The 230,686-nt window shown below is 52.0% G+C and carries 184 protein-coding genes and 2 tRNA genes (2 of these 186 running past the window's edge); 115 read left to right on the plus strand and 71 right to left on the minus strand.

Features of this window, described 5'->3' with window-relative positions:
- Window positions 1–409 carry the 3' end of a UDP-glucose 4-epimerase GalE gene (galE, locus tag AACY82_RS06055; protein WP_339615883.1) on the plus strand. Its footprint begins 623 nt before the window's first position, so 409 of the gene's 1,032 nt are visible here — the last part of the coding sequence; its start codon lies beyond the left edge, outside the window; the stop codon is at window positions 407–409.
- 15 nt (window positions 410–424) lie between these two features.
- Here the strand turns inward: galE and AACY82_RS06060 are convergent, their stop codons facing one another.
- Genes AACY82_RS06060 through AACY82_RS06070 form a run of 3 tightly spaced genes read right to left on the minus strand, consistent with a single transcriptional unit; the run spans window position 425 to window position 2,823 of the window.
- The gene (locus tag AACY82_RS06060) at window positions 425–1,801 is read right to left on the minus strand and encodes an ATP-binding protein (protein WP_339615884.1); all 1,377 of its coding nucleotides are present in this window, start codon (window positions 1,799–1,801) and stop codon (window positions 425–427) included.
- A gap of 1 nt (window position 1,802) precedes the next feature.
- Window positions 1,803–2,495 carry a response regulator transcription factor gene (locus tag AACY82_RS06065; protein ID WP_339615885.1) on the minus strand — a complete coding sequence of 231 codons (693 nt, stop codon included), beginning with the start codon at window positions 2,493–2,495 and terminating at the stop codon, window positions 1,803–1,805.
- Between the two features lie 25 nt (window positions 2,496–2,520).
- On the minus strand, window positions 2,521–2,823 hold the full coding sequence (locus tag AACY82_RS06070; RefSeq protein WP_339615886.1) for a PepSY domain-containing protein: 303 nt from the start codon (window positions 2,821–2,823) through the stop codon (window positions 2,521–2,523).
- A gap of 345 nt (window positions 2,824–3,168) precedes the next feature.
- Here AACY82_RS06070 and AACY82_RS06075 point away from each other — a divergent pair, with 345 nt between their 5' ends.
- From AACY82_RS06075 to AACY82_RS06135, 13 genes are all read left to right on the plus strand, one after another.
- The gene (locus AACY82_RS06075) at window positions 3,169–4,434 is read left to right on the plus strand and encodes a glutamate-5-semialdehyde dehydrogenase (RefSeq protein ID WP_339615887.1); all 1,266 of its coding nucleotides are present in this window, start codon (window positions 3,169–3,171) and stop codon (window positions 4,432–4,434) included.
- Between the two features lie 36 nt (window positions 4,435–4,470).
- On the plus strand, window positions 4,471–5,121 hold the full coding sequence (nadD, locus tag AACY82_RS06080; RefSeq protein WP_339615888.1) for a nicotinate-nucleotide adenylyltransferase: 651 nt from the start codon (window positions 4,471–4,473) through the stop codon (window positions 5,119–5,121).
- Between the two features lie 57 nt (window positions 5,122–5,178).
- On the plus strand, window positions 5,179–5,520 hold the full coding sequence (gene rsfS / locus AACY82_RS06085) for a ribosome silencing factor (RefSeq protein WP_339615889.1): 342 nt from the start codon (window positions 5,179–5,181) through the stop codon (window positions 5,518–5,520).
- Between the two features lie 9 nt (window positions 5,521–5,529).
- Window positions 5,530–6,000, plus strand: coding sequence for a 23S rRNA (pseudouridine(1915)-N(3))-methyltransferase RlmH (gene rlmH, locus AACY82_RS06090; RefSeq protein WP_339615890.1), 471 nt, complete (start codon window positions 5,530–5,532; stop codon window positions 5,998–6,000).
- A gap of 41 nt (window positions 6,001–6,041) precedes the next feature.
- Window positions 6,042–7,904: a penicillin-binding protein 2 gene (mrdA, locus tag AACY82_RS06095; RefSeq protein WP_339615891.1), complete on the plus strand. Its 1,863-nt coding sequence runs from the start codon at window positions 6,042–6,044 to the stop codon at window positions 7,902–7,904.
- A 2-nt stretch (window positions 7,905–7,906) separates the two neighbouring features.
- On the plus strand, window positions 7,907–9,052 hold the full coding sequence (rodA, locus tag AACY82_RS06100) for a rod shape-determining protein RodA (protein ID WP_339615892.1): 1,146 nt from the start codon (window positions 7,907–7,909) through the stop codon (window positions 9,050–9,052).
- Between the two features lie 54 nt (window positions 9,053–9,106).
- Window positions 9,107–10,129 (plus strand): lytic murein transglycosylase B, encoded by a 1,023-nt coding sequence (gene mltB / locus AACY82_RS06105; RefSeq protein WP_339615893.1) that lies wholly within the window; start codon window positions 9,107–9,109, stop codon window positions 10,127–10,129.
- Window positions 10,122–10,934, plus strand: a complete 813-nt coding sequence (locus AACY82_RS06110) for a septal ring lytic transglycosylase RlpA family protein (RefSeq protein WP_339615894.1) — start codon at window positions 10,122–10,124, stop codon at window positions 10,932–10,934. The genes mltB and AACY82_RS06110 overlap by 8 nt, the downstream gene beginning before the upstream one ends.
- An 81-nt stretch (window positions 10,935–11,015) precedes the next feature.
- On the plus strand, window positions 11,016–12,164 hold the full coding sequence (locus AACY82_RS06115; RefSeq protein ID WP_339615895.1) for a D-alanyl-D-alanine carboxypeptidase family protein: 1,149 nt from the start codon (window positions 11,016–11,018) through the stop codon (window positions 12,162–12,164).
- Window positions 12,165–12,262: 98 nt separating this feature from the next.
- Window positions 12,263–12,529: a DUF493 domain-containing protein gene (locus AACY82_RS06120; RefSeq protein ID WP_339615896.1), complete on the plus strand. Its 267-nt coding sequence runs from the start codon at window positions 12,263–12,265 to the stop codon at window positions 12,527–12,529.
- Window positions 12,526–13,176: a lipoyl(octanoyl) transferase LipB gene (lipB, locus tag AACY82_RS06125; RefSeq protein ID WP_339615897.1), complete on the plus strand. Its 651-nt coding sequence runs from the start codon at window positions 12,526–12,528 to the stop codon at window positions 13,174–13,176. Before AACY82_RS06120 ends, lipB begins: the two co-directional genes overlap by 4 nt.
- Window positions 13,177–13,254: 78 nt before the next feature.
- Window positions 13,255–14,268 carry a lipoyl synthase gene (gene lipA, locus AACY82_RS06130; protein ID WP_339615898.1) on the plus strand — a complete coding sequence of 338 codons (1,014 nt, stop codon included), beginning with the start codon at window positions 13,255–13,257 and terminating at the stop codon, window positions 14,266–14,268.
- 6 nt (window positions 14,269–14,274) lie between these two features.
- Window positions 14,275–14,787: a GNAT family N-acetyltransferase gene (locus AACY82_RS06135; RefSeq protein ID WP_339616070.1), complete on the plus strand. Its 513-nt coding sequence runs from the start codon at window positions 14,275–14,277 to the stop codon at window positions 14,785–14,787.
- On the opposite strand, the gene AACY82_RS06140 is transcribed toward AACY82_RS06135, so the two are convergent.
- Window positions 14,756–15,466: a glycerophosphodiester phosphodiesterase gene (locus AACY82_RS06140; protein WP_339615899.1), complete on the minus strand. Its 711-nt coding sequence runs from the start codon at window positions 15,464–15,466 to the stop codon at window positions 14,756–14,758. The genes AACY82_RS06135 and AACY82_RS06140 overlap by 32 nt on opposite strands.
- A 117-nt stretch (window positions 15,467–15,583) precedes the next feature.
- Here AACY82_RS06140 and AACY82_RS06145 point away from each other — a divergent pair, with 117 nt between their 5' ends.
- Window positions 15,584–16,096, plus strand: coding sequence for a mechanosensitive ion channel family protein (locus tag AACY82_RS06145; RefSeq protein WP_339615900.1), 513 nt, complete (start codon window positions 15,584–15,586; stop codon window positions 16,094–16,096).
- 208 nt (window positions 16,097–16,304) lie between these two features.
- On the opposite strand, the gene AACY82_RS06150 is transcribed toward AACY82_RS06145, so the two are convergent.
- Window positions 16,305–17,498 (minus strand): amino acid aminotransferase, encoded by a 1,194-nt coding sequence (locus AACY82_RS06150; protein WP_339615901.1) that lies wholly within the window; start codon window positions 17,496–17,498, stop codon window positions 16,305–16,307.
- Window positions 17,499–17,774: 276 nt separating this feature from the next.
- Window positions 17,775–18,053 carry a YebG family protein gene (locus AACY82_RS06155; RefSeq protein ID WP_339615902.1) on the minus strand — a complete coding sequence of 93 codons (279 nt, stop codon included), beginning with the start codon at window positions 18,051–18,053 and terminating at the stop codon, window positions 17,775–17,777.
- A 154-nt stretch (window positions 18,054–18,207) separates the two neighbouring features.
- Here AACY82_RS06155 and murJ point away from each other — a divergent pair, with 154 nt between their 5' ends.
- From murJ to ispH, 6 genes are all read left to right on the plus strand, one after another.
- The gene (murJ, locus tag AACY82_RS06160) at window positions 18,208–19,812 is read left to right on the plus strand and encodes a murein biosynthesis integral membrane protein MurJ (protein WP_339615903.1); all 1,605 of its coding nucleotides are present in this window, start codon (window positions 18,208–18,210) and stop codon (window positions 19,810–19,812) included.
- Between the two features lie 52 nt (window positions 19,813–19,864).
- The gene (gene ribF, locus AACY82_RS06165; RefSeq protein WP_339615904.1) at window positions 19,865–20,845 is read left to right on the plus strand and encodes a bifunctional riboflavin kinase/FAD synthetase; all 981 of its coding nucleotides are present in this window, start codon (window positions 19,865–19,867) and stop codon (window positions 20,843–20,845) included.
- A gap of 16 nt (window positions 20,846–20,861) precedes the next feature.
- Entirely contained in the window at window positions 20,862–23,663 is a 2,802-nt protein-coding gene (gene ileS / locus AACY82_RS06170) for an isoleucine--tRNA ligase (protein WP_339615905.1), read from the plus strand.
- 11 nt (window positions 23,664–23,674) lie between these two features.
- On the plus strand, window positions 23,675–24,196 hold the full coding sequence (gene lspA, locus AACY82_RS06175) for a signal peptidase II (RefSeq protein ID WP_339615906.1): 522 nt from the start codon (window positions 23,675–23,677) through the stop codon (window positions 24,194–24,196).
- Entirely contained in the window at window positions 24,189–24,638 is a 450-nt protein-coding gene (locus AACY82_RS06180; protein ID WP_339615907.1) for a peptidylprolyl isomerase, read from the plus strand. Before lspA ends, AACY82_RS06180 begins: the two co-directional genes overlap by 8 nt.
- Window positions 24,639–24,706: 68 nt before the next feature.
- Entirely contained in the window at window positions 24,707–25,639 is a 933-nt protein-coding gene (gene ispH / locus AACY82_RS06185) for a 4-hydroxy-3-methylbut-2-enyl diphosphate reductase (protein WP_339615908.1), read from the plus strand.
- Here ispH and AACY82_RS06190 read toward each other — a convergent pair.
- Complete coding sequence (locus AACY82_RS06190; RefSeq protein ID WP_339615909.1) at window positions 25,631–26,161, minus strand: GspH/FimT family pseudopilin; 531 nt, start codon at window positions 26,159–26,161, stop codon at window positions 25,631–25,633. The two genes, ispH and AACY82_RS06190, sit on opposite strands and share 9 nt — an antisense overlap.
- Window positions 26,162–26,360: 199 nt before the next feature.
- Here AACY82_RS06190 and AACY82_RS06195 point away from each other — a divergent pair, with 199 nt between their 5' ends.
- Genes AACY82_RS06195 through AACY82_RS06220 form a run of 6 tightly spaced genes read left to right on the plus strand, consistent with a single transcriptional unit; the run spans window position 26,361 to window position 33,623 of the window.
- Window positions 26,361–26,933 carry a GspH/FimT family pseudopilin gene (locus AACY82_RS06195; RefSeq protein WP_339615910.1) on the plus strand — a complete coding sequence of 191 codons (573 nt, stop codon included), beginning with the start codon at window positions 26,361–26,363 and terminating at the stop codon, window positions 26,931–26,933.
- Window positions 26,926–27,306 (plus strand): type IV pilus modification protein PilV, encoded by a 381-nt coding sequence (pilV, locus tag AACY82_RS06200; RefSeq protein WP_339615911.1) that lies wholly within the window; start codon window positions 26,926–26,928, stop codon window positions 27,304–27,306. The genes AACY82_RS06195 and pilV overlap by 8 nt, the downstream gene beginning before the upstream one ends.
- A 10-nt stretch (window positions 27,307–27,316) precedes the next feature.
- Window positions 27,317–28,372 carry a PilW family protein gene (locus AACY82_RS06205; RefSeq protein WP_339615912.1) on the plus strand — a complete coding sequence of 352 codons (1,056 nt, stop codon included), beginning with the start codon at window positions 27,317–27,319 and terminating at the stop codon, window positions 28,370–28,372.
- Between the two features lie 9 nt (window positions 28,373–28,381).
- Window positions 28,382–28,909 carry a PilX N-terminal domain-containing pilus assembly protein gene (locus AACY82_RS06210; RefSeq protein WP_339615913.1) on the plus strand — a complete coding sequence of 176 codons (528 nt, stop codon included), beginning with the start codon at window positions 28,382–28,384 and terminating at the stop codon, window positions 28,907–28,909.
- A 19-nt stretch (window positions 28,910–28,928) separates the two neighbouring features.
- Entirely contained in the window at window positions 28,929–33,197 is a 4,269-nt protein-coding gene (locus AACY82_RS06215) for a PilC/PilY family type IV pilus protein (protein WP_339615914.1), read from the plus strand.
- Between the two features lie 27 nt (window positions 33,198–33,224).
- Window positions 33,225–33,623 carry a type IV pilin protein gene (locus AACY82_RS06220; RefSeq protein ID WP_339615915.1) on the plus strand — a complete coding sequence of 133 codons (399 nt, stop codon included), beginning with the start codon at window positions 33,225–33,227 and terminating at the stop codon, window positions 33,621–33,623.
- 30 nt (window positions 33,624–33,653) lie between these two features.
- Here AACY82_RS06220 and AACY82_RS06225 read toward each other — a convergent pair whose 3' ends face one another.
- The gene (locus AACY82_RS06225; RefSeq protein ID WP_339615916.1) at window positions 33,654–35,039 is read right to left on the minus strand and encodes a sigma-54 dependent transcriptional regulator; all 1,386 of its coding nucleotides are present in this window, start codon (window positions 35,037–35,039) and stop codon (window positions 33,654–33,656) included.
- Window positions 35,036–36,640 carry an ATP-binding protein gene (locus AACY82_RS06230; protein WP_339615917.1) on the minus strand — a complete coding sequence of 535 codons (1,605 nt, stop codon included), beginning with the start codon at window positions 36,638–36,640 and terminating at the stop codon, window positions 35,036–35,038. Before AACY82_RS06230 ends, AACY82_RS06225 begins: the two co-directional genes overlap by 4 nt.
- Window positions 36,641–36,927: 287 nt before the next feature.
- Between AACY82_RS06230 and AACY82_RS06235 the strand changes: the two genes are divergently transcribed.
- Window positions 36,928–38,556, plus strand: coding sequence for an NAD+ synthase (locus tag AACY82_RS06235; RefSeq protein ID WP_339615918.1), 1,629 nt, complete (start codon window positions 36,928–36,930; stop codon window positions 38,554–38,556).
- A gap of 83 nt (window positions 38,557–38,639) precedes the next feature.
- Here the strand turns inward: AACY82_RS06235 and AACY82_RS06240 are convergent, their stop codons facing one another.
- A complete protein-coding gene (locus tag AACY82_RS06240) occupies window positions 38,640–39,542 on the minus strand; it encodes an outer membrane protein assembly factor BamD (RefSeq protein WP_339615919.1) in 903 nt (300 codons plus the stop codon).
- A 270-nt stretch (window positions 39,543–39,812) separates the two neighbouring features.
- Between AACY82_RS06240 and rluD the strand changes: the two genes are divergently transcribed.
- From rluD to AACY82_RS06260, 4 genes are all read left to right on the plus strand, one after another.
- Window positions 39,813–40,766 (plus strand): 23S rRNA pseudouridine(1911/1915/1917) synthase RluD, encoded by a 954-nt coding sequence (gene rluD, locus AACY82_RS06245; protein ID WP_339615920.1) that lies wholly within the window; start codon window positions 39,813–39,815, stop codon window positions 40,764–40,766.
- Window positions 40,759–41,535: a peptidoglycan editing factor PgeF gene (gene pgeF, locus AACY82_RS06250; RefSeq protein WP_339615921.1), complete on the plus strand. Its 777-nt coding sequence runs from the start codon at window positions 40,759–40,761 to the stop codon at window positions 41,533–41,535. Before rluD ends, pgeF begins: the two co-directional genes overlap by 8 nt.
- Window positions 41,536–41,604: 69 nt before the next feature.
- Window positions 41,605–42,672 carry a histidinol-phosphate transaminase gene (gene hisC / locus AACY82_RS06255; RefSeq protein WP_339615922.1) on the plus strand — a complete coding sequence of 356 codons (1,068 nt, stop codon included), beginning with the start codon at window positions 41,605–41,607 and terminating at the stop codon, window positions 42,670–42,672.
- A 266-nt stretch (window positions 42,673–42,938) separates the two neighbouring features.
- Complete coding sequence (locus AACY82_RS06260) at window positions 42,939–45,197, plus strand: EAL domain-containing protein (protein ID WP_339615923.1); 2,259 nt, start codon at window positions 42,939–42,941, stop codon at window positions 45,195–45,197.
- Between the two features lie 18 nt (window positions 45,198–45,215).
- Here AACY82_RS06260 and AACY82_RS06265 read toward each other — a convergent pair whose 3' ends face one another.
- From AACY82_RS06265 to AACY82_RS06275, 3 genes are read right to left on the minus strand one after another with little or no spacing between them, the layout of a single operon-like run.
- Window positions 45,216–46,286 (minus strand): succinylglutamate desuccinylase/aspartoacylase family protein, encoded by a 1,071-nt coding sequence (locus tag AACY82_RS06265; RefSeq protein ID WP_339615924.1) that lies wholly within the window; start codon window positions 46,284–46,286, stop codon window positions 45,216–45,218.
- 6 nt (window positions 46,287–46,292) lie between these two features.
- On the minus strand, window positions 46,293–47,198 hold the full coding sequence (gene rimK / locus AACY82_RS06270) for a 30S ribosomal protein S6--L-glutamate ligase (RefSeq protein ID WP_339615925.1): 906 nt from the start codon (window positions 47,196–47,198) through the stop codon (window positions 46,293–46,295).
- Window positions 47,199–47,257: 59 nt separating this feature from the next.
- Window positions 47,258–47,710 (minus strand): ATP-dependent zinc protease, encoded by a 453-nt coding sequence (locus AACY82_RS06275; protein WP_339615926.1) that lies wholly within the window; start codon window positions 47,708–47,710, stop codon window positions 47,258–47,260.
- A gap of 265 nt (window positions 47,711–47,975) precedes the next feature.
- Between AACY82_RS06275 and AACY82_RS06280 the strand changes: the two genes are divergently transcribed.
- Window positions 47,976–48,161 (plus strand): hypothetical protein, encoded by a 186-nt coding sequence (locus AACY82_RS06280; protein WP_339615927.1) that lies wholly within the window; start codon window positions 47,976–47,978, stop codon window positions 48,159–48,161.
- A gap of 350 nt (window positions 48,162–48,511) precedes the next feature.
- On the plus strand, window positions 48,512–49,819 hold the full coding sequence (locus AACY82_RS06285) for a GGDEF domain-containing protein (RefSeq protein WP_339615928.1): 1,308 nt from the start codon (window positions 48,512–48,514) through the stop codon (window positions 49,817–49,819).
- Between the two features lie 7 nt (window positions 49,820–49,826).
- On the opposite strand, the gene AACY82_RS06290 is transcribed toward AACY82_RS06285, so the two are convergent.
- The 6 genes from AACY82_RS06290 to AACY82_RS06315 are packed head-to-tail and all read right to left on the minus strand — an operon-like array spanning window position 49,827 to window position 56,811.
- Window positions 49,827–50,636: a symmetrical bis(5'-nucleosyl)-tetraphosphatase gene (locus tag AACY82_RS06290; RefSeq protein ID WP_339615929.1), complete on the minus strand. Its 810-nt coding sequence runs from the start codon at window positions 50,634–50,636 to the stop codon at window positions 49,827–49,829.
- A 40-nt stretch (window positions 50,637–50,676) separates the two neighbouring features.
- Complete coding sequence (apaG, locus tag AACY82_RS06295) at window positions 50,677–51,081, minus strand: Co2+/Mg2+ efflux protein ApaG (protein WP_339615930.1); 405 nt, start codon at window positions 51,079–51,081, stop codon at window positions 50,677–50,679.
- Window positions 51,074–51,910, minus strand: a complete 837-nt coding sequence (rsmA, locus tag AACY82_RS06300) for a 16S rRNA (adenine(1518)-N(6)/adenine(1519)-N(6))-dimethyltransferase RsmA (protein WP_339615931.1) — start codon at window positions 51,908–51,910, stop codon at window positions 51,074–51,076. The genes apaG and rsmA overlap by 8 nt, the downstream gene beginning before the upstream one ends.
- On the minus strand, window positions 51,907–52,911 hold the full coding sequence (gene pdxA, locus AACY82_RS06305) for a 4-hydroxythreonine-4-phosphate dehydrogenase PdxA (protein WP_339615932.1): 1,005 nt from the start codon (window positions 52,909–52,911) through the stop codon (window positions 51,907–51,909). The genes rsmA and pdxA overlap by 4 nt, the downstream gene beginning before the upstream one ends.
- Window positions 52,911–54,257, minus strand: coding sequence for a peptidylprolyl isomerase (locus AACY82_RS06310; protein WP_339615933.1), 1,347 nt, complete (start codon window positions 54,255–54,257; stop codon window positions 52,911–52,913). The genes pdxA and AACY82_RS06310 overlap by 1 nt, the downstream gene beginning before the upstream one ends.
- A 16-nt stretch (window positions 54,258–54,273) precedes the next feature.
- Complete coding sequence (locus AACY82_RS06315) at window positions 54,274–56,811, minus strand: LPS-assembly protein LptD (RefSeq protein ID WP_339615934.1); 2,538 nt, start codon at window positions 56,809–56,811, stop codon at window positions 54,274–54,276.
- Window positions 56,812–57,156: 345 nt separating this feature from the next.
- Between AACY82_RS06315 and AACY82_RS06320 the strand changes: the two genes are divergently transcribed.
- A complete protein-coding gene (locus AACY82_RS06320) occupies window positions 57,157–58,221 on the plus strand; it encodes a phosphotransferase (protein WP_339615935.1) in 1,065 nt (354 codons plus the stop codon).
- A complete protein-coding gene (murU, locus tag AACY82_RS06325; RefSeq protein ID WP_339615936.1) occupies window positions 58,218–58,919 on the plus strand; it encodes an N-acetylmuramate alpha-1-phosphate uridylyltransferase MurU in 702 nt (233 codons plus the stop codon). Before AACY82_RS06320 ends, murU begins: the two co-directional genes overlap by 4 nt.
- On the opposite strand, the gene AACY82_RS06330 is transcribed toward murU, so the two are convergent.
- The 6 genes from AACY82_RS06330 to AACY82_RS06355 form a co-directional block, all read right to left on the minus strand.
- A complete protein-coding gene (locus AACY82_RS06330; protein WP_339615937.1) occupies window positions 58,876–59,472 on the minus strand; it encodes a VTT domain-containing protein in 597 nt (198 codons plus the stop codon). The two genes, murU and AACY82_RS06330, sit on opposite strands and share 44 nt — an antisense overlap.
- 109 nt (window positions 59,473–59,581) lie before the next feature.
- Window positions 59,582–61,201 (minus strand): hypothetical protein, encoded by a 1,620-nt coding sequence (locus AACY82_RS06335; protein ID WP_339615938.1) that lies wholly within the window; start codon window positions 61,199–61,201, stop codon window positions 59,582–59,584.
- Window positions 61,198–61,941: a glycosyltransferase family 2 protein gene (locus tag AACY82_RS06340; RefSeq protein ID WP_339615939.1), complete on the minus strand. Its 744-nt coding sequence runs from the start codon at window positions 61,939–61,941 to the stop codon at window positions 61,198–61,200. Before AACY82_RS06340 ends, AACY82_RS06335 begins: the two co-directional genes overlap by 4 nt.
- Window positions 61,935–63,071 carry an acyltransferase gene (locus AACY82_RS06345; RefSeq protein ID WP_339615940.1) on the minus strand — a complete coding sequence of 379 codons (1,137 nt, stop codon included), beginning with the start codon at window positions 63,069–63,071 and terminating at the stop codon, window positions 61,935–61,937. The genes AACY82_RS06340 and AACY82_RS06345 overlap by 7 nt, the downstream gene beginning before the upstream one ends.
- A 247-nt stretch (window positions 63,072–63,318) precedes the next feature.
- Window positions 63,319–63,840: a hypothetical protein gene (locus AACY82_RS06350; RefSeq protein WP_339615941.1), complete on the minus strand. Its 522-nt coding sequence runs from the start codon at window positions 63,838–63,840 to the stop codon at window positions 63,319–63,321.
- Between the two features lie 36 nt (window positions 63,841–63,876).
- Window positions 63,877–64,830 carry a polysaccharide deacetylase family protein gene (locus AACY82_RS06355; protein WP_339615942.1) on the minus strand — a complete coding sequence of 318 codons (954 nt, stop codon included), beginning with the start codon at window positions 64,828–64,830 and terminating at the stop codon, window positions 63,877–63,879.
- Window positions 64,831–65,020: 190 nt separating this feature from the next.
- Between AACY82_RS06355 and rpe the strand changes: the two genes are divergently transcribed.
- The 20 genes from rpe to AACY82_RS06455 all read left to right on the plus strand — a co-directional run bounded on the left by rpe (window position 65,021) and on the right by AACY82_RS06455 (window position 88,369).
- Entirely contained in the window at window positions 65,021–65,701 is a 681-nt protein-coding gene (rpe, locus tag AACY82_RS06360) for a ribulose-phosphate 3-epimerase (RefSeq protein ID WP_339615943.1), read from the plus strand.
- Window positions 65,702–66,153: 452 nt separating this feature from the next.
- Window positions 66,154–67,665: a hypothetical protein gene (locus AACY82_RS06365; RefSeq protein WP_339615944.1), complete on the plus strand. Its 1,512-nt coding sequence runs from the start codon at window positions 66,154–66,156 to the stop codon at window positions 67,663–67,665.
- 302 nt (window positions 67,666–67,967) lie between these two features.
- Window positions 67,968–69,203 carry an Ig-like domain-containing protein gene (locus AACY82_RS06370; RefSeq protein WP_339615945.1) on the plus strand — a complete coding sequence of 412 codons (1,236 nt, stop codon included), beginning with the start codon at window positions 67,968–67,970 and terminating at the stop codon, window positions 69,201–69,203.
- 77 nt (window positions 69,204–69,280) lie between these two features.
- Entirely contained in the window at window positions 69,281–70,180 is a 900-nt protein-coding gene (locus AACY82_RS06375; RefSeq protein WP_339615946.1) for a peptidylprolyl isomerase, read from the plus strand.
- 18 nt (window positions 70,181–70,198) lie between these two features.
- Entirely contained in the window at window positions 70,199–71,911 is a 1,713-nt protein-coding gene (locus AACY82_RS06380) for a GspE/PulE family protein (protein ID WP_339615947.1), read from the plus strand.
- A 143-nt stretch (window positions 71,912–72,054) separates the two neighbouring features.
- Window positions 72,055–73,254 carry a type II secretion system F family protein gene (locus AACY82_RS06385; RefSeq protein ID WP_339615948.1) on the plus strand — a complete coding sequence of 400 codons (1,200 nt, stop codon included), beginning with the start codon at window positions 72,055–72,057 and terminating at the stop codon, window positions 73,252–73,254.
- 21 nt (window positions 73,255–73,275) lie between these two features.
- On the plus strand, window positions 73,276–73,701 hold the full coding sequence (gspG, locus tag AACY82_RS06390) for a type II secretion system major pseudopilin GspG (RefSeq protein ID WP_339615949.1): 426 nt from the start codon (window positions 73,276–73,278) through the stop codon (window positions 73,699–73,701).
- A 9-nt stretch (window positions 73,702–73,710) separates the two neighbouring features.
- Entirely contained in the window at window positions 73,711–74,172 is a 462-nt protein-coding gene (locus tag AACY82_RS06395) for a prepilin-type N-terminal cleavage/methylation domain-containing protein (protein ID WP_339615950.1), read from the plus strand.
- Window positions 74,169–74,558, plus strand: a complete 390-nt coding sequence (locus tag AACY82_RS06400) for a prepilin-type N-terminal cleavage/methylation domain-containing protein (protein ID WP_339615951.1) — start codon at window positions 74,169–74,171, stop codon at window positions 74,556–74,558. The genes AACY82_RS06395 and AACY82_RS06400 overlap by 4 nt, the downstream gene beginning before the upstream one ends.
- Window positions 74,548–75,144 carry a prepilin-type N-terminal cleavage/methylation domain-containing protein gene (locus AACY82_RS06405; protein ID WP_339615952.1) on the plus strand — a complete coding sequence of 199 codons (597 nt, stop codon included), beginning with the start codon at window positions 74,548–74,550 and terminating at the stop codon, window positions 75,142–75,144. The genes AACY82_RS06400 and AACY82_RS06405 overlap by 11 nt, the downstream gene beginning before the upstream one ends.
- On the plus strand, window positions 75,141–75,944 hold the full coding sequence (locus AACY82_RS06410; RefSeq protein WP_339615953.1) for a hypothetical protein: 804 nt from the start codon (window positions 75,141–75,143) through the stop codon (window positions 75,942–75,944). Before AACY82_RS06405 ends, AACY82_RS06410 begins: the two co-directional genes overlap by 4 nt.
- A complete protein-coding gene (locus tag AACY82_RS06415; RefSeq protein WP_339615954.1) occupies window positions 75,925–76,941 on the plus strand; it encodes a PilN domain-containing protein in 1,017 nt (338 codons plus the stop codon). Before AACY82_RS06410 ends, AACY82_RS06415 begins: the two co-directional genes overlap by 20 nt.
- Entirely contained in the window at window positions 76,938–77,495 is a 558-nt protein-coding gene (gene gspM / locus AACY82_RS06420; protein ID WP_339615955.1) for a type II secretion system protein GspM, read from the plus strand. The genes AACY82_RS06415 and gspM overlap by 4 nt, the downstream gene beginning before the upstream one ends.
- A gap of 12 nt (window positions 77,496–77,507) precedes the next feature.
- Window positions 77,508–78,047 (plus strand): hypothetical protein, encoded by a 540-nt coding sequence (locus AACY82_RS06425; protein WP_339615956.1) that lies wholly within the window; start codon window positions 77,508–77,510, stop codon window positions 78,045–78,047.
- 116 nt (window positions 78,048–78,163) lie between these two features.
- Window positions 78,164–80,227, plus strand: a complete 2,064-nt coding sequence (gene gspD, locus AACY82_RS06430) for a type II secretion system secretin GspD (protein WP_339615957.1) — start codon at window positions 78,164–78,166, stop codon at window positions 80,225–80,227.
- A gap of 25 nt (window positions 80,228–80,252) precedes the next feature.
- Window positions 80,253–80,642 (plus strand): hypothetical protein, encoded by a 390-nt coding sequence (locus AACY82_RS06435; RefSeq protein ID WP_339615958.1) that lies wholly within the window; start codon window positions 80,253–80,255, stop codon window positions 80,640–80,642.
- A 27-nt stretch (window positions 80,643–80,669) separates the two neighbouring features.
- The gene (locus tag AACY82_RS06440) at window positions 80,670–81,992 is read left to right on the plus strand and encodes an ABC transporter ATP-binding protein (protein WP_339615959.1); all 1,323 of its coding nucleotides are present in this window, start codon (window positions 80,670–80,672) and stop codon (window positions 81,990–81,992) included.
- A gap of 6 nt (window positions 81,993–81,998) precedes the next feature.
- The gene (locus AACY82_RS06445; protein WP_339615960.1) at window positions 81,999–82,799 is read left to right on the plus strand and encodes an ABC transporter permease; all 801 of its coding nucleotides are present in this window, start codon (window positions 81,999–82,001) and stop codon (window positions 82,797–82,799) included.
- A gap of 49 nt (window positions 82,800–82,848) precedes the next feature.
- Window positions 82,849–87,567, plus strand: a complete 4,719-nt coding sequence (locus AACY82_RS06450; protein ID WP_339615961.1) for a glycosyltransferase — start codon at window positions 82,849–82,851, stop codon at window positions 87,565–87,567.
- 19 nt (window positions 87,568–87,586) lie between these two features.
- Window positions 87,587–88,369: a glycosyltransferase gene (locus AACY82_RS06455; RefSeq protein WP_339615962.1), complete on the plus strand. Its 783-nt coding sequence runs from the start codon at window positions 87,587–87,589 to the stop codon at window positions 88,367–88,369.
- Here AACY82_RS06455 and AACY82_RS06460 read toward each other — a convergent pair.
- Genes AACY82_RS06460 through rfbB form a run of 5 tightly spaced genes read right to left on the minus strand, consistent with a single transcriptional unit; the run spans window position 88,350 to window position 92,515 of the window.
- Window positions 88,350–89,099, minus strand: coding sequence for a glycosyltransferase (locus tag AACY82_RS06460; RefSeq protein WP_339615963.1), 750 nt, complete (start codon window positions 89,097–89,099; stop codon window positions 88,350–88,352). The genes AACY82_RS06455 and AACY82_RS06460 overlap by 20 nt on opposite strands.
- Window positions 89,100–89,105: 6 nt before the next feature.
- The gene (gene rfbD, locus AACY82_RS06465; RefSeq protein WP_339615964.1) at window positions 89,106–89,987 is read right to left on the minus strand and encodes a dTDP-4-dehydrorhamnose reductase; all 882 of its coding nucleotides are present in this window, start codon (window positions 89,985–89,987) and stop codon (window positions 89,106–89,108) included.
- Window positions 89,980–90,570 carry a dTDP-4-dehydrorhamnose 3,5-epimerase gene (rfbC, locus tag AACY82_RS06470; protein ID WP_339615965.1) on the minus strand — a complete coding sequence of 197 codons (591 nt, stop codon included), beginning with the start codon at window positions 90,568–90,570 and terminating at the stop codon, window positions 89,980–89,982. The genes rfbD and rfbC overlap by 8 nt, the downstream gene beginning before the upstream one ends.
- Window positions 90,567–91,451, minus strand: a complete 885-nt coding sequence (gene rfbA / locus AACY82_RS06475; RefSeq protein WP_339615966.1) for a glucose-1-phosphate thymidylyltransferase RfbA — start codon at window positions 91,449–91,451, stop codon at window positions 90,567–90,569. The genes rfbC and rfbA overlap by 4 nt, the downstream gene beginning before the upstream one ends.
- A gap of 2 nt (window positions 91,452–91,453) precedes the next feature.
- A complete protein-coding gene (gene rfbB / locus AACY82_RS06480) occupies window positions 91,454–92,515 on the minus strand; it encodes a dTDP-glucose 4,6-dehydratase (RefSeq protein WP_339615967.1) in 1,062 nt (353 codons plus the stop codon).
- A 216-nt stretch (window positions 92,516–92,731) separates the two neighbouring features.
- On the opposite strand from rfbB, the gene AACY82_RS06485 reads away from it, so the two are divergent.
- From AACY82_RS06485 to trpC, 4 genes are all read left to right on the plus strand, one after another.
- Window positions 92,732–93,763, plus strand: coding sequence for a hypothetical protein (locus AACY82_RS06485; protein ID WP_339615968.1), 1,032 nt, complete (start codon window positions 92,732–92,734; stop codon window positions 93,761–93,763).
- Between the two features lie 118 nt (window positions 93,764–93,881).
- On the plus strand, window positions 93,882–94,493 hold the full coding sequence (locus AACY82_RS06490) for an aminodeoxychorismate/anthranilate synthase component II (RefSeq protein ID WP_339615969.1): 612 nt from the start codon (window positions 93,882–93,884) through the stop codon (window positions 94,491–94,493).
- Between the two features lie 12 nt (window positions 94,494–94,505).
- Entirely contained in the window at window positions 94,506–95,537 is a 1,032-nt protein-coding gene (gene trpD, locus AACY82_RS06495) for an anthranilate phosphoribosyltransferase (protein WP_339615970.1), read from the plus strand.
- A gap of 23 nt (window positions 95,538–95,560) precedes the next feature.
- Window positions 95,561–96,370 carry an indole-3-glycerol phosphate synthase TrpC gene (gene trpC / locus AACY82_RS06500; protein WP_339615971.1) on the plus strand — a complete coding sequence of 270 codons (810 nt, stop codon included), beginning with the start codon at window positions 95,561–95,563 and terminating at the stop codon, window positions 96,368–96,370.
- Between the two features lie 95 nt (window positions 96,371–96,465).
- Here the strand turns inward: trpC and AACY82_RS06505 are convergent, their stop codons facing one another.
- Window positions 96,466–98,091 carry a methyl-accepting chemotaxis protein gene (locus AACY82_RS06505; RefSeq protein ID WP_339615972.1) on the minus strand — a complete coding sequence of 542 codons (1,626 nt, stop codon included), beginning with the start codon at window positions 98,089–98,091 and terminating at the stop codon, window positions 96,466–96,468.
- 382 nt (window positions 98,092–98,473) lie between these two features.
- Between AACY82_RS06505 and AACY82_RS06510 the strand changes: the two genes are divergently transcribed.
- The 6 genes from AACY82_RS06510 to AACY82_RS06535 all read left to right on the plus strand — a co-directional run bounded on the left by AACY82_RS06510 (window position 98,474) and on the right by AACY82_RS06535 (window position 111,839).
- Window positions 98,474–101,077, plus strand: a complete 2,604-nt coding sequence (locus AACY82_RS06510; protein WP_339615973.1) for a family 20 glycosylhydrolase — start codon at window positions 98,474–98,476, stop codon at window positions 101,075–101,077.
- Window positions 101,078–101,543: 466 nt separating this feature from the next.
- Window positions 101,544–104,198 carry a TonB-dependent receptor gene (locus tag AACY82_RS06515; RefSeq protein WP_339615974.1) on the plus strand — a complete coding sequence of 885 codons (2,655 nt, stop codon included), beginning with the start codon at window positions 101,544–101,546 and terminating at the stop codon, window positions 104,196–104,198.
- A gap of 73 nt (window positions 104,199–104,271) precedes the next feature.
- Window positions 104,272–105,795: a tryptophan halogenase family protein gene (locus tag AACY82_RS06520; RefSeq protein ID WP_339615975.1), complete on the plus strand. Its 1,524-nt coding sequence runs from the start codon at window positions 104,272–104,274 to the stop codon at window positions 105,793–105,795.
- Between the two features lie 59 nt (window positions 105,796–105,854).
- Window positions 105,855–106,535: a DUF6445 family protein gene (locus AACY82_RS06525; protein WP_339616071.1), complete on the plus strand. Its 681-nt coding sequence runs from the start codon at window positions 105,855–105,857 to the stop codon at window positions 106,533–106,535.
- Between the two features lie 505 nt (window positions 106,536–107,040).
- The gene (locus tag AACY82_RS06530; protein ID WP_339615976.1) at window positions 107,041–110,139 is read left to right on the plus strand and encodes a TonB-dependent receptor; all 3,099 of its coding nucleotides are present in this window, start codon (window positions 107,041–107,043) and stop codon (window positions 110,137–110,139) included.
- 197 nt (window positions 110,140–110,336) lie between these two features.
- Entirely contained in the window at window positions 110,337–111,839 is a 1,503-nt protein-coding gene (locus AACY82_RS06535; protein WP_339615977.1) for a tryptophan halogenase family protein, read from the plus strand.
- Window positions 111,840–111,851: 12 nt separating this feature from the next.
- On the opposite strand, the gene AACY82_RS06540 is transcribed toward AACY82_RS06535, so the two are convergent.
- The 3 genes from AACY82_RS06540 to rdgC form a co-directional block, all read right to left on the minus strand.
- A complete protein-coding gene (locus AACY82_RS06540; protein ID WP_339615978.1) occupies window positions 111,852–113,402 on the minus strand; it encodes a tryptophan halogenase family protein in 1,551 nt (516 codons plus the stop codon).
- Between the two features lie 65 nt (window positions 113,403–113,467).
- Window positions 113,468–114,028, minus strand: a complete 561-nt coding sequence (locus AACY82_RS06545) for a glutathione S-transferase family protein (RefSeq protein WP_339615979.1) — start codon at window positions 114,026–114,028, stop codon at window positions 113,468–113,470.
- A 71-nt stretch (window positions 114,029–114,099) separates the two neighbouring features.
- Window positions 114,100–115,032, minus strand: a complete 933-nt coding sequence (gene rdgC, locus AACY82_RS06550; protein WP_339615980.1) for a recombination-associated protein RdgC — start codon at window positions 115,030–115,032, stop codon at window positions 114,100–114,102.
- A 211-nt stretch (window positions 115,033–115,243) separates the two neighbouring features.
- Here rdgC and AACY82_RS06555 point away from each other — a divergent pair, with 211 nt between their 5' ends.
- The 3 genes from AACY82_RS06555 to AACY82_RS06565 all read left to right on the plus strand — a co-directional run bounded on the left by AACY82_RS06555 (window position 115,244) and on the right by AACY82_RS06565 (window position 118,687).
- Window positions 115,244–116,068 (plus strand): GTP-binding protein, encoded by an 825-nt coding sequence (locus tag AACY82_RS06555; protein ID WP_339615981.1) that lies wholly within the window; start codon window positions 115,244–115,246, stop codon window positions 116,066–116,068.
- A 579-nt stretch (window positions 116,069–116,647) separates the two neighbouring features.
- On the plus strand, window positions 116,648–117,556 hold the full coding sequence (locus tag AACY82_RS06560) for a BadF/BadG/BcrA/BcrD ATPase family protein (protein WP_339615982.1): 909 nt from the start codon (window positions 116,648–116,650) through the stop codon (window positions 117,554–117,556).
- 54 nt (window positions 117,557–117,610) lie between these two features.
- Window positions 117,611–118,687, plus strand: coding sequence for a heparan-alpha-glucosaminide N-acetyltransferase domain-containing protein (locus tag AACY82_RS06565; RefSeq protein WP_339615983.1), 1,077 nt, complete (start codon window positions 117,611–117,613; stop codon window positions 118,685–118,687).
- Window positions 118,688–118,757: 70 nt separating this feature from the next.
- Here the strand turns inward: AACY82_RS06565 and AACY82_RS06570 are convergent, their stop codons facing one another.
- Together AACY82_RS06570 and AACY82_RS06575 are read right to left on the minus strand one after the other, a co-directional pair.
- Window positions 118,758–119,789, minus strand: coding sequence for a LacI family DNA-binding transcriptional regulator (locus AACY82_RS06570; protein WP_339615984.1), 1,032 nt, complete (start codon window positions 119,787–119,789; stop codon window positions 118,758–118,760).
- A 182-nt stretch (window positions 119,790–119,971) separates the two neighbouring features.
- Window positions 119,972–120,937, minus strand: coding sequence for a 2Fe-2S iron-sulfur cluster-binding protein (locus AACY82_RS06575; protein WP_339615985.1), 966 nt, complete (start codon window positions 120,935–120,937; stop codon window positions 119,972–119,974).
- Window positions 120,938–121,062: 125 nt separating this feature from the next.
- On the opposite strand from AACY82_RS06575, the gene AACY82_RS06580 reads away from it, so the two are divergent.
- From AACY82_RS06580 to AACY82_RS06600, 5 genes are all read left to right on the plus strand, one after another.
- The gene (locus AACY82_RS06580; RefSeq protein WP_339615986.1) at window positions 121,063–121,635 is read left to right on the plus strand and encodes a YSC84-related protein; all 573 of its coding nucleotides are present in this window, start codon (window positions 121,063–121,065) and stop codon (window positions 121,633–121,635) included.
- Between the two features lie 250 nt (window positions 121,636–121,885).
- The gene (locus AACY82_RS06585; RefSeq protein WP_339615987.1) at window positions 121,886–122,452 is read left to right on the plus strand and encodes a hypothetical protein; all 567 of its coding nucleotides are present in this window, start codon (window positions 121,886–121,888) and stop codon (window positions 122,450–122,452) included.
- Window positions 122,453–122,621: 169 nt separating this feature from the next.
- Window positions 122,622–123,212, plus strand: a complete 591-nt coding sequence (locus AACY82_RS06590) for a TetR/AcrR family transcriptional regulator (RefSeq protein ID WP_339615988.1) — start codon at window positions 122,622–122,624, stop codon at window positions 123,210–123,212.
- Window positions 123,213–123,374: 162 nt separating this feature from the next.
- Window positions 123,375–124,535, plus strand: a complete 1,161-nt coding sequence (locus AACY82_RS06595) for an efflux RND transporter periplasmic adaptor subunit (protein WP_339615989.1) — start codon at window positions 123,375–123,377, stop codon at window positions 124,533–124,535.
- Between the two features lie 5 nt (window positions 124,536–124,540).
- On the plus strand, window positions 124,541–127,669 hold the full coding sequence (locus AACY82_RS06600) for an efflux RND transporter permease subunit (RefSeq protein ID WP_339615990.1): 3,129 nt from the start codon (window positions 124,541–124,543) through the stop codon (window positions 127,667–127,669).
- Window positions 127,670–127,730: 61 nt separating this feature from the next.
- Here AACY82_RS06600 and AACY82_RS06605 read toward each other — a convergent pair whose 3' ends face one another.
- The 6 genes from AACY82_RS06605 to AACY82_RS06630 all read right to left on the minus strand — a co-directional run bounded on the left by AACY82_RS06605 (window position 127,731) and on the right by AACY82_RS06630 (window position 138,281).
- On the minus strand, window positions 127,731–131,375 hold the full coding sequence (locus AACY82_RS06605; protein ID WP_339615991.1) for an ATP-binding protein: 3,645 nt from the start codon (window positions 131,373–131,375) through the stop codon (window positions 127,731–127,733).
- A 143-nt stretch (window positions 131,376–131,518) separates the two neighbouring features.
- Window positions 131,519–132,199, minus strand: a complete 681-nt coding sequence (locus tag AACY82_RS06610) for a methyltransferase domain-containing protein (protein WP_339615992.1) — start codon at window positions 132,197–132,199, stop codon at window positions 131,519–131,521.
- Window positions 132,200–132,331: 132 nt separating this feature from the next.
- On the minus strand, window positions 132,332–135,895 hold the full coding sequence (gene pulA, locus AACY82_RS06615; RefSeq protein ID WP_339615993.1) for a pullulanase-type alpha-1,6-glucosidase: 3,564 nt from the start codon (window positions 135,893–135,895) through the stop codon (window positions 132,332–132,334).
- Window positions 135,896–136,066: 171 nt separating this feature from the next.
- Window positions 136,067–136,828, minus strand: a complete 762-nt coding sequence (locus AACY82_RS06620) for an ABC transporter permease (protein WP_339615994.1) — start codon at window positions 136,826–136,828, stop codon at window positions 136,067–136,069.
- Complete coding sequence (locus AACY82_RS06625) at window positions 136,825–137,751, minus strand: ABC transporter ATP-binding protein (RefSeq protein WP_339615995.1); 927 nt, start codon at window positions 137,749–137,751, stop codon at window positions 136,825–136,827. The genes AACY82_RS06620 and AACY82_RS06625 overlap by 4 nt, the downstream gene beginning before the upstream one ends.
- Before the next feature lie 47 nt (window positions 137,752–137,798).
- The gene (locus AACY82_RS06630; protein ID WP_339615996.1) at window positions 137,799–138,281 is read right to left on the minus strand and encodes a hypothetical protein; all 483 of its coding nucleotides are present in this window, start codon (window positions 138,279–138,281) and stop codon (window positions 137,799–137,801) included.
- 296 nt (window positions 138,282–138,577) lie between these two features.
- Between AACY82_RS06630 and AACY82_RS06635 the strand changes: the two genes are divergently transcribed.
- Window positions 138,578–139,612 carry a YafY family protein gene (locus AACY82_RS06635; protein ID WP_339615997.1) on the plus strand — a complete coding sequence of 345 codons (1,035 nt, stop codon included), beginning with the start codon at window positions 138,578–138,580 and terminating at the stop codon, window positions 139,610–139,612.
- A 269-nt stretch (window positions 139,613–139,881) separates the two neighbouring features.
- On the opposite strand, the gene AACY82_RS06640 is transcribed toward AACY82_RS06635, so the two are convergent.
- A complete protein-coding gene (locus tag AACY82_RS06640; protein ID WP_339615998.1) occupies window positions 139,882–142,407 on the minus strand; it encodes a polysaccharide lyase 6 family protein in 2,526 nt (841 codons plus the stop codon).
- Here AACY82_RS06640 and AACY82_RS06645 point away from each other — a divergent pair.
- Entirely contained in the window at window positions 142,397–142,636 is a 240-nt protein-coding gene (locus AACY82_RS06645; protein ID WP_339615999.1) for a hypothetical protein, read from the plus strand. The genes AACY82_RS06640 and AACY82_RS06645 overlap by 11 nt on opposite strands.
- Before the next feature lie 653 nt (window positions 142,637–143,289).
- Here AACY82_RS06645 and AACY82_RS06650 read toward each other — a convergent pair.
- The 3 genes from AACY82_RS06650 to AACY82_RS06660 all read right to left on the minus strand — a co-directional run bounded on the left by AACY82_RS06650 (window position 143,290) and on the right by AACY82_RS06660 (window position 145,443).
- A complete protein-coding gene (locus AACY82_RS06650) occupies window positions 143,290–143,700 on the minus strand; it encodes a YciI family protein (protein WP_339616000.1) in 411 nt (136 codons plus the stop codon).
- A 71-nt stretch (window positions 143,701–143,771) separates the two neighbouring features.
- Entirely contained in the window at window positions 143,772–144,119 is a 348-nt protein-coding gene (locus tag AACY82_RS06655; RefSeq protein WP_339616001.1) for a YciI family protein, read from the minus strand.
- Between the two features lie 40 nt (window positions 144,120–144,159).
- Complete coding sequence (locus tag AACY82_RS06660; protein ID WP_339616002.1) at window positions 144,160–145,443, minus strand: RNA polymerase sigma factor; 1,284 nt, start codon at window positions 145,441–145,443, stop codon at window positions 144,160–144,162.
- A 152-nt stretch (window positions 145,444–145,595) separates the two neighbouring features.
- Here AACY82_RS06660 and msrP point away from each other — a divergent pair, with 152 nt between their 5' ends.
- From msrP to AACY82_RS06690, 6 genes are all read left to right on the plus strand, one after another.
- Window positions 145,596–146,600, plus strand: coding sequence for a protein-methionine-sulfoxide reductase catalytic subunit MsrP (gene msrP, locus AACY82_RS06665; RefSeq protein WP_339616003.1), 1,005 nt, complete (start codon window positions 145,596–145,598; stop codon window positions 146,598–146,600).
- Between the two features lie 46 nt (window positions 146,601–146,646).
- A complete protein-coding gene (locus AACY82_RS06670; protein WP_339616004.1) occupies window positions 146,647–147,273 on the plus strand; it encodes a protein-methionine-sulfoxide reductase heme-binding subunit MsrQ in 627 nt (208 codons plus the stop codon).
- A 353-nt stretch (window positions 147,274–147,626) separates the two neighbouring features.
- Entirely contained in the window at window positions 147,627–148,625 is a 999-nt protein-coding gene (locus AACY82_RS06675; RefSeq protein WP_339616005.1) for a helix-turn-helix domain-containing protein, read from the plus strand.
- Between the two features lie 373 nt (window positions 148,626–148,998).
- Complete coding sequence (locus AACY82_RS06680; protein ID WP_339616006.1) at window positions 148,999–154,020, plus strand: family 31 carbohydrate-binding protein; 5,022 nt, start codon at window positions 148,999–149,001, stop codon at window positions 154,018–154,020.
- A 265-nt stretch (window positions 154,021–154,285) separates the two neighbouring features.
- Window positions 154,286–155,431: an AraC family transcriptional regulator gene (locus tag AACY82_RS06685; RefSeq protein ID WP_339616007.1), complete on the plus strand. Its 1,146-nt coding sequence runs from the start codon at window positions 154,286–154,288 to the stop codon at window positions 155,429–155,431.
- 236 nt (window positions 155,432–155,667) lie between these two features.
- Entirely contained in the window at window positions 155,668–158,451 is a 2,784-nt protein-coding gene (locus AACY82_RS06690) for a di-heme oxidoredictase family protein (RefSeq protein WP_339616008.1), read from the plus strand.
- 746 nt (window positions 158,452–159,197) lie between these two features.
- Here the strand turns inward: AACY82_RS06690 and AACY82_RS06695 are convergent.
- Window positions 159,198–161,306 carry a TonB-dependent receptor gene (locus tag AACY82_RS06695; RefSeq protein WP_339616009.1) on the minus strand — a complete coding sequence of 703 codons (2,109 nt, stop codon included), beginning with the start codon at window positions 161,304–161,306 and terminating at the stop codon, window positions 159,198–159,200.
- Window positions 161,307–161,441: 135 nt separating this feature from the next.
- Here AACY82_RS06695 and AACY82_RS06700 point away from each other — a divergent pair, with 135 nt between their 5' ends.
- The 4 genes from AACY82_RS06700 to AACY82_RS06715 all read left to right on the plus strand — a co-directional run bounded on the left by AACY82_RS06700 (window position 161,442) and on the right by AACY82_RS06715 (window position 166,007).
- Window positions 161,442–162,497 (plus strand): PepSY-associated TM helix domain-containing protein, encoded by a 1,056-nt coding sequence (locus AACY82_RS06700; protein WP_339616010.1) that lies wholly within the window; start codon window positions 161,442–161,444, stop codon window positions 162,495–162,497.
- A gap of 96 nt (window positions 162,498–162,593) precedes the next feature.
- A complete protein-coding gene (locus AACY82_RS06705; RefSeq protein WP_339616011.1) occupies window positions 162,594–163,055 on the plus strand; it encodes an NfeD family protein in 462 nt (153 codons plus the stop codon).
- 16 nt (window positions 163,056–163,071) lie between these two features.
- Complete coding sequence (locus AACY82_RS06710; RefSeq protein ID WP_339616012.1) at window positions 163,072–163,923, plus strand: SPFH domain-containing protein; 852 nt, start codon at window positions 163,072–163,074, stop codon at window positions 163,921–163,923.
- A gap of 32 nt (window positions 163,924–163,955) precedes the next feature.
- Window positions 163,956–166,007 (plus strand): PAS domain-containing protein, encoded by a 2,052-nt coding sequence (locus AACY82_RS06715; RefSeq protein ID WP_339616013.1) that lies wholly within the window; start codon window positions 163,956–163,958, stop codon window positions 166,005–166,007.
- On the opposite strand, the gene AACY82_RS06720 is transcribed toward AACY82_RS06715, so the two are convergent.
- The 4 genes from AACY82_RS06720 to AACY82_RS06735 all read right to left on the minus strand — a co-directional run bounded on the left by AACY82_RS06720 (window position 165,979) and on the right by AACY82_RS06735 (window position 168,575).
- On the minus strand, window positions 165,979–166,746 hold the full coding sequence (locus tag AACY82_RS06720) for an alpha/beta hydrolase (protein ID WP_339616014.1): 768 nt from the start codon (window positions 166,744–166,746) through the stop codon (window positions 165,979–165,981). The genes AACY82_RS06715 and AACY82_RS06720 overlap by 29 nt on opposite strands.
- Before the next feature lie 120 nt (window positions 166,747–166,866).
- Window positions 166,867–167,448 carry a DUF1415 domain-containing protein gene (locus AACY82_RS06725; RefSeq protein ID WP_339616015.1) on the minus strand — a complete coding sequence of 194 codons (582 nt, stop codon included), beginning with the start codon at window positions 167,446–167,448 and terminating at the stop codon, window positions 166,867–166,869.
- A gap of 92 nt (window positions 167,449–167,540) precedes the next feature.
- Window positions 167,541–168,005 (minus strand): hypothetical protein, encoded by a 465-nt coding sequence (locus tag AACY82_RS06730; protein WP_339616016.1) that lies wholly within the window; start codon window positions 168,003–168,005, stop codon window positions 167,541–167,543.
- Between the two features lie 21 nt (window positions 168,006–168,026).
- Complete coding sequence (locus AACY82_RS06735) at window positions 168,027–168,575, minus strand: flavodoxin (protein ID WP_339616017.1); 549 nt, start codon at window positions 168,573–168,575, stop codon at window positions 168,027–168,029.
- 135 nt (window positions 168,576–168,710) lie between these two features.
- Between AACY82_RS06735 and recQ the strand changes: the two genes are divergently transcribed.
- Window positions 168,711–170,861: a DNA helicase RecQ gene (gene recQ / locus AACY82_RS06740; protein ID WP_339616018.1), complete on the plus strand. Its 2,151-nt coding sequence runs from the start codon at window positions 168,711–168,713 to the stop codon at window positions 170,859–170,861.
- A 56-nt stretch (window positions 170,862–170,917) separates the two neighbouring features.
- On the opposite strand, the gene AACY82_RS06745 is transcribed toward recQ, so the two are convergent.
- From AACY82_RS06745 to AACY82_RS06755, 3 genes are all read right to left on the minus strand, one after another.
- Window positions 170,918–173,059 carry a methyl-accepting chemotaxis protein gene (locus AACY82_RS06745; protein WP_339616019.1) on the minus strand — a complete coding sequence of 714 codons (2,142 nt, stop codon included), beginning with the start codon at window positions 173,057–173,059 and terminating at the stop codon, window positions 170,918–170,920.
- A gap of 219 nt (window positions 173,060–173,278) precedes the next feature.
- The gene (locus tag AACY82_RS06750) at window positions 173,279–174,064 is read right to left on the minus strand and encodes a hypothetical protein (RefSeq protein WP_339616020.1); all 786 of its coding nucleotides are present in this window, start codon (window positions 174,062–174,064) and stop codon (window positions 173,279–173,281) included.
- Window positions 174,065–174,123: 59 nt separating this feature from the next.
- A complete protein-coding gene (locus AACY82_RS06755; RefSeq protein ID WP_339616021.1) occupies window positions 174,124–175,518 on the minus strand; it encodes a carbohydrate-binding protein in 1,395 nt (464 codons plus the stop codon).
- A gap of 389 nt (window positions 175,519–175,907) precedes the next feature.
- Between AACY82_RS06755 and AACY82_RS06760 the strand changes: the two genes are divergently transcribed.
- From AACY82_RS06760 to AACY82_RS06770, 3 genes are all read left to right on the plus strand, one after another.
- Complete coding sequence (locus tag AACY82_RS06760) at window positions 175,908–176,216, plus strand: PAS domain-containing protein (RefSeq protein WP_339616022.1); 309 nt, start codon at window positions 175,908–175,910, stop codon at window positions 176,214–176,216.
- Window positions 176,191–176,853, plus strand: coding sequence for a GGDEF domain-containing protein (locus tag AACY82_RS06765; protein WP_339616023.1), 663 nt, complete (start codon window positions 176,191–176,193; stop codon window positions 176,851–176,853). Before AACY82_RS06760 ends, AACY82_RS06765 begins: the two co-directional genes overlap by 26 nt.
- A 66-nt stretch (window positions 176,854–176,919) precedes the next feature.
- Window positions 176,920–177,273 carry a YnfA family protein gene (locus AACY82_RS06770; protein WP_339616024.1) on the plus strand — a complete coding sequence of 118 codons (354 nt, stop codon included), beginning with the start codon at window positions 176,920–176,922 and terminating at the stop codon, window positions 177,271–177,273.
- A 92-nt stretch (window positions 177,274–177,365) separates the two neighbouring features.
- Here the strand turns inward: AACY82_RS06770 and AACY82_RS06775 are convergent, their stop codons facing one another.
- Window positions 177,366–180,470 carry a glycoside hydrolase family 9 protein gene (locus AACY82_RS06775; RefSeq protein WP_339616072.1) on the minus strand — a complete coding sequence of 1,035 codons (3,105 nt, stop codon included), beginning with the start codon at window positions 180,468–180,470 and terminating at the stop codon, window positions 177,366–177,368.
- Window positions 180,471–180,965: 495 nt separating this feature from the next.
- On the opposite strand from AACY82_RS06775, the gene AACY82_RS06780 reads away from it, so the two are divergent.
- Window positions 180,966–181,481: a disulfide bond formation protein B gene (locus AACY82_RS06780; protein ID WP_339616025.1), complete on the plus strand. Its 516-nt coding sequence runs from the start codon at window positions 180,966–180,968 to the stop codon at window positions 181,479–181,481.
- 43 nt (window positions 181,482–181,524) lie between these two features.
- Here the strand turns inward: AACY82_RS06780 and AACY82_RS06785 are convergent, their stop codons facing one another.
- Complete coding sequence (locus AACY82_RS06785) at window positions 181,525–182,337, minus strand: protocatechuate dioxygenase (RefSeq protein WP_339616026.1); 813 nt, start codon at window positions 182,335–182,337, stop codon at window positions 181,525–181,527.
- A gap of 395 nt (window positions 182,338–182,732) precedes the next feature.
- Here AACY82_RS06785 and AACY82_RS06790 point away from each other — a divergent pair, with 395 nt between their 5' ends.
- Window positions 182,733–183,650, plus strand: coding sequence for an alpha/beta hydrolase (locus AACY82_RS06790; protein WP_339616027.1), 918 nt, complete (start codon window positions 182,733–182,735; stop codon window positions 183,648–183,650).
- A gap of 71 nt (window positions 183,651–183,721) precedes the next feature.
- Here the strand turns inward: AACY82_RS06790 and metE are convergent, their stop codons facing one another.
- Window positions 183,722–185,998 (minus strand): 5-methyltetrahydropteroyltriglutamate--homocysteine S-methyltransferase, encoded by a 2,277-nt coding sequence (gene metE, locus AACY82_RS06795; protein ID WP_339616028.1) that lies wholly within the window; start codon window positions 185,996–185,998, stop codon window positions 183,722–183,724.
- A gap of 120 nt (window positions 185,999–186,118) precedes the next feature.
- Between metE and AACY82_RS06800 the strand changes: the two genes are divergently transcribed.
- The 4 genes from AACY82_RS06800 to AACY82_RS06815 all read left to right on the plus strand — a co-directional run bounded on the left by AACY82_RS06800 (window position 186,119) and on the right by AACY82_RS06815 (window position 189,405).
- Entirely contained in the window at window positions 186,119–187,021 is a 903-nt protein-coding gene (locus tag AACY82_RS06800; RefSeq protein ID WP_339616029.1) for a LysR family transcriptional regulator, read from the plus strand.
- Between the two features lie 83 nt (window positions 187,022–187,104).
- Window positions 187,105–188,121, plus strand: a complete 1,017-nt coding sequence (locus AACY82_RS06805) for an alpha/beta hydrolase (protein WP_339616030.1) — start codon at window positions 187,105–187,107, stop codon at window positions 188,119–188,121.
- A gap of 19 nt (window positions 188,122–188,140) precedes the next feature.
- On the plus strand, window positions 188,141–188,500 hold the full coding sequence (locus AACY82_RS06810; RefSeq protein ID WP_339616031.1) for a hypothetical protein: 360 nt from the start codon (window positions 188,141–188,143) through the stop codon (window positions 188,498–188,500).
- Between the two features lie 242 nt (window positions 188,501–188,742).
- The gene (locus AACY82_RS06815; protein ID WP_339616032.1) at window positions 188,743–189,405 is read left to right on the plus strand and encodes an OmpA family protein; all 663 of its coding nucleotides are present in this window, start codon (window positions 188,743–188,745) and stop codon (window positions 189,403–189,405) included.
- Window positions 189,406–189,488: 83 nt separating this feature from the next.
- Here the strand turns inward: AACY82_RS06815 and AACY82_RS06820 are convergent, their stop codons facing one another.
- Window positions 189,489–189,959, minus strand: coding sequence for a DUF2780 domain-containing protein (locus tag AACY82_RS06820; RefSeq protein WP_339616033.1), 471 nt, complete (start codon window positions 189,957–189,959; stop codon window positions 189,489–189,491).
- A 237-nt stretch (window positions 189,960–190,196) separates the two neighbouring features.
- Here AACY82_RS06820 and pbpG point away from each other — a divergent pair, with 237 nt between their 5' ends.
- Together pbpG and AACY82_RS06830 are read left to right on the plus strand one after the other, a co-directional pair.
- Window positions 190,197–191,183, plus strand: a complete 987-nt coding sequence (gene pbpG / locus AACY82_RS06825; protein ID WP_339616034.1) for a D-alanyl-D-alanine endopeptidase — start codon at window positions 190,197–190,199, stop codon at window positions 191,181–191,183.
- A 39-nt stretch (window positions 191,184–191,222) separates the two neighbouring features.
- On the plus strand, window positions 191,223–194,729 hold the full coding sequence (locus tag AACY82_RS06830; RefSeq protein ID WP_339616035.1) for a response regulator: 3,507 nt from the start codon (window positions 191,223–191,225) through the stop codon (window positions 194,727–194,729).
- Window positions 194,730–194,764: 35 nt separating this feature from the next.
- On the opposite strand, the gene AACY82_RS06835 is transcribed toward AACY82_RS06830, so the two are convergent.
- On the minus strand, window positions 194,765–195,733 hold the full coding sequence (locus AACY82_RS06835) for an alpha/beta hydrolase-fold protein (protein WP_339616036.1): 969 nt from the start codon (window positions 195,731–195,733) through the stop codon (window positions 194,765–194,767).
- A 400-nt stretch (window positions 195,734–196,133) separates the two neighbouring features.
- On the opposite strand from AACY82_RS06835, the gene tpiA reads away from it, so the two are divergent.
- The 7 genes from tpiA (at window position 196,134) to AACY82_RS06870 (ending at window position 203,621) form a co-directional block, all read left to right on the plus strand.
- Window positions 196,134–196,895 carry a triose-phosphate isomerase gene (gene tpiA, locus AACY82_RS06840; protein WP_339616037.1) on the plus strand — a complete coding sequence of 254 codons (762 nt, stop codon included), beginning with the start codon at window positions 196,134–196,136 and terminating at the stop codon, window positions 196,893–196,895.
- An 84-nt stretch (window positions 196,896–196,979) separates the two neighbouring features.
- The gene (locus AACY82_RS06845) at window positions 196,980–197,951 is read left to right on the plus strand and encodes a class 1 fructose-bisphosphatase (RefSeq protein WP_339616038.1); all 972 of its coding nucleotides are present in this window, start codon (window positions 196,980–196,982) and stop codon (window positions 197,949–197,951) included.
- A gap of 350 nt (window positions 197,952–198,301) precedes the next feature.
- Window positions 198,302–199,387, plus strand: coding sequence for an AI-2E family transporter (locus tag AACY82_RS06850; protein ID WP_339616039.1), 1,086 nt, complete (start codon window positions 198,302–198,304; stop codon window positions 199,385–199,387).
- On the plus strand, window positions 199,353–200,984 hold the full coding sequence (locus AACY82_RS06855) for an efflux transporter outer membrane subunit (RefSeq protein ID WP_339616040.1): 1,632 nt from the start codon (window positions 199,353–199,355) through the stop codon (window positions 200,982–200,984). Before AACY82_RS06850 ends, AACY82_RS06855 begins: the two co-directional genes overlap by 35 nt.
- A complete protein-coding gene (locus tag AACY82_RS06860; protein WP_339616041.1) occupies window positions 200,981–202,108 on the plus strand; it encodes an HlyD family secretion protein in 1,128 nt (375 codons plus the stop codon). The genes AACY82_RS06855 and AACY82_RS06860 overlap by 4 nt, the downstream gene beginning before the upstream one ends.
- 30 nt (window positions 202,109–202,138) lie before the next feature.
- Window positions 202,139–203,188 carry a DUF2955 domain-containing protein gene (locus AACY82_RS06865; protein ID WP_339616073.1) on the plus strand — a complete coding sequence of 350 codons (1,050 nt, stop codon included), beginning with the start codon at window positions 202,139–202,141 and terminating at the stop codon, window positions 203,186–203,188.
- A gap of 4 nt (window positions 203,189–203,192) precedes the next feature.
- Window positions 203,193–203,621, plus strand: coding sequence for an ion channel (locus AACY82_RS06870; protein WP_339616042.1), 429 nt, complete (start codon window positions 203,193–203,195; stop codon window positions 203,619–203,621).
- A gap of 23 nt (window positions 203,622–203,644) precedes the next feature.
- Here the strand turns inward: AACY82_RS06870 and AACY82_RS06875 are convergent, their stop codons facing one another.
- The 4 genes from AACY82_RS06875 to AACY82_RS06890 all read right to left on the minus strand — a co-directional run bounded on the left by AACY82_RS06875 (window position 203,645) and on the right by AACY82_RS06890 (window position 206,956).
- Entirely contained in the window at window positions 203,645–204,199 is a 555-nt protein-coding gene (locus AACY82_RS06875) for an acyl-CoA thioesterase (RefSeq protein WP_339616043.1), read from the minus strand.
- 105 nt (window positions 204,200–204,304) lie between these two features.
- Entirely contained in the window at window positions 204,305–204,982 is a 678-nt protein-coding gene (locus tag AACY82_RS06880; protein ID WP_339616044.1) for a pseudouridine synthase, read from the minus strand.
- 14 nt (window positions 204,983–204,996) lie between these two features.
- Window positions 204,997–206,148, minus strand: coding sequence for a sterol desaturase family protein (locus AACY82_RS06885; RefSeq protein ID WP_339616045.1), 1,152 nt, complete (start codon window positions 206,146–206,148; stop codon window positions 204,997–204,999).
- 403 nt (window positions 206,149–206,551) lie between these two features.
- Window positions 206,552–206,956: a PA2817 family protein gene (locus AACY82_RS06890; protein ID WP_339616046.1), complete on the minus strand. Its 405-nt coding sequence runs from the start codon at window positions 206,954–206,956 to the stop codon at window positions 206,552–206,554.
- A gap of 65 nt (window positions 206,957–207,021) precedes the next feature.
- Between AACY82_RS06890 and AACY82_RS06895 the strand changes: the two genes are divergently transcribed.
- The 3 genes from AACY82_RS06895 to queF are packed head-to-tail and all read left to right on the plus strand — an operon-like array spanning window position 207,022 to window position 209,592.
- The gene (locus AACY82_RS06895) at window positions 207,022–207,957 is read left to right on the plus strand and encodes an ABC transporter ATP-binding protein (RefSeq protein WP_339616047.1); all 936 of its coding nucleotides are present in this window, start codon (window positions 207,022–207,024) and stop codon (window positions 207,955–207,957) included.
- Window positions 207,957–208,730 carry an ABC transporter permease gene (locus tag AACY82_RS06900; protein ID WP_339616048.1) on the plus strand — a complete coding sequence of 258 codons (774 nt, stop codon included), beginning with the start codon at window positions 207,957–207,959 and terminating at the stop codon, window positions 208,728–208,730. The genes AACY82_RS06895 and AACY82_RS06900 overlap by 1 nt, the downstream gene beginning before the upstream one ends.
- A 16-nt stretch (window positions 208,731–208,746) precedes the next feature.
- Complete coding sequence (queF, locus tag AACY82_RS06905) at window positions 208,747–209,592, plus strand: NADPH-dependent 7-cyano-7-deazaguanine reductase QueF (protein ID WP_339616049.1); 846 nt, start codon at window positions 208,747–208,749, stop codon at window positions 209,590–209,592.
- A gap of 16 nt (window positions 209,593–209,608) precedes the next feature.
- Here the strand turns inward: queF and AACY82_RS06910 are convergent, their stop codons facing one another.
- Window positions 209,609–210,991 carry an adenylate/guanylate cyclase domain-containing protein gene (locus AACY82_RS06910; RefSeq protein ID WP_339616050.1) on the minus strand — a complete coding sequence of 461 codons (1,383 nt, stop codon included), beginning with the start codon at window positions 210,989–210,991 and terminating at the stop codon, window positions 209,609–209,611.
- A 242-nt stretch (window positions 210,992–211,233) separates the two neighbouring features.
- Between AACY82_RS06910 and AACY82_RS06915 the strand changes: the two genes are divergently transcribed.
- The 7 genes from AACY82_RS06915 (at window position 211,234) to AACY82_RS06945 (ending at window position 216,385) form a co-directional block, all read left to right on the plus strand.
- On the plus strand, window positions 211,234–211,791 hold the full coding sequence (locus AACY82_RS06915; protein ID WP_339616051.1) for a nitroreductase: 558 nt from the start codon (window positions 211,234–211,236) through the stop codon (window positions 211,789–211,791).
- A 115-nt stretch (window positions 211,792–211,906) separates the two neighbouring features.
- A tRNA-Ser gene (locus tag AACY82_RS06920) sits at window positions 211,907–211,994 on the plus strand.
- 353 nt (window positions 211,995–212,347) lie between these two features.
- Window positions 212,348–212,424: transfer RNA gene (locus tag AACY82_RS06925), tRNA-Arg, on the plus strand.
- 187 nt (window positions 212,425–212,611) lie between these two features.
- Window positions 212,612–213,796, plus strand: coding sequence for an integrase arm-type DNA-binding domain-containing protein (locus AACY82_RS06930; RefSeq protein ID WP_041522638.1), 1,185 nt, complete (start codon window positions 212,612–212,614; stop codon window positions 213,794–213,796).
- A complete protein-coding gene (locus tag AACY82_RS06935; RefSeq protein WP_041522639.1) occupies window positions 213,793–214,599 on the plus strand; it encodes a hypothetical protein in 807 nt (268 codons plus the stop codon). The genes AACY82_RS06930 and AACY82_RS06935 overlap by 4 nt, the downstream gene beginning before the upstream one ends.
- A 426-nt stretch (window positions 214,600–215,025) precedes the next feature.
- Complete coding sequence (locus tag AACY82_RS06940; RefSeq protein ID WP_157471627.1) at window positions 215,026–215,727, plus strand: hypothetical protein; 702 nt, start codon at window positions 215,026–215,028, stop codon at window positions 215,725–215,727.
- Window positions 215,717–216,385 carry a hypothetical protein gene (locus AACY82_RS06945; protein ID WP_339616052.1) on the plus strand — a complete coding sequence of 223 codons (669 nt, stop codon included), beginning with the start codon at window positions 215,717–215,719 and terminating at the stop codon, window positions 216,383–216,385. Before AACY82_RS06940 ends, AACY82_RS06945 begins: the two co-directional genes overlap by 11 nt.
- 211 nt (window positions 216,386–216,596) lie before the next feature.
- On the opposite strand, the gene AACY82_RS06950 is transcribed toward AACY82_RS06945, so the two are convergent.
- From AACY82_RS06950 to AACY82_RS06980, 7 genes are all read right to left on the minus strand, one after another.
- Window positions 216,597–217,673: a hypothetical protein gene (locus AACY82_RS06950; RefSeq protein ID WP_041522643.1), complete on the minus strand. Its 1,077-nt coding sequence runs from the start codon at window positions 217,671–217,673 to the stop codon at window positions 216,597–216,599.
- Window positions 217,670–218,521: a Sir2 family NAD-dependent protein deacetylase gene (locus AACY82_RS06955; RefSeq protein WP_052480962.1), complete on the minus strand. Its 852-nt coding sequence runs from the start codon at window positions 218,519–218,521 to the stop codon at window positions 217,670–217,672. The genes AACY82_RS06950 and AACY82_RS06955 overlap by 4 nt, the downstream gene beginning before the upstream one ends.
- 76 nt (window positions 218,522–218,597) lie before the next feature.
- Window positions 218,598–219,839, minus strand: a complete 1,242-nt coding sequence (locus tag AACY82_RS06960; protein ID WP_339616053.1) for a hypothetical protein — start codon at window positions 219,837–219,839, stop codon at window positions 218,598–218,600.
- Between the two features lie 8 nt (window positions 219,840–219,847).
- The gene (locus AACY82_RS06965; RefSeq protein WP_339616054.1) at window positions 219,848–222,475 is read right to left on the minus strand and encodes an AAA family ATPase; all 2,628 of its coding nucleotides are present in this window, start codon (window positions 222,473–222,475) and stop codon (window positions 219,848–219,850) included.
- A gap of 20 nt (window positions 222,476–222,495) precedes the next feature.
- Entirely contained in the window at window positions 222,496–225,177 is a 2,682-nt protein-coding gene (locus AACY82_RS06970) for an ATP-binding domain-containing protein (RefSeq protein WP_339616055.1), read from the minus strand.
- A 59-nt stretch (window positions 225,178–225,236) separates the two neighbouring features.
- The gene (locus tag AACY82_RS06975; protein ID WP_339616056.1) at window positions 225,237–227,237 is read right to left on the minus strand and encodes a hypothetical protein; all 2,001 of its coding nucleotides are present in this window, start codon (window positions 227,235–227,237) and stop codon (window positions 225,237–225,239) included.
- Between the two features lie 17 nt (window positions 227,238–227,254).
- Window positions 227,255–230,686: the 3' portion of an N-6 DNA methylase gene (locus AACY82_RS06980; protein WP_339616057.1), read on the minus strand. It continues 1,263 nt past the right edge of the window; only the last 3,432 of its 4,695 coding nucleotides appear in the window; its start codon lies beyond the right edge, outside the window; its stop codon occupies window positions 227,255–227,257.

Raw genomic sequence — 230,686 nt, forward strand, 5'->3', positions numbered from 1 at the left:
CGTGGCACAAGTAGCGGTGGGTAAGCGCCCGTTTTTGCAGGTGTTTGGCGATGATTACGCGACCCCCGATGGTACGGGCGTGCGCGATTATATTCATGTAGTGGATTTGGCGGCCGGTCATGTGGCAGCGTTAACTATATCGCTGCCGCTGGCGCCTGGCTGTCGCGCTTATAACCTAGGTACCGGTATTGGCTGCTCGGTATTAGAGGTATTGCGCGCGTTTGAGCAGGCATGCGGCAAAACCCTTGCCTATAAAGTATTGCCCCGCCGCCCGGGGGATATTGCACAGTGTTATGCCGATCCGGCATTTGCCTGCGAGGCGCTTGGCTGGCGTGCCGAGCGAGACTTAGCGCAGATGATGCAGGACAGTTGGCGTTGGCAGAGTAATAACCCCGACGGCTACGTTTAACATTAGTACTGCCCGTTAGGGTGATGGGGAGGCGAGTGTGGCGCCGGGTAGTGCCAGTTCAAAGCGGGCGCCGCCCAACGGTGAGTGGCCGATAGTCAACTTGCCCCCATAGTTGCAAGCGATGTCGGCGCACACCGCCAGCCCGATACCTTGGCCGGGCATAGCGGTGTCAAGTCGCTTGCCGCGCTCCATCGAGCTGTTGCGCATAGTGTCGGTGATGCCCGGGCCGTTGTCGTCCACTTGCATGGTAAGTAATTGATCACTTAGGTGCGCGGTCACGGTTACTGTGCCGTCGCCGTACTTGCATGCGTTGTCCAATAAGTTGCCGGCCAACTCCATTAAGTCTTCCTCGTCGCCGATAAACGCGATATCGGCGGGTACGTCGAGATTGATACTTAAACCTTTGTCCCGGTAAATTTTCTTAAGCGAATCGACTAGGCGCTCAAGCGTTAGCCGTAGCGGTATTTGTGAGCCACTACCGGCGTGCTCGCTTACCGCTTTTTGCAGTTGGTACCGGACGACTTTTTCCATGCGTTCCACCTGTTGATTAACGTGTTGTTGATAGTCTTCCCTGTCGCTGGTGGCTTTGAGTACCGCCAGCGGTGTTTTTAGACTGTGGGCTAAATCATTAACCCGGTTGCGATAGCGCGCGCGCAGTTGGGTCTCACGCGATAATACTTCATTCAGCCTGTCGACCACTTGTTGAATCTCGCGCGGATAATGGCCTATAAGCGTTTGGCTGGCGCCGCTGCGCATTAAACCCAAAGACTGCGCCAAGCGGGCCAAAGGTGCAAGGGCCCAGCCGGTCAGTAGTACTTGAGTGGCGAGCAGCGCCAGCGCGACCAGCCCCAGTCCCTGCCATAGTTGGGTGCGGTAGGCGGCTAGGGCGAGCCGAAAGCTGTCGGTGTCGTGCAGTATGGCAAAACGGAATGGGTGAGTAATGCCGCGATCGTCTTCCCATAAAGTGTCAAATTGGGCAAAAAAGTAGTGATCGGTGCCGATCTTGCTGCGCCGAAAGTGCATTTGACCGGGGCGCCACTGAGGCGAAAAATCGGCAAAGCCCGGTGCGGGACTGAGTAGGCGGCTGGAGTTGGAGCGCCAGACTAGATGGCTGTGCGTGTTGTACACAAACGCGGCAATGCCTGAGGTGTTCTGCTCAAGGTCGGGCTCTATAAGTGTCTCGGGTAGCTCTAGGTGCACGCCGTTGTGGGTTGGGCTAAGCTCAGCCAGACTAAACAGTAAATAAAAGTAGCGCTCTAACCGCACTTGTTCGGCGGCCTCCAGGCTATTGCGGTAGGCGCGATCGAGCGCGACCCCGGCGATTATAAGCACCACTGGCAATACCAATAGCGAGCCAATCAGCAGCCGAGCCTTAAGGGTGGCGCGTGCCACGTTAAGGCTCTCGGCTTGAGTTGGGGGTTAGGTTAAAGCGATACCCCAAACCACGCAGAGTGCTGATGGGGGTGAGGCTGCCGTCGGGGTCGAGCTTTTTGCGCAGCCGCCCAATAAATACCTCGATGACGTTGCTGTCGCGGTCGTAATCTTGCGCGTAAAGGTGTTCGGTGAGCTCGGTTTTGGACAGCGTTTTTCCGGCGTTGAGCGCTAAATACAGTAAGGTGTTGTACTCGTAACTGGTGAGCTCGATGGGCCGCTCTTCGAGGGCGACGGTTTTGGCATCGGTGTCGATACTTAAAGGGCCAAACGCCAACCGGTTTTGCGCGGCGCCGTGAGCGCGGCGCAATAATGCTTGTACTCGTGCGCGCAGCTCCTCGGGGTGAAACGGCTTGGTAAGGTAATCATCGGCGCCGGCCTCAAGCCCTTTGACTTTGTCCTGCCACGCGTCGCGAGCGGTGAGTACCAAAACGGGCGCATCGCGGCCATTGGCACGCAACTGGGCGATTAGGCTAAGGCCGTCAATCTCGGGCAGGCCAAGGTCGATAATTGCCAAGTCATAATCGTATTCGCTGGCCATAAACAGGCCATCGCGGCCATCACTGGCGCCATCGACCGCGTAACCTTCCACGCTTAGCTGGCGGACCAGCTCAGTGCGCAGTGCGCTGTCATCCTCGACAATCAGTAAGCGCATAAAGCATCCCTTGTGGTTTGAGTGGTTATTGCAGTGGCCGGCCGTTGCCTGCGTCGATAAGCACCGAGTGGATGCGGCCGTTGCTTTGCAGTAGCTTGACTCGAAACGCCGCTCGCCCCTGTACGCTTACCTGTTTTACGTCGATCACTTTACCGCCGTATAGCTTGCTGGCAATTTGGCCTGCTTTGGCGGCGCTGATGGCACACTGGGCGCTGCCCGCGGCAACCGGGTTTGCAAGGTGGCCCGCTAGAGTGGGTGCGCCCGGCGCGGCGACGGCCATTGAAGTGGCGAGTAACAGGCCCGCGATAATGCAAATGAGTCGAATCATAGTCTGTGGTCAGCGCTGTGAGTGTGAAAGACCATTGTACTGTGCCTTAGCCTTAGTTCGAAAGCTCGCCAGGTGACGCTGGTGTGGTTGGTGGGCGCAATATTGGCTGGCATTATGAGTCCGAAGGCTAACGTAAATATTTAGCAGTACCCTAGAGTAGCCCGCTGAGCCTGAACCGGCGCTGAAAATAATGGGCTTGATGCGCTTTGGCGGCACTGGATACACACGTTTTTCTCGCGTCCGGTTTAAATATGCCCGCTTTTGTGGCAAAACCCGCAAAATACCTGTGTAAACAGGTATAATCGCCGCTATTTTCCCGCATATTTTAAAAGACAGGTTTACGGCATGTTGGATACGGTTTCGGTAGCAGAGTATATGACTCAGGTCGGGCGCGAAGCGCGCGCCGCCTCGCGGGCGCTGGTAGCGGCCAGCACCGGTGTTAAAAACGAAGCGCTGCAAGCAATGGCGCGTGAGCTTGATGCCGCGCGCGACACGCTTGCCACAGAAAACGCCAAAGATTTAGACGCCGGCCGCAAGAATGGTTTGGACGCAGCGTTGCTGGACCGCTTGGCGCTGAAGCCCGCCACGATTGATGGCATGATCGAAGGTTTGCGCCAAGTCGCGGCGCTGCCCGATCCCTGCGGTGAAATTACCGATATGAGCTACCGCCCCAGTGGTATCCAAGTGGGCAAAATGCGCGTGCCATTGGGCGTGGTGGGCATTATTTATGAGTCTCGCCCCAATGTGACCATCGATGCCGCGAGCTTGTGTCTTAAATCGGGTAATGCGGCTATTTTGCGTGGCGGCAGTGAGGCGATTCACTCCAATCGCGCAATTGCCGAGTGTATTGCCCGTGGCCTTAGGGCGGCGGGGTTGCCCGAGGCCTGCGTGCAAGTGGTACAAACCACCGATCGTGCGGCCGTGGGCGCGCTGATTACTATGCCGGAGTTTGTTGATGTGATTGTACCGCGCGGCGGCAAAGGCCTAATCGAGCGGATCTCCCGTGAGGCATCGGTGCCGGTCATCAAGCATTTAGACGGTATTTGCCATGTGTACATTGATGCCAAAGCCGACCTCGACAAAGCCTTTGCCATTGCGCTAAACGCCAAAACTCACCGCTACGGTGTGTGTAACGCGATGGAGACGCTATTGGTGGATGCGGCGGTAGCCGAGGCAATTTTGCCACGTCTGGCTGATGCCTACCGTGCCGAGGGCGTCGAGCTGCGCGGCTGTGAAAAAACCCGTGCGCTTGTTACCGCCAACGCCGCCTCCGACGAGGATTGGGCGACCGAATACTTGGCGCCGGTGCTGTCTATTAGAATCGTGGATTCGCTGGAAGAGGCGATGGATCATATCGCTCGTTACAGCTCGCAGCATACCGAATCTATCGTGACGGAAGATTACAGCCGCGGCCGGCGTTTTATTACCGAAGTGGATTCCAGCTCGGTCATGATCAACGCCTCGACCCGCTTTGCCGACGGCTTTGAGTACGGCTTGGGCGCCGAAATCGGTATCTCGACCGATAAAATTCACGCCCGGGGCCCAGTGGGGCTAGAAGGGTTAACCTCGCAAAAATGGATCGTTTTTGGCGATGGCCAGATTCGTCGTTAGGCCGGGGGACGCTAGCGGGTTGCGAGTTATTTTGCTGTGAGAAAAAAAGTCGCCATTTTTGGCGGTACCTTTAACCCGGTGCACAACGGCCATTTACGCTTGGCGCTGGATCTGGTGCAGCAGCTGGGGTTTGACGAGATGCGCCTGGTGCCTTGCCATATCCCAACGCACCGGGCTGATCCCGGGGTGGCCAGTGCTCGGCGCGCACAGATGGTGACGCTGGGTATTGCCGGCAACCCCAGTTTGCAAATGGACGACCGGGAGCTTGTGCGCGGTAGTGCGTCTTACTCGGTTGACACCTTGTCGCAGCTGCGCGCCGAACGCGGCGGCGAGTGCTCCCTGACGTTAGTGATGGGGCTGGATGCCTATTTGGGATTGCCCCAGTGGCACCGCTGGCGCGAGCTGTTGGAGTTTGCCCATTTGTTGGTGGTGAATCGTCCGGGGTATCAGTTGCCAGCGGGTGGCGAGCTGGCCGAGTTTGATCGCATCTACAGCGCCGGGGCCGAAGCGTTATCTGCCGCGCCTGCCGGGGTTGTGGTGCACCTTGATATACGGGCGCTGGATATCAGTGCCACTGAAATTCGCACACTTACGGCGGCGGGGTTGTCGACGCGCTTTTTATTGCCCGAGTCGGTGCGCCGCTATATTGCCGAGCAACAACTTTACGGAGCGCGAGACGACTGTTAAGTCGCGCGTTCCTTTTGGATTTACACACGCACTTTACGAAACATAAATAGGTAACCAATGTCAGACTCAATCAACGCCCTTATCTTGGAAGCTCTGGAAGATTTAAAAGCTCGCGATGTCGCCGAGGTAGATGTGCGTGACAAAAGCGATGTCATGGACACCATGATTATTGCCACGGGTACGTCAAATCGCCATATCCGCTCTATGGCTGTGCATGTGATCGAAGAGTCTAAAAAAGCCAATATGGCGCCGCTGGGGTCCGAGGGGTTAGAGGGCAGCGACTGGGTACTGGTGGACTATGGCGATACCGTGCTCCATGTGATGCTGCCCGAAGCGCGTGAGTTTTACGACCTTGAGAAGTTGTGGTCGGTATCGCCGGCAAACCGCACCGAAGACTAGGCCTAAGCCATGCGCATACGACTGATTGCCGTGGGCAGCAAAATGCCCGGCTGGGTACAAGAGGGCTATAACGAGTACGTTAAGCGCTTGCCGCGCGGCGATCTGGAGTTAGAGCTGGTCGAGCTACCCTTGGCCCCGCGCGGTAAAAATAGTGATATTCAGCGAGCCATGGAGCGGGAGTCGGACGCAATCCGCGCGGCTATTGGCAAAGGAGATCGGGTGGTTGCGCTGGATGTGAAAGGCAAAAGCTGGGGTACTGAGCAACTGGCCGAGCAACTAGCCGCTTGGCGTATGGATGGCCGCCATGTCAGTTTACTGATTGGCGGGCCCGATGGTTTAGCCCCTTCGGCACTGGCACTGGCCGAGCAGCGCTGGTCATTGTCGGCGTTAACTTTGCCGCATCCATTGGTACGGATTGTACTGGCCGAGCAGTTGTATCGGGCGTGGACGATTTTGCATAACCACCCTTATCACAAATAACACGAAGGCGCGTCGAGCGCTGGGTAGGATCTGACACCCCTATGTCCGAAGCGAGACACTTTAAAGATCACCACCGCGAGGCGCGTTTGTTTTTTGCGCGCACGTTGTTTGCCGGTGTGGTGATTGTGCTGCTGACGGGCATGTTGATTTTGCGTTTTTATTCGTTGCAAGTCGATCATCATGACGACTATGTCACTCAGTCCGATCGCAACCGCGTGCATGTCTTGCCTATCCCGCCTACCCGAGGGCTTATTTACGATCGCAATGGTAAGTTGCTGGCCGAAAACCGAGCCAGCTACACCTTGTCTATTGTCCACGAGCGGGTGCCCGATCTCGCCGAGACACTAGAGTTTCTCGCAACGCTGGTGGATATCAGCCCCAACGATATCGAAAAATTTAACGATCAGCTGCGTCAACGGCGCCGACCGTTTGATGCGGTGCCGCTGCGCTTTGGCTTAACCGAGGAAGAGCTGGCGCGACTGGCGGTTAATGAATTTCGCCTTGACGGGGTCGAGGTGCACGCGCAGCTGGTGCGTTACTACCCGGAAGGTGACCTGTTTGCCCACTCTATTGGTTACGTGGGCCGTATTAATGAAAACGAATTGTCGGGGTTTAGCTCCGAGGAGTATCAGCGCTATAGTGGCACGCACTCAATCGGTAAGATTGGCTTAGAGCGCTCGTACGAATCCGAGCTGTTGGGTGAGGTGGGCTACCAAAACGTAGAGACTAATGCTCGGGGTCGGGTGTTGCGTATTCTGGACAGCAGTGACCCTAAGCCTGGCAGTGATTTGACGCTGCACCTTGACTCCGAGCTGCAAAAAGAAGCCTTGGCCGCACTGGAGGGACACCGTGGTGCAGTGGTTGCCATCGATGTCGCGACTGGCGGTGTGTTAGCCGCCGTGAGTGCGCCGAGTTTTGATGCCAATTTATTTGTGACGGGTATTAGTTTTAAAGATTATCGTCAGCTCAATCAGTCTCGCGATTTACCCTTGTTTAATCGCTTTTTGCAGGGACAGTACCCACCGGGTTCCACCATCAAGCCGGTGGTAGCCATGGGCGGCTTGCACTACGACATTATTACCCCCGAGACAACGGTATACGATCCGGGCTATTACAAACTGAAAGGCAGCTCACGGCTGTATCGTGATTGGAAGCGTTGGGGGCACGGCGAAAAGGTCGATTTTAAGCAGGCCATTGCTGAGTCGTGCGATGTATATTTTTACGATCTCGGTTTTAATATGGGCATCGATAAAATGCACAGCTTTGGCTATCAGTTTGGATTGGGGCAAAAAACTGAGATCGACTTGCCCAATGAGCGCCGCGGCATTTGGCCTTCACGGGACTGGAAACGCGGTGCCCGTGGCGAACCGTGGTATCCGGGTGACAGTTTAAATGTGGCGATCGGTCAGGGCGATGTGTTGGCAACGCCGCTGCAACTGGCCTCTATGGTGGCCACGATTGCCCATCGCGGTGTGCGGTTGCGGCCGCAGTTGGTGGCCTCGGTGGGGGGCGAGCCGCGCCCGCCCATCGTCGATCAGAAAGTGGATGTGGAAGCCTCGGTCATGGAGCTCGGCGTCGAGGCAATGGCCGAGGTGGTGCACGGTCAGCACGGCACCGCGCGGCGAATCGCCGACGGTGCTAAATACCGTATGGCGGGAAAATCCGGTACCGCTCAGGTGGTGGCGATTGCACAAAACGCTGAGTACGATTCGGACGCCCTCAGTGAGCGCAACCGGGATCACGCTTTGTTTGTGGGGTTTGCGCCCTTGGAAAACCCTAAAATTGCGCTGGCGGTATTGTTAGAAAATGCCGAGTCAGGTTCTGGCGCGGCAGCACCAGTGATGCGACGGGTATTTGATGCGTGGCTGTTAGATGAAAACGGCGAGCTAAAGGAGTCACCCTAAGAGTGCCTAACCAAGACTTTCTTCGTCGCCTGCCCGAGTCTGATCGCGCCTTGCGCAAGCGCGACCGCTTGCAGCAGCGCCTACATGTCGATTTTTGGTTGCTATTATTGCTGCTCACCATTACCGCCGGCGGCTTGGTGGTGCTGTTTAGCGCCAGTGACCAGTCTCTGGCTACGCTCAAGCGCCAAGGTATTTATTTTGCGCTCGCTTATTTTGTCATGATTGTGGTGGCGCAAGTGCCTGTGCATTTTATGCGCCGCATGGCTCCCTGGGCCTATGCCGTAGGGGTGGTTTTATTGGTGTTGGTGGTGTTACACGGGGTTGGCGCTAAGGGCGCGCAGCGCTGGCTAAGTTTGGGCAGCTTTCGTTTTCAGCCCTCGGAAGTGATGAAGTTGGCAATGCCCATGACGATTGCCGCTTATCTTGGGCAACGACATTTGCCCCCGGTGTTTAAACATGTATTTTGGACCCTCGCGTTGGTGGCCGTGCCTACCGTACTTATTATTAAACAGCCGGACTTAGGCACCTCAATTTTGGTGGCCGCCTCAGGTTTGATGGTGCTGTTTTTTGCCGGTTTGTCGTGGCGCTACATACTTGCGGCGGTGACGGTTTTATTGGCGAGCCTGTGGCCGCTGTGGCATTTTGTCTTGCACGATTACCAAAAAAAACGTGTGCTGACACTGCTTAACCCCGAAGCTGACCGTTTGGGGGCGGGTTGGAATATCATTCAATCTAAAACCGCGATTGGCTCTGGTGGCGTGCCGGGTAAAGGCTGGCTGCACGGCACGCAATCGCACCTCGATTTTTTGCCGGAAGGGCACACTGATTTTATTATCGCGGTATTGGCGGAAGAGTTTGGCCTGATTGGCGTGCTGGTGTTGCTGGCCCTTTATATTTTGGTCGTGCTGCGCGGCATGTTGATTGCTGTGCGTGCGCAAGACAGCTTTGGTCGCTTATTAGCGGCCAGTATTACGTTGACCTTTTTTGTCTATGTGTTCGTTAATATCGGTATGGTGTCCGGTTTGTTGCCGGTGGTGGGTGTTCCCCTGCCGCTAGTAAGTCAGGGGGGGACCTCAATTGTGACTTTGCTGGCGGGTTTTGGGATTTTAATGGCGATTGCCACCGAGCCGCGCAAGGTAATCCGTTAGCTATGGCGGGCGAATACCGTGTTTGTTTATCTATAGAGCTTGTCAGGAGGCACTTTGCTGTTTACTCGTTGTAGGTCGGTTGCCCGTGTCTGGCACTGGTGGTTGCCGGTGTTGTTGTTAGCAAGTGCTGCCCGCGCGGATTACACGCAGAGCCCAGAGGCGCAAGTGTTTATCGAGCGTATGGTGAGTGAGCACAATTTTACGCGCGAGTCGCTACAGGCGTTATTTGCGCAAGCCGAGAAGCGCCAACCGATTCTCGATGCGATATCCCGACCGGCCGAAAAAACCAAAAGCTGGGCCGACTACCGCAAAATTTTTATTAAAGAGGCGCGCATTGAAGGTGGCGTAACCTTTTGGCGCGATAACGCCGAGGCGTTGGCTCGTGCTGAGCAAGAGTTTGGCGTACCGGCGGAGTATATTGTTGCCATTATTGGTGTCGAAACATTGTATGGGCGCATTACTGGCAACTACCGGGTGATGGATGCCCTGAGCACCCTGGCGTTTAACTACCCGCCGCGCAGTGAGTTTTTTACCCGCGAGCTTGAGCAGTACCTGTTGCTCACCCGTGAGCATCAGCAAGACCCCTTGGCCCATAAGGGGTCTTATGCCGGGGCAATGGGTTTTGGGCAGTTTATGCCTTCCAGTTACCGTCACTACGCAGTGGATTTTGACGGCGATGACTTACCGGATATTTGGGAGAACTTAACCGACGCTATTGGCAGCGTGGCAAATTATTTTAAAAGTCATGGCTGGCAGCGCGGTGAGCTTGTGACGCTGCGCGCGCGCCCTGACGATACGTTAGATAGCGCTATCGTGTTTAACCAAATCGTGCCGCCCGAGCGTACCATTGGGCAATGGCGCGAGGCAGGTCTGCAACCTATTCGTCATGTTCCCTCTGAGGTGAAAGCGCTGGCGGTTAAGCTCGATGGCTCATTGGGCGATGAATACTGGTTGGGGTTTAACAATTTTTACGTCATTACGCGTTACAACCGCAGCCATATGTACGCCATGGCGGTGCACCAGTTGGCCGAGGCAATTGCGCGGGCGCACCGCGAGAGTGGAGGTGCGCGTGAATAAAGTATGGTGGTTGGCTTTAGCTGTTGTGATCTTAGCGGGCTGCTCCAGTAACAGCAGTAAACCCCCGAGCCGCTATCATATCGATCAGGATGTCGGGCCGGACCGTGAAGTGGATTTATCCCATGTCCCCGATGCCGTGCCGAAGGTGGAGCCCCGCACTCGCGCCGGCAACAAAAACCCGTATACCGTATTGGGCAAAACCTATTACCTAATTGAGGATGAGTCCAGTTATAAAGAGCGTGGCAACGCCTCCTGGTATGGTAAAAAGTTTCATGGGCACAAAACCTCCAATGGTGAAACCTACGATATGTACGCCATGACGGCCGCCCATAAAACTCTGCCGATTCCGTCCTATGTGCGGGTTACCCACCTAAAAAACGGCCGCAGTGTGGTGGTGCGGGTCAATGACCGCGGCCCGTTTCATCAGGGGCGTATTATCGATTTAAGCTACGCTGCCGCGCAGCGCCTGGGAATTTCTAAAACCGGCACCGGACCGGTTGAGGTAGAGATTATTGTGCCGGGTGATACGCCACCGCCACCTCTGAAGCCCGATGATCGCCCCGCGAGTCACGCCGATGGTTTTTACCTGCAGGTGGGGGCGTTTTCCAGCGCGGCGAGCGCCAAGCGCTTGCGCGATAAAGTGGCGTCGTCGATGAATTCTCGGGTGTTTATCAGTGAGTTTAACGCGGCCAAACCCTTGTATCGGGTGCGTATTGGCCCGCTAACTGATGAGCAGGAGGTCAATCGTGTGCGCGAGCAGCTTCCGGCGGTGGGTGTTTACAACAGCCACCTTGTGAAAGATTGAGCAAAGCTGCCGTCCACGGTGTCTTTGCGTTACACTTTACCAACCCTTTGCCTGACTAACTGACTTAAAGACTGGATATTCATGTTTGCCAAAACTTTAGCCGCTTGCGGCCTATTTACCCTCGCTCTTGTTGCTAATGCTCAGCAGGTGTTAATCCCTGCGCCGCCGCAATTGGCCTCCTCCGCTTATTTATTGCTGGACGCCGATACCGGTAAGGTTATTGTTGAAGAAAACGCCGACGAGCAGCTGCCGCCGGCGAGCTTAACTAAGATGATGACCAGTTACATTGTGACCTCGGAGCTAGAAAATCAGCGGATTAGTGAAGAGGATCTGGTCAATATTAGCGTGGCTGCCTGGAAGATGGGCGGCTCGAAAATGTTTGTTCGTGAAGGCACCCAAGTGTCAGTGATCGACTTACTGCGCGGTGTTATCGTGCAATCGGGTAACGATGCCAGTGTGGCATTGGCGGAGCATATCGCCGGTGGTGAAGACGCGTTTGCCGATGTGATGAACCAGACGGCCAGCTTGCTGGGCATGACGAACAGCCACTTTGTGAATGCCACCGGCTGGCCTGCCGAAGGGCACCTGACGACGGCGCGGGATTTATCCCTGTTGGCGCGGGCGATTATCAAGGATCACCCGCAGTATTACGATTTGTATAAAGAAAAGTACTTTTCTTACAACGGTATTAACCAGCCTAACCGCAATCGCCTGCTGTTTCGCGACGACTCGGTCGATGGTTTGAAAACCGGCCATACCGAGGCCGCCGGTTATTGCTTGGTCGCGTCGGCCAAGCGTGGCGACACCCGTTTGATTTCGGTCGTGATGGGTACTGCGAGTGAGGACGCCCGCGCGGCTGAGACGCAAAAGCTGTTGGCGTATGGTTTTCGCTACTTTGAGAACCAGACACTGTATAGCGCGGGTGACGTAATTGAAAACGCCCGCATTTGGTACGGCGAGGCCGACCAGCTGGCGCTTACCTTGGCCGAAGACGTGATGCAGACCATTCCCCGGGGGAGTCGCGGCAGTATTGAAGTTGCGCTGCAATTGCCCGATACACTTAAAGCGCCCATTAAGAAAGGTGAACAAGTGGGAACCTTAACGCTGACCTTGAACGGTGAGACGTTGGCCGAAGTGCCCGCAGTAGCTCAAGCCGCTGTACCTGAGGCGGGTTTTTTCGCTCGAATTGTTGACGCTATTAAGTTGTTTATCTCCGACTTGCTGAGCTAGAAGCTTATTGAGTTAACCGCATTGTGTCTGACGGCTGCAGCTGTCAGGCACAATGTTTGTTACAATTGCCCGCTGTTGCCATAGCGAGGTCTCAATCCGTGCAAGAACCCCCCAAAATTGAATTTCCCTGTCCCGGTTACCCCATCAAAGTGTTAGGTGAGGCGGGCGACACCTTGTACTCGTTGGTTATGGAGGTGATGGATGAGCACGCCCCGGGCTTTGATCGCGAGCGCACCACTGTTAAAGACAGTGGAAAAGGTCGCTTTCAGTCAGTAACGGTATATATCACCGCCACGGGTGTCGAGCAGCTTGAAACAATTCACCAGGCCCTGCGAGCAAACCCCGTTACCAAAGTTGTCCTGTGACCGCTGAAGTTGATCAACTAGAGGTTCATGATCTGGACCGGCGCGATTACCTGAGCGTTTGGCACGAGATGTCGGCGTTTACCAGCAACCGTGGGCCGGACACTAGGGATCAGCTTTGGTTAGTAGAGCACGCACCGGTTTTTACTCAGGGGCAGGCGGGAAAGCCCGAGCATCTGTTGGCGCTGGAGGGAATTGAGCTGGTACAGAGCGACCGCGGTGGCCAGGTGACTTATCACGGTCCGGGCCAGTTAGTGGCGTATCCACTATTGGACTTGCGTCGTCGCAAGCTGGGTGTCCGTGAATTGGTCACTTTGATCGAGCAAATTATTGTCGCGGTGTTAGCTCGTTTTGCGATAGATGCGTACGCGCGACCGGATGCCCCGGGGGTTTACGTCGACGGCGCCAAAATAGCCTCTTTGGGTTTGAGGGTCAGGCGCGGCTGTAGTTTTCATGGTTTGGCGCTGAATGTAGCCATGGACTTAGCGCCGTTTGAGCAGATCAACCCCTGCGGTTACGCTGGGCTGCAAATGACCGACATGGTCAGCCTAGGCGCCAGTTCCTGCACCATGGCGGCGGTTAAATCGGCGCTTGTCGATGAGTTTGTACAGAAATTGGGCTATAAAACCGCTATAATGCCTGCCCTTTAATGGTTGGCGCCCTGTGTCAGGTGCGTACACGCCTAACAATCTTTGCATCAACGGCCATTGGCCCGAAAGAGTTTGACTATGACGATTGAAATACCCGATATCCAGCCTGTAAAACGCACACGCCGCTACAAGCAAGGCGAGAAGCTGCGTGACGCGGACAAAGTTGAACGGATTCCGGTAAAAGTCATCGCCTCCGACGCAGTCGAAGTGCCGCGTAAACCCGACTGGATTCGGGTCCGTGTGCCGGCCTCGCCAGAGGTTGATCGCATTAAAAAATTGCTGCGCAAAAATGGCTTGTCGTCGGTGTGCGAAGAGGCCAACTGCCCCAACCTGGGTGAGTGCTTTAGTGGCGGTACCGCCACCTTTATGATTATGGGGGATATTTGCACACGCCGCTGTCCGTTTTGCGATGTGGGCCACGGTAAGCCAAATGCGCTGGATGCCAATGAGCCGATTAAGTTGGCCGAGGCGATTGCCGAGTTGCGGTTAAAATACGTCGTAATCACTTCGGTGGATCGTGATGATTTGCGCGACGGTGGTGCCGGGCATTTTGCCGATTGTATTCGCGAATCCCGCCAGCGCTTGCCTAATTTGCAGGTAGAAATTCTGACCCCGGATTTTCGTGGGCGCATGGAGCCGGCGCTGGATATTTTAGAGCGCGAGGCCCCCGATGTGTTTAACCACAACCTCGAAACTGTGCCACGCCTGTATCGCCAGTCGCGCCCTGGTGCTAACTACGAGTGGAGCCTTAAGCTGTTATCGGAGTATAAAAAGCGTCGCCCGGATGTTTTGACTAAATCTGGTCTGATGGTGGGCTTGGGCGAGACCAAAGAGGAGATTTTTCAGGTAATGCGCGATATGCGCGAGCACAATATTGATATGCTCACCATTGGCCAGTACTTACAGCCTTCAAAAGATCATTTGCCGGTCGATCGCTACGTGCACCCAGATGAGTTTGATGAGTATACGGCGCTCGCTAAAGAGCTAGGCTTTACCCGCGCTGCCTGTGGCCCGCTGGTGCGCTCCAGTTATCATGCGGATAAACAAGTGCAGGGTGACGACGTCCAGCAGTGGTCTGGCGTCACACACTAATTGCAGGTGGAGCGCGAGCTTGCTTGGCACCGGGTAAGTCTTGCGAGTTGCCCGGACTACCTGGATCAGGTGGCGATATGGCATCATCGCGAGTGTTTACGCCAAGGGCTGCAAAGCCATCAAAATAAGCGCCGTGAGCGTTTGCTGCAGCATTTGATCGGTTGCGCTTGTGTACCGCAAACATGGCTGGCACTTGAGCCGGGCAGTGGTGATTTAATCGGCTGTGTCAGCGTGGTGAGCTATCATTTAGGTGCTCGCCCTGGCACCCCCCAGGCAGATACCCCTTTGTGGTTGAGTAATCTTTTTGTCGCTCCTGAATGGCGCCGGCAGGGTGTCGCCAGCGGTTTAATTGAGGGGGTTCGGCAGTTCTCCCGCGAGCTGGGCATGACAGGTTTGTGGTTGACGGCTACTGACCAATCGGAGTTTTATCGACGCCGGGGTTGGCAATTAGTGCGCCGAGCTAAGCTCGGTGGGCGTTGGGTTAATGTTATGACTCACGCGCTCGGCGATACGCCATAAAATCATCGACATGGTCGGTAAAAACCGCATCCGCGCCTATATCTTCTAGCCTTTGCCACTCATCTGGGTGGTTGGCGGTATAAACCCAATGTTTAAATCCTCGGCGGTGAATATCCTCACTGAATGCTCGACTGCAAGCTTCTTGCGCCGTGTTGCAGGAGTAAGCCGCCAGCGATGTCGCGCAAGCGGCGTAATCAAGAGGCTCGCTGGCGAGCAAAACTCCACGTTTAAGGCTGGGCAGTAGACGCTTGGCTCGAAACAGTTCGTGATGATTAAAGCTTGATAAAATAATGTGCTCTAGGCTTCCGCCGGTCGTTGCACGTTGCTCTTGTAGGGTTTTGATGACGGCATCGGCGGCATTGGCATTTTTAATTTCGATGTTCAATAAACATTGCTCACCGACGAGCTCGAGAACTTGTTGCAGCGTTGGTAACGGCTCGCCGTTATCCAGCCGGGCATTGTCGAGCTGCTCTCGGCTACAGCTCCATAGTGCGCCGCTGCCGCTGGCAACCCGGCCCAAGCGGTGGTCGTGAGTAATGTATAGCTTATTTTGTAAGTGCCATACATCTACCTCAATACCGCTGCAGCCGCTGTTAAGTGCACGGGTAATTGCGGCAAGTGAGTTTTCGGGTAAATCATTGCCGGGGCCGCCGCGGTGGGCGATACACAGTAGGGACATAACGGTTTAATCCTGTTGTTGCGTGACGGGCAATAGCCTAGCATAGCCGCCTGCCTACCTTGGTGGCGTTTAGCTTGTACAGTATTCAAATTTACCTGAGTTGGAAAGGAGTGTGGCGTGTTAAAAGTGTTGCTGCTAAGTGGCTGTATAGTGGTTTTTTTGTTGTTGGCGCGGTTAGTGGATCGAGTGGTGCGGGATCTCGCCATTAAACGCTCGGTCAGCTTGTATCGTGTGGAGTACATCAACAAAGTCACGCATTTTGCGCTGCTGTTCTGCGCCATTGTGGTTATCTGCTTGGTACTGGGGTTAGGTTATGGCGATGTCACGCTGTTTTTGTCGTCGATCTTTGCTGTTGTGGGGATTGCGCTGTTTGCCCAGTGGTCCATATTAAGCAATATCACCGCCAGTGTGATTATCTTTTTTGGTTTTCCCTACCGAGTGGGCGATCGCATTCAAGTGCTTGATCCGGACTTTAAAATGACCGGTGTTATCAGCGAGATCACCATGTTTCACGTCATTATCCGGTTAGATGATGGCAACACCGTTACTTACCCTAACTCGGTGATGTTACAGCGGGCAGTGTTAAAAGTGGATAGCGCAACGCCTTTGCCGCCGCCGGAAGAGGGGTAAACCTTTACCTCGCGCGTTTGCGGTTAACGTTCTAGATGGCTGCACCACGGGTGCAGTCTTTGATGGTAGCGCTCAGGTAAGTAAAGGCGGCGCCGCTGCAGGTCGGGTGCCGCCGGTGCAAACGGTAGTTTATATCTCGGACGTTATTGTCGCTTAGCTGGTGTGATTGGCTCGGCAGGCGCCTCACCCTTCCCGGCTGCCAAGAGCGCTAGCTTAACACTTGTCCGATAGACCGGCTTACATAGTCGAGGTTGGCGCTGTTAACGCCGGCAATGTTTACGCGGCTGTTATCGGTCATATACACGCTAAACTCATTTTTTAAGCGAGTCACTTGCGCGGTACTTAACCCTAAAAAGCTGAACATGCCTCGTTGCTGGGCAATAAAGCTAAAGTCCATTTGCTGTTGGGTGCTATTGAGTGCGCCCACCAGTTGTTCGCGCAAGCCACTGATGCGCTCGCGCATATCGGTTAGCTCCTGTAGCCATAGGGCATGCAAACTTTCACTGTGATAAATAATGTCAACCAGCGAGCTGCCGTGGGCCGGTGGCATCGAGTATAGGCCGCGGGTGATACTCAGTATCTGGCTCAGGCTGGCCGCCGCCCCGGTGGCGGAAGGCGCAACAATGCTGAGGCTGCCGGTGCGCTCGCGGTAAAGTCCCAAGTTTTTTGAGAAAGACGTGGCAAGGATCAGCTCAGGCAGCTGGTCGGCCATGAGTCGCACGCCGTAAGCGTCCTCGACGATGCCGTCGCCAAAACCTTGGTAAGCCATATCGATAAATGGCGTAAAGCCGCGCTCGGCGGCAAGCTCGGTAATTTGTTGCCACTGGTTAGGGGTTAAATCAGCCCCACTCGGGTTGTGGCAGCAGGCGTGCAGCAGGACTAAATCATCTTTGCCGGCTTGCTGTAAGGCCTCCAACATTGCGTCAAAATCGATGGCTTGCCGGTTAAAATCGTAATAAGGGTATTCTTTTAAGGTGATTCCGGCGCTGCTCAATAATGGAACATGGTTGCCCCATGTCGGGTTGCTGACCCAAATGGTGGCGTTGGGCTTGGCTTTGGCAATAAGCTCGGCAGCGGCCCGCAGGGCGCCGCAGCCGCCAGGGGTTTGAATGGTGGCTACCCGTTGATCGCGAACCACCGCATGCTGCTCGCCAAAAGCCAGCGCTGCGGCTGCGCGGTTGGCTCCTGGCACGCCGGCCGGTGGCGTATAGACCTTGCTGGACTCGTTTTGGTAGAGCTCGGCTTCAGCCTGCTTCACACAGGCTAAAATTGGAGTGTTTCCCTGTTCGGTTTTGTACACGCCAACCCCTAGGTCGACTTTGTCTGGGTTGGTATCGGCGTGGTAGGCGGCACTTAAGCCTAAAATAGGGTCGGCAGGCAGTAGTGGCAGCTCGGTGAGCATAGGGGCTCCTTGTGTAGGCAGTGGCAGCAAAAGATATGTGGCGTGGATAATAGCGCAAAATAACCGAGGGCGCAGAGTGGGGCAGTGGTTAGGTGGGGTTAAAAAAACCGCCGCACCGTTGAGGGAATGCGGCGGTCAAGCAAGCGACAGTACGTTGTGGAAGCGGTGTACTGCCGCGACATGCCTGTTAGTGGCAACAGGCCTAGTGCTGTGTGGAATGGCGACCCGTGGAGGAGTCGCCCAGCACTGTGGTGAGCATTGTCGCGCGGCCGGCTTTTACTGATTGGCAGCCAGTGGTGTTACGCTATCTTCCGGCGTCTCTTCTAGCAGCAGCTCGGGCTTGCCTTTACAGGCGCGGGCCAGCACGTCACTCTTGCCAGCCAGCAGCATGCCAATGGCTTCGCTGTGCTCTTCGCTAATACCTTTAACCGAGGTTTCGATCAGTTCGGTAATATTAGCGGCCAGTTCGAGCATTTTGTCGTGGGCTTCGGCGGCTTTTTTATCATCAAACATCTTTCCATCCCGGTCACATTTCCAAACGGCGACTACAGCCATGATTAATCTCCATTGCGATACTGTTTGAATGTACAGTATTTCTTTGCGGTGCCAATGTCAAGCGAATGGCTTCCGGGTGGGTGATTTGCCCTGTTCATTTGCCGATGGGCTAGCGATAATGGCGCACGATATTGATGCTATAAGTGAGTGAAGTGTGACAGAAACGCCGGAGCCTAAAACAGCGGAAAGTGCGGTTGCCCGCCCGGGTTTGCTGCGCTCTAGCAGTAAAGTAGGGGTTATGACGATGGCCTCGCGGGTGCTGGGGCTGTTGCGCGATGTGGTGTTCGCTCACACTATCGGCGCCGGCGGTGGCGCCGATGCGTTTTTTGTCGCTTTTAAAATCCCAAATTTTATGCGCCGATTATTTGCTGAAGGGGCATTTGCTCAGGCGTTTGTGCCGGTGTTGTCGGAGTATCGCTCGCAGGGCACACTGGCGGCGGTAAAAGCGCTGATTGATCGCGTTGCGGGCGGCTTGGGGTTGGTTTTGCTGCTGGTAACTGCGCTGGCGGTTCTGGGCGCGCCACTGGTAGCAACGGTGTTTGCCCCCGGCTTTCACTCTGATCCAACGCAGTTTGCACTCGCCACCGATATGATTCGGATTACTTTTCCCTACCTGATGTTGATCTCGCTAACAGGGCTTACTGGCGCGATTCTTAACAGCTACGACCAGTTTGCGGTACCGGCGTTTACCCCCGTGTTGCTGAATGTGTGTTTGATTGTGGCGGCGTTGTTGGCGGCGCCGCACTTTAACCCACCCGCGCTGGGGTTGGCCTGGGGGGTATTGGCGGCTGGTGTCGTGCAGCTTGTGTTTCAGTTGCCGTTTTTGGCGCGCTTGCAGCTACTGCCTTCGCCGAAGCTGGATTGGGCGGACCCGGGGGTAAAGCGTATTTTAGCGTTGATGGTGCCAGCATTGTTTGGGGTGTCAGTCAGTCAGATCAATCTAATGCTCGATACGATTATCGCGTCTTTGCTGCCCGGAGGCAGTATCTCTTGGTTGTATTACTCCGAGCGCTTGGCCGATTTGCCACTAGGGGTGTTCGCAATTGCCATTGCGACTGTGATTTTGCCCAATTTGTCGCGCCAGCACGCCGCTCGCGACCCGGGCAGCTTTGCTCACACACTCGACTGGGCGCTGCGGTTGATCTGTTTGATCGCTCTGCCAGCCATTGTCGCGTTGGTGATTCTGGCCGAGCCGATATTGGTCACTTTGTTTCAGTATGGCGCGACGAGCGCCGCCGATACCGCTATGGCGGCGCTTAGCTTGCGCGCTTACGCATTGGGGCTGTTGGCCTTTATGCTCATTAAGGTACTAGCGCCGGGTTTTTACGCGCGCCAAGACATGAAAACACCGGTGCGTATCGGCATTATTGCTATGGCGGTGAATATGGTGTTGAACATCGCCTTTGTGTTGCCGCTGCACTTTTATTGGCAGATCGGCCACGTGGGCTTGGCGTTGGCGACGTCGCTGGCCGCGTACGTCAACAGCTTTTTACTGTACCGTGGTTTGCGAAAATTAGGTGTCTATTGGCGCCATCAGGGGTGGCCGGCGCTTGGGCTGCAAATGGCGTGTGCTAATGTTGCTATGGCCGTGGTGCTGGTGGCGCTAATGCTCGTTTGGGGTGACTGGGAGGTTTGGTCGGCTGGGCAGCGAATTTGGCACCTAGCGCTGGTGTGTGCTGCGGGGGCCATCGTCTACCTAGCCGGGTTGTTGTTGACGGGTTTTAAACCGTCGAATTTGCGCCACGTCTCGCGCCACTAAGGTTGCTGCTGTATACTCACGCGTCAGATTTTCCGCCGTCAACAGGTTCCGTGTGAAGAGTCAGGCCCCAGAATTTATTCGCGGTTTATACAACCTGCGCGAGCGCCATCGGGGGTCTGTGGCCACCATTGGCACCTTTGATGGTGTTCACCTGGGGCATCAGGCCATACTGCGTCAACTCAAAGGCGTGTCCGAGCGCCTTAACTTACCCTCTGTGGTGATTTTGTTTGAGCCCCAGCCCCACGAGTACTTCTCTCGGGAGCGGGCTCCGGCGCGGCTGATGCGCCTGCGTGAAAAACTTGAGGCGCTGTTTGCCGCCGGTGTCGATAAAGTGTTGTGCCTGCAGTTTAACGAGGCGTTTCGCAGTTTGACGGCGCGCCAGTTTATCGACCGGGTGTTGGTCGATGGCCTGGGCATTCGTCATCTTGTGGTGGGCGATGATTTTCGCTTTGGCTGTGATCGTGCGGGTAACTACGAGCTGTTGCAACGTGTTGGCGCGCAGGGCTGTTTTGGGGTCACCGATACTTGTACCTTAACCCTCGCCGGTGAGCGAGTGAGCAGTACCCGGATTCGCCAACACCTGCAGGCCGGTGAATTTGCCCGGGCTGAGGCCTGCCTTGGTCGGCCCTACGCGATCAGTGGCCGGGTCGGTCACGGTAAAAAGCTGGGTCGTCAGTTGGGCGTGCCTACGGCCAATGTCCGCTTGCAGCGCTATCGTTCGCCGCTGTCGGGCGTTTTTGTGATCAGTGCCGAGTTGGCCGATGGCAAGTGTTACTCTGGTGTTGCTAACGTCGGGGCAAAGCCCACCATAGCGGGAGACCTGGAGCCCCTATTGGAGGTGCACCTGTTAAACTTTGACCGAGACATCTATGGTCAGCCTATAAAGGTGATGTTTCACCAGCGGTTACGAGCCGAGCAAAAATTTGCATCGCTTGCGGCACTAACCACACAATTGCAGGATGATATTCGTGGCGCCCAGGCTTATTTTGCTGCCGTGCCACCAGCGTCCACTGGATTACCCACTCTTAACTGACATTTGACTGAAGACAATGACTGATTACAAAGCAACCTTGAATTTGCCCCAAACGTCTTTTGCCATGAAGGCCAACCTGGCCCAGCGCGAGCCCGAGATGCTCAAAGCGTGGGCCAAAGAGGGTCTGTACGAACAGATCCGTGCCGCGCGTAAGGGACGTAAATCGTACATTTTGCATGATGGTCCGCCCTATGCGAATGGCGATATTCACATTGGTCATGCGGTTAACAAGATCCTTAAAGATATTATCGTTAAGAGCAAAACCCTAAGTGGGTTTGATGCCCCTTACGTGCCGGGCTGGGACTGTCACGGTTTACCGATTGAGCACAACGTCGAGAAAAAACACGGTAAAGCCGGTGTTAAGTTAGACGTTAAAGCATTTAGACAAAAGTGCCGCGAGTACGCCGCGCGCCAAGTTGATGGTCAACGTAAAGACTTTATGCGCTTGGGTGTGTTGGGCGACTGGCACAACCCTTACCTCACCATGGACTTTAAGTTTGAGGCGGATATTATTCGCGCTTTGGGCAAAATCGTCGACAATGGGCACTTGCAGCGGGGTTTTAAACCCGTTTACTGGTCTGTGGTGGGGGGCTCGGCACTGGCCGAAGCCGAGGTCGAGTATCAAGACAAAACCTCGTTTAGCATCGATGTGAAATTTGCTTTTGCCGACCAAGATGCCGCCGCCAGTGCGATTGATGATTTGAGCGGCAGTGGCCCACTGTCGGTGGTGATCTGGACCACGACCCCCTGGACGCTGCCGGCCAACCAGGCCGTTAGTGTTAACCCTGAGTTGGATTACGTTGTTGTGGCGGCTGCGGGCGAGCGTTTAGTGATGGCCGAAGGACTGTATGAGTCGGTTATGGCGCGTGCCGGCATCGAAGATTTTACCGTGGTAGGCCGAGCCAAAGGCGCCGCTCTTGAAGGGCAAAACTTGCTGCACCCGTTTTATGAACGCCAAGTTCCGGTGATTTTGGGTGATCACGTTACCCTTGATGCGGGTACTGGTTGTGTACACACAGCGCCCGATCACGGTATGGACGACTTTGTGGTGGGACGTAAATACGACATTGGTACACTAAACTATATCGATGATAATGGTCTGTACCGCGATCATGTGCCGGTGTTTGCCGGTGAGCATGTGTATAAAGTCGATGAAAAAGTCATCGACCTGCTCAAAGAAAAGAGCGCATTGTTTTTTGAAAGTAAAATCACCCACAGCTTTCCACATTGCTGGCGCACCAAAACGCCGTTAATTTTTCGTGCGACGCCGCAATGGTTTGTCAGCATGACCAAAAACGATTTACGTGGCCAGGTCGCAAAGTCGGTAGAGGGAGTGCAGTGGGTGCCCAACTGGGGGCGCGCACGTATCGACTCGATGCTGGAGTCCAGTCCCGATTGGTGTATCTCCCGTCAGCGCACTTGGGGCGTCCCGATCGCCTTGTTTGTCCACAAAGAAACCGGCGCACTGCACCCGCGTACGGACGAGCTAATCGAGCAAGTCGCGCTGCACGTGGAAAAAACCGGCATGGATGCTTGGTACGACCTAGATGCGGCGAGCTTATTAGGAAATGAGGCGAACGAATACGACAAGGTAACCGATACCTTGGATGTGTGGTTTGACTCTGGGGTTACGCACTATGCCGTACTTCAGCAGCGCGAATGCTTAAGCTACCCGGCCGATTTATATCTGGAGGGGTCCGATCAACACCGGGGCTGGTTTCAGTCATCGTTAAAAACGGCAATGGCCATGAACGGTACAGCGCCGTACAAAACCGTTTTGACCCACGGTTTTGTTGTCGATGCCGATGGCCGAAAAATGTCTAAGTCCATAGGCAATACCGTCGCGCCCCAAAAAGTCTTTAATGACTTGGGCGCCGATGTGCTGCGCCTGTGGGTGGCGGCCACTGACTTTAGCTCAGAGATGAGCGTCTCGGAAGAAATTTTAAAACGCACCGCTGACTCGTACCGGCGTATTCGCAATACCGCGCGGTTTATTTTGTCTAACCTAAACGGCTTTGATCCAGCTACCGATCTAGTGGCGGAAAATGAGTTGCTGGCACTTGATCGCTGGGTGGTGGGCCGCGCCGGTCAACTACAACAAGAGTTGATCCAATGCTACGACAACTTCCAGCTGCATCAGGTTTATCAAAAACTGCATAATTTTTGTGTGGTTGAGCTGGGTGGTTTTTATCTGGATATTATTAAAGATCGTCAGTACACCACTAAAGCTGATTCACGTCCGCGTCGGTCGGCGCAAACGGCGCTGTATTATTTGGCAGAGGCGTTTACTCGTTGGATTGCGCCGGTGCTGAGCTTTACCGCCTTTGAAATGTGGCAACAGTTGCCCGGCAAGCCTGAAAGCAGTGTGTTTACCGCCGAATGGTTTGCATTGCCCGAGTGTATCGACACCCGCTTGGGCGATGATTTTTGGGCGCAGGTGGCTGATGTTAAAGCGGCTACCAACAAAGTGTTGGAGGCTAAACGGGGTGAAGGCGTAATCGGTGGCTCTTTGTCGGCAGAGTTAACGCTTTATTGCGATGAACAATTGCTGAGCCAGCTGGCGTTGCTTGGGGATGAGCTGCGTTTTATCTTAATCAGCTCGGCGGCCACGTTGGCGCCATTAAGTAGCGCTGGCGATGATGCGATTGCAACCGACGTTGAAGGTTTACGCGTTGCCGTGAGCAAGTCCGAGCAACCTAAGTGCGCACGTTGCTGGCATTTTCGCGCTGACGTTGGCGCCGTGGCGGCTCACCCGGAAATCTGTCAGCGCTGTGCTGATAACATTGATGGCGCCGGTGAAGTTCGGCACTACGCCTAAGGGGCTTGGCTATGTGGAAAAAGATAGCGCATCCGTGGGGCTGGTATTTATTGGCTGCCATTGTGTTCTTGTTGGATCAGTGGAGTAAGACGGCGGTAGTGGCGAGTTTGGATTACAACTCGCCTGTGGCATTTACCTCGTTTTTTAATTTTACCTTGCTGCACAATCCAGGCGCCGCATTTAGTTTTTTAAGCGACGCCAGTGGTTGGCAGCGTTGGTTTTTTACCGCTATTGCTGCCGTGTTTAGCGTGGTGATTGTGATTTGGTTGGCGCGTTTGCCAAAAGCCCGCTGGATTGAGGCGATGGCGCTTGGGTTTATTTTAGGCGGTGCGTTAGGTAACTTGTACGATCGCGTGGTGCTTGGTCACGTAGTCGACTTTATCGTGGTGCATTATCAAGATAATTATTTTCCGGCGTTTAACTTGGCAGATTCTGCCATTTGTTTTGGTGCTTTTTGGTTAATTGTAGATATGTTGTTTAACGCTAAAAAAGAGACTGCCGGTAAGGCGAGCAAAGGTGATGGCCATGCGTGATTTGACCGTTGGGCCGGGTACCCGTGTGACGCTACATTTCTCGTTAGCGCTACCCGATGGCCAGTTGGTGGATTCCAATTTTGAAAGTTCGCCAGCTACTTTTACGGTGGGCGATGGCAAACTTTTAAAAGGGTTTGAGCAGGCGTTGTTTGGTTTGCGTGAAGGTGCCCGAGAAGAGTTAACCGTTAAACCCGAGGCGGGCTTCGGCGCACATAATCCCAATAACATCCAGACAATCCCGCGCTCGGACTTTGAGCCGGAGCTGGAGTTAAGCCAAGGTTTAATGTTGTCATTTGCCGATGCGCAAAATACCGAGCTGCCGGGTGTCGTGGTTGACTTTAATGATGAAGAAGTTACGGTTGACTTTAACCACCCGCTGGCGGGCCGGGACATCACCTTTAAGGTGGCAATTCTGCAAATCGAGCCGGCTCAGGTACATTAATTTTGCGGGATACGGAGAGCGCTGAACACGCCCCGTATCCCGTTTTCCAGAAACCATAGGTTTCAACTATGCAAATTAAATTGGCTAACCCACGCGGTTTTTGTGCTGGTGTCGACCGCGCGATTGATATCGTCAACCGGGCTCTAGATGTGTTCGGTGCTCCTATCTATGTTCGTCATGAAGTGGTCCACAATAAATTCGTGGTCGATACTTTGCGTGAGCGTGGGGCGGTGTTCGTTGATGAGCTGGAAGAAGTGCCTGACGACGTTATTGTCATTTTTAGCGCCCATGGCGTCTCCCAAGCTGTGCGTAATGAAGCGGCCGAGCGCAGCTTACAAGTGTTTGATGCTACCTGCCCGTTGGTTACCAAAGTACATATGGAGGTGTCGCGTTATAGTCGTGACGGCAGCGAGTGCGTCCTGATTGGGCACGCCGGCCACCCCGAAGTTGAGGGCACCATGGGGCAATACGACGCCCGCAATGGCGGCAAGATGTATCTTGTCGAAAGCGTGGCGGATGTGGCTAAGCTTGAAGTTGCAGACCCGTCTCGTCTGGCTTACGTCACCCAAACGACGCTCTCGATGGACGACACCGCTGAGATCATCGCCGCACTGCGAGCAAAATTTACCCAGATCCAAGGCCCGCGTAAAGACGATATTTGCTACGCCACCACCAATCGCCAAGATGCCGTACGTCAATTGGCGCTGGAGTGCGACTTATTGTTGGTGGTCGGCTCGCCCAACAGCTCCAACTCCAACCGCTTGCGCGAGCTGGCCGAGCGTTGTGGGACTGAGGCGTATTTAATAGATAGTCCGGCTGATATTGATGACCGTTGGATAAAAGGTAAAAACCAGATCGGCATCACGGCCGGAGCCTCAGCGCCAGAGACATTAGTGCAGCAAGTGGTTGATCATCTGACGGCTTTGGGGGCTAAGCTCCCACAAGAGGTGGCGGGCATCCCGGAAAATATAAGTTTTTCGTTACCCAAAGAGTTACGGTGAGTTGGCGCACTTAGCTGCGTCGATTCGCTCTTTCCGTAAGCGGCCCCCTCTGGCAAGTATGAGGGCGTAGCCGGGCCCAGGTTCCTTGGGGCAGATGTTGATCGTACCTGCTTGAAAGGCCGAGGCTCTCGATCCGCTGGCCCAGCGACTTTCACCCGTCCCTAAGTAGGAAATATAATCGTTTACCCAGCGGTTGCCCTTAATGGTGACAGAGTCGTATACCCCGTCGGCGTGTAGCAGCAGAGCCTCTTCGCTGTCTTTGTCACCATCGTGATTGCCGTCGTGAAATATAATCCAACCATCCTCCCAAGTAGGGTCTGCGGCCAGAGTGACGCGCCGATTGTCTTTAACTGCGTGACTGCGTGCTGTTTGGATGGCGACCAGCAAGTCTTCGGTGATGGCTTTTACTTTATGAGATTGTACAAGCTCCTGAAAACCAGGTATTGCAATGGCGAGCATGATGGCCATGATGGTGATGCTGACCATGCTCTCTAGTAGCGAGAACCCATTACTTAATTTCATGCGGTGTACCTCCCTGTGATAGGGGCTCGATCAAGTCGCGGAGACTTTGAGCGGGCCGTTCATTCTTCCTTGCTGACCGTGTATCTGTTAACTGTGTAAGTTTCTTGTTGGTCTGTTATGTTACGTGAATGTAGTCTGACTGGCGACGCTCGTCAAAGAGCGAGTTTGGTTAGTCGCAAGATAAAAAGGACAAAGTGTTATGAAAGACCGATCAGCGGGGTTTACCTTGATCGAATTAATGGTAGTGGTAGTGGTTATGACAATTGCTGCCGCTATTGCTTTACCGAACTTCCGCACCATGATTATTAATCATCAATCTCAGGGGTTAGCAGAGGATGTTATCGGTGCGATCCAGTTCACCCGCTCAGAGGCGGTAAAGCGTGGAGAGTTTGTCAGCCTATGTGCCAGTAATGCCGACCAGAGCGCCTGTGGTAGTGATTGGAGCAATGGTATGCTTGCCGTGACCGATATCGCCAAAGAGAACGGAGCGGCGGTAACGGTGGGAGAAATTTTAAAAATATGGGAGGGCTTCTCGCCCAGTGCCAGCATAAGTGTAGAGCGGGGGTCAGCTGGTAGTCTGTCGGCGACTTCATTTTTGCGCTACGCTCCTGGCGGCATGATGGCCCAGATCAGTAACAATGATACCGAAATTAGGTTTGAAGTTTATGTCGATGAATGTGACGGGCCCATGCAGCGTAATATCCGCGTAACACGGGCGGGCATGGTCAGTGCTGAGCGGGTGCAATGCCCAGGAGGGGGAAGCGGTGGATAGTAACAAACAAAGCGGTATCAGTCTGATTGAAGTAATGATTACGGTGCTTATTCTCTCAACTGCAATATTGGCGTTGGCGGCATTGCACACCCGATCTTTACAGTATAATACGAGTGCTTATATGCGTTCGCAAGCCAATATCATGGCGTACGATGTGATAGATCGTATTCGCGCCCAAAGTGCTCATGATGTGATTAGTGTTCCTGCGGAAAATGAATTGAAGTTGATTGTAGCAAACCTGCCTGGCGCTTCTATCGATATCGACTGCGATGATCGTTTATGTACGGTTTCTGTGAAATGGGACGAGCCCACCGTAAATGAAGCTGGTAATGCGGCGGAACAGACGACCTTCAGCTATGTGTCGCAAGTGTAAAGGGATGGTTATGAAGCGAGTGCAGAGAGGTTTTTCATTGATAGAGCTAATGGTTGCTATGGTCATTGGCTTGGTGTTAATGACTGGTGTGGTTCAGATGTTCTTGTCCAGTAAACAAGTCTTTTCCACCCAGCAGGGTATTTCCCGTGTCCAAGAAACAGGCCGCCTAGCGGTGGATTTTATTGCGGAGGATGTCCGCGAGTCCGGTTTCTTTGGCTGCGCGCGTCCGACCAAATGGAACTTCTTTAATACACTGAATAATGCTGGAAAGTTTGGGCGTGATTTTAGCCTCACCAATTGGCTCCAGATATTTACTGCCGCTCCGACTGGAATGGATTTGGGTGATGCCCCCAAAGCAGGTACACCTATTTTAGCTCTCTATGGGGCCAATAGTGAAAGTGTCAGTGTCGTGGGTATGAATACTAGCAATGAGGTTTTCGTGGCGCAAACTCCCTCTGAAGATTCTGGTTGTCCCAGCGGTTTTTGCGAGAAAGATATTGTTGCGGCGACCGATTGCGAAAAAATTTGGATTTTTGAAGTAACAACATCAGAAGAAGAAACAATCACTGTAGAGGGTGAGTCTGTAAACGCTGTGTCACTGGAACATGGTAGCGCGGGTAATAGTATCTCCCAGTGGGGAGGCGTTACTACGAGTTTGGCTGGGCGCATCGATCGTGTGGTTAGCGAAGTTTACAAAATAGAGTCATCCGTTTATTTCATACGCGATAATACAGCCGGTCGTCCAACGCTGTGGCATAAGCGCGGTGACAGTACCCCCTACGAACTGCTTGAAGGCGTAGAAAATGTGAATATAGAGTTGGGGCTAGACAATGCGGGCGCCGATTTGGTCGTGGATGAATACGTTAACCCGTCCGATATGACATCGTCCGCGCAGTGGGGCCAAGTGGCCGCTATGCGGTTAGAGCTTTTGGTGCAGAGCCCGGAAGACAATGTCGCGTCAGAGCCGCAGTCCTATACATTCGCAGGTGAAACCAAAACCGCCGACGATAAACGCATTAGGCAGGTATTTACGGCGACGGTTGGTATTCGTCCGAAGCTGAATTAAGGAATCGTTATGCAATCAAAAAATATTAACGCGCAATCGGGAGCAACGCTAATAATTGGCCTGATTATGGTAGTTTTAATCGCGGTTGTGGGGTTGTCGGCTATTCGCGGCAGCGGTCTGCAAGAACAAATGGCTGGTAATATGCGTGACCGGAATATTGCATTTCAGGCGGGTGAGTCGGGCGTTCGAGGCGGTGAAGATATGCCCGCTGAAAATAATGTTCCAGATGCTACCGAATCGGGTTTTATTTCCTTTACCGATCTGGAAAAGGCCAGTCCTAGAGGAACGGTGTTTTGGCAGGACGAGAGTAATTGGAATGCCGATTCGGCCAGCTATGCGCAGGACTTAAAATATGTGGCCAAGGCACCTGATGTCTTGCTCGAGGAGTTACGTTTTCGCTCTACAGGTTTTGATGGTGGTGGTGTTGACCAGGGTAGTAGTATGAATATTGATGATGAAACACGCTATCGCATTACCGCTCATGGTGTGGGTGGTAGTGAAAACTCAAGTGTAATTATTCAATCGACTTTCCGCTAGTCGGTCGGAGGAGATGGAAATGAAACATTTAAGGGCACAGCTAAAACGTATATGTAGAGCATCTATCGCGATCTCCTTTGCGGCATTATCGGCGTTGTCAGCACACAGTGTTAACGCCTTTACTCTATCTCAGGGTCCATTATTTCTGTCAAAGCCAGTCCGGCCGATCGTAATGCTGAACTTGTCCAGCGATCATCAGCTATTTTACAAAGCCTATGATGATTATTCCGATTTGGATGGCGATGGTAATATCGATACAGGCTACATAGATGGCTATGAGTACTACGGTTATTTTGAAAGCAAGCTTTGCTATAGTCATAGCGGGGGAGTGTTTAATCCCATTGCTACAACGGATGCTAATTTCCACTGTAAATCAGGTGGGGATTGGAGTGGTAACTTTCTGAATTGGGCAAGCATGACTCGTATGGACGCGGTACGAAAAATTCTTTACGGTGGGAAGCGCTTCAAAGACAAAGCGGGCGAAACAATCCTTGAACGTGCCTTTATTCCCACAGACGCCCATTCCTTTGCCAAGTTTTATAATGGCGATAGTCTCAGTGATCTAACCCCCTACAGTGATTCTAGTGGTATTACGATATGCAATACGACCTACTTTAATAGCGGGCAGTCACAGAACACCAGTGCCCCCCCTTTGATGCGTATTGCCAAGGGTAATTATTCCTTATGGGCCAGCAATGAAGGGCTTCAATGTCACTGGGATGGCGAGGCGGCCGCCAGTAATGGTAATAATTCATCTGTTACTGGGATTTATGCTGAGGGAAATAACCCCGTTAAGAATAGCGTCGATGGCAAAGACGTGATCGTTAGAGTTAAGGCTTGTGTTCCTGTTTCTGGTTTCGACAGCACCGAAGCATCGCAAAAATGTAAAACCTATGACAGCGGTACCCCTAAACCCACAGGGCTGCTGCACCAGTTTGGTGATAATGACGATATCTTATTTGGTTTGTTGACGGGCTCTTACGGCAAGCGTAAAAGCGGCGGTGTGCTGCGCAAGCAGGTAGGAGAATTTTCGAACGAAATTAACGATAACGGCACCTTCAAAAAAGATGCCGACGGCGGCAGCATTGTCGACACCATTGATCGCATTCGTATTGCCCGTTACAACCCGAGCAATAATGGTTACGTGAGCTCTGACAATTGTACTTACGGTAAAACATCATTTAATAACGGCCAATGCACCAACTGGGGTAACCCGCAGAGTGAAATATATCTAGAATCATTGCGTTATTTGGCCGGCACCCAAAGTGCTAATTTTGACTCTACTGATACTAGCTATATCCCGAACTTACAAAAGGCTGCGTGGAATAAACCGATTACCGAAGACAACGCCTGCGCCCCCATAAGTGTTCTTCAGTTTAACGCTTCCACAAGCTCGTTTGACTACAATGGCGGCGGTGGCGGCGAATTATCCGGGTTTTCGGATTTGGCTCCTGTGGAGAGTTTAGACTCTTTAACTAATAAGGTCGGGTCTGACGATGCCGGGACTTACCTAGTGGGGGCTATCGATGGCGGTAATACCGATGAGTTGTGCACCCCTAAGAGCGTTACGTCTCTTTCCAAAGTGTATGGCACATGTCCTGATGCCCCTCGCTTAAAAGGGGGCTATCAAATTGCCGGTATTGCCTACCATGCCCGAAAATACGGTATTCCTAACTCCACCGAAAAAGTAAGAACCTTTGGTATTGCACTGGCCCCCGCTGTACCTAAGATTGAATTGAATTTAGGCGGGAAAAGCGTGACGATTCTGCCGGCCTGCCGCGCCTCGGACAATAACTACAACGATAATTGGCAAAACCCCAATGGCAACTGTGCCATAGTGGATTTTAAGCTGGTAGAGCAGGATTCGACCGGTAATATCCGTTCGGGTAAAGCCTACGTTAACTGGGAGGATAGCGAGCAAGGCGGTGACTACGACCAAGATATGTGGGGTATGCTCGAGTATCGTGCCAACCTTAGCGCCGGCACGATCGATGTTTCGACTCGAGTAATGGCCGTATCTACCGACTTTCCCATGGGGTTTGGGTATGTAATCAGCGGGGTTGAAGAGCCTGGATTTAAGGTCCATTCCGGTGTGAATAATTTCGAGTACGGAGAGAATTGTACCCGAAAGGATGGTTCGCCCAACTGGACCGAATGTAAATGTAAGAAGCCAAAATGGGAAAATGGTAATTTGAACCACTATACAGGTAGTGAGTGGAATTGGCCTAATACGGAGCAGTGTGATATCGATGCGACCACCGAGAGCTATACGGTGACCGGTTCCGAGGGCGCGATCATGAAACAACCCCTTGAGTACGCTGCTCTTTGGGGTGGATATCCCGACAAAAAAGCTGATGGCTCTGAGAATAATGCTCCAATTAATGGTCAGAACGACACCTACCTGCCGGCTCGAAACCCGGCTGAGCTGGAAAGACGCCTGGAAGTAGCGTTAACACAAGTGGCCGAGGGCATTGGTTCGGCCGCTTCGGTGGCGGCTAACTCTACCCGCTTGGGTACCGACAGTATGGTGTTCCAGGCTGCATTCGATACCCAGAATTGGAGCGGGGATTTAAAAGCATTTGAAATTAAACGCAGTGACAGTACCACCACAATAAGTTCCACGGCTTCGTGGAATGCTGCCGATAAAATTGGCACGCCCAATTCTCGCAGTATTTATACATATAATCCGGAAAGCGAGGCTGTAGTAAGTTTTGATTGGTCTGAGCTGAGCCAAGACCAAAAAGATGCGTTAAACATGGGCCCAGCGGGGTTGCCGGACAACTTGGGTGCTGAACGGGTGGACTGGACACGCGGTGCTAGTCACTCAGCTTTGCGTGATCGTACTGCCGAGGGTAAGCGGCTTCTAGGGGATATAGTCAATGCAGATCCGGTATTCGTGGGCGGCCAAGATTATGGCTTCGTTCAATCTGGGTATCGGGGCTATGTGAATACTACAAAAGCCGATGCCGAGCCGATGGTGTATGTAAACGCTAACGACGGAATGCTGCACGCCTTCAGGGTGAGTGACGGAGTTGAGCAATTTGCGTTTATTCCGTCGATCAATTATGACAAGCTTGCCCAGCGAAGCTATACCAACTTTGGCGCATTTAGTAATAATCACAAGTATTTGCTGGACGGTCAAATATTTGTGGGTGACTTCAAGGTGGATGGGAGCTGGCGCACCATATTGGTCTCTGCGTTTGGCGGGGGTGGCAAAGGCCTATTTGCGCTGGATATTACCGATGGTTTTGATCCGCAAACAGATTTCCTGTTTGAACTGACGGGTGATGACTATCCTTTTATTGGCAATGTGATGGGGCGTCCTATCGTCTCACCTATGAAAGACGGCAGCTGGGCGTTGATCTTTGGTAATGGTTATAACAGTGATAACGCTGTCTCAGGCCTTGTGGTCGCTAACCTGGCAGATCCTAAAAATCCAGATGTTAAATTTATTAACACTGGCGTGGGGGGGGATAATGGTCTTGCTGAGCCCGCTATCAGCCTGGTGGCTGCCGGCACGGCTCAGTACGCCTATGGTGGTGATCTGAAGGGTAATTTATGGCGTTTCGACTTAGACGATGTTGCTGGAGAGGGTAGCGCTAAGAAGCTCTTCCAAGCTACCAACGATGATGGTGATCCTCAGCCGATTACCGCCTCACCGGTGCTGGGTATTAATCCGCTTATCTTTCGTGAGAGGGATGACGTTACCGATATTGTTAATATGGTCTACTTTGGTACCGGTAGCTATATGACCAATACAGATCCATTAAACCAAGACATGCAAGCCTTTTATGCGGTTGCTGATCTTGATAAAGAGATCGATAAAGGCAGCATGTATCTGAAGAAATACACGCAGTCCGATGCTACCAGGGTGGTAGGAGGCGGTGTAGAAAAAGAAAATGAGGTTGTTGACTGGTCCGAAAAAGATGGTTGGTACTTGAAGTTTGACAAGGAAAGCGGCGAACGGGTAGTAGAAAAGCCCACACTTATCTTTGACCGACTGATTTTCCCGACGGTTATTCCATCGGAAAGCCCCTGTGCTTATGGTGGTAGTAGTTGGATAATGGAGTTGGTTGGCGTAGGGCAGCTGTACAATAATCACTCGACGCTAGAGGATCAGGGAAGTCGAAATGACTCATTGGTCCAATTGTCGGACGTCATTTTGGATAAAAACGCCAAAGACGGCGGTACTATCGTAAAACAGAAAAGTGATGGTGAACTTGAGGCGATTGAAGCAGTATTTCCCGGAAGTGCGTTTGGTCGGCAGTCTTGGCGCCAAGTAAAGTAACCTAGGCGAGATAGATAGGATCTAGTTATGAGTATAAGTATAAAGCGCAATATGGGTTTTTCATTGATTGAGCTGATGGTAGTGGTGGTTATCCTAAGCATCATTACCGCGATTGCTCTTCCCTCTTATGTCGACCATGTGAGAAGAGGAAACCGAACAGACGCAAAGTCTGCGCTAAGCAATGCAGCGCAGCAAATGCAGCGCTGTTTTACCATTGACAACTCATACGCCAATTGTTCGGTACCAACTGAGTCAACTGAGGGCTTTTACAGCTTATCGTTAAACTCATCTGCCTCGACTTACACCATAACGGCGAAGGCGGCTAAGTCACCGCAAACCGGTGACGCCGGGTGCACAACGATGACAATTGATAGCTTTGGACGCCGGACGCCCGACCCTGACACCGATACCAATCGGTGTTGGTAACGCTTAGAGTAAGGCCCGCTGTCGCGGGCTTTACTCTTGATCCAACCCCAGCTTATGCAGTCTATATCTCAATGACCTAAAGCTCACTCCGAGCTTTTTGGCCGCCTGAGTTTTATTCCAGCGGCTGGCCTCCAGTGCGCTGCACAGTACTTCTTTTTCAATCTCTTCTAGATACTCATCCAGAGATTCATGCTCTAAACACCGTTGAAAGTGGTCGGGTTTTGCGTTGTTGCCAGCTTTTGTGGGGGCATCGTCGGTGGCGATGGTAGAGGCTGCGGTTGGCAATTGTAAGTCAGACTCGTCAATACAATCGCCTTCGCACAAGGTAAATGCGCGTTCTAAAATATTCTCTAGCTCACGAACATTGCCTGGAAATGAGTAAGCCATAAGAGCCGTTAACGCCTTGCTTGATAACGCGGGTGGCTCATGCCCTACCGAGCGCGCTATTTTGTTGAGTAATCGCTCGGCCAGTATGGGGATATCTTCTTGGCGCTCGCGCAAGGCGGGAACGGCCAGCTGAATAACATTGAGCCGGTAGAATAAATCTTGGCGAAAGGTGCCTCGAGCGACTTCTTGTTCGAGGCTTTTATGGGTGGCGCAGAGAATCCGCACATCGGTGGCTATTTCTCCTGCCGCGCCGACGGGACGCACGGTTTTTTCTTGAATAGCACGCAGCAGCTTTACTTGCATATCCAATGGCAAGTCGGCGACTTCATCAAAAAATAATGTGCCACCTTCTGCCGCTTTAAATAGGCCGGGTTTGTCTTGGTGGGCGCCGGTAAAGCTGCCTTTGACGTGGCCAAATAATTCGCTTTCAAGCAACTCACGCGGAATGGCACCGCAGTTTACTGCGATAAAAGGCGCGTCTGCCCGCGGACCCAGGTTGTGAATGGAGTGCGCAACCAGTTCTTTGCCCGAGCCTGATTCGCCGCTGATATAAACCGGCGCCTGTGAGCGCGCAAGCTTATGTATGCTGGCACTTAGGCGAACAATGGATGACGACTCGCCGGTCAGTAGGGTCGTTTTGTTGGACGGTTCGTTGGGTAGGTCGCCCGATTGGATGGCAGTATTAACAAGTTTGCGTAGCGTTGTTAGGTCGACGGGTTTAGAGATGAAGTCAAACGCGCCGGCTTTCATCGATTCAATCGCAATGTCGACGTTGCCGTGAGCGGTTATAACGGCTACCGGCATGCGCGGCTGATGCTGCTGAATATGTTCGACAATCTCTAAGCCGTTGCCGTCTGGTAGCTTCATGTCGGTTAAGCAAAAAGAAAATGTTTGTTTGGCGAGCAGTGCCTTGGCGTCGCGAATAGTCGCGACGCTGCGTGTGTCGATTTGCATTCGCCCCAGTGTAATCTCTAACAGTTCGCGAATGTCGGGTTCGTCATCGATGACTAATGCGGTTTTCTCGCTCATTGTTGTGCCTTGTCTGGGTGTGCCATTTGCAAAATAAAGCAGCTGGGTTGCTCATCGTCACACTGGTAGTGGAGAAAGGCCTGATTGGCCTCGCAAAGCTCTTGGCAGATAAACAGTCCCAAGCCTGAGCCAGTGCTCTCTGTGGTAAAAAAGGGCTCAAAGATATGTTTTTGGTTGTCTGGAGCGATTCCTGGCCCTTTGTCCACGATCTTAATATAAGGTGTTTGCCGGCTCGGTTCGATACCGATCACTAAGGTCACCGGCTCTTGGCAATCTTGCGGTGTGTAGCGCAGTGCGTTTTCGATAAGGTTGGTGAGTATTTGCTGCAAGTGACTCGCATCGAACGTTGCATACACGGGGATGGTATCAAATTTCAGTCCGATATCCATCTGGCTGTCGCGGTCGTGTTCATCGATAAACTGCTGTGCCCAATGGGTAAGCTCCAGGGTGGTTGGCGTGGCCGTTTTACGACGCGAGACCTGTAAAATATTTTCAATAATCTGGTTAACACGCTTGGTGTGGTTGCTGATTATCTCAAGTAAGCGACGGTCATCGTCAGGGATTTGCTGCGACTCGCCCAGCAGCTGGCTGGCGTGACTAATGGCGCCAAGTGGGTTGCGAATTTCGTGGGCGATGCTGGCGGTAAGACGCCCGAGCGAGGCGAGCTTTAGCTGCTGTGCTTGCTGAATAATGGCGCGGTTGTCTTCGATAAAAGCCAGCGTATCTTCGGTTTTACCAAGCTCTAGATTGGCTAAGCTAATGCGCAGTTCGTTGGTTGGGCCATAACGATTGTCGACGATGTCAGAGCCCTGTGCACGGCCGGTGCGCCATTGCTCTAGCTGGTTCTTGAGGGTAGGTATTTGGTTCAGCGATAAGCTGACGTCACCTGCGTTCTGCAGGCCCAGTAGGGTTTGCGCGGCCTCATTAATTAGCTCGATGTCGTCGTTTTTGTTTAGTACGACGATTCCCGTACGCATTCTCTCGACAATGAGCCGGGCGAGTTTTTGGAGGTGAGCGATATGCTGCGCGTGTGCCGCCAGCTTGTCGCTGCTGTCTCTAATTTTACGGGTGACGTACTGAAACGTTAGCGCCGTGATAAAAATCATCGCTCCGAGCGAGCCGGCGACAAACAAGGCTTTAGAGTCCACTCCTGAAACCAAGTGATGGACAAGGCTCTCGCCGATAAGCGCAATGGTGGCTAGCGCGGCCATAAACACCGCAAGTTGTGCCGGTAGTAGCATGCCGGCTGCAGCCACCGCAACAATAAGCAAATACCCTAAGCCGCTGGTGGCCCCCCCGCTGGCGTACATGATTAGGATAATGCTGATGATATCGCTAAGAATGGCCAAAAATCGTTGCTGTAACGTGGGAGTGCTTCTGTTGCGCCACAAAGTGATTAAGGTGACGAGGCTGACAATGGTGTAGGTCCAGGTGGTGTAGACGAACAGCGAGGCGTTTTCACTGCCCAGAACATTGCTGGCGAGGTTACTGCGATAGATTAACAGCAGTAAACTGCCCAATAGCACGCGATAATAGGTGTACACCCGTAACAGTTGATATGGGTCATAACTGGGATCTATCGCTGTGTTAATGGATTTCATAGGTATTATTCTGGGCCGTAAAGTTGGCTTGGTTGAGATAAAAGCCGATAAGGCGATTGTACAGCATTGCTTGAGTGCAACGATTCAGCCTACACTCAAAATTGGTCTAGGCGGATTAAAAAATACACATTTTTGAGTGTGAACTGACATATTTTGTTTTAGTCAGCAGGCTTTGCCGGTCATTTAGGCTGTTACCGCCAAGGTAGAATCGTTGCGCTTTGCTTAATGCAGGCCTTTATCGGACAATATGGCGCCTTAATCGGGGTTGGCTGCAAAGAGGGCAAGGCATGAGTAAAGTCGTCGTATGTATGGCGCAAATAAATACGCTGGTTGGGGACATTCCGGGTAATACCGGTTTGGTGTTAAGGGAGGCGCAGCGAGCGCTGGATGAATATGCGGCGGACGCTGTGTTGTTCCCGGAGTTGACTCTGACGGGTTACCCGCCAGAAGACCTGTTGTTGCGGCCATCGTTGCAGTTACGTATCGATCGGGCCCTGAACGTGTTGCTCGATGCAGCGCTGCCCATTACCTTGATTGTTGGTTACCCCCGGGTGGTAGCTGGACGCATTTTTAATATGGCCGGTGTGATTGCCGGCGGTCAGCTGATTACCGAGTACGCCAAACAACACTTGCCGAATTATCAAGTATTTGATGAGGTGCGCTACTTTGTGCCGGGTGATAAAGCCTGTGTATTTGATTTAAAAGGCATTCCGACAGCCCTAAGTATTTGTGAAGACATTTGGCAGAGTGAGCCTATGACTCAGGCGCGCGATGCTGGCGCTACCTTGATGTTAAATCTTAATGCTTCGCCTTTTCACCAAGGTAAAGCGCGCGAACGAGAACAATTGCTTGAGCAGCGTAGCCGCGAAGGCAAAATGCCCATTATTTACACTAATATGGTGGGTGGGCAGGATGAACTTGTGTTTGACGGAGGCTCTATGGCCGTGAATCACAACGGTACTGTTTGCGCCCGTGCGCCCGCATTTGCGCCTGCCTTATTACCCATTAATATAGTGTGTGGCGCCGGCGGGTTAGAGCTGGCGCAGCACTCCTTGGCGCCGGAGCCCTCGAATTTGGCGGCGGTGTACCAGGCGTTGGTGCTGGGCTTGCGCGATTACGTGCAAAAAAATCGCTTTAAAGGCGCCGTGCTCGGTCTGTCTGGTGGCATTGATTCGGCGTTAACGCTGGCAATTGCCGTCGATGCATTGGGCGCTGATAACGTCGAGGCCGTGATGATGCCGTTTCGCTACACCTCTGAGTTGAGTAAAACCGACGCGGCTGATCAAGCCGAGCGTATGGGCGTGCGCTACCAGTCTATTAGCATCGAGCCAATGTACGATGCTTTTATGGCCGCGTTGAATGATGAGTTTGCCGGTACAGCGGTGGACACAACCGAGCAGAACTTACAGGCGCGCTGTCGCGGTGTCGTGTTGATGGCTATCTCAAATAAGAAGGGCTGTTTGGTGTTGACCACGGGCAATAAAAGCGAGTTGGCCGTGGGTTACTCGACCTTGTATGGCGATATGGCTGGTGGTTTTGATGCGCTTAAGGATGTACCTAAATCGTTGGTGTTTAGCTTGGCGAAATATCGCAATGCGACGGTCGAGGTGATCCCCGAGTCGGTGATCACCCGGCCGCCTTCGGCCGAGTTGGCGCCGGACCAAAAAGATGAGGATTCTTTGCCCCCTTATGACGTGCTAGACGCTATCTTAGCGTTGTATGTAGAGCGCGACTTTAGCGCGGATCAAATTGTGGCGGAGGGGTTTGCTCGCGAGGATGTCACCCGTGTTGTGCGCCTAGTGGATATTAACGAGTACAAACGGCGTCAGGCACCCATTGGCCCAAGGATTACCCAGCGCGGCTTTGGCCGCGATAGGCGTTACCCTATTACCTCTAGGTGGCAAGCGGGCGAGTAGCCGCTGGGTAATAAAATCGCGGCTATAAAAAAGGGCGACACGTTCAAGTAACGTGCCGCCCTTTTTATGCGTTTGTCGGGGTGTTACTGAGTCGCACGCGGTGCGTCTTGGTACTGAGGATCGTAGACCCGGCGTGAATCAAAGCCGCGCGGGTCGCGCTTATCAAACAACCCAAAGGTGACCATGCTGAGCCAAGAGCGCTCGCCACTAACGTCGCCATGCTGAAAGTCAAACTCGCCGCTTTTATTAAAGGCCGGATGGTCCGGATAGTTTAAGCGCAAAACGGCCAGTGTTCGATCCGATAGCTCGTCCATTTCCAGCAAATGGTAACCTTGCACCATAACCGCTAGCGCGTCGGGTACGGCGGGCGTCTCTTGGTAGTTTTCTAGCACGTACTTACCGCGATTGATTGATGCGAGATACGCCCCTCGCTTGAAATAATAGTTGGCAACGTGAATCTCGTAGCGAGCCAGACGATTGCGCAAATACAGCATGCGTTTTTTAGCATCGGTGGCGTAGGGGCTATCAGGGTAGCGGTTGAGTAACTGGGTAAAATAACTCAGAGACTCTCGGGCGGCGCCGGGGTCGCGCTGGGTCTGATCGAGTGGCATGATCTGTGACAGAAAGTTCTCATCTTTGCTGTAAGCCGCCAAGCCTTTCATATAATAGGCGTAATCAACATTGCGGTGTTGCGGGTGCAGACGAATAAAACGATCGGCCGAGGCGGTAGCCGCGTCGGGTTCGCCTGAGCTGAAATAGGCGTAAATCAGCTCAAGTTGCGCTTGCTCGGCGTATTTGCCAAAGGGAAAATGCTCCTCCAGCAGCTGTAAAGAGCGGATGGCGCTCTCCCAGCGGGAGCGCTCAAGCTGCTCTTGGGCCGATTCATACAAATCGGACTCCGAGGTGAAGTCCTGTTGCTCGTTTGAAGAACACGCACTGAGCAGGACCAAAAAAAGACCGACAATTAAAAAAACTAGGGCTCGCATAGGGTTACAACTCATAATTCGTTATCATCGCAGCGCCAGTGGGCACTAAGAGGGTTGTTTTAAAACGTTCCGAGCAAAAGCCGGACGGAAAAGTAAGCGAAAATGCGTCGTTTATACTCGATAAGTGCGCATTTGAGCTTAATTTTACTGTCTGGAGGCCGAGCTAGTCGTTTTTCTACAGTCTCCAAGCCCGCTATTTAAACACAGTCGACGCCCAAGCCAAAGCAGGCAGGGTGCGACCAGATCCGTAAACTGGGAGCCAGGTTGGGAATGACCGAAACCATAGAACACAGTGCCATCGTACCGGCACAGATGCACGGGCTGCGCTTGGACCAAGCGGCGGCAACCTTGTTCCCTGATTATTCCAGGGCGCGCCTGCAAAGCTGGGTTAAAGCTGGGCAGTTAACCGTCGATGGTTGCCAAGTGCGCCCGCGGCACAAATTACTGGGGGGCGAACGGGTGCAGCTTGAGGCCGAACTGACCCCCGAAGGCGAGTGGCTCCCCGAAGAGATTCCTCTCGACATCGTTTTTGAAGACGAAAGCCTAATGGTGATTAATAAGCCCGCCGGCATGGTGGTGCATCCGGCCGCCGGCAATTACAGCGGGACACTGGTCAATGCGCTATTGCATTACTGCCCCCCGCAAGTAAATTTACCCCGCGCTGGTATTGTGCACCGGCTGGATAAAGACACTAGCGGCTTGATGGTGGTGGCGAAAACGTTGCCCGCTCATGCTAACTTGGTGGCGCAACTGCAAGCACGTACGGTCAGCCGCGAATATGAGGCGCTGGCCTGCGGCGATATGACCGGTGGCGGAAAAGTCGACGCACCTATTAACCGACACCCACGGTTGCGCAAGCAAATGGCGGTGGTGACTCATGGTGGTAAAGAGGCGGTGACTCACTATCGGCTGCTGGCGCGTCTGAGTGGCTACAGCCATTTACGATTAAAGCTTGAAACCGGTCGCACCCATCAGATTCGGGTTCATATGGCGCATATCCGTCACCCCTTATTGGGCGATCCGGTGTATGGTAAACGGCCCAGCAAGCTGCATACGTTAGCGCGCGAGCTCGCGACAACTTTGCGGGATTTTCCCCGTCAGGCACTGCACGCTGCGCAATTGGGGCTTGATCATCCCGTTACCGGAGAGTACATGCAGTGGCAAGCACCTTTACCCGAGGATATGGCGCAGCTGCTACACGCGCTACACAATCCCGATGAGTAATTGGATTCCAGAGCATTACCTCGTGCCAGAGTGGCCCGCGCCGGCATCGGTGAAGGCCGCTGTTAGTACACGGTGTGGCGGCAGCAGTGAAGGGGGCTATTCGAGTTTCAACCTCGCCGCTCACGTTGGCGATGATAGCGCTTCGGTTTTGTCTAACCGTCAACAGTTATGCGCTGAGCTGGCCTTAAGCGCCGAGCCCCAATGGCTCGAGCAGGTGCATGGGATTAAAGTGGTTGAGGCTGAAAACGACGACCGTGTGCGTACCGCCGATGGCACGGTGACGATGCAGCGTGGTTTGCCTTGCGCTGTATTAACCGCTGACTGCTTGCCTATCCTGTTGTGCGACCGCCAAGGCACCCAAGTGGCGGCGATTCACGCCGGCTGGCGATCACTGGCGGCGGGTATAGTGCCGCGTGCAGTGGCGCGCTTTAAGGCGCCGCCCGATCAAATAATGGCGTGGCTGGGCCCCGCGATTTCGGCGGATCACTTTGAGGTGGGCGTCGATGTGCTAGAGGCTTTTTTTGATACGGCTGGCAGCGTTACACACAGCGATGCCATTGCCGCCGCCATACGGCCAGGAAATCGCCCTCTGCATTTTTACGCCGACTTATTTCAATTGGCGCGCGCGGCATTGTCCGAGTGTGGCGTAAGCTCGGTCTACGGCGGCGGAGTATGCACCTATAACGATGCGGAGCGCTTTTACTCTTACCGACGTGACGGCGATACCAGTGGCCGAATGGCGAGCCTTATTTGGTTGGCGGACTCCTAACGGTAGTAATATCAAGCGTAACGGCCCGGTGGCTCTGATATAATCGCGACTTTTAAGCGCGGAGCAGCAATGTCTAAGTTCTGGAGCGATGTCGTTCGTGAGATTGAACCCTATGTGCCGGGCGAACAGCCTAAAATAGCGGGGCTGATCAAGCTCAACACCAATGAGAGTCCTTACCCGCCATCGCCTGAGGTGGCAAAAACCATCGATCGTGACGCTGTCGATCAGCTGCGCTTGTACCCGGACCCCAACGCCTCTGAGCTGAGTCAGGCACTGGCCGACTACTACCAGCTTGATGTTGGTCAAGTGTTTGTGGGTAATGGCTCTGATGAAGTGTTGGCCCAGTTGTTTATGGCGTTTCTACAGGGGCGCGGCACAGTGCTTTACCCCGATATCAGCTACAGCTTTTACCCCGTTTATTGCCAATTATTTGGTGTGCCCGCTAAACCGATTCCGCTGCGGGAGGACTTTAGCTTGGCGCTTGCGGATTATTCCACTGAAGCGGCCGGCATTATTTTCCCCAACCCCAACGCACCCACCGGTATGGGGGTGGCGCTGGATGAGATCGAGCAGTTACTAAAAGCACGCCCCGATACTCTGGTGGTAGTGGATGAGGCTTATATAGATTTTGGCGGCGAGAGCGCCGCGAGCTTAGTGTCACGCTATGACAATGTATTGGTGGTGCAAACCTTTTCTAAGTCGCGCGCCTTGGCGGGTATGCGAGTTGGGTTTGCCTTGGGGCAGCGGAGCTTAATTGAGGGCCTGGAGCGTGTAAAAAACTCATTTAACTCATACCCGCTGGATCGCTTGGCACAGCGTGCTGCTACGGTGGCAATACAGGACGATGACTACTTTAAGGCCAGCTGCGCCAAGGTGGTGGCGACCCGCGACCGGATGACAAGTAGGCTTGAGGCGCTGGGCTTTACTGTACTGCCTTCACAGGCCAACTTTATTTTTGCGAAACCGCCCGCCGCTGTGTCGGCCGAGACGTTGGCGGCGCAGTTGCGCGAGCACAAAATTTTGGTGCGCTATTTTAACCGCGAGCGCATCAGCGATTATTTGCGTATTACCGTGGGTACAGACGAGCAGATAGGCACTTTATTGGCTGTAGTAGAGTCGCTGCTAAAAGGCGCTTAATGCCACAAGGCTTAGGTGAAGGTGGCTTGCGACGACGTTTATGAGGCGTACACCGTCTTAGCGCTTGCACCCGCGGTTATATTCTAATAAATTGAAGTTATTAAACGATCTCTTAACGCTCTGTTACGCGTATAAGGGGCGGGCTAGGGGGTAACCGAGTTAAATGGTTAACCGGTTTCACCACAGGGCATGATAGCGTCTGTATTCACTCCTATAATCAGGGGTGTTAACCGCTATGTGAATCGTTACGTCTCTTGTGGAATGTTATGCAACACAAACTCAGTGCCGTCGAGCTGATTAGAAAGTATCAGACTCTTTTTAAACGGCTCAATCATAAGCAGATCGCTCAACGTCTGGTGGGGCTGGTTGCTGCACGCCGGGGCGTGATTCGTGCAGCCCTTTTGCTCGATTGTGAAGGTGAGTTACAAGTCGATGCTGTTGCGCTGGCCGCGGGCGATAACGCGCCTAATACGCACTCTATTAACACCCCCTTGTCCCAGCTTAATAATTTTCCTACCGATTTTATTGCCCGTAGCTTTGCTGCGCAGCAAAACCAATACGGAACAGGTGGCCCTGATATTAGCTGCGCTATCATCCCGGTAGAAGCTATTGATGCACCTGCGGCGGCGTTTTACCTAGAGTGTAGGGGCGATGAGCGCGTTTTGCGTGAAAGTGTGACAGCGCTTGAGCCTGTGTGGTTGATTAGTGCTTTGATGGTGCGGCAAATTGCGGATATGCGCAGTCTGGCGCTGCAGTCCGAGCGCAACAATGATGCCGAACGCGCTCTGTGGGCCAGTGAAACCTACCTGAATGCCATTTTGCGTTATTCCCCGGCGTTGATCGCGGTTAAAGATTTAAATGGCAACGTGGTGATGGCGAGCGAGCATTACAAACAGTTGGCCAACATTGGGGATGAGTCTCTTGTGGGTAAAAAAGCCCAGGATATTTATCCCGCGCAACTGGTTGAGTCGTTAAAAAACGTCGAGGCCGCGGCGTTAGATAAAGGCCGCCCCTATGAGACTGAGGTGGACTTGCCCCATAAAGACGGCAGCGTGCACACCTACTTGGTAGTGAAGTTTCCCCTTAGTGATCGCAGCGGCGAAGTGTTTGGCGTGTGTACGATTTGTACCGACGTGTCGGATCGAAAGCTCGCCGAAAGCGCGCTTCGCGAGCAGCAGTCTAGGCTGAATTATATGGCGTTTCACGATGCCTTGACCTCTCTGCCGAACCGCTCGCTCTTCTACGATCGTATTTCGCATGGTTTAGCGCGATCGGCGCGAGCTGGCAGTAAGCTGGCTTTGATGCTGCTAGACGTAGACCGCTTTAAAATCATTAACGACAGTCTCGGACACGATGCCGGGGACGTGTTGCTAAAGGCCATTGCCGGGCGCCTGAATGAAGGTGTGCGGGATATGGACACGGTTGCCAGACTCGGCGGGGATGAGTTCGTGGTGGTGCTTGAAGGTGTCCACGACATTGAAGATGTTCGGTTTATCGCCAATAAACTGTTGGTGCAGCTAGCGCGGCCGATTGAGGTTTCCGGCCACGAGATCTCGATAACCGCCAGTATAGGTATTAGTGTTTACCCTGATGACGGCGAGGCGACTGACGAGTTATTAAAAAACGCGGACATCGCCATGTACAAGGCGAAAGAGGCGGGCAAGAACAACTGCCAGTTTTACGCCACGGGCATGAGCGCTTCGGCCGTTAATTACCTGTTGCTAGAAAACGACCTGCGCCGCGGAATCGAGTTGGAGCAGTTAACTTTACACTATCAACCCCAAATTGATTTTAATACCGGCCAGCTGACAGGGGTTGAGGCGCTGGTGCGTTGGCAGCATCCAGAGCGCGGCTTGGTATCACCCGCCCACTTTATTCCTCTGGCAGAAGAAACCGGTTTAATTGTGCCACTTGGAGAGTGGGTGTTGGGCGCCGCCTGCCGACAACAAAAAGCATGGATTGATGCCGGCCAAAGAGTCCCGAAAATAGCCGTTAATTTATCGACCCGACAATTTCGCCAGCGCGACTTTCCAGGAAAAGTTGCAACGATTTTACGCGAAACCGGATTGCCGGCTGAGTATTTAGAGTTGGAAATTACCGAAAGCTGCGCCATGGAGCACGCCGGTGAAGCGATCAATCAGCTCAATCAGTTGCATCAAATGGGGTTGTCGCTCTCTATCGATGATTTTGGGACGGGTTATTCATCTCTTGCCTACTTAAAGCGTTTCCCCATTGATAAGCTAAAAATTGACAGCAGCTTTATTCACGACTTGCCGCTCGACATGAATGATGCGGCTATTGCCAAGTCGATTATTGCCTTAGCCCACAACATGCAGTTAACCGTAGTGGCAGAGGGTGTCGAGCAGGTTGAGCAAGCCGACTGGCTGCGTGAACAAGGATGCGATCAAGCGCAGGGGTATTTTTACGCTAAACCCATGGCGCGCGAAAGTTTTGCCGAGCATTTTACCGCCAGCGGTGAGTTTTCGTTTCACGCAAATGTAGTGTCTTTAAAGGGGCTGGCCTAATGGCGACCAGCGTCGTGGTTAGTCTTCCAGTGAGTCATCCTGGCCGATAAAAAATGGTTCTTCCTCGTCGCCAGAGCTACCGAAGGTATCGTGGAATGTGGCTACCTGATTGGCGACTTGATGTATTTTTTTGCTGTAATTGGCCAGATGAAACAAAGCTTCACCCTCGTGTACCAGAGGTAAATTGGTTAAGCCGATAACAATGGATTCGGCCGGCGCCAGTACCGCCTTCTGCCCTAAGCCTACCGGATCGGAGATATACGCAAGCACGGTGCCTTTCTTTACTCTGGCACCTAAGCGAACCATGGTGCGCATAACGCCACTGTTGGGCGCGCGCACCCAGCGACTGTCATCGGCGATGGTAACCGTGGTCGGCTTGGCGGGCCTAACTTTGCGTGGCAGCATGTTCAGTTCACGCATGATGTTAATGACGCCGCGCGTGCCGGCACGAATGCTAAACTCATCAAATCGTAAAGCCTCGCCGGCTTCGTACAGTAAAAAGGGTATGTCTCTGTCGGCGGCCGCTTGGCGCAACGAGCCCTCGCGCAGCTGGGCGTCTAAGATAACAGGTGAACCAAACGCGAGTGCCAACTCTTGAGTCTCGGACTGACTTAAATCGGTTCGAATTTGCGGCAAATTGGTTCGGTGACGAGCGCCGGTATGCAAATCGATACAATGGGTGGCGTGGCAGAGAATTTTATCAATTAACGTGTAAGCGACCCGTCCGGCCAACGAACCTTTTAGGCTGCCCGGAAAACAGCGGTTGAGGTCGCGACCGTCGGGTAAGTAGCGCGATTGATTGAGAAAACCGTGCACATTAACCACCGGGATGGCCAGTAAAGTGCCTCGCAGCTTGCTGAGTTGTTTGCTGCCGAGCACCTGGCGAATAATCTCAACCCCGTTGATTTCATCACCATGTACGGCGGCGGTTAGCAATAGGCAGGGGCCCGGACGCTTACCATTAATGACATGTACCGTTAGCCCCACGTCGGTGTGGGTGTACATCGCCGCCAGCGGGATATCAATGCTCTTGGTTTGCCCCGGTAAAACCTGCTCTCCACCAATCGTGACGGTATGGTTTGCTGCCATTGGGGATTAACCTTTGCCTTTGGTGCGGTTGGCGTGTGGGCGGGCATTTTCTTCGATGTATTTGATGATCTCTGTAGCGACATCTTTACTTGTTGCGCCCTCGATACCCTCAAGCCCGGGAGAGGAGTTCACCTCCATAATCAAGGGGCCGCGTGAAGAGCGCAGAATATCCACCCCCGCGACTTTTAGGCCCATTGTTTGTGCCGCTTTAATGGCGGTGGTGCGTTCGTTCGGGCGCAGCTTAACCAGTTGCGCACTGCCGCCGCGATGCAGGTTTGAGCGGAATTCGCCATCGGGGGCGGTGCGTTGCATTGAGGCTATGATTTTAGTGCCAATGACTAAGCAGCGAATATCGCTACCACCGGCTTCTTTAATAAACTCTTGCACTAAAAACTCAGCGCGCAACTCACGAAACGCCTCAATCACACTCTCAGCAGCTTTGGCGGTTTCGGCTAAAACGACGCCACGGCCTTGGGTGCCTTCACACAGTTTAACCACGAGGGGGGCACCGCCCACTAACTGAATAAGCTCTTTGGTGTTGTGAACATTGTGGGCAAAGCTGGTGCGAGGCATGCCCACGCCTTTGCGCGATAGCAGCTGCAGGGCTCGCAACTTGTCTCGCGATCGACCGAGTGCCACAGATTCAGTCAGGCAATACACACCCATCATCTCGAACTGCCGGATCACCGCCAATCCATAGTGGGTTACCGAGGCGCCGATCCGTGGAATAATGGCATCAAACCCTTCAAGCTCTTGCCCGCGGTACCAGATGGCGGGTTTGGAGGGAGTGATGTCCATATAGCACTTTAGAATATCGATAACATGAGGATCGTGACCGCGCTCTTTACAGGCTTCTATTAAGCGACGGGTAGAATAGAGTTTGGCGTTGCGAGATAAAATGGCAATTTTCATTTAGAGTCCTAATTAATTTTTATGTGTGATCGCTACTAATAACGGCGGCTTAACCTGGATTAAGGGGCGTTTAGCTTGTCGCCACCACACAAAAATGATTGTTGAGGGTCGACCGTAAAGTGTCCATTTAGGGTGTTGCGTCCGAGCAACATTCTAAATGTCATGGTGTCGCGGTTGGTAAGCGTCATCTCTGTTAAGATCGTTTGTCCGCCTATCGTCAGAGCAGCTTCGATGACATAACGCACCTCTTTATGTCCGCCCGAGTCTGTTACTTCGCGCTGATCGTGGACAGGAGCTTCACAAATAATCTCTGTTTCATTGGATTTTTGCCGTGGGTGAAGACCAAAGCGAACCCACGCTTCACCTTCACGCTCAAAAGGTTCGACAAAAAAAGCGTGCAGCGCTGAAGTCTTTGCGCCGGTGTCTACTTTGGCTTTAATGTGTATACCGCTAAAGTCGGGCAAGTGTACCCACTCGCGCCAGCCAACAGAGTACATGTGCTTATCGGTCATGGGTTATTGCTACCTCAAGTGTTGATCTCTAACTATAGCAGTTATGGGATCGCGGATGCTTGTGTCATATCCTAGAGCATTATGGAAACCGTTAGTGCTCAAATGAATCACCTTTTAAACCCTAAGAAAAAAGCTAGGTAATGTCAAAAAACTGTGGTAAATAGCGTTTGTGAGCGTCAGGGCGGGTTTTACCACTAAAAACCGCTCTGAAATTAGCTTATCGATGTTTGTTCGCGATTCCGCTATTTTATGAGGTAAAAAGCTTATGTCCGTGGATCACGATGACGATACCCTGCTAGACGATGACGTAGACTCTGATACGTCTATCACCACAGCAAAAGAAAACAGCCTGCGGCAGCTGGCGATTCGGCGGCAACTGGAAGATCGCTTGGAACGCCGCCGGCTTAAAGATGAGCTCGGTTGTGATGAGCTGTGGGAGTTGGGTTACTAAAACCTACCGCTACAGTCTCGATTAGCGTGGAGGCGGCTGGTCTGCCTCCAGGTTCTTGTGCTTACACCTTTGAATCCCTCCTCTTTGCCACTCGCCAATGATTATGTGGCACATTTGTCATGGTTAACGACATAGTTAACACCGTGTGTTAGGGTTAAACTGTGAATTGCAAAATCGTAAAAATCGATTAGTAATATTATTGCTTGGCGTATTCTCTGTGCTGCAACAGTCAGTGCTAGGTAGGATACTTAAAGGGCCGATGCTCAGTACAGATAAAACGCTCTAGAAAATATAAAATAAGAATGACGCCTTGGCGAGACTATTCGCCCAGTTAGGGTTAGAGGTCAGTTATGCCTACAAAAATGCGATTTGAAAAAGCGTTGCTAGTGCTGGTTGTACTGACGGCATTGGCGGTTTTAGGGCAAAAATGGGTGTTACAAGAAACCTTTGTTATTGACCCTACTGAGGGGCTCGACAATCGCTTATACAATGATCGCCTCTCTGGCGGTACCAGCCAATCTGAAATGATCTCGGGTGCGGCAGACTCCTATGTCTGGCGTTGCGATTTGCATGCCACGGGGTACGCTTACCCCCACTGTGGTTTTGAAGTGCGATTAACTGGCAGCTATACCCAAGGCATTAACTTTAGTAATTACCGAACGGTCAAAATTTGGTTAGATTACGAAGGCCCCAACGACAGCGTACGTATTTTTTTACGCAACTATAATAGCCGCTACAGTGTCGCGAGCGATGACACTACGACTAAGTACAACCAACTCGAATTCTCGCCTGCCAAGGATCAGGCCTATTACGAATTTAGCTTTGGCGACTTTTTTGTTGCCAATTGGTGGCTGCGTGAAAAGAATATTCCGCCTCAGCTGAGCCACCCTGAGTTTAACAATATAGTGAGCTTTGAGGTACAGACAGGCTCAGGCCACTTACCCGGCGAGCATCGTTTTGTATTGCGTCGCGTCGAGTTGGTCGGCCAAAGGTTTGATACGGCAGACTGGTACTTGGGGATTATTGTGGTTTGGGTGGTTATTGTGCTGTTGTTTCTTGCTTATCGAGTGCTGGAGCTTACGGGTGAGGTGCGTGAGCGCAAAAAACGCGAGCAGGAGCTGATGGATGTAAATCTTTTTTTGGATAGCCGTTCTCGTGAGCTTGAAGCGAAAACCAAAACGGATGCTCTGACCGGGGCGTTTAATCGTGAGGGTATTGAAGAGAGTATTAAAAACGGGCTTTGGGAGTGGCGCCATAGCGCCAAACCTTTGTCTATCGTAATGATGGATATTGACCACTTTAAAAAGATTAACGACCAATACGGCCATGCGGTAGGCGACGATATTTTAGCCGGTATATCCGCCTTGGTTAAAGAGCACATACGCGCGACGGATTTGTTTGCCCGGTGGGGAGGGGAGGAGTTCGTGCTGGTATGTCGCAATACTCGTATTCACTACGCGCAGCACATTGCCGAAAAGTTGCGAGCGATGCTCGCAGAGCACAAATTTGATGGTGAGCTGCAAGTCACGGCAAGCTTTGGCGTGGCGACATTAACCGGTGGCCGAAGCGTAGAGCAGCTGTTTAAGGCGGCTGACGATGCGTTATATCAAGCGAAAAAGAAGGGCCGCAACCGCGTATTGAAAGAGGGTGATGATTAACTACCTTTTAGTTCTTTTTACAGCGCGTACGAAACAGCTTGCCATCCTCTAATCGCAGGGCGGTTAAGCAGCCACCCCAGACACAGCCGGTATCTAGCGCGATGACGTTATCCGCCGCTGCTTGCCCCTCTAATGCTGCCCAGTGTCCAAATACAATCCTCTCTTTACGACAAGCGTGCTGTGGATGGTCAAACCAGGGCAAAAACTCACCGCTACTCACCGCCGTTTTATTGTCTAAATCGAGTAAACCGTCAGCATCGCAAAAGCGCATTCGGGTAAAGTAGTTAGTAATCAGCCGCAACCGTGCATTGCCAATAAGCTTGTTTTTCCACTGGCAGGGTTTGTTGCCGTACATCTCGGCCAAAAAGTCGTTGATGTAATCGCTTTGCAGTACCGCCTCGACTTCTCGGGCGTGGGCGGTGGCTTGCTCCAAGTCCCAAATAGGCGGGATGCCAGCGTGCACCATGGTATAGCCAAGTGTTGGGTCGCTGTGAAGAAGCTTACAGTGGCGTAGCCAATGGATCAGCTCTTCGCAATCGTTCGCTTTTAACAGTTGATCAAGGGTGTCAAATGATCCTTTGCGCTTGTGGCCGTAGGCGACGGCGATAAAATGCAGGTCGTGGTTACCTAAAACGGCGGTGACTGCATTGCCCAATGAATACAGATACCGCAGTGTCGCCAGTGAGCTGGGCCCACGGTTGACCAAGTCTCCGGCAATCCACAAGCGATCGTGGGAAGGATCAAAATCAATTTTATCCAACAATCGCAGTAGCGGGTCGAGACAACCCTGTATGTCGCCTATTGCGTAGGTGCTCATGGTCGTATCGGTCTTATAGTCGCCGTGTTAGTTTATGGTGTCAGTGCAGCGCGCCGGGCGGCACCAAGGCAAATGCCGGTATGGGGGCCGTAAAGGTCTCGCCATCGGGTTGGCGAAACTCGTAGCTGCCTTCCATAATGCCAGCAGGCGTTGCCAATATGGCGCCGCTACTATAGGTATAGCTGCAACCGGCGGGAATGTCCGGTTGTTGTCCCACCACACCAAGGCCCTGTACTTCTTGTACTTGATCGTTGGTGTCGGTTATAACCCAGTGGCGACTCAGTAACTGCGCCGCTTGGACACCGCGATTGTGAATCGTAATGGTATAGCGAAACGCGAAACGTTGTTGCTCGGGTTGCGATTGCTCGGCGAGAAAACCTGTGTCTACGTCAATGGCAATGCTGGATGCAATATCGTTGCAAAATTCAGAGGCGGTATCAGTCATGGGCATTATTTTGTGAGTTCTTAAGGCGCTCGTCAATGGCGTCGCTTAGGGCGATAAATTCCGCCATGGTTAGTTGCTCGGCTCGCTTGGATATGTCGACGGGAAGGTCGTCCATGTCGGCGACATCAAGCAGTGTTTTGAGCGCATTGCGTAAAGTTTTACGGCGTTGCCCAAAAGCGGCGGTAACCAGCTTTTCTAAGGTTTTAATGTTACCCACCGTATGGGGCAATTCACGGTAGGGCGTGATACGGACAATGGCCGAGTCGACTTTAGGTGCTGGGTCAAAGGAGCCGGGCGGCACATCAAACAGCGGTTCGACGCGGCAGTAGTATTGCACCATCACAGACAATCGGCCAAAGGCTTTTTCGCCAGGGCAGGCGGCGAGCCGTTTGACCACTTCTTTTTGCAGCATAAAGTGCATGTCTTGCACTTTATCCGCAAAGCTGATTAGGTGAAAAATCAGCGGCGTGGAGATGTTGTAGGGCAAGTTACCAACGATTCGCAAGGGCTTTTCAGCGCTGCCTAATTCGGCAAAATCAAACTTTAACGCATCGGCCTGGTGCAATGTGAAGCCTGGGTATTTATCAAAACGCACCCGCAACCACGGGACTAGGTCTCGGTCTAGCTCAATGACGTGCAAGGTTTCTGCACTGGCTACCAGCGGCTCGGTGAGCGCCCCTTGGCCGGGACCGATCTCTACCAAGGTTTCCCCGGGACGGGGGCGAATAGCGCTGGCGATACGGTGAATAACACCGTGATCGACTAAAAAGTTTTGCCCAAAACGTTTTCGTGCGCGGTGTGGGGAGCCCGGCGTAAAAGATGTTTTCATTGGTCGGCCTCGCGCCGCGCGTGGATCATGGTTTGGGCGTAATCAATGGCGGTTAGCAGGCTACCTTGGTCGGCTTTGCCGGTGCCGGCCAGATCGAGTGCTGTGCCATGATCAACCGATGTGCGAATAATGGGTAACCCAAGGGTAATATTAACCGCTCGACCAAACCCTTGGTACTTAAGTACAGGCAGGCCTTGATCGTGGTACATAGCTAATACCGCATCGGCGTTATTTAAGTGTTTGGGGGTGAAGAGCGTATCGGCCGGCAGAGGGCCGATTAAATCGTAGCCCTCCTGGCGCATGGCGCTTAATAAAGGCTCAATGGTATCGATTTCTTCGCAGCCTAGGTGACCGCCTTCGCCGGCGTGAGGGTTTAAACCGCACACCAGAATACGCGGCTGCGCAATACCAAATTTTGTTTTTAAATCGTGCGCGGTAATGGTGATAACCTCGCGCAATAACGTACTGTTGATGGCGTCGGCGACTTCTCTGAGCGGGATATGAGTGGTGGCTAGCGCAACTCTAAGCCCATCAGTGGCAAGCATCATCACCACGCGGGGCGTATTGGTGCGCTCTGCAAGGTACTCTGTGTGTCCGCTGAAAGCGACGCCGGCATCGTTAATAATGCCTTTGTGGACTGGGCCGGTGACTAAAGCGTCAAAGTGACCAGCTTGGCAGCCATCAATGGCGGCATCAAGGGTATCGAGCACATAGCGGGCATTGTTGCGATCGAGTCTACCCGCCGCGGCGCCGGCAGCGAGCGACACGGGTAGAACGTGCAACGTGCCAGCGGCCGGTATGCGGGGCGGGGCGTCGGCGCTAACGGTGACGATATTAACGGCTACGCCCAGCATTTGGGCGCGCGTCTCTAATAGCGTCGGGTCGGCAATAATAACAAATTCATGGTCGCTAGCTGTTTTGCTTAGCGCCAAAACCAGGTCTGGGCCAATACCCGCCGGCTCCCCTGGGGTGATGGCAATGCGTGCAATTGCTTGAGTCATTAAGCGCCACTGTCAGAGTCATTATCGTCAGCCGTGCTGCTGTCGAGGTCTTTAATGTCGAGATAAGCGTTTTCGCGTAACTCCAGCAGCCACACTTGCAGTTCTTCGTCAAAGCGGCGCTCGCGCATCATCTGCGCCGCTTTATTGCGGATCACTACGTCGCTCATGTCTTCTTGACGGCGATCGGTGACTTGCAAAATATGCCAGCCAAATTGGCTTTTAAAGGGGCCGGCAATCTCGTCAATTTCGCTGTTGGCCATGGCGTTTTCGAAGGCGGGGACGAATGTGCCGGGGGTGGCCCAGCCAAGATCGCCGCCTTCGAGCATAGAGCCGATATCCTCAGAGTTTTCTCGGGCTAATTCGGCAAAGTCAGCGCCACCTTCGATTTGCGTTTTAAGTTCGGTGAGCTTCTCTTTGGCGGTTTCGTCATCCATGATCTCAGAGGTTTTGATCAGAATGTGTCGAGCTTTGGTTTGCTGTACCAGTTGCTCGCCACCGCCGCGCTGTTCGATATTTTTAATAAGGTGGAAGCCTGCGCCTGAGCGGATGGGCTTGGAGACATCCCCGACGTCCAGCTCGCTAACGACATCGCTAAACAGTTCGGGTAGCTGGGCCAGTTTGCGCCAACCTAAATCGCCGCCTTCTAGGGCAGTTTGGTCGTTCGAGTTGGCAATGGCCATCTGGCTAAAGTCGGCTCCATCTTGCAGTTGTTGATAGATGTCGTTGACCTTTGCCTCGGCTTCCTGCGCTTCATCGGGGTTGGCCGATGAAGAAACGCTAATTAGGATGTGACCCAAGTGATAATCAGGTGAGGTGGCAAATTTGCCGTCGCTGGAGGCGAGGAAGTTGTCGATCTCTTGCTCGGTAACACGGATGCGGTTATTTACCACGCCTTGCTGGACTTGATTGACCAGTAAATCGCGGCGCAGTTTTTCACGTAGTTGCTCGAGTGACATACCTTGGCTTAAAAGGTCGGCTGATAGCTCGTCCAGCGTGGTAAAGCCATTGTTGGCCATTACCTGTTGCAGTGTTTGGTTGAGTTGCTGGTCAGAGATTTCCATCCCGTAGCGCCCGGCCTCTTCTAGTTGCAGCTGCTCTAAAATCAGCTGATCTAAGATTTGTTGGTCGAGCACGTCCATGGGCGGAAGCTGATCATATTGCCCCTGGAGCCTTTGCAGAACGGAGTTTTTGCGCTCGTCAAACTCACTTTGCAAAACGACGCCCTGGTCTACGACGGCTATAACGCGGTCGAGTATTTCGGTCTCAGCGTTTGCGCTTGAGGCAATGCTAAGGCTGAGGGCGCCTATCAAATGAAGCAGGGGGGCTGCCAAGCTTTTCTTTGTCATAGTAATCACTGTTTGTTTATCGTAAGTTTTTTTCGCGCTCGTCGTAACCTAAGATGGTTTTGCCCAGTAGGCTACCTACGCGTTCGCTAATGCTGGCCAGTCCTTTGAGCTGAAGATCGACAAAAAAGCCATCGTCGTAATCGTCGTCCTCGACGCTATCGAGGATGTTGCCGTCGTTGTAGTCAAAATTGAGCCATTTGCGCCATAACAGGCGCACCCGGTAGCAGCAATCGCTGTATTCGAACCCGGCAAAGGTGTCGAGTTCCTGATCGTAGGTTAAATCGTAGTTGGCGCGAGCAATGATACTCCAACTATTGCTAACCGGAACAAATGCGCCTATATCCAGTTGGTTGCGCTCTGAGCCCAGCTCGGGTGTGATCTCATCGTCAATATCCAGCTCGCGCACATCGCGTTTATAGGTGTACGTCAGGCTGACTAGGCGGTCTGAGTCGTCGGCGTACTCGATAGTGGCGCTCGCGTTAGAGACCTCATCTTTGTGTTGATCGTACAGGACATCACCGCTGACTTGTAGGTAGTCGCCTGCGCGAGCGGCAATACGGCCGGCAAACTCAGATTGCCCGTAGGTTTCTTCTTCTGGTTGATATTCAGGGTTTAGGGTGACCCGTGGCGAGCTAAAGCGGTAAATCTGACCGACGCTTAACTCCAGATGCTCGATGCCCGTTACCGGTGAGATAAAGCGACTGGTAAGGCCGGCGCTTAGCTGGTTGGCGTCATCAATACGGTCGTAGCCTGAGAACCGAGTGGTGCGAAACAGCTGATTGTAGTCGAAAGTGACGTATTTGGTGTCAAAGTCGATGTATCGATTGCTGTCGTTTAGGGGGGAGTAGATCTCAGAGTGATCTTCGTAATCGCTATAAAAGTAAAACAAGCGCGGCTCTAGGGTTTGGATAAATTCGGTGCCACCGAGGCTGCCAAAGCGCTCGAAAAACATGCCCATGTCGACGCTGCCTTGCGGCACGACGAGGGAGGGAGAGTCGCTATAAATGGTGTCATCTGGCATCTGGCCGTTTGGGTTGTAATCGGCTTGCTCCAGTTGGTAGCTCAGGGTTTTAACGCCCATTCGCGGCCGGAAAAAGCCCCACTGCCAGCGTTTGTCCCAGGTTAGGCCGTAATCGCTGCTAAAGCGGTCGCCCACCACCAAGCGGTCAGTATCGCGGGCATAGTACTCGGTGATATCAAAGCGGGTGAATTGATTGTCGAGGTCGATCTGCCAGTCGCCCAAGCGAAAACGACCATTGGCAAACAAATGTGGTAGCTGTTTATAGGGCTCTTGTTTTGACTCATTGAGATAACGCACCTCTTCGGCATTGGCGCCAACCTTCCAGGCCTCGCCGTTATAACTGATTTCGCCAAACTTGCTGATGCGCGATTGCCGGGAAACGTCAATATCACTGCTGGTAATGTCCCGTAGGTAATCGACGTCGCTGATGTCGGTGTAGTCGATACGGGTTTTAAAGCGGCTGCGTTTGCCCCCGGTTTGGTCCAGGTTGATTAGCCAGCGGTCCTGCCCCAAGTGTGGGTATGCTTCCTCGGGTGTTTTCTCGCCCGAGGCAATGTCGTTTTCGGCGCGCTTGTCGTAGCCACCGTCATCACTGGCTAAGAATCCGCCTGATATTTGGGTGGAAAAGTACGATGATAAATGCCGCAAGGTGCCGTCCCAAAGGGTGCCGCGCTCTTCCATAAAGCGCGGCGTTATGGTGGCATCCATTTGCGGTGCAATATTCCAGTAAACGGGTTGGGCAAACTCAAGCCCGTTGCGCGAGCTTGTACCGAGCGATGGAAATAACAACCCGCTTTTACGCTCGTCGCCGATGGGGAACGCCATGTAAGGCATATAAAAGACGGGGATGTCTTTAATCAGCAGGCGTGCGTGTTTAGCGGTGCCGTAGCTATCGTCTGTGTGTATTTCCACCTCAGAGGCTTCCATACGCCAAAACTCGTGGTTTGGTTCGCAGGTGGTAAAGCTGCCGTCGGTTAAGCGTAGCAAGCGATCGCCAAACTTCTCAAGCTTGCCAGCGCGGCCGTGCAAACGGGACTCATGGAGCACAAACTCGGCGTTATCAATGCTGGCATCGCCGCTATCGCGTTGCATTTTTGCGTTGTCGGCCAAGATCAGTAAGCCATCTTCGCGGATCGTGACGCCTTCATTCAAGATCAGCTCGCCGCTGGTATTGTTTAGCTCCGCTCGCTGAGTGCGCAGCATGCGCGAGCCTTGACGCAGCTCGACATTACCTTCAAGGGTGATGGTTTGCCCGCCACTGGCGGAAGTTTTATCGGCATCGGCTTCGATGTTGGTCTGATCAATAGCGGTCGCGTCTGGATCGGCACGATAAGGGCTAACGTAGGCACCGCAACAGCCGGCCGGCAGATTTTCGCGCTCTTCTTCCGGTAGCTGCTCGCGGGGTACCCAATCAATGCGCCCGTATCTTGCATCGTGCTCTGTGCCGGATTGATAGCTATCGGCCACCGCCGAGCTTTGGCTCAGCACCGTAAGCGCCAGTAAGGAAAGTGTAGCTTCCTTTATAGTGGTCAACTTTATGCTACCTGATAGACGGTGACGGAAGCGATGGTCTAGATCGGCCATTGAGAGGTCTCTACAATCCTTAAATAATGGGCGCCCTGATACAACGAACGCGCGTGAAGGCGGGCGGCAAAGCCCGGATGCAGGCGCGTGATAAGCTGGCCATTCTACTGCATTAACCCGCGCGGGGGGAAACCGAATTCACACGCTAATACGCGTAGTGTTTTGCCGTGTTTGTTGCAGGGTTGGCATAAGCTAAAAGCCGCAGCAATTGCCGTTTGCTAGTGGTAAATTCAGAGTAAGCTGACAGACGGTTTGTTAGCCTGTAGGATTTTAGGCTGGTAAGTGTAATGGCTAATGTTGGAGCGTGCTTGGTTGGATAGTAAACAAGAGCGAGAAGATGCCCTAAAACTGTGGGCTGGAGAGGTTTTGCGGCAGCCTATAACCTTAGCGCGTTGCGCCGGTGATGCAGGTTTTAGGCGATACTACACCGTTGATTCAGCCCCTGAGCTGCTGGCCGTTGATGCGCCGCCTGCCAGCGAAAATACACCTCAGTTTGTGCAAGTGGCGGGATTGCTGCGCGGCGCTGGAGTGGCTGTGCCGGACATTCGGGCTGTTGATGTTCCCCGTGGGTTTGTGCTTCTAGAGAACTTTGGCTCACGTGAGTTTGGTGCCGAGCTGGATAGCGAGCGCGCGCTGACCCTTTATGGCGAGGCACTGTTTACCTTGCTGGCTATTGCCCAAGCGCCTAAGGATGTCGCGTTGCTGCCTGTATTTGATGAGGCATTTATTTGCCGAGAGCTCGGATTGTTCGCTGAATGGTTTGTGGGACCTTTATTGGGCTTGACGTTGAACGCTGACGAAAAGGTAATGTTAGAGGGTGTATTCGGTCGCCTGGCGATGCGGGCGCTGGAGCAGCCTCAGGTTGTTATGCACCGGGATTTCCATTCGCGTAACTTGCTCATAAAAGCCGACGGTAGTTTGGGAGTCATTGACTTTCAAGATGCGGTAGTGGGGCCAGTGACCTATGACCTGGTCTCCCTATTGCGTGATTGTTATGTGCGTTTGCCCGCTGCTGATGTCCGTCGCTGGGCGCTGGCTTATGGTGACATGGCTATTGATGCTGGCGTCATGCCTCCTGCCAATCCAGATGATTATCTGCGCGATTTTGACTGGATGGGATTGCAGCGGCACATCAAGGTGTTGGGTATTTTTGCCCGTCTGCACTTGCGCGATGGTAAGTCGACATATTTGGCCGATTTACCTCGTGTCATACTCTACGTGCAAGAGGTTGCCGCCAGTTACCCAGAACTGCAAGATTTTGCCGCTTGGTTTGCCGCTCGTATCGTGCCAGCGTGTAAGGCTCAGTCGTGGTATCAATCGCAACCTTTGTCTGATGTAAATGTGATGGGGGTGATATGAAGGCCATGATTCTCGCGGCCGGCCTTGGCAAACGAATGCGTCCGCTAACCGATACTTTGCCCAAACCGCTCATTCCTGTACGTGGTAAGCCGTTAATTGCCTACCACCTAGAGGCGCTGGCCCGCGCCGGTATTACTGAGGTTATCATTAACCTCGCCTATCGCGGCGCACAAATCCAAGAGTTTGTGGGGGATGGTTCGGCGTGGGGGCTGCAAGTCGTTTATTCGCAAGAGCCCGAACCCCTCGAAACCGGTGGCGCAATTGTTCATGCCGCCGCACTGCTGGGAAGCGAGCCATTTATATTGCTTAATGCGGATATTTTTACTGATTTTGATTTTGCGGACCTGGCAAAACGCGGGCTGACGAGAGGCGCGCAAGGCCACTTGGTGCTGGTGCCTAACCCAGACTTTAAAGCCGAGGGCGACTTCTCCGTGCAGCAAGGATATCTGATTGCTCGCACAGGTATCGACCTAGGGTATACCTTTGCCGGCATGAGCGTTATTAACCCAGGCTTGGTGTCGCGTTATCTAAGTGCTACCCCTAGGTTTGGCTTAGCTCAGGTGTTTCGCAGTGCTCTTGCTTTACGGCAACTCACAGCGCAGGTTTATCAGGGGCGGTGGAGTGATGTGGGTACGCCAGAGCGGTTACGGTTACTTAATGAGATTGACTCTGAGCGACCCGGCGCTGCAGCACAATAGCGCACAAAGTTAAAGCCGTCAGCACCGTCAGCGGTAGATAAAAATGTGGATTTGTTAGTAATACACTCAAAGAAATGGCTTGGTTGGCGACGGTATCTTGCACCCCTTTACCGATGCTAACCAACGCCATCGTGCTGGGTAGCAGGCCTAGCACGGTTGAATTAACGTAGCTGGTAAAGCTTATGCCCGAGGCAGATAGCGATACGTTAACTAAATAAAACGGAAATATAGGTATCACCCTAATAAGCAATGGCGCTGAAAAGCCAGTGGCGAGAATAAAGCGCCGTACCGCATTGCGCTGTGCGGTTAACGTATTGGGTGCAACGTTAAAAGATGCCACCTTAATCAGCCCCCATGTCCCTAGGGCGCTTGTGGTTGTGGCCGCCAAGGCGATGGTAACACCCATACCAAAGCCAAAAAAATAGCCGCTTAAAATCGAGAATAGCGCCCCGCCTGGTAATCCCACACAAGTAACAGCGACAAAGCTGATAAAAAATAATAAGGTAAAAGTAACCGGTGCGCTTTGCATTAAGGCATTGGCTTGTACCGTCATCGTTAAAAGCCCATCGGACAGTGGGCTGGCAAAAAACAGACCTGCTAGAAACGCAATTACGCTAAGTGCTATCAAGCCTCTGGCTAATACTCGCCCCATAACATCCCGCTCAGTCGGTAAGTGAATAAGCCACTAGCTCTTCGTCTTCGTAAGCTGGTGGGCCAAATATTTCACGTACTTTAGCGCCGCACTCTTGGTAGCGGGCAGCATCTTGGGCGCCCCTCGAAGCGTTTTTATGGTAAACCAAGTAGTCGTAGTTTTTGCGGTTGCTATCGCTGACGAGCTCACCAACGTGCACCACATTGGTTAGCGCAATTTGTGTATTGTCGGGCGGATATTCACCATAAAACCGACTGCCACAAAAGCCGTCTAGAAAACCGGCAGTTACCTGCTGTTGGTGCACAGCCTGATCAATATACCAGCGGTCCCAGTGCCATTCCAAAAACCAAGGGGCTATGACAATATTAAGCTCTTTATGCGGTTGCTCGCCAAGAAGCCTGTAAAACCCAGAGACGGGTCGGTTGTCCAGCTCAACATTATAGATATTTTCCTCCCAGCGGTAATCAGCTTGATAGGCCATGTGGCCGGTAAACTGGTTAAGTTCTGGCGAGTATATTCGCGGCAGTGGTCCCGCCAAATAAATGACAGAGGCAAAAACAATGATCGCCAAGCTAAAAAGCCTCTGACCCGCAAGGCAAATAATCCGCGTCGCACCTACCGCCATAAAAATGCCCAGCAGTAACAATATGGGGAGACCGTATCGTGCGGTGACTAAAGCGTGCTGTATCCAGGCGGCCCCACTACTGGTAATCACCACGAACGGCAGCAATATGCCTATCGCCAGGTAAAGGGCGATCTCGCGGTTGCGTTGCCATATTGTGTAAGCGCCAAAAGCTGTTATTGCTAAGGCAATAACCCCGTAAAATACAGAAACGCTACCAAGCAGCAGCTGAAAAGTTAGCGTCAGGCTGGTAAGTGTTGGCGAATTGTTGCCTGTTTTGCCAGTTATATCACTTAAGTTTGCATAAACGGGCGGACCAATTAATAAAACAAGCACTGCCAGCTGCGTAATCCCAAGCGCAAGCAAACGTAAAAAAAGCTGCGGTTGCCCTAGCTTGCGACACATATATAAGCTTTTAACGCCGTAAAATAAAAACGGCGTTAGCAAAAAAGTAAGCGTAACTGGCTGCAGCCAAGCCGATAAACTACAACACAGCACATACATGACCGACTTGCCCAAAGAAGGTCTTGTGGTCCACAAATAAAATGCCACAACAGCTACGCCTGTTAAAAACGTTGATAATGCGTAGGGCCGTGCGGTGCGCGTATAATAAATAAGCATAGGTGATAGCGACAGCAGTACAAACAGCATTATTTGTTCTTTGCGGCTTAGGAAGCGCCCGCACAATAACGGTATAACCACGGGCGTAATAAGCCCCGTAACAATCATGGGCGCGCGTAAAATACTCTCGGTAAGCGGGGTAAACTGCGAGATGGCATAATAGTAAAGTGTTAACGGGATGCTGTGGTCGGCGTGGCCGAACGAGGTAAAAATCCCCCAAGCATCCGATGCCACCAACTTATTTAGCGCGTGCCATTCATCATCAGCGATAAGCTGCAACGGCAGTTGCCATAACCTAAGCCAAGCCGCAGCCCCTGCAAGCGCAGCCATAACCAACAACAGGACAAGTCTTTCTTTGTTTGCTGCAGGGTTTACTGTCTGCTTCACGATTTGGGCGCCCCGCAAAACAAACCTTTTAAGCGCTTTGCCGCGTGCAGTACAGAGACCTTAATAACCCCTAGTCCGTAAATACTGCTGGGCAGTAAACGGATGGACGACGCCTCTGGGAAATACCTGGTAGGACAAGTGATCTCACCAATGGTGTGTCCTTGGGCAATAATTTGCGATAGCATTTGATTGTCAAAAATGAAATTGTCGCTGTTTTGCGCCAGTGGTAAGCTTCGTATCACATCGGCAGAGAACGCGCGGTAGCCCGTGTGATACTCCGACAATTTAGCTCCCGTACACAAATTTTGAAACGCTGTAAGCATCCGGTTGGCTATATACTTATACGCTGGCATACCGCCGCGTAACGCACCTCCACCGAGTATGCGCGAGCCCAGTACCACAGGGTATAAGTCCTCGGCAATAACAGAGGCCATGGCGGTAATTAACTTGGGTGTGTACTGGTAATCGGGGTGCAGCATCACCACAATGTCGGCCTTTAACTCGAGCGCCTTTTGGTAGCAAGTTTTTTGGTTGCCGCCGTACCCTTTATTACGCTCGTGCACAATAATATGCTCGATGCCCAGTTGCCGCCCCACATCCGAGGTGTTGTCTTTACTGGCATCGTCCACCAATATCACAATATCCACCACATTCATCGGAATTTCTCGGTAAGTCGTCTCGAGGGTTTTACTTGCATTATAAGCGGGTAGTACTACCGCCACTTTTTGGTTGTTTAGCATGCAGGTCTCTTTGTTTTTCGTTTCGAGTTCATGGCCGGCTTTTCAATCAGCCAAAAGCTAAGTTGCGCCAAAAGTAAAGAGCCAAGCATAGTTACAGCAAAGGCAAGTAACCCGCCGGTAGCGGAGCTCTTCCAGTGGGGCAAGTACTTGTTGATAATTACTAAAATAGGATAGTGCCATAAATAAATTCCAAAGCTAATCTCGCCCAGCCAAACGGCGGGGCGTGTTGCGAGAAAGCCAAGCCACTTAAGTGGGTAGGTGCTACAAAGCACTAATACAGATAAGGCCGCAGATATCAGGGGGTTCCATACGGCCAGCATCCAATGTCCGGTCCAGTAGCCCTCTGCTTCGTTTGACAGCCACCCGCACATCGCCAGTAGCAACCCAATAGCAGTTGCGAGCCAACCATAAAGCGCGCGATGATTTAGTTGGCGGGGCTGTGCTGCGACGCACATACCCGCAGTAAAGGAGAATAGCGCACCGGGCAGTAAGTCCAGTATAGGCTGTATGGGGCCGTAGCTTGGTTCTTCACGGTACAGGTACATTATGCTGGCGCGCCATAAAACACAGCCAATAAAGGTGACAATGCCAAAGTTAATCCACCCCATCTTACGTATGGCCAGTATTAGCAACGGCAGTACGGCATAAAATGAAAGTTCGATAGGTAATGTCCACCACACCAAGTTAATGGCTCGCGGCAGCACTGGCGGAAGGTTGATCAGCAGGAAAAAGTTCAAAATGCTGTCGAGCCAGCCATTGGGAGCGGTAATACCTTTAACGCCCACGGCTGCAAGCAGCAACAAAACGGCATATTGCAGCCATACGGCCGGAAAGATACGTAGACACCTTCTGAGCCAGAAGCTTTTGCAAACCTCACTCGTTAGGCTGGTGTTTAACAGACGCCCCCCAAGTAAATATCCTGATAACACAAAAAACAACAATACACCGATCCAGCCAAAGTTGAAGATAGTTTGACTGGCCCCCGTTATAAACCTGAGGTATTCTGGCGCCTGCTCCATAACCGGATAAGTGCTGGCCCAGTGAAATAGCACCACCGCCAGCGCTGCCAGACCGCGCAGTCCATGTAGTTTTGGTTGGAACCTGTTGTGGTTATCGGCGAGTATCGGCATGGAGTTATTATCGCGAAGTGTGGTGGACTCTTGCGGGTGAGCAACATTACGGTAAAGATTTAAAGGCAATAAACGTCGGTAGGATACTGTAATCGGGCTGTTAAGCGCAATAAAAAGCCTAGCGTGCTTGTTACAGCGAGAACAAGCACAAAAAAGTAACCTGGTTGGCCCGGCTAGGCCTAGTGCAGCATATTAAGGTGGTTTCAAATGAGTTTTGCAGCTTCTTGCACGTGATTTAGTTCAGTGCTTAAAAAGCTCCGATAGATTCTATACGCTTTACGTGCAATGTTTTTTGCTCGTCGGTTAATGATGATGCCCGCCAGACAACTAGGATGTGCTTGTGGTAAGTTGTTTCAAAGCCTGACCTTAGGCAGACCTTTTTGGATTGTTTGTCGCCCACATAGCCCCATATGCCTACCAAATTGTTGGGCAGTTTTGCGAAAGAGTGTGTGAGCAGCAGTTGCGCCACACCACCTTGGTCGCGTATAGCGCCTCGATCGCTCGCCGAGAGCTTTCTGTAGTTGCGGTTATCGATAACTAGCCCTCCGCAAAGTGCATCCTCTCCATCTATGTAGTAATGAACATAGCCTAGAGTGGATAATGAGCCGTCTTTGCTCTTAGCAAATGCGACAAAATGAAAGGGCTCTTGGGGAAAAGTATCGGTATTGAAGCGACGCTTAAACAAGTTGCCAACTAAGTACTCGGCAGAGTCAACTTCAATGACTTGGAGTGAGGAGCTCTTGTGATTGCAAGTGGGCGCTTGGTTCATTTTTGGCGTTGATCTCGTGGGTATGTTGTGGGTGCTTTATGAGGAAGCTTCAGTGCTTCTTATTAGCTCGGAAAATTCAGTTGGTGTCTTCCAGTGGTGACCGCAAACAAAGCGAGGGATGTCCCAAATGTTTGTGTCGTTGGTTACTGCTCGTCCTGCTGTACTCATTGCCCCCTTAAGGCCTATGCTTGGACCGTATGTGGGTAAAAACTCTTCTCTGAGGTAGCTTGGAGCGTGCCCATAAGGATAGCCTAGAACCGAAATCCTTTTTTTGCCGGCAATCTTGTCGATAATAGTCTGTGCCTCCGCAATTTGAGCATGGGCGTCTGGATAAGTTTCAATATTAAAAAATGAACCTTTTTTGTTCTCGGCTTGGCGTACAGTCTTTAGGGCATCATGTACATGATCCCAGCTATGGTTTGCAACGCCAACGATACCCTCCTTCGCGCTTTTCTTCCACCAATCATGGGTCCAGTAATCCGGCGGTTCACTGAAAGCTTGGCTAAGCTCGTTGCGCGCGTCGGGCGAGGCAATTACAAAGGCAAGCGATCGTGCACCGTTTAAGTGAGTGGGGACCGCATTTTGTGACTCTGTTAAAATACGCCGAAAGCTTTTAATTTTGCTGCCGTTGCTCCGAACGCCGTCGTAAAAATCCCAGCGCTTGCCGTCGTCAAAGGTGATGCAAGCTAACTTTCTATTGGCAATATTGCTTGGGCATACTTTCCCCGATAATACCGCAATAAGCTGCTCGGTCGGTAAGATCTGATACCCCATTGAAGCGAGCGTTCTAAGATCTTGCTCCATGGCAAAATGGTTGTCGTCGGTATAATTGTCACCAAGCTGCCAGCTGTGATAGCAAAGTACAGGGACGGAAAAGTTTGTTTGTTCAGTTGGCTTGCCTAACTTTGCAAAGGGCCGCCAGCGGCGTAAGTTGGTGAGCATGGTTTGCGTCAGTCTTGTTAAGAAAGATGAATGGGTAAATGCTACCATACGTCAGCTGTGACACAATATCTTGTTTTGAGTGAGGCGCAGGCTGGGGGTGTCATTGTCAGGCCTGCGGAGGGTAGGTGAGGGGTGATATTATTGAGGGTGATAGGTTTGTAGTGTGTTGAGGTGGGTGCGCTTTGCTGGAGTTAGGCATGCTGCGTACTCCTTAATTGTCTGTTGTCAAGAGGTAGGTATGAGTTTTAATCAAGGTCAGATGGTCATTGCGCCCTCTATATTAAGTGCCAATTTTGCCAGCTTGGGTGCTGAGTGTGATGCTGTGCTGGCCGCTGGGGCCGACATGATTCACTTTGACGTAATGGACAATCACTACGTGCCTAACCTAACGATGGGGCCACTGGTGTGTAAAGCGTTGCGAGACTATGGCATTGCTGCGCCTATAGATGTTCATTTGATGGTTGATCCTGTCGATGCCCTCATAGAAAAATTTGCCGCTGCAGGTGCAACCTATATAACTATCCATCCTGAGGCGACACGGCATTTGGATCGTTCGTTGGCTCTTATTCGCGATTTGGGTTGCAAGGCGGGCTTGGTGTTAAATCCGGGTACGCCAGTGGAGGTGGCGCGCCAAGTGTTGGGGCGACTGGATGTGTTGTTACTTATGTCGGTTAACCCTGGGTTTGGTGGGCAGTCGTTTATCCCCTATGTACTGGACAAGCTCCGCGATGCGCGTCAGTTAATTGATGGGGCTGGCCTGGCTGTCAGACTTGAGGTAGATGGTGGTGTAAAGGTGCAAAATGCGACAGACATCGCGCGTGCTGGGGCGGATACCTTTGTGGTTGGGTCAGAGATATTTTCAAGGGTTGATTACTCAGGGGTTCTTGCTGAATTGCGTGCGGCGCTCGCGTTGGCTTAGTTGGGTGTGTGATGCATCTCCCATTTCTATGGTGTTTTTCGCTTAAGGTGGCATTAGAGGCGTTTGCTGGGTCATGGAAGTGTGGGTTTTTTGCCTCTCCCTCTTCCCTCGGGTGGGGACAGCGGTTAAACTGCCCTTACTTGATGTAGCTGAGTTGTAGTAGATTATGCGGTCAGTCGCAGCGGAGTTGTTGGTGAGGCGTATGCGTTGCGCTGGCAGGGCCTGTCGTTGGTTCGCTTTTGGGCGACAGGCGTGTAAAACAGACGGCAGCATTAAAACGCCCGGTTAAGCTATTGTTATGGCTGAAAGGGTGTGGTAATTTAGAACGCGATTGGGTGTTCGTCGAGCATCTGGCCGGTCATGTGCTGGTGGTAAATCGAGTTTATTAGGGCGCTACAAGGCGCCCGCTAACAGAAAACAAAACGATACTTTGTAAATCTAGGAGCTAGACAATGAAGAAAAAACTTCTACCTTTGGCAATACTGGCTGGATTGGCTGGTGCAGCAGGTACCGCGCAAGCTGTACATGTTAACGATGATGGCCTCGGCGAGGTTCTTATTTACCCTTACTACACAGTAGAGGGTGAGCAGGACACCACGTTCACTATTGTGAACACAACTGACCGAGCTAAAGCCGTTAAAGTTCGCTTGCTTGAGGCAATGAACAGCTGGGAGGTCATTGACTTTAACTTGTACCTCTCACCGCAAGATCATTGGACAGGTGTTATCACCGCCAGTGATGAAACCGATGGTGCTATTCTAGTTACGCCGGACACCTCTTGTACTGTTCCAGCAATCCCTGCTGAGGGTGCAGAGCTGCGTAATTTGCTGTTTAGTGACAATGGCGGCGCAAACGATAACGCTGACGGCGGCCCTTCTGAAGTTTCTCGTACCCGTGAAGGTTATATCGAAATAATCGAAATGGGGACTTTGGATGATACTGCTCCAGGCCAGTTTGGCGCAGAAGCTGCAGTAACTCACACTTCGTCAGGCGTTCCTTCTGACTGTAGTGTAGTTGTTGGCGGTTGGGAGACTGTACCGGCCAACAGTATTGATCCAAATGACATTGTTGGTGAGTGGGGTCCAGGTCAGGGCGGCAATACAGCCAATATGGTTTTTGAAGATGCTGGTGGTCTGTACGGGTACGGTACTATTGTAAACGTAACTGAAGGTACTAATGCTACCTACGATGCAGTTGCGCTGGATAATTTCGCGGCTACTATTTTGCACGCTCGTCCAGGCGACACCGCGCCTAACCTAGGTTCTGGCATACCTAATGCCGACATTATTGACGGCAACACTGTTGTCAGTGCTGTCTTCACTGAATCCTTGGATGCGGTTACTGCATTGTTTATGCATGACACTCTTTCCAATGATTACGTGCTGGACTCAGTGATTTCCGCGGGTACTGATTGGGTTGTTACCATGCCCACCAAAAACGAGTATGTGAACTTACCGACCGCGGCTGATCCGTTCCTGTCCGTTTGGGACAATGGCGCTGCCTGTGAAGAAGTTCAATTCTCGCAGTGGAATCGTGAAGAGCAAACGCCTGGTGAAGATCCGATCGCGGGTGGCGTTGACTTCTCACCCAGCCCGATTCCAGAGGATGTTGTGGTAACAGGTTTTGCATTGTGTTCAGAGGCTAACGTTATTAGCTTCTTTGGGCCGGATGTTGAGAAAGACGCAGATGGCAACCCGATCTCAGGTTACAGCTCTGCACTGCAGCCTTCTGGGCGTGTTCAGTACGGTTTTGACGTAGAGTTTGAAAACGGTTGGGCACGTTTGGATCTGGGGCAGGATGCTGCTAGTAACCCGCGCACGCTAACTTCGGACAACGCTGTTACTTTTAGCGGTTTGCCAGTAGTTGGTTTTGCTGTCCAGAAATTTAGTAATAACACGGTTGGTGATGGTGCTTTCTACGCTGGTGTAGTAAGTCACAAAGCTACTCGGGATATTTCTAACTAATCTGCCTAAGTTAACATTTTTAGGTTTGAGGAAAGCGCGGCCTTTGGGCCGCGTTTTTTTTTGCCTTTTATGTGGCAGCTGCAGCTGGCGTTGGGGTTGATGGGGTGTTTGGCTAAATGTTAAAGCTTGTGCACATAATTGACATTTGGTCGAGTTGTCTGCTTAATAGGTGTTTGGAATTTAGTGTGTTCTGTTTATAATGAACTAAACCGGTATTTGTGTGTCTGATAAAAAGGCGTGAGCTTTTGGCGCGATAATTGCCTTGGTTGGATGGCGGGAGATATATAGCAGGAGCGATGATTTTGGCACAAGCCCTTAATATAAAAAGCGGCCGGCCACAAAATGATATTTTAAAACGTTGTGAGGGTGACATGAGAATATTTAATAAGGCTATACTTGGCTGCATGGTGGCCAGTGTGTCAGCCACGGCTGTTGCGGCTGATTTAACATTAACGCTAGATGATTCAAGTCTAGTGGTGAGAAACATTAGCAGTCTAGATCTCGACGCCGCTACGGGTAATATCGCTGTGCAAGGCGGGAGTTTTGACCCAGCGTCGGTTCCAGGCTTGCCAGTTCTTGATGATAATAATTTTGTGTGTGGTGACAATACAGTAAAAGAAGATTTGCTGGATGGCAGCGGAAATGCAGGTTCTGATGGCATTAAAGAAACCTGTGTCGGGGTGGGGGTCGCCGACCCATCGGTATACTGTGATACCGCAAATGGCATGACATTTAACGAAAGTTTAAACAAGTGTGAGTTGCCTGATGAGGTGCCGCCTGGGTTGACTGTAGCGGTAAACTCCTCACAATTGGAGCTTGGAGAAGAGACCGCAACGGTTACCTTTACCTTTGATGATGAAATTCAGAACTTTTCTGTGGGCATGGTGAATGTGTCAAATGGCGTAATTACTGGGTTAACCCAGCAAAGCGCCACGTTGAGCCAAGAGGTATGGACGGCGACGTTCACTCGTAGTGACAATGACGCAGGCGGCACTGCTACAATCAGTGTGGCTGCGAATAAGTTTCGAGACGATGCAGGAAACTGGAATACTGAATCGGCAAGCGCTGTCATAACGCTGGTGGGTTCAGCTCCTGCTTGTGATTTGCGTTACAAAGGGGTAGATGTGCGCAGTGAGAGTGCCATTTTTGAGTGGCCCAGTGGCACTTCGCAAACTCCTATGTATCTGAGTCGCAATGGTGTTCATAGTTATCCTTTTACCACCGGTACCAATACTAAATTTAACGGGCAGCTAGGTTTTGTACCTTTCTCAAACACCGCTACGGTAGAGAAAGACATTTGGATTTCTGAATGCGCCGGTGGGATGCCTGTTGAGGGTGCGCCTTATAATGGTGTGTGCGAGAAAAAAGGCAAACAGACCACCCTGTTTTGGGAGCAGACTGGGTCTACTTCGTGGCGTTGTAGTTTGGAGTCCAGCACAAAGTACTTCTTAAATGTTCGCAATCACCCAGGAAGTTGTACAGTGAGTTCTGGTTGTAATGCCAAGGTACAGCATTTGATAACAGGTTCAGCTAACTAGCAAGTTTGGTGCTGAGTAATACGGCACAAACCCTTTGGGTTTGTGCCTTTTTTTGTTCTGAGTAGAGGAAGGTGTTTATGGGGTGTCGAGTCCTTTGGTTGCTTGTGGCTGTAATGCTGTTAAGTGGTGTGCCCGCGCTAGCCGAGCCGGACGATGACGTAGTGTTGGCTGAATATGAAAGCATTCGTATTACCCAAGAGGATGTGGAGCGCTACATAAAATTTCGTTTAAGTTCGAAGCAGAGGCAAGAGGTGTACTCATCGCCTGAGCAACTGCTAAAAATTGTGCAAAATCTTTTTATGATCAGCTATTTGGCGTCTCAGGTAGGCGAGTATGATGAAGCTCAGTTGGATTGGCAGATGCGATACCAGCGCAATAGTTGGCTGGCAGGCCGGGCGCAAGATGATGTGGTGCGTGCTGCATTGGCCGACGTGGAGTGGGATGCTTACGCCCGTGAAGTGTACATTGCCGAGACAGATAAATACTTGACCAAGCCGAAGGTGGATGCGGCACACATCCTTATTGAAGTTGGGGATCGCTCACCTAACGATGCGCTTGAGCTAGCGCGATCTGTACGGGCCAAAGCGCTCGCAGGACAGGATTTTGCAGCCTTGGCGAAACGTTATTCAGAGGATCCGTCGGTAGAGAAAAATAATGGAAATTTAGGCGTGTTTATGGCAGGGCAAATGGTTGAAGAGTTTTCTCGTGCGGCATTTGCTATGGATGAGGGGGAGATAAGTGAACCTATTAAAACTAAGTTTGGTTATCATGTCATCAAGTTAAATAAAAAGTATCCGGCGGCACGGAAACCGTTTGATGAAGTAAAAGACGATATAATTCGCGAGGTATCTGCCGATATGGCCGCCAAAACACGAGAGCGTCTTGTGGTAGAGGCCCGCTCAGTTACGGACGTTGATATTAATCATGACGCTTTACAGGCTATGGTCACAGATAATACTAAGGGGCAGTCTCAATAATGTTCAGCGTTAGTGTGTATGCAAACCAAAATGAGTATTTTTGTGAAGCTCGGTGAGTTCTTGGTAGAAAGCGGTAAGCTCTCTAGCCGAGACCTAGAGCGAGCGCTTATAGCGCAGTCGGAAATGGGCGGTTACTTAGGGCAGGTGCTAGTTAAACTTGGTTTGGTGTCAGAGCTTGATTTGGCGCGCTGTCTTGCCGATCAGTTGGACTTTTGCTTATTGGCAGAGTCTGATTACCCGGCTGAGCCGGTAATTTTGCCTGCGCTCTCAGAGGAATTTTTGTTTAATAATAGCGTCGTGCCTGTAAGTGGTTTGGGTGACCCTGCCTTTTCCGCTTTGTACCCCCAAAGTGTATTTTTGCAAAAAGCGTTAACGATGGCGCTAGGGAAAAAGCCAAAGGTTTACTTGGGCTTAGAGGCCCACATAATAGCGGCTCTTAAATTAAGGGCTGTTGCTGAGCAAGAAGTGGAAGAAGGTGAAGAGCGACCCATCGGGAGTGATGACCCAGAGTTTGTCGAGCACCTTAGGGATCTGGCCAGCGAGGCTCCGGTTATTCGTTTGGTTAATCAAATCATTCATCATGCCTTAGACGTAGGCGCGTCCGATATCCATGTTGAGCCGTTTGAGAATCTACTGCACCTGCGTTATCGCGTAGATGGTGTCATTCAGGATGCTGTCAACAAGCCAGATTTAAGTTTAGCACCGGCTATAGCCTCTCGCATTAAGTTGCTGGCACGCATGAATATCGCGGAGCGGCGCTTGCCGCAAGATGGTCGCATTATGACGCGAGTAAAAGGGCATGAGCTAGACTTGCGTGTATCTACCATTCCGACCGTTCATGGTGAAAGTATTGTTATGAGGGTGCTGGATCGCGATGGCGTGCAACTTAGCCTTGCCAGTATGGGTTTCGCAGAGGATACTCTGGCAACTTATGCTGGGCTGTTAAATCGCTCCCATGGGGTGTTGTTAGTGACGGGGCCAACGGGTTCAGGTAAAACGACGACTCTAAACGCGTCTTTGTCAACGTTGGATTCGAAGGCCTTAAAAATCATTACCGTTGAAGATCCGGTTGAGTATCAAATTGACGGTATTAATCAGATTCAGGTCCAGTCGCAAATCGAGTTAACCTTTGCACGCTCCTTGCGGGCTATTTTGCGCCAAGATCCAGACATTATTATGATAGGCGAGATGCGCGATGGCGAAACAGCGCAAATTGCCGTGCAATCTGCGTTAACGGGGCACTTGGTGTTATCGACCTTGCACACGAACACGGCTGCCGGTGCCATTACCCGATTAGAGGATATGGGCATTGAGCGCTACTTAATTACCTCGTCCGTTAATGGTGTGTTGGCGCAGCGGCTGATTAGAACCTTGTGTGAACACTGCAAGTGTTCGCGAGCGCTGCATGAGGGAGAGGCGACAAAGCTTGGGCTTGCGCTTTTCTTAGAGCATGGCCAAACTCACATACACGAAGCGCGAGGCTGCGATAAGTGCAAGCACAGTGGCTATAAAGGCCGCACCGCAATCCATGAGCTTTTTGTGATGGATGGTGCGATGCACAAGGCGATACAGTCAGGTGCTGATGCCACTGAGCTGCATGCGACTGCGCGCAAAAGCGGAATGCGCACTCTGTATGAAGACGGGCTGCGTAACGTGGCTGTAGGCATAACCTCGCTCGACGAGGTTATGCGTGTCACCCAAGACCAAACCGAAACGGCCGACATCGTTTAGCCGCAGCGTAAGGTGGAGTGGCTTAGAGTGTGGGCTTGGCGCTTAGTGTGTCATCGCCCCTGTCAGGTGCGCCCCACTAACGCTGTCCATTCTGCTACTATGCGTAACGTTTAAAGCGACGCGCCACAGTGTTAATGATATCTATGCCTGAATTCTCTTACAAAGCCGCCAAACGTGATGGCGCCTTAACTGAAGGGGTGCTTGATGCCCCGTCGGAGGCCATCGCCAGTAGCCGTTTGCGCAGCCAGGGGCTGGTGGTGATTACTTTGAACTCGACGGTGGCAACAGCAAGTTCTAGAGGTGGCCCCGCGTTTGGTAAAAACCAAGTGTTATCGTTTACCACTGAGCTGGCGGTACTCTTGCGCGCAGGCCTCCCCATCGACCGTGCCATGAAAGTGCTAATTGATATGGCACCCAGTGCGGCAGCGGGGCAAGTGTACCAAGACATTTTGACTATGGTAAAAGGTGGTAAGGGGTTTAGTACTGCGCTTGCACAGAAGCCTGAGCTGTTTGATGAATTTTACGTCAGTATGATTCGCTCGGGCGAGGCTAGCGGGAATTTGGCGGCGATACTGGCGCGTTTGGCGGGGCAGCTAGAAGACGCTAAGCAGGTGCGCTCAAGTGTGGTGTCGGCGCTTATCTATCCCGCTATTTTGGCTGTGGTGTCGCTCATCTCGGTGCTGGTAATGCTGGGGTTTGTGGTGCCGCAGTTTGAAATGCTGTTTGCCGATATGGGAGAGGCGCTACCGCTAGTGACAGAGTTGGTTATTGCTGGTGGTGAGGCTATTAAAAGCAACGGAATTTACCTAGCTGTGTTAGCGGGCTTGGCGGTTTACGGCGTTAAGCGATGGCTTAAAACCCCGAAGGGTAAAGCGGTGTTGGATGACCGTCTGCTAAAGCTGCCAGTCTTTGGCAAGGTGGTCTATAAGTACGAGGTGGCGCGTTTTTCACGCACGTTGGGAACTTTGCTAGAAAGTGGTGTCTCAGTGCTCCATGCGATCAAAATCGCGACAGAGACGGTCTCGAACGACGTAATTCGCGGTTCATTAGATACCTTGGCGCCCGCAGTAAAAGGAGGTGGGCGAGTTTCTCAGGCGTTGGCTGACAGTGGCGATTTTTCACCTATGATGATTCAGATGGTGCGGGTGGGCGAAGAGTCGGGCCAGTTGGGGGATATGCTGCTGGAGTTGGCTCGCGTATATGATGATGAAGTGTCTGCTGGAGTTAAGCGCAGCCTTACATTGCTAGAGCCTATTTTGATTTTAGGTATGGGTGGCATGATTGGCTTTATTATCGTGGCTATTCTAATGGGTATTTTGTCGGTCAACGATTTGGCTATGTAGTTCGTTTTTAAGGGTAGGTGTATGAGTAATAAGCGGCAGGCGGGTTTCACTTTGGTGGAGCTGTTAGTAGTGTTGGCGATTATCGGTCTTTTGGCAGGCTTGGTTGGACCTAAAGTGTTGAATCAGCTGGGAGGTGCTAAAACTGACACTGCAGGTGTGCAAATTCGTGATTTTGAGCAGGCGCTGGAAATTTATATGCTGGATACTGGCAAATTTCCAACTACTGAGCAGGGTTTAGAGGCGTTGGTACAAAACCCTGGGAGTGTTGCTGGCTGGGATGGTCCTTATTTGCGCCGTAACGAGCTGCCACAAGACCCTTGGAATAATGACTATCAATATAAATTCCCCGGAGAAAATGGCGAGTTTGATGTGTTGTCTTATGGTGCTGACGGTCGTCCCGGCGGAGAAGGCGATAACGCCGACCTGGGTAACTGGCAAGTTCGCTAAGTTATTCAGGTGTCCACTGCGTCGCTTAGGAAGCATCAGGGCTTCACCCTGCTAGAGTTACTGATTGCTTTTAGCATTGTCGGGTTGTTGCTGGCTGTGTCCGTGCCCGCTTCACATAAAATGTATCAAGCAATGCAATACCGTGAGGCGGTTCGCGATGTCCGTCGCGCTTTGGAGTCGGCTCGATATAAAGCTATGGTGACGGGCGAGTCAACGCAGGTAGCTATTAATCTCCGGGCCAAGCGTTTGACTTATGGCGAAGATCAAATTCGTGACTTGCCTGATTTTGTCGATTTGGAGACTGAAACAGCACAAGAGTATATGGTGGATGCCGACACAGCGGTGATCCTCTTTTACAGCGATGGCAGCTCGACCGGCGGTACCGTAAAAGTTGGCCGCAATAATCGTTGGGTGCGGTTGCATGTGGGTTGGCTGCTGGGACGGGTCGAACAAACGGTGGATGAGTCGTGAGCGTTGAAAGGGGGCAGTGTGGCTTCTCTTTGCTTGAGATGGTGGTTGCTGTGGCCATATTGGGCATCTCTTTAGGTATGCTGTATCAGGCTGCTGGCGGTGCTACTCGCAGTATTAGTGTTACAGAAGATTACACCTACGGGGTGACAATGGCGCAATCGCTATTGGCTAACTATAGTGCAGTTCCTCGAGAGGGAGTTGCGGTCAAAGGGTCGTCTGATGACGGTTATTATTGGGAGGTGACGTCTCAATTGTTGCTGGGGCCTAACGACGAAGATACTGGTTTGCATAGAATAGACGTGTGGGTACGCTGGGGTAACGAGAGCCCGAGAGAGGTTCACTTGCCTTCGGTGGTGCCGGTGGAGGAGCCGTCCGATGACTTCTAAAGCGCGTGGCTTTACCTTGATCGAGGTAGTGGTGTCTATTACGATTTTGTCGCTCATTGTGCTGGCAACGGTAACGGCGATGAGGACACTGGCAAACACTCAAGAGAGGCTAGAGCAAAAAGCTGAGCAGTCATCACAAATGCAGATGGTAGTGCGGTATTTACGTAAAACGTTAAGCGATGCTCAGTCTATTACGTGGTATAAATTTGGTGCTCCTGCGGGCCAGTACTTTTATGGTGACGAGAGTTATGTTCAAGTAGTATCGCCCCTTGCTATTGCGGGTCGTACCGGTGGGCTGTGGACCTCGCACTTGTCGGTTAAAGAAGGGCGGCTTGTGCTCAAATTAATTTCGGGGTTGCAGTTGCCCGATTGGTCTGGTGATGGCTTGAGTTACGTTTTACTCAGCAACATAGATGCGTTTTCTATTGCGTATCGTAGTAATCGCTATAGTGAATGGGTTTCTGACTGGGACGGCTTGGATGAAAAGCCTGACTTGGGTATCCCTTCGCATGTGAAGATCAAGCTGAAGGTGGCGGGGCGTTATTGGCCTGATATTATTGTGGCCATGAATCCGAGTCGGTCATGAACTTAGCGATACGTCAAAAGGGGGTTGCGCTTGCTTTATTGCTATGGTTCATTGCGGCTTTGAGCTTGCTGGTGGCGGGACTTATGGGGTTGTCTCGGTCAGAGATGACAGGAGCTAAGCTGTACCTGGGGCAGGCAAAAGCAGCGGCAGTTGGGGATGCGGCTGCAACCATGGCGTTGCAGGGGCTAGTCCAAAAGGTGCCTGCTGCTAAGACTGAGCTGCAGGGAGTGTTGCAGTTTGATGCTTATAACGTCCGCGTATATGTGGTCCCCACAGATGGGCTTGTTGATGTTATGGCAGCCAACGCAGAATTGTTACAGTTGTTATTTGGCGCGGCAACTGACTTGGAGCCTGCTGTGGCTCGGGCCCTAGCGGATTCTGTGATACAGTGGCGAACCCCAACCGAGGCACAAAAGAAGCGCCGTCAATCGGGGCCGCCGGTATATGTGATAGAGGATGTTATGGCTGCGCCTGGCTTAACGCGCGATATTTTTGAGCAAGTAAAATGGTTGATTTGTGCAGGGTGTAACGGTGGGAATTTTAATTCATTACATGCGCCCGCCAGGCTACAAAATGCGGTGGCAGGCTCCTCTTGGAGTAATACAAACGAGTACGAGTTTACCGATAACGAATGGTTGGTTGTGCCAAGCGGTGCGCGAATTGATGTGCGCGTTGCCGCAGCGGATGGTTCTGTCTATCAGCGCAGTGTGTGGTCTTCTGGTAAGCGAAAGTTAGGCCGTCGCTATCGGGCATTTCGAGTGAAGCAATTAGAGTTTGAGAGTGACCACATTGTCCAGTAATAATCAGTGGGAATTATTTGGGTTTGATCTGCGTCAAGCGAGCGGGCTGTTTAGCCGTGTCTGGCATGATGTGATTTGGGCATACCATTGTCCCGTGCGCCAGAAGCTTGATAGTGCTGTCGAGGTATACCGCTGGCAGGATGCGCACCCTACTAAACTGCTAGTCAATAGCACTAATTATCAGGCGGTAATGTTACCTGATTCACATGTGCTTATTCGTCGTTTATGGTTGCCTCGAGCAGCACTGGGTCATTTGTCTCAAGTAGTAAATGTTGAGGTCGCGGCTGCAAGTCCATTTTTGGCTGATGATACTGTTGTGGGGCAACGCGTCGATGATGCGGGGGGCGCAGCGGTCGAGCTAACGTTGGCCATTGCAAGCCGCTCGGGTGTGATGGGCCTGTTGCGTGATGCGAACCCCGACATCACCGTCGATACATATGAAATCTGGGCCGAGAGTGAGGGTAAGACATTAGTGTTAGAGGGGTTTGCCGAGCCTCAACGAAACGCTAACTACCGTAAGCGGTTAGCGCTTGTAAGTGCTTATTGTGTGATCGCGACTGTGTCGCTTTTGTCGCTTATGGCGCTACCCTGGCTGTATCAGAGTTATCGGTTTAATAAAGTAGAGTCTTTGCTAGAGCAGAGCCGTTTTGAGGCGCGCACCGCCATGAGACGTCGTACTGAGCTGACCGAAAATAATGCACGTATTGATGCGCTACAAGCGGAGGTTAATAGCGCCGCCTCACCACTGATACCTTTGGCAATACTGACGAGAAGCCTAGAGGATGACGCATGGCTAGGGGAGTATAAGCAAGGAGACGACACCTTGACGATTGATGGCTATGCTAATGATGCCGCCACCTTGATTCAGCGTTTAACCGCTATTGCCAATTTTCATGGGGTTAAACCTCTGTCGGCTATACGCAAGGTGGGGGAGAATGATATTGAACGTTTTCGGCTAGAGTTGCAGTTGTCAGGTCGCAGTGGTGAACAACCATGAGCGTGTGGAGGCGGGCTAATCCCTCTCAGTGGGTTGCTATTAGTGTGCTGGCTCTGTGCTTGTGTGTGATAGGTGCTACAGGTGTTGGCTTTTTTCTGTCTTCTTATGAGCTTTATCAAAGTAAAGTGCGCTTAGAGCCACAGATTGGTCGCTTGAAAGGACTGGCCAAAGTTGAAAAAGATATTACCAACGCGGCGCAAACCTCTGCCAATGAGTTGAGTCTATTGACGTACTCCGCAGAGGCTGCGGCTAGTGCACAGGCCAATAATATGCAGCAGTCGCTGCGGGAGCTTTTCTCGCAAGCAGGCGTAATAGTTAATGGCAGCCAGATATTACCTGTAGTAGAGCAAGATTATTTTAATCGAATCCGAGTACGCTTAACTGTGTCGAGCGATATAGAGCAGTTGACCGAGCTGTTGTTGATGTTGGCCAGTCAGAATCCAATCGTGGTGATTGATACGTTAGAGGTTAAACCTAAAAGGCAGCGTAGAACTGATGAGCAGGTGTTGAATATCGATATTGTGCTGAGCAGTTTCGCGCAAGCTTCACGTTAGGGCCGGGCTGATATGTTTTTACAAAAAATTAAGCATACATCGCTAGCGTTGTTGGTATTTGTGCTTGTTGTTGGTGGGGTGGTCTTCTTTTTTATGTTGCGCCCCGTGCCAGTGGTAGGTGAAGTTCCAAAGGCGTCTGTTTTGCAGGCGGGGAAGTTTGTGCCGCCCCCCCCCCCTACGAATATTACGGTGATAGCTGCGCGTCCTTTGTTTTGGCATGGGCGTAAACCTTATGTTGAGCCAGAGCCAGAGCCAGAGCCTATAGCAAAACCGCAAAATAATGCGCTTGATAGCGTTGAAGTATTGGGGCTTTTTCAGTCCGGCGCAGCCTCGAGCGTAGTCTTAAAAGATAAAAGTGGCACAAGCCGTATCTCTATGGGAGAGGGCTATAAAGGCTGGCACTTAATTGAGGTTTTACCTAGAAGTGCGATATTTGCGCGTGCTGGAGGTAATAGATCGGAGGCCTCTGAGACTAAAGAAGTCCGCATTAATCACCGCGAGCCACTGCCTGCCCAATGGCAGGGTAAGCACAAAAATTTATCGGAGAAGTGATGATAACCACAGCCGAATCAGAGTCCAACTCTCGGAAAAAGTTATGCCGACATGTTGTGTGCTTATTGAGCATGTTCGCGCTACTGCCATCATGTGCGCAGTGGCAAGACAAGGAAGTGACTAAAGAGAGCGTAAGTGAAGTGGCTCTATCTTCTTCAGAAAGTCCTTTAGAGTCACAAAAAACTGTGTTTGGTTCGAATGGGGATAACGTTGATGAAGAGCCTCCTGCTTTGTCGGCTGATACGTACCTAGGGTCTGACAAAACTATCCGTATGCCCCAAAATGATTCTGTGATTGAGTTGGAGGGGCAGGATGTTACGTTAAACTTTGAAAGTACTCCGCTGGAGGATGTTGTACACGGGATATTAGGCGACACGTTAAAACAAGACTATGTGGTAGAAGGTAAGATTCCTGGTGTTGTGAGTTTGCGCACCCAGACCCCTATTCCGCGTAAAGAGCTGTTGGTTATCTTAGAAAGCATGCTTGATGCCAATGGTGCCGCAATGGTTAAACGCGCCGATGGGCGGTACCTAGTGACGGCAAGTAAACGTTTTCGGTCAGCTAATCCTTCTTTTCAGAGCCGTGAAAACCTAAAGCCAGGATATAGCAATGTGATTGTACCATTGCAGTATATTGGTGCTGCACACATGGCAGAGGTGTTAAAACCAGTGGCGCCAGATTCGGCTTTTATCCGGATCGACGCCGTGCGTAATTTACTGATACTGGGGGGGGGAAGCACTCAGTTACAGGGTTGGTTGGACATTATTCAAACTTTTGATGTCGATTACTTATCAGGTATGTCGGTAGGAGTGTTCCCGATCGAGTACACGACTGCTGACGAGATAAACTCTGCCTTAGCAACATTAATGGCAACGTCTGTAGGCGATAAAGCAAGCCCATTAAGTGGGTTGATTCGCACCGTACCGTTAGAATCGTTAGGCTCGGTGTTAGTGGTGACCCCGCGTAAAGAATTGCTTGCGCAAGTGGAAACTTGGATTGAACGTTTAGATCGGACCCCGACTCAAGGTGCTGAGCCCCAGTTGTATGTTTATTCAGTCGAAAACGGCGAGGCCGACCATTTAGCACAACTTATTAGTCGAGTGTTTGGCGGCTCTGGTGGCTCTTCTAGTCGAGGTAACTCTGGGGTTGCGCCTGGGTTAACCTCTACTAATATGTCCTCGGGTGATGATGGTTCAGCGGTTAGTAGCTCTAATAAAAGTTCGAACCGCTCTGGTGCTGCTAGTTATTCGCTAGGCGATACTGCACGTATTGTTGCAGATGACGTCAATAACACTTTGTTGATTTATGCTACTGGCGCTGAATACCGAAAAATTGAAGGCGCTTTGAGGCGTCTGGATGTTATGCCTTCACAGATCTTAATTGAGGCAAGTATTATTGAGGTACGGTTAACAGATAGTTTGCAATACGGCTTAGAGTGGTACTTTGAAAACAGCTTAGATGGTGGCTGGACAGGTCAGGGCAATATAGGCTTGGGCTTGGGGGCTGACGGCAGTGTTAATGCGAGTTTACCTGACTTTGGTTATGTGTTTAATAATTCGCTGGGTCAAATACAAGGCGTGTTAAATGCGCTTGCCGATAAAGACTTGATTAAGGTGCTATCTACACCGTCCATAATGGTAATGGATAATCAATCAGCGTCTATTCAGGTAGGCGACTCAACTCCTGTGTTATCCAGTACAACCAATGGTCAGTACGGCTCTACGCAGAACATTAGTTACCGCGATACAGGGGTGCAGTTGGATGTGAGGCCATCGGTTAATGCCGGTGGTTTGGTGACGATGGAATTGCAGCAATCGGTGACTGATGTGGGGTCTGGTGGTGCTAGTAATACCCCCACTTTTTTTCAGCGGGCCATCAATAGCAAAGTGGCGGTGCGCTCGGGTGAGTCAGTAGTGTTAGGTGGTCTAATAAGTGACTCACAAAATAGCCGAAAAACAGGTTTACCGTTTTTCAGTGACTTACCGGTAATTGGATGGATGTTTGGCGGCTCTACTGTAGAGGAAGAGCGTCAAGAGTTATTGGTGATCATTACGCCTCATGTGATGAAGACCGATCAAGACCTGCGTAATGTGACGAAGGAGATGCGCAGTCGAATGAAAGGCTTAGAGGCGTTTCAGCAGTCTATTGATGACAGCAAGTTGGTTGATCCGAGTTTTTAAACTTATTTATTAAGGCGAAAAAGGTATGGTTAAGTTAAATCTACTTCTTTGTTGTTTTGGCGTGGTTGCTCTTGTTGGTTGCGCATCGACAACACCGGTTGCCTCAGATGATCAAGTGGCTGATAGAGCGCAAAAGCGGCTAGATGCATTAGTTGAAGGCGACTTCGCTAAAGCTTATTCGTACGCAACGCCGGGCTATCGCCAAAGTGTTTCTCTTAGCGCTCATAAGCCTCAGTTTGCGGGTGCTGGCAGCTGGACTAATGCAGTCGTCAAATCAGTGTCGTGCGATATGGATGTATGCGATGTGTCCACATCTATTAGCTATAAGTTACCTAAGCTTGGGTTTGAGAACACCCGTCCAATAAAAGAACGATGGATTCGGGTGGACGGACAATGGTGGATTTACCACAAGTAACGCTCTTACTAAAAGGTTGTAAAGCTAGTGGATACAGTATTATCGGTTGAGTCCGTCAGTAAATGTTATCAATTGTACGATGAGCCGCTTAAGCGGCTTTTTTCGTTGTTGTTCCCCTCAAAGTCGGCTAAAGTTGAGGAGTTTTGGGCCCTAAAAAAAGTGTCAGTCGAATTGTCGGCGGGACAAACTCTGGGTATCGTTGGGCGCAATGGTGCTGGCAAATCGACTTTGTTACAGATCATTTGCGGAACGTTACAGCCCACTGAAGGCCGTGTGGATGTCAAAGGGCGGGTGGCTGCGCTGTTAGAGCTTGGCGCAGGTTTTAATGATGATTTTACCGGCCGCGAGAATATTTACCTTAATGCGGCTATTTATGGCTTGAATCGTAGCGATGTCGATAGTCGCTTGCCTAACATAATCGAATTTGCCGGTATTGGTGAGTTTATAGATCGCCCCGTGCGAACCTACTCTAGCGGTATGTTTGTGCGGCTGGCATTTTCTATTATCGCTCATGTCGATGCAGACGTGCTGGTGATTGATGAGGCTTTGGCTGTGGGCGACGCTTTGTTTTCGCAAAAGTGCATGCGCTTTTTAGAAAAATTCAAAAAGACAGGCTCCATTATTTTTGTGAGCCATGATTCAGGTGCTGTATCACAGCTTTGCGATAAAGCGATTTGGCTGAATCAAGGCCGGGTGATGCTCGAAGGTGACGCCAAGCAGGTGACTGAGTCGTACCTAGAGTTTTTGTATAATGAGACTCTGGGTGATATGAGAGCGGATGATGCGACGAGTGTAGCGTACGAGAAAGCCCTTGAAGCTTGGCATGACCCTCGTGAGCAACTCCTGAAAAACTCAAGTTACAGAAACGATATACATATTGCTCCTTTCGACACTGATGTGGGTGCTTTTGGCACCGGCTTGGTTCAAGTGGTCGATACTGCTTTGCGCGATGAGCAGGGCCGGAAATTATCGGTTGTGTTTGGCGGTACCGTGGTCGAGCTTGAAATAGTAATGAATGTGAAATCTGGTCTCAGTAACTTTATTGTGGGCTTTTTGTTTAAAGATAAGCGTGGACAAGTTTTGTTTGGCGACAATAGCTTGCTGTTTCAACCGGATGGATACTGCGTCTCGGGTAATACTCGCTATGTGGCAAGACTAAAGTTTTTAATGCCTTACTTGGCGCAAGGGGAATATGTCGTGTCGTTAGGTATTGCCTCGGGGTCGCAGTCAGATCATGTGCAACATTGCTGGATTCATGATGCGTTGGTGCTTAGCTGTCAATCAAGTCATATTATCCACGGTTTATTTGGTACTCCAGTGGTTGGCTTTACATTAGATTCGGTGAGTTAATACGACATGAAAGCGAATACCTGGTCGGCACTGCGCCGTTACTCAAGCCTATCTTCCATGATGGTTAAACGAGATATTGTTGCACGCTATAAGGGTTCTTGGTTGGGGCTTTTTTGGTCGGTGATAACTCCACTTTTGTTGATGGTGGTGTATGGCTTTGTGTTTGGTGTTATTTTTCAAGCACGTTGGCCGGTACAGGGCGATACAGAAGTAAGCTTTATGGTTCTGCTTTTTTGCGGCTTGATTGTACATATGATGTTTGCCGACGTACTGGGGCGCTCTGCATCGGTGATGCGCGACAATGCAAACTATGTAAAAAAGGTGGTGTTTCCGCTGAGTATCTTTGGGGGGGTTGTCTCGATGGCGGCTCTATTTCACTTTGTTGTGTCATTTGTTGTGCTGTTACTCGTGTCTGGGTTTATGGGTGGGCATTTAACGTGGCATATTGTGTTTTTACCCGTTTTGCTACTTCAGTATTTATTGTTTTGTACTGGCGTAGCGTGGTTTGTGAGTGTGTTGGGTGTTTTCTTTAAAGATTTGACACATATTGTCGGGTTTGTTTCCACTGTCTTTCTGTTTACGTGTCCCATTTTTTTTCCAATTAACTACGTGCCTGAACAATATCAAATAGTATTGGCTGTTAATCCGCTAACTTATTATGTAGAGGCGGTAAGAGGTATTGTGGTGTTTCATTCCTTGCCTTCGGTAGCCGCGTTTTCTACCTCTCTAGTGGTATCTTCCGTTGTTTTTGTGATTGGCTTTTGGTTTTTTAGGAAAACCAAAGGAAGCTTTGCTGATGTGGTGTGACGGACACACAGAAATATACCTATTAAGAAAGAGTGATTAGGTGGCGGTCATGGCTGCTAAGCCGTCTATTAATATTATTATCCCCGTTTATAGGGGCTATAAGTCGACGCGAGATTGTCTCAGGACTGTACTGGGCTCATTGCCAGAGTGGGCGAATGTTGTTGTCGTTAATGATGCCTCACCTGAGCAAAAGTTGGTAGAATGCTTTGATGCTTGGGCGCTGGATAAACGTGTAAGTGTTTTGCATAATGCTAGCAATCTAGGCTTTGTTGGAACCGTTAATCGGGCGATGGCGTTATCGAATACGGATGTTATCTTGCTCAATAGTGATACCTTGGTATCTCCCGGTTGGCTGGAGCGCCTTCAGGCAGCAGCGCTAACAAACCCCCGAGCCGCTTCTGTGACTCCGCTTTCAAATAATGCGACTATTTGCTCTTACCCGCGCTTCTGTCACGATAATCCAATGTTGCCTGGATGTGATGTGGCAACTATGCAGCGCTATTGTGAGGACGCGAATTCAGGCCTAACGGTTGAGCTTCCTACTGGTGTTGGGTTTTGTATGTATATCCGTCGTCAGTGCTTGAATGAAGTGGGGTTGTTTGATGAGGAGGCGTTTGGCCGAGGTTATGGGGAAGAAAACGATTTTTGTATTAAAGCCAGTAACGCCGGTTGGGTGCATTTACTTGCAGCGGATTGTTTTGTTTTTCACCAAGGTGGTGTGAGTTTTGCGGACGATAAAGCGCAGCTAACGCAAGTGGCCGAAGCGGTCATAAATGCCCGCCACCCCGACTTCTTTGCTCAAGTACAAGAGTTTGTAGCTCTTGATCCTATTAAGCCTTTTCGTGACCGTATTGACAAGTTAATAGTTGAGGCAGGCGGTGTAGCAAAAGAGATGCTCGCGCGTATCCGAGCAGCAGAGCGAGAGTCAGCTGAGACAGAGCCATTTAATATAGAGAGTTCAATGAAAGATGTATCGTCACTTAATAACTCCGTAGAGCTTAGCCCGAAAGAGGCGCAAGCGCTGGATGATTTTGCGCGGGATAACGCAGAGAAGCTTCTCTTTATCACTCATGCATGGGGCGGTGGTGTAGAGCAGCATGTTTCGTTATTGCGCCGTATTGTGCCAGCTCGGGTTATGGTGCTACGTGGCTGTGGTAACGGCGCTGTAGAGCTTAGCTTAATGTCGGTTGCTCAGGGCGCAGCGGTACCGTCGGAAGTTGTTTTAAAAATTGGAGGGTTTGACTCAAGCCGCGTTGACGTATGGCAGACGCTATTACGTCAATTTCAATTTGATCGGGTACATTTACATCATGTGCACGGTTGGAGTGTCGAAATCATTGAGGTATTAAAAGGGCTGGCATTGCCTTTTGATATAACCCTGCACGATTATTTTTTAATATCTCCTCGTTATCACCAGGTAGAGGGTGGTGCGGTGTGTGATGGTCCGGGGTGGCCGACAGCAGACGACGAGTGGCGCACCTTAATGGCATCTGTAGTCGCGTCCGCATCAAGAATAATTGCCCCGTCTCTCAGTGTTAAGCGTGCTGTTGAGGCGGTGTTCCCTGCCGGCAAATATAGCTATCAAGCTCATCCGCAACGAGTAGAGGCGGCGGCTGATGTTAAAAAGGTGCTTTTGTTGGGCTCGCTATCGCCCGAGAAAGGTTTACGGGTCGTTGAGAAGGTGGCAATTTTAGCGGCAGCCCAGGTGCCGACCTTGAGCTTTCAGTTAATCGGCTTTAGTACAGACCCTGTCGATGCGCCTTTAGCCATGACCGGGGATTATGCTGAGCAAGACCTGCCCCGGCTTATAGCGGAGCAAAAACCAGATGTCATCTGGATGCCGGCACAAGTGCCTGAAACTTTTTGTTTTACCTTGTCTCATGCCCTAGCTTCTGGCGTTCCTATTGTTGCGTCCGATATGGGTGCATTACCTGAACGCTTGGAAGATGTTCCCAATGCGCGTCTTATTCCGTCTGACGCAAGCTGCGAAGCTTGGCTGCAAGCGTTGCAGGATGCAACAGAGGCTAAGCCTGCATCCGCCCGCGTAGTAAGTGATAACTTAGATGAATATGCCCGTTGGTATATGAAAGATATTAACAAAGTGGTTAGTAAATCTGAAGTCGATACTTTAGCTTTGTTAGCCAGTATACAGGCTCTCCCCACTGCGCCTCTACCGCCTGACCGCCCTATAAAGTCGTTATTGCACTTTGCGAGTCGTACTCATCATCGTGGTGTGATGCGGGATGTCGAGCGACGCTTGTCTCTGTTGCCTGATGACGAAACTGAGGTGGCGAGCATGTTGGAGTTTCGTCAGCTGCATGCTGCGCAGGTGCAGCTGGCTGATGATTTGCGAGAAGTTAACGAGGAGTACGTCGCTTACGAAAAACGCGCTGAGGTTGAGCTTAATGCAGCTGAACAAAGCTTGGCGTTGAGTGAGGACAATTTGTCTCTTGCTAAAGATAATATTGCCGAGCTGCAAAAACAAGCTCGGGATGCTCAAGGCCATATTGATCATAGCGAGGGGGTAATAGCGAGCTTAAGCGGGCAAATAGATCAGCTAATTTGTGAGCGTGACGCGCTGCTGACTAGTTTCTCTTGGCGTGTTACCAGACCGTTGCGAGTGCTTAAGCGTGGCACCGCTCGAATACCCTTTATATTGGCAAAGCTATCGCGACATGTGGTACGACCAGCGTCTTATGCTCGCTTCATTAGTATGGTGCGTCGCGGGCAGTGGCAGGCATTGTTTGGTCGTGTTAGTTATGAGGCTCATACCGCAGTTGCGCAGGCCGAGGCCCATAACCGGCGCCCGACTATTAATGTTAACCCTGAGTTGTTGAGCGAGGAGCCGATGGCGTTGGCGCCGCTCACGCTCAAGAGCTCGGCGCAACCTGTGCTATCAATTGTTATTCCTGTTTATGGTCAGCATGAAACAACCTATGCTTGCTTAAAGAGTATTGCCGAGAACCCGCCATCGCAACCGTTTGAGGTTGTTGTCGCAGATGATTGTTCGTCAATTGCCGCTGCTGAAGCTTTAGCAATGGTGGCGGGTATTCGTGTTTGGACGGCCGAAAAAAATCAGGGGTTTGTGGGCAATATGAATTCGGGTGCCGGTGTCGCCCATGGTGAATACCTAGTGTTGCTCAATAACGATACCGTCGTATCATGTGGTGCTTTTGATAAGTTATTGGATACCTTTTCTCAGCACGATAATGTCGGCTTGGTTGGCGCGAAGCTGCTCAATCGTGATGGCACATTGCAAGAAGCCGGAGGTATCATTTGGCGCGATGGTAGCGGCTGGAATTATGGTCGTGATCAAGATGCTGAGGATCCGCGCTTTAATTACGTGCGAGATGTCGATTACTGCTCTGGTGCGGCGTTGGCGATTAAGCGCGATTTGTTTTTACAGTTAGGCGGATTTGACACCTATTATGCGCCCGCTTATTTCGAAGATACGGATCTTGCCTTTCGGGTGCGTGACCAAGGCCTTCGTGTGCTCTATCAGCCTGGTGCAGAAATTTATCACCTAGAGGGTGTTAGCCATGGGCGTGATGAGTCCAGCGGTGTGAAAGCGTATCAAGTGACAAACGGCAAAAAGTTTTTTGAACGCTGGGAGAGTGTGCTGGCGTCCCACGCTGAGAACGGCATTGACCCTGATAATGAGGCGCACCGCATCAGTCGGGGTAACGTGCTGGTGATCGAAGCTTGTATGATTACGCCGGATCAGGATTCGGGCTCAATTCGAATGCTGAACTTGTTAAAACTTATAAAAGCAGAGGGCTATCATGTTACCTTTGTAGCCGATAATCTCGAGTATAGAAAGAAATCTGTCGACGAGATGCAGGCTGCAGGGGTTGAAGTGCTGCACAATCAGTGGGCCGGCTCGGTGCGTAAAGTATTGCGCAAGCGCGGTGCTGATTTAGCCGCTATTTTGATTAGCCGTCACTATATTGCTTCCCAGTATGTCGCACTGGCCCGCGCCTGCGCGGCGCAAGCAACGCTTATTTTTGATACGGTCGATTTGCACTTTGTTCGTGAGGAACGCGAGTTTGAGGTGTCCGGCGATGCAGCACTTAAAGCTCAGGCCGCTATAACCAAGCGCAAAGAGTTGGACCTTATTAATAAGTGTGACGTTACGTTGGTCGTTTCTGAGTTTGAAAAAACCTTGCTTGCCGATATAGCACCGGCGGCCACAGTCGATATTGTGTCGAACATTCACTCTCACTCACCAGAGCGTCCCGGTTACGAGCAGCGTGAAGGTATTTTGTTTGTTGGTGGTTTTCGGCATCCGCCTAATATCGACGCTGTCGAGTGGTATGCCAATGAGGTGTTGCCACACGTTCAATCGTTGTTACCAGGTGTAAAAACATCGATTATCGGTAGTCATATGCCAGACAGTATTAAGGCACTCGCTTCAGACGGGTTGGTTGTGCACGGCTTTGTTGAAGATATAGAGCCTCATTTACAACATGCTCGTGTGTCTATTGCCCCCTTGCGCTACGGCGCGGGAGTTAAAGGTAAGGTGAACGAGGCGATGAATTATGGGATACCGGTAGTTGCTACCAACTGCGCCGTTGAGGGCATGCACACCGTACCTGGTAAAGATGTTTTGGTTGCCGAGGAGCCGCGTCAGTTTGCCGAGGCTATTGTCAAGGTTTACCAAGATTCAGCGCTATGGCAAACCTTGTCGCAAGGTGGTATTGATAATCTTGAAGCTCACTTTTCACCTCAAGCGGTAGCCCCCGCTGTGAGGCGTATTCTACCGCGGTGATGGTGCAAGAGATACGCTGATGGAAAGTTCCGACACATCTGGCTTTGTTTTAATCAGCGTCATTATGCCAACTTTTAACGCGATCGAGACGGTTGAGCGGGCGATGTTGTCGGTACAAGCTCAAACTTACCGCCACTGGGAGTTATGGATAGTGGATGATGGCTCGTCCGATTGCACGGCGCAATACGTTGCAGACTGCGCACAGCAAGATTCTCGTATTAATCTGATTCGTTTATCAAGCAATAGCGGTTCACCAGCGACTCCGCGCAATGAAGCATTAACGCGCGCACGCGGTTCTTATATTGCCTTTCTCGATGCAGACGATGCGTGGGCGACACATAAACTAGAGCGTCAGTTGGCATTGATGCAGCAATCAAAAGCGGCATTAAGTTGTACTGGTGCTGTTGTTGTGCGCGACCAAGGTCAAGCCTGTGATGTTCGGGTTCCTCCAAGGCAAGCAACCTATGCCAGTCTGCTAAAGCAAAACACTCTGATTTGTTCGAGTGTTATGGTGGAGGGTGCGGCGTTAGGTAAACGTTTGTTTCCGGTTATGGGGCATGAAGATTATGCGCTTTGGTTAGAGTTTGCGCGTGAGGGGCATTCAATTCTCGGCATCGCCGATAGCTTAACGTTCTACCACATTAGCGCTAACTCCATTTCAGCGAATAAGCTCAAAGTATTGCCGTATTTTTGGCGAATCTATCGTGAGCGCGAGGGGTTTTCTCGTGTGCGTACGTTGTTGTTAACGTTACGCTACGCGTGGTTAGCGCGCAAACGTGCAATCAAGCATATTCGCGCTTAAGTTTGCGTTTTCGCAGGCTTAGCGTCGCTAATGCTAGCAACATTCCCAGTCGGCTTAGGACTAATTTAGGCCAGCTACGGCGTACCGGGCTTGAAACGTTTCTTCCGTGTTGTCTTTTGGCGAGAACATTAGCTTCTAAGTGTCTTATAGCACCATCTAGATTGCCTGCCATAGCTACCCATAAATCGTGCGATTCTACGTAGGTAGGAATGGGAAGAATTTGCTCTTTTAATGCCTGATTAAATGCCATCGCACAGCCGTAGTAAGGACGCTCGCCCTTGAGTATGCCCCAAAGGTTAGCGTGATAGCGGTCACTGTCTGAGGCTTTTAGTCTGCGCTTTGAGGGCAGTTTTAGCATGCCGTCGCGTTCATCGATGTCGGTAAAGTTGCCTGCTACGACTAAACACGATGGCTCGCTAAGTGCCGCTTTAATCGGTGCCAACCGGTTTTCTAGCCACAGGTCATCTTGGTCGGCCAGTGCAATAATATCGCCTTTGGCTAGTGATATCGCTTTGGCAAAGCTCGCTACGTGGCCTATCCGGTGCACATTTTGATGCAGTTTAATACGGGTGTCCTGTTGGGCGCGAACAATTGCGGTCGTGTTGTCGGTGGAGTGGTCGTCCACCACGATCAGCTCATCTTCCAATGCTAACTCGGCTAGAATACTTTCCAGCTGACGCGCGATAAACCGCTCGCCGTTGTGGCTGGCCATACAGACACTGACGGTCACTGCCAATTACCCTAAAAATTCCGGCAGCGCCTTTTGCAGTGAGGCGAGCCAGTGAGGGATGACGATATTAAAATCTTGTTTAATTTTTGCCTTCCAAAGCAGGCTCATAGGGGGACGCTGCGCGGGAGTGGGGTATTGCTCGGTTGTAATAGGAGTAAGTGCGCAACGCAGCGATTGTTGCTGCATGATAGTCCAGGCAAAGTCGTACCAGCTGCACACGCCTTCATTGCTGTAGTGGTAAATGTCGCCACGCTTGTCGGCTAGTTTGTCGCTTAGGCAAATGTCGATAAGCGCCTGGGCCAGATCTCGCGCCCAGGTAGGGCTACCGACCTGATCGCTGACGACATTCAAGCTATCGCGCTCGCGCCCTAAGCGGCTCATGGTGCGAACAAAGTTGTTGCCAAAGGCCGAGTAAACCCAGCTGGTGCGAACAATAATGCCGGCGCCACCACTGGCGGCAAATGCCTGCTCACCGGCAAGTTTACTGCGGCCGTAAACACTTTGCGGATCGGTGTTGTCAGTCTCGGTGTAAGGGCGGCATTGTTCGCCGTTAAACACGTAATCAGTTGAGAGGTGAATCAGGCTGGCGTTAATTTGCTTGGCGCTGTCGGCCAACTGGGCGACGGCTAAATGGTTGATCGTATCGGCGAGCTCAGGTTCAGACTCTGCTTTATCAACGGCGGTGTAGGCAGCGCAGTTAATAATAATGTTAGGTTTTCGTTGATTAATGAGCTTCGCAATAGCGGTTTGATCGGTTAAATCCAACGCGGTACGGTCGGCAAAAAACCACTCTATAGCATTGTATTGTTTCGCTAATAACGCCAGCTCACTGCCTAGTTGCCCGTTGGCGCCGGTGACTAAAATAGATAGGGGAGCGCTACTAGGCATAATAGTTTTTACCGTACTCAAACAAAGTGTCGGGGGCGGTTTGCTGGCGAGTTAGCAACATAGGTTGCTCGGCATCTTTACCCGACGTGCTGATTTCAGCATTATCGAGCTGCCAATCAATGCCGAGTGCGGCATCGTTAAAATGAATGCCGCAATCGTGCTCTGGGGCATAGCCGTTATCCACTTTATAAGCAAAAATAGCTTGTTCGCTCAGCACGATAAAACCGTGGGCAAAGCCACGCGGGACAAACAGTTGATGTTTGTTTTCGCCACTTAAACGCGCTTTTACGTGCTGGCCAAAAGTAGGGCTGCCTAAGCGGATGTCTACTGCTACGTCAATCACTTCACCGCTGATGACACGCACCAGTTTACTTTGCGCGTAAGGTGGTAGCTGATAGTGTAAGCCCCGGAGTACGCCGCGAGACGATAGCGATTCGTTATCTTGGGTAAAACTAACCTCGTGACCGAGGGTATCCTCGAGCTTGTCTTTGCGAAACGATTCAAAAAAGTAGCCGCGCTCGTCACCGTGTACTGCGGGCTCGATTAAAATGACGTCTTTAATCGCTTGGCGCGTCAGTTTCATGCGGGGCTCTCCTCGGCGACACGGGTCAGTAAGTATTGCCCGTATTGGTTTTTTGCCAATGGCGCCGCTAAAGTGCGCAGATCTTGCTTGCTGATATACCCAAGCTCGTAGGCGATCTCTTCGATACAGGCAATTTTTAACCCTTGGCGTTTTTCAATGGTTTCGATAAATTGCGCCGCTTCTAACAAGCTCTCGTGGGTGCCAGTATCCAGCCACGCGTAACCACGCCCCATTAGCTCAACCTTTAGGCGGCTTTCGTCGAGGTACATTTGGTTGATGCTGGTTATTTCTAGCTCGCCGCGCTCTGAAGGCTCCACCGCTTTTGCTTTAGTGACGACATCGTTGGGGTAAAAGTATAAACCGGTCACGGCGAAATTTGATTTGGGTTTTGCGGGCTTCTCTTCAATACTAATGGCATTGCCGCTCTCGTCAAAGTCCACCACCCCGTAACGCTCCGGATCGTGCACGTGATAGCCAAATACCGTCGCTTGATTGTTGTCGGCATTGGCCACGGCATGGGTTAAGGTTTCACTTAAGTGGTGGCCGTAATAAATGTTATCGCCTAATACTAAACACACGGAGTCGTTACCGATAAACTCTTCGCCCAATATAAAAGCTTGTGCCAGTCCGTCGGGTGAGGGCTGTGCGATATACTCAAACGTTAGGCCTAAATTCGAGCCGTCGCCCAGTAACCGCTGAAAGCTCGATTGATCTTCTGGTGTGGTGATGATCAGTATCTCGCGAATACCCGCCAGCATTAAGATAGACAGCGGGTAGTAAATCATCGGTTTGTCGTACACCGGTATCAACTGCTTTGATACACCCTGAGTAATCGGGTACAGGCGTGTGCCGCTGCCGCCGGCCAATATTATTCCTTTCATCGCTATGCTCCTATGCGTTCTAATTGATAGGCGCCGCTTAAGACGTTTTGCCACCAGTGTTTGTTGTTGAGGTACCATAATACGGTTTTGCGCAGCCCGGTGCTAAAGGTCTCCTCTGGAGTCCAGTCCAGCTCGCGCGCAATTTTACTCGCATCAATGGCGTAGCGAACATCGTGCCCAGGGCGGTCTTTGACAAAGGTAATTAAATCAGCAAACCGTTTAACGTCGGCGGGCTTTTGGTCGCTGGCTAACTCTTCTAATAGCTCACATAACAGTTTGACCACATCGATATTGCGCACTTCGTTGTGGCCGCCAATGTTGTAAGTCTCGCCAATTTCCCCTTGGGTAATGACGCGAACCAGCGCACGTGCGTGGTCCTCGACATACAGCCAGTCGCGAATTTGGTTGCCATCGCCATAAACAGGTAAGGGCTTGCCCGCCAGTGCGTTTAGGATCATGTGGGGGATCAACTTTTCGGGAAAGTGGCAAGGGCCGTAGTTGTTTGAGCAATTAGTAACCAGTACTGGTAGGCCGTAGGTGCGTTGCCAGGCGCGGGCCAAGTGGTCCGAGCTGGCTTTACTGGCCGAATAAGGTGAGCTGGGGGCGTATGACGTGGTCTCGGTGAATAGGTCGGTAGTACCCTCTAGGTCGCCATAGACTTCATCGGTAGAGACGTGGTGAAAGCGAAAGTTCGCTTTGCGCGTTTGTGGTAACCCCCCCCAATAACGGCGCGCCTGCTCAAGCAAGTTGAAAGTGCCCATGATATTGGTTTGCATAAACTCGCCGGCGTGATCGATGGAGCGATCCACGTGGCTTTCGGCGGCTAAATGCATAATCGCATCGGGTTGGTGCTCGCGCAAAACGTCAGCAATACCACTGGCATCGCAAATGTCCATTTGCACAAATTGGTAACGGCTATTGTTTTCTACCTCGGTTAATGACGCGAGGTTACCTGCGTAGGTGAGTTTGTCTAGATTAATGACCTGATGTTCGGTGTCGTTAATCAGGTGACGAATCACTGCGGAGCCGATAAAGCCGGCGCCTCCGGTAACAATAATCTTCATGTGTTTGATGCGCTGCTCTTTGCGGGTGGGTTTACAGTCAGGTCCTGCCGATCGGGCGATATGATACCGTATGGGGCAAAGTCGTAATAGTTAAAAAGTTTGCGCTATGGCGCAAAAAGGCACTTGTGGAGTTGCACTTGCCATGATGGGTGCTTATTGTGGGCTTTTAGCCTATTTTTGGTGTTATTTAGGACAGGGACTCGTAGGGAGCGTCTTATGTGGGATTTTAGTTTAACCAACGCGGCAAAGCTGATGGGCCGTACCTCACCCTTTATTATATTGCGTCTGCTGGTGTACGTCGGTATTGCGTTGGCCTATATTCTGGCCACCGGTATTGGTGCGGGCATAGGCTATGGCGTGACGGCAATGGGGGACGGTGACGGCAGCGGCACTTTCTTGGGCGGTTTGCTGGGCTTTGGTATTGTCAGTGGTGTTTTATACTGGGCGCGTGAGTACCTACTGTATTTGATCAAAGCCGGTCATATTGCGGTGTTGGTCGAGCTGCTACAGGGACGCGAGTTACCTAGTGGTCGCGGCCAGGTCGATCACGGTCAGAAGGTGGTTAAAGAGCGCTTTAAAGAAGCTTCAATACTGTTCGGTGTCGATCAGCTCATTAAGGGCATTTTGCGCATGCTGAACCGCATGGTGATGTCGATCTCGCGAATTATCCCTATCCCTGGGCTAGAAAAAGTGGCTGGTGCGATCAACGGTGTTATTAATACCTCACTGACGTACGTCGATGAAGTCATGCTGGCCTATAACATTAAAACTGGCAGTGATAACCCTTGGCAGTCCAGTAAAGATGCGCTGATTCTATACGCGCAAAACTATAAGACGATGCTAAAAAACGCCGTGTTTTTGATGGTGTTTATGTACGCCTCGGCATTCGTCATCTTTTTGGTGATTCTGCTTCCGGTGGCGGCGATTGCCGCACTGTTTCCTGGTTCGGTGGGGACTTGGTCATTTTTGAGTGCGGCGTTGCTGGCCTGGAGTATAAAAGCGGCCCTGCTGGAGCCATTGGCGGTTACCGCCATGATGGATGTCTATTTCAAAACGATCGAAGGGCAAACTCCCAACCCAGAGTGGGATCAAAAGCTCAGTAGTGCCTCAGATAAGTTTCGCGAGCTGTCGCAAAAGGCGGCGAGCTATGTGAGTGACAGCTTTAGTGCTAACACCACCGCTAGCCCCGCGGCCGACACTCAGGCTGCCAAGCCTGTTGGTGGCACCTCTGCCGATACTGCCCCTTAAAGGTCGTTAGCTCAGATAGGTGGGCCGCCACCTATTTGAGCCTATTGATATTCTTAAGCCTTCGGCCTAGCATTCAGCGCTCTTATTTAGGTTCCTTTGCCAGCGGTTTACCTGCGCTATGCTGTTAATGATTGATAATTACGACTCCTTTACCTATAACCTCGTGCACTATTTTGAGGATTTAGGTTGTGAAGTGCTGGTGCGGCGCAATGATGCCATCACCTTGGCCGAGCTCGAACAACTAGCCCCCTCGCATATCGTCATTTCCCCTGGGCCCGGCCGCCCCGAAGATGCCGGGGTATCCATGTCCGTTATCGGAGCGTTTTCTGGTAAAATCCCGATTCTTGGCGTTTGTCTGGGGCACCAATGCATCGCCCGCGCAAAAGGGGCAAACGTAGTGCACGCCGCCCGTGTTATGCATGGCAAGACCGCTAGGGTGGGGCACGCTGGAGCTGGCGTGTTTCAAGGGCTCGCTAACCCACTCGAGGTGACGCGTTACCATTCGCTAGTGGTCGAGCGGCAAAGCTTACCTGAGTCCCTGCAAGTTACTGCCTGGACGGAAGGAACGGATGCGCCCGGCCAGACACTCGAAATCATGGGGCTGCAAGATCGTAGCGGTATGCTGCAAGGGGTGCAGTTTCACCCGGAATCCGTGAAAACCCATCAGGGGCATCAGTTGCTGCAGACGTTTATAAATGGCTCGATTAAGACGAGTGCGGCCTACCAATAAGAGGAGAACACCGTGGATACTAAAACCGCGCTGGCGCGAGTGGTCGATCAGATCGACCTTAATACCGATGAGATGATCGCGGTGATGCGCGAAGTCATGACCGGCGCTGCCACCGAGGCGCAAATAGGCGCTTTGCTGCTGGGCTTGCGTATGAAGGGCGAGACCATCGATGAAATTACGGGCGCTGCAACCGTGATGCGCGAGCTGGCATCAAGTGTTGAGATCGACGCCGAGCACTTAGTGGACACGTGTGGCACGGGGGGAGATGGCGCCAATCTATTTAACGTCTCGACGGCTAGTGCCTTTGTCGTGGCCGCCGCTGGCGCGAGCGTGGCAAAGCATGGCAATCGTTCCGTCTCAAGCTCGACCGGCAGCGCAGATGTGTTAGAGGCGGCAGGTATCAACTTGAATATAACACCCGAGCAAGTGGCGCTGTGTGTAACCGAGCTGGGGGTGGGTTTTATGTTTGCCCCGGCGCATCACAGCGCTATGAAGCACGCCATTGGCCCGCGCAAGGAGTTGGGGCTTAGGACTATCTTTAACATGTTGGGTCCCATGACAAACCCCGCTGGGGTGAAGCGCCAGGTGATAGGCGTGTTTAGCGATAAGTTGTGCCGGCCGATGGCCGAAGTGCTGCAGCGCTTGGGTAGCGAGCATGTCATGGTAGTGCACGCCGCCGATGGTTTGGATGAGATAAGTTTGGCTCGTGAGACTCATGTGGCCGAATTAAAAGATGGCGCTATTCGCGAGTACACTATTAAGCCTGAAGATTTTGGCATCGCTAGTCAAAGCTTGATCGGTTTGACGGTGAGCGATGCGGCGGCCTCCCTTGCGTTGATTCAGGCCGCACTTGGCAACGAGCACAACGATCTGGCTCACAAAGCCTCTGACATCATTGCCCTCAATGCCGGCGCCGCCATTTATGTGAGTGGCATTGCCGACACCTTAGAAGAAGGGGTGGCCCGCGCGCAAGATGCGCTTGGCTCGGGGCTTGCGGGTGAAAAGGTTCGTGAGTTAGCCGCTTTTACCGAATGCTTTAAGTGAAATTAACGACAGGAACCTTGGCGATGACCGATACGCCCACCGTATTAAAAAAGATTATCTCCCGTAAGTGGGAAGAAATTGCCGAGCGCAAAGCTCTCGTTAGCGCTGCGCAGCTTGAACAGCAAGCGCAAGCGGCTGGTTCTGTTCGGGGCTTTGTTCAGGCGCTAGAGCGCAAAGTGGCCGCTGGTGAGTCCGGTGTAATTGCCGAAATCAAAAAGGCTTCACCCAGTAAAGGAGTGATTCGTGAAGACTTTGTCCCGGCGGATTTGGCTCGCAGCTACGAGCAAGGCGGTGCGGCCTGCTTATCAGTGCTAACCGATGTGGACTTTTTTCAAGGCAGTGATGAATATTTGCGTCAAGCCCGGGCTGCGGTATCGCTGCCGGTCATTCGTAAAGATTTTATCGTTGATGAGTACCAATTACTTGAGGCGCGCGCCATGGGCGCCGACTGCGTCTTGTTGATTGTGTCAGCGCTGAGTGCCGAGCGCCTACGCGAGTTAAACGAGTTTGCCCTGGGGCTTGGCTTGGATGTACTAGTCGAGGTGCACGATGCCGCCGAGCTAGAGTTGGCGCTGGCCTTGCCAAATCGCCTGATCGGCATTAATAACCGCAACTTACATACCTTTGATGTTAGTTTGCAGACAACCTACGATTTGTTATCGCGCATTAGTGGCGATCGCTTAGTGGTTACCGAGAGTGGTATTTTGGCTCAAGCGGATGTTGTGGCTATGCGCGAACAAAACGTCAACGCTTTTTTGGTGGGCGAGGCTTTTATGCGTCAGCCTGACCCGGGCGTTGCCTTGGCTAATTTTTTTGCGGTCAAGGCGGATTAGTGCCGCCAGGCGTACCGTGTGTGCAACGTGTACTCGTTTTCTTAAAAGCAGCCGGCAGCTTCCAGCGAAGCTGCCTTAAAGGGTAACCTTGCGGGTTATTCTAGTGTGAACTGCTCTAGCAGGTTAGATAGGTTGTGGGATGCTTCGCGAATTTTTTGTGACGCCTCAAGTGTGCCTTGCGCCGCGTCTTTAGTGCCTACTGATGAGCCTTCGACTTGACTGACATACTCTAAAATAAGACCGCTGGCCTCAACATGCTCAGTCATTGCTTGACGAATGTGGGAGACAATGTCCTCGACGTTGCGCGTCTCCTCCCGGATTGATTGAACAATCTTTCCGCCTTCTGTGGTTTGTGCAATACCCTCTTTAATCTCGTTAACCATTGCGTCCATATTCTTTTTGCTTTGCTGTGAGCTTAGTTGCACCGCATTAATCGATTCGCTGATTTCGCTGGTGGCATTACTGGTGCGCGAGGCCAGTTGGCGTACCTCGTCGGCCACGACCGCAAACCCTCGGCCTTGCTCGCCGGCGCGTGCAGCCTCAATGGCAGCGTTTAACGCCAATAAGTTTGTTTGCTCTGCCACCGCACTAATCACAGAGATGACTTTGGATATGTTATCGATGCGTTCGGCGAGAGTGTCCATACTTTGCTGGGTGACACTGATGTCGTGATCAATGTCGGTAAAGCGCTGTACTGCACTGGAAATAAGCGAGCGACCGCGCTCAGAGGTTTGTGAAGCTGCTTCTGTCTGTGCGCGCGCCTCTTCGGCTTGCGCCATGGCGTGGCGGGTTTGCTGGTTAAACTCTTCGGCAGAAGCGGCAATTTTGGTCGTGGTGATACTTTGCTCTTCGGCCATAGCGGTGCTGGTTTGTGCTTTTTGTACGATATCGTCGCTAATGTTGTCTAGGCTATGGGAGGCGTTCGCCATTGCCTCCATCATTTCGCGTAGCGAGTGACGCATTTTTAGCACTGAGCCATAGATACTGTCTTCTGGCGCGCTGTGGGTTTGATCGTTCTCGGTTAAATCGCCGCTGGCCACTTTACGCACAAGTGTCGCGACTTCTTTTAGTTCACCCCCTAGACCTCGTTGTAAGCTATTAACGGTAAAGTGAACCGGCAAAACAATAACCAGTACCAGCAGTAATCCGATGCCCAGCTGAGTGGCAGCGCTATCCCAAAAACGGGCATTGGCTTCGTTAAAGCCAATGCCCGTGCCCACCACCCAGCCCCAGCGAGGGCTTAATTTTGCGATAGAAAGCTTGTCTTCGATCGATCCGTCGGCTTGTCGCTGTGTCCAATGATAGCGCGCCAGCGTGCCATTTGCCCCTTGTACGGCGCGCTGCAAAATATCGCCGACACTTTTGTTATTGGCGTCTTTGAATTCGTGGAAGCTTGTACCGTGTAATTGCGGGTCTAGCGGGGCTGCAACAAAATTGAGGTTGTCATCGGCAACGTACACATATTCCGATTCGTGGTAAATGTTATTGCGCAGTAGCTGAGTGGCTATACTCTTTGCCTGCGATTCGCTCAAGGTGCCGGCGGCTGCTAACGCTTCCATCTGGGTAACGGTTGCGTAAGTGCTGTTAAGCAGTTGCTCGACGCGCGCTTCATTATCTTGGCTGGTCGCGTAACGTAAGGTAAATAATCCAACTGTGACGATAACCACGAGGCCGGCAAATATTAGCGTGGTTAATACCCACATTTTTAATCGCAGAGTCATAAGCTTGCTCACTGTTAAGGCGCATCTAGCGTTAACTTATCGTTAAGTTAACAACGTTGTCACGCCATATTGGCGCATTATTCCTTATTGGTCTGAGGCTGGCTATTCTGCTGTTTTTTTAGTTATGTCAGTGGAGGGGCATGTCAATTGAGCTCCACATCTCGCAGAGAACTATCGTTAATAGGCTCTCTTTCCCTTGTTAGCGGCATTTAACTGTAATTCTTTAGAGGGGGCGCTGTAAAGAAGCTTTAACTGTCAATATCTTTTGTGATGGTGCTGGACAGCGGCTGCCAATGGTGTAACCTGGACAACGTTGTCAGTTTGTGCGCACTGAGCGTTGCCACGGCTAAAAATACCGATAAATTCAGGTGAGGATATAACAATGAAATACTTACTGATGGGGCTTTTGTGCTTTTATGGGGCCGCCTCGGCGGCGGCTAGCTTTACTCAAGAGTCACTACAGAACTTTGCCGATGGCGCCGAGCTACGCTTTGGCGTCGTTAGCAATACCGGCGCTAACGGGCATCAAGTGCGTATGACTATTATTAATCAGTCGCAACAAGGCTTACCGGCTGGCGCCTCAGATTGGTCGATTTATTTTCATTCGGTCCGTCAAGTTACGGCGGTGGCGGGTGATGGTATGGCTATCGAGCATGTTCAGGGCGACTTACATCGTGCCTATCCTACCGAGCACTTTGCCGGTCTTAAAGCCGGCGAAACGCTGGTGGTCAACTATACGCCCTCGGCTCATATCGTAAGTTACAGCGATTTTATGCCCCGCGCGTTTGTTGTGGTTAAAGGCCTGGAGCCTGAGGTTTTTGGCAATACTGACACTGAGGTGTTTAGCGATTTTGTCGATCCGATAAGCCGCCCCGAGCAACAGTTGCGCAACGCCAATGATAAGTTTGCAATTGCCACCGCCGAGAGTCGGTATCGCGCCAATCAAGCGCGCTCTGAGCCTAAGATCAGCTCTGCTGATGCGCTAAAACGAATTATTCCTACCCCTGCAAAAGTTGATTACCAGCGTGGTGACACCCAGCTTGATGCGTCCTGGCGCATTGTTTACGCCGGCCGCTTAAAAGGCGAGGCGCAATACCTGAGTGCGCAGTTAGCGGATGTTGCGGGCCTGCAGCTCGAGACAAACCCAAGTCAACAGCTAAGCTCAGCCGAAACTGATACGCCAGTGATTGTGTTGGCGGTGGGTTTGCCCGATGAGCGTAAATTAACGCTGCCTGAAGGAGCGGAGGGTTACACACTAAGCATTGAGAAACATCGTATTGTCGTTAATGGTCGTGATAATGCGGGCGCCTTTTATGGTGTGCAAAGTTTGCTGGCGTTGCTGAACCCTAACGCGCAAGCGGCATTGACGTTACCTCGTGTGCGTATCGCTGATGCCCCGCGCGCTAATTGGCGAGGTATGCATTACGACATGGGCCGCAATTTCCACGGTTTAGCGGTAACCCTGCGTCTGATTGAGCAAATGGCACGTTACAAGCTCAACAAGCTGCACCTACACTTGACGGAAGATGAGGGCTGGCGTTTAGAAATCCCAGGGTTGCCTGAATTGACTGATATCGGTGCCAAGCGCTGCTTTGACTTGGCTGAGCGTGACTGTTTACTTACTCAGCTGGGGACGGGCCCGGATGCGGATGGCTCGGGCAATGGTTTTTTTACCCGAGCTGACTTTGTCGAGATTCTTAAATTTGCCGCGGCAAGGCATGTTCAGGTCATTCCTGAAATTGATATGCCCGGCCATGCCCGCGCGGCGATTACCTCTATGAACGCGCGTTACGCTAACCTAATGGAGCAGGGCAAAGAGGTAGAGGCGCGTCGTTATTTATTAGCCGACTCGCAGGATGCGTCAAAATATTTATCGATACAAAATTACACTGATAATGCGGTCAATGTTTGTCTCGAGTCTACCTATACTTTCGTCGATAAAATCATGTACGAGCTGCAGCAGATGTATCGCGATGCCGGCTTAAAGCTGTCTATCTTTCATATGGGTGGCGATGAGGTCGGTAAAGGCGCCTGGACCGAGTCTCCGGTGTGTGACGACCTGTTCGCCCGCCAGCTGGGGGTGTCTGGCCCCGCCGACTTAAAGCCTTATTTTGTGCGTCGCGTGTCTCAGTTGGCGAGTGCACGAGGTTTGTCTTTAGAGGGGTGGGAAGACGGCCTGATGTACGATGCCACCAATACCTTTAATCGCTCACAGCTGGATAATAAGCAGGTCATTGCCAATGCTTGGGACAATATTTGGGAGTGGGGTGTTGCCGATCGAGCCTATCGTTTAGCCAATAATGATTATCAAGTGGTGATGTCTCAGGCAACCCACCTGTATTTTGATCATCCCTACGAGGCGCATCCGGCGGAGCGGGGCTATTATTGGGCGGCCCGCGCTACTGATGTTGCTAAGGTGTTTGGTTTTATGCCGGATAACTTGTATGCCAACGCCGATTTCACTCGCAATGGCGATCCCATTACCGATGTCGAGGCCCTGGTCGGCCGCGAGCTGCCGGCGCTGGAAAAGCCCGAGAATATTTTGGGAATGCAGGGCCACGTTTGGAGCGAGACGATTCGCACCGCTGAACAGCTTGAGCCGATGATTTATCCGCGTGTTATGGCAATGGCCGAACGAGCTTGGCACAAGGCGAGTTGGGAGGGGCGCAATGCTGATTTCAGTGCGCGCGATCAAGCTTTTGCCGACTTTAGTCAAACCCTCGTACTAAAAGAGCTGCCGCGCATGGCGCGCGCGAATGTCGGGGTGCACTTGCCGGTGCCTGGCGCAGTTGTCGACGGTGGCCAGTTGCGCGCTAATGTTGCTTGGCCGGGACTTGCGATTGAGTATAAGACGTCAGAGGATGGCTCTTGGACTCCCTATGCTGATGGGGCCAAGCCTAGTGTTGGCGCGGGCGGCATTCAGTTGCGTAGCCGCGCGGGGGACTATACTAGCCGGGCGACCGCGGTGAGCTGTCCCGGTTGTTAATTAGCGCCTAGGGCCTGCGTCAGCTTGGTGGCTGGCGAGGCCCTTATGTTGTGGTTTAAGTGGTGGCTAAAAACAACGTTGTCAAACGATTTTTTTAAAAGCCTTTAAAAGTCATATTTTGGTGCTAGATTGGCGCCTTTTTAAGCCCTTAAAGCCATGATTTATATCATTAATGTAGGTTGTTGTTTGGGTGACTATAACATCCTTGGTTGATAATTGATGATAATATGTTCTTGACAACGTTGTCCTGCAGGCGGTAAAACTACACTTGTGATCTGACGAATACGTCTAACAAAAGTAAAGCAGCGTGTCCCGGGATCATTTTTTGATACTTCAGTACCGGTAAGTGGGTGGGGTGTTAATCCTATAAAACGTTTGACGTGACTCAGGCTAACTGTAACGCGTATAGCTGTTAAAAATAACGCGCACAGTTGCCAAATAAAACAACGATAGTGAGGAGACAGTTATGGAAACTAACCAAGGTAAATTTCGCAAAACACTGCTGGCGACCAGCATTTCATCATGCTTACTGGCATCTGCCTACGTAAGCGCCCAAGAAGAGCCGATGATCGAAGAGGTTGTTGTTACCGGTATTCGTGCATCTTTGAGTAATGCGGTTGATATCAAACGCAGCTCGACTGGTATTGTCGATGCGGTGTCGGCCGAGGATGTTGGTAAGTTCCCCGATAGTGACGTGGGTGAGTCGCTGGGTCGTATTCCAGGTGTGACTGTGGGTCGTGCGTTTGGTCAAGGTGCCTCAGTGTCTATTCGTGGTGCTGCCCCACAAATGACTCTAACCCAGCTGAACGGTCAAAACGTTGCTTCCACTGGCTGGTATGATCAACAGTCGGTCGACCGTAGCTTTAACTATTCTTTGCTGCCATCAGAGTTGGTGGGCGGTATAGATGTTTACAAGTCATCGCAGGCAGACCTAAATGAAGGCGGTATTGGCGGCACGGTGATTGTTAAAACCCGTAAACCTCTGGATATGGATGCAAATACCGTATTTGTTGGCGCGAAAGCCAGAACTGGCACTATTGGTGATGACGTGTCTCCCGAGTTTTCTGGTTTGTACAGCTGGAAAAATGACTCTGAAACTTTTGGTGTATTGGTTGCGGGTGCTTACGAAGATTCAGATTACGTTCGTCGTGGTACTGAGTCTGATTACCAGTGGTCGCAAGATGTTGAGCCTTCCACGTTTGTGCAAGAGCGCGAGCGCACTGCGTTGGATGCCAATATACAGTTTGCACCTACCGATGCTCTGAGCTTTAACCTGCACGCGTTGTCGCTGGATCTGACCGCTGACAATATCGGTACCAACATGTACTTCTTCCCGGTGGGTTCTAGCACTTACTCTTGTGAGCAAACCAACGCGGCCGGTGTTTGTGTTAAGCAAGTTGTAGATGAGGCAATTCGTGGCGACTTGGCGCCTGGTTGGGCCAGTGGTGCGCCAGACTCTGAGACCTTTGTGCAATCTTGGGGCCGTATTGCCGATATGACTTCTGAAACTTATGATTTCAGCGGTGAGTATGCTGGTGATAGCTTTACCGTTAGTGGTAGTGTGGGTAACACCAAGGCAGAAGGTGGTACAAGTTTAACCACTAACTTCCAGTACTACCCAAGCACAGGCAGCCCGATGTCCTTATGGGCTGGTACTATTGATGCGACGGGCAAGCAAATTAAAATCCACACTACTCACGATCCAAGCATGACGCTTGACGATCTGCAAGAGACCACAAATGCACAGGCGTGGGCTGTGGGTAAAACGCCAAACAGCGACGAAGAAACTTACGCGCAACTTGATGTAGAGTTTGAATTAGACTTGGGTGTTATCACCTCGTTTAAAACCGGCGTTCGTACCACCGATCACGATGTTGAGCGCTTTAACTATATTGGCGATATAACCCCGACCGAAGTGGCGACTGCGTCATTGTACGACGGCATCTACGAAGTTGGTATGAATGGCTTTACAGCTCCTGAGCCAGATCTGGGCGCCATGGCCGCTGCTACCCGAAAAGATTTGGATGGTTGGATTGAGCAGCGTTCTGGTTACTCTTTGTTGAATGAGAAGAATGACGCCATTTACGGTATGTTCACCTTTGAAGGTGACGGCTTTAAAGGTAACTTCGGTCTGCGTTATGTCAGTTCTGATGTTACCCGTAGTCAGTACGAGCTAGATGGTACCGAACTTGCTGGTGGCGACATTGGCGCGAATAACGGTTATAGCTACAGCTTGACGGATCACAAAGCAAGCTACCACGAAGTGCTGCCAAGCATTAACGCATCGTTTGACTTGACCGATGATTTAGTGCTGCGTATGACGGCTGCACAAACCATTAGCCGTCCCAATTATGATGACATGATTGTGAGCTATTCTGGTTATGCCGATGACCGAGACAACAACCAAGTAGTAAAACTAGGTTCTGAGGGGCTGTTGCCCATGAAGTCTAGCCAGGCTGATTTGAGCTTAGAATACTACTACGGAGATGGAAATTTAATCTCGGCGACTTATTTTGTTAAGTCGATCAACAACTTCGTGACTGACGTAATTAGCACAGGCAACCAAATCGGTGTTGTTGACCCTGCCGGTGGCGATAACTGGACCCTGAACGAGAAAGTAAATGCTGGTGGTGCAGAGATTGACGGTATCGAGCTGCAGATTAATCACGCGTTTGATAACGGCTTTGGTATTGCGGCCAACTACACCTTCGTAAATGCGGATGCGCCTGCCGAGGCCTATGCCGATCGTATTGGTGTGTTTACCGAGTCGTCTAGCGATAGTGCTAACCTTGTCGGTTACTGGGAGAATGATGTATTCTCGGCTCGTGCTGCCTACAACTGGCGTTCGGAGTATATGATTCGTGAAGGTGCGTTCTACTACGGTAACCGTATGCACGATGATTTCGGCTCGCTAGACCTAAGCTTGGGTTGGAACATAACTGACAGTATTGATCTTACCTTCGAAGCAACTAACCTGCTTGCTGAAGATGACATTCAATACGGCGCAGCGGATGCCTCTACTGCGGAGTACGGCATGAAAGCTCCGTTGCTTGAAGGTTACCCTGCGTGGTCCTATGAAGGTGAATCTCGCTATATGGTGGGTGTAAGCTTTAAGTACTAATCGCTGAGTTGTATAAAAAAGCCCAGCATTTGCTGGGCTTTTTTTTGGCTAAATATTAGTGCGAGGTTAACAAATGAAAACAAGACGAATAGCTATTATCGGTGGTGGTACGGCAGGCTGGATGGCGGCAAACCATCTAGGAGTCGAGTTAAGCCGCGACCCCGATGTTGAGATTACGTTAATCGAGTCAAAAGATGTGCCAATTATCGGCGTGGGGGAGGGGACGGTTCCTCGAATAAAGAGCACATTAAAAAAGTTTGGCATCTCTGAAGTTGAGCTAATTACTGCATGCGATATGACGTTTAAGCAGGGCGTAAAATTCGCTAACTGGATGGACGCAGCCACTCACGGTGAGAGTAATGCATACTATCACCCATTTTCCCCGCCTTATCCTCACGGATATGATCTTACCAATTACTGGTTAAATAACTCTGATTTTATTGAGTTTTCTGCTTTGTCAGAGTTTTATCGAGTCGCCGAAGATAATAAATCCCCTAAGAAAGTTAGTTCGCCACCCTATGAAGGTGTTGTCGATTATGCCTATCATTTTGATGCGGCTAAGTTTTCGGGTTTGTTGGCTAAAAATGCTCGCTCAAGATTCTCGGTAAAGCACATCTTTGAAACTGTAAAATACGTTAAGCAGTCAAATGATGGCAGTATCAAAAGCTTGGTTTACGAGTCCGGTCATGAGCAGCACTTTGATTTTTATATTGATTGTTCGGGTTTCTCCTCTCTGCTCTCAGGGCGAGCGCTGGATATTCCTTTTGTCGATAAATCTCACCAGATTATGACCGATACGGCCTTGGTGTATCGTCAGATGACATCACCTGATGATGAAATATTGCCTTATACGCTGTCAACTGCACATAAGGCGGGATGGGTGTGGGATATCCCGCTTACCAATCGGCGGGGTATGGGATTTGTCTACGCGTCTGATTATATGAGTGAGGATCAAGCCGTCGAAGGCTTTTCTCGTTATGTGGGACGAGATCTAGCAAACCAAGATTTGCGCAAAGTTGCTATGAATATTGGTTATAGAGAGATTTTCTGGGAAAAGAACTGTGTATCGTTAGGTTTAGCGCAAGGCTTTGTCGAACCGCTTGAAGCGACATCTATTTTGATGACAGACTTCTCTGCTAACCTAATAGCACGAAATTTTCCTTATAATCAGGAGAATATGCGGGCTATCGCTAATCATTGCAATAAGCTTGTTCAGTACACGTGGGAGCGAATTATTGATTTTGTGCAGCTACATTATTGCCTTTCAGATAGGCGAGATAGCGATTTTTGGCGAGTAGTTACGGAAAGTCCTGATCTGTCTGACCTTTTGCAAGAGCGGTTAGAGTTATGGAGGCTTCAGCCACCGCAAAAGACAGATTTTTTTAGTCGCTTTGATATTTTTGGTCCAGAAAACTACCTCTATATACTTTATGGTATGAATTACCCGACGCGGGCTAATGCCTTGAGTGATGCCGAAAAAGTAAGATTTGGAAAAATTGTAGAAGACGTTCAGAATAAATCTCAACAGATGAGCAGCTCTTTGCTGTCACATCGAAAATGGCTGTTTGAGCTCGAAAAAGCAATGAGTAAAAGCTGAGATTCCTCGGCTTAACGTAAATTTATTGAGAGGGTAGGGTGATAAATAAAAGTTTTACTGTGCAGCGAGAGTACTTGGGTGATGAGCGCAATAAAGTTATTGTATGTGATGACTTTTTGTCCGACCCGTTGCGGCTGATCGAGTACGCCACAAGAATCAGGTTTTCAGCGTCTCCTATGTTGCGTCAGCGTAAAGGCTATCCAGGCGTACGAGGACCTATGCCAATTGAGATTGTTGAGCCGATGGTGAACAACCTAAAGAGAATAATAAAAACTGAGTTTGATGTGCCGGATAACTTTCATTTGGATAGGCCACAGTCATCATTGTGCATGATGACTGTGCCAGAGGAGGAGCTCGGCCCTCACCAGACGATCCCTCACTTTGATACGTCAAAAAATCAGTTTTTTGCAGCTCTATTATTTCTGTGTGGCGAGGAGCATGGCGGCACTGGGTTTTATAAGCATAAAAGTACTGGCTATGAATCTATTTCGTCCGACCGCAGCGATTCTTATCTCGATAAGTGTTTCGAAGAGTTAAATGGTAAAGAGGTTAAAAAACGCTATTTTTCGGAATCAGATGATTACTATACTAAGATTGGTTTTTTCCCGGCGCAGCTGAATCGGCTGTTAATCTATAGAGGGTGCCTATTGCATTCGGCAAACATTAAGTCCCCGGTTAGTTTGACTGCAGATGCTGGCGCAGGTAGGTTAACTGCAAATATATTTTTGAGTTTTTCTTAAAGAGTCATAGCCTGAGAGAGGGCGTGTGACTCCTCTTCCAAAGTAATTAGACGCTATTAATCAAACTTAGCGTTGATGTCGTTTGTCGCAGTTTTCAATATTTTATATGTCTGGCTCAAAGTTTGTAAGCTCTTCCCCTTTCTCATATATAGTCATTTTAACCCTAATGCTCGCAATTATTTTTTTGTTTGTGAATATTTTTTCAAATTTCCGTTTGTGTTCCTCATTTAAACTTTAATTCTTGCCCCAAAACCTATCCGTAATGTGACCTTATGTGACGTTTATGGCTTTTTTGTAGATTACCCTTGACAACGTTGTCCTGGCGGGCGTAGAAATAGTCTCGCTATGGGTGCGATAAGTCGTCTTGATGCTGGGTTGCTCCAGAATAAAACTCAATTCGATTGGCTTCAGAGACTCGGTCTGCCCGACCAACTTTAAAGCCATCGAGCGACATAGCGATTTAATAACAATAAGTTACACCACATGTGAGGACATAATTGTGAACATGAAAAAAGATAAATTTAAACGTAAAGTGCTGGTGTCGAGTATCGCGTCTTGTTTAATGGCGTCTGCCTATGTCAGCGCGCAAGGTTCTGATCCAATGCTCGAAGAGGTAGTGGTTACCGGGGTTTACGCATCACAGCAAAGCGCGGTTAACACCAAGCGTGATGCTGCATCGGTGGTTGATGCAATTTCCGCCGAAGATATCGGCAAACTACCCGACGTTACCATCTCTGACTCGCTGCAGCGTATTCCTGGTATTCAGGTTGAACGTACTGCCGGTGAAGGCGGTCCTGTCCAGATTCGTGGCCTGAGCAACGTCGGAACGATGCTTAATGGCGAAACCTTCTTGAGTGCTACCACCATTGACACTGCTGGCGCTGATTTTGGTGACCTGCCTTCGCAGTTGTTTTCGGGTGCTGATGTTTATAAATCTCCACGCGCTGATCTGAGCTCTTTGGGTATTTCCGGTACTATCGACCTAAAAACCCGCCGTCCGTTCGATTTAGATGAGGGCTGGACTTTCTCTGCTGGCGCAGAGCTTGATCATGGCTCTATTAGCGATGAGTACGACCCTACTGTTAACGGCCTGATCGGCTACAACGCTGAAAATTGGGGTGTGTTGCTAAGCGCGGTTACTACCGAAAAAAATCTGGCGACCGACTTTAACGGCTACTTTGATACCTCAGAAAATGGTGGTATCGGCGCGACTAACAATAACCACACCTGGAGTACTCCAGCGGTAAACCCGAACATCTACCACGTGGTTCCACAGGGCTTTGCCGCTTTTCACAAAGAGGAAGAGCGTAACCGTGACGGTGCCAACGTTTCATTTCAGGCGCAACTAACGGATGGCGTGGAATTGGTCGCCGACTATTTCTACAGCAAGCAGGATCGTTTTAATCGTCGTGCTGGTTTCTCACACAACAACCGCTGGCAGACATTTACCGGTTACGCCTTTGAGACTGAAGACGGCCTTTTAGGCAATGAATTTACTTTTATCCCTGATGAGGGGACTCCAGACGAAGGTGCTCCGCAGTCTTGGAACACCATCAACTCGTTCTACGCCACCCCTTATCGCTTGCAATCTTTCTCGCAAGTAAACCGTAATGAAGAAGAGTCCCAGAACGCCAGCGTTGAGCTGAATTTTGATAACGGTGGCCCATTAACTGGTCAGGTGCGTGTTACTCGTGCGACCGCAACCGCAAGCATGCGTCACGGTTATGTTGAGGGTGATATGCTTTCTATTGACCAGGGTACTCTGGTTACTGGCCCAGGTGGTTTGGTGCCTGGTAAATACTGTGATGGTAGCAATGCCATCGAGGGGGCTTACGTTGGTGAAGATGGCGGTTGCTTTATTCAGTACGCTCCTGGTGGAATTGAAGATGATGACTTCCTGATTAAGTATGACGCTTCCGGTGAGCACCCCGTGTTTAGCGGGTTTGACCAAGTGGTTAGTGGTGGGCAAGGTCAAATGACCGTGGCCGAATACATGGCGAGCATTGACTCATATCACGTAGGCGCTATGTCGTCAGAAAACAACACTGACGACGAGGGCGAGATCAACACCTTTAGTACCAAGTGGAGTTATGAGTTTGACGATACACCATTTATTACGAGTGTAGATTTTGGCGTACGCCAGAGCGAACGCTCAGTTGACCACAATGTGTTTTCGTATTTCGGCACCTTTGATGACACAGGTTGTATGGCTCAATGGAAGGCGGTCGATCAGTTTGCTAACGACACGGATTGTGACATGACCAAACAGCAAGGCGAGTTTGTTCTGGATGAGCAAGGCAACCGTGTTCAAGACCCAATTCTTGATGACGATGAGAATATTATTGGTTACGAAGATCGCTTTGAACCTTATACCTTGTTGATGCCAACCCGTATTGATGCCCACAACGATGTTGTCTGGATCGATGATTTCGGTCCAGTAACGGGTATTCCGGGCGTGTGGTCGGTAGACCCTAAAGCTCTGGACGATACTCTGGCGTATCAAACTCAAGTGTTCGGTGAGCAAACTAAGTATATTCAGCCGGGCCAATCATACAAAGTTGGCTTGGACGAGTTTAGTTACTTTGGCCAAGTTAACTTTGAGGCTGGCAACCTGACGGGTAACTTAGGTATTAAAGTGGTTGAGACTGACCTAACTGTGGTGCAAAACGTTACCGGTGATGCCGTGCCTCACTCGGGCGTAAGCTATGACGAAGGCGATGTTGTAGTTGAACGTGGCTACACTGATGTGCTGCCGAGCTTGAACTTAGCGTACGATTTAACTGATGACCTAAAGCTGCGTGCCTCTTACGGTAAGACCATGCAGCCTCTGAGTTTGTTAACTTGGGGTGGTGCGAAGTCGGTAGGTCGAGTGTTTAATGAAGATTGCGGCTGTATGCGCGTTAATGGTGGTAGCTTAAACGGCAACCCATATCTGGATCCGACTCGCGCTGAGAACATGGATCTAGCGATCGAGTGGTATTTGGGTAGCGCTTCTATGTTGAGTGCAACTGTGTTTGATATTGAAATCGACAGCTTTATTCAAACCGGTACTACTTACCTACAGGAGCCAGATGCTGATGGTATTAACCGTGGTCCTTGGCCTTTCACAGGCCCCACTCAGGGCTCCGGTGGTAGTGTCCAAGGTGTCGAGCTGGCGGCCAAATTTGCCTTTAGCGATATTACCGATGGTTTCTTGTCTAATTTCGGTACAGATGTAAACTACACCCTGTCCGATAGTTCACAAGATTCAATTGGTGTAAATGGCAAAGAGCTGCCCTTCACTAACAACTCGGAAGATACTTATAACATTGTTGGTTGGTTCGAGAACGAGGTATTATCAGCTCGTTTGGCCTACAACTTCCGCTCGCCACGTTTGATCGCGCAAGGTTCTCCGGCTACGGGTAATCAAGCGCTGTATCAAGATGATTACGGTCAGCTTGATATGAATGTAACTTGGTATGTGACCGAGAACATTGATCTGTATGTTAACGGTTCTAATATCACTGAAGAATACCAGCAGACTTATGTTGAGTACTCTGAGCAAAAAGCTTTCCAGAATATCTACGAAGCTCGCTGGGCACTGGGTGCACGGGTAAACTTCTAAATGTTTTAGTAGCGCAAGAAAACCGCAGGCATTCATCTGAGTGCCTCGCACCTTTCAACCGCCGCAAGGGCCGTAAGGCTTTTTTGCGGCGGTTTTTTTATATATGCTGAGCTGATAGTTTATGTTTTAGACGTGTGCGGCGGGTAGCTCGCCAGATCATATTGAGAGCAATAACAAAAAAGGTGATGAGGTTGAACGTGCATAAGGTAAACAGCATTGTGATTGTTGGTGGCGGTACTGCCGGTTGGATGACCGCCGCTAGTCTAAGCAAGCATTTTCGCAAAACAGATATAAACATTACCTTAGTTGAATCCTCTGAGATCGGCACGGTTGGGGTAGGGGAGGCGACTATACCGACGTTACGCCGTTTTTATGCCGAGCTGGGTATGGACGACTTAGCGGTTATGAAGGCCACTCAGGCGACCTGTAAGCTCGGGATTCAGTTTGAAGGGTGGCGCAAGCCCGGTGAGTCCTTTATTCACCCGTTTGGGCTGTATGGGCAAAAAGCCAACGGTATTGAGTTTCACCACTACTGGATGCGGTTAAAAGAGTTGGGCGATACCAGTGCGTTGGCCGACTACTCTCTGGGTGTGAATCTTGCCAAGCAGAGCAAGTTTATCGAGCCGTCGCCTAACCCTCCCTCAGAGCTGTCGGTATACGACTGGGCACTGCACTTTGATGCGGCGTTGTTTGCCAAACTGATGCGGGAGTACGCCGAAGCGCACGGTGTAACTCGTATCGACGCTAAAATTGATGCTGTAAAGTGCGGCGCCGAAGGGATCGAGTCGCTAGTGTTGGGCGATGGACGCACGGTGAGCGGCGATTTATTTATCGATTGCTCGGGTTTTAAAGGGCTGCTGATTGAGCAAGCGTTGCACACCGGCTACCACGACTGGAGCGAATGGTTGGTGTGCGATAGCGCGGTGGCGGTGCAAAGTTCCCGCACGGGCAATGCGCCTTCTTATACCGTTAGCCGCGCCCACAAAGCCGGTTGGCAGTGGCGTATTCCGTTGCAACACAGAGCCGGCAATGGGCTTGTGTATTGCAGCCGTTATCTCTGTGACGATGAGGCTATTACCACGTTAAAAGACAATATTGACGATGAGCTTTTGCACGAGCCGCGCCATTTTAGTTTTACCGCGGGGCGGCGTAAGCTGGCCTGGAATAAAAACTGTATTGCGGTGGGTTTGTCGGCGGGTTTCTTAGAGCCGCTAGAGTCTACCAGTATCGCCCTAATTGAAACCGCGATCGAGAAGATCCGCCGGGCGTTTACCAAGCCGTGGTACACCGCGCAGGGCGTGGCTCAGTTTAATGACCTGACCGCGCAAGAGTACGAGCGGGTGCGAGATTTTATTATTTTGCACTACAAACTCAGTCAGCGCGATGACGGTGAGCTGTGGCGTTACTGTCGGGATATGCCTTTGCCCGATATGTTGCGCGAGAAGGTGGCGGCGTTTCGGGCGCGGGGCGATTTGATTCGCTACCCGATTGAAATATTTGGCGCCCCAAGCTGGATGGCAATTTATGATGGGTTTCATTACTTACCCGAGCAATATGATGAGCGAGTAAAGCAAATGAACCCCGAATACTTACAAAAAGCCTTGGGCGAGATGCGTCAATCGGTGGCGAGTGCGGTGGCCTCGGTACAAAGTCACGATGATTTTATCGCCGAGCAGTGCGCGGCAGATGCGCCGGCGTAATTGCTTTTTGGGTCAATCTTTTGCGGCGCAGTGGCGCGCGATAAACTCGGCGTGAGACATGGGCTGGCTTGCGGCATTGCGGATTGTGTCACGGATTTGCGCAAGTTGCTGTTTTAGCGCCCCCAGCTCAATGGCGTCGGCGCGGCGGTCGTAGTCGCCAGCGTGGTAATGAAACCCCATGTACATTGTCACCCAGCTGTCCGGCTCAAAAGCTTCTGGCTCGTGGCTGACTAATACGCCCCGGCTTTTGTAGAGTGCCATTTTGTGTTGCAGGGTATCGGGCACGGCCATGGTTTGGCAGTGTCGCCAAAACTCGGTGTCTGCGCGGCCCGTGGCTTTGTAGTGCAAGATTAAAAAGTCGCGAATGCGTTCAAACTCGTGATGGTGCTGGCGGTTTACTTCATCTTGGTCGCACTGCCGGTAACCCTTGTGCGGATAAAACGCCAGTAAACGACTGATGCCGGTTTGGATCAAGCTTATGCTGGTAGATTCCAGTGGCTCTAAAAAGCCTGAGGCAAGGCCCAGTGCGTAACAGTTTTTGTGCCAGATTTTTTTGCGCTTGCCGGTCACAAACTCAAAGCTCCGCGGCGCTTTAATCGGTGCGCCATCCAGGCCACTTAGCAGCGTTGCCTGGGCGGTGGTGTCATCACAGAACGCGCTTGAGTAGACATAACCGTTACCGGTGCGCTGTTGCAGTGGAATACGCCATTGCCAGCCAGCCTCGCGTGCGGTGGTTCGGGTGTAGGGGAGCGGCTCCGTGGTTTTCTCGCTTTGTACCGCAATCGCCCGATCACAGGGTAGCCACTGGCGCCAATCATCGTAACCGGTGTTGAGCGCTTGCTCAATCAGTAAGCCACGAAAGCCCGAGCAATCGATAAACAAATCACCTGAAATGCACTCGCCATTATCGAGCTGTAGTGATTGGATAAACCCGCTGCTATGGTCCTGCTTGATCTGTTCGATTTTTCCCTCGCGCCGGATAACACCGCGCTGTTCGGCGTAGTCCCGCAAAAACAATGCGTAGCGCCCGGCATCAAAATGATACGCGTAACCGTAATCGGCCAGTGGCGTGGGTGGGTTGGGGTGCGGCTGGGCAAAGCGCCCCTGTTTGGCCAGCTGCGCGGGAAAGGAATAATCGGCGGGGTTAATAGGCTCGCCGGCCAGTTGTAAACGAATCAAATAGTGATGAAAGTCGATGCCTTTTAGGGGCATACCGTAATCGGCAAAAGGATGAAAAAATGTGGCGCCGGGTTGATACCAATCTTTAAACTCAATGCCAAGCTTAAAGGTGGCGTGGGTTTTTTTTAGAAACTCCAGCTCGTCGATGCCCAGCGAATCGTTAAAGGCGCGAATGCTGGGAATGGTCGCCTCGCCGACGCCGACGGTGCCAATGGCTTCAGATTCTACCAAAGTGATGGCGGGCGACTGCGCAATGCTGCCCTGTTTGTGCAGCATTGCAAAGTGATGCGCCAGTGCGGCGGCGGCCATCCAGCCGGCGGTGCCACCACCGGCGATCACAATGTGATTAATCGAGCTTGTGTTGTGCGCGGAATCCGTGACCACAGTGTTACCTTTTGCGTTATTTGGGGCAGGATACCCGCTGGCTCAATACGCGTCTAGCCGCCCCGTTAAAGCGGCGGTGGTGCCGTAGCGGCAAAAGGTTGGTAGTCGTTTATCTGTTGTAAAAAATTCTCGAGGTTAGGGTAGGCCTCTAGCGATAGTCGCTGCCGATACAGCCCCCACGCTAAATAACACGCTAAGCGTATCGCCATATCACCGTAGGGCGCGCCCATGGGGAGCGGCATTTGGTTGAGCTCGGATAATGTGGAGTCTACTCGGGCTTGTTGGCGTTGTAGATAGCTGCTTTGTTCGGCGCCTATGCCATCGCGCTCTAAAAAGAACAAATTGACGCAGGCGTCTAACGAGGTGTTGACCAAGCAAAAGCCATCGTACTCGGAGATATCGGCAAAGTAAGTGTGGCCGGATTTTTCTCGGGTGTATTTTACAATCGCGGTGGAGTCGGTCAGGGCGATATCGCCATCTTGCAAAAATGGCACCTTTTGCGTCGGTGATTGCTGCGCACTGGCTTTGTTGTCGGTTTCAATCAGTTCGAACTCGAGTCCCGACTCTAATAGCGCAATGCGGCAGTGGCGAACAAAAGGCGAGGTGTAGCTACCGTAAAGTTTCAAGGTGCCTCCTAACAATACACAGTGGTGTTGTAAGTGTGGGTGGCCGAGCGTGGTGGGCCACCCGGGTAATATTAGAGGTCAGTTGCCTCGCTTACCAGTGTGTCGGTGCTTTCACCGCCAAAGGCGTTGATGGCGGCGCGTATAAAAGCGGACAACTCCAGCGTCATAATGGCAAATTCGGCATCAAACTGCTCGGCGAGAGTCTCTGGCGCGCGGTCGCCAGCGCGCTCCAGTAGCTCATCGGCAAACTTAACCCGCTTAAAGGTAAATTGATCGTCAATGATGCAGCTAATGGCTTCTTTCCACTGAATGGCCAGCTTGTTGACGTACATACCGGTTTCGATGTGCTGACGCACTTGGTCGTCGTGTAGGTCGAGCTTTTTACAGCGAATAACCCGCTCGTCACTGCTGGCATTTAGCTCGCATTCGTCACCTAGTTCAAAGTCTGTGGCCAACTCGTGCTCGCGCACCCAGTGGGTCATCACCTGAATGGCCGGGTCTTTCGGTGTCAGTGGCACAACTCGCAAGCTGCCCAGGGCCTCGCGCAATGCGCTGAGCATATCCTCGGCGCGAGTGGCACTGGATGCATTGACCACAATTTGATCGTTACGGGTGTCGATATAGGCGAAGTCGACGCTCGACTTAGTAAAAGCTTGAGGCAGCAGGGTGAAAATGATTTCATCCTTCATGCCGTCGCGCTCTTTGCGCCCTACGGGGCGGCCCTCTTCGGCGCGAATGGCGCGGACCTTCTCATCGAGTTGCTCTTTAATGACACCCGCCGGTAGGATTTTTTCCTGCTTTTTGGCGGCGATGGCGATATAGCCATTGGCGCTGTGGGTCAAGGTTTGACCGTCTGGCCCCAGTGGCGATACCCAGCCATAGCGAGACATATCCATTTTGCCACAGGGGTTGAAGCTATTGCTCTCAAGTGCTTCGTCCAGGGCCTCGGCGGTCATGGTGAAGGGCTCGGCCAGACGGAAGACGCGTAAATTTTTAAACCACATAATCAGCTCTTTGTTCGCTATTTTGTCGGTGCGCGAGTGTAGCAGAACTCGGCGCGGTTGAACGACACAGATTAATTGCCACAACCCCGAAAACCCCGTGGCGAGGTACGTTGCGGCGGGTTGCTTGAGTTTAGCGCTTTTCATTGTGCGGCAACTCTGGAACACTTAGCGCTTGTAGTCTGAGTGAACATAAGTTCGAAGGAGAAGGATGATGAAGCAATGGGTCGGATTGTGTGTGTTGGCCTGTGTGTCGAATGCGTTTGCGCGTGATGCACTGAAAGAGCCCAGCTGGGAGACGCTGGCGCTGCGGACCCCAGAGTCGGTGCTGGTGCATCAGATAGATGGCCGTAAGGTGTTGCTGGTTTCCGAGATCGAAGGTGGGCACAGCGACGCAGATGCCAAAGGGGGTGTTGCGCTATTGGCTGCGGACGGCAAAATCATTAATCAGGATTTTGTCAGGGGGTTGAATGCGCCCAAGGGCATGGCGGTGTTCGCGGGAACACTGTACGTTGCTGATATGACAGAGTTGGTGGCGATTGATTTGGCCGATCGCTCTGTGGTTCAGCGCTACCCGGTCGAGGGGGCATCGTTTCTCAATGATGTTGCTATCGATGGCGATGGGGTGGTGTATGTATCGGATACTCATACGGGTAAGGTGCACCGGTTAATAAACGGGAAGCTTGATACCTACCGTGAAGGTTTGGCCGGCGCCAATGGGCTTTATACCCTCGCCGATGCCTTATATATTGGTGCGGGTAAGCGGTTGTATCGCACGACTTCGGCCGGCGATATGACGCTCGTAGCAGAGGGGTTTGCGGAAGATGTCGACGGCGTTGAAGCGCTTAATAGTGGTGGGTTTATTGTGTCCTGCTGGGCGGGATTGATTTACCATCTTCAGGAAGACGGCACTTTGCAGTTATTACTCGATAGCCGCAAAGAGCAAATAAATACCGCTGATATTGGTTATGACCCTGCTACAGATACGCTGTTTGTGCCCACCTTTCTTAAGCATAGTGTGCGGGCATACTCGTTGTAACCGGAAGCCCTCGCGCCGAACGAGCCCGCGCGCGAGGGCTGACAACTCTGCTGCCCAGCGCCGTATTAACCGCTTGCTCGCTTCTGGCGCCGGTTTAGTAACTCGCTGAAAATTGGCGCTTTTTTCCCTTTGTATATCCTTTCGAGCTTTTTGTTGCAAAGTGCTTGACAACGTTGTCTGGCGCGAATAAGGTATGAGTTATTGACAACGTTGTCCTTCGGCTTTTTGTGAGGATAGTGGTAGGCACTTAAAGGCACTTCTTAGCTAGGCTGCTGTAGGTGCCAAAGGTAGGCAAAAAAGAATTTGGTTGGGTTTGGTCATTATGGGCATTTTGGCTAGATCCGCTAAATCATGGTGCGACGGAGTGCATCATGCGATACGCAAGGACTGTAAGTATCATCTATCATGGCTCTCCTTGTGATTGATGGCCTGTAGGCCATCAATCACCTTTTTAAGCGATCATACGTTTTAGTGCGCCGAGAGCCCAGCGAATAATTCGAATTTATCAGTCAGGTGGCGTTATCATTGGTTACCTGTAAGCCGGGCGAGACCGGTATAGTGAAAATAACGAGGTATCACATGGGGCAGCTGCCTGTTGATGGCGACACTCTGTATTTAGGAATCGATGGCGGTGGCACTAAATGCCGCGCGGTGATTGTCGATGAATCAGGGCAAACGTTAGGCGTGGGCAACGGCGGTCCGGCTAACCCGTATCACGGGGTTGCACGGGCGCTGGAGTCTATTGATAACGCTGCCGACAGTGCATTGCGCGCTGCCGGTTTACCTCGCGAGGCAAAAGCTCAGCTGGTTGCCGGTTTGGGCTTGGCCGGTGTTAATGTTCCAAGCCTGTTTCAAGTTGTTCAGCAGTGGGATCATCCTTTTAAAGCGCAGTTTTTAACGACTGATTTACATATTGCCTGTATTGCGGCGCACGAGCAGGATAATGGTGCCGTTATTGTCTCTGGCACCGGTTCATGTGGTTTTGCCCATGTGGATGGCAAAACACTCACATTGGGTGCTCACGGCTTTCCCTGTGGCGATGGCGGTAGTGGCGCATGGATCGGCTTAGAATGTGTTAAAGCCGTGTTGCTCGATTCTGACCAGTTAGGCCCCAAAACGGCATTAACCGATCTTGTCGCCGAGCAGCTGCAGGCGCGCGGCATCATGATCGTCGAGCGTTTAAATGGCGCCAAGTCGAGTGATTACGCCAAGCTGGCCCCTTTGGTTTTTAATGCGGCCGAGCAAGGCGATGAGATTGCTTTGCGCATTATTCACGAGGGCGCCGATTATTTAACCGCGATTGCGCGTCGTTTGTGGTCGATTAATCCGCCGCGGATGTCGATGCTTGGCGGCGTTTCGCAGCGAATCGTCGATTGGATGGATAAAGATATTGCCGAGCGCATGTCGGCGCCTTTGCGTCAGCCAGAATTTGGCGCTGTGCATTATGCGCGCACCCAGTTTGCAGCGTTGGCAGAGCCGGTGGCATAGCGGCAGCGTTTACTGCCGACGTGAGACTCGATAATAAGATTTTTTGAGGGCATTATGGCCAAGCAACGATTTATCTCTCTGGATGTCATGCGAGGCCTAACCTTGGCCTTGATGATTTTAGTGAATACTCCGGGTTCTTGGTCTTATGTGTATGCGCCTTTTTTGCATGCTGATTGGCACGGCGCGACACCCACGGATTTTATCTTTCCCTTCTTTTTGTTTATCGTCGGCTCGGCGATGTACTTTTCTAATCGTGCTAGCCAAACCGTGGCATACAGTGCGCGCACCATAAAAATCCTACGCCGCACCGCCTTGTTGTTTGGGATTGGCTTATTGCTTAACGCTTACCCTTTTACCGGTGATCTAGATCACTTAAGAATTTTAGGTGTGTTGCAGCGTATTGCGCTGGCTTATGGTTTGGCTGCCTTTATTATTTGGCTGCCTGGGTTATACCGTGTGCTCGTTTCTGCCGTGCTGTTGCTGGGTTATTGGGGTTTACTCAACCTGGTGCCAGAGCCTTATACGGTAGCGGGTAACTTAGTCCGGCAAATTGACTTGGCCGTATTGGGTGCCGATCACTTATGGCAAGGCAAAGGCATAGCGTTTGATCCCGAAGGTTTGTTGAGCACTTTACCGGCGGTAGTGAATGTTATTTTTGGCTTTGAGGCCGCGCGTATTTTGGTCGGTAGCGATGACAAGCGCCGTGCGCAAATAGTGTTGGCAGTGACTGCGGTGCTGGCTATTGTCGCTGGGCTGCTGTGGCATCAAGTGTTTCCTGTCAATAAGTCCCTGTGGACTAGCCCGTTTGTGTTGCTGACCTCTGGCGCAGGTATCGCGGTGCTACTGATGTTGGTGCAACTAGAAAAGCTAACCATCGTTAAACCTGTGTTTAATGGTTTTACGATGCTGGGTAAGAATCCGCTGTTTATTTATATTTTGAGTATTGTGTGGGTTAAGAGTTACGCTCTGTTTACGATTGCCGGTATGTCTTCGTATCAGTATTTCTTTGAGTCTTTGGCGCAAGTTATGTCTAACTATAATGCGTCCTTGGTGTTTGCGCTTATTCATGTGGCGGTGTTGTGGTGTGTTGCCTGGTGGCTTGATCGAAAAAATATTGTTATCGCGCTGTAGATCGAGCTTGATAATGACCCATAAAAAAACCGGCTTTTGCCGGTTTTTTTATGGGTTGGTATTAAACCGCTTACTTGCCGGGCGCAGGGCAGGTTGAATCCCGGACGATCAGCTTAGGGTAGTAGCCTTCACTGGCGATTGATTTGCCTGCGCTGGCTTGTTGTTTTATCGATTTTATCAGCAGTGACGCCGCTTTTTGTGCGATGGTGCTCGTGGGCTGTGCGGCCGTGGTCAGGTTGGGCCAAGCTTGCCGAGAGAAAGGGCTGTCCTCGAAGCCGGCAATAGATAGTTCGCCGGGTACATCGACCCCTGCGATTCGTGCGGCAAATAATGTGCCTGAGGCGATTTCATCATTACAGGCAAAGATGGCGGTTGGCTTGCCGCGGCCGTTGGCGAGCAGCTTGCGGGTGCGCTCGACGCCCGACTCAAACGAGTAACTGCCGGGAACGATAAACTTATCTTTTGGTTTGATCTTGTGATCTTGCATGGCCGCTTTAAAGCCGGCCAGCCGCTGGCCACTGGATTGGTGCTCTTCGTCCCCGCCGAGAAAGGCAATGTCTTTATGGCCTAAATTAATTAAATGTTCGGTAATGGCGTACGCGGCGTTGTGATCGTCAATAAAGACGCAAGGTGAAATATTATCGGGCGCCTCTGAGCCGGATAGGATTCGTACGAACTTGACTTTGCGCTCGGTGATGGCGTCGAGAATCTCGGCGTTTTCGGATATAGGCGGTGTCAGCACCAGGCCACCCACTCGGCTGCGGTCGATCATTTCTAAAATTTCTTGAATAATCGTGCGGCTGGAGGCATCGCAGGGGTGAATCACAAGCTCGTAACCCTGTTTGCCGCATTCGTCGAGAATGCCGCGTTGCATATCGATAACGTAGTTGCTGTTGGGATTGTCGTAGATAAAACCGATGGAAGACGCCGCCCCTCGCAAGCCGCGGGCCGATAAGTTAGGACGATAGTTAAGCTGTTTAACCGCTTTCCAGACTTTCTCCTGAAGCTCTTTGCCCACGGTTCCTTCGTTATTAATAACTCTGGATACGGTTTTAAACGAGACTCCAGCCAATTTTGCGACATCTTTAATGGTGGGTTTCATGTCGTGATCTATGCGCCGTTTGCGATGACTGTTACCGGCACGACACCGATAACGCGATGAACGTTGGATGCAAAAGCCGGTGTTATTGTTTCTCTAAATATAAGCCCAAATTGTACCTAAATTACGGGCTAGACGCGACTAATTTGCGCGATGCGCGTGTTAGGCGCCTAAGTCGCAGAGCCTCAGCTGGCGGCCAAAAAGGCATCTGTATGGACATCGCGTGGCTTAACACCCGCAAAGAAGCACTGTTTGCGTAACTTGCGCACAAATGAGTCCGCACCACACAAGTAAACCTGGTAGCCGTTAAGGTTCGCAAAGCGCGCTTTTATAACGTTATAGATATCGCCTTGCTGGCAGTGTTTGGTGTATTTCTCGCCCAGAGTTTGCACCAGCTCGGTAAGTTGAAAGTTTGAGTGTTGTTGCGCGAGGCGCATTAGTGGTTGGCTAAAGTACAAGTCATCGCTGTGTCGGGCTCCGACGATAAGGTCGATGGGGCCCTTGTGTCCCGCCTCTAGCGCAGCTCTGGCAATGGCCTGCAGTGGCGCAATACCTGTGCCCGTACCTGCCAGCAAGATTGGCTGGGTGTTTTGCTCGGCCTGGTAGTAACAGGTTCCGGTGGGCGCTTGGAGGGTGACGGTATCGCCCGGTTGTAATGTTTGGGCGGCCCACTGACTAAACTGGCCATTGGGTTGCAGCGCAATATGAAAGCTAAGATGGGGGTCACTCGGTATGCTGGCAATGGAGTAGCAGCGAGCAATCGCGTCCGAGCGCCACAGGTTGGTGTGTTGACCGGCTTGATAACGTAGCGAGGCGGCAAGCGTTAGCTCTAACACACTATCGTTTAGTTGTCGTTTCGCGACTACTGGCGCTTTAATGCCGTCAGCGGCGGGGTCATAGTGATCGACGCTAAGCGTTTCGGCGGGATAGCAGCTACAGCTTAAAAAGAGCCCGCGAGATTTTTGTGCATCGCTGAGTCCCTCTTGCGACTCGCTGGGCACTGCACCGTCTTTGGCAACCATAAGGCAGGAGTGACACACGCCCGCGCGACAACTGTAGGGCACCCGTACCCCAGCTTTTAATAAGGTGTCTAGTACACTCTCTGGAGCGGTAACATCGAAGCTCTGATTGTTGTATATAATAATTGACATAGCGTGCAGGCCGGCCTAGTGAATCATAGGCTCTAGCCTAACGTAGGCGTTAAGCTGGCGCTAGGGGCGGCTTGGTTGCGCTATATCTTTTAATGTCGCCAATGGGTTTACTTAGGAGAGTTACCATGAAAGCACTGATGCGTTTTGCCTTTATAGGCTTTGTTATGGTGTGTTCGTTTGCGCAGGCTGAAGATGAAGATCCCTATCAAAAAACAATCGATACCTTTAAATCGTCGCCTCAGGTCGCTGAGTTTTTTAATGCCGCCTATGGTTATGCGTTGTTTCCGACGATCGGTAAAGCTGGTGTCGGCGTCGGTGGCGCCCACGGCAAGGGCCGGGTGTATCGCAACGGTCAGGCGGTTGGTGAAACCAAAATGACTCAGCTTACCATTGGTTTTCAGCTCGGGGGCCAAGCCTTTAGTGAGGTTATTTTCTTTGAGAATAAAACGAGCTTTGATAACTTTACCGCCGGCAATTTTGAGTTTGGTGCTCAGGCTAGTGCCGTTGCTATTACCGCCAGCGCTAATGCCAAAGCCGGTACCACAGGCACCGGAGTAGGCGCCTCGGCGAGCACGGATAACGCCGGCAAGCAAAAGGCTATCTATAATCAGGGGATGGCCGTGTTTACGCACGCCAAAGGCGGGCTGATGTACGAAGCCGCGCTAGGTGGCCAGAAGTTTAGCTACAAACCGTTATAACCGCTTGTCAAAGCCGCTCCATCCATCGGGGCGGCACTCTGCATACCGCTATTATTGTGCTTCCGGCCCAATGACTTGAGTGTTACCTTAACGCTACCCGCCCAATAACCTTATCGTTGTTTTGTGTCGTAAGTGTAAGATGCCCGATCGTTCACTGTTAAAGGTGCTGCGCGCGCGTGCTGTGACGTTAGGCACGGCGCTGTTCGACTTTGTTGTTTATTGTGCTTGTCTACTCATCTGGAGATCCGCTATGAAATTACTGATGCGCCTTGCGCTGTTAGGCTTTGCGATGACCTGTTTAACGGCTCAGGCCGATCCGTACCAAGATACCGTCGATACTTTTAAGTCCTCACCGCAAGTGGTGCATTTTTTTCAGTCGGCGTACGGTTACGCGATTTTCCCTACAATCGGTAAGGGTGGTATTGGTATCGGCGGCGCCCATGGTAAAGGGCGTGTATTCCGCAACGGGCAAATGACTGGCGATGCCACCATGACCCAGCTGACCATAGGGTTTCAGCTAGGTGGCCAAGCGTTTAGTGAGATTATTTTCTTTGAAAATAAGCGCAGCTTTGACGACTTTACCCAAGGCAATTTTGAATTTAGTGCGCAGGCCAGTGCCGTGGCAATCACCGCTAGTGCGAACGCCAAAATGGGCACTACTGGGATGGCCGCCGGCGCGTCGGGTGTCTCGGATAAGGCCGGTAGCCAAACGGCCGTTTATAACGCCGGTATGGCGGTTTTTACTCACGCTAAAGGCGGGCTGATGTACGAGGCAGCTTTGGGCGGGCAAAAGTTTACCTACAAGCCTGTGCAATAGACGGTCGACTATAGCGCCACTTGCCCTCAATGCTGCTCTAGGGGGCAAGTGCCTCGCGCTGTTTTCTTGTTTTCCTGCCTCCAAAGCCTGATTCTTAGGCTGGATCGGCTTTACCTACTGCATCTATGGGTATAAAATGAACAACTGTTCATTGGTGTAAGTGTGGTTTATGTCTCAGTGTGATTTAACCGGTAAAGCGGCCGACAAGCGTCGGGCAATTCTCGATGCGACCTTAAGTTTGTTGTCGGAGCGCGGATTTCATGGGTTCTCGATGAAGCAGCTGGCCGAGCGCGCCGGTGTGGCCGCCGGGACTATCTACCTCTACTTTGAAGATCGCGATGACTTAATTGGCAAACTACATGACGACGTAGTGCGGGAGATTGCGGACAACGCTTTTGCCGGTCACGACCCCGCTGCGCCTTTGGCCGAACAGCACCGGTTAATTCTGCGCAATGTCTGGCGTTTTGGTATGACACGCCCCAATGCCATGTTAACAAAAGGTCAGTTTGATCACTTGCCACCAGATATATTGCGCGGTCGCCGAGATGCCGCCCATGAAGTGTTTTTACCCTTTTTAGAGTTACTCAGTGCCGGGCGTAAAACCGGCGAGATTAAAGACTTGCCCGATGAAATCTTGGTGGCACTGTGCTTTGACCCGCTGTGTTCTATGATTAGCCAGCACCATCTTGATCTGATCCGTATCAGCGATGCCGAGTTCGAGCGAATTCTCGATGCGACGTGGGATGCCATTTCCAGCTAAGCCGGGCTGCTGAGTCTAGCGCTTGCAAAGAAACGTCAAGGTGGGCCTCTGAAGAGGCATTCCTCTTGTAAATGAACGTTTATTCATATTTAATTGTTGCCATGTTAACTGCGTGGTACTTGGGCCATATTATCCCGCGTCACGCCATTCAAGGAGTTGTACATGTCGTCCTCATTCCCTAAATTTTTCCCGCTGTGGATAACCTTACTAGCGGTGGTTAGCTTGGCTGCCTGTGAGTCTAAGGAGCCAGAAGGTGCAGCTGGTGCCGGTGCACCGCCGCCAACCGAGGTGACCGTCGTTACGCTTAAGGAGCAAACGGTCGAGCTAAGCAACACATTGCCTGGTCGCGCTGTTGCGTTTCGCAAGGCCGAGGTACGGCCACAGGTGACGGGCATTTTGCAAAAACGGTTGTTTACCGAAGGGGCTATTGTTGAAGAAGGGCAGCAACTGTATCAAATTGATGCGGCACGCTATGAGGCGGCTTTAGCGAATGCCAAAGCAGGCTTGGCGCGCGCAAAAGCCAACCTGACAACCACCCAGGCCCGTGAAAAGCGCTACAAGGATTTGCTCGGCGAAAAGGCCGTCAGTCAGCAAGAATATGACGATGCTTTGTCGCAATTTGAGCAGGCTAAGGCAGATGTTGCTGTAAGTGAGGCGGCAGTACAGACGGCGGATATCGATTTGCGTTACACCAAAGTAATGGCGCCTATTAGTGGACGGATCGGTAAGTCGGCGATTACCGAGGGTGCACTGGTATCGGCCGGGCAAAGTGCCGTGCTGACAACTATTCACCAATTGGATCCGATTTATGTCGATGTCTCAGAGTCGGCGGCTCGGGTACTGGCCATGCGCCGGCAGTTGATGAGTGGTCGGGTATCGCAGGCGCAACAACCTAAAGTGACCTTGAACCTTGAAGATGGCAGCCAGTATGGCCACGAGGGTGAGTTGCGCTTTTCGGATATGAGCGTTAACGAAACTACCGGTACCGTGGTGTTACGCGCCTTGTTTGACAATCCCGACTCGCTGATTTTACCCGGTATGTTTGTGCGCGCCACCGTTGATGAAGGTAAACGCGACAACACAGTGCTGGTGCCCCAGCGCGGCGTTACACGTGATCGCGAAGGCAATGCTACCGCTTTGGTCGTCGATGCTGAGAACAAAGTCGAGATGCGTCAAATTCAGGCGAGCCGCGCGGTAGGCAGTGACTGGCTGGTGGAGGAAGGTCTTGCTGCAGGCGATCGTGTGATTGTTACCGGCCTGCAAAAAGTTCGCCCCGGTGCGCCGGTTAAAGCCGTTGAAGCGGGAAGCGCTGAGGGAGAGTAAACACCATGGCAAGATTCTTTATTGATCGTCCCGTTTTTGCGTGGGTGATCTCGATTATTATTATGTTGGCCGGTGTGTTGGCCATCGAGACACTGCCTATATCGCAGTACCCCGAAGTTGCACCCCCATCGGTAGAGATTCGCACCTCTTACCCTGGTGCATCGGCCAAAGTGGTCGAGGACTCGGTGGTGCAAATCATCGAACAAAACCTTACCGGTATCGACAATGTGCAGTACTTGGCCTCAACCAGTGATTCATCGGGTACTGGTCAGGTAACCGTTACGTTTGATGCCGGTACCGACCCCGATATTGCTCAGGTACAGGTGCAGAACAAGCTCCAGGGCGCAATGCCGCTGTTGCCGCAAGAGGTACAACAACAAGGGATTCGGGTGACAAAATCCTCGGCCGGCTTCCTTATGGTTCTGGGTTTTGTGTCGACCGATAACAGCTTAGATAAATATGACCTGGCCGACTTTGTCGCCGCTAATGTGAGTGAGCCCCTAAGCCGGGTCAACGGCGTGGGCAGTATTCAGATTTTTGGCTCGCAGTACGCTATGCGTATCTGGCTTAACGCCGACAAGCTGGCCAACTATAAAATGACCACCGGTGACGTGGTGTCGGCTATTCGTGCACAGAACGTGCAAATTGCCGCCGGTGAGTTGGGCGGTGCGCCCGCCGTGCCGGGGCAGGATGTCAACGCCAGCATTGTGGTACAAACTCGCTTAGAAACACCGGAAGAGTTTCGCCGTATTTTACTGCGCGTTAATGAAGATGGCTCGCAGGTACGGCTGGCTGATGTCGCCCGCGTTGAGCTAGGCGGTGAAAACTACCAGTTTGAAACGGAATACAACGGTCAGTCGGCTACCGGTTTGGCGATTACTCTCGCCTCGGGTGCCAATGCGCTAGACACTGCCGCCAACGTGCGTGAGCGTATTGCCGAGTTAAAACCTTATTTCCCGGCCAACACTGAAGTGGTTTACCCCTACGATACAACGCCGTTTGTTAAGCTCTCCATTGAAGGGGTGGTACATACGCTGATTGAGGCGATCGTACTGGTATTCTTGGTGATGTATCTGTTCCTACAGAATTTCCGCGCCACCTTGATTCCTACCATTGCGGTGCCGGTGGTGTTGCTGGGCACCTTTGCCATCTTAGAGGCGTTTGGTTTTAGCATTAACACGCTCACCATGTTTGGCATGGTACTGGCCATCGGCTTGTTGGTGGACGATGCCATTGTGGTGGTCGAGAACGTTGAGCGGGTGATGCACGAAGATAAGCTCCCGCCACGCGAGGCGACGCGAAAATCCATGGGTCAAATTACCGGCGCCTTGGTGGGTATCGCCTTGGTGCTGTCAGCGGTGTTTGTGCCAATGGCGTTTTTTGGTGGCTCCACCGGTGTTATTTATCGCCAGTTCTCTATTACCGTAGTATCGGCCATGACGCTGTCGGTGATCGTTGCCTTGACGCTGACACCGGCGCTGTGTGCCACCTTGTTAAAACCAGTCGATCCAGATCATCACCAAAAACGCGGTTTTTTTGGTTGGTTTAACCGTACCTTTGACCGCTCGGCCAATCGCTACCAGAGTAGCGTCGGTTATATTTTGGCGCGTACCGGTCGCTTTATGGCCATCTATATTGCGATCGCCTTAGTGTTGGTACTGTTGTTTGGCCGTTTACCTGGTTCGTTCTTGCCCGATGAAGACCAAGGCTTGATGTTTACCCAGATGACGTTGCCGGTGGGCTCGACCAAAGAGCGATCAATAGCCGTTATGAACGATGTCGAGAATTACTACCTCAGTCAAGATGACACGGTTGAGTCCGTTTTTTCGGTGATTGGCTTTAGCTTTAGCGGTCGTGGTCAAAACAACGGTATTGCTTTTGTCAGAATGAAAGATTGGTCTGAGCGCACCGGAGATGGTCAGGATGTCCATTCGGTTGCCGGTGCTGCTATGGGGTATTTCTCGACCATTAAAGAGGCCATGGTGTTTGCTTTTGTCCCTCCAGCCATTACTCAGCTGGGCACCTCAACCGGCTTTAACTTACAGCTAAAAGATTTGGGTGGCGTGGGTCACGAGGCGTTGATGGAGGCTCGCAACCAGTTGTTGGGCATGGCCTCACAAGAGAGCACCTTGGTGGGTGTGCGCCCCAATGGTCAAAACGACACGCCGCAGTTTAAACTCGATATTGATATGGAAAAAGCCTCGGCACTCGGGGTATCAATCGACGAAATCAACAGCGTGTTTTCGACCGCGTGGGCGGCGTCTTACGTCAATGACTTTATTGATCAAAGCCGTATCAAGCGAGTCTATGTCCAAGGTGATGCCGAGTTTCGGATGATGCCGGACGACGTTGGTAACTGGTATGTGCGCAATGCCAATGGTGAGATGGTGCCTTTCTCGGCCTTTTCGACCGGCCGCTGGGTGTATGGCTCCCCTAGGCTTGAGCGCTATAACGGCGTTTCGGCGGTGAACATTCAAGGCCAGGGCGCGCCGGGCGTTAGCTCGGGTGATGCCATGAACTTGATGGAGTCGCTCGTGGCAAAGCTGCCGCCGGGTATTGGTTTTGAGTGGACCGGTATGTCGCTGCAAGAACGTGAATCCGGGGATCAGGCGCCGATGTTGTACGCGCTGTCGATTCTGGTGGTGTTCTTGTGTCTTGCCGCCTTGTACGAAAGCTGGTCGGTACCTATCTCGGTGCTTATGGTGATTCCTCTGGGCGTTCTCGGCGCTGTGTTGTTTGCTATGGGCCGCGGCTTGTCTAACGACGTTTACTTTCAGGTGGGGCTGTTAACGACCGTAGGTTTGTCGGCCAAAAACGCCATCTTGATTGTGGAATTTGCCAAATCACTGTACGAAGATGGTATGGATTTAGTGGCAGCCACGGTTGAGGCGGTGCGTATGCGTTTGCGCCCCATCATTATGACGTCTCTGGCCTTCGGCCTTGGGGTTACGCCGTTGTTTATCGCCTCGGGGGCGGGCTCAGGCGCGCAAAATGCTATTGGTACCGCGGTACTCGGTGGTATTGTATTTGCCACCTTCCTGGCGATCTTCTTTGTGCCTCTGTTTTTTGTTGTGGTGTTTAAATTGGCCCACCGCATCACCGGCAAAAAATCTAAGGTGATCGCCGAGTCGTAAGATGCGATAACCGGTAGTAAAAAAAACGGCGACCTTCGGGTCGCCGTTTTTGTTTGCTCTGTTAGTTTTGCTTTAGGTATCGTTGAAACGTAGCGGCTAACTCTTGGTAGGCATCGGTAAACGCTCGTATTTGCTCGGCTATGTCCTGCCAATTATTTTCTTTTGCGCTTTGCTCCAAATCACTGGCGCAGGCTTGCAAGCGTTTACCCTGTAACTGGCCAGCACTGCCTTTAATGCTGTGCGCTAAAAAGGTTATCTGATCGGCGTTTTTTTGTTGGTATGCTTGCGTTAATGCAGCGAGTCGCTCGGGCACTTGCTGAGAAAAATTCGCTAGCAGTTTGCGCAATACATCGTCGCGGTTAAACAAGCTGGTTAATGCATGGGGCTGATCCCACACTAATAATGTCGATGCCGAGGAGTACGCTTTGGTGGGTGGGTTAATAGTGGTTCGCTCCGGCGTAATCCAGTGTTCTAAAGCGATAACCAGCGCTTGAGTTTCAATGGGTTTACTCAGATAGTCGTTCATTCCTTCGCTTAGACAGCGCTCTCTGTCGCCTTTTATGGCGTTTGCCGTAAGCGCAATGATGGCAATCGCTCGGTATTTCTCTCCCGCTTCGCCCGCACGGATACGGCGGGTTGCTTCAAAGCCGTCCATTTCCGGCATTTGGCAGTCCATTAAAATGAGTGAGTAGTACTCGCTATTGTCGCTGTCGCGTAGCCTCTCAATCGCTTCGCGCCCGTTGCTGACACAGTCTGCCGTAAGCTTTAGTTCTTGCAGCATTAACAGCGCTACTTCTTGGTTGATGGCGTTATCTTCTACCACGAGTATTCGGGTGTGCTCTGGCCAGTGGTGCTGATCAATAGCTTGGCTGTTCGAGATGGCGGGATGGCTTGCGCGAAGCTCACTGTGGCGCCCTCCGTGATCGGTAAGAGTTTGCAATAATTGAAACAACTCGGCCGTGGTGGTGGGTTTGTGTAGCACGTGATAGTCGCAGCTGACAGGCTGATTGACGCCAATCATAACGGCGGTTTGGCGACACACTTTATGCAGCGTGTGCTCCGGGGGTAGCCTCAACGTATTGTCCGTGTTCAGAGGCTGATCAATAATCAGTAAGTCGACAGGGCGGCCCTTGTTAGCGTATTGCTCACGACACCAGTGCAGAGCCTCATTCTGAGTTTGCGTGACCTTAACCTTAGCGCCCCAGGCCTGTAGTTGTCGGGTTAATGCGTTGGCAATATGGCGGTTGCTACTTGCCAGAACAACTTCAGTGTCTTTCGCCGTTAGAGATGGGGGGCGGTATTCAGCAACAGAGCTGCTCTCTAGTGTGACCGAGAAGCTAAAGCAGCTGCCGGTATTGGGGGTGCTAGTTGCGTGAATGTCGCCATTCATTAGTTGGCAAAGCTTTTTGCAAATAGCGAGCCCTAAACCGGTGCCGCCGTACTGGCGTGTGGTGGACGCATCCGCCTGCACAAAGGGCTCGAACAGCCTGTTGATTTTATCGTTGGCGATGCCAATCCCGCTATCTTCAATGCTGGCGCTAAAAACAACCCCGTCCTTTGTGTGCGTCGACGCGCAGCGAAGCACGATATCGCCATGCTGAGTAAACTTAATCGCATTGCCCACTAAATTGGTTAATATTTGCTGCAGGCGGTTAGAGTCGCCTTTTACTTCGACTACTTGTACATCGGTTAAATCAATGGTTAGTTCGAGTCCTTTGTCTTGGGCGCGCATAGCGAAGACATGACCAAAATTGTCGATAAGACTGCGCACGTTAAAGTCTTTCGACTCTAATAAAAACTTACCCGCCTCGACTTTAGAGAAGTCTAGAATATCGTTAATAAGGCTTAAGAGCGAATCAGCACTGGCTTTGGCGACATGAACTTTATGGTGATCTTCTGCCGTGAGAGGCGAGCGTTGCAGCATACTGAGCATGCCCAGTACACCGTTCATCGGGGTGCGAATCTCGTGGCTCATCATCGCCAGAAACTCGCTTTTTGCCGCCGCCGCTGCCTCGGCATTATTTTTCGCATCAAGAAGGGCTTGTTCGCTGAGTTTACGCTCATGAATATCCTGAAATGAGCCATACAAACGAATGCATTCACCGTCAACGATTTCTGCTTTTCCCGTGGCGCATACCCAGCGCTCATTACCTTTAGCGGTAACAATTTGCAGCTCTTCTCGCCAAGGGATGGCGGCTGCAATGGCTGTTGCAATGCTTTTTTCTATGGTGTCGCGGCTGACGCCCTCTTTATAAAAATAAATACCTTGGGTCATGGATGGGCGGTAGTTGAGGGGTACCTCATGAATTTCTTTTGTCAGCCTTGACCAGTAGGTGGTTTGTGAGAGGATATCAACCTCCCATGCGCCGATGCGAGCCTGCTCGCTCATGGCCTCTAGCATTTGTTGTTGGCGTAATAACTTTTCATCGTAAGCTTGTTGTGCAGCGATATTTTCAGCAATTGACCATATATAGCGCCGGCCTTGCGAGTCGTGTATGAGCATGCCGTTGAATCTAACGGGAAGCCGGCTGCCGTCTTTGCGAATTAACTCTTTACTGTAAGGGCCGTACCGGCCCGTTTGCAATAGCTGCTCTTTTTGTTGCTGGTCGCTCTGATGATATTTTTCGGGGCTCAGTTGTGGGGTGTCAACGGTTGTAAGCTCATCTAAATCGTAACCGGTAAACGTGAGCATAGCCTGATTGGCTTGCAGACATTCGTCCGTATAAAAATCGGTTAGTGAAATACCCAAGGGCGATAAATCAAACAGCGCCTGCAGCTGACTTTGTTGCTCTTGCCGCGTTTGCAGTAAGTAAATAATCCATAGTGCGGGAAATAAGATGATAATGCCTAGTAATGCTATGGCACTGCGTACCAATAAGGCATTGTCGGCCGTATGAGGCCAGCCATTTTTAGGCACTGCACCCAGCTGCCAGTAGCCCCCAGGTAAATCAACTTTGGCAATAACCGGGTTGCGCTGGAAGAGTGCGCCGTCGCCGTAAAAAACTTCGCCCTCTGCGCCTAGGCTATCTTTACCGCGAATAACAATATCTAAGGTTTCGCTGGCTTGTGGCAAGCCGCTGACACGGTAATAAGCGTCTAGATCAATAACGGCCGAAATTAAGCCCCAAAAACTTTTTTCACCCTCAGAGGTTTCCGTAAACACCGGGATTCTGCCAATTAATCCGTGCCCACCCTGTACCAAATCGACCGGCCCTGCGACATTCATGGCGCCTGACTCAATGACCTTTAATGCCGCGGCAGTTTGCCCTTGCCGGCTGCGGTAATCGAGGCCGATGGCAGCACGGTTACCTTCTAAAGGGTACATCAGTTTGATAACAAGATCTGGGGCCGCGCCTATGTTGCGTAGAAGCGTTTGCCCAGAAAATAAGTGCTGGGCATAGAGCGCATAGGTTTCTTGGTCCATCGTTGGATGAACTTGCAGTGCCGCGGCTAAGCCTTGAGCGGCAAGTAGGTTGCCGGTTAAATGCCCCTCTAAATTGGCTCTGACTAAGCTCAGTGTGTCCTGTACTTCGCTGCGTTGTTGGTGCAAGTAATTTTGAGTATTCAGGTAATCAATGTAATAACCGCCAGTGGAAACCGAGATTATAATCACTAGGGCGGTTAACAAATAGGGTAGGCGCGAGCGAAAAAGTGCCCAACGTAGGCTCAGTGGGGGGGCAGTCGTTGTGTTATTTGCCTGGTGCATGGAGTCTCCGTCGCTCGGGTACCTCCTAAGCTTACCGCAACTATAGCGAAAATTCCTGCCTGCGCCAGTGGCGAGGCCTGCTTGCTGGTAGGCCGTGCTGCGGGGGCGTTACTTTGTGGAACCGACCTATTTTAGAGCCATAGCTATGGAGGCGTCGCTATAAAAATGACAGATATCGCGCGTGAATTGGTCGGGGATAGTGGCTCGCGTACTTCTTGTATTTGAAAGTTATAGCGGCGCAACAGCGCGAGCCAGCTAGATAGGGTACGAAAATACCAAGGCGCGGGGTTGCTAAACGTGTTGTCAAAACCGTCCCAGGTGCTTTGCTGCCAACCGTCTTGGTAGGGGTGCGCGCGATTGCATTCACTTGGGTGTAGCGTTTGGATGAGCAGGTATCCCCCGTGGTTAATGAGTGCTGGTAGTTGCGCGAGTACCGCCTCGGTAGAGGACTCTCCCAGCAGCGAAAAGTTACACACCGCCATATCATATTTCGGTGGTGTTCCTCCCAGAGTTAAGCGTTTGAGTTGGGCGTACTCTAACGTTATAAAATGTCCGCCACCGCTTTTTTGGGCGGCGTCTATAAGCGCTTGGGTGGCGTCTATCCCGGTTACCTCCATACCTTTGCGGCTCAGTTGTCGCGCTAGCCAGCCTTCGCCACAGCCAATGTCGATCACAGAGCTTGGCTGATAGTGTTGTATTGCGTCGATAATGGCTTGGTTCGTTACTTGCTGTCGGCTGGCAATGGCGCCCTCGCGCACGGCGCGGGTCCAACTGACGGCATTGTGTTGCCAAGTGGTTAAAATACGTTGTTCATTTTCTTGCATAGTGTCTACAATTTTTTGTGGCTGACGTGATGATTGTAGCAAGGCAATATCGACGGTGTATAAAAACGCGAAAAAAAGGCCGGTCGTAAAACGACCGGCCTTAAGGCTTGCAGTTTTATTGCTAACCGCTGGTTAATCCATTTGTACAAACACAGCGGTGGTTAACGCCGGAACTTTCAGCTGATTACCGCTAACACTGGCACTGGCAGTAATGGCGTCGGCCGAGCTTTGCTGTACCGGGTGCAACTGTAACGTGCCGTTGACGGGGTTGTTGATGGTTTGCTCAGTATTGCTGGGGTTAAACACCACCACCATGGCCGCGTATTGACTGTCTAGCCCTTGGTTGTCGGTCAGACTCATAACCATTAACCCAGGCACTTGATCGGGGCCGGTGTTGTGAAACGTCAAGTTTGATTCTACTTGCGCGGCGGTAGTCAAGCGAAGCAGCGGTGAGCTACTGCGAATGGCCAACCATTCTTTAAATACGGCGTTGGCCAGGGCAATATCGGCGGCGTCTGGATTGGCGTTAGCATCGCTAATGATTTGTGCGATAACGTCGTAGTTGCCGCTGTCTTTGTCTTCACGGGGTAGGCCGATATTCCAGTTATTGCTTTGTCTGGTAAAGTCGACGCGGTTAAACCAGTCGCCCGAGTCGTAGCTGTCGCGCTCCATGGATTTAGAGCGCAGTAAGTCGACGCCCATATGGATAAACGGAATACCTTGAGCAAGCATTGGCACGCTGAGCGAGAAATTGTGCATCCGCACACGCTCGGAGGTGCTCATACCGCTGGCCGCTTTGTACATTAAGTTATCCCACAGGGTTTGGTTGTCGTGCTTGGATATGTAGTTAATGCTTTCTTGTGGGTCGGCGGTGTAACCGGCGTTTAAATCAAAGTAGGGGACTTCGCCACCGGTGACTGTGTTGCCGTTGCGATCGGTCAGCGGGTAGCTGGTAAGGCTGCCGGCTAAGTTAACGCGCAGGCGATCAGTCAGGCCGATTAAGTTATCCGCTTCTGCTTCGGCACCCGAGTTCATGTTATTGGGATAGTAGTATAAGCCCGAGCCGTAGCCTTGGTTGGCGCGCAAGCTGTCGCCACCATCAAAAGGGGCGCCGCCGCGCACGGCGTCGCGAATCCGGTCGTTGAAGGTGCCTACGCCGGTGCCGGCCATATTCACTTGAATGGCGTTAACACCGCGGCGATTGCTCATTACCTCGCCAAAGTTCCAGCCCTCACCGTAAAAGTACGTATCTGGGTCAACGGCTTCTACGGCATCGCGCGCGGCGATAATATTGCGGCGCATATGGTGGCCCATTAAATCAAAGCGGAAACCATCGATTTTGTAATCGCGCGCCCATACCACCAGTGAGTCGATCATGAGTTTTTCCATCATGTCGTGTTCGCTGGCGGTGTTGTCGCAACAGCTCGAGGTTTCGATCGCACCGGATAACTCGTTGCGACGGTGGTAGTAACCGGGCACCAGTTTATCCAGTACCGATTTATCCCACAGGCCCGATGAGTTGGTGTGGTTGTAGACCACATCCATGACCACCCGTAAGTTCATCTCGTGCAGTGCTTGTACCATCGCGCGGAATTCACGGATGTGAGCAAAGCCTGCATTACTGGTGGCATAGCTGCCCTCGGGGGCGGTGTAATGGAACGGATCGTACCCCCAGTTGAATGAATCGATGCCGCGCAGCTCACCCACTAAGGCTTGGGCGTCTGTCGTGGTTGGATCAAACTCGGCCAAGACGGTCTCTAAAGTCTTACTGTTATCCGCTACGCCGCAAACACTGGCATCGGCTTTTATTGCGCATAAATCGGCTACGGTGTCGGTAATATCGACGCGCGCGGCTGGATCTTCATTAACCGTCGCAATATCGAAGGTCGGCAGCAAGTGGATGGTGTTAAGGCCCGCCTGTTGCAGTTCGGCTAAGTGCTTAACCGGCGTGCTGTTGGTGTCGGTAAAGGCTAAATATTTACCGCGATGATCGGCAGGGGTGCTGGCATCAAGCGCCGAGAAATCGCGAATGTGCACTTCATAAATAATGCTGTCTTCCGGCGCTGCCAGCGCAGGCACGCTATGACCGCTCCAGTTATTGCTATAGGTGTCGGCGCGATCTAAGTCGACCACTTGCGTTAGTTCGCCGTTTTGCGACAAGTTTAACGAGTACGGGTCGGTGGTCGTGATGCTTTCAATCTGATCGGTTAAATAGTGATACACGCTTGCTTTATAGCGATAGTACTCGCCGTGCATATCGCGGTTGATTTCACCGCGCCATACACCTTTGTCGTTGCGGGCTAAGCTGAGCTCGGTGGCCGGGGTGTCATCGCTGTCGCTGGCAAAGGTTTGCAGCGTAACGGTTTGTGCGGTAGGCGCCCAAACAGAAAATTGTGTTTTGCCGTTGACAATGTGCGCCCCCAGTGTGGCGTCGGTGGCGTAGTAAGCATCGAGAGCGCCTTGGGTTTGTACGCTGGTGGCCTTTATTAATTGACCATCGGCATCAAAGGCGGCGGCCACTAGCTCACCCGAAAGTGCTGTGTCTATGTTGAGCTCGTTGGTGGGGATTTGCCACGCGGCCCAATCGGCTAGGTGCGGAAACTTTGTGGCGCTCGCGCTGCTGATGCTGGCGTTGGTTAGCGTTACGGCGTCTCCTCCGGTGAGCGAGCCGTTTGTTAGGCTGATAGCACCGTTAGGGTCGCTAAGCAGTTGTACCTGTGCGGTGCCGTTTGGGGCGTCCCAGACCAAGGTGTTGCTATCGATCCAATGCGCGGCGTAGCCACTGAGTGTGGCTTGCGCAGGGCCGGTATCGCCACTGTAGGTGATGGCGCTGGAGCCGTGCTGCGTAAAGGCGACATTGCCTTGGGTTAAATCCATGACGCTGTCGGCATCGCCGAGGGCTTTGTCATCGCCGCTGTGAACAATAAAATTAAAACAGCCGCCGGGTTGATTTAGATCGAGAACAAAAAACGCACCGCGCTCGGTGTCGATACCATCCGGTTGCTTGGGGGCATCCCAAGTGACGCCGTTAATGCTGTTGTCCGCCAGTGCGGTGCAGTCGCCACCGTTCCATAGGTGTAAACCCCAGCCGTCGTATTCGGTATCGCTACGCTTATAAAAAATAGCGGCTTGGGTGTCGGTTAAGGTAAACGGTAGCGGGTTTTCATTGCTGGGGTCGAGTGGGTACTCAATATTCGCTGCACCATGTTGAGTTAGGGCAATGGCCCCACGGCTTAAATCAAACTTAGCATCGGCATCGCCCAATGCTTTGTCGTCGCCTTTATGCACAATAAAGTTAACGCAGCCGCCATCAGAGGCCGGGGCGTTTAAATCTAATAGGTAGTAAGCACCGTAGGTGTCATCGATACCTGTGGCGGGAAAAGGCGCATCCCAGGTGATGGCGCCAGTGGCGGCGTCATCTAAAGCGCCGCAGGTTTCGTTATTCCATAGGTGTAAACCCCAGCCGTCGTATTCGGCGTCATTGCGCTCGTAAAAAACGATAGCTTGATCGTCTTTTAGAGCGATTGGCAAAGCAAAACTTGGCGCGCTACTGCTGGAGCTGGATTCGCTGCTGCTGGACGCGACGGATGAACTTGACGATGAGCTAGACGCTATAGGTGGAGTGTCTGAATCACCGCCGCCACAGGCGACGAGTGCGGCAGAACTTAACAAACACGATAGGGTTAGACGGCGCATGGTTAACCTCTTGCTGATTTTATGATTATTGGTAGTTGGCGCTGTTACAGGACGAATAAATAAAGACAGGCCAAACGTTTGTTATCAGCGTGAGAGTACGATAGCGCGCAAGAGGGGAGAAATTGCATACGTATACATAGTGAATGAATACGTATGCACAAAACGTAGGCGTTAAGGTTTGAGTTTGTAGCCGGTTCTGAAGATCCAGATAATAAGCCCGAGACAAATAGTCATAAACAGCGCAATCATGCCTAAGCTGACGCCTATGTGCACATCGGCGCTACCGTAAAAGCTCCAGCGAAATCCGCTGACCAAATACACCACCGGGTTGAGTAGGGTAATTTTTTGCCATAAATCGGGGAGCATATTAATGGAGTAAAATGTGCCGCCTAAAAAGGTTAAAGGGGTAATAACCATCATGGGAATAATCTGCAGTTGCTCAAAGCTGTTGGCCCAAAGCCCGATTAAAAATCCGAGTAAGCTAAATGTGAGAGCCGTTAATACCAAAAACAGCAACATCCACACTGGGTGCATAATCGAGTAATCGACAAACAGCCTTGCGGTGGCGAGAATAATGAGCCCTAGAATAACCGATTTAGTGGCGGCGGCGCCGACGTAACCCAAAACGATCTCGACGCCGGAAACTGGTGCCGATAACACCTCGTAAATGGTGCCGGTAAATTTAGGCATATAGATGCCGAATGAGGCGTTGGACGTGCTCTCGGTTAAAATGGTTAGCATCAATAGGCCAGGCACAATAAATGCGCCGTAGCTGATGCCGTCGATCTCGACGATGCGCGATCCAATGGCCGAGCCAAACACAATAAAGTACAGCGAGGTCGACAGTACCGGCGAGGCGATGGATTGCATTAAGGTGCGCCAGGCGCGGGCCAGCTCGTAAAAATAAATCGCTTTTACGCCATAGTGATTCATGCTTTTTCCTCCACCAGTGAGACGAAAATTTCTTCCAGGGAGCTTTGGCGGGTTTGTAAATCTTGATAATTGATGCCCGCGTGCTTCAGTTGCGCCAATAGCTCGGATACGCCCGAATCCGCCTCGGCGGTGCTGTAGCGGTAGGTTAGGCTGGTGCCGTCCTCGGCAAGTTGCAAATCATCGCGGGTTAAACTGGCAGGCAATTGCGCCAGTGGCTGGCTAAGAAAAACCGTTAAGCTTTTGCGGCCCAGCTCGCGCATTAGTGCGTTTTTCTCCTCCACTAACATCAGTTTGCCTTTGTTGATTACCCCGATGCGATCGGCCATGTCTTCGGCCTCTTCGATATAGTGAGTGGTAAGAATGATCGTTACCCCTTCTTCGCGCAAACGGCGAATCATCGCCCACATGTCGCGTCTAAGCTCGACATCTACGCCGGCGGTGGGTTCGTCCAAAAATAAAATATTGGGTTGGTGCGCCAGCGCTTTGGCAATGAGCACCCGGCGTTTCATGCCACCCGATAACGCCATAATACGGGCGTCTTTTTTGTCCCAGAGCGATAGAGTTTTAAGCAGCTGCTCGATGTAGGCGTCATCTGCGGGGCAGCCAAATAAACCGCGACTAAAACGCACGGTGTCCCACACGCTCTCAAAAATATTGACCGAGAGCTCTTGGGGCACCAAGCCTATAAGTTTACGCGCCTGACGAAAATCGCGTTGGATGTCGTGGGAATCGGCGATAATGCGGCCCGCGGTGGCTTTAACCAGGCCGCAGACAATCCCAATCAAGGTGGTTTTGCCGGCGCCATTGGGGCCCAATAAGGCAAATATCTCGCCCCGCCGGATGGATAAATTAACGTCTGTGAGTGCGGTAAACCCCGTGTCGTAGGTTTTTTCGACGCCCTCTAAGGTGAGAATATCTGACACATTATCTCCTTGTGATAAAGGTATAACAAAAACTGAGCGATAGCGGGCTACAGTATAGAGTTTATTGTGGCGGGTGTACCCGCTACGGGCGCAATCTCGTAGCGGCTAAGCACCGGCAGCAAAGTGGCGGCCTGCTCGTTCAGGTGGGCCCGGTAATCGCGATTAAAACGACGCCAAAGTTGCGCCACTGTGGGCGCCGGAACACAGCTGCGCGCCTGGCCCAGTGTCTCGCTGTGGGCGGCGCACTCCAGTCTATCTAGCGCCGAGGCGAACTTTAAGTGGCGGTCCTCTAAGCGGTTGGCCAGCACTGGGTCGTACTCGTGCAAAAACGGGTAGTAAGTCTCGTATTGGCGGGCGGCAAACTGGCGCAGTTGCCAGGCACAGATATTAACGCCGGTTTGCACGCGTCGCGCATCGCGCGTGCCAGTTTGCGTTAACAGCTCAGTCAGCTCGCGCAGGTATGCTGTTATCGGCCGGTTTCGGCGCTTGGTCCCCGGGTAGGGGCGCGCAGCTGGTTGGCAGACAAACATAGTGAATCCTCCCTGTAATAATGATTTACCGCCGTAGCTCGGTGCCCGGTGGTATGCAAAAGTGCTTAGGGTGCCTCTGTTATTCAGGGGCATTCGTGTTTTCAAACTTGTCGAGCGGGTGCGGGGGTATTCGACACCGGTGAATTAAAATTGCATGCTAAGGGGTATATACGACAGTTTTTGACGTATAGCTCGGCTAGCATGAGTCGCAGTGCAGGTATTTATATATCTTTACGTCGATGGTTTGCTGGTTGGTCTGGTCGCTGGACTCGCTGTGACACCGCTAAGGAGGCCCGATGGCCAATACCGCAACACGCTTGTTAAACCTGATAATGCTGCTGCAGCGCGAGCCCAACACCCCGGCCTCGCGCTTAGCCGAGGCGCTGGACGTCTCGGTGCGCACCGTACAGCGTTACATCACGATGCTTGAGGAGATGGGTGTACCAGTGTACGCCGAGCGCGGCTCTCAGGGCGGTTACTCGCTGGTGCGTGGCTATCGTATGCCGCCGTTGGTGTTGTCGCCGGAAGAGGCAGTGGCGGTATCTTTGGGCACCTCGGTGATCTCGGGGTTGTGGGGTAACCTGTTTCGAACCACGGCACAGAGCGCCATGAGCAAAATCGCCAATGTTTTGCCTGAAGAGCAGCTACGCGAGGTGCGCTGGGCGCAAGACAGTCTGTTAACCCGTGGTTTGCCGCGCGCTAACCCAAGTGTTAACGAGCCATCATTGGAGGCGCTCTACCAAGCCAGTCGGCGCAACCAGCAGTTGGATATTGTCTATCAGGGGCGTGGCCGCGCTCAGGCACAAACCCGCCGTATCGACCCTTACGCACTGATTTACAGTTGGGGCCAGCAGTACTGCGTGGCCTACTGCCATTTGCGCGGCGCCATGCGCTCGTTTCGGGTCGATAGGATACTCTCGCTGCAACTTCTTGAATCGCATTTTGATAAACCTGCCGACTTTGATCCGAGCTTGTATTTAAGCCAAGACGCCGACGACCGCCCCATGACTCGGGTGAGCTTGTTGTTCTGTGCCGAGTACGCAGACTTAGCGCGGGATTACGCCTGCTGCTGGGACACCATGGAAACCCGCGATGATGGCAGTTTAGTGGTCGAGTACAGTACCGCCGATTTAGACATGGCCCGTTGCCGGGTAATGAGCTTTGCCCCCAAGGCACAAGTGCTGGGGCCGCCCGAGTTGATCGAGAAAATACAACAGACGGCGCAGGCGGTGCTGGCCCAGTACCCACTGCCGCCAGAGGAGAGTGCCGATACATCACTAACTGTAAACGCGGCGCCACCGCCGACTAAAGTGAGCCGCCTAAATAGTTAACGCATATTGCGAATAAAACACACGCCCCAAACTGCCCAATATGTGTGCTAGTAAATGGTAAAAACAGTATGGAGAAACGCCGGCTCCGAGTGCAGGTGTTAATGCGTTAACGCCGCGCATTTTTTTGCTGCGGTTTTTATCTAAAGTAAAGTGGGGTTGGGTGCAAACAGCTCGATGAGGTAGTTTTTAGCTCTGCCACGCGACGCCAAGAAAGCAGAGGGTTGCTTTCCTGGCATCAAGCTTGAGGTTATATAGTGACATCGATGATGTTACATCGACTCGTGCGATACCAGTCTAAAACTATCAAAGACAGCTGTTGCATTTGCCGGTGGCGCGCCCTGAAACTCTAGCGCGAAATCGTCGATACGCAATTCGTAAATTTTGCGATCGTCGCTCGACATCTCGTTGGGAACACCAGGATTATGCTCTGGGGCTAATTCGCGCGCATCGTACTCAGCGTATACCCGTACCGAACCATTACTGCCGCTATTAAAGCTTAAGCTGGCTTGGTAATAGTTATCTTCTGCCGACTCGGGTGCGCCGCCATGTTTCAACGTATCGTAATCAACCGATTTACTTGCAATAGTGCTTTCACCGACTTCATCTTTTACGCCAAAGGTAACGGAGGAGTCGTAGCCATCTTTCACCAGAAGGTACACGGACAACGTGTGTTCGGTGTTAGGGGCCAGGCCGTCTACCACCTGATACAGCCCCGGCGTGCTGCCACTGTCGGCGGCGTAGCGATACCCGATTTTGGCCGAGCCACTCGAATCGTCGCTGGAGGCGTTGTTGCTTGAGTCACCCACGTCGCCTAAACCTTGTGTTTCTTTATCGTCGCCAGAATTTTCAATAATGCTCCAGCCATTGTCCACATCATCATCGAAGTTGGCGTTTTCAATGTCGACCGAGATCGTGGCTGTCTCGGGCAGGCGGCCAAAAATAGTCGCGGATGTGTTTGTGCCCGAGTTAAAGCTTAAGGTTCTAAATTCAAACTCACTAGAGTCTTCTGTGTTATCGAATTGAGTGCCGTCGTCGAGCGTGACGGCCAGCTGGCCGAGGCCTAAAACAAAAGCGGACAAGGTGTAGTTGGTGTTCTCTGCAAGCGTTACCTCTTGACTGAACCAGCCGTTGCCCTCGGCCTTTGCGGAGCTGCCGCGAGAGAAAGTCTCAGCGTCGTCAGTGGTTACGCTCGCCGGCGCGATAAAATCCCAGCTGCTTGCGGCACTATCAAAATCGTGGTTGGCAATGGGCACTTTAACAACATAGCCTTTGCTTTTGGGGGGAGTATAGCTTTTGGGCCCTACCATCTCTGATGTAAGCGGGAAGCTTGTGGCCGTGTCGCTTGATGGGTGATCGGCACCGGCGAGTGTTGTACCCGCGCGTGCCTGTCCATCCATATCAGAGCTAACCGCTGCAAAGTTGCCGGTATCGGCGGCAACAGCATCCAGGTTGGGGCTATCTGCGCTGGGGCGCCACAGGCCATCGGCGCCTTTTTCGAGCTGGGCATCGACCTCGGTAATACCGGCAACGCTGGTTAGGCCGCTGTCATCCGCAAACCCATCGGTGCCATAAACAATATTGCCGGCAATAACACTAGAGCCGCCGGGCATGCCATCGGCGGTCTGAGTAATAATGGGGCCAATCGCGTTGTCGATAATGTTGTTGACTAAAAAAACATCCCGCGGATTGTTGGATTTTTTGCCACCATCCACGTTCAGGCTGTTGACGCTATCGACTACCGTGTTATGGGCCACTAACACGTTTTCCAGTTGCTGGTAGCCGCTGTCACTGGGGCTTGAATCTGAACCCATTAATACGATGCCGCCGTGATGGGTGGTGTTTTTATAACGCGCACCCTCGATGTAGTTGTTGGTGACGGTGTGGCCGCCATCGATAATCCGCAAGCCGCCGGCAAAGGGATGATCATCGCCAAATATAAAGTTATTGGTGATAGTGGTGTTGGCACCGTGACGGGTAGTAATGGAGCCATAACTGTCGCGAATGGTGTTGTGCACAATGCTGTTATTGCCAGCTTTGTTAGAGATTACCTCGGCTTCGCCTTCGATGCGTTCAAAATAATTATGCGCCACCACCGAGAAGGAATCGCCTGTGTGGCTGGTGCTTAAACCGATGCGCACGGCCTCGTATTCGTTGTCGCCGCTGTCGGCGTAGGCTTTGCCTTCGGTGGGGGCGCGGTCGCCAAAGTAGTTGTGGTCAATTTTGGCGTAGTCAATTTGCGCGCTGGTAGGGTCGGTGCCGTCGGGGATCCAGCGGTCTACCACTAATAGTGCTCCGCGAGATGTCTTGCCGGCAAACCAGTTGTGATCGATACGGGTGTAGGCGCCGTAATCGTAAACCCATTTGCTGGTGTCATCGCCGTCTACGTTCATATCGATAATTGAGACTTCGGTGATACGACAGTGGTTGCAAAGCTCGCCACTGCCCAAACGGGTGGAAATTAACTCGCTGCTGCCGGGCGCGCCATCTTTAAAAATAAAGCCTTGCAGTACCGCGTAAGAGCCACCCATTTTGACTCTAACCTCTCCTGAGACTGTTACCGCACCTGGGTTTTCGGCGGCAATGGTGATGGGGCTGTCAGTGGTGCCATTGCCGCCAAAGGCAAGCTCTAAGCCGGAGTAGTTACCATCGGCAAGGCAGAGGGTGGTGCCAGCTGTCATGGCGGTGTTGGCAGCGTCTTCTAATTCGGAGGCGGATGTAAACACTTGGCTGCAATTAACCTCAGGCACAGAATCTTCATAGCTAAAATCACCGGCAATCGGAGCAGTGCCCGACACAACCGAAGACGATGAGCTAGATGAAGACTCATCCGAAGATGAGGTAGAGGAGACCGTTGACGATGAGCTGGAAGAAACAACGGAAGATGAGCTGGATGAAATAATTGAAGAGCTAGAAGACGTAACCGGAGGTGAGTCAGAGCCGGAGCCTCCGCACCCGCTTAAGATCAGCGTAGTAGCAACCATACAACTTGGCACAAGTTTCATAGGTGTCATTCCTTTTCAGTGATTTATATTTATTAAATGTTAGAAAGATAATGTGCCGCGCCGGCTTTTATTATTAAAAAATGGCGTTGCCGGTGTGGCCTCGATGCATTGCTGGGAAAGCGTTTGCTATTTCCGTTAGCACTTATTTTTTTGTGTAAAAAAACGAGCCCCTTGCGAGGCTCGTGCTAAAGCTGTCATCGAGATGACAGAGATGAGGACTCCAACGACTTCGCTCTCAAAATACGACTCAGAGTGCGCCTGATGGCACTCTCCAACTTAAGGCCTGTAGCTTGACTGAATTCGTTCTGTAGTAAATCTAATATTACATTTTATGTCAACCCAATGATTGTCCAGATTGTAGTCCAGTTTTTACTTTTTTATGTAAGCATATGAATTAAAAGCAGTAATTGTGGTTCTGGATGAGCGTTGTTTATGTGTTTTTTTGTATATCTGAAATTTTTCGATTATTTATGCGTCAATTTGGTTGACCAAAATTAATTTTGGAGAGCGGAGGAGATGAGGTTTAAGTGGCGGGGAGGGCGCAGTCAGGCGCTTTTCGGTAGGCGCTTTTACAGCTGACCGGTACACCTAAGCACTTACTGTAAAAAACAAAAGCCTAGGCGCAGTCCGTTGTCAAACACACAGGGGGTAACTTTTATGGCTCCCCCTGTTTTGTCATTGTCGCGCGAGTTTTTCTTCGCGCTCACGCAACTCGGGCGTGAGTGCGCCACCAAAATCGTCAGCGCTAAAAATAGGCCGACTATCAACACAGTAGTGCTCGTTATCGGGGTTGGGGATTTGCGCGGCCCAATCGCACGCGGCGTCCAAGCTGGGTAAGCGCCATACCCAGTAACCGGAGATGGTGTCTTCGGTGAGGGCAAAGGGGCCGTGCTCAATATGGCGGCCGGCAGCGCTAAAGTGCACCCGCGCCGAGCGCGAACTTGGGTGTAGGCCGTTGCCCGACACCAACACACCGGCTTCGCTGAGGCGCTGATTAAAATCGCCCATCGCTTGCAATAATGGCGTACTGGGCATAACGCCTGCTTCAGTATTGGCGTTGGCTTTTATGATGATAAAAAACTCCATGGCATAACTCCTTTGTTAGGTTGTCTAACCAGTCGTTTGGCAATGGGTGGTTTCGACAATGCGTAAAACTTTTAATCTAGCTGCAGTTGCCGAACGGGCCGAACTTCAATACTGCCTACCCGTGCCGGAGGAATGCCCTGGGCGATGCGCAGCGCCTCGTTTAAATCCCGCGCGTCAATCATATAAAAGCCGGCCAGCTGTTCTTTGGTTTCGGCAAAGGGGCCGTCGGTTATTTGTACCTCGCCGCCGCGCACGCGCACCGTGGTAGCAGTGGCAACCGGCGCTAATGCGTCGCCGGCCAATAGTTGCCCTTTATCAAGCAGCGACTGGGCGTAGGCGGCGCACTCAGGGTCTTTGGGGCTATCGGGTAAGCCGTGTAGGTCGGTTTCATCGCTGTATACCAAACAAATGTATTTCATAAGGGAGCCTTTTTATGCATATGATTAAGTGTGGATAACGTTATAGTCGAGTGGCCGTGGTGTTAATCGACAGGGGAGGATTTTTTTCACACTCGCCTAAACGCTTCTGTAAAAAAGCTTGCTCGGGCTCTTGAGCCGTTAGGCTAAGCGCCAGGCGATAAGCGCGGGCTGCCTCAGCAAAGCGCTCTAAGCGCCGAAGTAAATCGGCCTGGGTGGCGAAGGCGGGGCAGTATTGGTCGAGGTCGCCGGCGGCGAGCAAGGCGTTAAGCTCGGTAAGAGCGATGTCTGGCCCATCACGATAGGACAGTGCAACGACTCGGTTAAGGGCGACAACCGGTGAGTTTTGCTGGTGCAGCAGTAGGTCGTATAGACCGACAATTTCGGCCCAATCGGTCTCAGCCCAGCAAGGGGCATCGGCGTGAACCGCCGAGATGGCAGCCTGCAGGGTATAGATGCCGGCAGGCCCGGCGGTTAATGCCTCGCGCACCCGCTGGCAACCTTCGTTGATGGCGGCGCGATCCCAAAGCTCGCGGTTTTGCGACTCTAGCGGAATGATATCGCCTGCGTTATTGGTGCGGGCATTGCTGCGAGAATGATTCAACAGCATTAACGCCAATAGCCCGTTGACATCTGGGTTGGGTAGTAACTCGTGCAGTAACCGGGCTAAGCGAATCGCTTCGTCGGCGAGTGAGGTGCGAGTGGCGTGCTTACCAGAGCTGGCGCTATAGCCCTCATTAAAAACGAGGTAAATCACTTGTAGCACTGAGTGTAAGCGTTCACTTAGTTCGCTGGGGCCAGGTACCTCGTAGGGAATGTTAGCTGTGCGGATTTTGCGCTTGGCCCGCACAATACGCTGCGCGATGGTGGCCGGTTTACAGAGGTAAGCGCTGGCGATCTCTTCGGTGTTTAAGTCGCAGATCTCACGCAAGGTCAGTGCGGTGCGGGCCTCCGGGCTTAGGCTGGGGTGGCAGCAGGTAAAAATCAGGCGCAAGCGATCGTCGGGAATTCGGTCGTCATCGGTGAGTGGCTCGGGGGCGTCTGTGTCACACAGCGCGGCCATTTCATCGCTTAGTTGGCCAAAACGCTGTTGGCGGCGAATATGGTCGATTGCCTTAAAGCGTCCGGTAGATACTAGCCAGGCGCGCGGATTGGCGGGTATGCCGCAAGCGGGCCACTGCGTCAATGCGGCGGCAAAGGCGTCGTGGAGCGCTTCTTCGGCCAGCTCAAAGTCACGCAATAGACGAATCAATGTGGCTAACACCCGGCGCGACTCGCTCAGATAAAGATTGTGAATTTCGCGCTCGATAAGCTCATTCTGGGTCATTAGTGGTCTACCTTTGAGGTATTGTGTACTCACATCAATACTGAGTACATCCAATTGGCCGATAGCGCCGTAACTGTAACAAATGCCGTTTTTTGGCGTCTCAGTATTTATTCACTCTATTCTATGAGCTTAAACAACAGGATACCGCTGCTATGTTGATTCAACGTCCGCCCCGTATACCAACCAGCGAGATCACGCCAGAGCCCATTTACCAGGCGCGCCGGCAGTTTATGCGCCAAAGTTTGGCGCTGGGTAGCGCAGCGGTTGCGGCGGGCAGTGTGGCCGGTGCTGTGGCAAAGCCCTCGTTTGTGGCTGACGCTGATGTCGCAAGCCCCGCTTGGCTGAGCCAAAAAATCGCCGGCGCGGCGGCGGATACCTCCGAGGTAAACGATAAACTAACGCCCTACAAACACGTCACCACCTACAATAATTTTTATGAGTTTGGCTACAATAAAGACGATCCAGCCAAACACAGCGACACCTTAAAGCCGCACCCATGGAAGGTGGAGGTTGCCGGTGAAGCGGGTAAAACCGGGTCATTTAACTTAGAAGACATTCTTAGCAAAGTCGAGCTGCAAGAGCGAGTGTACCGGTTGCGCTGTGTAGAGGCGTGGTCCATGGTTATTCCCTGGGTCGGCTTTGAGCTGGGTTCGCTGTTAAAGCAGTTTAATCCGACGAGCCGCGCTAAGTATGTGGCGTTTACCACATTAAAAGACACCGAGCAGATGCCGGCGCAGGGCAGTGCCTTTGGCACCATCGATTGGCCCTATGTTGAAGGTTTAACCATGGCTGAGGCGATGCACCCGCTGACCTTATTGGCGGTGGGTTTATACGGCAAAGCGTTGCCCAATCAAAATGGCGCGCCACTGCGTTTGGTAGTGCCTTGGAAATACGGTTTTAAAAGTATTAAGTCGATTGTCAAAATAGAATTCACTGAAGAGCAGCCGCCTACCAGTTGGAATATTTCGGCGCCGCGCGAGTATGGGTTTTACGCCAACGTTAATCCTAAAGTGGATCATCCTCGTTGGTCACAAGCTACCGAGCGGCGTTTGCCCAGTGGATTGTTTAGCCCCAATATTATCGACACTCAAATGTTTAATGGCTATGACGAAGTGGCCTCGCTGTATAAAGGCTTAGACCTACGTAAGAACTTCTAACGAGTAGGTCTTAGCTATCAATCCGAGTAACAATTAAGGGGAAAACATGCCTCCCATTCTCTGGCGGCGAGTTATCATACTGTTATTGGGACTTGCGCCCTTTGCGTGGATTAGCTATGCCACGGTGACTCAGCAGCTGGGGGCCGACCCCGCTAAAACCATTGTGTTGTTTACTGGCGAGTGGACCATTTACAGCTTGTTTTTTACTCTGTCGGTCTCGCCGTTGGTGCGCTTTTTAAAGTGGCGCTGGCTGATGCCCCACCGACGTATGTTGGGGCTCTTTGCCTTGTTTTACGCCTTGTGCCACCTGTTTAGCTACTTGGTGTTTATTCTGGGGCTCGATATGTCGCGCTTTTTTTCTGAGCTTGCGAAGCGTCCCTATATTACCGCTGGTGCGCCCGCTATTTTAATTTTGATCGCCCTAGGGGTGACGTCTACGCAAGGCATGATGCGCCGGCTGGGTAAAAACTGGCAGCGGTTGCATAAGTTTGTCTATTTGGCGCTTTTTTTAGGTTGGATTCATGTGCTATGGCAAGTGCGCTCCAGCTACTTTGATGCTGTTTTGTATGGCGTTATTACGGCTGCTTTGCTGGGTATTCGCGCTTACTGGCGCTGGCAACAACTGCAAAAGCGTCGCGCCAAAGCGGCCATGATGAACAAGTCACACACATAATATTAATCGCAATCGATTGCTGGATGAGCAGCGCAGGCCGCTTTGGGACGAGTTGGCGTGAGTTGCAAAAAATAGCGGTTGGAGGCATCCTACCGCTATAAATAAAATAATGCCCAAGTGCACGATACCCGCCCAGAGGGATTTTAAGCGGTCACCTTAACAGGATAATCATAACTCAGTATCTACGGCCCCATAGTAAGGGTGGTGGTTTCTGCGTACGGGTGTTTTCGATGCATTTTTTTCTGGAATGGCTTAACCGAGCCCATTTTAATTTTTACGATCTACTTCTTATCATGATCATTGTGCAGAGCACGATGTTCAGCTCGCTCCTAGTGTGCCGGCGCGCACCGGGTTTGAGTCATACGCTTTTGTCGGCTTTTATTGCCTCGCTGGCGCTGGGCCAAATTGTCTTTTTGCTGACCTATAACCCTGCTATTTTTAACCGCTTAAATCCGGTGATTGGCGATACAGGCTACGGCTTATTGGCGCTTACGTTTTACCTGCACGGGCCTTTGTTGTATCACTATGTGCGGGCGCTAACCGCCGAGCAATACCCATGGTATTGGCAGTATGCGGTGCCGGGTGTGGTTTGTGTGGTGCTAGTCGTCATCGATCCGTTGCACTACTCGGCTGTTTTACAACAGATGTTTTGGCGGCCGTTTGTGTTGGTGGGGGTAGTCGGTTTTTTGCTGTCCGTATGCTACGGCGTTGCGACCCTAGCGTATATTCGCCAGTATTCACAAAGACTCAGAGATCGCTTTTGTACCATCGATACGATGGAGTACGGCTGGCTTAGGGTGATGAGCTGGGGCTTTGTCGTGGTGTGGGTGATAGAGGTGTTACCACCGTTTTTTTACCCGTGGGCCCCCTGGTGGCTGCAGCAGTGGGTAACGCACTTGCCGGGGTTGTTGGAGCTCATGCTGGTGTGTTTTGTGGTGTTTTCGGGTCTGTTTTATGCGCGCTTTACGCGGGTTATCTCGGAGCCGAAAGCCGTGGCTGGTGCAGATGAGTGTAACGAGACGTTGGCGGAGCAAATTCGCGAGCGCATGGTAAATGAGCAGCTTTACGCTCAGCCGCGATTAAATGTTGAGCGCTTGGCGACACAGTTGGGCTTGCCCGCCCGTCAGCTGTCGCACATTATCAATCGCCATTTTAATAAAAACTTTTACGAATTTATTAACGATTACCGCATTGCCGAAGTGAAAATACGCTTGCGCAGCGAGCAATGGCGCGATCGTTCTGTTCAGGAAATTTACGAGTCTGTTGGGTTTCGCTCGCGCTCGTCATTTTTTACGTTGTTTCGTAAACAAGTGGGGGTGACGCCCAGTCAGTATCGTGATCAGGCCGGATAATGGCGCTTGGCTCATCTTTGCTGGGTTCGTCTGCTGCTAAGGCGAACCTCGAACCTTGTTTTTTACGCGGGTCAAAGTCGTAACTTAGGTTTTCCGCTGTCGTTTAATGTTGTCACCACGCCACCGCCGATAACGCTGCAGCCCGCCAGCGGCGGGCGCTAGCGCGTTAGAGTTTGTGTATGCGTAGCGCAAACGAACTCGCCGATAATACGCCTGACGTACTCAAGTGCACGGGTGCGTTTGCCACGCTCTAGCAACGCAAGCTAGAACTTGTTCCCCAGGATTATGCACGTTTTTATAGCCTACCGATTGGTCTTTGTTTGTTGACCGATTGACAGTCACCTTATAAATGACAATAAAAGGTAGAGTTCACATGAATAGATACTGGAAAGCTATGGGTCGCCGGAGCCTGGCATTGAGCGTCGCGCTCAGCGCCGGTCAGGCGTTCGCCGTAAGTGGTACCTTGGTGCCGGACGACGGCGTTATGCTGTCGGTGGGACAAGATATTGAGAGCATCGGAGAGTATGTGTCGGCGGTCGGCACGCAGCCGGCCGGTGTTACCAATTACGTGGGTATTGCCAATTTAGATGGTCTGAGCAATAACGCTGACGCCGGTGCGGGGCGCAATAATGTTGCCGAATTGGCAGCGACTTACCCCGACCGCGCGCTGGTGGTGGGTGTGTCCATGAACGGCGTGATCGACCAAGTCGCGGCGGGAGATTACAACGCCAATATCGATACGCTGCTGAACACTTTGGGCGGCTATAATCGCCCGGTATATTTGCGCTGGGCGTACGAGGTCGATGGCCCCTGGAACAATCACAACCCCGCCGCCGTTAAATCCACCTTTGAATACGTCCACAACCGTATTGAACAGCTGGGATTTGACGATCGCATCGCGCTGGTGTGGCAAACCGCTACTTACTGCCCCGTGCCGATTAACCCCGATGAATGGTATCCGGGTGATGATGTGGTCGATTGGGTGGGTATCTCGTACTTTGCGCCACAAGATTGTAACTGGGCCGAGGTGCGCAAAGTTGCCGATTTTGCCGTGACTCACAATAAGCCCTTGTTTATAAACGAGTCGACCCCGCAGCGTTACAAAACGGGCGCGCTAACCTATTCACCTGATGCCGCCTTTGGCAGCAATGCCGTGAATAAGTCGGCGGACCAAATCTGGAACGAGTGGTACCAGCCCTACTTTGATTTTATTGCCGAATACTCGAGCGGTAGCAAAGACGTATTGCGCGGTATTACTTACATCAACGCCAACTGGGATGCACAGCCGCGCTGGAACCCTAACGACGGCGTATTTGGACCCGAAGGTTACTGGGGCGACAGCCGTGTTCAGGCCAATAACACTATTCTAACTCGCTGGGAAAACGCCACCGACGGCAGCGACTTTATTCGCGCCGGTGCCAGTTTGTTTGATGATTTAAACTTTGGCGATCAGAGCTCAAGCAATCCGCAAGATCCGGATGTAAACCTCGTTGCGCAAAATGGCGAGGTGATTGCCGGCGATAGCTTTAGTGTCGACGTGAGCGCGAGCGATGCCGATGGCAGTGTGGTGTCGGTAAGCTTGTATCTGACCGCACCGGGCGCCAGCGAAGTATTGGTCGGTACCGAGCAAAGCGCGAGCGCGAGCTTTAACGTGACTACCAGTGCGGTGGGCAGTTATGGGTTGCGCGCGGTGGCCACCGACAACGACGGCAATACCGATGAAGCGTCCGCTACTAAATCGGTAGTCGCTGACAATAACGGCGGTGGCAATCCCACGCCGAGTGAAGAGTTTGGTATTCGCTATATCGACGACAGCACGCTGCAGCTGTTTCATCAGGATAACCCAGACTGGGAAGCTGGATTTGCCTACCTGTGTTTAGACTCTTACTGTTTATCGGCCACTCGCGCCGAGGGCCTTTTTACTCGCAACTTTAGCGGCACACTAGGCCAGACGTACAGCATTGAGTTTAAAGTACAGGATAATGAAACCGGCCAGTACACGGTGCAAGATCAGGCAACTTTTACTCAGACGAACAGTGGTTCGGGCACTGGCGCGCCCAGCAACACAGCCCCGAGCGTTGCCGCAAATGCCGTGGCAGGCGTTGTCGTTGAAGGTGGCATTGTCTCAGTTGATGTCAACGCAAATGATAGCGATGGCAGCGTTGCGACCGTAGCCTTGCATGTGAGTGCGCCCGGCGCCGAGGAGGCTTTGGTCGGTCAAGTGGCAGGTAATCTTCATACTTTTGATGTGGTTGCCAGTACTGCTGGTAACTATCAGTTTCGGGCGGTTGCCACCGATAACGAAGGTGCCACGGCCGAAACCACCATCAGTAAAACCGTGGTGCAAGACAGCGGCGCTAATGCTACGCCAACAAGCTTAACCCTTGAGGCTGAGTCGGCTACTGTATTTGGCGGCGCACAGTTGTACCCAGACTCTGCCGCAAGTGGCGGGCAGGGGGTAGCCTATATAAGCAACAATGGCGCCGGTCTACGCATTGCGAGTGCGCCAGCGGCTGATACCGTTAGCATCACTTACGCCTCGGAGCAGTCCGGTAATATAACGTTGCGTGTTAATGGCGTCGATGTGTCGGTGCCGTTTACCAGTACTGGTTCATGGGTAGGCAACTACAACACTGTCTCGCTCAATACCCAGGTCCCAGAAGGTGCGACTGTAGAGTTGCGTTACCAAAACGGTAATGCCGCGATGAACGTCGACTTGTTGGACTTTACCTTACACGGCGGCAGTGGCAATCCAGTTGCCAACCAAGCACCGAGCGTTAGCCTAAATAACATCGCGCCCGCCATGGTAGGTGACACGGTAAACCTGACGGCCAATGCCTCGGACAGCGATGGCACGATCAGTGAGGTTGCACTGTATGCTACTGTGCCCGGCGCTAGTGAAACACTCGTTAGCACAAAAGCCAATGCACCTTTCGGTTTTAGCGTTACCGTTGATCAAGCCGGTACCTGGCAGTTCCGTGTCGCGGCAACGGACGACGATGGCGCTACGGCAACAGCGAATACCAGTGTGCAAGTGAGTGACGAGCCCGTGCTCGAAGGTACCGTTGGTATTACCTCACCTGTAAACGGCGCAAGTTTTACCGAAGCTGATGCGGTAACCCTTAGCTTTAACGTTAATAATTGGCCAGTGGCGCAAAACGATAGCCATGTGCACTATTTTATTAACGGCGAAGATCAGGGCCCCCTCTACAGCGTAGCCGACGTTATGATTGCTGATCTAACGATTGGCACCCATACGCTAGCGGTTGAGTTAGCCGAGGCCGATCACACTTTAACCGGTGTGCGTGATCAAGTTAGCATCCAGGTAACGGCAATGGATGATGGCAGTAGCAATGGCGGCGACGAGCCATTTGGCGTCAGCGGTGCAACCTTGTGGTTTGCAGTGCAAGACAGCTGGCCCGACTCAGGCACTTTTTATCTGTGTCGCGACTTAGAAGCTGATTGCTACACGGCGAGTTTAAACGGTGATCGCTACGAGCACACGTTTGCCAACTTATCCAGCGGTAATTTTACGGCGCAGTTAAAAGTGCCGGGCTTTAGCAGCGACCAGTTTCCGCGTTACGATTACAGCACCGGCGGTGCGACCGGTGGTGACAATGGCGGGAATACCGGAGGTAATGATGGTGGCGGTGACCCCGGTGGTAATATCGACCCTGACTCGCCATATGCGCACCTCGACTGGACCAGCAACTCGCTGACCGACGGCGAAATAGGGCCGCCACCGCGAGCTAACCCTATATACGCGCTGGCCACCCCCGAGAACGGTCACCCACCCACGAGTCACGGCTTTGCCTTTGACATTGACGGCGATCAGTTAACCTGGCGTTGGGGGCAGTACATTATTAAGCAAACCGGTGATTCGGGCTTGGAAATGCATTGCTCGGATGATGGTGACTTAAGCTTTAAAAAAGTGGCGGTCACGGGCGGCACAGCGACCATCCCGTGTAGTGGTGATTACAACTACTATTTTCGTTACTTGCACCCCAATGCTCTTAACGACAACCCGGCCACTCAGTGGATTTGGACCGGTTTGTTTACCACCCAAGGTGCGCGGGTAAACCCGTACAACTACGAGCCATTTGTCGATGGTTCATCTAACTGGATGCGCTTTCGTCACCCCATTACCCAAGACGGCACCACCGCGGCAGTACTGGATGCACATCACAACAATGATCGTTTGCGCAACTTGGATCGCTACACAATCTGGGCCGAAGATACCCCGGGTGATGTACACCTAGGTTTTGGTTTAAACGGCAGTATTTTGCGTAATGAATCTATGCGCAACACCGCTGGCGGACCCAATGGTCAACAGTTTTTTGCCTTAACGCAAAACCCCGGTTTTGATTCGGCTTACAGTTATGGCCAGGTGATTAGCTTTGAGGTGACGGCGGTTGCCGGTGCCACCGGTGCGCAAACCTACAATGACTTCTCGCACTATGTGGTGGGTTGTGGCTGGTGTGGTAAGTATGGTGATCCGCGTTTGAATCCCGCCGGTAAAGCCGGTACCAGTCAGGTATTTTCTGACTCGGGCGGTTATATCGATCTTGAGCACAACGCCATCTTTACTCAGCCTATGGTGACCTTGCACAAAGAAGATATGGTGGATGACTTTATCTTAGGGCATCACTTGTTTCATGGTATTGACCCCAACAAACTGGGCTCGCATTTGTTTAACGATCCCGATGCGCAAATCGGTAATAACACCTGTGGTAACTGCCACTTCCGCGATGGCCGGGGTACCGAGCCGGTTAACGTGCCGGGTAAAGGAATGCGCTTACCGCCACCGGTGTACGGTGTAAAATTGCTTGAGGCCATCGAAGGTCGTGAGGCGGGCTTTAACTGGGAGGGGTCGGAGCCTACCGTAGCCGATCAGGTTAAATCAGCGCTGGTGGTAGACCATGGTGTTGATCCGGCCGAGATGCCGCCGCGCTTGCTTGAGCTGTTAACCACCTACGTCGAGGTACTAACAGTACCGGCGCGGGACCCCGGTACATACAGCGACCCCGCCGTAAGCGAAGGCGAAGTCTTGTTCACCGATATTGGTTGCGCCAGTTGCCACACGCCGGTGCAGCACACCCGTGCCGATGCGCCGACACACTTGCGAAACCTGACCATTCGCCCCTACACCGATATGCAAACTTGGGACTTGGGCGAGGGCGAGTTCCGTACTGCACCTTTGTGGGGGATCGGGCAAAACATCCACCTGCTAGAGCGCAACGGTCACGACATGCTGTATATGCACGACGGCGCTTCCACCAGTGTGGCGGACGCCATTGGCCGGCACGGTGGTGATGCACAAAGCGCTACCAGTGCTTACAATAACTTAACTGCCAGCCAGCAGCAGGCGGTGCAAGCCTTTGTTAAGACGCTGTAAGTTTACGGCATAGGTTCTTGCTAAAAAGCCCGGTTTTTACCGGGCTTTTTTTATGCCGGTTGCTTAGCCGGTCACACGCTCGCCTAAATTGAGGTAATTACGCTTGATTTTTTCTATGTTAACGATAACGCTGTAGGTGTTTTCGGATGATCAGAGCGCCAAAGTTACTTTTACCGGTGCTGTAGGTACCTTCACCATGGATGAACACAATAATAACGCCTTGCCCGCACTGCCCGTGGGCTGGGCACTTAGGTGATTTAGAGCCATGTTGTTACAAACGTTAAACCAGCCATTGTTTAATCTCTACGATTTTATTTTGTGGATGACGGCCCTACAGGGGCTGATTTTTGCGGTGTTGTTGCAGTGCCGGCGTGAGAAAACGGCCAGCCATCACTTGTTGACTTTGTTTGTCGCCTCAATCGGTTTGGGCCAGCTGGCTTTTTTTATAACTTACAACCCGTACTTATCGGGTTTTTTGAGTCATGCTGGCCAGTGGAGCTTTGCGTTGCCGGCGCTGGTGTTTTACCTACAAGGGCCACTGTTGTACCACTACTTACGAGCCTTGACGTTTGGTCGTTATCAATATCATCACCGTGATCTAATACCCGTGGTGGTGTGGCTGCTCGCGACCCTATTTGCGTTGAGTGTATGGGGCCCCTGGTGGGAGACTTTGTTGTGGCGCCCCTATGTTTTGATCGGCTCCGTGGGGTTTATGGTTTCTACCGCTTATGGTGTAGCGAGTATTTTGGCCATCGCTCGTTACTCCGAGCGGTTAAAAGACCGGTTTTGTACCGTCGAAAGTTTAGATTTTCGCTGGTTAAAAATATTCGCGTGGGGTTTTTTGGCTATTTGGGTCATGGAGGTGTTGCCGCCTTTTACCTACCCATTTGCGCCGTGGTATCTGCAAGAGGTGATTACCCACCTGCCCAGTTTTGTCGAGCTATTAATGGTGAGCTTTGTGATTGTGGCGGGCCTTATGAACTCGCGCAATATTGAGAAGGTAAGTGAAGTGCCCGAGTGGCCCAACGAGCGCGACGAAACAAGCAGTGCCCCTTCCGGCGAGACATTGCGCGAGCTTGATCAACGCATGCGAGACGAAGCGCTCTATGCGCGGCCCCGCCTTAATATTGAGCGTTTAGCCCAGCAGTTGAATATGCCGCCCCGGCATTTATCCCACGTTATTAATCACTATTTTCATAAAAACTTTTTTGAATTCATCAATGATTACCGTCTCGAGCAGACTTGTGTGCGCTTACGCTCGCCGGGCTGGGCCGATAAATCGGTGCAAGATATTTATGAGTCGGTAGGTTTTCGCTCTAAGTCGTCGTTCTTTACGTTGTTTCGAAAATACGCCGACATGACACCCAACCAGTACCGCGAACAGGGTGCAAAAGAAAAGGCTCCGCAATAAATTTAATGCTACCGATTGACTGACTTTTACCCGCTGCAATTGTTGCGACCTGCAGTGCGGGCGTGTATTGCTGCTGGGTTCGAGCTTGTCAAAGTTCGACTTTCTGGGTTTTTTAATAGGCGTAACGCAAACTCGAACTTGTCTAGGCATAGTGGGGGCGATAGCGTCGTAGCTCAAGCACTCGAACCGGACGGACCCGTAACGAGCTGGCCAATAACAATAACGGGACTGTGATTATGTCGAAACAAATACCTTTTAAGCTGGCGATTGTCGCCGGCGCCGTTACGCTGATAAGCAGCGCTATAGCCGCCCAGGCGGCCCCTATTGACGTTAGCCTTAACTCTGCCGGTGAGCTTTTGCTCGAATACACATTCGATGAGCAAAAAAGCGGAGGCATGTGGTTATCGGCCTATGAGAACGGCCAGTGGTCGTTTACCACCATAACCGGGGCGACTGAAACCGGCTTGGCTGGCGGTCAGTGGCGCTACCTGTATCAATCTGATTTACAGTGCGACAGTGGCGATGAGTTCTCGCTGCGCGTACAGGGTAATTACAGCCAGGTCGATTGGTTGCCGGGGCCGACTGCAGATGATTTTTACGAGGTAAGCTGTGCGATGTTGGGCAGCAGCGGTGCGTCCAGCTCCAGCAGCTCGGCGGCCAGTTCAGAGTCATCGTCAAGCAGCAGCTCGTCCATTAGCCCGCCGGCCCATGCTCCGGTGGTTAACGCAAGCGCGAGCGATGCGCAGGTGCAATTAAGCTGGAGCTCCGTCTCTGGCGCTACGGGTTACCGCGTTGAGTATGGTTACGCCACTGGCGCCTTACAAGACAGTCAGAGCACCGACCAGACAGCGCTGACAGTGACCGGTTTGGACAACGGCTTTGACTACGACTTTGTGGTCGTGGCGGTAAATTCAAGGGGCGAAAATGCCTCTGCTCGTATCACGGCGACTCCCGAAGCGCCAGCCGCAGAGCCGGAGTCACCCGCAGTGGGCGGTTACGCCTTTGGTTTGCAAAGTGATGGTACCCTTTACCATATTGATGGCGGCCAGACTGGTGCTTGGGCTTATCTGTGTTTGAACAGCGATTGCCGTCAGGCAGTTTTAAATGGCAACCGCTATCAATACACATTTAGCAATGTAACGCCCGGCCAAAGCTACGATTTGCAGTTTAAAGTACAGGACGACGCATCGAGTCAGTGCATTGCTGACGCCAGCGGTATTGCGCCGGGTAACGGCGTCACCAGCTCACCTTGCGGATCGGGGAATGCCAGCGGTAATGATACCGGCGGTGGTGACAACTCCGGTGGAGACGACAATTCTGGCGGAGGTGACAGTTCGGGCGGCGGTGATAATGGTAGCGGTGCCGATAATGGTTTTGGCGGCGCCGGTGGGGTACGCGTTGAAAACGGTGTGGTGATTGCCAACGTTGCCGAGCGCTATCGGGTGCGTCATGAACTATCGGGCAATGACTTTAACAACTTTAATATCGAATACTGGCGCGCGCGTTACGGCGCGCTAGAGTTGCGCGATTACACTCGCCCTGAGGCAGCCAGTCAGCGTCAAGCTGCCTGCGGCACGTCAGACCCTTGCGTGGTGGTTCGTTTAGACAGCGCGGTACCATTAGCGATGAGCGATGCCTCGGGCAATGGTAAAGATTGTAACCAGCAGTCGCCCAACTTTAGGTATCACAAATTTTACGGCGACGAGACCAATTTTTATTACGGCTACGTCATGGACTTAATTATGCCCGATGGCTCGATCTTGGCCGCCTGTAACGCGACTCAAGCGCAGCGCGCCGCAGCGACATCGTGGCAGGCGGTGATGCGCCCGGATCAAAACATCCCGCGCCCCTTTGCTCAAGGAGCGCAGGTTGAATTTGAAGTGACCATAAACTTTGATCGCGCCCAGGTGACCGGTGACAACGTGAATTACTACGGTCAGACCTTCAAATATGTTTTGGGCGAAGGGTTTGTGGTGAATAACCAAGATCCGGCGATTGGTCCAGTTGCTGTTAACGATGCATTTGCCAAGTTGGGTGGTGATACTACAGTGCCGCACTTATCCGAAACCGGAGGCAATCAGCGTCGTTTCTCGTTTATGCAACACGCTTACAATATGAATCCTTCGAACATTCAAAATTGGTTACAAGGGCGTCGCCTGTTTCATACCAACTTTGTGAATGGTAATCATATCGAGCAGTTTATGCCGGGGCCGCAAGCTATCGGCGGCAACTTGCCCTTTCCGGAAATGGCTGGTAAAGCCAGTAATCCAGTGCAGTCGAGCTGTACCGAGTGCCATACCAATAACAGTGTCGGACAAATGCAAACGGGAGCCGATGTTGTGCCGCCTAAAATGATTGGCCTGGGACTACTCGAGGCAATTTCGGATTCGCAAATCGAGGCCTGGGCGCAAGAAAATGGTGGCACGGTGAGCCGTATTGCCCTTGATGGTGTCGAGCAAATAGGCCGCTTTGGTTGGCGTGCTGAAGCTGTTAGTGTCGAGCACCAAGTGGCTAAGGCGCTACACGATGATATTGGCGTGGGCACTCATGTGGCCGAGTTTGGTCCTTCAGAGCTTTCGGCCGACCACTTGCATGATTTGGTGACTTATTCCTCGCTCCTCGCGGTACCTGTACCCCGCGCAAATCTAGCGGGTTCACAAGGTCTGGCCGAGTTCGAAAGCCTAGGGTGTGCAGCTTGCCACCAACCGACGGTTACGACCGGCAGCGATACGGCTTTTCCTGAGCTTGCCAATCAAACCATTCACCCGTTTACCGACTTATTGTTACATGATTTAGGTGAAGGTGAATTCCGTACCGCACCCTTGTGGGGATTGGGTTTATCCGGTTATATCGCCAACGGCAGTGCTAGCAGTTTAAGCCTGATGCACGATGGTGTGGCCAGCTCTATCGACGAGGCAGTGCAGCGTCACAATGGTGATGGCGCCGATGCCAAAACGGCTTATAACAATGCATCGTCATCAGCGCGTCAGGCAATAGATAGGTTTTTAATGAATTTATAAAAAAGAGCTGACAGAGACATAAAATATGGCGCCAATTGGCGCCATATTTTTTACTGTACAATTATATGCAAACATATTAGTGACTGATTGTACTGGGTGACTGAAAAGCTTAATTGGCTACCTCAATACCAATGCAACCCGCCGATTTTGTGCGCGGCCGCTCTGTCGTTTTATACGCAAACTCTCAAGCTGACAGGTTGGGAAAAACGAATTACCCATGGGTTGGGGCGCAGCTCACACTTTAGATGAGAAAAGGTAGGGCAGTACGTATAGATACCGAGACCAAAAAGATAGTCATCGTCGGAATTACGATAAAAGTAATAAATTGTGGGCATCGGCGAGCGCTCAAAGCTTTTTTGCTAGGCCAGATGAGTTGCACCATGATGGTAGGGAGTACGCGTGGAATATAGAGTGGGGCCGTAGCGATAGTTTGCACGAGCACGGCAACCTATATAACCCTTTTGGGTAGTCTAGACTTGTCGATGAGCCTAGCCCGGCTCTATCGATTCCTGCAAGTTCTGGATTTTTATAGCTTATCTGGCTGCGACGACAGCTAAAACCTCAGTAGCGCAGCAGGTGATGTGGGATTATTGTCTTACAATACCCAAAGAGCTATTTGTCGAGTGAGTGCCGAGAGACATAAGCACAGATATTCTCTTGGGTTTATTGAGCAGGTCACTGCCCGTATCACATTAGTAGCGATGGCCGCTAACCAAAGGCCTCCCACCAAGGGAGGCCTTTTTGCGTTAGAACCGGTAGGTATAACCCAGGCTAACCGTGCGGCCGCGGCCGGCAAAGTATCGCTCGTTATTAGTTTGTGCTTGCGAGTAGTAGGTAATGTACTCTTCGTTGGTTAGGTTTTGCACGCTGGCTTGCAGTTGGCCGTTACCCACCATCCAAGTGGCGGTGATATCGAGCAAGGTGTAACCATCAAAGTCGGCGTAGCTTTCGCCCACGGCGTTTTGGTAATCGCGGTCGAGTAAGTTGCTGGCTTGCACTCGTGTGTCAAAATCTGAGGTCCACTGTTGTGACCAAAACAGGTTGATGCGCTCGGGCGAAATATTAGTGGCATCCAAGTCGGTATCCACCGAGCCATCGGCATCTGAGTCGTACTCGCCGGTGGGGTTAGAGTAGGCGATACCAACGCTTGAGTCGCTAGTGAATGACCAGGTGGCGCTGGCTTCAATACCGTCGATTTCGGTTTTCTCGCGTTTTACATCAAATATGCCATCGGCGTTCATGGCTAGGCGCGAGCCGTAATCGGAGTCGGATTGGTAGTAACTTACCTCTAAGTTTAAGTTGCCTGCGTCGTATTCGATACCCAGTTCGCGGTTATCGGTAACGATGGGCACTAAGTTTAAGAAGGACTCAACCGATTGGTTTGGCTCGTTAATGCCGCGCAGTACTCGGCCAACGTCGGGCATAGATGACCCTTCAGAGACGTTACCAAAAATACGTAGAGCATCGGTGATTTCGTAGGTAAAGCCAAGGTTGTATAGCGTCTCGTTAAACGAAGGTGAGCCTCCCTCGACAAACTGGCTGCCATAACTGTAAAGCGTGGTGAAATCGTCTACGTCCAGCTTGGAGCTTTCATAGCGCAAACCACCAGTGACCACTAAGTGGTCGACGCCGGTAAATTCTAGTTGGGCGTAGGGCGCAATGTTTTTGTAGTTGGTGGGCGGTACCCAAGCGCGCCCGCTTTGCACCAGCACCTGCTGCGTTTCATCTTGTAAGGCATCAAACCCCCACACCACGTTAACGGGCGCGCCGGCGATTTTGTCGCGGGCCATAGTGAGTTTAAAGCCCACTTTCTCAGATTCATTTTGCGACTGGTCATAAAAGTTGTCGCCGTACGCGGGGTCATAAAAAGTACCAAACGTACCGCCGCCGAAGGTAGCAGCAAAATCTTGGTAAAATAATTGAGCGTGTACGCTGTGGCCCCACAGCTCGTCTTTACGATAATCCAAACTCACCGTAGTGACATCGTTGGTCGGTGCTTTGCCGGGTACCGTGCCGGGCTCGGAAGAGGTCGGAATACCGTTGGCAACGTCGCCGGCTACCGTGATCCAGTCGCCGTTGCCCTCGATGTTAAAGTTGTTCACCATCAAATGCAGCGATTGGCCGTCGCCGCGGTAGCCGGTTTTTAAAAAGAAATCGCGGCTTTCGCTGTCCATGGTGTCGCCCTGAGTGGTGTCCACCCCGATGATGTCACCATTGGCATCGGTAAAAATACCACTGTCGCGCACACTGGCACTGAAGGCGAGGTCCCAGCGGCCAAACGCATCGGCAAAGCTGTAACCCAGGCCAGTGCTTAGGGCGTCGGAATCGTAATCGGTGGGTGCATTGACGTCTATATGAAACGATTGCTCGCGACTTTCTACCGGTTTTTTCGTGATTAAGTTAATAATACCGCCCGAGGCGCCCATGCCGTGTACGGCGTTGGCGCCGTGGATCACCTCAATACGTTCGATCATCGCCGGGTCTAGGGTCAAGCCATCGCGCGAGCCGTCGCGCAGGGGGTTAGATTGCGGTACGCCATCAATTAGGTACAGCGGGCTGCGTCCGCGCAAGGTCTCGCCCGAGCCAGTCATTTTTTGCCGGCTGGGGGTAAACCCCGGTACTAAGTTACCCAGTACGGTCGATAAGTCGTAACTCACCGCCAACTGCTGGTCTAGCGCGATTTTGTTAATCACTGTCACGGTGTTGGGGATCGAGCTGATGGGCTTAGCGGTACGCGAGGCCGTGACGATCATCTCCTCCAGCTGTGGCTCGTTGTCCGCCTGCTGGGCAAAGGCGAGCGTGCTTAGGCTGGCAAGCGTTAGCAGCGGGACGAGTTGGTGGCGAGTGTGTATCATCGAAAACCTCGAATAAGTGAGTTAAAATAAGGATGCAGATGATAGTGTTTCTCATTATAATTGACAACCCAAATCGCCAATGTTGTAGCCTAATCGCCCACCATTCACTGTAAAGCTGGCAAAAGATAATAGTTGATGAAAAAGCCCACGTTATTGGCCCTACACCGTTATATAGGCTTATTGGCCGGCGTATTCTTTGTGATTACCGCGCTTACTGGCGTGATACTTATTTATAAACAGTCACTGCTGTTGGCGTATTACCCAGCGTTGGCGGCGCAAGACCACGCCACGTTACCTAATGACGCGGCGATTACCACTGTGCTAGAGCAGCTGGGGCGCGCCCAAGACCCGGCCGTGCGCCGGGTGCGTATGCCCACAGATGACTGGCCCTTTTATGCAGTGAGTTACCGCGACGGCGCTTATCATTACTTAAGCGCGACTGGCGAGGTATTGGTGCGCTCTGAGGCTCAGTTTGACCCGATTGCCTTTATTTTTGATTTGCACGCTCATTGGTTGGGGGGGCACACCGGTGAGCGTATCAGCGGCTATGTTCATTTGGCGGTATTGGTGCTGTTAATCACCGGTATTTATGCTTGGTGGCCGCGACGTTGGCGCAAGGCGCTGCATTTTGCCGTGAAAGGCAGCGCTATAAAAATCCATTACAGTTGGCACCGTACTCTGGGGGCCCTGAGCGCGTTACTACTGATTGTGGCGGTGGCTACCGGGGTGATGATGGTGTTTTATACCGAGGTACGCAGTGTGCTGGTGGCGACTTTGGGCGGCGAGCCACCAAGCGTCGAACGCACTGTGACGGGAGAGGGGCCCTGGCAAAGTTGGCCCGATTTGTACGCGGCTATTGCTAATACCTTGCCCGAGGGGCAATTGCGTTCGGTGAGTTTTCCGGCCGAGCCGAACCAGGCGATCAGCGCGCGCAAGCGTATGCCCGGCGAATGGCATCAACACGGTCGCAGCTTTGTTTACGTTAACCCATACACCGCTGAGGCTTACGCTCAATCGGACGCCCGTGACGCGGGGCTGGGGTTGGCACTGATGCAAAAAGTGTATCCGCTGCATTCCGCTGCGGTAGGCGGGCCCCTCTATTGGGTGGCGCTGAGCGTAGGCTCGGGCGCGGTGCTTATTTTGTTTGTCACCGGGGTGTATGTGTGGTGGTGGCGCCGTAAGCACCGTTAGGTTGCCGTATAAACTGCTGGCGTGTATTTCCCTTCCATTAGGTTATACTTGCTTGGCTTATGGGACGGTTGCGTTATTAACGCACAAGGAGATTTTATGGAGACGTGGCTGGAGTCGGGCCTGTTGGCGTGGCACTGGGTTGTCATTGGTTTTTTGCTGGCGGCGCTTGAGATATTACTGCCCAGTTTTTTTATGCTGTGGCTTGGCGTAAGTGCGATTGCCGTGGGCTTGGTAACCTTGTTTGTACCTATGGCGCTGGCGTGGCAGCTGCTATTGTGGGCGGCATTGTCACTGTCTTGTCTGGTGGCCTGGTTTAAATTTGTCGCCCCGAAAATGCAAGATAAAACCCGCTCGGGCATGGCGCATGAGTCGATGGTGGGCAAAGTGGCCACCGTGCTTGATTATCATACCGCCACCAGCCGGGGCCAGCTGCGTTTCTCGGCGCCGGTGCTGGGCGAAGACGAATGGCGCTTTATTTGTGAGCAGCCACTTAAACCGGGCGACCGGGTGTGCGTGATTGATTTTTCAGGTAACGATTTAATCGTTAAACCGCAATAACAACAAGGAGTATGTCATGGATGCATTAATTACCGCCGGGGCTATTGTCGCCGTCGCACTGATCGTTATTACCCGAGGGGTCCGGATTGTGCCGCAGGGGCGCAAAGATGTTGTGCAGCGTTTGGGCCGCTATCACCAAACACTCACCCCCGGTTTAAATTTAATCATTCCGTTTTTTGATACCGTTGCTTACAAAGTAACGACGAAAGATATTGTGCTCGATATCCCCTCGCAAGATGTGATTACCCAAGATAACGCCGTGATTATTGCCAATGCGGTGGCGTACATTAATATCGTTAGTCCCGAAAAGTCAGTGTATGGGGTTGAGGATTATATTATCGCGATTCAAAACCTGATCCAGACATCGCTGCGTTCCATTATTGGCGAGATGGCATTGGACTCGGCATTGTCCTCACGGGATCAGATTAAAACCCGTTTAAAAGATTCGATCTCGGACGATATTGCCGATTGGGGCATTATTTTAAAAACGGTCGAAATCCAAGACATCAACCCCTCAACCACTATGCAGCAGGCCATGGAAGAGCAGGCCGCGGCCGAGCGTCAGCGCCGGGCGGCAGTGACCAAGGCGGAGGGTGAAAAACAAGCCGCTATTTTAGAGGCCGATGGTCGGCTAGAGGCCTCACGTCGCGACGCTGAGGCAAAAATTGTCTTGGCCGACGCCTCGGCCCGCGCCATTAAGGTGGTTACCGAATCGGTTGCCGGGGGCGATGAACTGCCGGTTATGTACTTGTTGGGTGAAAAGTATATCGAATCGATAGGCGACCTATCGCAGTCGGAGAACTCCAAAACCGTGGTGTACCCAGCGGATTTGGCGAATGCCTTTAAAGGAATGTTTGGCCGGCAGTAGCTGTAACGTTTATACCTAAGAGGATACCGGCGGTGGCAAGGTGGTTAGATTTTTTTCGTCAGGACTTGCCGCCGTTAGGCTATAACCTTGACTGGCAGCCCGCGCTTATTGGGGCGCAGGTGATCGCCGATGCCTTATTGGCATTATCTTTTTTTGCCATTGCAATAGGGCTGCTGGTTTTCCGTCGCAAGCGTCGCGACTTGCGTTATCCGCGGTTGGTTACGCTGTTTGCGCTGTTTATTTTACTGTGTGGCTTTAACCATAGCTTTCGCATTTATACCGTTTGGGTGGGCAGCTTTGGCAGCCATGTGGTTCTCTCTGGGGTAACCGCCATCGTGGCTGTAGCCACCGCACTGGGTTTGTTGTGGATTATCCCCAAGGCCTTGGTCATCCCCAGCATGGCGCAATTGCGTCAGGCAATGGAGACGGCTAACAATGAAAAGCTAGAGCGCCTTGAACTTAAAGCGCGCTATGACGCCGAATACAATTTGCGTGAATCGGCCAATGCCTCGCCGCTGGGGTTAATGGTTATCGACAGCCTCGGTCAGGTCACCATGGCCAACAGTGCCTCTAGCCATTTGTTTGGATACGCCGATGGTGAATTGGTGGGGCAAACCATTGATACGGTGATCGACTTTAGTGCCCAGGGTGGCGCCCGCGATACCCTAGAGGCGTTTTTCTCTCCAGATGCCGCGACCCCGGCTAACCTATCAGAATGTGTAGCGCAGGGTATTCATCGTAGCGGCAGTCATATTCCCATAGAGGTTAAATTGGTACGGCGCGATCACGTCGCGGGCGTTCAGGTGTTTGCCTCGGTGATGGATATTTCTGAGCGGTTGGCGCAGCAGCAGAAGCTAGAGGCCATTAATAATCGCTTAGAGCGTATCACCTCGGCGACTCATGAAGGTCTGTGGGAATGGCAGGTGGGGGAGGATTTACTCTGGTGGTCCCCCGCGTTTTGGCAATTGTTAGGCTATCAGCGCGAGCCGACCGATATCACCATGAGCCTGTGGGAGGCGCACATTGCGCCCAATCATCAAGCGCTATTTTTTGATGAGCTGGATCGTAATATTCCCACGGGTGGCGTGTTTGATATCGAGTTTGTCGGGGTGACCGTCGCGCGAGAAGCTCGTTGGTTTCGTGTCCATGGTAAATGCCTTGGCAATCAAGCTGACGGTAACCGCCTGATGTGCGGCACCTTGGAGGATATCCAACAGCGCAAAGATATGGAGCTGAGTCTGTCGGAAAAAAACCAGCTGCTTGAGTCTATCTTTACCGGTACCAGCTACGGTGTGTTTGTACTCGACTGCTTAAGCGATGGGCAAGTGTTGTATAAAGCGGTGAACCCCGCCATAGAAAAGTCGTTGGGTATTTCGTCGCAAGAGCTTGTGGGGAAATCAACACGGGCGCTAGCGCCCGATACCCTGCCGCAGGCGATGGCCGAGCAAATCGATTCACGTTATCAGCGTTGCCGGCAAACCGGGCGGCCTATGTCCTACATCGAGAGTTTTCCGCTGCGCGGCAAGCAAACCTGGTGGAAGACGTCACTTTACCCGCTGATGAATGATTTGGGTGAGATCTATCGTATTATTGGCTCGTCGGCCGACGTCACCGATTTAAAAGACGCTGAAAATAAACTGGCCGAGAGTGAGCGCTTTTTGCAAACCGTCGTCGATTTGGCGATCTGTGGTTTGTATATTTACGATTTACCCAGCCAGAGTAATACGTTCGTCAATCAGCAGTACACCAAGTTGACGGGCTATACCAAAGAGGATCTCAACGCGATTGACGATCTGTCGATATTGTTTCACCCCGATGAAATTGACAGTATTAATGCGCAAGTCGAAAAAGCATTAAGTTTGAGCGGGCCCAGCTTTTTAGAAATGGAGTACCGTTTTTGGCATAAAGAGGGCTACTGGATTTGGTGCTACGCGTTTGACGCGGTGTACTCCCGGGACGAAAGAGGACGCCCTAAGCAGCTGCTGGGTACCTTTATTGATATTACTCAGATCAAACATTACTCGGAGCAGCTGCGTACGATTAGCGAGAATAAATCTACTGCTCTACCACTAGATAGCGACTAGCCCATGCGGCCAGCACCGCCGCCACATAGTTAGCGTCGTTGCGGTTGCTTAACAGGTGGTCGGCATTGTCTAGCGACACAAAGCTTTTGGGGTGGCGGGCGGCGTTGTATATGCGTGCGGCCTCACCAATGTTAACGGTTTGGTCGGCGGGCGAATGAAAAATAAGCAGCGGTTTGTTTAAGTCGTTAAGGGTTACTTCTAGTGGCCACTTTTCTAAATCTTCTAAAAGGTCGGCGCCGATGGCAAACTCCCGGCCGCCAATGTTTACCGGTGCGCTGCCCTGCGCGCGTATATCGCACGCCTGATTGGCAAACAGATGTTGCACATGTTGCGGCGTAGCGGGCGCGGCAATCGTGGCGACGGCATCGATACTGGCAATACGCTTTGCAGCAATCAACGCGGCGGCCCCACCCAGGCTGTGGCCAATCATCAAGCGCGGCGCTTGGTAGTGCTCGGCGAGAAACTCCGCGGCCGATTCTAAATCGGTAAGGTTACTGCTAAAAGTGGTGTTGGCAAAGTCGCCATCGCTGCCACCTAGCCCGGTAAAATCAAAACGCAATACACCAATGCCTTTGTCCGCTAACGCACCGGCGATGCGCGATGCCGCGACCACATCTTTGCCGCAGGTAAAGCAGTGGGCAAACAGGGCCACCGCTTGCAACGGTGTTTCGGGTAACTCAAGGGCGCCCGCTAGGGTGTGACCATCGCGATTAGTAAATTCAACTTGCTTACGAGCCATTGCGGTCTCCGAATGTAATGCGTGCTAGATGATGTGGTTGTTTAACCCCTGTGGGACGTTAACAGTTATGGGGTAGGGCCGATAGGGTAATTGACAACTCCATCACCGGCGCTAAACAGGTTAGTCCGCTTTCGGTGTTAAATAGTGAAACAGGGTGGCAACCTCTTGCTCGCTTAAGCGTTCCATGCGTTCGATGTTGCGCTCGGGGATCGCGTCAGTATTCGCGCCGTTATCGATGGCGGCCGTTAAACTCTGCTCGCGCAAGAGGTGTAAAATCGGGTAGGGCGAGCGATTGGTTAAATTGCTGCGATCGTTAAAGTCGGTGTCTGAGAACTGATAGTCGGGGTGAAAATTGGCAACCTGATACACCCCAAGCAGGCCTTGCTTATTAAGCCAGCTCTCGGCTTGTTGCACGGTGATAGTGTAAAAATAAAAGTCATCAAAGCCCTCGGGTAGTATCAACAGCGTCGTTTCAAGCTCGTTAATATCGCTCGAGTCCAGCCGGGCTACTTCAGCCGCGAGTACTTCAAATAAGCCAAGGCCCTGGGTCTCATCAAACACCGTAAAGCGAATGCGATTGTGCTTGGCGGGTTGGTGGGCAAACGGGCACAGGTTTAAGCCCAGTACCAGGCTCTCGAACCAGTGCTGTGTATTTGCAATAACTGCGGCTTGCGCTGCTGCCTCCAACTGTTTGTACCTCACCCTTTATCGTGGCGGGCGGTCAGTTGCCCTGTGGAGCAGCACTATAGCTGCCCCGTTAAGGGTTAGGCAATGGGCAAGCGGTACTAGCAGGCTTAGTGGCGTGTTTGTTTGTGTGCGTCGTCCATAGCCAGTAACACCTCCATCCATTCGTCAACGTCAGCCAGCGGTGAGAAGGCGATATCGATTAGAGGTGCCAACATGGTTTGCAGCGGCGCGGGGGCGTAATGCGGCGCTAAACGCTGTTCTACTAGCGCTATCATGGCGCCTAGATCCGGCTCGTGACGACTTTTGCGTAACGTGTAGCTCAGCTCAATGGCACTGCGTAAATAGCGCTCGGTCGCTTGTTTGCTGGTGTCGTCGTGGCGCAGCAAAATATCAGCCGCTTCAAATGCGGTGCCACATACCGGAACGGCCTCGTCCCAGCGTTGTTGGCCGATATAGCCCCGTGCCATAGCGCGCAACTTACAATATAGCCGTTTGCTTTGCTCTGGGTTGTGAAGGGCGAGAGCCCGGTGTTTGTCGCACAAAAATTGTTTATTGCTTGCGTGCTTTATCATGGGGCTCTCCTGGGTTGTAGGTTATGCCGCGTTGGTTTGCTGGTATTGTTTGATAATTTGCTCGGTCCAGCGCTCGATACGCTCGTCGGTCAGCTCGAATTGCTGATCGTCGTCGATGGCGAGGCCGCAAAATTCGGTTTTCTCGGCGTTAACGGCTAGGGACTCATCGTAGGTATAGCCTTCGGTAGAGCAGTGGCCAATTACGGTTGCGCCGGCTTTTAGCACCCGCTCGTTGAGCCAGCCCATCGCATCGACAAAGTAATAACCGTAACCCAGCTGATCGCCAAGACCGTACAAAGCCACCGTCTTACCGGTAAGCTTGGTGGCTAAAATCTCGTCTTCAAAGTTCTCCCAGTCCTCTTGAATACCGCCAAAATCCCACGTGGGAATCCCCATAATGATGAAGTCGAACTCTTCAATTTGTTCGGGAGAGGCATCGGTAACATTCAGCATCTCGACCACCACACCGTGAGCGGCGAGGCTGGTAGAGATTTTGTCGCCGACTTCCTCGGTGTTGCCGGTATCGGTGCCAAAAATAAGGCCGACATTGGCGTTGCTTAGGTCGATCATAGTGGGAATCCTCGGTTTATCTGCTAATCTTTAAATACATTAATGCAAATAATAACAATTATCAATAGTGTTTGAGGGTGTGTTTGCGGTGGATGTCTCATTCGTGAGGCGGGCTAAAACTGCTAAACTCCCCCCATGAATCAAATCGCCTTACAAACACTGCAAAACACCTTTGGTTACGAGGCCTTCCGAGGTCCGCAGGCTGAAATTATCGATACCGTCATCGCCGGGCAGGATGCCTTGGTGCTAATGCCCACCGGGGGCGGCAAATCGCTGTGTTACCAGATACCGGCGCTTGTGCGTGAAGGGGTGGCGATCATCGTCTCGCCGTTGATCGCGCTGATGCAAGATCAGGTTAACGCCTTGGCGCAGCTGGGTATCAGCGCCGCCTACTTAAACTCTAGCCTCGCGTTTGATGAAGTGCGGGCCATCGAGCAGGGCTTGCGTCAGGGCGAGATAAAAATCCTCTATGTGGCCCCCGAGCGCTTAATTCAGCCGCGCACCTTAGATATGCTGCACGAGCTACCGCTGGCGTTGTTCGCTATTGATGAAGCCCACTGTGTGTCTCAGTGGGGGCACGATTTTCGCTCGGATTACCTGCAGTTAAGTTTGTTGCATCAGCAATTTCCGCAAGTGCCTCGGGTGGCGCTAACGGCCACCGCCGATGATCGCACCCGTGCCGAAATTATTACCCGTTTGCAGTTAGAAGAGGCCGCGCAGTTTGTCAGTGGTTTTGACCGGCCCAATATTCAGTACCGCATTGAGCAAAAACAAGATGCGCGCCAACAGTTGCTGCGCTTTTTGCACAACGAGCATCCCGGTGATGCCGGTATTGTTTACTGCTTATCGCGCCGCAAAGTCGATGACACCGCCGAGTGGCTAAGCAAGCAAGGCTTTACCGCGCTGCCGTATCACGCCGGCCTGTCGGCGGCCACCCGTAAAACCCACCAAGAGCGTTTTTTACGTGAAGATGGCGTGATAATTGTCGCCACCATTGCTTTTGGCATGGGTATCGATAAACCCGATGTGCGCTTTGTGGCGCATCTGGATTTGCCCAAGAGTATTGAGGCGTATTACCAAGAGACGGGTCGCGCCGGTCGCGACGGACAAAGTGCGACCGCCTGGATGGCGTACGGTGTGCAGGATGTTTTAAAGCTTAAGCAGATGATGAGTCAGTCGCAAGGCTCGGACGATCACAAGCGCACCGAAAACCACAAGCTCGATGCCATGCTTGGCTTGTGTGAGATTACTACGTGCCGGCGCCAGGCGCTGCTGGCCTATTTTGGCGAGCGCGACCACGCCCCCTGCAACAATTGCGACACCTGCTTAACCCCGCCACAAACCTTTGATGGCACCGTTGTCGCGCAAAAGGCGTTAAGTTGCTGTTATCGCACCGGCCAGCGTTTTGGGGTGAATCATTTAATTGATGTGCTGCTGGGCAAAGCCAATACCAAAGTCGAGCAGTTTGGCCACGAAAAGCTCAGCACCTTTGGTATTGGTGTTGAGCTGGATGTTAATCAGTGGCGCTCGGTGTTTAGGCAGTTGGCGGCGCGGGGCATTATCGAGGTGGACGTGGCCGGCTACGGGGGGTTGTTGCTCACCGAAAAGTGCCGCGCCTTATTAAAAGGCCAAGAGAGTATCGAGCTCAGAAAAGACATTAAAACCACCAGTACCGGCAAAAAAGCTCGCAGCAATGCCGGCGGCTCATTGGCCGGGCCGGATAAAGTGCTGTGGGAGTCACTGCGCGAGCTGCGTAAACGTTTGGCGGCCGAGCAAGATATTCCTCCTTATATGATTTTTCACGATGCCACCCTCATGGAGGTAGTGAGTCATCAGCCGCAAAGTTTGGATGCCTTGGGGCGCATCTCCGGCGTGGGCGCCAGTAAGCTGGAACACTATGGTGAAGATTTTGTGGCTGCGGTCACCGCCCATGTCGAGAGCTTAGCCGATTACGCCGGCAGCGCCGAGAATGTCCGGGCCACCGAGCATGAAACGTTTGCGTTGTTTAAAGCCGGTATGGATATTCCTGCTATCGCGCGCCAACGGGAGCTGACCGAAACGACGGTGTTTACCCACTTGGCCGGGTTGATAGAACAGGGCCAACTGCAAGTGGCCGAAGTGGTCGAGCTGCCGCAACCAGAGCTGGACGCTATTGTGGATGTGATGCTCGCCCACGACGACGAACCTTTTAAGCTAAAACCGGTATTCGACGCACTCGAAGGCGTGTATGCGTATGGCGTGTTGCGCTGTGTTAGGGCGGGCGTGGTGCGGGAGATGGCGGGGTAGACTTTACTATTGTCGCTGGCGGAGTGCGAACGAGCATCCGCCAGCGCTTTGGCTTTTTAGGTTTTTAGTGACGCCAACTGTTCATCCAGCTGCGCCATAACCACTTCTAATTCCACCCCAGCATTATTACTTTCGCGGGTCATATCGGCGAGCGTTGTCGCGGCATCGCCGATGATGGTGAGGTTGCGGCTGATCTCTTCACTCACCGAGCTTTGCTCTTCGGCGGCGGTGGCGACTTGAGCAATGTTGTCGGCAATCGAGTTAACATCTTCTACCACTGACGACAGCTCGTTAAACGATGATTGGGTGTCGCTCATGGCGAGACCGGCTTTGTCGGTGCCGCTGGCGATAACCTCTACGGCTTTGTCCACGCCATCTTTTAAGCTGCTAATAAGTTCGTTGATCTCGTTGGTGCTGTGGTGTGTTTTAGAGGCAAGGTTGCGCACTTCATCGGCTACTACGGCAAAACCGCGGCCCTGCTCGCCAGCGCGGGCGGCCTCGATGGCGGCATTGAGCGCGAGTAGGTTGGTTTGCTCGGCGACGGCGCGAATGACATCTAAGATGCGGCCGATATCTTCGGTGCGCTTTGCGACATCGCTAATACGCGCGGAGGCTTGCTGCATATCATCGCTCAATTCTTTAACGTGCTGCACCGAGCCCGATAACGCCTCGCGTGAGGCGATAACTGTGTTTAAAGCGGTGGTGGCGTTATCCGATACTTGTACCGCGAGCTGCGACACCCCCGAGGCAGTTTGCGACATCTCGTTAGTGGCGGTTACCACGGAGTCGATCTCGCGCTGCTGTTGGTAAGTGGCGCTGGCCGATTGATTGTTGATTGCTTGAATCTGCGAGGCGGAGCCTTTTGCTTTGGTGCCAATCTGTTTGATCTCGTCGATCATATGGCGCAGCTTAGAGATAAACCGATTAAAGCCGTCGCTGAGTGAGATCAGCTCGGCGTGGGTATCGATCTCGATATTTTTACGTAAATCGCCGTCTTGGCTGGCAAGGTTTTGCATGCGGGCGTCAAGGCTGCGGATCGGCTGCACAATCGAGCGCACCAACAGCAATAACAGCAACATGATAATCGCGGTAACTACCAGTGCGGTAATGATCTCGCCGGTGAGCATGGTCGAGATGTTATCGTCCATAGTGGCGATTAAGGTGTTGGTAGACGCCTGCACGACGGCTTCGGGCAGCTCAATCAGCAGTGACCAGGTGGTGTTTGAAGGCGCGATGGTAACCGGGTAGGCGACATAGTAGGTGCCATTGTGTAACCAGGTTTTGTCGGCGCGGTTATGAAGATTTTGTAGCTGGCTATCGTAGTTGTCCATTGCCTCTTTTAAGGGGCGGGTTAGAGCGTCTTGGTAGCTATTGGAGCTGACCACTAAGCCTTGTTCGCTCACCAGAGTAATGCGGCTTTTGCCTTGGTAAAGCTCGCTACCCAATGCCTCGATCAAGCGTTGAATCACGGGTAAGTTGATGTCGATTCCGACCACGCCTTTAAAATCACCGGCCACCACAACCGGGTTGATAAGGCTGGTCATTAACTCGCTGTAACCTTCGGATATTTCGTAAAAATAGGGCTCCATGGTGCAGGGCTTTTTCGTGTCGCGGGCGCACAAATACCACTCGGCCTCGCGCTGGCCAAATTCATTTTTTTCGTCAGCGTATTTTTCGCTGGCGTCAAGGACCCGCTCTTGGGCGATGTTGCCGTTTTGGTCGCGAATCCAGTAGATCTCCAGGCCACCGGTACTGGGTACGGTGTGAATCGCGTCGCTGCCGATGAGCTCTTGGTCGCGGCCGTCGTATGCATTCGCTTCGTATTGCGAGTAGAGCGCGCTGATATCTTGGTGTTTACTCAGAGCAATTTGCAGTTGCTCGTTGACTTGCTCTCGGGTCAGGCGGGTTTCCGGGTGGGCAATGCTCCAGGCCATTGCGTCTGCCAAACCGCCCGAGACTCGATACAAACTGTTGATATAGCTGGAGACTTGGTTGCCAAGGTTGGCCGCCTCGCTCGATACGCGCCCGAGCACTTCTTGCTCCATACTGGCGCGGGTCTGCTGGGTGATGGCACTTTTCATCGTGCCTAGCTGAATCAAAAGCTGAGCAATCAGGAGTATTAACAGTGTTATAAAAGCCACTGCAATAACCCCTAGCAGCTTGGCTTTAATCGAACGCTCGCGGATCAGCGATAACATAACCCTTCCTCGGATCTGTGTGATTGCTAAAGGCAACCTATAGTGCCCCTCATGCTGAGGGCAGTTGAAATTTGGCGTTGTTTACCACCATTAGCATAGCTGAATATGCCGTGGATGCTTAGTAAGCAGGTTGAGTTATGGGCTTATCGGCCGCCGATAAAAATAATTAAGGGAAGGGGAAAAGCGGCTTGGTAGCCGCTGGGTTTATTGTTGCCGCCGCTAGTGCGCGATGGGCACTGGTTGCGGTTTGACATCTGCCGGTATAATCGCGTCGGTCTGGCCTTCGGGTACCTTAAACAGTGAGGCGCTGGAGGCGATCCAGCCGGCGTCGCCGTGAGCTTGCAGTTGGTAATTACCGTCGGGGGTGTCGAGCCCGCCTAAGGTGAGGGTGTCACTCTGGGTGAAACTGACTTGGTAGGTCTGCCCATCGTTACCGTTAATGGTGCCATACCAGCTAATGCTGTCGTAGTCGTGTTTTTCGGTGCGATTAATGTTGACGGTGTACTGCTCGCCGGTTTCATCGATATTCACGCTAACCTGATCGCCCGGCATGAGGGTTTCGAGCTTTAGCGGATCGAACGAGATAATTTGGCGGCCGTCGTTCAGAGCTTCGGCATCAAGCGGCAAGTCGTCGAGATTGTCGGGGGTCTCATTGCTCCATGCGCTGTCACGTTGCACGGCGGCGCGAACTTCGGCCGGATCAAAGATGCGGTCTGGGCGGCGCGATTGCATTTTACTGAGGCGCTCTGCCAGTGGGGTGGTAGCTTGCGCTGTTTTATTGGCGGCGGTATCAGCGGCTTTTGGCTCAGGGTTAACATTGTCGGATAAAGCCGAATGGCCGGTGGTTGCGGCGCTGGGTGCGATCTTACCGGAGCCAGGTGCGTTGGTTGCGGTATTAGGCGATGGGTTTTCGGCAGTGGTGTTTAGTGTGCCGGTATCGAGCGCAAACCAGAGGCCGGCGGTGATAACAAGTAATAGGCAAAGCGCCATAAGTGGTTTGTTCATACAGCTCCCTCAAGGTTAATAAATATACCCCGCGCCATTAGCGGCGCGGGGTACTCTGCTTACTGGCGAATGCGCAACCAGTTAAGGTTCCAGCCGCCCGCTTGGGCAAATACGCCAAAGTTGTAAGTGCCGGCGTTGATGTACACGGTGTGCGACACGGTGGTCCAGTTTTGCCAGCCGCCGGTGGCGGGTACATTAAGCTCGCCCAACAAGGTGGCGCCGCCGTTTAAATCCAGTGACAAACGGCCACCGCTGGGGCTGGCGACCCGATACTCGATGGTATAATTGCCTGAGCTGGGGATGTTGATGCCGTTGTAGGCCATCCAGTCGTTGCTATCAATCCAACCCACGTTTTGTCCGCCGCCGGCATCGGTGGTGTTCTCGAGCTGCACGCCGGCCATAGCCGCGTAGTTTTCAGCTTGAATGGTTTGGTTAAAACCGCTGACCGTCGAGACGCGCAATGAGCTGACATCGTCGTTAAAGCCTTCGTTATCCAGGCAGTTGTCATCGCCGGTGCGAGTGAGCATATTGCCGGTAAAGTTATCGTGCTGGAACAGCTCGACTTTATAGCCCTGCTGCACGCGGACCGATGAAATATCGTCGTTGATAATGCCTTTGGCCATGAGCTGGCCTAACGTGTAATTGCCCGGTGTAAGCCCGACGTTATAACCGCCGTAGTTGCAGTGCTGGGCAAGCTGTACCGGCCCGCTGGTGCCAGCGGTGGCCCGGAAACCGGCGATCTCATCGCGCACATTGTGAATGGCGAGTGCCGCGTAAGCCTCTTGCGGGTGACCCACCGGCAAACCACAAGGGTAGCCGCGACAAATAAGGTTGGGGTTAGAGAAACGATTTACCCGCGTGGTGTTAAACACCCCTTCGTAGGCCATCACATCCACAAACACGTTTTGTACGCCGTAACCGACCCCGTAACCAAAGCGTGCACCACCGGTGTCACCTTGCTTGCGCGAGTGGTTAACACCCATGTTGTGGCCCAGCTCGTGCAGCATTACCATCGGCCCACAGCCGGGGTGTACCACGTTAAAGGTCCAGTTGGCATCTACCGCCACATAGCCAACGCCACAGGCGCCGGTGCTGTGCATCTGCGAGACAAAATCGGCGCCCAGCTGATTGCGCAGATTGGCAACGTTGCCATTTAGGCGAATATTGTTGAGTACCTCGCCCTGATTGGCACCGCCTTGTTCGTTGTGGCGCACGCCCACCAAGCGCAGTTGCACGTCAATTTGGCTGTCGGCGTAGGCGGCGTTCATCTGGTTGACCCAGTTATTCATGGCGGTTTGCGGATCGCCGCCAAAGTAACCGGCGGAGTAGTTATCGTACAGCACCAGTAAGTCGACAGTAGCGGCTTGAGTGTTGCCGGCAACGGTGGCACCGGCAAGTACCAGAGCGGTGGCGCAGTAACGCTTGAGCGCACCGAGTGTGTGTGAAAGCTTCATAGCGATGACCCTTATTGATTATTGGTATGTACCGGGGGACGACCCGCCGGTTGTTCCTGATGCGGCGTCGCTGCCTGTGTTGGCCGCGGCGCCAGCTCAATGACCTTACGCTTTGTAATCGGCTGTGGCGTCACACTTTGGCTAAAGCGTAACAAGTGACGGGAGTTGGCGGGCAAAGTGTGACAACGTTGACAAAAAGTGATTATCAGAGCGCCGCAACACGTCGGTTAGGTCCCGTGTTGGTGGGCTCTTGTTTGGCGCGTAATGCCGCGTAATAGACTAGAATAAGCAAATGCTGCTATACCGTTAACATTGACTATAAACCTGATTTCACAAACGAGACGATGCTTGTGTGCCGCGTACCGTTACCATAAGCTTTGGGTGAGAGAATGCCTACTCTGACACGTAAACCTGCCTTTAAGCACTCGGTTGAATTTGACCGGTCATTACTCAGAGCGATTCAAGAAGCCTCACCGGACGCCATTTTGGTGGTTAATGGGCAGGGCGAGATTGTGTCGTTTAACCAGCGCTTTTTAGATATGTGGCAAATTGACACCGCTTACGTTAAGCAGCATCAGCGTGCTGATGGATCGGTGCCGGAAGATAAGTTAATGGCGCCCGCTCTGCAGCTGCTGGCGTCACGCGGAGGCGTTCTTAAACCGTGTTCAGCAGTTGTACGAGCGGCCAGAGGAGGTTGACCTGTGCGACGTCGAGCTGGTGGACGGCCGGGTTTTGGAGCGCAATAGTGTAGGTTTGCAAAATGATGCGGGCGACTACCTAGGAAGAGTATGGTTTTTTCGCGATATCACCTCGCACAAGTTGTTAGAGTCGAGCTTACGTCATATTGCCTGCGTTGATACGCTTACCGGAGAAATGAACCGACGCCACTTTTTAGAGTGCGCTAATGCCGAGTTTGAGCTGGCGCGCGAACAGCAGTATCCGCTGGCAATTGTCATGATCGACTTGGATCATTTTAAAAAAATTAATGATTGTTATGGTCATGCAGCAGGCGACAAAGTGCTGGAGTCCACTTGCAAGCGCTGGCGTGCCATCTTGCGTAGTAACGATTTATTGGGCCGGGTGGGTGGCGAAGAGTTTGCTATTTTATTGCCCAACAGTGATTTAGGCGCGACGCGAGCCGTGGCGCAACGGTTGTGTCAATCGATGACCGGCACGCCGTTTAACCTTGATGGCAATGAGGTGTATTGCTCTATAAGTGCAGGAACGACGCTGGCTACAGCGGAGGATGAATCAGTTAAAGATACGTTATTGCGTGCCGATGCGGCTTTATACCGTGCCAAGCGCGCGGGTCGCAATTGTATCGAAGTTGCGTGAGTGCCATGGTTTACCGCGACGGAAAAATCGAGCGCGGTGAAAAATTGATGAGTGGATAGAAGGTGTATGATCTTGCCAGATTTGCCGGTAACTGTATTGCGGACGCTGGGTTTGTTTGTCATTACCGCGGTGGCAGAGATTGTCGGTTGCTATTTACCTTATTTGTGGCTGCGCGAGGGCAAAACCATTTGGTTGCTGCTGCCTAGCGCCTTAAGTTTGGCGGCGTTTGCGTGGTTGTTGTCACTGCACCCGACGGCTGCTGGGAGGGTGTATGCGGCTTATGGTGGGGTGTATATTTTTGTCGCCATTATGTGGCTCTGGTGGGTCGATGGCGTTAAGCCTACGCTCTGGGACATATTGGGGGTGTCGGTCGCGCTGGTGGGGATGGCCATTATTATGTTTGCCCCGCGCCCGGCGTAGTTCTTTTTAAAAAAAGCCGGCACATTTCTGTGCCGGCCTGATCCGATGTTAAATCGGCGCTGTGTTTACAGCGTTATTTTAGTTTGCTTAGCTTAGTCTCCGCAGACACTGCCGCTAACGGCAGGCACTACGGCGTTAGCCGAGCCTTTGTTAACTTGAAAGCCAAACTCGGTGGACTGTCCCGGAGCAATGGTGCCGTTCCAACCTAGGTTGCTCGCGGTGTGTGGGTTTGAGCCCGTCACGTTGGCATTCCAGGTGTTCACCAAAGCCGAGCCGTCACTGTAGCTCCAGTTAACGCTCCAACCATTAATAGCGCTGGTGCCGCTATTGGTGATGCGAATCAACCCGGTGTAGCCGCTGTTCCATTCGTTGGTCACAACATACTCACACTGACCGCCGCCGGTTGCTTCTTCGACAGTGACGTTAGTGGTGACTGAGTCGGTATCAGTGCCATCGTTGGCGGTTAAAGTGACGGTGTAGTTGCCGGCGCTGGCGTAGCTCGCGCTGGCCGTGGCACCGCTGGCGGTTTGACCGTTGCCTAAATCCCAGGCAAAGCTCAGGTTGTCGCCATCTGGATCGGCCGAGCAGCTGGCGTCCAGGTTAACCGTTTGGCCCACACCTACAGTGACATTGGCTTGATCAACACAGGCCACTGGGGGCGTGTTTACCGGCTCACTTACCGCGGTCAAGGTAATGCTGTCAGGCGTGCCTACCTCGGTGCCGTTGTCGTCCAGCGCGCTTAAGCTAACGGTAAAATCACCGACGGAGCTAGGTGCAGTAAGAACCACACTGTCGCCATTGTTAACGTCGGTAATCACCATGTCGTTTACGCTTACCCGCACGCCGTCGGCGTTGGCAAGATTAAACTGCACGGTAAAGTCAGCGCCCAGTTCTACCTCGGTGCCATTGGCGGGTGAGCTAATGGCAACCGAGGGCACTAACTCGGCCTCGACGGTGATATCCACCACGGCCGGCTCGGACACACCGCCGGCGTTGTCGGTCACCGTATAGGTCAGGCTGTCACTGCCGCTAAAGCCATCGTCCGGGGTGTAAGTGAGGTTGGCGCCGGTGCCGCTTAAGGTACCGCTGGCAGGAGCGCCAGTGACGTTGTATTGCGCCACGCTACCGTCACTGTCGGCGCCTTGCAGCTCAATAGCGACGGCGGTTTCAAACGCGGTGGTTACGTTTAAATCGCTGGCCGTGGGCAAACAGTTAACGCCGCTGGTGCCGCCGCAACCGCCGCCGGGCTCTTCACCGCTTAGCAAACCGTCGTCACCATAAACCGGAATGCTGTCTGATGGATAACCATATTGCTCACTGGGGTTGCTGTAAGCTGCCATCCACGACGGGTCGTTGCTGTTGTCCCAGATGTTGACGCCGGTGGGTAGCGATGCGCGGAACTGCACTTCACGGCGGTGCGCCGATTGTCCGCCCGGGAAGATCACATCGCCTGCAAAACTAACCTCGGCGTAGTAAATATGATCGGCCGGGTCGCCCCACACATGTGGGCCGGTAACGCTACTGGCTTGCGAGTAAGCGGTAGTGATGGTCACGTCATTGGCGGTGTAGCCCGCGTCGTAAACCTCGCTTAAATCGTAAAAGTAACGAAAGTACAAGTCATCGCGACCTTGCGCCGGTGTCGTGCTGCGGTTTTGTATAACGCTGCGAATCTCGACGTGGCCCGCACCCGAGCTATTGATGGTGGCGCCCACTAAGTACTCTTCCTGCTCGGGCTCTGCCGGCGGGAACTGCGATTCGGGCAGCGGGTTGCCGCCGTAATCGTTGTAGAGCGCGGCAACGGCACTGGTAAAGCCCGAGTTATAGTCCACCGCCACTTCGTTCATGACGTAGTCACCACGATCTTCGGTGTAGTTGGTGTCGGCATCGGGGCCGGCGACTACAGCGCCATACAGGATGTGTCGCTGCTGCTCGGGCACTTGTAGGCTGTCGGCCCACGAGCCGTGTGAGCCGCGGTGATGCACATTGGTTGGGTAGTCATTGCCGTAACCGATTAAAAAGCTGCGGTTAGCGGGGTTTTCGCCCAATATATAATCGATTTGGGTGACGCCGAAATCTTGATAGCGGCTGTACAGCGGATCGGTCTCACCCAAAGCATCGGCGTAATACAGCGATAGATAGGCGATGTTGGCCGCGTAACGGTTAACACCCCAGCCCGAACCATCAACCACAACGATACCGCCAGGGGTGCGCTTGCCTGCGCCAATACTCCAGTGATCGAGGTAGCGCTGTGCGTCGGCATGGTAGCGCTCATCCCCCAAAAGTGATGCCATCATCACGTACACGGCATAAGCTTTGTCGTTCCAGCCCAGAGACCATGTGTACACTGGTGTGTCGGATTGGTTCTCGCTCCCCATCTGGCCGTAGTAGCCAAGGGCTTTATCTAGGTAATCGTTATCGCCGGTAGCGCGCCACATCCACAGTGCGCCCCAAGCCATTTCGTCCCAGTAAACGCCGTAGGTCGAGTTGTAAAACGCTTTGGCATCGGTAATGCAATTAGAGTAAGCATTGTCGGTGCCATCGGTGCCGGTGGTTTGCTCGGCAAAGGCAAATAACTCTTCGGCATGGCTTAAGAGTGTCGCGGCGTAAGCCGAGTCTGTCTGCTCAAATACCATCGACGAGGACGCCATGGCCGCCGCCGTTTCGGCCGCTAAATCTGGGCCTGGGCAGCTTAAGTCAATTTTCATTGACTGCCGAGAGTTGGGAATTTTGTGGTGAACAACCTCGGCAGGCCCCCAAAATGTATGGTCCGCCGAGCCAACACCTACCTGGCCGTACAATACATTGGGTGATGGGTGCGCGTTGATAAAGTAGTCGTTAACAAAGCGCAAGTTGTTAAGTATGTGCTCGAGCTGACCTGAGTCTTCATAGGCTTGGCGGTAATCTACCGCGCCCCACGCCAGTAACGTCGTGGTAGCGGCCATGGGAAAGCCGAACTTTACATGGTCGCCGGCGTCAAACCAGCCGCCGCGTAAATCCAGGCCAACGTCATCGCCGTCGGTCGGGGTCGAATCACCGCGCCAGGGAACGCGGTTCCACTCGGGCAGTGGGCCGGCTTGCTGGGCCTCGTAAAAGTAAATCGACTTCTGCAGCGCCTCGCCATAGTTTTGTGTTTGTGCGTGACTGGTATGGGATGTCAGCGCTGTCAAAACGAGCGTAGCGCTGGCGGTTAGTGAGATGAATTTCACAGGGAACTCTCCTTGCTGATAAGCCTTGCTGTTATAGTTTGTTGATCGCGCAACCGTGGCGCTCTGTAAATAATGCGAGTTGGTTGCTGCAATCATCGAGCTTTTGTCTCAAGCGGCTTTGCTTTTGGGGCAGATGGGCAGGACTGCCGACAACGTCGCTTGAGTTTTCCAGTGTGCGGTACGAAAAAACGCAGCGCAGCACCAGCGGCGTATTGTGACCAGTAAGTTGCGGTTATGAATGTGAGAGCATTCACGGAAAACTGACTAAAAATGCGCCCGATGATTTGCTTGTTAATATTTGAAGTGAGCAGCGATCATTTGATTGCGATTGGTTATACTAGTGGCGCGTGGATTTCCGTTAACGTTAAACCTACGTACGATGGAAATAAGCAAAAAATTAAAAAGCAATCCCCACACAATAGCCGCGTCACCAAGGCGCCTTTTTGTAAGTTTTTAGCGTTGAATGTCTAAGGAATTGTCATGTTAATGAACCCGATATCCCGTTTACTGCAGAGCGCTCAATGCCGCAATTTTTGGTTGGCGGTGGCCGCGTTAATGGTGGTTTTGGAGGCCGGTGCTTTGTTGTTTCAGCACGTATGGCAATACTACCCGTGCGAGGTATGTATTTACGTGCGCGTGTGGGTGATGGCATTGTTCTTCGTATCGCTGTTAGCGTTGCTGTTAAAAAGTCACTGGTGGGGGCGGTTGGTAAGCGCGGTGGGTGGTTTGGCGCTGTCGATTGGCCTGGGCAATGAAAGCTGGAACCTGATTAAAATTGAATATGGGGTAGGCGATGGCGGCAGCTGTGCGTTTATGGCTAATTTTCCGGCGTGGGCCCCTTTAGATAAATGGCTTCCCTCAGTGTTTGAGGTACAGGGGCTGTGCCAGGCAACACCCGAAATTGCCTTGGGCGTTACCATGACCCACGTATTGGTTGTGGTGAGCGCGGGCTTAATCGCGTTGTTTAGTTTGGCGGTCATCGGCGTTTTACTGCGTAAGTGATAACGCCGATTGCGCTTTTGCCGAACACGATTGTGTTAGTAGTCTAGGGCGCCGCGATACCTACCGTAAGTGTCGCGGTAAAACCATCCTCTACGGAGCCACTCACGTTGACCATTTGGCTGTCAGTGCCATCGGCAAAAATACTGTCTTGCGCAATCGAGCTGACCGAGTTGTTTGGTTCGCGATTACGGTAGAGCGATGAGTTGTACACCGCGTCGGTGGTTTCCGCTGGAAAAGCTAACTGCGAGGTGGCCGTCGCCACAGAGGCCGTGTCATTGTATAAAAACACTTGGAAGTGAATGTGAGTCATTCGCCCGGCGTACCAGCCGGGATATATGGTGTGAAACGTCACCTCACCCTTGACGTTAACATCTTGAATGCCGCGGCAAAAAGTTGCACCACGGGTGTCGCTTGCCGATTGGGCGTAGCCCGAGTACAGACCGTCTTTATCACAGTGCCACACGTAAAAAGACGCGTAGGGGAAAGGCTCGCAATCATGGTTAATATCCACTAGCTTAAACTTAAGCGTCAGGGGTACACCGGTTTTTTCCTCGTTGATTTTGCCGCGCACGTACGTTGAATTACTAAGCACTACAGAGAGCGGGTAGGGCCCTTCGGTTTCTGAAGGGATTAATACACAGCTACCATCCCCTGTGGCTATGGATGAACCGGAGCTTGCTCCTCCGCAGCCGCTTATTGTCCCCAGCCCGGCTAGGGAGGCGCCAAAGGCGCTAAGGGCGCGGCGCCGACTAAACTGAGCCGGACTGGCAAGTGGTGTTGCTACCGCCGCCGGTGATGGCGCGTTGCAGAAGACGGTTGTCTGTTGAATAATTTTATTCTGTGGGGTGTTGTTCATAATCACACTCGTTGTTGTTAAGGGTAAGTGAGCCCATGTAATGACAGCTCAAGAGCGACGATAAAACCTAGGGCGCGGTAGCGGTACAGGCGTTATGGAGGGCGAGAAATATTAATTGTTCCAAATATGCGCTGAAGTTTACATTGGGATACATTCGCCATACAAAAGCGATACAAGAACGAATCAGTGTTAATGTTTAATGTGTTGTGTCGGATTTTTTATTCTAAAAATTAAAAAGCTACTCAGCAGAAATTCAGTGAGGCCACATTCTCACACATCTAAATACGGAGGCCTTTATGGCTATCAATAATATTTATAGGGTTGGTATTTTTACTGGCACAAGGTCCCTGCTGGGTCGGACTTTAAAAGTCGGTTTGCTCTTATGGGCGACCGTTATGGCGATTGCTTGCTCAACGTCGTCAAGGGTAGACGACCTTGGTTCAGGCTTTGATCAAAGCCCCACTGTGTATCCGCTGTATAAAGCCGAGGAGTCCAGTGGTATTCCCAACGCTCGTGCGAGTGTTGACTTAGAAACCGTTCGTGACCCGGCCAACCCGGATACATTTTTAATGCAGGTAACACTGCCTACCATGACCGCCTACTTACCCGATGCCTCAGTGGCGACGGGTACCGCAGTGGTTATTTGCCCCGGTGGCGGTTATCGCGGTGTCTCGATAGTAAAGGAGGGCTACGATATCGCCCAGCGCTTTAATCGCGAAGGCATCGCCGCTTTTGTGCTTAAGTATCGTGACCCACTGGATGCAACCATGGCTGACAAAAAAATTGGCCCGCTGCAAGACGTGCAGCAAGCTATTGGTCTAGTGCGCGAGAACGCCGCGCGCTGGAACATTGACGCCAATAAAGTGGGGGTGATGGGTTTTTCCGCCGGGGGACATTTGGCTTCGTCGGCGGCGGTGCATTATAACGATCCGGTACTAGAGCGCTGGCAAGCCGCTGATCTGCGGCCGAACTTTCAGGTGTTGGTGTATCCGGTGGTTAGTTTTACCGGCGAGGTTGCCCATAAAGGTTCGCGTACTAATTTGCTTGGTGAAAATTTTAATGCTCAGTGGCAGCAGTATTTTTCGAATGAAACACAGGTAACTGAGGCGACGCCGCCGGCATTTTTAGTGCACGCGGGTGATGATGGTTCCGTTCCGGTAGAAAACTCGCTGGATTACTACCGAGCATTAAAAAGTAACAGTGTGAGTGCCGGTATGTTGATTTTGCCCAACGGCGGGCACGGCTTTGGTATGCGCAACCCCATCGATTGGTTTGCGACTATGAATCAGTGGTTGCAAGAGGAGGGGTTTTAAAAAATCTTGCGGGTCACTCTGTTTATTAAATGAAAATCCCGGCGGTAAACGCCGGGATTTTTGCCAGAGTGTTACGCCGATTGGCGCAATATTTTGGCGGCATTTACCATGTTTTTTAGCGCCGGTACTACCTCATCCCACTGGCGGGTTTTTAAGCCGCAGTCGGGGTTTACCCACAAACGCTCGGCGGGAATGCGCTCGCCGGCTTTACTCATCAACGTTACAATGTGCTCTTGGCTTGGAATATTCGGCGAGTGAATGTCGTATACGCCCGGGCCAATATCGTTGGGGTAATTAAAGTCATCAAATGCGTCCAGCAACTCCATATCCGAGCGCGATGTCTCGATCGTAATTACGTCCGCGTCCATGTGGGCGATGGATTCGATAATATCGTTAAACTCCGAGTAGCACATATGGGTATGAATCTGTGTTTCATCGGCGACGCCGTTGGCGGTAATTCTAAAACACTCCACGGCCCACTCTAAATACTGCTGCCATTGGCTTTTGCGCAGGGGTAAGCCTTCGCGCAGGGCGGCCTCATCAATTTGGATAATACCGACACCGGCTTGCTCTAAATCTTGCACTTCATCGCGAATCGCCAGCGCTAACTGCTTACAGGTTTCAGAGCGTGGCTGATCGTCGCGCACAAAGGACCAGTTTAGAATAGTGACAGGCCCGGTCAGCATACCCTTTAATGGTTTGGCGGTGAGCGACTGCGCGTATTGCGTCCAAGCCACCGTCATGGCCGTGGGGCGGCTGATATCGCCAAACAAAATGGGTGGTTTAACGCAGCGCGAACCGTAGGATTGTACCCAGCCGTACTGGCTAAATACGTAACCCTCGAGCTGCTCGCCAAAGTACTCGACCATGTCGTTGCGCTCGGCTTCGCCGTGTACCAATACATCCAGATCTAGCGCCTCTTGCTCACGCACTGAGCGTTCAATTTCGGCTTTGATGCGGGCTTGGTAGTCCTCGGTGTTTAGCTCGCCATTTTTAAATTGCCGGCGAGTTTGGCGAATGTCCAATGTCTGTGGAAAGGAGCCAATGGTAGTGGTGGGGTACGCGGGCAGTTGGAATCGCGCGGTTTGCTTTTTGGCTCGTGCCGCGTAAGGGCTAACGCGCTCGCCCAACGCCTGAGTGATGCTGGCGGTGCGTGCTCGTACCTCGCTGTTGTGCACACGTTCGGACTGCTGGCGCGCGGCGATGGCTTGGGCATTTGCGTCTAGCTCTACGGCAACGGTTTCCCGGCCTTCATTTAGCGCCGTGGCAATAATGCTCAGTTCATCCAGCTTTTGCAGCGCAAACGCTAACCAGTTTTTTACCTCGGGGTCGAGCGACTGTTCGGCCGCCAAGTCAACCGGTACATGCAGCAGCGAGCACGATGGCGCCAGCCACAAGCGATCGCCCAGTTTCGCGGCAATAGGTTCCAGCCCGTCGAGGGTGCGGTTTAAGTCGGTCTTCCAGATGTTGCGACCGTTAATCACCCCAAGTGATAACACTTTGTGGCTGGGCAACCAATCGACGATCTTACTGACCTCGGCTGGTGCGCTAATGGCATCGATATGAATACCGGCGACGGGTAGCTCGCAAGTCAGCTTTAAATTGTCGGCTAGCTCGCCAAAGTAGGTGGCGAGCAATAATTTTACCGGCGCGCTTTTTAGGGTGTGATAGGCGAGGTTAACCGCATGCTGCCAGTTGGCATCCAAATCAGTCACCAGTGCCGGCTCGTCGATTTGTACCCACTCTACGCCTTCGCCGGCCAGTGTTTGCAGTAATTCGTTGTACACCGGCAGCAGTTTATCGAGCAGTGCCAAGCGGTCGCTGTCGTCTTTGCTTTTGCCTAACCACAGGTAAGTCACCGGGCCGATAATCACCGGTTTGGCGTTGACGTTTTGCGCGCGGGCCTCGGCCAGTTGTGCCAGCAAGCGGTCGGGATTAAGGGTAAAGGTATCGTCTGCGCTAAATTCGGGGACGATGTAATGGTAGTTGGTGTCGAACCACTTAGTCATTTCGCCGGCGTGTACGCATTGGCAATCGCTGTCGCCCTTAGAGCGGCCGCGGGCAATACGAAAGTAATTGTCCAGCTCGGTGCCAGCCAAATTACTGACCCGGGACGGGATATGCCCCAAGGTAAAACTGGTGTCCAGCACTTGATCGTAAAAGGAAAAATCGCCCACCGGAGCCCAGTCGAGAGGCTCTTGTGCCTGCCAGTGGCGGGCGCGTAGCGTTTGTGCGGTTTGCTGCAACTCGCGCTCGGGTAGCTGGCCTTTCCAAAAGCCCTCTTGGGCAAATTTAAGTTCGCGCTTGGCGCCAATGCGGGGAAATCCCAAGTTGTGTGTCGTTGCCATGTTGGCCTCCTAGTCAGTAAGGGGCCAGTGTAGGCGGGCCGTTGTATGATTAAAAATGGTATTAATTCATTGTTTGATGAATTATATTCATGTTTTGAGCGATGCTGATCGGGAGAGGGCATGATAGAGCGCAGCCATTTGGCAATATTACGGGCGGTAGAACAAGCGGGCTCACTGACGGCAGCGGCCGAGAGACTGCATCTAACGCAATCGGCGTTAAGCCACTCGATAAAAAAGTTAGAGCAGCAGCTGGGTGCACCCGTGTGGGAGCGAGAAGGGCGGCAGTTAAGGCCAACTCAGGCGGGGCAATACCTGCTGGGGCTTGCCGGACGGCTGCTGCCACAGTTGGAGCATGCCGAAGATGTAATTGCCCGTATGGCCGCCGGCGAGCGCGGTGTGTTGCGCATCGGCATGGAGTGCCACCCCTGTTACCAATGGCTATTAAAAATAGTGGGCCCTTACTTAACGGCTTGGCCCGGCGTCGATGTGGACGTTAAACAGCAGTTTCAGTTTGGCGGCATGGCCGCGTTGTTTGGTCACGATATTGATTTGCTGGTGACTCCCGACCCGCTGCATAAGCCTGGCGTGGAGTTTACTCCGGTGTTTGATTACGAGCAGGTGTTGGTGGTGGCCAATCATCACCCGCTGGCGCAGCAAGATTTTGTGCGGCCTGAGCAATTGGTGGGCGAGGTGTTAATCTCGTACCCGGTGCCGGTAGAACGGCTGGATATTTTTAGCCATTTTATGTTGCCGGCGGGGGTTGCGCCGCGCAGCCATAAAACCATTGAGACCACCGATATTTTATTGCACACGGTGGCGGTTGGCCGTGGCGTGGCCGCGCTGCCGCGCTGGCTGGTAGCTGAGTACGCCGAACGCTTACCGATCAAAGCGGTAAGTCTGGGCGAGCAAGGCATTGCTAAGCATATTTATGTCGGTGTGCGCACCGCCGACCGCAATACGGATTATATTGATGCGTTCATTCGCCAAGCGGCCACCGTGAGTTGGCGCCAAGAGGTAAAGTAATGTTGACGCTACTGGTGTAGCGCTCGCGCTTGAATTAGAGTCGGGCAGAGCAAACCTTTTATAACAACAAACAAGAGGTCGAGATGAAATTCTACAGTGGTGTAAAACACCTATTACTACTGATACTGCTAACGGCATTGGTGCCCTGGGCGTCAGCGAATGAATTTACCAAGCACGATGATATCGTCTGGGCCAACGCCGGCCAGCGCGCACTAAAGCTTGATATTTATCAGCCGGAAAAGGCCCAACAAGCGCCGGTGGTGGTGATTTATCACGGCGGCGGTTGGCTGGTTAATGACGAGAGTGTAATGGACTCGATGAGCGCTTACTTGGCCGAACACGGTGGTTATGTGGTGGCCAACGTTAACTATCGTTTGTTGCCGGATAACGGCAACACCACACAGATGAATGAGATTGTCGAAGATGTTTTCGGTGGGCTCTTGTGGGTGAAAGCGAATATTGCCGAGTACGGTGGCGACCCGACGCGCATTGCGGTAACCGGCGATAGTGCCGGCGGGCATCTCGCTTCGATGATTTTAACCCGTGGCCGGCAGTTAGAGTCAGACGGTTTTGCCGGCGACTCATTAGGGTTTAAGCCAACCTGGTTGCCCGAGGGGAAAACCGCCGAGCAGGTGGCCCGGGATGATGGTTTAGCGGTACAGGCGGCAGTGATTAGCTACGGTGCGTTTGATTTGTTGAGCGCCGCTAAAAGCGGATTTGAAACCTCTGGCAATATGTTTTGGCAGTGGGCCGGCGCCGAGCCACGGGGCATATTTGGCTCTGACAGTAATGTCGCCGATAACCCAGATTACTACCGCGCGGTATCGCCGCTTTATAATATCCCCGCGTTTGACGAATACCCCTTGCCACCGCAGCTGCATCATGTGGGCAGTATCGATACCACCACACCGCCCCAAGCCGTTAAAGCCTATGTCGATGCGCTTAAAGCAGTCGGCCAACCGGCGAGCTTAACCATTTACGAGGGCAATAATCACGCTTATATGGATAGTGGTTGTATCGAGGCGCTGGGCAGTTGCTTTGATACTCACGCGGTGCCGGTGTTGCAAGATATCCTCGTGTTTTTAGACGACAACCTGTAAAGCGAAAATGTCTGACGATATGACGCATTCGATCCCCTCGACCAGCGAGCCGTTAGTGCTTGTCTGCCATGAGTGGCGCGTAGAGATTCATATGCGACAAGAGGATGACGGCATCGCCACACTGCTGGCTTATGCGGGGCAAAATGTTACGCCCGAGCGAGTCACCCAGCAGGGGCCATTTCAGCGAGCCGAGCAAGCCATAGGCGCGCGGCGTGCGATTGTGAAACAGTTGTTGGCTAACGGCTATCAGTTACGATCTCAGCAGCCCCCAATTTGGGTACTCAATGCGCAGCGCGATATTCGTGCTGCGCGCGAGTGTAAGCAGCGCTCTCGGGGTAACTATGAGTTTGCCCCGAGTGATGTGTTTTTAGATTGGTAGCCTAAGGGCGCTGCCGTCCATGCAAGATGGTAAAAGTGCTGAAAAAGCTACACGGTTTGCCTCTTAACCCTTGCCTTATCGCGCCGCTCGCGCACAGGTAGTAAACCTAAAAGTTAGAGCGCCTTCACAAAAACGGCGTTGGTTAATGCTTTGTCGCCTGTGCTGTCAGTGTTTGATGTAGTGTTGGCACGCTACTCGCTATACCCCTCCCAGACAAATCGATTCATTAATGGGAGAACTCCATGAAACAGCGACAATCATTTTGGTTGGCAATGGCCGCCGCCGCATCGACAGCGGCATTAGTCGGTTGCAGCTCTACCGGTGGCAGCGACAGCGCCGATGCTGGACAGAGCAGTGAGTACGAATTGGTGAATATGAAAACCGACAAAGACGGGCACAATGTCAATGCGGCTCAGTCGGGTTATCACGCGGTAAAAAAAGACGACGCCACTGAAATGGACGCGGCAGAGCCGGTAGATATGGCAGAGCAGGCTCCCGAACCCGCAAAGCCGAATCCTGCGCTGGCGGCTTTTCCTCTTGATACCACGGTGCGCTTTGCGTTTGACTCCTCCGCACTAAGCGGCGATGCGCGTCAAGAGTTGGCAGAGTTGGTGCGGGCGGCCGAGAAATTTGACGATGTGACCCTAACGGCCGAGGTAGATGGTTACGCTGATGCTACCGGCCCCGATGAATACAACGAGACGCTCTCGGAGAAACGCGCCAGCAGTGTAACGGATTATTTAAAGTCTGAAGGCGTGCAGGTAACCGACTGGAATGTGGATGGCCACGGTGAACGCAACCCGGTTGCGGACAATGACACCTCCAGTGGCCGCGAGCAGAACCGTCGGGTGGTGGTTACATTTAGTCTGGAGCAAGAGAGCCGGGCGAACTTAACCGCGCGCTAATCGGCAATCTTTTAAAAAGTGCTTATCGCAAGCCGGCGGGTTTTCACAGAACCCGCCGGCTTGTTTATGTGAACACCCGCAATTTAACCGCCCCAAATGGAGCTCAGCTGGCCCAGTAATTCGCTACCACCATTTTTGCTTACATAATCCATTAAGATCGGGGTAAATTGATTGATCATGGCCGGGTCAAGCCCCAGTTTACTAAACGCCGATGCCACGCCATCCATATTGGTAATAGAGCCCATCAATGATGAGGCAAGCCCGCCCCCGGTGCCGGAACCTGCCGGAATAATGTCTTTTAGCATCGCCGCGTTGTCGTTTGATAGGGCGTTGCTGGCCAGTGCCATTAGCGCGGATGTGCCACCGGCGGCCTGCGTTTGCGAGATGCCTAATTGGTCGGTCAGGCTCGACATTAACCCCGAGGCTTGATTGGCACTGTTTTGAGTGTTGCTGACGGCATCGCTCAAGCTTTTTAAATCCAACGATTTTGGCTGCTCTGCTAAGCTTGTTTGCGCCAGCACACACAAGCCGATTACTCCTACTAACTGTTTCATTGCGATCTCCCGGACAGATATTAGAGCTTGCCTGCACCAACACGGCGGTCGGCGTAGGCAAGCTTCAGGTAATCCACATTTATAGCACAGGCGTAGCCTAATTAATGCGTTTAACGGCGCTGCATCCTCGTGGTGCCAACCGGGGCGCAATATTGAGCACGATTGGTCGGCGTCAAGCCGGGCCGATTCGTGTTAACCTTATGGCGGATAAAACAGCGCTTTGGGAGGCGGTAAGTAATGATGTATGAGGTAAAGGTGTTGCTACGGCAGGCTGTGATTGTTGGGCTGGCGTTAGCGGCTAGTGTGTGTGTTAGTGCGACCTCAGTGTCCCAAGCACCAGTCCCGGACGCGTTAGATCCAGAAAACCTTAAGCTGGCATCGGTCAGCGCCTTTGTTGCCCCGCTTAACAGTGGCGAGCCCAGTTACGCTAAGCGCGCCGATTGGGTAATGCCCATTGCCTCCGTCACCAAAATGATGACAGCGCTCGTCGTGTTAGACTCTGGCGCCCCATTAAATGAAAGGCTAACCGTCGAGAAGCGCCATGTGGCGGCGGCGGCTAATGCCTACTCGCGTATTCGGCCCGACTCTCACGCTAAGCGAGGCGACTTACTGACTATCGCGCTCATGTCCTCAGAGAATTACGCCGCCTACTTGCTCGCGCGTCATCACCCACAGGGCTACGATGCGTTTATCGACGCCATGAATGCTAAAGCGCGGGCGCTCGGTATGCGCCATACTCACTTTGTCGACCCCAGCGGTTTATCAGAGCAAAATGTTTCCACGGCGGCTGATCTGGGTAAAATGCTTAAAGCCGCATACGAATACCCCGCGATTCGCGAGGCGACCACTGGCGCTAAACACGATGTATGGTTTACCCACCCAGGCTACTCTTTGTACTACGCTAATACTAATCCGTTAGTGCGCAGTTCACGCTGGGACGTGTTGTTAAGTAAAACCGGTTATTTAACCAACGCCGGGCGCTGCTTGGCGATGGTCGTCAATATTGAGGGGGTGCCCACGGCGATGGTGATGCTTGATTCTTTTGGCAAGCGCACACCGCTTGGCGATGCGGGCCGCATTCGTCGCTGGCTAACCACGGGTAACGGCGGTGCAGTAGCCGCTGCCGCCGCTCGGTATGAGCAAACCAAAGCGCAAGCACTTGAGGCCCAGGTGCTTGCGACTCAGCCTGTGGGCGGAGCTGAAACCGATACTGTGAGTCGATAAATGTTAATGCGTTAACTTTACCAAAAAAAGGCGGCGGTAATGGTGTTAAAGAGCTCGTTGGATCGGTTGTCTTTAAGACAGTTCTTGTGGGTGATCGCAACCGTACTGCTGTTTTTTGCGGCTATTTCTTTTTTGGTTTATAAGATTCTCGCCAACGATGCGCGGGATTCTTTGGTCCGTGAAATCGAAATTCAACAAGCCGAAAGTCGCTCCCAGCTAACCGAGGTTTTGTCGTTGCCGGCCAGGCATTTGGCGGGCATGGCGCAAGAGCCTTTAATCCAATCGGCGCTGCAAAAGTCAGACTTAAAAAGTAAGCATGATTTAATCATTCAGTCCTTGTATTCATTGGCGTACCGTAACCGAGCTTACTTTCAGGTGCGCTGGGTACTGGAAGACGGCCGCGAGATGGCCAAAATTTTGGTCGATAGCCACGGGGTGCGTGAGGTTGCCGGCGAAGCCCTGCAGAACAAATCGCAACGTCCCTATCACCAACAGATCGTAAGCTTGCGGGATTACGAAACCTTTGTTTCGCAGCCGGACCTAAATGTTGAAAATGGCCGTTTGCAGCGACCCTTAACCCCCACCATTCGCTATGGTGTGCGCTTGCCGACGATCAATGGCCTTGATCACGGCTACCTTATATTTAATTTGTTGTTTAATGTTAAGTCGGGTTCCTTCTCCACCTCCCAAGACGAGGCGGGTGTTTATCTGGCCGATGCCCAAGGTAACTGGTTGACCCACCCAGAGCCCGATAAAACCTGGGGGCACATTCTGGGCACCGGGCACTCCATTGCCGTCGATGAGCCGAATCTGTGGCACGCAATACAAAACGCCACGGTGGCCGCCTCGGTGCTTAAGGCTGACAGTGGTTACTGGAGCTGGGTGCGTGTCGCGCCGCAGCTTGAAAGCGCGTCCAGTCAGGCGCAGGCGGCCTTTACGCCCATACTGTTGTTAACACATATTCCGGCGGTTGAGGTGGCGCAGCGCTTTCAGGAGGCCCGCTGGCGGGCGGTCTGGTTGTTGTTGCCGGTGCTTTTAGCGATGCTTCTGGGGTGTTGGTTTTACTACCGGCTATTTAGCAATGCGTCTGAGCTGCGTCGCCGCGAGCATCAGCGTAGCCTAGATTTACAGCGGCGCAATGAGTTTATCAATACCGTTACCGAATCGCTGCCTAATATGATCGCCTACTGGACGTTGGGCCAATATTGCAGTTATGCCAATAGCAGTTTTAAGCAGCATTACGGGGTCGAGTCGGCGCCGCAGGGCAGTGTGGCTTTATCCGATATTTTATCGGCGCAGGAGTACTACCTGTGGCAAGGTTATTTTGAGCGCTGCCTTATGGGCGAGCGGGTTACCTTTAATCAATCGTCACCCAGCGATAAAGGGACCCAACATTTACAGATTTATTTGGTGCCAGATTTTGAACAAAATAGAGATCAAGCGCTAGCGCCTAAAGTCGTAGGCGTTGTTGCCATTGCCACCGACTTGACCGAGGTGATCGGCGCTAAAGATCAAGTCGAAACGTTAAATAAAGCGTTGCAGTTGCGCACCCGCCAAGCGGAGGCCGCCGCGGAGACAAAAAGCGCCTTTTTGGCCAATATGAGCCATGAAATTCGCACCCCGATGAACGGCATTATCGGTTTGATTGATATCCTAAAAGGAACCACGCTTGCCGCAGAGCAACACGAATACGTCGATAAGCTCGGCCATGCATCGCGTGCCCTGCTGGCTATTCTTAACGATATTCTAGACATCTCCAAGCTCGATTCCGGCAACGTAAAAATTATTGAAACGCCTTTTCAGCCCGAGCAGCTTATTAGCTCTGTGGTGGCGTTATTTGAGGCGGGTTTGACGAAAAAAGGTGTGGCGCTGCATACCTGGATTGACCCTACCTTGCCGGTGACGCTATTGGGCGATCCGTATCGTTTGGCTCAGGTGTTAAATAATCTGGTCGGCAATGCCAGTAAGTTTACCCACAGTGGTCAGGTGGTTCTCACTGTGAGCCGAGAGCGGGACGCGGGCGAACAGTTGCGGTTTTCGGTAAAAGATACCGGGGTCGGTATTGCCCCGGAAAAAGCCGATCATATCTTCAAACAGTTTAGTCAGGCGGACGACGCCACTGACCGAGAGTATGGTGGTACTGGTCTTGGTTTAACGATTTGTGAAAAGTTAATTCGGTTAATGCATGGCACTATTGCCGTTAAAAGCGAGCCGGGACGCGGCAGTGAGTTTTATTTTTGCCTGCCTCTTAAATTTGCGCAAGAGGCTGAAGAAGCGTTAGCCCCAGTGGGTATTAACCGAGTATTACTGGTGGACGATAGTCAAACCTCTAACGATATTTTAAAAGCCTACTTAGAAGCGTGGGGTGTTCAGGCGGATGCGGTAACCACCGTGGCCGAGGCGCTAGTCTGTTACAAAAATGCGCTAAAGTCCGATGCCTACGATTTGGTTTTGCTGGACTGGAAGCTGGGCGAAGACGATGGCGTAGATTTGTTACGGCAGTTGGCGGCTATTGATGAATCGCAGGCGCAGGGTTCAGAAAAGCCTCGCTCACAGGGCCGCTCCGGCGAAGTCATCATGGTAACGGCGTACGATAAACGCACGCTGCTGGATAAGTTAAAACAAGAGGGGCGCGATTCAACCCCGGTTTTATCTAAGCCGGTTTTACCCTCCACTTTATACAACTTGGTTAAAGCCGAGCATATCAAGGCGGTAACGCACAAGTCTAAAAAAACGGTTTTGAATGAGAGCAATAGAGACAAAGCGCAACGCCTAGAGGGCAAACGTATTTTGTTGGTCGAGGATAACGCGCTCAATGTAGAGGTGGCCACCACACTACTGGCTCAAGTGGGCCTTAGTGTCGATGTTGCGGGCGGTGGTGCCGAGGCTGTCGAGGCGGCCTCGCGTACACAGTACGACGCGATCCTTATGGATTTACATATGCCCGAGGTGGACGGCTTTGAGGCAACGCGCCGCTTGCGTCAAAAGGCCTCGACCAAAACCACGCCAGTTATTGCGCTGTCCGCTGCGGTAATGAGTGAGGACATCGCCGAGGCTATAGAGGCGGGCATGGATGATCATTTGGGCAAGCCATTTGATTTAAGCGAATTGTTGGATGTATTAATTCGCTGGACCTCGCAAGAGCGCAGCCTAGAATCAAACCCAGAGGCTGTGCCGGAGCCGCGGCCCTCGACACATGAGGTTAGTGAATCGCTGATGACGCTACTGCAGCAAATGGGTACGGAAGGCGATGAACTATTGCGACGCTTTCAAAACAATGAAACGCTAATTCGTACCCTGTTGGGTAATTTTGCGAAACATCACCCAGATTGGCCCAGTGAACTTCGCGCCAGTAAAAATTCCGCCACCGATCTAGCGCCTTTGCTGCACACGATTAAAGGTACAACCGGCACGATGGGGTTGATGGAGTTGTTTGACTTAGCCGAACGCGCCGAGCAACAGCTTATCGCTGGCAGCTTACCCGATATAGAGCCACTCGCGAGCCTGATGCAAAGAACGCTCGATGCTTTGCTGGGGCGCGATTAAAGCCGTTCTCGTAAAAGCCGTTTAGGTGATACTGCTTATTTTTTATCACCTGCCCACAACCAACGTAAGCCCTCGGGTAACAGCGCGCCTGGGTGATCGTCGTTGTGTCTGCCGTCGGTCCACACGTGAGTAAACTGATAGCGTGGCCCCGCTTGGTTTTTGTCATCCGCAGCGCGGTTGGCGTAAGCGAGCGCTTTTACCATTTGCTGATTTGCTAAAAACCAGTCGCCCCACTCGTTATCTAAATCGTTGCTGCCATCCTGAACAAAAAGCCGCATTGGCCTTATGGGGGAGCGGCGAATTAGCGCCGGGTAGTCGTGTCCGCCTAGTTGTTGTGGCGGGGTCGCCTCGGGGCGATAGCCAATAGAGACATAACTGCCAATACCGCTATACACTTTACGGAAATAGTCAGGCCGCTCCCAGGCGACGGTAAACGCCGCGATGGCGCCGCTGCTGGTGCCGCCAATGGCTCGTTGCTCGGGGTTATCGGTCAGGGTATAGCGTTTTTCAAGCTCGGGCAGCATTTCGTTGATGAGCAGCCGCGCGTAGCGATCCCCCAATACGTCGTATTCTTGCCAGCGGTGGTTGGGGTTCTGCATTCCTAAGTCATCAGGGTAATGTTGCGAGAGGTTGCCTGGGGTAATAAATAACCCGATGGTAACGGGCATCTCGCCTTTGGCGATTAAGTTCGCCATAACGTGCTGAATACGAATCGGCCCTTCTGGGTTTATTGCGCGCTGGCCATCTTGAAACACCAATAAGCTCGCCGCTGTTGCGCTGTCATATTGTGCCGGAACAAAAACCCAATAACGCCTAACCGTATTGGGGATGATCTGGCTGTGAAACTCGAACGGGCCTTGCAGCTCGCCTGCGGGGGCATCCGGTTGCGGCCGGTGATCTGGGGTGAGCGTGACGCCGGTGCGGATGGGCGGGTGGTTGAATGCTGCCGCCTCTGACAGGGGCGTTAATAACAGCATCGCGAAAAGTACAACAATCGGTTTCATAGTGGGCCCTTAATTATTATTTGCTGCATTATTATCACCGATGGCGACTTATGTGGCCAAACCATCGTAAAAACTCCGCTCCCGCTTAATATTCCTGTAATTCTTAGTCTAACAGGGTGTCATCCGCTCTATGTCCGGTGTTTTATTGGTAAGGCCAAATTGTGTGATAAATAATGTAATCGGTTTCTGCTGGGTAATATTCTTTAGCTCACTCAATGCCAATATTCGTGTTAATTTTTATTTGCGGCTAAAAACCCCTGATTGTCGACCAATTTTGCCCTAGTATAGCCGGCGTAAACAACTAAAATTTGGCTAGACCAATAAATTGCTATAGAATTATATTGGTAAGTCAAAAATATTAACTGGTTAGACAGAAAGCCCTGTTTGAGGATTTTGGTCAATGAAAAAACGCGCTCCGCTCGTGGTGGCGAACTGGAAGTTAAACGGTGGTACCGACTTAATCTGCACCTCGGTGGCTTCAGTGTTAAACAAAAGCTTTAAAGCTGAGGTGGGTATCGCACCGCCCTATGTGTATATCAGCGATATGGTGAATTTTTTGCGCAACTCCAACATTTTGGTGGGAAGCCAGAATGTGAGTAAGTTTGCCTCGGGGGCATTTACCGGCGAAACCTCGGCCCAGATGCTAAAAGAAGTCGGTTGCACTTTTTGCTTGATTGGTCACTCTGAGCGCCGTCAGATGTTTTTAGAAAACGATGCGTCTTGTCACACAAAAATTGAGCGCGCCCTCGTCAATGGCTTAATGCCTATTTTATGTGTTGGCGAAAATGACCAGCAGTACGAGTTGGGTTTAACCCAAGACATCCTTTACCGCCAGTTGCACCAAGCTCTGCCAAATCTAGAGCTTCAGGGTAAAAGACTCTGTATCGCTTACGAGCCGGTCTGGGCGATTGGTACGGGTAAAGCCGCCAGTGCCGAGCAGGTACAAGAGGTGCATCAATATATTTATCAAGAGTTGTGCGCCATATTGGGTGAAGAGGCCGCTGAGGGTGTGCAAATACTTTACGGTGGCAGTGTCAAAAAAGACAACGCCGCCGAGTTGTTGGCCATGCCCAACGTCGATGGTTTGTTGGTGGGCGGCGCCAGTTTGGACCCAGAACATTTTGCGCAAATCTGTACTATCGCGAACGATGTTGCGCCTTAGCGGGCGACTAACACAGATTAAATAACACGAGCCGGTGCTAACAGTTTGTAATGCCGGCTGATAACTCTTTACAAGGAATACGCTATGCAGTCTGTCGAGTTGCAGCTTACCCAAGATCAGGTATCGCCCGATATGGCGGAGCTGGTGCTGACGGTCTTGTCAGCCAGTAAAACCATTGCTCACAAAGTGCGTCGCGGCGCGCTTGCTGGTGTGCTAGGTTCGGCAGCGCAGCAAAATGTGCAAGGCGAGACGCAAAAAAACCTCGATGTGATTGCCAACGATATTCTAAAAGAAGCACTGTTGGCATCCCCTCATGTTAGGTCGGTCGCCTCGGAAGAAGAGGACAACGTAGTTGCCGGTAACGCCCAGGGCGGTTACGTCGTGGCGTTCGATCCACTAGACGGCTCGTCTAATATCGATATTAACGGCCAGATAGGCACCATTTTTACCATCTACCGGGCGGTTGACGATGCCGCCGCTGATTCGCCTGCGCAGTTTGCCCAACAAGGCCGGGCCCAGGTGTGTGCGGGTTATGTGTTGTATGGCCCGTCCACGCAATTGGCGCTAACCACTGGCGGCCCGTCGCGTTTGTATACGCTTGATACGGACGGTGAATACCTGCTGACCCAGGCCGAGCTGGAGATCGCAGCCGATTGCCAGGAGTTCTCGATCAACCTATCCAACCTGCGTCACTGGGCACCGACGACACAAGCCTACATTCAGGCGCTGCAGGCGGGTAAAGATGGCGCGCGCGGTAAAGATTTTAATATGCGCTGGAACGGCGCTATGGTGGGCGATGTGCATCGCGTGCTTATGCGTGGTGGCATATTTTTATACCCGGCCAATACCCAAAGTAAGCTACACAACGGCAAGCTGCGTTTATTGTATGAGGCCAATCCAATGGCTATGCTGGTCGAAAAAGCCGGCGGTAAAGCGGTAATAGGGGCGCAGGCGATATTGGATGTGCTACCGGAAAACCTTCATCAGCGAGTGCCGGTAATACTGGGCGCGGCTAACGAGGTCGATGCATTTCTTAGCGCTGAGGGTTACGCTTAACGCCGCTTGTTTGCCTTATATCGGTGATTCTTAATGCTTTGCTATCGTGTTTAGTTCAGGCGAATCCATCGCAATGGATGGTATGAAAGCTTATGATCGTGAAAAAGGGTCTGCCTACGGGCAGGCCCTTTTTTTGGTGCGCGCCAATTTGGTAAATCGCAATCATGCTTTTACGGGTAACTGCTATTATAAGGAGTAGCTATAATACATCGGGCGATGGATGGGCTGTACGCTTGGTATTGCATCGTTACGAATGGACTTTAATGGACACCCGGCTTACCCGCGTTTGAATGCAACAGTGCTTTGGGGCGGGATGCAACACAATATTTAGATATGGATGAGTCAAAAATATGAAACCATCAAGTTCCCCCCTGATCGATACCGTTATACGCCTTGGGCTGATTACCTTTATGGTCTATCTGTCCATGAAGGTGCTGCATCCGTTCATCAATTTAATGCTCTGGGCCATGATTTTGGCCATCGCTTTGTACCCATTGCACGCAAAAATTGCCGCCAAAGTCGGCGGTGGGCCCGGGCGCGCGGCCACCATTTTAGTGCTCACGGTCGTGGTGTTGGTTGGGGTGCCCACTGTGCTACTGAGTATTTCGTTTGTGGACCATATGTTGGATATTTACCGTCAGGCAATAGACGGTACCCTGCATATACCCGAGCCGTCGGCCAATGTCGCAGGCTGGCCGGTGGTGGGGGAGCAGATAGATGCCACGTGGCGCGCCGCGTCTGAAAACTTGCGCGGCTTTGTGGCCGAGCACCAGGCGTCGATTCGTGAACACGCCCGCCAGGCTATATCAGTTTTGGGCGGCGCAGTTACGACACTGCTGGCCTTTTTAGCCGCCTTTATAGTCGCCGGTATTATGCTGGCCTACGCTAAGCCGGGGGCGGCAAGCACTAATCGTATTTTTAACCGTATTTGTGGCCCCACCGTGGGGGCCGAGCTGCACACTTTGACCGTCGCCACCGTGCGCTCGGTGGCCGTAGGTGTGATTGGTGTCGCTTTTATCCAGTCGCTGTTGTTGGGGGTGGGGTTTTTATTGGCCGATGTCCCCGCCGCCGGTGTGCTCGCGTTAGCGGTACTGGTTTGTGGCATTGTCCAGCTGCCGGCGGCTTTGTTTGTGATACCTGTTGTGGCCTGGTTGTGGATGGCCGGTGACGGCTCGACCCTGGTCAATATCCTGTTAACCCTATACTTGGTGGCCAGCGGCCTGGCCGATAACGTCCTTAAGCCTATGCTGCTGGGGCGCGGTGTGGCGGCGCCGATGCCCGTTATTTTGCTTGGAGCCTTGGGCGGGATGTTCGCCAGCGGGTTAATTGGGCTGTTTGTCGGAGCGGTTGTGTTGGCCGTGAGCTACCAGGTGTTTATGGCTTGGGTGAACGAGAGCCATAATGTTGCGCAAGAGGCGCCACCGCTCAGTGATTAAAATGCGAGTTAAGGGTAAGCGGCTTAATCACACACCCCGCAAAAAAGTGACCTCGTGTTTAGCGGTGGGTGTGATTGTCTGCGGGGCGTTTAGCTTGTCGGCGTGCGCGCCGTTAGGGCCAAATTACCAAGATCCAGATGTCGATTGGCTGGCAAGGTGGCAGCCCGAGCTGTATGGCCAAGCCAGCGTCGCGGCCGATGCGCTCGATTTAAGCATTTGGTGGCAGCGCTTTAACGATCCGGTTTTGGATGACTTAATCATAAAGGCGCAGCATCAGAACCCGGGCCTTAAAATTGCCGGATTGCGTATTTTAGAAAGCCGCGCGGTGCTGGGCGTTGCCTCCGGTTTGCAATACCCGCAGGTGCAGCAGCTGAGTGCCAGTGGCGCCTACGTAGGGCAGCAGCGCGGCGGCGGTGAGTATCGGGATTTCACCTCAAGTGAGGCCGCGTTTAACCTCGGTTGGGAGATGGACTTTTGGGGCCGTTTTCGCCGCGGCGTGGAATCGGCCGATGCCGCTTATTTTGCATCGGTCACTAACCATCGCGATGCTCAAGTGTTGCTCGCGGCGCAAGTGGCGAGCTTATATTACGGCATTAAAACCACCATGCAGCGCATCGAGATTGCGCAAAACAATGTAACGCTGCAGCAGCGCAGCTATGAAATCACCGAGCAACTGTATGAGCGGGGGCAAGACTCCGAGCTGGATTTACAGCAAGCTAAATCTCAGTACTTAGCAACTGAAGCAACCATACCTGGCTTGCAGCTCATATTGCAGCAGCAGCGCAATGCCTTAGGGGCCGTGTTGGCACGTGCGCCCAATGATTTACCCGAGCTTGATGCTATCGATAGCGCATTGCCGCAGTTGAGTGCATTAAGCATTCGGGAGATTCCTGCTCAGTTATTATTGCGCCGCCCAGATGTTCGCTCCGCCGCTTGGCAAGCCGCCGCGCAATCGGCGCAGGTGGGTATCGCCCAGGCCGACTTGTACCCCTCGCTTTCACTGTTTGGCACCATCGGTTGGTCGGGTGACAGTCTAGAGGCGACCAACGATGTTGTCAGTTTGGCGGCTGGGCCTTCGCTAAGCTGGAATATATTTAATTACGGTCGTTTAAAAAATAATGTGCGCGCGCAAGATGCGCGCTTGCAGCAGGCACTGGAGGGCTACCGCGCACGCGTGCTTAACGCCGCCCGGGAAATCGACGATGCCGCCAGCCGGGTGGCACAAACCCAAGCGAGCCAAAAAATATTAGACGACTCGTTGGTCGCGGCCGAGCGTTCGCTCGCCATCGCCACGCGCCGCTACCAAGAAGGCTATTCAGATTTCCAGCGGGTGCTGGATGCTCAAGCGCGCACCTTTCGCCAATCAGATAGCACCATTACCAACCACGGCGATCACATAGCCGCCATAATTAGTTTGTATCGAGCGCTAGGCGGTGGCTGGCAGCAAGCCACTATTACAACCTTAGTGCCCGAGCCTACCCGCGAGCTTATGGCCCAGCGCACCGATTGGGGTGATTTGTTAGAGGCTCCCCTTAACAATCCGCCGGCTGTCGGCTCGCCCGTCGCCACATCACAAAAGCAAGGAGCATCACCATGACCGAGCCGGATAACTCGAGCTCTGTAGCAGCGGCGCCCGCCACCAGCGGCAAAGCGGTATCCCGTGGTGGCGCCATTGTTTTAGCGGTTATTGTTATTACGCTAGTGTGGCACCTACTGGCTGACCGCTTTACTCCCTACACCTCGCAAGCGCGGGTGCAGGGGTATGTGGTGGGGGTTGCCCCTAAGGTGGCGGGCGTATTGACCGACGTTTGGGTGAGCAACAACGAGCGTGTCAACGCAGGGCAAAAACTGTTTGCAATAGATCAGTCGCAGTACAATATTGCGTTGCAACAAGCGCAGTCGAATTTAAACAATACCCAAAAACAGGTGGACGCAGGCGATGCCGGCGTTGAAAAAGCTCGCGCCAGTTTGCGCGCCGCTAAGGCCGGGAAGCTAAAAGCCGAGCAAGATTACACTCGCCTTAAGCGTTTGCGTGAAGATGACCCAGGGACGATCTCGGAGCGCCGACTGGAAATGTCTGCCGCCAGTCTTGCGCAGGCAAGAGCGCAAGTAGCCGTGGCTAACGCTGATATCGCCCGAGCGATTGAGCAAAAAGGGGGCGACTCGGCCGCCGAAAATACTTTGTTAAAGACTGCGCAATCGGCGGTCGATAAAGCGACGCTCGATCTAAATAACACGACCGTTGTCGCGCAATCGGCGGGGGTGGTGACCGATATGCGCGCCGAGGTTGGTCAGTTTGCCGGTACCGGTAGCCCAGTAATGACGTTAGTTGCCATTGAGAAAGTGTGGATTAACGCTGATTTTACCGAGAATAATCTAGGACACCTACGGCCGGGGACCCCCGTCGAGATATTGTTAGATGCACTGCCCGGACGCGTGCTTAAGGGTAAAATTAAAAGTATCGGTGTGGGTATTAGCGCGAGCCAGCCCGCGCAGCCAGGCGCGTTACCCAGTGTGCAAAACAATCGCGATTGGTTGCGTCAATCCCAGCGGTTTCCGGTGCAAGTAGAGTTCAGTGACCCGTTGCCAGCTGATGCCATGCGCCAGTTACGCATCGGGGCACAAGCGTCGGTTATCGCCTATACCGAAGGTCACGGGGTATTGGGCTTGTTAGGAAAAATGTATATCCGTCTGCTTAGTCTTTTAACCTACGCGTATTAACCTGGTCGTGACAACGGAGTGGATTTGTCGATGCTCTTAACCAAGCGCTTGCCGCTGGCGGCAAGGCGCAGTTACCGTTTGGCACTGACCACCAGTTTGGTATTGGCAGTGGCGTACGGTGTTGGTCTAGGGTTACCTTTTATCGCCCCGTTGTTTGTGGTGATCTTGTCGGCAAAGCCTTCACCGCCGCCAGGGCCCAAACAATTGATCTTGCTGATACTTGCCGTTGTGGTGAGTTTGAGTCTGGGCCTTTTGTTAGGGCCGCTGTTACAAGCGGCCCCCATACCCGCATTGCTGATCATTGCCTGTGGTTTATTTTTCAGTAATCGCTTGGCCATGCAGCCGGGCAAAGCGGCGGTGGGTACCTTGTTGGCGTTGGGTTTTACGGTTATCCCTGTGGCCAGCAGTGTGAGTCCAGCGTTAGCCTCAACGCTGATTGCCACGCTAGTTATCGGCATTGCCGTTGCTGTTATCGGGCAGTGGTTAGTGTATCCGTTGTTTCCTGAAGATGAGCATTCGGCATTGGCGCCCACACCGGCGGCACCTACCGAGAATAGTTGGTTGGCGTGGCGCGCAACATGGATTGTATTGCCGGCGTTTTTGCTAACCCTGACAAACCCTGCTGGGTATTTACCGCTGACCATTAAAAGCATTTTGCTCGGCCGTGAAGCTTCACAAGTAAGGCTGCGTGAGGCCAACCGTGAGCTTATTGGCTCTACCTTATTAGGTGGTGTTTGCGCCATAGTCGTGTGGTTTTTATTAAGTTTTGCGGTATCGCTGTGGTTTTATTTTGGTTGGATTTTACTCGCTTGCTTAGTGTTAAGCGGTGGCGCCTACGGGGTGATGCGTACACGCCTAAAACCGTCATTTTGGGTGGGTACCATCACGACGATGATCATCCTGCTGGGTTCGGCGGTGCAAGACAGCGCCAATGGCAAAGACGTGTATCAGGCATTTTTGGTACGAATGGCTTTGTTTTTAGCCGTGGCGGTTTACGCCGCACTGGCCATGGCGGCGCTCGAGCACTGGCGGTTGCGGCGCCAGAATAAGGCATACATTAACCTAAGTCCGAAGGGGTAAGTCAATGTTAATCAACTTTATAGTGGGTCTTTCGATGATGGTGTTTTGCCTGTTCTTACAGGGCATGTTGGTGTTGGCAGCGCTGCGTTATTTTGTTAAACGCGAGCATCAAGTTCACTCGGCCTTTCTTGCGTCTATGCGGGTCACGGCCGGGATGATGTTTATTCTGATTTTAGGTAACGTGGCTCAGGTCATCGCGTGGGGCAGTTTATTTTATGGCCTTGGTGAGTTTAATGATTTCTCCCAGGCGGTTTATCATTCGGCCGTTAATTTTGCCACCTTGGGTTATGGCGATATCGTGATGTCCCCCAAACACGAACTGCTGGGGCCACTAGAGGCCCTGAACGGCGCTTTGATGATTGGGGTATCGACAGCGGCGCTGTCGCGGGCGTTCTCTGAGGTATTAAAAGACCATATGCCCGCACAGCGCTAAAAGGTAAGGCGAGTACCACGCACTTAAGGCAGTGCAATCTGGCAGTTTTCACCGGTTAGGTTGCCTGTTTCAGTGGCTATGTCTAAGTCTTGATGCAATGTTTGAAATTTATGCCGGTACTCGGCTTTAAATTGTTTGCGAAATTTACCCCAAATAAAACGTCGTACCTCGATATCCTCTTCTAAAATCAAACCAGGTACCGCTACCGGCTGGCGCGTCTCCTCATCGATGGCTACCATGGTGAAGTAGGAGGTGTTGGTGTGCTTATTAACACCAAGTTTAAAGTCCTCTGAGTACACCTTAATGCCCACCTCCATAGATGAGCGCCCCACGTAATTGACCGATGCCATTAACGTCACCAGCTCGCCCACCTCGACAGAGTTAACAAAGTTAACCGAATCCACCGAGGCGGTGACACAATAGTTGCGCGAGTGGCTGGCGGCGGCGGTGTAAGCAATTTTGTCCATAAGCGATAAAATAATTCCGCCGTGCACTTTACCGCCAAAGTTGGAGTAAGACGGAATCATTAGCTCTTTCAGAATAATTTGTGAGGATTTAACAGTGCGAAACTCAGTCATGGGCGTGGTCTTATCGGTTGGGGGCATTGTTGGGCTTGATGGCAGCCATTATGTGCCATAAATACTACCGCTTAACGAGCACTAAACCAAGCGAGAACGGGTGCCTTAAAACGGGCAGGGGCAGCGTGCGTTAATGCGCTCGCCGGTTAGTGGATGGTTAAACGCCAGTGTGGTGGCGTGCAGCATAAGCCGGCGCGTTAAATGAAACGCCGTATCGTTGGCGTATAAGTCGCAGCCCAATATTGGGTGACCAAGCTCGCGGCTGTGAATCCGCAGCTGGTGAGTGCGCCCGGTTATCGGGGTGTATAACACTCGGCTGATGGGCGTCTGGCTCGGTGCGATAAACTCATGGCGCAATAGCTCGTACTTGCTATGAGCCGCCTTGCCGGTAGCCGTGCAAATTTTTTGCAGCGGAAACTCGCCTTTGGCAATGGGTGCGCTAATGTTACCGCTGTCCGGTGTTATATGCCCCTGCAGTAGGGCGGTATAAGTCTTACTAACGCTTTGGGCTTGAAACTGTTTGCTCAGCAAGCTGTTTACGTTTTTATTTAGCGCCACCAACATAATACCCGAGGTACCTAAATCCAGCCGATGTAACAATCGCGCATCGGCAAACTCCTGCACGAGCCTAAAGTGCACCGAATCTTTGTTGGCAGGGTGTTTGCCCGATAAGCTCAGTAGGCCCGAAGGTTTATTGATCAGTAAAATCGATTCATCCCGATACAGAATCTCAATGGACTCTGTACACAAAGGCGCGATAAACGGATCGGCTTGCGGTTGCATGGGGTGTTATAAGCTCAATCAGTGGGTTTTTTAAAGGCGGTAATCGGGTAACAGGTTTGTGCCAAAATGCCGCGCGGTAAGCGTCGTGTAGTGCCGTACTGCGCGGGCCAATGTTGATCCGGCATATGGTAAGTACCAAATAACCGGTCAAACAATACGGTGTGCGCTGAGTAATTGGTATCGATCGCGGGCTTTTCTGAGCTGTGGTGCCAGTGGTGAAATTGCGGTGTTACCAAAACATATTTTAGTGGCCCAAACGGCAAACGTGTATTGCTGTGAATCAATACCGCTTGCAACGCGGCAAACGCGACGTAAATATTCAGTGCCTGCTCGCTGGCGCCAAGCAAATACAGGGGAATCATCACCATGGCCCGCTCGGAAAAAACTTGAATAAAATGTCCGCGAGACCCCGCCAGCCAGTCCATATGCTCCACCGAGTGGTGTACGGCATGCACCGGCCAAAGGGCTTTTATCTCGTGATAGGCGCGGTGCTCCCAGTAAAGCACAAAATCTGCACTTAAAATGATAATAATCACTTGCACCAGGATGGGAATGGATTGCACGGTGGCTTGAAAGTCTGCGCTAATAGCCCAGTGGAAGTGGCTGGCGTGATAGTTGGCAAAAATTAAAATCGCCGAGATCGCTAGGTGGTTAAAGCAAAAGTAAAATAAATCGACGCTCCACTCGGGGCGAAGCAGAGGCTGATTTTGGTATTTCGGCAGTAATTTTTCTAGCGAAACAAAAATGGCCACCGAGCCAAGAAACGCCAAAATCAGCCAGTCTACCCCCAGTGATAGCGGAACCGGCTCTACCGCGCCAACGGGTATTTGATGGCCACCGAGCACAAAGGCAATCGCTGTTAAGGCAATGCCACCGCTTCCCAAATGTCGATAAGCCCCACGGTTTAACACGAAGGTTAAAACACCAAACCCCAGTGAAAAGTACATGCCGTATTTAAGTACGTGCTGCAATTGCTTGGCGTCGTAAAGTTGCCGCAACTCGAGTGTTGTTAGGTAGGCCGGGTACAGGTAGGCCAGCACGGCCAGCAGGCTCAAAAGGCCCAGGGCGACGGAGCACAACCCACTTATTCTTCCTTCGCCTAAACGCAGCTCGCGCTCGGCATCTCTGGTGACGTGTCGTGTTTGGTATTGGTATGGGTTGCTCATCGATCCGTGATCTCGTGCTATGACTGGTTGCTTGGTCGCTAATGTACGGGCGCTTTTAGGGAGGCGCAAGCGGCTATTGGTGGGCATTTTACGCAATAATCCGCAAATTTTGAAAGGCTTTGGTTTAGCGCGGCTGGGATAACCGTGTCGCTACTGACAATCCAGTCAGATCTGGGTTTATGGTCTATTTGGGGCCGTGTGAAGTGGGCAGTCTTGCTCGCTGAGCGTTGGTTGGGCTTTTTTGTCTCTGGCAGCATGACGCCGTTGGGCCGGTGATAACCGAGGCTGCGCCTCGCTGTATCAGTCACGTCCGTGTGACACGGCCCGCCAGGGCACGGGTGGCGCTAATGCGCTGGGGGCTGGATTACCCGCGCGGCGGTTTGCTCTGTTACAATGTAGCCCTTTAGTGGAGCCCGAGCAGTCTTGCTCGTTCGCGCTCGTAGTCGAAGTCTTGTCCCGCCTGTTCTGCCTCGTGGCGCTGCTCATCGAGCCGCTGGAAGCGTTCGATTTCTTCATCTGGCATAAAATGCAGGCAATCGCCGCCAAAATGCCAGAGTAAGTCTCGGGGCAGCAGCGGGGTTAGGTGCGGGTAGGTGGCGATGCTTTGGCACATCAGCGCTTGGCCCTCTTCGGCGTAATCAACACCTTGGGTTTGCGGTAAAGCCTCTAGGCGGTGCAAAAACGCTAGGTGCTGCTCGTCGCAATCGTCGTTAATAAACGGTGGTTGCTGCTGCACCGTTAGGGTGAACTGGGTAACCAACTTGCGGATAAAAGCTAGGTACTGCGCTTCGGCGCTCGCTTGGCTCATGGTGAACTCCTCAATACATTGATCCGATGGCTCTAAGCGGCCTCGGACGATAAAAGTAGGCAATTATGACAGCTGCTCTTTCAATTAAAAATCTACGCAAAGTATACGGCAATCAATTTGAGGCGCTTAAAGGCATCTCACTTGAGGTCCAGGCCGGCGATTTCTTTGCGGTACTTGGCCCCAATGGCGCCGGTAAGTCGACTACGATCGGTATTATTAGCTCGCTGGTGCGCAAAAGTGACGGCGAGGTGAGGGTATTTGGTCACAATATCGACACGCATTTTTCCGAGGCCAAGCAAGAGCTGGGCATCGTGCCGCAAGAGTTTAACTTTAGCCAGTTTGAAAAAGTGCGTGATATCGTTTTACAGCAGGCTGGTTATTACGGGCTGCCCCGCGCCAAGGCGGAGGTGCAGGCCGATAAATACCTTAAAAAATTAGGCTTGTGGGACAAGCGCAACACGCCGGCGCGAACACTCTCCGGTGGTATGAAACGCCGCTTGATGATCGCGCGTGCACTGGTGCATGAGCCCCGCGTGCTGATTTTGGACGAGCCGACCGCCGGGGTGGATATCGAGCTGCGCCGCTCTATGTGGGAATTTTTGCGCGAGATAAACGCCCAGGGCACTACCATTATTTTGACTACTCACTATTTGGAGGAGGCCGAGAGCTTGTGCCGCAATGTGGCGATTATTGATCGTGGCGTTATTGTGCAAAACACTAGCATGCGAGCGCTGCTGCAGCGCTTGAATAAAGAGGTGTTTGTGTTTGATTGTTCGAACTCGCTAACAGCCGCGCCCGTTATTGAGGGGCATGCGGTCGAGCTTGTGGACGAGCACAGTTTTGAGGTGGAGGTCGAGAAAGGGCAATCGCTTAATCAGCTGTTTGAACAGCTTAGTGCACAAAGTGTGCAGGTGGTTAGCATGCGCAATAAAGCGAATCGACTGGAAGAGTTGTTTGTGTCCTTGATTAATGGGCAGCTGGACGAGAAAGGGGCAGAGTAATGCAGTTGGCACAACAGTGGGTGGCGCTGTCCACCATCGTCCGTAAAGAGGTAAAGCGTTTCTCACGTATTTGGGTGCAAACGTTGTTGCCACCGGTTATTACCATGTCATTGTATTTTGTGATTTTTGGTAAGTTGATTGGCAGCCGCGTGGGCACCATGGATGGTATCCCCTATATGCAGTTTGTGGTGCCGGGGTTGATAATGATGGCGGTGCTGACTAACTCGTATTCGAATGTCACATCATCATTTTTTAGTGCAAAATTTCAGCGCTCGATTGAAGAAATTTTGGTGAGCCCGACGCCTAACGTTATTATTTTGCTGGGGTATTGTCTCGGTGGTATGGCGCGCGGGTTAAGTGTCGGGTTACTGGTGACGGTTGTGTCGCTATTGTTTACCGATATTCACGTACACAGTTGGCCACTCACGATTACTATCGTGATCTTAACCTCGCTGTTTTTCTCGCTCGCGGGCTTTATTAACGCGGTGTACGCCAACACCTTTGATGATATATCCATTGTGCCCACCTTTGTTTTAACGCCGCTAACTTATTTGGGCGGCGTATTTTACTCGGTCAGTGTCTTATCCGAGTTTTGGCAATGGGTGTCGCAGTTAAACCCGATTTTGCACATGGTCGGTGCGTTTCGCTACGGGTTGTTGGGCACCGGCGGTGAGCATATCGGCTATGCATTTGCCGGCTTGTTGCTGTTTACCGCGGTGTTATTTGCGGTGAGTTTGTATTTATTGAAAAACGGCTCGCGCCTGCGCGCCTAACCCGGAGGAGCTGACCATGAATCGTACAGTGGATGAGAGCCCGCTAGGAAAAACATCGGCTTATATTAGCGAGTATGACGCCGGCTTGCTGTACCCCATCGCCCGGGCAGAGTCCCGTCGGGCCCTGGGCATTAGCGCTGGCGCCCTGCCGTTTTATGGTGTAGATGTGTGGACGGGCTATGAGCTGTCCTGGCTTAATGATAAAGGCCTGCCGCAAGTGGCGTTGATTGAGTTTACCTTGCCGTGTGATAGCCCTAATATCGTTGAGTCTAAATCTATTAAGTTGTATCTAAACTCGTTCAATCAAACCCGTGTGACTTCAGTCGCCGCGATTCAGGCATTACTTACCAACGATTTAAGCGCGGCAGCTGGGGCTGCAGTTGATGTCGCGGTTGCGCCACTCTCTGGTGTTGAGGTCGCTTTGCAGGCGAGCTTCTCGGCGGCGCCTTTTGCCGCTGAAAGCCTCGACGGACAAGATATCGAGGTCGATTGTTATCATCCTAAGCCTGAGTACTTAACGGTAAAAGACGAGCGTGTGGTTGCGCGTGCGTGGCACAGTGATTTGCTGAAAACCAACTGCCCGGTTACCGGTCAGCCAGATTGGGCGAGCGTGTTTATTGCTTATGAGGGTGCCGAGATAGACCCTGCCGGGTTGTTGCGCTATATCGTGTCGTTTCGCGAGCATCAGGATTTTCACGAGCACTGTGTAGAGCGCATGTTTTGTGATCTGACAGAGCGTTGCGCGCCGCAAAAACTGGAGGTCTACGCACGCTACACCCGTCGTGGCGGTTTGGATATTAACCCGTATCGCGCCAGTGTGTCGGGCCGTGTACCTAACCCGGTGCGGCTTGTGCGCCAGTAAATAGTAAGCTTAGGGTTTACACAATAACTTTATCTTTGAGTTTTTCGGCGGCTTTTTTGAGGGCCGTTAATACTTGCTCTTTGTCGTAATTGCGCACTTTATCTAGGTCGAGGTACATCGAGAAGCCCTCGGCCCGATCCTCAAAGTAGGTTTGATTGCGGCCGAGATCTTTGCGCAGCCCTGCCACTTGGTACACTTTAACCGGTGCGCTAAAGCCTTTTACCGTAATCTCGCCTTTGTCCCGGCACAATACGGAGTCTTTTACCAGAGACCAAGTCTCATGAGAGATCAAAACCTCATCGGGCTCGGCCGCCGATTCTAGACGGCTGGCGAGGTTAACGTGAGTGCCGAGTACGGTGTAATCGAGATGGCTTGAGGTACCAAAGGTACCTACCGTGCAATAGCCGGTATTAATGCCCATGCGGATTTGCAGCGGTTTTTTAATGCCCTGGTTGTGCCACTCTTGCTGTAAGGATTTCATGCGTTTTTTCATGGCAATGGCCATGCTTACGCAGCGCAGGCAATCGTCTTTTACGCCTTTGCTGCCACTGTCACCGTACAGCACCATTACCGCATCACCCATAAATTTATCGATGGTGCCGCCAAAGTGGGTCACGATTTTGGTCATTTCGGTGAGGTATTGGTTGAGCAACTCGGTCAGCGCCTCGGCTTCCATCTCCTCTGATAACTGACTGAAGTTTTTGATGTCAGAAAAGAATATTGTTATTTTTTTGCGCTCGGCTTGCAGCGTTTCGTCACGGCCTTGGTTAACGGCTTGCCATACGGCAGGTGCCAAATAGCGCGACAATTTGTAGGCTCGAATTTTGTGCCACTTTTGCTCGTTAAGCAGTTTTGCATTGCTGAGTTTTAATTTATGGAAACGCTGATGCATGTAGAGCGCATAGGCCAAAAAATAGGTAATAATACCGATAAGGCTAACGGCGCTGATCTCAATATTGCTGTGAAAGATCCATTGTGGCCGGTGGATAAGCATGCTGGCCACAATGCCTGTGGCCAGCGCCGCATTGTCTTCTAACCAGCGGCGTAAGCCGCCGGTAAGCAACGCGTTAAACTGAATCATTGCCAAGAATAAAATACAGGGCAGTAGCGAAAAGTTAATTAAATTTAGTACGACGCCAATCAGGGCGGCATCGGCGTACGACAAAATACGGCTGGCCTTGGGTAGGGCCTCAGCGGGCAGCTGCTTGGTATAGGTAAAACTGGCGTAGGCGTAAATCAGCATATAGATAATAGCGCCGACATATACCCAATTAACATTATTCCAGTCCATCATCGCGGCCAGCGTACCGCCGGCAGCAAAACAGATGAGAGTACGGAAGTAATACTGTTGCAGTATCGATTCTGAGTGTTCAGCGTCGGGTAGTGCAGCTTTTGTCATTGTGATTAGTGCCTAGCTAACATGCTTATAGGAGCGACGGCCAACATCTTATACGCGATAGCTTAGCTGCGTCTATGGCCCCAACCGGTTGGCGCATTTTTATAATTGTAGACTATGGCGTGAAGGTGCGCAGAATATTGGCCTGTAGGAAAACTGTGTTGATTTGTGCGACGGGACAAAAATCTATTGGTGCGCAAGGCCGTGGTACAATGCCGCCATATTCAGTACACGGTGGGATGGTTATGGATGCTATTACGGCCCTGACACAGCGCGTCTCGGTTGCCAAGCTGGGCGAGCCGGCGCCCTCTAAAGAGCAGCTCGATACTTTGTTTAAATGCGCTTCGCGAGCTGCCGATCATGGTTTATTGCGACCGTGGCGTTTTTTGACGATAGCGGGCACCGGGCGCGAGGCCTTGGGTGAGCTATTTTGTCGCTCAGCGCTGCGTGATGACCCGGAGTTAAGCGAAACACTGCAAGACAAGCTGCGCAACATGCCCCTGCGCGCACCCATGTTGTTGCTGGTTATCGCGCGCCTGCAGGAGCACCCCAAGGTGCCAGAGCTAGAGCAGTTGCTCTGCGCCGGCGCCGCTGCACAAAACATCGTCAACGCCGCTTACGCGCAAGGGCTGGGTGTTATTTGGCGCACTGGTGATATGGCCTATAACCGGCATGTGTTGGAGGGGCTTAACGTCGCGGAAAACGAACGCTTAGTGGGCTATTTATACCTAGGCACGCCGGCAAAAAAACTGCCGGGGGCAAAAGAAATAGATTTATCCGATCGCTGCCAGAGCTGGCCATAACGCTTTGTCGCGCTTCCTTTAGGGCAGCTTACCGTTGCGTTTATCGCGCTAGTTGTGTAGGATTCGCGCCTCGCAAAAGCGCATACAAAGCGTGTGCAGAGCGACCAGTTTATATGGTGAGGTGGCCGAGTGGCTGAAGGCGCACGCCTGGAAAGCGTGTAACGGGCAACCGTTCGAGGGTTCGAATCCCTCCCTCACCGCCATACAAAAGGCTCAGCCGTAAGGCTAGGCTTTTTATGCGGTGCGGGAGGGTGAGAGCCCTCGCCGGGTTCGACAAAACGCCAGGAGCGTTTTGAACCGACCGAAGGGAGCCCGTAGGGCAAAACACAGGAGGTGTTTTGGTTAATCCCTCCCTCACTGCCATACAAAAGGCTCAGCCGTAAGGCTGACCTGTTAACGAGCAATAGTTGGTTTTGTTGCCGGAACTGTTGAGAAATTAATCAGGTTGACCGAGCAATAATCAACAAAAGATTAAATCGTAAAAAACACAAAAAATACAGCGCATATAGCTTGACGACTCGATACTGAATCACTACTATACGCGCCTCTTAACAACGCACTCGTAGCTCAGCTGGATAGAGTACTCGGCTACGAACCGAGCGGTCGGAGGTTCGAATCCTCCCGAGTGCGCCATATTGAAGTCTGATTCAGTCCTGAATCGTCCAAAAGCCCGCAGCAATGCGGGCTTTTTCGTTTATACTATATCCCTTAAAGTCCAACCAAGTACCCCCTTATCCAGAGTGTCCTGGGGGTATTTCTGGGGGTATGTCATATCACCTCCGGATTCTTGTACCCCCAAACGGGGTGGAGGCGATACTGTATGGCACTGACGGACAAAAAGATCAAAGCGGCGGCGCCACAATCCAAAGCCTACAAGCTCTCAGATGCGGGCGGTTTATATCTGGATATTCGCCCGAACGGTTCAAAGTACTGGCGACTCAAATACCGCTTTTCGGGAAAGGAGAAGCTCTTGGCATTGGGCGTGTACCCGAAAGTCACACTCAAGGACGCCCGTGAGAAAGCCCAGGACGCCAAGTCGATCCTTGCTGCGGGAAGCGACCCCATCGAGCAGAGAAAGGCCGCCAAAACGCACCAGAGAGCCAATCTGGATGCCACCTTCGAATCGCTGGCTTGGGCGTGGTTTGAGGTGGCTCGGCTCGATTGGTCTGAATCTCACACAGAGCGCACACAAAACCTGTTGAAGAATCACCTCTTCCCGTGGCTGGCGCAGCGCCCGGTTGGCGATATAACTCCGCCGGAGTTATTGCAGGTACTCTACCGCGCCCAGGATCGGGGGTTGCTAGAAACTGCCAAGCGCGCCAAACAAACCGCCAGCCAAGTATTCCGTTACGCGATTCGCCACGGCAAATTGCTCAGCGATCCAAGCCGGGACCTCGCCGGTGCGCTTAGGGCACCTAAAGCCAAGCACTTTGCCTCGATTACAGACCCGAAAGGTGTCCGTCAGCTGTTACAGGCTATTGATGTCTATCAAGGCACTCCGGCGGTTAAGGCCGCTTTGCAGCTCTCGGCTTTGCTATTTCAGCGTCCAGGCGAGATGCGGCAAATGAAATGGGAACAGGTCGACTGGGAAGCCAGTGAGTGGCGCTATACAGTCACCAAAACCAATGTGGAGCATATTGTTCCACTCCCTGCCCAGGCAGTCGACATCCTCCGGTCGCTGGAGCCCTATACCCAGCGCAGCCCTTATGTTTTCCCGTCAGCCAGAACCGCAGCCAGGCCAATGTCTGAGAATGCTGTGCGGGTGGCTCTCAGAAGCATGGGGTACACCAATGACCAAATGACTGCCCATGGATTCCGGGCTATGGCCAGGACTTTGCTGGATGAGGCGCTGGGGTTTCCGCCGGAGTGGATAGAGCACCAGCTAGCCCATGCGGTAAAGGATCCTTTGGGCCGTGCATACAACCGAACCAAACATTTGCCGCAGAGAAAGGAGATGATGCAAAAGTGGGCTGGCTATCTGGATGAATTGAGGGAGTGCTCATGAAAAATCCCATCTATGCTAGTTTCACGAACTTTGACATCGAACAATCCTTCTCATCAGACGGTATCGGTTTTCGATCCAGAAAGTTGGTGAATCGGGATGGAATTTTTCTTGCCAATAGTGAAAACGCTTGGCTTATTGGTATGACCGCCTACTCGGCCAACGAAATTCCCTCAGAAATAAAGGAGACATGCGATTCAGGTTTGAATTCTTCGGCTGTTCACGACGTGACTCTTTCTGTTGCTTTGGGTTATATCGAGGAGCTGATTACTATCACAGGTATAATTGCAGAGCTGCTTCAAAAGAAATCGTCAACTGAAGGTATTGAGGATATTAGAGGTAACATTCTTGATTATGACCAAGTAAGGGACTTAGTGGGGGTGGAAAAGGTGCTTTTTGCTGAGTCGCTAATTATTCGACGAGGAATGCTCGATGAAGCCTATCTTCCAAAGTTTATCCGGACATACAGCCTTTTTTGGTCAATCAACTCATATATTGAAATGCGAATGACAGATGAAATATTGGCAAGGAATCATTTAGAAAACGCTGATTTTTTACGGATGTCTATTAACAGGTTGGCTGCTTTTGAAAAGCATGCAAAAAAATCTGCAAAAAATGCTGCAAAAGCCAGACATAAAGAGAATGCTGCTATAAAAGCAGACTTTCTGGCTTGGTATGAGGCGAATCACACAACCTTTTCAAGCTATCAAAGTGCCGCCAAGGCTGGAACAAAAATAGTCAACATGACCCAGAGGACGCTTGCTGATTGGATCAGCAAATACGAAAAATCTCGAACACAGGAATAGAAACGTACAGTCTGCGCGTAGACTGTACACTACGCTAGCAAGAGGAATTCCGCTCCTCCTGTTTTTGTTGATAATGGGTATCTCTTATCAAGTGTGAGGAGATACCAAAATGTCTAATGCAACAAACGCATTTCCATCGATCAGCTTTTATCGCCTTCCCCAAGTGCTCGAAATTATCCCTGTAGGCAAGTCCACGTGGTGGGCTGGAGTCAAATCCGGCAGGTTTCCAAAGCCAGTTAAACTTGGTCCGCGTACAACGGCATGGAAAGCAACGGATATTGCTGCTCTAGCCCAGAGCTTTTCATATCACAACGAAAACTGAACGGCTTTTCCACAATGGTAGCCTTTCAGTCCGTTCTGCAGCGAGCAGACCATGTAGAGATTAGGGATGGAAAGTTATCTATCACACCACGAAATGGGGCCATAGTGCCGCCGGATTGGTTCAAAAAACATGTTGATAGCCTTGTGCTGCAAATAGCCAATAGGCTCAACTTGGAGCCAATGAAGTATGTGGATTACTCCACTGGCATTTATGGCAAACGATTCTCGGGGTTGACGTTGCAGTTCGAGTTGCTGGAGGGCATTGAACAACGCTATGTTATTTTTAACGTCGAGCTAAATCGCCAGCGGAAGGGACCAAATGGAACAGGGGGAGAGAGGTATCCGGGCAAGCAATTTGCGGTTGGAAGAAGAAGCCTGTTTTATCGGTTCTGGAGTCATACCAAACTGAAACATCCCCAAAGCGTAACTGTTTACCACGATTATATGGGGAATCTGAAAAAGCTGTATTTTGTTGCCGAAAATCGTAGTGATGGCCGACTCGAGGCTGGTACTCTGCGCCCGCTCAATGCTTCATTTAATACGATTCTGCGAGCGTTTTACCCAGATAACATACGGACATTACCCGAATTACACCCGGATAAGTCCCAGATAAGCAATCCGGACAAGAGTTTCCCGCAAGCCCAGGTGTCACAAGGCGCAGAGCCACAATCAACTACGTGTAAATATAACTACGAAACAAGTAATCAAGGAAGCGCGGGTACAAGGGGAATGAATACATCCCCTATTGCTACCCATTGCCCTCAGAATCAACAGGTGGAGGAATGGCTAGAAAATTATGAAGGTTAGTGTTGACGACATGTCTGTTGGCATTCAGAGATGTAATCGCAAAAAAACATTTTTCCCTAATGATTTCGATAGTGCGGAGGATGCTATGAGCAGAGGACATACTTTGAATGGACGCAACAGTATTGATATTCGCTATCTGAGACGTGAAGGCTTATTGCGACCGGGGGCTGTTGGCACACTACGCTGGAGTATTGGTGGTCGAGAGTGTGGCTCAGTTAGCTACAAAATAGATGACAAACAGATATTGGTATCTTATCGGTATAACCATCCTGATAAAGGTTGGGTGGCTAGAATCCTTCCTATTATGTTTGAGGCCACTTCCTGTCACTATGGAGGCGAAAGGCTGTGGTTTAGCTGCCCAAGCTGTAACCGTCGAGTGGGTATTCTGTTTGATTACGGCTCCCTGTTTATATGTAGGCATTGTTGTCGACTTCCTTATGTCACACAAAACGAAAATCAGGCATATCGGCTAATACGAAAAAAGCACAAATTAGGGCAACGGATATTCGCCGATTATCATCGAGGAAGTGGCTCTATTAAAACCAAAGGCATGCACTGGAAAACTTTTGAGCGCCTACATCGACAATATCAGAATTTGGAACAGTGTTGGCTGCAGAGCTTAGATGACTTTCTACAAAAGCATAAGTGGCTTGATTAAACGTTTATCTAAACCGGACAAATCAGGACATTTTGGAGCAATAGAATCAGTAATGATGGTTGAGATTTCGGGAGCAGTATTATTGAGTCCGTATGAGTTGTTGATTTTCAATACCGATAATGTATCAAAGGGGGCCATGATAATACTTTATGACGCTTCCCTCAGGAACTACTTCTGGCGTTGGTAGGCGGGGGTTCTTTCCTGTACGCGACTACTCTCTAAGGCGATCCGGGTTCGCTCTATGTGCCGGCCTCCGAGCGCTCTCCTTGCTCTGCCGCCAGGCTCGGTCAATATAAATATTCCAGCCCTCAATATGCTCATGGTCTACAAACGTCATGCCTGACCAATCTCTTTCGCTGACCAATATCTTGGCTAGATATGGTAGGCGCTGCTCTTTTTCGCAAGCGTCGGCGCAAAGGGTTTTCCATGCTGGGATTACCATCAGCTCAGTTTGCACGCCGTTATTGATTTCCCCGCCCACATGACTGGCATTGTAAGGCGGCTTTGGTGAATCACACCCGCAGCGCAACTCCATATTGGGAGCGCCTACCGCAAGCTGGCGCTTGAGCATTTCATACCAAAATACATAACCGCCCTCTTCAGCGCAGACTGATCTAACCTGGTAAGTATCAACAAGGGCAACCAATCTCTCGACAAGCACAGGTGGCATTTTTATATAGGGTTTTGGCGCATGTAAGTAGACCCTGCGTTCAATATGCCGTTCAAGTTGTTGGGGGTGCCGGTTTTCATTCATCAACCTGATAGCAGCCTGAATCAAAGGGTCGGGGTTTTGTAGTGTTCGGTTTTGTACGGATTTCAACCGAGTAAATAAGCCATTCAGGTATTCCATCCAAAAAGAAGAATAATCGCGAGAAAGCTGCCACGACCCGTGCAGGTTGGTATCAGGGCTGGGCTCCAGTGGATACATTCGCTCGAAACTTGAAAAAACGATTCTTTTTATTGGCTTTTTATCGGCTATCCCTAATTCCCAGCGACGACTCCCGAAACGATCCAATCTACTCTGCAGCTCTTGCTGAAGCGCAGTATCTGCAGGGTCAAATTCAAGGTAGACATACGCCAACAGCTCGCCGGGCCGGGTAATGGACAACAACTCATACACACGCATTCCCAAGGACACATCGTTTACTAGTCGCGCAAGCGCATCAGCCTGAACTTCAATTTTCCAAGGCATTAGCGCACTGCCCGAGGTATGGCTGAAAGTAGATACCCAATGCCGCCGGGCAAATACCTCATAGTCCTCTCTTTCTAACAGCTTGTTCTCGTTCATGCTTGGCCCTGCAGTTGGTCTGTATTAATTTCAGGGCTCGAAGTTGCGTCACCCATCTCCAATAGATCAATTGCCTTTTCAAGCGCAAGTAGCCCTCTCAGGGCAGTCATAGGCAAACCGATATGAGGCGGCGTTATAGCGTGATCCTGCGGGTTAATACGCACAATCGGAAGCTCCAGGCTTGCGGCATAGCGGCGCACACTGGGGATGGTAATACCTGCCCCTAGCTCAATCACTACCGGATTGCTTACACCAGTCAACCAGCTTTCAAACGCTTCGTACTTCTTCTCGGTCCGATCGTTAATACAACCCCAGTCGTTAAACATCAACACATTGGGCCGAGCCAATTCGCCACAATGCGGGCATAGCGGTGTGGCGAATTGATCAAGTGCGCCTTCCAGCGGCCATACAGCCTGCTGGCAGGGCACAACGCACTGCAAGTAGGAGAGCGAGCCATGGCACTCGTTAATGCGCTCCTCGGCGAAGCCAGCGCGCTGGAAGTGACTATCGACATTGCTGGTGTACACAAAGCACCCATGCGCTTTGCTTTCGCACCATCGCTTAAGGATGTTAAAGCCAGCATGGGGTTTGGTTTGACGGTAGAGACTGATGCGATGGCTGTAAAACTGCCATGCCAAGGCCGGGCTCTCCATAAAAGCAGATGGATTGGCAATATCCTCAAACCGGATGCCCTCGGATCGTAAGGCAGGGTAAGCCTTCCAAAAGCCGGCAGCACCACGGAAATCCGGCAGGCCTGAGTCAACACCCATCCCTGCACCAGCACAGATCACCAGGCTGTCTGCATCTACGATGCGCTGGGCCGCTAGGGTGATTAGCCGATCAGACATGGTCGGATGCCTCTACTGGTTGGCGTTTTATCCTACATCAGCTTCGGAAATCCACCAAGGCCATATCAGGATTTGGCTAAAACTTAAACGACAATTGCAAGTGGGCAGTAGGTTTTAGCAAATCAATACAATGAATATCCAATTTTGCGCTATGACTACCCAATAGCTGTAACGCATAAATTTCACTGAGACCTGCTTGACTGGGATAGGCGAGTGCTACCTGATGGATATGGTAGCGATTCGCGTAGGAGGAAAGCTGATACAAGTCTGCCTGGCTGACACCCAGTTTGGCATCTGGGCCATTCAGTAATTTCCATTTGGCATCAATAATCAGGTGGACCTTGCCATTACGGTCGATGAGGCTGATGTCTGGCCTTGTCTGGAATACCTTGCGGTCTACGTCTTCCCGATATGCCAGATAGCGCCTGGGGGCTTGCTCCCTCAAGGACAGTCCCGCTTTTCGAGCCAATGGGCGCAAGCTGGCCGCCAGCCAGCGCTCAAATAACAGGTTCATGTCAAATAGTATAGATAGCAGGCTATGCTCCCCCGCCGTTACATCCGGGTTTTCGGCATCAATAAACAATCTGCACCAAGCCAGAATATCGGCATAGCGTTGGTTGGTTCGATCGAGTGTTAGGCGATCCAATGACTGGCGGTCGATGCGCTGGTCACTTATGTCATTATGCTGCATTAGCAACTCAGTCACGGCCTTTTTACTGCGATCCGAACGGCATTTGGGGAGCAAAAGGCGCAGCGTGAACTTGACCGCTTGATTAAGTAAAATATCGTCGGTTAGTTCATTAAACTGGCAATAAAGTCGCTCTTGGTGATTGAGGTTTTGGCGCAATTGCTGGTTAATTAGCAGCTTGCCCTTGATCACACCCAGGTTCTCTTCCCGCTGTTGGTAGTCTCTAGGTTTGCCCATCAGTACTTGCTCGCGCACTAGTAGGCAGAATTCCTGAATAAAAATATCCAATAAGGTGTGCTTCTGGGTCTGGATTCCGGCACCGGCGCCTCGGTGAACTTTCATCAGGCCGGCTTTGCGCAGCATTTTTACCAGCACTTCTCGACAGGCCCCGGGATCAGACTCTTTGCCATGAATTTTGGGTAGAATCTCCAAGGTCAAGCCGCCAAGCTGAACGACGCCACAGAACTGTCGCCACCTGACACATTGATGCCCCCAGCGAAAAGCATCAGCGGGAACTCCATCGGCTGCATCGAGCAATTTAGCTTGAGCATGTGTTAGCGCAAATTCACCCGGCGCGCGTGTAGCACGAACGGGAATACGTTGATGTTCAATACAAGTGAGCACTTCCATGAGTTGACTTAATCCAGACTTTCGTAAATTTTTCGGATCGCTTCAGGAGTAATGCTCGCAGGTTCCGCTACGCGATAATCAATCAAATCCTCAAAATCGTCATGCTCAAAGCCCAGCACCTCAGCCCCGCTGATGATGGTGTGCTCAATAATTTGGGGTTCCACCGGCTCGTTGCCCTGATCCACATCGCGTAATACCAACTGAATCCGGTGCCAGTCGTTGTAAAAGTACTCCTGTAACAGGGGGATAAACTGATTCAGCATGACATCACGCAGGCTGCGGAAGTCATTGACTTTGCTCAGGTAGGCATGGCCCAGCATAAGATCCCGATTCAGCAAAAAGCGAATACGTTGGTTCATGGCAACTAGCAGGGCGCGAAGATCAATTAACCCACCTTCACCGTCTTCGATGTAGCCATCCCCGCGAGAGCCAGTGATTACTTTGGCGTTGGGCATCAGCTCTTCAAACAGAAAGCGCCGACGTAAAGCGGTGTCCAGCAGGGCAATCGAGCGGTCAGCGGTATTCATGGTGCCATAGATGTCCAGGTTTTTAGGCACACCAAAACGCTCGCGGGAGTAGGGCAGGGTCAGCTCCATACCGGCGGTCAATCGGCCGTCTGGGTCATAGACGGCACGTTTATCGGTTTCGATCAGGGTTATCAGCTCACCAAAAATTTTGGCAATATTGCCTCGGTTGATTTCGTCGATAAACAGCGCAAAACGGGTGTCAGGCGCAATCTGGGCATCTTGGCAAATCTGTCGAAACACTCCCGGCTCTACCCGGTACACCAATTGATCGGTTTCCGTGTCTTGCACCGGACGTATGCCCTCCACAAAATCCTCATAGCTGTAGGCCTGGTGAAAGGTGACAAAGGCATAGTGGAGCTGGTCGGCTTGAGAAGGCGCCCCAGCTTTTAGGGTTTTGGTTTGGGCAATCAGGTCTTCGCCATCCTCCTGCCAGTTGCCCACCAGCTGCCAGCGACTATCAGCGTCCTTGTCAAAGACCAGGGGTGCCACCCGGTTTTTGTACTTCACAGTGGTTGACGATTCTACCGTATGGGTTTGCAAGGTGGCCCATATCTGCGCCTTAAGGTGTTGGCGGCGACCGACCGATTTGGCTTTTTGGATGAAAAACGCATGGGATTCAATCTCTTTGACTTTGGCAGTGCCGCCCAAGTCATACAGGCACATAAATACCACGTCGAACCAGTTGATGCCCTTCAAATGCTCGGAAAGCCACTGTTCGTAAGAGATCGACGCCTGTTTCACCACATAGTGCTGTTTAAGCTTATTGAGTTTATAGGTTTTACCGGTGCCGGGCGGCCCATACAAAATTTTGTTGATGGGTTCGGCAATCAGTAGTGTCTTCTCCTTGGGTTTGGGCGTATCGGAGGGCGCAGCTAACTTGGCCCAGAGTTTGTCGAGTAGCGCGGCGCTGCGGGGTTTGATTTCAATGCCGGAACTCTGGGGCGACCAGTTTTGGTTGTCGATGGTAATCCGCCCCAAGTCCGTCATGCTGATTAGCGAATCTTTGAACACATCCCGAATTTCGGTGAATTCAATGTCCACCTTCATCATGGTTTTCCCCTCCGCGGCAGCTTCCGTGTCGTAATGCTCGGCTTCGTAGGGCTCGGATACGACGTTGCCACTGGCCATAATGCCTTTGGGTTCCTGCCCCAGGCGAATCAACCAGGCCCGGTCACCAGGGGATGCGTCCTGATTGGCACAGCGCCAACTGAGAATAACGGGTTTGCCAGCCTTGGTTTGCGCAATATGCGCGGGCAAGTCCTTCCACGCCCAATTGGCGGGGTTCCAGGAAAACAGCCAACTGAAGGAAGATTGCGCCTTCCACAGCTCCCGCAGTGGTGTCACGTAAAAGCACAAGTCTTTAGTGCCGAACACCTCTTCCTGTGCCTTGCGGATACTGAGCAGCAGTTGATCCATCTCTGCCGAGGTCAGTTTTTTCAAGGCTTTTTGGGGCTTGCCAGTAAATTTTAGCGCGATTTTCATACGGTCTCCGTTGCTGAAAATCCGCTCGGCAGAATCAGGGTGGAGCATGTAAAGCAGCATGTGCCGAAATTGTCGCCGCTCATTGTCAGGCACTTTGGTGAGGTACTCGCCCAGAGCCGTAAAATCAGAAAAAATGGCCTTGCGTTCTGCCAGCGGCATTGCCAGTGCCTGTTTGGCTGCCTCTACGCAATAAGCCAGCTCGCGCCAGCGGTTGGTATTAAAACTGGTACCACCACTGCCGACCCCGGCCAGGGTGTCATCGGACAGCAGAGGGTGGTCCTCGGGCAGTACTTCGCCTGACCAAGCCCATACCCGCAGCACCGATTCGCGTTTTTTGGCAGCCCCTATATTGCTGACGCACAAGAGCATTAACCATAGCATTTCTGCCGCCAGTTGCTTGACGGCCGGGCCGCAGGGCTCCAGCTGGGTTTCCAGCTTGTCAAAAAAATCGCCGGTGCCAGTATCCGGGTTGTTGGAGAAGTAAGTTTCCAAGTCTGTAACATGTTCCAGCGTCCACAGAGTCTTATCTGAAAAAACCGAATTTTGGTGATAGAGTGCTTTATCCAGCCAAATAGCGCCGGTATCAATAAGTGGCTTAGAATTACGTTCGTTGCAAAAACGAGACATCAGAGATTCCTTTATATTATTTAGCACCAATCATCCACAAACTCTTCCCGCATCTGGCTGAGCGGTGAGGGCAACTTCCCATCACTGGTTAAGCCTAGGTAAGTCGCAGCTCGAGTAAAGCCCACATACAAGAATTTGTGAAATAGCTCGGGCATGGTTTCGGCTAACTTATCCACTCCCACAAAGAACACGGCCTCAAACTCTAGCCCTTTAATATGCTCAACCGAAAATATTCTCACGTTATTACCTTCACCTAGAGTGCGGCCGCCTTCGCAGGGATCGGCGCGCAGGTTATAGGGTTCCAGTTCTTCATTGAGTGCGTCCGCAAGGGGTTTGATCTGACTGTCATCCTGCACGAGCACGGCGGTGGTGGGCAGAGGTGAAGTCATGCTTTCAATTTCTACGATGCGAGTCGCGAGCCATTGGCTGATTGCGCGAGTATCCTGGCATTCCTCGATGAAAACCGGTTTGAGGCCTTCATGAGCGCTGCTGTCGGGCAATTCGCCTTTAGCGCTTAGGTCGCCATTGCTGGCTTGCAGCAGCTTCACGGCTAGTTCATTTAAAATCCGGCTTTGTCGATAAACAGCGGTAATGTGCTGCGTACGCAGGTCGTTTGCTATCCAGGCAAGTTGCTTTGGGTCACGTATGCCAACGCCCGTAATTCTCTGGTTAAAGTCACCGCACGCAAAAAAAGACTCGCTTGATAGTGTCGAAAGGTTCTTCATGGCCGCAAGCTGTATTACGGAAAAATCAGTCGCTTCATCGACCAGTACTTGATTATAAAAATGACTGGATACAGTTTTCAGTAGTGATGGCAGGCCGCCGTTGTTAGCCCGGCTAATAGCTCGGTTGGACATCATGGCCCGAGCGGCCTCAAGTCCCATTAGCAAGATGGTATCCAGCTCGTAAGAAGAGACGTGAATCGTTTTTTCGGGGAGCTTCTCATAATAAAGGCGCTCGCCGAAAGCCTTCGTTCGGAACGCTTTGTAGCTTGCTGGAATGTCAGAAACGTAGCGTCGGTATGTGTTCCTAAAGCGATTAAGGGCATTCCTTACGGACGCCAATTTTCCGAGGGTTAGCAATTCATCTTTGTCGGGGACCCGGTTTTCTCCAAGCCACTGTATAACGGCATAGCTCACGCCCTTTTTAGGCAGAGATCGCTTATTGTAGCGGTATCGTGCGAGTGATCGTATGGCCTTTTTGTACTGGATAAACGCTTCATTGTTAGTCGTTTTTCGAGAGGTCGCTGTTACCTGATCCTCGGCTTCATCATCACCGTCGAACGTCGACTCGTCATCGTCATCGTCTTCTAGTTCCAGTAGATCAATGTGCGCTGCCAAATCGGGGAAAAGTGTACGATTGTTCTTGAATTCTCGGTTAGCAAAGGTTTTTAACAGTTCTTCGATGTCTCTGTTTAGCTGTTCAAGGGATTTCTTAATATCGTTCTCTATCAATGTGATGCGCCCGACAACATCAATTATGTTCGCGGGTTTAGTGTTCGTCAGAATTTCGGACAGGTGTTCAGCTAAACTTTTCTCGATCTGGGAATCCAGCCGGGAAATTACGTCCTTTCCCTGCATCAACTGATTGAAAAATCGCTCTTGGTGATGATGTTTGATGGCCTCATACCAGGATATTGGGTCAATAATAGCCGATTGACTGATGAAATCCGCTTTCTGTTTGAGTATAAATTTACCTTTGTTGTTGGCCCCCTGTAGGTAGCCGAAAACATTGCGCGCTAAACGGAGCTGCTCTGAATTCCAGGTGGATATGTCTTCGTTCCGAGCGGGCACATCTTCTCGGGCAAAGGCTTCGCTTAGATAGTGTTTTAGCAACTCGGTGGGTGTGAACATCTTCCAGCTTCTGGCATGCTCGCGCCCAGCCGTGTCTGAAGTGGCGTAACGTTTTTCTTCAGCTGCCAGATTTTGTGTGTCAATCTTCTGGCTTAGACGTTTGATCAAGGTCGTCGTTTTACCGGTGCCCGGAGGCCCCATCATTATCAGCTTGCTGTTGATAGGGAGCCGGAATATCTCATCCTGGAATTTGTCCAGTATGGGCTGATCGCGCAAGCTCATGGTGCGCCGGATTTCGTGTATCAAGCCTTGGCGGATGACATCGTCTGGCTCAGCCCCAGTTAGCATAGCGTCAAAGCTAGAAGCCGCGTCGACATCGACTAGGCTTAGAAGCTGGCGGAGCGAGCTGATGCTCTGGCTACCCAATTCTTCGTTATCGAATCGATTGTCTTTAGAATCCCAAAGCTTGTCTGAGGATTGTGTCGGCTTGAGTAAACATTTTTCAATAACAGTAAATTCTGTATTGTTAATCGTGTCAGCATCGCCGGTTGGCAGTGATGCTAAACGCCCCATAGAGGACTGGTAACTTGCTAATGTGACCTCATCAACGGCTACTTGATACTTCCTGGCTACATACAGGACTTTTTGGTTTCCTTCTGGGTCTTCAATGACAAGACGTGCGATAGCGGGTTCTCGAGCAAGTTGGGAATAACCTTCCTGTGTTTCTCGATTGATTCGATGAAGGTTTCTTTCTGCTTCAACCCCAGTGAAGGTATTGCCTTGTGCAAAGCCTTGGGCGCTTACACCGTGCACGGATGCCAGCGTTTCCTGTGCGGTCGATGCGATAGCAGAAAAAGTGGATAGCGTATCTTCGGCCAGATCAATAATGTGCTTGTTCAGATCGGTCATATTAAGTTCCAGTACTTCTACGTTTGATTATTTTGAGATAGATAGCCCAATGGATGGCTTCAACCCGTTGTAGTTCTCTGCTCTTCTACCACTAGCTTTTGACGGAAAAGGAGCTCTTTATCCACTTCTGGGTGGAGTTTTAGTACAACCTTTTCGCTGTCGGATAAGGCTTCTGGTGGAGGTGTTGTTGTAGTGATAATGTACTGAAACGGCACCTCGTTCCCCAATTTTTCGCAGTGGCGTTCAGCGGCGGCGACAAGGGTTACATATTCCTCGTAAAGCTTCGGTCCCATATCGGCCTCCCTTGGGCAGTCATGAATCAGGATGCCGGGGAATGCCGATGTATTACCCACTGAATAGAATAGACAGGATAAATCCCCCAGAAGTATTTCCAACACACGGTAGGCTTCACCCCCGTGTGCAGATATACCGAAGGGGCGCTCATCTGACTGAGGCTCCAGACTCCCAAAAAAATCATCGCCAAGCAGACACTCGGTTAAGCATTGCATGATGCTTTCCAGTTTTTTTTCATGACTGTTAAGCGATTGCCTTATTTTCTGGAGTGGGAGTTCGAGACGGGCTATGTCGTTTCTATGCTGTTGTTCATGTTGAGCAGCAGTTTGGACTAACTGTCGACGATACTCCGAACCTTGGGTAGATTCCCAGCGTTCCAGTTCGGCCCGTAAATTCATAAACCGAGCAGCGCGTTCAATAATAGTGTCTCGAATGCGCAGTTGCTGGTTCTGTTTACTATCCAACGCTTTGTTTTTTTGCTTATAAAGGTTGATGTCATCGTGCTTGCTGGCTAGTGCTCGCTGATAGCGGTCTACGTATTGCCCTACTTCCTCCATCTGGGCTTGTAGTGCACGTTTGTTCAGGGAGTCCTGAATGTTTGGCAATTCCAGTTTCTGAATGCGATCCTGAACATGAGTGCACTCCTTAAAGGGAATACAGGCCTCCTGGCAGTCACCGCCCAGCGCCTTCAAACGATCAAGTTCACTGGTTAACCGAGAAAATTCCTTTTCGTTTCTGGCTCGCGCTGCCTCAGCGCGCTTCAGCCGCTGATCAATACGGTGATATTCCTCTTCCAATGGGTGCAGGCTTCTAAAAATTTCCTGCCGCTCTTCCTCCTGAGTGCGGTAACGGTTTTGCCATTCTTCAAGGCTGGCATTGAGCTCTGCGTCTTTCTCGCCAAGCGCAGCCATCAGAGATGGCGAAAAAAGATCTGGCGCGTGCAAAGGCAGGTCTACCAGCTGCGGATCAAGGTCGCGCAGCTCTGCTTCGATTCTGGCTTTGATGAGATCGGATTCTCGCAGCAAGGTTTGTGTGTCTTGGGTAGTTGCTTCAAGCGCCTGCTTTGCAGAGGCTAATTGCCTGAGTAATTTGCCTTCTTCAGAGCTCATTAGCCCCAACACGGAGCGCAAGAGGATGGGTGGGTCCTGGCGGCTTCGGGACAGTCCTATGCCTTCTCCTTCTCGCCAGGCGTAGAAGGACTTGAAACGCGCCTCTTGATCTCGTGCCAGCCAGGCCAGCAAATGACGCCACTCCAGCGGTTGATCGGTCTCTGGAACCCTCGCGCAGCTAGCGTTGTGCAGAAGGGTGGGGGTTAAGGAGTCGAAGAAGTCCGTAGCGTCAATGGCGGGTTCATGACTCCAAAGTTCGGTGAGCGTTTCACCGTGAACCACCCTGTCGCTGTTGCGGTATTTAAAGCTCCGATAAACGATGTGACTTTGGCCTTGTATATCAACGATCAGCGCCACGCCGCCCTTGGGGAAGTTACTCGCCAGCTCCTTGCGCAGCTTCGTGGTATTGGGAGATTCGTCCCCCAGGCAATATCGCAATAACAGGCAGAGCGAGGTTTTTCCTACACCGTGGCCCGCCGCACGCCAGCCCTGTGCCTGTGCGTGGGTGGGCTCTATCGCCCAGACGATATTTAACCCGCGCCGAAAGGGTACCTCTCTGAAGGGTACCTTTTTCGGGTCGTCGTATATCGCCAGCCGCTTGAGGTAGAGCGCTGGCTCATGAGTCGGCTGTTCCAGCCACGCGAAATTGTCATCCATTGGTGCATCCTTGGCCTTTATGCCTGCTTGTTTTCGCCCCGTTCATTAAGGGAGCCGGTTCTCTCTTCGCTGCTCTGCTCGGACCATGAAGTCACTATCCTTTGTAGGCGCATAGCCAAATCCTGGAGCTCGTCGATAACCACAACATCTTGGGGCAGTTCGTTACCGGCCAGGGATCGATAGCCCTCTGCTTCGGCGCGTATCAAAGAGTGGCGCTGGAGATAATCCAGTACCAGGCTCCAGCGATGTTCAGACTCCATAAGGTGGGCGGCCTGAATCAATTCGGGCGCGGCAGTCTTTAAACTCTCGCTGTCATCGGAAATATCGGTGCCGATAAGAGTGAAAAAGTCATTGAGTTTCGTGCGGGGTATAAATTGATACTGGCGAATAACCAATAACAGCAGACCAGCGACTTGGGCCTCCTGTTCATTGCGGATAACTCCTTGTGGCGAGTAGGCAGCACCTCGGTAAGGGGCGTATTGTTGATTGGCGTCTTCCTTGTGCAGTTCTTCCCACGCGGCCAGAACCCGCTCTTGAGTTAGATATTTTCCGTAGGCTTTTATATCTTTGTTTTTTAACCCGCGAAAGGTTTCGGATGGGTAGTCGTCGCCCATAACCTCGGTGGGATCGAGGATGTAGCGCAGCTCCTCTTCGTTCAGGCCGTAGAGTTTGGCGTAGTAGGCATCCAGCTCGCATTTGAGTTGGTGACGGCGATCGGGGTCAAATGCGAACGGCTCGCCGTGATAGCCTAGGTCTTCGGCGAAGGATTTGAGGCGCTCTTCGGTATACGTGAGTTCCAGCACACGAGGAATGATAAAGGCTTCGTCATTCTCGTCGAATGCGGAGGGTGGGAGCACTGGCAGTTGTTTGATGATGAAGAAGTTAAGATGCGTGCCGCCTACCTTGTGTCGAGCAATAAAGTCAAAAGGCAAGCTCGTTAAGTTTGCTTGAAGTAAAGCAGCATTGATAGCATTAAACTTATTGAAGAGTATAAGCGGCATATTGTTTCCCACACCACTAAACGGAATCACCCCAGCAATTACCGTCCGCTCATCCGTTGATCGGCAAATATCCCGCCATCCCAGCAAATACTTAGGTCGCCTTGCTTCCAGCAGTGGCCATATCTGTTGCCACAGATTTTGTTGCTGCTCCAGTGCCGCTTTGAGGTGGGCTTGTTCCTCGGTAGTGAGTGGAAAGTCTTCCTGCATCGCTGCGGCAGCTTGGGCGGTGGCAGTTAGGCCGCTATCGAAAAGGTCTTTGCCCTCGCTGCGCAGGGGTTCGCCGAGCAGGGCTTGGGCGGAGGCTGTCTGGTTTTGTTGCAGGAAGGCACCGGCGCACCAGTAGGTTAGTGCGGTGGTCAACAGTTCGTTGTCCGCTTTTTTGCAGGCTTCCAGCACCGCTTTGGGCGCTTGGGCGGTGCGCAGGGTAACTTCGTTTTCCGGCACCCAGTAGCGGGGGCGGTTTTGGTGGTGGTTCTGCTTTTCGGCCAGGGTGCAATCGCGGCTGGTTTCGCCATCAAGTTCGTAGGTGGCCCAGCGATGGTCATAGTGGTGTACCATTTTGGCTTCGTATAGGGGCAGGTAGTTAATGCCAGCTACCTTCGCTCTTTGGTCTGTTAGAGAGCCGCCTATTTCCTGAATCTCTTTATACGTTTTAAACAAATGGCTTGCCGTGTTCATCATAAACATCAGCTGAAAATTTATACCCCATGAGTTGATTTCTGGTCTTTTTCCGTCAGGCTCTCGGATTAGCACTTGTCCAGATGCATAAATTTTCTTTGTGATCTCTGCATCTTTTTGGGTGCGAAAGACGGGGCAAGTCCCCGTGTTCGGATTTATCAATGCAAAATCTTTTTGAGAAAGGGTGAAGGCTCTCCGGTTGTCATAGATTTCATTAGCCTTTGAAAGGAAAAATCCGAACATTGAATGTACTATTTTAGAGCCAAGTGTCACTAGACTGAACTTATAACTTCTATGGACATCTGGAAATATTGCTTCCCGATTTTCGAAGTCGAAAAGGCTAACAATTTTATTGGTTTCGACCAAGTTACGAAAGAATTGTTGGGTAAAAGAATCGGTAGCAATTCCCGAAGGTACAATAAATCCAGACCGACCGCGAGTAGCCTTAGCATTACTAAAATGTTCGGCGAAAAGAGGTGCAAGATTTATTCTCCCAAAGCTGGTAAGCGGGAATCGACCGCCTCCATGAACAAAAGCTTGTGTTCTCAAAATTGCTTCCTGAGCTTTTAAGTGCTCCTTGTACAAACTGGGGGCAGAAGTTTCTAGCTGTTTAATCAATTTTTCTCGTGCACTCATATGACGTGCATCGGCGATTTCTGGTGCCCGAGATGAAAAAAACTCTTGAGGGTCATATTGCAGTTGATCCCACGGCGGGTTACCCAGCATCACATCAAAACCACCCGACGCACCCTCGCCAAATACCTGAGGGAAGGCCAGGGACCAATGAAAAAAGCGGTGGGTGTTGGCCAGTTCACGCGTAAAGTTGCGCACATCGTCCGGCAACGAGTGGCCTTCGGCGGCCAATTTCAGGTGGTTGTTGGTGGGTACCTGCTGCGCCGTTTTAGCGGTTTTTGGAGCAAAAAATGCGGCGGTAAACAAGTCTTCTTTCAGACGGTCATTTTGATAGTCCTGCTTGGCTCGTGCCTCGGCAAAGGCGCGGCGCTTGGCTTCAACCTGCGCTACGGTGTCTTCCTGCATGGCCTCCAGCTCCTTAAAAGCCTGCGGAATGACGCGCAAGCTGACGGCGAGTTTTTCACCGTATTTATCCTTTTTGATGGCCTGGGCGTTTTGTTTTTTCAGCTCACTGCAGATGTTTTTATCATCACCTGACAGGGGTTTATAGGCATCGGCAGGAATGCCCTTTTCCAGTTGTTCGGGGTCGAGTATACCCACCAATGCGTTACCACACTGTACATGGGCATCCAAAAAGCTCAGGGGTTTGCCGGGCTCGATGGATTCCAGCCAGAGGCCGGTTTTACACAGCTCTACGGCCATGGGGTTGAGGTCCACCCCGTAAATGCAGTGGCGCACCACATCACGCAGGGCATGCCGGTAGTGGTTTTCGGTGGCCTGGTCGCTACCGGCGTCAATTTGCGCCAGCTCGGTAGCCAAGCGGCGCGCAGCGGCCAGTAAAAAATGGCCGCTGCCACAGGCCGGGTCGCACACGCTAATGCCGAGCAGCGCTTGTCGGGGCTGTTGAGGGCTGGCCTTCAAGCGCTCGGCGATCACTGGCTCCAGGGCGGATTTAATCAGCTCTTGTACCAGAGGGTCTGGCGTGTAGTAGGAGCTGGTGAGTTTGCGGCTGTGTCTGGAGGCGGCGGTTTCGTCATCGGCATCGCCAATAAAGCTGAAGCGCCATTGTCCGTCTGGGTGGATTTGTGGCATCAGTTCTAGTAGAGATTCATAGACCGAACCGAACTCTTCGGTGTC

The sequence above is a fragment of the uncultured Gilvimarinus sp. genome, assembly GCF_963972205.1.
Lineage (GTDB): Bacteria > Pseudomonadota > Gammaproteobacteria > Pseudomonadales > Cellvibrionaceae > Gilvimarinus > Gilvimarinus japonicus.

Bases quoted from the DNA above. Each gene is read 5' to 3' on its own strand.
- AACY82_RS06720 (WP_339616014.1), bottom strand. From the start codon at position 166,746: ATGGCTCGTAAGCAAGTTGAATTTACTAATCGCGATGGTCACACCCTA.
- AACY82_RS06755 (WP_339616021.1), bottom strand. From the start codon at position 175,518: ATGAAGCTTTCACACACACTCGGTGCGCTCAAGCGTTACTGCGCCACC.
- rlmH (WP_339615890.1), top strand. From the start codon at position 5,530: ATGCGCATACGACTGATTGCCGTGGGCAGCAAAATGCCCGGCTGGGTA.
- AACY82_RS06450 (WP_339615961.1), top strand. From the start codon at position 82,849: ATGGCTGCTAAGCCGTCTATTAATATTATTATCCCCGTTTATAGGGGC.
- AACY82_RS06690 (WP_339616008.1), top strand. From the start codon at position 155,668: ATGTCGAAACAAATACCTTTTAAGCTGGCGATTGTCGCCGGCGCCGTT.
- AACY82_RS06810 (WP_339616031.1), top strand. From the start codon at position 188,141: ATGACGCATTCGATCCCCTCGACCAGCGAGCCGTTAGTGCTTGTCTGC.
- AACY82_RS06410 (WP_339615953.1), top strand. From the start codon at position 75,141: ATGAACTTAGCGATACGTCAAAAGGGGGTTGCGCTTGCTTTATTGCTA.
- rluD (WP_339615920.1), top strand. From the start codon at position 39,813: ATGACCGAAACCATAGAACACAGTGCCATCGTACCGGCACAGATGCAC.
- AACY82_RS06695 (WP_339616009.1), bottom strand. From the start codon at position 161,306: ATGATACACACTCGCCACCAACTCGTCCCGCTGCTAACGCTTGCCAGC.
- lipA (WP_339615898.1), top strand. From the start codon at position 13,255: ATGACGATTGAAATACCCGATATCCAGCCTGTAAAACGCACACGCCGC.
- ileS (WP_339615905.1), top strand. From the start codon at position 20,862: ATGACTGATTACAAAGCAACCTTGAATTTGCCCCAAACGTCTTTTGCC.
- rpe (WP_339615943.1), top strand. From the start codon at position 65,021: ATGAGTTTTAATCAAGGTCAGATGGTCATTGCGCCCTCTATATTAAGT.
- AACY82_RS06425 (WP_339615956.1), top strand. From the start codon at position 77,508: ATGTTTTTACAAAAAATTAAGCATACATCGCTAGCGTTGTTGGTATTT.
- AACY82_RS06820 (WP_339616033.1), bottom strand. From the start codon at position 189,959: ATGAAACAGTTAGTAGGAGTAATCGGCTTGTGTGTGCTGGCGCAAACA.
- AACY82_RS06375 (WP_339615946.1), top strand. From the start codon at position 69,281: ATGGGGTGTCGAGTCCTTTGGTTGCTTGTGGCTGTAATGCTGTTAAGT.
- AACY82_RS06320 (WP_339615935.1), top strand. From the start codon at position 57,157: ATGTTGGAGCGTGCTTGGTTGGATAGTAAACAAGAGCGAGAAGATGCC.
- murU (WP_339615936.1), top strand. From the start codon at position 58,218: ATGAAGGCCATGATTCTCGCGGCCGGCCTTGGCAAACGAATGCGTCCG.
- AACY82_RS06205 (WP_339615912.1), top strand. From the start codon at position 27,317: ATGAAGCGAGTGCAGAGAGGTTTTTCATTGATAGAGCTAATGGTTGCT.
- recQ (WP_339616018.1), top strand. From the start codon at position 168,711: ATGAATCAAATCGCCTTACAAACACTGCAAAACACCTTTGGTTACGAG.
- AACY82_RS06785 (WP_339616026.1), bottom strand. From the start codon at position 182,337: ATGAACAACACCCCACAGAATAAAATTATTCAACAGACAACCGTCTTC.
- AACY82_RS06510 (WP_339615973.1), top strand. From the start codon at position 98,474: ATGAAATACTTACTGATGGGGCTTTTGTGCTTTTATGGGGCCGCCTCG.
- msrP (WP_339616003.1), top strand. From the start codon at position 145,596: ATGTTGATTCAACGTCCGCCCCGTATACCAACCAGCGAGATCACGCCA.
- AACY82_RS06595 (WP_339615989.1), top strand. From the start codon at position 123,375: ATGTCGTCCTCATTCCCTAAATTTTTCCCGCTGTGGATAACCTTACTA.
- AACY82_RS06870 (WP_339616042.1), top strand. From the start codon at position 203,193: ATGTTAATCAACTTTATAGTGGGTCTTTCGATGATGGTGTTTTGCCTG.
- rsfS (WP_339615889.1), top strand. From the start codon at position 5,179: ATGTCAGACTCAATCAACGCCCTTATCTTGGAAGCTCTGGAAGATTTA.
- trpC (WP_339615971.1), top strand. From the start codon at position 95,561: ATGACCGATACGCCCACCGTATTAAAAAAGATTATCTCCCGTAAGTGG.
- AACY82_RS06560 (WP_339615982.1), top strand. From the start codon at position 116,648: ATGGGGCAGCTGCCTGTTGATGGCGACACTCTGTATTTAGGAATCGAT.
- gspM (WP_339615955.1), top strand. From the start codon at position 76,938: ATGAGCGTGTGGAGGCGGGCTAATCCCTCTCAGTGGGTTGCTATTAGT.
- AACY82_RS06530 (WP_339615976.1), top strand. From the start codon at position 107,041: ATGAAAAAAGATAAATTTAAACGTAAAGTGCTGGTGTCGAGTATCGCG.
- AACY82_RS06745 (WP_339616019.1), bottom strand. From the start codon at position 173,059: ATGTTATCGCTGATCCGCGAGCGTTCGATTAAAGCCAAGCTGCTAGGG.
- pbpG (WP_339616034.1), top strand. From the start codon at position 190,197: ATGATGTATGAGGTAAAGGTGTTGCTACGGCAGGCTGTGATTGTTGGG.
- AACY82_RS06565 (WP_339615983.1), top strand. From the start codon at position 117,611: ATGGCCAAGCAACGATTTATCTCTCTGGATGTCATGCGAGGCCTAACC.
- AACY82_RS06355 (WP_339615942.1), bottom strand. From the start codon at position 64,830: ATGGTAGCATTTACCCATTCATCTTTCTTAACAAGACTGACGCAAACC.
- AACY82_RS06895 (WP_339616047.1), top strand. From the start codon at position 207,022: ATGACAGCTGCTCTTTCAATTAAAAATCTACGCAAAGTATACGGCAAT.
- rimK (WP_339615925.1), bottom strand. From the start codon at position 47,198: ATGAAAATTGCCATTTTATCTCGCAACGCCAAACTCTATTCTACCCGT.
- AACY82_RS06875 (WP_339616043.1), bottom strand. From the start codon at position 204,199: ATGACTGAGTTTCGCACTGTTAAATCCTCACAAATTATTCTGAAAGAG.
- AACY82_RS06835 (WP_339616036.1), bottom strand. From the start codon at position 195,733: ATGAAACCGATTGTTGTACTTTTCGCGATGCTGTTATTAACGCCCCTG.
- AACY82_RS06155 (WP_339615902.1), bottom strand. From the start codon at position 18,053: ATGGCTGTAGTCGCCGTTTGGAAATGTGACCGGGATGGAAAGATGTTT.
- AACY82_RS06605 (WP_339615991.1), bottom strand. From the start codon at position 131,375: ATGCACCAGGCAAATAACACAACGACTGCCCCCCCACTGAGCCTACGT.
- AACY82_RS06915 (WP_339616051.1), top strand. From the start codon at position 211,234: ATGGATGCTATTACGGCCCTGACACAGCGCGTCTCGGTTGCCAAGCTG.
- AACY82_RS06900 (WP_339616048.1), top strand. From the start codon at position 207,957: ATGCAGTTGGCACAACAGTGGGTGGCGCTGTCCACCATCGTCCGTAAA.
- AACY82_RS06965 (WP_339616054.1), bottom strand. From the start codon at position 222,475: ATGTCTCGTTTTTGCAACGAACGTAATTCTAAGCCACTTATTGATACC.
- metE (WP_339616028.1), bottom strand. From the start codon at position 185,998: ATGGCAACGACACACAACTTGGGATTTCCCCGCATTGGCGCCAAGCGC.
- AACY82_RS06935 (WP_041522639.1), top strand. From the start codon at position 213,793: ATGAAAAATCCCATCTATGCTAGTTTCACGAACTTTGACATCGAACAA.
- AACY82_RS06290 (WP_339615929.1), bottom strand. From the start codon at position 50,636: ATGAGCACCTACGCAATAGGCGACATACAGGGTTGTCTCGACCCGCTA.
- rdgC (WP_339615980.1), bottom strand. From the start codon at position 115,032: ATGTGGTTTAAAAATTTACGCGTCTTCCGTCTGGCCGAGCCCTTCACC.
- AACY82_RS06260 (WP_339615923.1), top strand. From the start codon at position 42,939: ATGCAACACAAACTCAGTGCCGTCGAGCTGATTAGAAAGTATCAGACT.
- AACY82_RS06710 (WP_339616012.1), top strand. From the start codon at position 163,072: ATGGATGCATTAATTACCGCCGGGGCTATTGTCGCCGTCGCACTGATC.
- AACY82_RS06600 (WP_339615990.1), top strand. From the start codon at position 124,541: ATGGCAAGATTCTTTATTGATCGTCCCGTTTTTGCGTGGGTGATCTCG.
- AACY82_RS06575 (WP_339615985.1), bottom strand. From the start codon at position 120,937: ATGTCAATTATTATATACAACAATCAGAGCTTCGATGTTACCGCTCCA.
- AACY82_RS06650 (WP_339616000.1), bottom strand. From the start codon at position 143,700: ATGGAGTTTTTTATCATCATAAAAGCCAACGCCAATACTGAAGCAGGC.
- AACY82_RS06515 (WP_339615974.1), top strand. From the start codon at position 101,544: ATGGAAACTAACCAAGGTAAATTTCGCAAAACACTGCTGGCGACCAGC.
- rsmA (WP_339615931.1), bottom strand. From the start codon at position 51,910: ATGAAAACATCTTTTACGCCGGGCTCCCCACACCGCGCACGAAAACGT.
- rfbA (WP_339615966.1), bottom strand. From the start codon at position 91,451: ATGAAAGGAATAATATTGGCCGGCGGCAGCGGCACACGCCTGTACCCG.
- AACY82_RS06190 (WP_339615909.1), bottom strand. From the start codon at position 26,161: ATGAAATTAAGTAATGGGTTCTCGCTACTAGAGAGCATGGTCAGCATC.
- AACY82_RS06075 (WP_339615887.1), top strand. From the start codon at position 3,169: ATGTTGGATACGGTTTCGGTAGCAGAGTATATGACTCAGGTCGGGCGC.
- AACY82_RS06235 (WP_339615918.1), top strand. From the start codon at position 36,928: ATGAGTAAAGTCGTCGTATGTATGGCGCAAATAAATACGCTGGTTGGG.
- AACY82_RS06555 (WP_339615981.1), top strand. From the start codon at position 115,244: ATGAAGCAATGGGTCGGATTGTGTGTGTTGGCCTGTGTGTCGAATGCG.
- AACY82_RS06310 (WP_339615933.1), bottom strand. From the start codon at position 54,257: ATGACAAAGAAAAGCTTGGCAGCCCCCCTGCTTCATTTGATAGGCGCC.
- AACY82_RS06590 (WP_339615988.1), top strand. From the start codon at position 122,622: ATGTCTCAGTGTGATTTAACCGGTAAAGCGGCCGACAAGCGTCGGGCA.
- AACY82_RS06780 (WP_339616025.1), top strand. From the start codon at position 180,966: ATGAACCCGATATCCCGTTTACTGCAGAGCGCTCAATGCCGCAATTTT.
- AACY82_RS06800 (WP_339616029.1), top strand. From the start codon at position 186,119: ATGATAGAGCGCAGCCATTTGGCAATATTACGGGCGGTAGAACAAGCG.
- AACY82_RS06750 (WP_339616020.1), bottom strand. From the start codon at position 174,064: ATGAACAAACCACTTATGGCGCTTTGCCTATTACTTGTTATCACCGCC.
- AACY82_RS06350 (WP_339615941.1), bottom strand. From the start codon at position 63,840: ATGAACCAAGCGCCCACTTGCAATCACAAGAGCTCCTCACTCCAAGTC.
- AACY82_RS06140 (WP_339615899.1), bottom strand. From the start codon at position 15,466: ATGTCCCTACTGTGTATCGCCCACCGCGGCGGCCCCGGCAATGATTTA.
- AACY82_RS06620 (WP_339615994.1), bottom strand. From the start codon at position 136,828: ATGAATCACTATGGCGTAAAAGCGATTTATTTTTACGAGCTGGCCCGC.
- pdxA (WP_339615932.1), bottom strand. From the start codon at position 52,911: ATGACTCAAGCAATTGCACGCATTGCCATCACCCCAGGGGAGCCGGCG.
- AACY82_RS06265 (WP_339615924.1), bottom strand. From the start codon at position 46,286: ATGGCAGCAAACCATACCGTCACGATTGGTGGAGAGCAGGTTTTACCG.
- rfbC (WP_339615965.1), bottom strand. From the start codon at position 90,570: ATGAAACTGACGCGCCAAGCGATTAAAGACGTCATTTTAATCGAGCCC.
- AACY82_RS06670 (WP_339616004.1), top strand. From the start codon at position 146,647: ATGCCTCCCATTCTCTGGCGGCGAGTTATCATACTGTTATTGGGACTT.
- AACY82_RS06635 (WP_339615997.1), top strand. From the start codon at position 138,578: ATGGCCAATACCGCAACACGCTTGTTAAACCTGATAATGCTGCTGCAG.
- AACY82_RS06685 (WP_339616007.1), top strand. From the start codon at position 154,286: ATGTTGTTACAAACGTTAAACCAGCCATTGTTTAATCTCTACGATTTT.
- hisC (WP_339615922.1), top strand. From the start codon at position 41,605: ATGTCTAAGTTCTGGAGCGATGTCGTTCGTGAGATTGAACCCTATGTG.
- mrdA (WP_339615891.1), top strand. From the start codon at position 6,042: ATGTCCGAAGCGAGACACTTTAAAGATCACCACCGCGAGGCGCGTTTG.
- AACY82_RS06610 (WP_339615992.1), bottom strand. From the start codon at position 132,199: ATGCAAGAAAATGAACAACGTATTTTAACCACTTGGCAACACAATGCC.
- gspG (WP_339615949.1), top strand. From the start codon at position 73,276: ATGAGTAATAAGCGGCAGGCGGGTTTCACTTTGGTGGAGCTGTTAGTA.
- AACY82_RS06880 (WP_339616044.1), bottom strand. From the start codon at position 204,982: ATGCAACCGCAAGCCGATCCGTTTATCGCGCCTTTGTGTACAGAGTCC.
- AACY82_RS06225 (WP_339615916.1), bottom strand. From the start codon at position 35,039: ATGAGCGAGAAAACCGCATTAGTCATCGATGACGAACCCGACATTCGC.
- AACY82_RS06070 (WP_339615886.1), bottom strand. From the start codon at position 2,823: ATGATTCGACTCATTTGCATTATCGCGGGCCTGTTACTCGCCACTTCA.
- AACY82_RS06150 (WP_339615901.1), bottom strand. From the start codon at position 17,498: ATGCTCACCGAGCTGCCACTACTGCCTGCCGACCCTATTTTAGGCTTA.
- lspA (WP_339615906.1), top strand. From the start codon at position 23,675: ATGTGGAAAAAGATAGCGCATCCGTGGGGCTGGTATTTATTGGCTGCC.
- AACY82_RS06890 (WP_339616046.1), bottom strand. From the start codon at position 206,956: ATGAGCCAAGCGAGCGCCGAAGCGCAGTACCTAGCTTTTATCCGCAAG.
- AACY82_RS06950 (WP_041522643.1), bottom strand. From the start codon at position 217,673: ATGAACGAGAACAAGCTGTTAGAAAGAGAGGACTATGAGGTATTTGCC.
- AACY82_RS06405 (WP_339615952.1), top strand. From the start codon at position 74,548: ATGACTTCTAAAGCGCGTGGCTTTACCTTGATCGAGGTAGTGGTGTCT.
- AACY82_RS06065 (WP_339615885.1), bottom strand. From the start codon at position 2,495: ATGCGCTTACTGATTGTCGAGGATGACAGCGCACTGCGCACTGAGCTG.
- AACY82_RS06680 (WP_339616006.1), top strand. From the start codon at position 148,999: ATGAATAGATACTGGAAAGCTATGGGTCGCCGGAGCCTGGCATTGAGC.
- ispH (WP_339615908.1), top strand. From the start codon at position 24,707: ATGCAAATTAAATTGGCTAACCCACGCGGTTTTTGTGCTGGTGTCGAC.
- AACY82_RS06975 (WP_339616056.1), bottom strand. From the start codon at position 227,237: ATGGATGACAATTTCGCGTGGCTGGAACAGCCGACTCATGAGCCAGCG.
- AACY82_RS06180 (WP_339615907.1), top strand. From the start codon at position 24,189: ATGCGTGATTTGACCGTTGGGCCGGGTACCCGTGTGACGCTACATTTC.
- AACY82_RS06220 (WP_339615915.1), top strand. From the start codon at position 33,225: ATGAGTATAAGTATAAAGCGCAATATGGGTTTTTCATTGATTGAGCTG.
- AACY82_RS06380 (WP_339615947.1), top strand. From the start codon at position 70,199: ATGCAAACCAAAATGAGTATTTTTGTGAAGCTCGGTGAGTTCTTGGTA.
- AACY82_RS06230 (WP_339615917.1), bottom strand. From the start codon at position 36,640: ATGAAATCCATTAACACAGCGATAGATCCCAGTTATGACCCATATCAA.
- AACY82_RS06885 (WP_339616045.1), bottom strand. From the start codon at position 206,148: ATGAGCAACCCATACCAATACCAAACACGACACGTCACCAGAGATGCC.
- AACY82_RS06505 (WP_339615972.1), bottom strand. From the start codon at position 98,091: ATGACTCTGCGATTAAAAATGTGGGTATTAACCACGCTAATATTTGCC.
- AACY82_RS06700 (WP_339616010.1), top strand. From the start codon at position 161,442: ATGAAAAAGCCCACGTTATTGGCCCTACACCGTTATATAGGCTTATTG.
- AACY82_RS06945 (WP_339616052.1), top strand. From the start codon at position 215,717: ATGAAGGTTAGTGTTGACGACATGTCTGTTGGCATTCAGAGATGTAAT.
- AACY82_RS06365 (WP_339615944.1), top strand. From the start codon at position 66,154: ATGAAGAAAAAACTTCTACCTTTGGCAATACTGGCTGGATTGGCTGGT.
- rfbB (WP_339615967.1), bottom strand. From the start codon at position 92,515: ATGAAGATTATTGTTACCGGAGGCGCCGGCTTTATCGGCTCCGCAGTG.
- AACY82_RS06705 (WP_339616011.1), top strand. From the start codon at position 162,594: ATGGAGACGTGGCTGGAGTCGGGCCTGTTGGCGTGGCACTGGGTTGTC.
- AACY82_RS06485 (WP_339615968.1), top strand. From the start codon at position 92,732: ATGTGGGATTTTAGTTTAACCAACGCGGCAAAGCTGATGGGCCGTACC.
- AACY82_RS06340 (WP_339615939.1), bottom strand. From the start codon at position 61,941: ATGCTAAACAACCAAAAAGTGGCGGTAGTACTACCCGCTTATAATGCA.
- AACY82_RS06215 (WP_339615914.1), top strand. From the start codon at position 28,929: ATGAAACATTTAAGGGCACAGCTAAAACGTATATGTAGAGCATCTATC.
- AACY82_RS06855 (WP_339616040.1), top strand. From the start codon at position 199,353: ATGTTGCGCAAGAGGCGCCACCGCTCAGTGATTAAAATGCGAGTTAAG.
- AACY82_RS06865 (WP_339616073.1), top strand. From the start codon at position 202,139: ATGCTCTTAACCAAGCGCTTGCCGCTGGCGGCAAGGCGCAGTTACCGT.
- AACY82_RS06455 (WP_339615962.1), top strand. From the start codon at position 87,587: ATGGAAAGTTCCGACACATCTGGCTTTGTTTTAATCAGCGTCATTATG.
- AACY82_RS06815 (WP_339616032.1), top strand. From the start codon at position 188,743: ATGAAACAGCGACAATCATTTTGGTTGGCAATGGCCGCCGCCGCATCG.
- AACY82_RS06385 (WP_339615948.1), top strand. From the start codon at position 72,055: ATGCCTGAATTCTCTTACAAAGCCGCCAAACGTGATGGCGCCTTAACT.
- AACY82_RS06115 (WP_339615895.1), top strand. From the start codon at position 11,016: ATGTTTGCCAAAACTTTAGCCGCTTGCGGCCTATTTACCCTCGCTCTT.
- AACY82_RS06285 (WP_339615928.1), top strand. From the start codon at position 48,512: ATGCCTACAAAAATGCGATTTGAAAAAGCGTTGCTAGTGCTGGTTGTA.
- AACY82_RS06790 (WP_339616027.1), top strand. From the start codon at position 182,733: ATGGCGATTGCTTGCTCAACGTCGTCAAGGGTAGACGACCTTGGTTCA.
- AACY82_RS06330 (WP_339615937.1), bottom strand. From the start codon at position 59,472: ATGACGGTACAAGCCAATGCCTTAATGCAAAGCGCACCGGTTACTTTT.
- AACY82_RS06850 (WP_339616039.1), top strand. From the start codon at position 198,302: ATGAAACCATCAAGTTCCCCCCTGATCGATACCGTTATACGCCTTGGG.
- pulA (WP_339615993.1), bottom strand. From the start codon at position 135,895: ATGCGCCGTCTAACCCTATCGTGTTTGTTAAGTTCTGCCGCACTCGTC.
- AACY82_RS06655 (WP_339616001.1), bottom strand. From the start codon at position 144,119: ATGAAATACATTTGTTTGGTATACAGCGATGAAACCGACCTACACGGC.
- AACY82_RS06210 (WP_339615913.1), top strand. From the start codon at position 28,382: ATGCAATCAAAAAATATTAACGCGCAATCGGGAGCAACGCTAATAATT.
- AACY82_RS06660 (WP_339616002.1), bottom strand. From the start codon at position 145,443: ATGACCCAGAATGAGCTTATCGAGCGCGAAATTCACAATCTTTATCTG.
- AACY82_RS06195 (WP_339615910.1), top strand. From the start codon at position 26,361: ATGAAAGACCGATCAGCGGGGTTTACCTTGATCGAATTAATGGTAGTG.
- AACY82_RS06845 (WP_339616038.1), top strand. From the start codon at position 196,980: ATGCAGTCTGTCGAGTTGCAGCTTACCCAAGATCAGGTATCGCCCGAT.
- AACY82_RS06520 (WP_339615975.1), top strand. From the start codon at position 104,272: ATGAAAACAAGACGAATAGCTATTATCGGTGGTGGTACGGCAGGCTGG.
- AACY82_RS06580 (WP_339615986.1), top strand. From the start codon at position 121,063: ATGAAAGCACTGATGCGTTTTGCCTTTATAGGCTTTGTTATGGTGTGT.
- AACY82_RS06280 (WP_339615927.1), top strand. From the start codon at position 47,976: ATGTCCGTGGATCACGATGACGATACCCTGCTAGACGATGACGTAGAC.
- AACY82_RS06970 (WP_339616055.1), bottom strand. From the start codon at position 225,177: ATGACCGATCTGAACAAGCACATTATTGATCTGGCCGAAGATACGCTA.
- rfbD (WP_339615964.1), bottom strand. From the start codon at position 89,987: ATGCCTAGTAGCGCTCCCCTATCTATTTTAGTCACCGGCGCCAACGGG.
- AACY82_RS06830 (WP_339616035.1), top strand. From the start codon at position 191,223: ATGGTGTTAAAGAGCTCGTTGGATCGGTTGTCTTTAAGACAGTTCTTG.
- AACY82_RS06730 (WP_339616016.1), bottom strand. From the start codon at position 168,005: ATGATAAAGCACGCAAGCAATAAACAATTTTTGTGCGACAAACACCGG.
- pgeF (WP_339615921.1), top strand. From the start codon at position 40,759: ATGAGTAATTGGATTCCAGAGCATTACCTCGTGCCAGAGTGGCCCGCG.
- AACY82_RS06490 (WP_339615969.1), top strand. From the start codon at position 93,882: ATGCTGTTAATGATTGATAATTACGACTCCTTTACCTATAACCTCGTG.
- AACY82_RS06275 (WP_339615926.1), bottom strand. From the start codon at position 47,710: ATGACCGATAAGCACATGTACTCTGTTGGCTGGCGCGAGTGGGTACAC.
- AACY82_RS06930 (WP_041522638.1), top strand. From the start codon at position 212,612: ATGGCACTGACGGACAAAAAGATCAAAGCGGCGGCGCCACAATCCAAA.
- AACY82_RS06570 (WP_339615984.1), bottom strand. From the start codon at position 119,789: ATGAAACCCACCATTAAAGATGTCGCAAAATTGGCTGGAGTCTCGTTT.
- AACY82_RS06960 (WP_339616053.1), bottom strand. From the start codon at position 219,839: ATGGAAGTGCTCACTTGTATTGAACATCAACGTATTCCCGTTCGTGCT.
- AACY82_RS06585 (WP_339615987.1), top strand. From the start codon at position 121,886: ATGAAATTACTGATGCGCCTTGCGCTGTTAGGCTTTGCGATGACCTGT.
- AACY82_RS06630 (WP_339615996.1), bottom strand. From the start codon at position 138,281: ATGTTTGTCTGCCAACCAGCTGCGCGCCCCTACCCGGGGACCAAGCGC.
- AACY82_RS06860 (WP_339616041.1), top strand. From the start codon at position 200,981: ATGACCGAGCCGGATAACTCGAGCTCTGTAGCAGCGGCGCCCGCCACC.
- AACY82_RS06770 (WP_339616024.1), top strand. From the start codon at position 176,920: ATGATCTTGCCAGATTTGCCGGTAACTGTATTGCGGACGCTGGGTTTG.
- AACY82_RS06910 (WP_339616050.1), bottom strand. From the start codon at position 210,991: ATGACAAAAGCTGCACTACCCGACGCTGAACACTCAGAATCGATACTG.
- AACY82_RS06760 (WP_339616022.1), top strand. From the start codon at position 175,908: ATGCCTACTCTGACACGTAAACCTGCCTTTAAGCACTCGGTTGAATTT.
- AACY82_RS06955 (WP_052480962.1), bottom strand. From the start codon at position 218,521: ATGTCTGATCGGCTAATCACCCTAGCGGCCCAGCGCATCGTAGATGCA.
- AACY82_RS06445 (WP_339615960.1), top strand. From the start codon at position 81,999: ATGAAAGCGAATACCTGGTCGGCACTGCGCCGTTACTCAAGCCTATCT.
- apaG (WP_339615930.1), bottom strand. From the start codon at position 51,081: ATGACTGATACCGCCTCTGAATTTTGCAACGATATTGCATCCAGCATT.
- AACY82_RS06240 (WP_339615919.1), bottom strand. From the start codon at position 39,542: ATGCGAGCCCTAGTTTTTTTAATTGTCGGTCTTTTTTTGGTCCTGCTC.
- AACY82_RS06435 (WP_339615958.1), top strand. From the start codon at position 80,253: ATGGTTAAGTTAAATCTACTTCTTTGTTGTTTTGGCGTGGTTGCTCTT.
- queF (WP_339616049.1), top strand. From the start codon at position 208,747: ATGAATCGTACAGTGGATGAGAGCCCGCTAGGAAAAACATCGGCTTAT.
- tpiA (WP_339616037.1), top strand. From the start codon at position 196,134: ATGAAAAAACGCGCTCCGCTCGTGGTGGCGAACTGGAAGTTAAACGGT.
- AACY82_RS06735 (WP_339616017.1), bottom strand. From the start codon at position 168,575: ATGATCGACCTAAGCAACGCCAATGTCGGCCTTATTTTTGGCACCGAT.
- AACY82_RS06805 (WP_339616030.1), top strand. From the start codon at position 187,105: ATGAAATTCTACAGTGGTGTAAAACACCTATTACTACTGATACTGCTA.
- AACY82_RS06345 (WP_339615940.1), bottom strand. From the start codon at position 63,071: ATGCCGATACTCGCCGATAACCACAACAGGTTCCAACCAAAACTACAT.